At 72.9% G+C, this 197,766-nt stretch carries 173 protein-coding genes, 3 tRNA genes, 1 other RNA gene and 2 pseudogenes (1 of these 179 cut by a window edge); 75 read left to right on the forward strand and 104 right to left on the reverse strand.

Translation table 11 applies throughout. The features are described from left to right. Positions 1-1,326, reverse strand: partial view of a PQQ-binding-like beta-propeller repeat protein gene (locus ACLQ2V_RS03235; RefSeq protein ID WP_425716797.1) — the 5' portion only. 153 nt of this gene lie to the left of the window's left edge; the window shows 1,326 of its 1,479 coding nt (coding positions 1-1,326); its start codon is at positions 1,324-1,326; its stop codon lies off the left edge, out of view. A gap of 115 nt (positions 1,327-1,441) precedes the next feature. Beyond that, positions 1,442-1,930 (reverse strand): Lrp/AsnC family transcriptional regulator, encoded by a 489-nt coding sequence (locus ACLQ2V_RS03240; RefSeq protein ID WP_425716798.1) that lies wholly within the window; start codon positions 1,928-1,930, stop codon positions 1,442-1,444. Positions 1,931-2,071: 141 nt separating this feature from the next. Here ACLQ2V_RS03240 and hppD point away from each other — a divergent pair, with 141 nt between their 5' ends. From hppD to hisC, 4 genes are read left to right on the forward strand one after another with little or no spacing between them, the layout of a single operon-like run. Next, positions 2,072-3,277: a 4-hydroxyphenylpyruvate dioxygenase gene (gene hppD, locus ACLQ2V_RS03245; protein ID WP_425716799.1), complete on the forward strand. Its 1,206-nt coding sequence runs from the start codon at positions 2,072-2,074 to the stop codon at positions 3,275-3,277. 22 nt (positions 3,278-3,299) lie between these two features. Then, positions 3,300-4,127 (forward strand): RDD family protein, encoded by an 828-nt coding sequence (locus ACLQ2V_RS03250; protein ID WP_425716800.1) that lies wholly within the window; start codon positions 3,300-3,302, stop codon positions 4,125-4,127. Continuing rightward, the gene (locus tag ACLQ2V_RS03255; protein ID WP_425716801.1) at positions 4,124-5,215 is read left to right on the forward strand and encodes an RDD family protein; all 1,092 of its coding nucleotides are present in this window, start codon (positions 4,124-4,126) and stop codon (positions 5,213-5,215) included. The genes ACLQ2V_RS03250 and ACLQ2V_RS03255 overlap by 4 nt, the downstream gene beginning before the upstream one ends. Next, positions 5,212-6,315 carry a histidinol-phosphate transaminase gene (gene hisC, locus ACLQ2V_RS03260; protein WP_425716802.1) on the forward strand — a complete coding sequence of 368 codons (1,104 nt, stop codon included), beginning with the start codon at positions 5,212-5,214 and terminating at the stop codon, positions 6,313-6,315. Before ACLQ2V_RS03255 ends, hisC begins: the two co-directional genes overlap by 4 nt. A gap of 46 nt (positions 6,316-6,361) precedes the next feature. Here the strand turns inward: hisC and ACLQ2V_RS03265 are convergent, their stop codons facing one another. The 5 genes from ACLQ2V_RS03265 to ACLQ2V_RS03285 form a co-directional block, all read right to left on the reverse strand. Continuing rightward, positions 6,362-7,615 (reverse strand): PQQ-binding-like beta-propeller repeat protein, encoded by a 1,254-nt coding sequence (locus ACLQ2V_RS03265; protein ID WP_425716803.1) that lies wholly within the window; start codon positions 7,613-7,615, stop codon positions 6,362-6,364. A 49-nt stretch (positions 7,616-7,664) separates the two neighbouring features. After that, a complete protein-coding gene (locus ACLQ2V_RS03270; RefSeq protein WP_425716804.1) occupies positions 7,665-8,150 on the reverse strand; it encodes an SRPBCC family protein in 486 nt (161 codons plus the stop codon). Positions 8,151-8,285: 135 nt separating this feature from the next. Continuing rightward, a complete protein-coding gene (locus ACLQ2V_RS03275) occupies positions 8,286-8,495 on the reverse strand; it encodes a DUF397 domain-containing protein (protein ID WP_425716805.1) in 210 nt (69 codons plus the stop codon). Positions 8,496-8,675: 180 nt separating this feature from the next. Beyond that, positions 8,676-9,875, reverse strand: a complete 1,200-nt coding sequence (fahA, locus tag ACLQ2V_RS03280) for a fumarylacetoacetase (protein WP_425716806.1) — start codon at positions 9,873-9,875, stop codon at positions 8,676-8,678. Beyond that, complete coding sequence (locus tag ACLQ2V_RS03285) at positions 9,872-10,735, reverse strand: hypothetical protein (protein WP_425716807.1); 864 nt, start codon at positions 10,733-10,735, stop codon at positions 9,872-9,874. The genes fahA and ACLQ2V_RS03285 overlap by 4 nt, the downstream gene beginning before the upstream one ends. 94 nt (positions 10,736-10,829) lie before the next feature. Here ACLQ2V_RS03285 and ACLQ2V_RS03290 point away from each other — a divergent pair, with 94 nt between their 5' ends. Continuing rightward, entirely contained in the window at positions 10,830-11,996 is a 1,167-nt protein-coding gene (locus tag ACLQ2V_RS03290; RefSeq protein ID WP_425716808.1) for a homogentisate 1,2-dioxygenase, read from the forward strand. An 82-nt stretch (positions 11,997-12,078) separates the two neighbouring features. Here the strand turns inward: ACLQ2V_RS03290 and ACLQ2V_RS03295 are convergent, their stop codons facing one another. From ACLQ2V_RS03295 to ACLQ2V_RS03310, 4 genes are read right to left on the reverse strand one after another with little or no spacing between them, the layout of a single operon-like run. After that, positions 12,079-13,197: a tetratricopeptide repeat protein gene (locus ACLQ2V_RS03295; protein WP_425716809.1), complete on the reverse strand. Its 1,119-nt coding sequence runs from the start codon at positions 13,195-13,197 to the stop codon at positions 12,079-12,081. A gap of 9 nt (positions 13,198-13,206) precedes the next feature. Beyond that, positions 13,207-13,689: a 2-C-methyl-D-erythritol 2,4-cyclodiphosphate synthase gene (ispF, locus tag ACLQ2V_RS03300; RefSeq protein ID WP_425716810.1), complete on the reverse strand. Its 483-nt coding sequence runs from the start codon at positions 13,687-13,689 to the stop codon at positions 13,207-13,209. Between the two features lie 16 nt (positions 13,690-13,705). Further along, positions 13,706-14,401, reverse strand: coding sequence for a 2-C-methyl-D-erythritol 4-phosphate cytidylyltransferase (gene ispD, locus ACLQ2V_RS03305; protein WP_425716811.1), 696 nt, complete (start codon positions 14,399-14,401; stop codon positions 13,706-13,708). 49 nt (positions 14,402-14,450) lie between these two features. Further along, a complete protein-coding gene (locus ACLQ2V_RS03310) occupies positions 14,451-14,936 on the reverse strand; it encodes a CarD family transcriptional regulator (RefSeq protein ID WP_013288937.1) in 486 nt (161 codons plus the stop codon). Between the two features lie 327 nt (positions 14,937-15,263). On the opposite strand from ACLQ2V_RS03310, the gene ACLQ2V_RS03315 reads away from it, so the two are divergent. Continuing rightward, positions 15,264-15,995, forward strand: a complete 732-nt coding sequence (locus ACLQ2V_RS03315; protein WP_425716812.1) for a hypothetical protein — start codon at positions 15,264-15,266, stop codon at positions 15,993-15,995. Between the two features lie 202 nt (positions 15,996-16,197). Here ACLQ2V_RS03315 and ACLQ2V_RS03320 read toward each other — a convergent pair whose 3' ends face one another. The 3 genes from ACLQ2V_RS03320 to ACLQ2V_RS03330 all read right to left on the reverse strand — a co-directional run bounded on the left by ACLQ2V_RS03320 (position 16,198) and on the right by ACLQ2V_RS03330 (position 18,957). Then, the gene (locus ACLQ2V_RS03320) at positions 16,198-16,887 is read right to left on the reverse strand and encodes a hypothetical protein (RefSeq protein ID WP_425716813.1); all 690 of its coding nucleotides are present in this window, start codon (positions 16,885-16,887) and stop codon (positions 16,198-16,200) included. A 62-nt stretch (positions 16,888-16,949) separates the two neighbouring features. Beyond that, positions 16,950-17,996 (reverse strand): type III polyketide synthase, encoded by a 1,047-nt coding sequence (locus ACLQ2V_RS03325; RefSeq protein WP_425716814.1) that lies wholly within the window; start codon positions 17,994-17,996, stop codon positions 16,950-16,952. 190 nt (positions 17,997-18,186) lie between these two features. After that, positions 18,187-18,957: a methyltransferase domain-containing protein gene (locus ACLQ2V_RS03330; RefSeq protein WP_425716815.1), complete on the reverse strand. Its 771-nt coding sequence runs from the start codon at positions 18,955-18,957 to the stop codon at positions 18,187-18,189. Here ACLQ2V_RS03330 and ACLQ2V_RS03335 point away from each other — a divergent pair. The 4 genes from ACLQ2V_RS03335 (at position 18,956) to disA (ending at position 23,668) form a co-directional block, all read left to right on the forward strand. Further along, positions 18,956-19,834 (forward strand): UbiA family prenyltransferase, encoded by an 879-nt coding sequence (locus tag ACLQ2V_RS03335; protein WP_425716816.1) that lies wholly within the window; start codon positions 18,956-18,958, stop codon positions 19,832-19,834. The two genes, ACLQ2V_RS03330 and ACLQ2V_RS03335, sit on opposite strands and share 2 nt — an antisense overlap. Before the next feature lie 138 nt (positions 19,835-19,972). Next, entirely contained in the window at positions 19,973-20,800 is an 828-nt protein-coding gene (locus ACLQ2V_RS03340) for a hypothetical protein (RefSeq protein ID WP_425716817.1), read from the forward strand. Positions 20,801-20,891: 91 nt separating this feature from the next. Continuing rightward, positions 20,892-22,340 carry a DNA repair protein RadA gene (gene radA / locus ACLQ2V_RS03345; protein WP_425716818.1) on the forward strand — a complete coding sequence of 483 codons (1,449 nt, stop codon included), beginning with the start codon at positions 20,892-20,894 and terminating at the stop codon, positions 22,338-22,340. Positions 22,341-22,483: 143 nt separating this feature from the next. After that, positions 22,484-23,668, forward strand: coding sequence for a DNA integrity scanning diadenylate cyclase DisA (gene disA, locus ACLQ2V_RS03350; protein WP_425716819.1), 1,185 nt, complete (start codon positions 22,484-22,486; stop codon positions 23,666-23,668). A gap of 93 nt (positions 23,669-23,761) precedes the next feature. Here disA and ACLQ2V_RS03355 read toward each other — a convergent pair whose 3' ends face one another. The 3 genes from ACLQ2V_RS03355 to ACLQ2V_RS03365 all read right to left on the reverse strand — a co-directional run bounded on the left by ACLQ2V_RS03355 (position 23,762) and on the right by ACLQ2V_RS03365 (position 25,774). After that, positions 23,762-24,541: a hypothetical protein gene (locus tag ACLQ2V_RS03355; protein ID WP_425716820.1), complete on the reverse strand. Its 780-nt coding sequence runs from the start codon at positions 24,539-24,541 to the stop codon at positions 23,762-23,764. A 160-nt stretch (positions 24,542-24,701) separates the two neighbouring features. After that, the gene (locus tag ACLQ2V_RS03360) at positions 24,702-25,262 is read right to left on the reverse strand and encodes a peptide deformylase (RefSeq protein WP_425716821.1); all 561 of its coding nucleotides are present in this window, start codon (positions 25,260-25,262) and stop codon (positions 24,702-24,704) included. Further along, positions 25,259-25,774, reverse strand: a complete 516-nt coding sequence (locus ACLQ2V_RS03365; protein WP_425716822.1) for a glycine cleavage system protein R — start codon at positions 25,772-25,774, stop codon at positions 25,259-25,261. Before ACLQ2V_RS03365 ends, ACLQ2V_RS03360 begins: the two co-directional genes overlap by 4 nt. A 94-nt stretch (positions 25,775-25,868) precedes the next feature. Here ACLQ2V_RS03365 and ACLQ2V_RS03370 point away from each other — a divergent pair, with 94 nt between their 5' ends. After that, positions 25,869-26,771 carry an A/G-specific adenine glycosylase gene (locus tag ACLQ2V_RS03370; protein WP_425716823.1) on the forward strand — a complete coding sequence of 301 codons (903 nt, stop codon included), beginning with the start codon at positions 25,869-25,871 and terminating at the stop codon, positions 26,769-26,771. 405 nt (positions 26,772-27,176) lie between these two features. Here the strand turns inward: ACLQ2V_RS03370 and ACLQ2V_RS03375 are convergent, their stop codons facing one another. The 3 genes from ACLQ2V_RS03375 to lysS all read right to left on the reverse strand — a co-directional run bounded on the left by ACLQ2V_RS03375 (position 27,177) and on the right by lysS (position 32,334). Next, a complete protein-coding gene (locus ACLQ2V_RS03375) occupies positions 27,177-29,708 on the reverse strand; it encodes an ATP-dependent Clp protease ATP-binding subunit (protein ID WP_425716824.1) in 2,532 nt (843 codons plus the stop codon). A 659-nt stretch (positions 29,709-30,367) separates the two neighbouring features. Next, entirely contained in the window at positions 30,368-30,712 is a 345-nt protein-coding gene (locus ACLQ2V_RS03380) for a histone-like nucleoid-structuring protein Lsr2 (RefSeq protein ID WP_425716825.1), read from the reverse strand. A 113-nt stretch (positions 30,713-30,825) separates the two neighbouring features. Then, positions 30,826-32,334: a lysine--tRNA ligase gene (gene lysS / locus ACLQ2V_RS03385; RefSeq protein WP_425716826.1), complete on the reverse strand. Its 1,509-nt coding sequence runs from the start codon at positions 32,332-32,334 to the stop codon at positions 30,826-30,828. A gap of 90 nt (positions 32,335-32,424) precedes the next feature. On the opposite strand from lysS, the gene ACLQ2V_RS03390 reads away from it, so the two are divergent. Continuing rightward, a complete protein-coding gene (locus tag ACLQ2V_RS03390; protein ID WP_425716827.1) occupies positions 32,425-32,625 on the forward strand; it encodes a hypothetical protein in 201 nt (66 codons plus the stop codon). Here the strand turns inward: ACLQ2V_RS03390 and ACLQ2V_RS03395 are convergent. The 7 genes from ACLQ2V_RS03395 to ACLQ2V_RS03425 all read right to left on the reverse strand — a co-directional run bounded on the left by ACLQ2V_RS03395 (position 32,607) and on the right by ACLQ2V_RS03425 (position 39,536). Further along, positions 32,607-33,365 carry a type III pantothenate kinase gene (locus ACLQ2V_RS03395; RefSeq protein ID WP_425716828.1) on the reverse strand — a complete coding sequence of 253 codons (759 nt, stop codon included), beginning with the start codon at positions 33,363-33,365 and terminating at the stop codon, positions 32,607-32,609. The two genes, ACLQ2V_RS03390 and ACLQ2V_RS03395, sit on opposite strands and share 19 nt — an antisense overlap. Positions 33,366-33,397: 32 nt before the next feature. Further along, entirely contained in the window at positions 33,398-34,402 is a 1,005-nt protein-coding gene (nadC, locus tag ACLQ2V_RS03400) for a carboxylating nicotinate-nucleotide diphosphorylase (protein ID WP_425716829.1), read from the reverse strand. Further along, positions 34,399-36,096 (reverse strand): L-aspartate oxidase, encoded by a 1,698-nt coding sequence (locus ACLQ2V_RS03405; protein WP_425716830.1) that lies wholly within the window; start codon positions 36,094-36,096, stop codon positions 34,399-34,401. The genes nadC and ACLQ2V_RS03405 overlap by 4 nt, the downstream gene beginning before the upstream one ends. A gap of 76 nt (positions 36,097-36,172) precedes the next feature. After that, positions 36,173-37,057, reverse strand: coding sequence for a septum formation family protein (locus tag ACLQ2V_RS03410; RefSeq protein ID WP_425716831.1), 885 nt, complete (start codon positions 37,055-37,057; stop codon positions 36,173-36,175). A gap of 146 nt (positions 37,058-37,203) precedes the next feature. After that, positions 37,204-37,629 (reverse strand): aspartate 1-decarboxylase, encoded by a 426-nt coding sequence (gene panD, locus ACLQ2V_RS03415; protein WP_425716832.1) that lies wholly within the window; start codon positions 37,627-37,629, stop codon positions 37,204-37,206. 31 nt (positions 37,630-37,660) lie between these two features. Next, positions 37,661-38,509 (reverse strand): pantoate--beta-alanine ligase, encoded by an 849-nt coding sequence (panC, locus tag ACLQ2V_RS03420; RefSeq protein WP_425716833.1) that lies wholly within the window; start codon positions 38,507-38,509, stop codon positions 37,661-37,663. Positions 38,510-38,558: 49 nt separating this feature from the next. After that, positions 38,559-39,536, reverse strand: a complete 978-nt coding sequence (locus ACLQ2V_RS03425; protein ID WP_425716834.1) for a Rossmann-like and DUF2520 domain-containing protein — start codon at positions 39,534-39,536, stop codon at positions 38,559-38,561. A gap of 191 nt (positions 39,537-39,727) precedes the next feature. On the opposite strand from ACLQ2V_RS03425, the gene ACLQ2V_RS03430 reads away from it, so the two are divergent. Next, positions 39,728-40,837, forward strand: a complete 1,110-nt coding sequence (locus tag ACLQ2V_RS03430; protein WP_425717001.1) for an SAM-dependent methyltransferase — start codon at positions 39,728-39,730, stop codon at positions 40,835-40,837. Beyond that, positions 40,834-42,003, forward strand: coding sequence for an NADH-quinone oxidoreductase subunit D (locus ACLQ2V_RS03435; RefSeq protein WP_425716835.1), 1,170 nt, complete (start codon positions 40,834-40,836; stop codon positions 42,001-42,003). Before ACLQ2V_RS03430 ends, ACLQ2V_RS03435 begins: the two co-directional genes overlap by 4 nt. 108 nt (positions 42,004-42,111) lie before the next feature. On the opposite strand, the gene ACLQ2V_RS03440 is transcribed toward ACLQ2V_RS03435, so the two are convergent. The 4 genes from ACLQ2V_RS03440 to ACLQ2V_RS03455 all read right to left on the reverse strand — a co-directional run bounded on the left by ACLQ2V_RS03440 (position 42,112) and on the right by ACLQ2V_RS03455 (position 46,778). Continuing rightward, complete coding sequence (locus tag ACLQ2V_RS03440) at positions 42,112-43,998, reverse strand: hypothetical protein (protein ID WP_425716836.1); 1,887 nt, start codon at positions 43,996-43,998, stop codon at positions 42,112-42,114. A gap of 93 nt (positions 43,999-44,091) precedes the next feature. Then, positions 44,092-45,096 (reverse strand): glycine betaine ABC transporter substrate-binding protein, encoded by a 1,005-nt coding sequence (locus tag ACLQ2V_RS03445; RefSeq protein WP_425716837.1) that lies wholly within the window; start codon positions 45,094-45,096, stop codon positions 44,092-44,094. Positions 45,097-45,274: 178 nt separating this feature from the next. Beyond that, a complete protein-coding gene (locus ACLQ2V_RS03450; RefSeq protein ID WP_425716838.1) occupies positions 45,275-46,000 on the reverse strand; it encodes an ABC transporter permease in 726 nt (241 codons plus the stop codon). A gap of 94 nt (positions 46,001-46,094) precedes the next feature. Next, entirely contained in the window at positions 46,095-46,778 is a 684-nt protein-coding gene (locus ACLQ2V_RS03455) for an ABC transporter permease (protein ID WP_425716839.1), read from the reverse strand. Positions 46,779-46,780: 2 nt separating this feature from the next. Here ACLQ2V_RS03455 and ACLQ2V_RS03460 point away from each other — a divergent pair, with 2 nt between their 5' ends. Further along, positions 46,781-47,770 (forward strand): ABC transporter ATP-binding protein, encoded by a 990-nt coding sequence (locus ACLQ2V_RS03460; protein ID WP_425716840.1) that lies wholly within the window; start codon positions 46,781-46,783, stop codon positions 47,768-47,770. A gap of 10 nt (positions 47,771-47,780) precedes the next feature. Here ACLQ2V_RS03460 and ACLQ2V_RS03465 read toward each other — a convergent pair whose 3' ends face one another. The 7 genes from ACLQ2V_RS03465 to folP all read right to left on the reverse strand — a co-directional run bounded on the left by ACLQ2V_RS03465 (position 47,781) and on the right by folP (position 52,528). Next, positions 47,781-48,278, reverse strand: coding sequence for a hypothetical protein (locus tag ACLQ2V_RS03465; protein WP_425716841.1), 498 nt, complete (start codon positions 48,276-48,278; stop codon positions 47,781-47,783). Between the two features lie 64 nt (positions 48,279-48,342). After that, positions 48,343-48,651, reverse strand: coding sequence for a hypothetical protein (locus tag ACLQ2V_RS03470; RefSeq protein WP_425716842.1), 309 nt, complete (start codon positions 48,649-48,651; stop codon positions 48,343-48,345). 145 nt (positions 48,652-48,796) lie between these two features. Continuing rightward, positions 48,797-50,005 (reverse strand): ABC transporter permease, encoded by a 1,209-nt coding sequence (locus tag ACLQ2V_RS03475; RefSeq protein ID WP_425716843.1) that lies wholly within the window; start codon positions 50,003-50,005, stop codon positions 48,797-48,799. A 118-nt stretch (positions 50,006-50,123) separates the two neighbouring features. Beyond that, a complete protein-coding gene (locus ACLQ2V_RS03480) occupies positions 50,124-50,606 on the reverse strand; it encodes a DUF3180 domain-containing protein (protein ID WP_425717002.1) in 483 nt (160 codons plus the stop codon). A 67-nt stretch (positions 50,607-50,673) separates the two neighbouring features. After that, on the reverse strand, positions 50,674-51,201 hold the full coding sequence (folK, locus tag ACLQ2V_RS03485) for a 2-amino-4-hydroxy-6-hydroxymethyldihydropteridine diphosphokinase (protein ID WP_425716844.1): 528 nt from the start codon (positions 51,199-51,201) through the stop codon (positions 50,674-50,676). Then, positions 51,198-51,611, reverse strand: a complete 414-nt coding sequence (folB, locus tag ACLQ2V_RS03490; RefSeq protein WP_425716845.1) for a dihydroneopterin aldolase — start codon at positions 51,609-51,611, stop codon at positions 51,198-51,200. The genes folK and folB overlap by 4 nt, the downstream gene beginning before the upstream one ends. Further along, positions 51,608-52,528: a dihydropteroate synthase gene (gene folP / locus ACLQ2V_RS03495; protein WP_425716846.1), complete on the reverse strand. Its 921-nt coding sequence runs from the start codon at positions 52,526-52,528 to the stop codon at positions 51,608-51,610. Before folP ends, folB begins: the two co-directional genes overlap by 4 nt. Before the next feature lie 356 nt (positions 52,529-52,884). Between folP and ACLQ2V_RS03500 the strand changes: the two genes are divergently transcribed. The 7 genes from ACLQ2V_RS03500 to ACLQ2V_RS03530 are packed head-to-tail and all read left to right on the forward strand — an operon-like array spanning position 52,885 to position 61,518. Then, a complete protein-coding gene (locus tag ACLQ2V_RS03500) occupies positions 52,885-53,199 on the forward strand; it encodes a hypothetical protein (protein WP_425717003.1) in 315 nt (104 codons plus the stop codon). Between the two features lie 11 nt (positions 53,200-53,210). Beyond that, on the forward strand, positions 53,211-53,573 hold the full coding sequence (locus tag ACLQ2V_RS03505; RefSeq protein WP_425716847.1) for a hypothetical protein: 363 nt from the start codon (positions 53,211-53,213) through the stop codon (positions 53,571-53,573). A 49-nt stretch (positions 53,574-53,622) separates the two neighbouring features. Continuing rightward, a complete protein-coding gene (locus ACLQ2V_RS03510) occupies positions 53,623-57,240 on the forward strand; it encodes an ATP-binding protein (RefSeq protein WP_425716848.1) in 3,618 nt (1,205 codons plus the stop codon). Between the two features lies 1 nt (position 57,241). Next, positions 57,242-59,206 carry an MFS transporter gene (locus tag ACLQ2V_RS03515; RefSeq protein WP_425716849.1) on the forward strand — a complete coding sequence of 655 codons (1,965 nt, stop codon included), beginning with the start codon at positions 57,242-57,244 and terminating at the stop codon, positions 59,204-59,206. Beyond that, positions 59,203-59,757 (forward strand): hypothetical protein, encoded by a 555-nt coding sequence (locus ACLQ2V_RS03520; protein WP_425716850.1) that lies wholly within the window; start codon positions 59,203-59,205, stop codon positions 59,755-59,757. The genes ACLQ2V_RS03515 and ACLQ2V_RS03520 overlap by 4 nt, the downstream gene beginning before the upstream one ends. A gap of 8 nt (positions 59,758-59,765) precedes the next feature. After that, positions 59,766-60,905 carry a peptidoglycan DD-metalloendopeptidase family protein gene (locus ACLQ2V_RS03525; protein WP_425717004.1) on the forward strand — a complete coding sequence of 380 codons (1,140 nt, stop codon included), beginning with the start codon at positions 59,766-59,768 and terminating at the stop codon, positions 60,903-60,905. Positions 60,906-60,918: 13 nt separating this feature from the next. Next, positions 60,919-61,518, forward strand: a complete 600-nt coding sequence (locus tag ACLQ2V_RS03530) for a hypothetical protein (RefSeq protein WP_425716851.1) — start codon at positions 60,919-60,921, stop codon at positions 61,516-61,518. A 4-nt stretch (positions 61,519-61,522) separates the two neighbouring features. On the opposite strand, the gene ACLQ2V_RS03535 is transcribed toward ACLQ2V_RS03530, so the two are convergent. Then, positions 61,523-61,963 carry a hypothetical protein gene (locus tag ACLQ2V_RS03535; protein WP_425716852.1) on the reverse strand — a complete coding sequence of 147 codons (441 nt, stop codon included), beginning with the start codon at positions 61,961-61,963 and terminating at the stop codon, positions 61,523-61,525. Between the two features lie 428 nt (positions 61,964-62,391). Here ACLQ2V_RS03535 and ACLQ2V_RS03540 point away from each other — a divergent pair, with 428 nt between their 5' ends. Beyond that, positions 62,392-65,337, forward strand: a complete 2,946-nt coding sequence (locus ACLQ2V_RS03540) for an FtsK/SpoIIIE domain-containing protein (RefSeq protein ID WP_425716853.1) — start codon at positions 62,392-62,394, stop codon at positions 65,335-65,337. Then, a complete protein-coding gene (locus ACLQ2V_RS03545) occupies positions 65,334-66,275 on the forward strand; it encodes a hypothetical protein (RefSeq protein ID WP_425716854.1) in 942 nt (313 codons plus the stop codon). The genes ACLQ2V_RS03540 and ACLQ2V_RS03545 overlap by 4 nt, the downstream gene beginning before the upstream one ends. 100 nt (positions 66,276-66,375) lie before the next feature. Here the strand turns inward: ACLQ2V_RS03545 and folE are convergent, their stop codons facing one another. The 4 genes from folE to ACLQ2V_RS03565 all read right to left on the reverse strand — a co-directional run bounded on the left by folE (position 66,376) and on the right by ACLQ2V_RS03565 (position 70,292). After that, positions 66,376-67,002 (reverse strand): GTP cyclohydrolase I FolE, encoded by a 627-nt coding sequence (folE, locus tag ACLQ2V_RS03550; protein ID WP_425717005.1) that lies wholly within the window; start codon positions 67,000-67,002, stop codon positions 66,376-66,378. A 59-nt stretch (positions 67,003-67,061) separates the two neighbouring features. Then, a complete protein-coding gene (gene ftsH / locus ACLQ2V_RS03555) occupies positions 67,062-69,077 on the reverse strand; it encodes an ATP-dependent zinc metalloprotease FtsH (RefSeq protein WP_425716855.1) in 2,016 nt (671 codons plus the stop codon). 404 nt (positions 69,078-69,481) lie between these two features. Further along, the gene (hpt, locus tag ACLQ2V_RS03560; RefSeq protein ID WP_425716856.1) at positions 69,482-70,054 is read right to left on the reverse strand and encodes a hypoxanthine phosphoribosyltransferase; all 573 of its coding nucleotides are present in this window, start codon (positions 70,052-70,054) and stop codon (positions 69,482-69,484) included. 100 nt (positions 70,055-70,154) lie between these two features. Beyond that, the gene (locus ACLQ2V_RS03565) at positions 70,155-70,292 is read right to left on the reverse strand and encodes a hypothetical protein (RefSeq protein ID WP_425716857.1); all 138 of its coding nucleotides are present in this window, start codon (positions 70,290-70,292) and stop codon (positions 70,155-70,157) included. A gap of 150 nt (positions 70,293-70,442) precedes the next feature. Here ACLQ2V_RS03565 and ACLQ2V_RS03570 point away from each other — a divergent pair, with 150 nt between their 5' ends. After that, positions 70,443-71,408, forward strand: coding sequence for a GlxA family transcriptional regulator (locus ACLQ2V_RS03570; protein ID WP_425716858.1), 966 nt, complete (start codon positions 70,443-70,445; stop codon positions 71,406-71,408). 2 nt (positions 71,409-71,410) lie between these two features. On the opposite strand, the gene ACLQ2V_RS03575 is transcribed toward ACLQ2V_RS03570, so the two are convergent. The 4 genes from ACLQ2V_RS03575 to dacB all read right to left on the reverse strand — a co-directional run bounded on the left by ACLQ2V_RS03575 (position 71,411) and on the right by dacB (position 76,755). Beyond that, positions 71,411-73,045: a gamma-glutamyltransferase family protein gene (locus ACLQ2V_RS03575; protein ID WP_425716859.1), complete on the reverse strand. Its 1,635-nt coding sequence runs from the start codon at positions 73,043-73,045 to the stop codon at positions 71,411-71,413. Positions 73,046-73,180: 135 nt separating this feature from the next. Further along, a complete protein-coding gene (tilS, locus tag ACLQ2V_RS03580; RefSeq protein WP_425716860.1) occupies positions 73,181-74,173 on the reverse strand; it encodes a tRNA lysidine(34) synthetase TilS in 993 nt (330 codons plus the stop codon). Positions 74,174-74,183: 10 nt separating this feature from the next. Beyond that, on the reverse strand, positions 74,184-75,251 hold the full coding sequence (locus ACLQ2V_RS03585; protein WP_425716861.1) for a zinc-dependent metalloprotease: 1,068 nt from the start codon (positions 75,249-75,251) through the stop codon (positions 74,184-74,186). A gap of 76 nt (positions 75,252-75,327) precedes the next feature. Then, on the reverse strand, positions 75,328-76,755 hold the full coding sequence (dacB, locus tag ACLQ2V_RS03590) for a D-alanyl-D-alanine carboxypeptidase/D-alanyl-D-alanine endopeptidase (RefSeq protein ID WP_425717006.1): 1,428 nt from the start codon (positions 76,753-76,755) through the stop codon (positions 75,328-75,330). A gap of 577 nt (positions 76,756-77,332) precedes the next feature. Here dacB and ACLQ2V_RS03595 point away from each other — a divergent pair. Continuing rightward, a complete protein-coding gene (locus ACLQ2V_RS03595) occupies positions 77,333-77,839 on the forward strand; it encodes an inorganic diphosphatase (RefSeq protein WP_425716862.1) in 507 nt (168 codons plus the stop codon). Between the two features lie 34 nt (positions 77,840-77,873). On the opposite strand, the gene eccD is transcribed toward ACLQ2V_RS03595, so the two are convergent. After that, a complete protein-coding gene (gene eccD, locus ACLQ2V_RS03600; RefSeq protein ID WP_425716863.1) occupies positions 77,874-79,274 on the reverse strand; it encodes a type VII secretion integral membrane protein EccD in 1,401 nt (466 codons plus the stop codon). A 101-nt stretch (positions 79,275-79,375) separates the two neighbouring features. Between eccD and eccCa the strand changes: the two genes are divergently transcribed. From eccCa to ACLQ2V_RS03620, 4 genes and pseudogenes are all read left to right on the forward strand, one after another. Continuing rightward, positions 79,376-83,362 carry a type VII secretion protein EccCa gene (eccCa, locus tag ACLQ2V_RS03605; RefSeq protein WP_425716864.1) on the forward strand — a complete coding sequence of 1,329 codons (3,987 nt, stop codon included), beginning with the start codon at positions 79,376-79,378 and terminating at the stop codon, positions 83,360-83,362. 162 nt (positions 83,363-83,524) lie between these two features. Next, positions 83,525-84,868, forward strand: coding sequence for a type VII secretion-associated serine protease mycosin (gene mycP / locus ACLQ2V_RS03610; RefSeq protein ID WP_425716865.1), 1,344 nt, complete (start codon positions 83,525-83,527; stop codon positions 84,866-84,868). 59 nt (positions 84,869-84,927) lie between these two features. Then, positions 84,928-85,662: pseudogene (locus tag ACLQ2V_RS03615) on the forward strand (phosphatase PAP2 family protein); the annotation flags it as partial. A 195-nt stretch (positions 85,663-85,857) separates the two neighbouring features. Beyond that, positions 85,858-86,565, forward strand: a complete 708-nt coding sequence (locus ACLQ2V_RS03620) for a phosphatase PAP2 family protein (RefSeq protein ID WP_425716866.1) — start codon at positions 85,858-85,860, stop codon at positions 86,563-86,565. Positions 86,566-86,583: 18 nt separating this feature from the next. Here the strand turns inward: ACLQ2V_RS03620 and ACLQ2V_RS03625 are convergent, their stop codons facing one another. Genes ACLQ2V_RS03625 through ACLQ2V_RS03650 form a run of 6 tightly spaced genes read right to left on the reverse strand, consistent with a single transcriptional unit; the run spans position 86,584 to position 91,932 of the window. Next, entirely contained in the window at positions 86,584-87,765 is a 1,182-nt protein-coding gene (locus tag ACLQ2V_RS03625; RefSeq protein WP_425716867.1) for a MarP family serine protease, read from the reverse strand. A 58-nt stretch (positions 87,766-87,823) separates the two neighbouring features. Continuing rightward, entirely contained in the window at positions 87,824-88,540 is a 717-nt protein-coding gene (locus ACLQ2V_RS03630) for an NUDIX hydrolase (RefSeq protein WP_425716868.1), read from the reverse strand. Next, a complete protein-coding gene (locus ACLQ2V_RS03635; RefSeq protein ID WP_425717007.1) occupies positions 88,537-89,160 on the reverse strand; it encodes a TlpA family protein disulfide reductase in 624 nt (207 codons plus the stop codon). Before ACLQ2V_RS03635 ends, ACLQ2V_RS03630 begins: the two co-directional genes overlap by 4 nt. Before the next feature lie 41 nt (positions 89,161-89,201). Further along, the gene (gene nth, locus ACLQ2V_RS03640) at positions 89,202-89,990 is read right to left on the reverse strand and encodes an endonuclease III (protein WP_425716869.1); all 789 of its coding nucleotides are present in this window, start codon (positions 89,988-89,990) and stop codon (positions 89,202-89,204) included. A 58-nt stretch (positions 89,991-90,048) separates the two neighbouring features. Beyond that, positions 90,049-91,215 carry a CapA family protein gene (locus tag ACLQ2V_RS03645; RefSeq protein WP_425716870.1) on the reverse strand — a complete coding sequence of 389 codons (1,167 nt, stop codon included), beginning with the start codon at positions 91,213-91,215 and terminating at the stop codon, positions 90,049-90,051. Positions 91,216-91,269: 54 nt separating this feature from the next. Further along, the gene (locus ACLQ2V_RS03650) at positions 91,270-91,932 is read right to left on the reverse strand and encodes an adenosylcobinamide amidohydrolase (protein WP_425716871.1); all 663 of its coding nucleotides are present in this window, start codon (positions 91,930-91,932) and stop codon (positions 91,270-91,272) included. Positions 91,933-92,151: 219 nt separating this feature from the next. Here ACLQ2V_RS03650 and ACLQ2V_RS03655 point away from each other — a divergent pair, with 219 nt between their 5' ends. The 8 genes from ACLQ2V_RS03655 to ACLQ2V_RS03690 all read left to right on the forward strand — a co-directional run bounded on the left by ACLQ2V_RS03655 (position 92,152) and on the right by ACLQ2V_RS03690 (position 100,838). Continuing rightward, positions 92,152-92,829 (forward strand): Crp/Fnr family transcriptional regulator, encoded by a 678-nt coding sequence (locus ACLQ2V_RS03655; protein ID WP_007466162.1) that lies wholly within the window; start codon positions 92,152-92,154, stop codon positions 92,827-92,829. A 221-nt stretch (positions 92,830-93,050) separates the two neighbouring features. Then, positions 93,051-93,656, forward strand: coding sequence for a TetR/AcrR family transcriptional regulator (locus ACLQ2V_RS03660; protein ID WP_425716872.1), 606 nt, complete (start codon positions 93,051-93,053; stop codon positions 93,654-93,656). A 65-nt stretch (positions 93,657-93,721) separates the two neighbouring features. Continuing rightward, positions 93,722-93,880, forward strand: a complete 159-nt coding sequence (locus tag ACLQ2V_RS03665; protein WP_425716873.1) for a hypothetical protein — start codon at positions 93,722-93,724, stop codon at positions 93,878-93,880. Then, positions 93,877-95,592 carry an acyclic terpene utilization AtuA family protein gene (locus tag ACLQ2V_RS03670; protein WP_425716874.1) on the forward strand — a complete coding sequence of 572 codons (1,716 nt, stop codon included), beginning with the start codon at positions 93,877-93,879 and terminating at the stop codon, positions 95,590-95,592. Before ACLQ2V_RS03665 ends, ACLQ2V_RS03670 begins: the two co-directional genes overlap by 4 nt. Before the next feature lie 28 nt (positions 95,593-95,620). After that, on the forward strand, positions 95,621-97,222 hold the full coding sequence (locus ACLQ2V_RS03675) for an acyl-CoA carboxylase subunit beta (protein WP_425716875.1): 1,602 nt from the start codon (positions 95,621-95,623) through the stop codon (positions 97,220-97,222). Between the two features lie 13 nt (positions 97,223-97,235). After that, positions 97,236-99,278: a biotin carboxylase N-terminal domain-containing protein gene (locus ACLQ2V_RS03680; protein ID WP_425716876.1), complete on the forward strand. Its 2,043-nt coding sequence runs from the start codon at positions 97,236-97,238 to the stop codon at positions 99,276-99,278. Beyond that, the gene (locus tag ACLQ2V_RS03685; RefSeq protein WP_425716877.1) at positions 99,275-100,438 is read left to right on the forward strand and encodes an acyl-CoA dehydrogenase family protein; all 1,164 of its coding nucleotides are present in this window, start codon (positions 99,275-99,277) and stop codon (positions 100,436-100,438) included. The genes ACLQ2V_RS03680 and ACLQ2V_RS03685 overlap by 4 nt, the downstream gene beginning before the upstream one ends. Before the next feature lie 118 nt (positions 100,439-100,556). Then, positions 100,557-100,838, forward strand: a complete 282-nt coding sequence (locus ACLQ2V_RS03690) for a PIN-like domain-containing protein (RefSeq protein WP_425716878.1) — start codon at positions 100,557-100,559, stop codon at positions 100,836-100,838. Between the two features lie 38 nt (positions 100,839-100,876). Here the strand turns inward: ACLQ2V_RS03690 and ACLQ2V_RS03695 are convergent, their stop codons facing one another. The 4 genes from ACLQ2V_RS03695 to ACLQ2V_RS03710 are packed head-to-tail and all read right to left on the reverse strand — an operon-like array spanning position 100,877 to position 108,277. Then, positions 100,877-103,768, reverse strand: coding sequence for a Z1 domain-containing protein (locus tag ACLQ2V_RS03695; protein ID WP_425716879.1), 2,892 nt, complete (start codon positions 103,766-103,768; stop codon positions 100,877-100,879). Beyond that, positions 103,765-104,751: a PD-(D/E)XK motif protein gene (locus tag ACLQ2V_RS03700; RefSeq protein WP_425716880.1), complete on the reverse strand. Its 987-nt coding sequence runs from the start codon at positions 104,749-104,751 to the stop codon at positions 103,765-103,767. The genes ACLQ2V_RS03695 and ACLQ2V_RS03700 overlap by 4 nt, the downstream gene beginning before the upstream one ends. Then, entirely contained in the window at positions 104,748-106,262 is a 1,515-nt protein-coding gene (locus ACLQ2V_RS03705; RefSeq protein WP_425716881.1) for an ATP-binding protein, read from the reverse strand. The genes ACLQ2V_RS03700 and ACLQ2V_RS03705 overlap by 4 nt, the downstream gene beginning before the upstream one ends. Before the next feature lie 29 nt (positions 106,263-106,291). Further along, on the reverse strand, positions 106,292-108,277 hold the full coding sequence (locus ACLQ2V_RS03710; RefSeq protein WP_425716882.1) for an AIPR family protein: 1,986 nt from the start codon (positions 108,275-108,277) through the stop codon (positions 106,292-106,294). A 512-nt stretch (positions 108,278-108,789) separates the two neighbouring features. Here ACLQ2V_RS03710 and ACLQ2V_RS03715 point away from each other — a divergent pair. After that, positions 108,790-109,206: a very short patch repair endonuclease gene (locus ACLQ2V_RS03715; RefSeq protein ID WP_425716883.1), complete on the forward strand. Its 417-nt coding sequence runs from the start codon at positions 108,790-108,792 to the stop codon at positions 109,204-109,206. A gap of 44 nt (positions 109,207-109,250) precedes the next feature. Further along, positions 109,251-110,564 carry an ATP-binding protein gene (locus ACLQ2V_RS03720; RefSeq protein WP_425716884.1) on the forward strand — a complete coding sequence of 438 codons (1,314 nt, stop codon included), beginning with the start codon at positions 109,251-109,253 and terminating at the stop codon, positions 110,562-110,564. Between the two features lie 32 nt (positions 110,565-110,596). Here ACLQ2V_RS03720 and dcm read toward each other — a convergent pair whose 3' ends face one another. From dcm to ACLQ2V_RS03735, 3 genes are all read right to left on the reverse strand, one after another. Beyond that, a complete protein-coding gene (gene dcm / locus ACLQ2V_RS03725; RefSeq protein WP_425716885.1) occupies positions 110,597-112,558 on the reverse strand; it encodes a DNA (cytosine-5-)-methyltransferase in 1,962 nt (653 codons plus the stop codon). Positions 112,559-113,026: 468 nt separating this feature from the next. Then, on the reverse strand, positions 113,027-113,215 hold the full coding sequence (locus ACLQ2V_RS03730) for a DUF397 domain-containing protein (RefSeq protein ID WP_425716886.1): 189 nt from the start codon (positions 113,213-113,215) through the stop codon (positions 113,027-113,029). Positions 113,216-113,220: 5 nt separating this feature from the next. Further along, on the reverse strand, positions 113,221-114,069 hold the full coding sequence (locus ACLQ2V_RS03735) for a helix-turn-helix domain-containing protein (protein ID WP_425716887.1): 849 nt from the start codon (positions 114,067-114,069) through the stop codon (positions 113,221-113,223). 231 nt (positions 114,070-114,300) lie between these two features. On the opposite strand from ACLQ2V_RS03735, the gene ACLQ2V_RS03740 reads away from it, so the two are divergent. From ACLQ2V_RS03740 to ACLQ2V_RS03760, 5 genes are all read left to right on the forward strand, one after another. Next, the gene (locus ACLQ2V_RS03740; protein WP_425716888.1) at positions 114,301-114,489 is read left to right on the forward strand and encodes a hypothetical protein; all 189 of its coding nucleotides are present in this window, start codon (positions 114,301-114,303) and stop codon (positions 114,487-114,489) included. Then, entirely contained in the window at positions 114,486-114,704 is a 219-nt protein-coding gene (locus ACLQ2V_RS03745) for a hypothetical protein (RefSeq protein ID WP_425716889.1), read from the forward strand. Before ACLQ2V_RS03740 ends, ACLQ2V_RS03745 begins: the two co-directional genes overlap by 4 nt. Next, positions 114,701-114,970: a hypothetical protein gene (locus ACLQ2V_RS03750; RefSeq protein WP_425716890.1), complete on the forward strand. Its 270-nt coding sequence runs from the start codon at positions 114,701-114,703 to the stop codon at positions 114,968-114,970. The genes ACLQ2V_RS03745 and ACLQ2V_RS03750 overlap by 4 nt, the downstream gene beginning before the upstream one ends. Positions 114,971-115,167: 197 nt before the next feature. Continuing rightward, complete coding sequence (locus ACLQ2V_RS03755; protein WP_425716891.1) at positions 115,168-116,169, forward strand: hypothetical protein; 1,002 nt, start codon at positions 115,168-115,170, stop codon at positions 116,167-116,169. Positions 116,170-116,229: 60 nt separating this feature from the next. Next, entirely contained in the window at positions 116,230-116,583 is a 354-nt protein-coding gene (locus ACLQ2V_RS03760) for a hypothetical protein (RefSeq protein ID WP_425716892.1), read from the forward strand. A 33-nt stretch (positions 116,584-116,616) separates the two neighbouring features. Here the strand turns inward: ACLQ2V_RS03760 and ACLQ2V_RS03765 are convergent, their stop codons facing one another. From ACLQ2V_RS03765 to ACLQ2V_RS03790, 6 genes are all read right to left on the reverse strand, one after another. After that, positions 116,617-118,170: a sigma-70 family RNA polymerase sigma factor gene (locus ACLQ2V_RS03765; RefSeq protein ID WP_425716893.1), complete on the reverse strand. Its 1,554-nt coding sequence runs from the start codon at positions 118,168-118,170 to the stop codon at positions 116,617-116,619. A 138-nt stretch (positions 118,171-118,308) separates the two neighbouring features. Next, positions 118,309-120,036 carry a DUF2207 family protein gene (locus ACLQ2V_RS03770; RefSeq protein ID WP_425716894.1) on the reverse strand — a complete coding sequence of 576 codons (1,728 nt, stop codon included), beginning with the start codon at positions 120,034-120,036 and terminating at the stop codon, positions 118,309-118,311. 3 nt (positions 120,037-120,039) lie between these two features. Beyond that, on the reverse strand, positions 120,040-120,606 hold the full coding sequence (locus ACLQ2V_RS03775; protein WP_425716895.1) for a LemA family protein: 567 nt from the start codon (positions 120,604-120,606) through the stop codon (positions 120,040-120,042). Between the two features lie 70 nt (positions 120,607-120,676). Continuing rightward, entirely contained in the window at positions 120,677-122,041 is a 1,365-nt protein-coding gene (locus ACLQ2V_RS03780) for a metallophosphoesterase (RefSeq protein WP_425716896.1), read from the reverse strand. 152 nt (positions 122,042-122,193) lie between these two features. Further along, positions 122,194-123,378 carry a hypothetical protein gene (locus tag ACLQ2V_RS03785; protein WP_425716897.1) on the reverse strand — a complete coding sequence of 395 codons (1,185 nt, stop codon included), beginning with the start codon at positions 123,376-123,378 and terminating at the stop codon, positions 122,194-122,196. Further along, a complete protein-coding gene (locus ACLQ2V_RS03790; protein ID WP_425716898.1) occupies positions 123,378-124,316 on the reverse strand; it encodes a transporter substrate-binding domain-containing protein in 939 nt (312 codons plus the stop codon). Before ACLQ2V_RS03790 ends, ACLQ2V_RS03785 begins: the two co-directional genes overlap by 1 nt. 205 nt (positions 124,317-124,521) lie before the next feature. On the opposite strand from ACLQ2V_RS03790, the gene ACLQ2V_RS03795 reads away from it, so the two are divergent. Further along, positions 124,522-124,875 (forward strand): hypothetical protein, encoded by a 354-nt coding sequence (locus tag ACLQ2V_RS03795; protein ID WP_425716899.1) that lies wholly within the window; start codon positions 124,522-124,524, stop codon positions 124,873-124,875. Between the two features lie 46 nt (positions 124,876-124,921). On the opposite strand, the gene ACLQ2V_RS03800 is transcribed toward ACLQ2V_RS03795, so the two are convergent. From ACLQ2V_RS03800 to ACLQ2V_RS03830, 7 genes are all read right to left on the reverse strand, one after another. Further along, positions 124,922-126,505, reverse strand: coding sequence for a serine/threonine-protein kinase (locus ACLQ2V_RS03800; RefSeq protein ID WP_425716900.1), 1,584 nt, complete (start codon positions 126,503-126,505; stop codon positions 124,922-124,924). 31 nt (positions 126,506-126,536) lie between these two features. Continuing rightward, a complete protein-coding gene (locus tag ACLQ2V_RS03805; protein WP_425716901.1) occupies positions 126,537-127,016 on the reverse strand; it encodes a hypothetical protein in 480 nt (159 codons plus the stop codon). A 143-nt stretch (positions 127,017-127,159) separates the two neighbouring features. Beyond that, positions 127,160-130,750 carry an adenylate/guanylate cyclase domain-containing protein gene (locus ACLQ2V_RS03810; protein ID WP_425716902.1) on the reverse strand — a complete coding sequence of 1,197 codons (3,591 nt, stop codon included), beginning with the start codon at positions 130,748-130,750 and terminating at the stop codon, positions 127,160-127,162. After that, entirely contained in the window at positions 130,747-131,559 is an 813-nt protein-coding gene (locus ACLQ2V_RS03815) for an MBL fold metallo-hydrolase (RefSeq protein ID WP_425716903.1), read from the reverse strand. Before ACLQ2V_RS03815 ends, ACLQ2V_RS03810 begins: the two co-directional genes overlap by 4 nt. Positions 131,560-131,727: 168 nt before the next feature. Continuing rightward, on the reverse strand, positions 131,728-132,189 hold the full coding sequence (locus tag ACLQ2V_RS03820; protein ID WP_425716904.1) for a RidA family protein: 462 nt from the start codon (positions 132,187-132,189) through the stop codon (positions 131,728-131,730). A 5-nt stretch (positions 132,190-132,194) separates the two neighbouring features. After that, positions 132,195-132,350, reverse strand: coding sequence for a hypothetical protein (locus tag ACLQ2V_RS03825; protein ID WP_377343592.1), 156 nt, complete (start codon positions 132,348-132,350; stop codon positions 132,195-132,197). 46 nt (positions 132,351-132,396) lie between these two features. Beyond that, positions 132,397-132,888: a hypothetical protein gene (locus tag ACLQ2V_RS03830; RefSeq protein WP_425716905.1), complete on the reverse strand. Its 492-nt coding sequence runs from the start codon at positions 132,886-132,888 to the stop codon at positions 132,397-132,399. 352 nt (positions 132,889-133,240) lie between these two features. Here ACLQ2V_RS03830 and ACLQ2V_RS03835 point away from each other — a divergent pair, with 352 nt between their 5' ends. From ACLQ2V_RS03835 to ACLQ2V_RS03845, 3 genes are all read left to right on the forward strand, one after another. After that, the gene (locus ACLQ2V_RS03835) at positions 133,241-134,170 is read left to right on the forward strand and encodes a hypothetical protein (RefSeq protein WP_425716906.1); all 930 of its coding nucleotides are present in this window, start codon (positions 133,241-133,243) and stop codon (positions 134,168-134,170) included. Between the two features lie 72 nt (positions 134,171-134,242). Beyond that, positions 134,243-135,220 (forward strand): ArsA-related P-loop ATPase, encoded by a 978-nt coding sequence (locus ACLQ2V_RS03840; RefSeq protein ID WP_425716907.1) that lies wholly within the window; start codon positions 134,243-134,245, stop codon positions 135,218-135,220. A gap of 53 nt (positions 135,221-135,273) precedes the next feature. After that, on the forward strand, positions 135,274-136,425 hold the full coding sequence (locus tag ACLQ2V_RS03845; protein WP_425716908.1) for an ArsA family ATPase: 1,152 nt from the start codon (positions 135,274-135,276) through the stop codon (positions 136,423-136,425). A 6-nt stretch (positions 136,426-136,431) separates the two neighbouring features. Here ACLQ2V_RS03845 and ACLQ2V_RS03850 read toward each other — a convergent pair whose 3' ends face one another. Next, positions 136,432-136,752 (reverse strand): WhiB family transcriptional regulator, encoded by a 321-nt coding sequence (locus tag ACLQ2V_RS03850; RefSeq protein WP_425716909.1) that lies wholly within the window; start codon positions 136,750-136,752, stop codon positions 136,432-136,434. Positions 136,753-137,153: 401 nt separating this feature from the next. On the opposite strand from ACLQ2V_RS03850, the gene ACLQ2V_RS03855 reads away from it, so the two are divergent. Next, positions 137,154-139,571, forward strand: coding sequence for a penicillin-binding protein (locus ACLQ2V_RS03855; protein WP_425716910.1), 2,418 nt, complete (start codon positions 137,154-137,156; stop codon positions 139,569-139,571). A 177-nt stretch (positions 139,572-139,748) separates the two neighbouring features. Here ACLQ2V_RS03855 and ACLQ2V_RS03860 read toward each other — a convergent pair whose 3' ends face one another. Continuing rightward, positions 139,749-140,204, reverse strand: coding sequence for a GatB/YqeY domain-containing protein (locus ACLQ2V_RS03860; RefSeq protein WP_425716911.1), 456 nt, complete (start codon positions 140,202-140,204; stop codon positions 139,749-139,751). A gap of 25 nt (positions 140,205-140,229) precedes the next feature. On the opposite strand from ACLQ2V_RS03860, the gene ACLQ2V_RS03865 reads away from it, so the two are divergent. Both ACLQ2V_RS03865 and ACLQ2V_RS03870 read left to right on the forward strand, forming a co-directional pair. Continuing rightward, the gene (locus tag ACLQ2V_RS03865) at positions 140,230-141,123 is read left to right on the forward strand and encodes a metallophosphoesterase (RefSeq protein ID WP_425716912.1); all 894 of its coding nucleotides are present in this window, start codon (positions 140,230-140,232) and stop codon (positions 141,121-141,123) included. Between the two features lie 343 nt (positions 141,124-141,466). Next, positions 141,467-141,540 (forward strand) — tRNA-Pro (locus ACLQ2V_RS03870). Between the two features lie 57 nt (positions 141,541-141,597). On the opposite strand, the pseudogene ACLQ2V_RS03875 reads toward ACLQ2V_RS03870, so the two are convergent. Next, a pseudogene (locus ACLQ2V_RS03875) lies at positions 141,598-141,813 on the reverse strand (tyrosine-type recombinase/integrase); the annotation flags it as partial. A gap of 51 nt (positions 141,814-141,864) precedes the next feature. Continuing rightward, positions 141,865-142,212, reverse strand: a complete 348-nt coding sequence (locus tag ACLQ2V_RS03880; protein WP_425716913.1) for a hypothetical protein — start codon at positions 142,210-142,212, stop codon at positions 141,865-141,867. Positions 142,213-142,756: 544 nt separating this feature from the next. Between ACLQ2V_RS03880 and ACLQ2V_RS03885 the strand changes: the two genes are divergently transcribed. From ACLQ2V_RS03885 to ACLQ2V_RS03895, 3 genes are read left to right on the forward strand one after another with little or no spacing between them, the layout of a single operon-like run. Next, positions 142,757-143,809 (forward strand): arabinan endo-1,5-alpha-L-arabinosidase, encoded by a 1,053-nt coding sequence (locus ACLQ2V_RS03885; RefSeq protein ID WP_425716914.1) that lies wholly within the window; start codon positions 142,757-142,759, stop codon positions 143,807-143,809. An 11-nt stretch (positions 143,810-143,820) separates the two neighbouring features. After that, complete coding sequence (locus tag ACLQ2V_RS03890; RefSeq protein ID WP_425716915.1) at positions 143,821-145,341, forward strand: family 43 glycosylhydrolase; 1,521 nt, start codon at positions 143,821-143,823, stop codon at positions 145,339-145,341. 25 nt (positions 145,342-145,366) lie between these two features. After that, complete coding sequence (locus ACLQ2V_RS03895; protein WP_425716916.1) at positions 145,367-146,743, forward strand: glycoside hydrolase family 43 protein; 1,377 nt, start codon at positions 145,367-145,369, stop codon at positions 146,741-146,743. A 20-nt stretch (positions 146,744-146,763) separates the two neighbouring features. Here the strand turns inward: ACLQ2V_RS03895 and ACLQ2V_RS03900 are convergent, their stop codons facing one another. The 3 genes from ACLQ2V_RS03900 to ACLQ2V_RS03910 all read right to left on the reverse strand — a co-directional run bounded on the left by ACLQ2V_RS03900 (position 146,764) and on the right by ACLQ2V_RS03910 (position 148,318). Further along, a complete protein-coding gene (locus ACLQ2V_RS03900) occupies positions 146,764-147,240 on the reverse strand; it encodes a hypothetical protein (protein ID WP_425716917.1) in 477 nt (158 codons plus the stop codon). A gap of 102 nt (positions 147,241-147,342) precedes the next feature. Then, positions 147,343-147,597: a lamin tail domain-containing protein gene (locus ACLQ2V_RS03905; RefSeq protein ID WP_425716918.1), complete on the reverse strand. Its 255-nt coding sequence runs from the start codon at positions 147,595-147,597 to the stop codon at positions 147,343-147,345. Positions 147,598-147,685: 88 nt separating this feature from the next. Continuing rightward, positions 147,686-148,318, reverse strand: a complete 633-nt coding sequence (locus tag ACLQ2V_RS03910) for a histone deacetylase (protein ID WP_425716919.1) — start codon at positions 148,316-148,318, stop codon at positions 147,686-147,688. A 198-nt stretch (positions 148,319-148,516) separates the two neighbouring features. On the opposite strand from ACLQ2V_RS03910, the gene ACLQ2V_RS03915 reads away from it, so the two are divergent. Then, positions 148,517-149,893, forward strand: coding sequence for a diguanylate cyclase (locus ACLQ2V_RS03915; protein ID WP_425717008.1), 1,377 nt, complete (start codon positions 148,517-148,519; stop codon positions 149,891-149,893). A gap of 11 nt (positions 149,894-149,904) precedes the next feature. On the opposite strand, the gene ACLQ2V_RS03920 is transcribed toward ACLQ2V_RS03915, so the two are convergent. Both ACLQ2V_RS03920 and ACLQ2V_RS03925 read right to left on the reverse strand, forming a co-directional pair. Further along, complete coding sequence (locus ACLQ2V_RS03920) at positions 149,905-150,972, reverse strand: aspartate-semialdehyde dehydrogenase (protein WP_425716920.1); 1,068 nt, start codon at positions 150,970-150,972, stop codon at positions 149,905-149,907. 5 nt (positions 150,973-150,977) lie between these two features. Continuing rightward, positions 150,978-152,243, reverse strand: a complete 1,266-nt coding sequence (locus tag ACLQ2V_RS03925; protein WP_425716921.1) for an aspartate kinase — start codon at positions 152,241-152,243, stop codon at positions 150,978-150,980. Positions 152,244-152,534: 291 nt separating this feature from the next. Between ACLQ2V_RS03925 and ACLQ2V_RS03930 the strand changes: the two genes are divergently transcribed. From ACLQ2V_RS03930 to leuA, 3 genes are all read left to right on the forward strand, one after another. Next, the gene (locus ACLQ2V_RS03930) at positions 152,535-153,416 is read left to right on the forward strand and encodes a hypothetical protein (RefSeq protein WP_425716922.1); all 882 of its coding nucleotides are present in this window, start codon (positions 152,535-152,537) and stop codon (positions 153,414-153,416) included. A gap of 83 nt (positions 153,417-153,499) precedes the next feature. Continuing rightward, a complete protein-coding gene (locus ACLQ2V_RS03935) occupies positions 153,500-154,213 on the forward strand; it encodes a nitroreductase family protein (RefSeq protein WP_425716923.1) in 714 nt (237 codons plus the stop codon). Between the two features lie 330 nt (positions 154,214-154,543). Then, positions 154,544-156,292, forward strand: coding sequence for a 2-isopropylmalate synthase (leuA, locus tag ACLQ2V_RS03940; protein WP_425716924.1), 1,749 nt, complete (start codon positions 154,544-154,546; stop codon positions 156,290-156,292). Between the two features lie 51 nt (positions 156,293-156,343). Here leuA and ACLQ2V_RS03945 read toward each other — a convergent pair whose 3' ends face one another. Continuing rightward, positions 156,344-157,792, reverse strand: coding sequence for an MFS transporter (locus ACLQ2V_RS03945; RefSeq protein WP_425716925.1), 1,449 nt, complete (start codon positions 157,790-157,792; stop codon positions 156,344-156,346). Positions 157,793-157,925: 133 nt separating this feature from the next. On the opposite strand from ACLQ2V_RS03945, the gene ACLQ2V_RS03950 reads away from it, so the two are divergent. Both ACLQ2V_RS03950 and ACLQ2V_RS03955 read left to right on the forward strand, forming a co-directional pair. Further along, positions 157,926-158,546 carry an HNH endonuclease family protein gene (locus ACLQ2V_RS03950; RefSeq protein WP_425716926.1) on the forward strand — a complete coding sequence of 207 codons (621 nt, stop codon included), beginning with the start codon at positions 157,926-157,928 and terminating at the stop codon, positions 158,544-158,546. Positions 158,547-158,626: 80 nt separating this feature from the next. Then, the gene (locus ACLQ2V_RS03955; protein WP_425717009.1) at positions 158,627-159,058 is read left to right on the forward strand and encodes a hypothetical protein; all 432 of its coding nucleotides are present in this window, start codon (positions 158,627-158,629) and stop codon (positions 159,056-159,058) included. Positions 159,059-159,144: 86 nt separating this feature from the next. On the opposite strand, the gene ACLQ2V_RS03960 is transcribed toward ACLQ2V_RS03955, so the two are convergent. The 9 genes from ACLQ2V_RS03960 to ffs form a co-directional block, all read right to left on the reverse strand. After that, positions 159,145-160,248 (reverse strand): ABC transporter ATP-binding protein, encoded by a 1,104-nt coding sequence (locus ACLQ2V_RS03960; protein ID WP_425716927.1) that lies wholly within the window; start codon positions 160,246-160,248, stop codon positions 159,145-159,147. Continuing rightward, a complete protein-coding gene (locus ACLQ2V_RS03965; protein WP_425716928.1) occupies positions 160,245-161,303 on the reverse strand; it encodes an ABC transporter ATP-binding protein in 1,059 nt (352 codons plus the stop codon). Before ACLQ2V_RS03965 ends, ACLQ2V_RS03960 begins: the two co-directional genes overlap by 4 nt. Before the next feature lie 54 nt (positions 161,304-161,357). Further along, positions 161,358-162,320, reverse strand: coding sequence for an ABC transporter permease (locus ACLQ2V_RS03970; protein WP_425716929.1), 963 nt, complete (start codon positions 162,318-162,320; stop codon positions 161,358-161,360). Next, positions 162,317-163,321 carry an ABC transporter permease gene (locus ACLQ2V_RS03975; RefSeq protein ID WP_425716930.1) on the reverse strand — a complete coding sequence of 335 codons (1,005 nt, stop codon included), beginning with the start codon at positions 163,319-163,321 and terminating at the stop codon, positions 162,317-162,319. The genes ACLQ2V_RS03970 and ACLQ2V_RS03975 overlap by 4 nt, the downstream gene beginning before the upstream one ends. 77 nt (positions 163,322-163,398) lie before the next feature. Beyond that, positions 163,399-165,063, reverse strand: a complete 1,665-nt coding sequence (locus ACLQ2V_RS03980; protein ID WP_425716931.1) for an ABC transporter substrate-binding protein — start codon at positions 165,061-165,063, stop codon at positions 163,399-163,401. A gap of 442 nt (positions 165,064-165,505) precedes the next feature. Further along, positions 165,506-166,099 (reverse strand): recombination mediator RecR, encoded by a 594-nt coding sequence (gene recR / locus ACLQ2V_RS03985; protein ID WP_425716932.1) that lies wholly within the window; start codon positions 166,097-166,099, stop codon positions 165,506-165,508. A gap of 8 nt (positions 166,100-166,107) precedes the next feature. Next, the gene (locus ACLQ2V_RS03990; RefSeq protein WP_425717010.1) at positions 166,108-166,416 is read right to left on the reverse strand and encodes a YbaB/EbfC family nucleoid-associated protein; all 309 of its coding nucleotides are present in this window, start codon (positions 166,414-166,416) and stop codon (positions 166,108-166,110) included. 205 nt (positions 166,417-166,621) lie between these two features. After that, a complete protein-coding gene (locus ACLQ2V_RS03995; protein WP_425716933.1) occupies positions 166,622-169,384 on the reverse strand; it encodes a DNA polymerase III subunit gamma and tau in 2,763 nt (920 codons plus the stop codon). A gap of 120 nt (positions 169,385-169,504) precedes the next feature. After that, positions 169,505-169,594: signal recognition particle sRNA small type (ffs, locus tag ACLQ2V_RS04000), an RNA gene on the reverse strand. Positions 169,595-169,676: 82 nt separating this feature from the next. Between ffs and ACLQ2V_RS04005 the strand changes: the two genes are divergently transcribed. From ACLQ2V_RS04005 to ACLQ2V_RS04015, 3 genes are all read left to right on the forward strand, one after another. Beyond that, positions 169,677-169,761 (forward strand) — tRNA-Ser (locus ACLQ2V_RS04005). A 502-nt stretch (positions 169,762-170,263) separates the two neighbouring features. Further along, positions 170,264-170,878, forward strand: coding sequence for a hypothetical protein (locus ACLQ2V_RS04010; RefSeq protein ID WP_425716934.1), 615 nt, complete (start codon positions 170,264-170,266; stop codon positions 170,876-170,878). Next, positions 170,875-171,441: a hypothetical protein gene (locus ACLQ2V_RS04015; RefSeq protein WP_425716935.1), complete on the forward strand. Its 567-nt coding sequence runs from the start codon at positions 170,875-170,877 to the stop codon at positions 171,439-171,441. Before ACLQ2V_RS04010 ends, ACLQ2V_RS04015 begins: the two co-directional genes overlap by 4 nt. A gap of 73 nt (positions 171,442-171,514) precedes the next feature. Here ACLQ2V_RS04015 and ACLQ2V_RS04020 read toward each other — a convergent pair whose 3' ends face one another. Next, positions 171,515-173,149 (reverse strand): hypothetical protein, encoded by a 1,635-nt coding sequence (locus ACLQ2V_RS04020; protein ID WP_425716936.1) that lies wholly within the window; start codon positions 173,147-173,149, stop codon positions 171,515-171,517. A 194-nt stretch (positions 173,150-173,343) separates the two neighbouring features. Here ACLQ2V_RS04020 and ACLQ2V_RS04025 point away from each other — a divergent pair, with 194 nt between their 5' ends. Then, complete coding sequence (locus ACLQ2V_RS04025) at positions 173,344-175,437, forward strand: NACHT domain-containing protein (protein WP_425716937.1); 2,094 nt, start codon at positions 173,344-173,346, stop codon at positions 175,435-175,437. A gap of 127 nt (positions 175,438-175,564) precedes the next feature. Here ACLQ2V_RS04025 and katG read toward each other — a convergent pair whose 3' ends face one another. Together katG and ACLQ2V_RS04035 are read right to left on the reverse strand one after the other, a co-directional pair. Further along, positions 175,565-177,841 (reverse strand): catalase/peroxidase HPI, encoded by a 2,277-nt coding sequence (gene katG, locus ACLQ2V_RS04030; RefSeq protein ID WP_425716938.1) that lies wholly within the window; start codon positions 177,839-177,841, stop codon positions 175,565-175,567. Continuing rightward, the gene (locus ACLQ2V_RS04035; RefSeq protein WP_425716939.1) at positions 177,838-178,293 is read right to left on the reverse strand and encodes a Fur family transcriptional regulator; all 456 of its coding nucleotides are present in this window, start codon (positions 178,291-178,293) and stop codon (positions 177,838-177,840) included. The genes katG and ACLQ2V_RS04035 overlap by 4 nt, the downstream gene beginning before the upstream one ends. 166 nt (positions 178,294-178,459) lie before the next feature. On the opposite strand from ACLQ2V_RS04035, the gene ACLQ2V_RS04040 reads away from it, so the two are divergent. From ACLQ2V_RS04040 to ACLQ2V_RS04050, 3 genes are all read left to right on the forward strand, one after another. Continuing rightward, positions 178,460-179,011: a hypothetical protein gene (locus tag ACLQ2V_RS04040; protein ID WP_425716940.1), complete on the forward strand. Its 552-nt coding sequence runs from the start codon at positions 178,460-178,462 to the stop codon at positions 179,009-179,011. A gap of 78 nt (positions 179,012-179,089) precedes the next feature. Then, on the forward strand, positions 179,090-180,187 hold the full coding sequence (locus ACLQ2V_RS04045; RefSeq protein WP_425716941.1) for a hypothetical protein: 1,098 nt from the start codon (positions 179,090-179,092) through the stop codon (positions 180,185-180,187). Positions 180,188-180,200: 13 nt separating this feature from the next. Further along, positions 180,201-181,100, forward strand: coding sequence for a hypothetical protein (locus ACLQ2V_RS04050; protein WP_425716942.1), 900 nt, complete (start codon positions 180,201-180,203; stop codon positions 181,098-181,100). A 110-nt stretch (positions 181,101-181,210) separates the two neighbouring features. Here the strand turns inward: ACLQ2V_RS04050 and ACLQ2V_RS04055 are convergent. Beyond that, positions 181,211-181,297: transfer RNA gene (locus ACLQ2V_RS04055), tRNA-Ser, on the reverse strand. A 75-nt stretch (positions 181,298-181,372) separates the two neighbouring features. Here ACLQ2V_RS04055 and deoD point away from each other — a divergent pair. Beyond that, positions 181,373-182,080, forward strand: coding sequence for a purine-nucleoside phosphorylase (deoD, locus tag ACLQ2V_RS04060; RefSeq protein ID WP_425716943.1), 708 nt, complete (start codon positions 181,373-181,375; stop codon positions 182,078-182,080). Positions 182,081-182,137: 57 nt separating this feature from the next. On the opposite strand, the gene ACLQ2V_RS04065 is transcribed toward deoD, so the two are convergent. The 4 genes from ACLQ2V_RS04065 to ACLQ2V_RS04080 all read right to left on the reverse strand — a co-directional run bounded on the left by ACLQ2V_RS04065 (position 182,138) and on the right by ACLQ2V_RS04080 (position 184,091). Continuing rightward, positions 182,138-182,614, reverse strand: a complete 477-nt coding sequence (locus ACLQ2V_RS04065) for a nucleoside deaminase (RefSeq protein ID WP_425717011.1) — start codon at positions 182,612-182,614, stop codon at positions 182,138-182,140. A 169-nt stretch (positions 182,615-182,783) separates the two neighbouring features. Then, a complete protein-coding gene (locus tag ACLQ2V_RS04070) occupies positions 182,784-183,314 on the reverse strand; it encodes a tRNA adenosine deaminase-associated protein (RefSeq protein WP_425716944.1) in 531 nt (176 codons plus the stop codon). Between the two features lie 137 nt (positions 183,315-183,451). Next, the gene (locus ACLQ2V_RS04075) at positions 183,452-183,619 is read right to left on the reverse strand and encodes a hypothetical protein (protein WP_425716945.1); all 168 of its coding nucleotides are present in this window, start codon (positions 183,617-183,619) and stop codon (positions 183,452-183,454) included. An 85-nt stretch (positions 183,620-183,704) separates the two neighbouring features. Beyond that, entirely contained in the window at positions 183,705-184,091 is a 387-nt protein-coding gene (locus ACLQ2V_RS04080; RefSeq protein ID WP_425716946.1) for a hypothetical protein, read from the reverse strand. 111 nt (positions 184,092-184,202) lie between these two features. On the opposite strand from ACLQ2V_RS04080, the gene ACLQ2V_RS04085 reads away from it, so the two are divergent. The 5 genes from ACLQ2V_RS04085 (at position 184,203) to ACLQ2V_RS04105 (ending at position 191,650) form a co-directional block, all read left to right on the forward strand. Further along, complete coding sequence (locus tag ACLQ2V_RS04085) at positions 184,203-184,964, forward strand: M23 family metallopeptidase (protein WP_425716947.1); 762 nt, start codon at positions 184,203-184,205, stop codon at positions 184,962-184,964. A 224-nt stretch (positions 184,965-185,188) separates the two neighbouring features. Next, entirely contained in the window at positions 185,189-188,125 is a 2,937-nt protein-coding gene (locus tag ACLQ2V_RS04090; protein WP_425716948.1) for a glycosyl hydrolase, read from the forward strand. Between the two features lie 72 nt (positions 188,126-188,197). Continuing rightward, complete coding sequence (locus tag ACLQ2V_RS04095) at positions 188,198-189,268, forward strand: PHP domain-containing protein (protein WP_425716949.1); 1,071 nt, start codon at positions 188,198-188,200, stop codon at positions 189,266-189,268. 59 nt (positions 189,269-189,327) lie between these two features. Further along, entirely contained in the window at positions 189,328-189,927 is a 600-nt protein-coding gene (locus ACLQ2V_RS04100) for a Uma2 family endonuclease (protein WP_425716950.1), read from the forward strand. 52 nt (positions 189,928-189,979) lie between these two features. Next, positions 189,980-191,650, forward strand: a complete 1,671-nt coding sequence (locus ACLQ2V_RS04105) for a DUF885 domain-containing protein (RefSeq protein ID WP_425716951.1) — start codon at positions 189,980-189,982, stop codon at positions 191,648-191,650. A 58-nt stretch (positions 191,651-191,708) separates the two neighbouring features. Here the strand turns inward: ACLQ2V_RS04105 and ACLQ2V_RS04110 are convergent, their stop codons facing one another. Continuing rightward, entirely contained in the window at positions 191,709-193,382 is a 1,674-nt protein-coding gene (locus tag ACLQ2V_RS04110) for a DUF6114 domain-containing protein (RefSeq protein WP_425716952.1), read from the reverse strand. Between the two features lie 84 nt (positions 193,383-193,466). Continuing rightward, positions 193,467-194,069: a DUF6230 family protein gene (locus tag ACLQ2V_RS04115; protein ID WP_425716953.1), complete on the reverse strand. Its 603-nt coding sequence runs from the start codon at positions 194,067-194,069 to the stop codon at positions 193,467-193,469. 580 nt (positions 194,070-194,649) lie between these two features. On the opposite strand from ACLQ2V_RS04115, the gene ACLQ2V_RS04120 reads away from it, so the two are divergent. Continuing rightward, positions 194,650-196,500, forward strand: a complete 1,851-nt coding sequence (locus ACLQ2V_RS04120) for a VanW family protein (protein WP_425716954.1) — start codon at positions 194,650-194,652, stop codon at positions 196,498-196,500. A gap of 174 nt (positions 196,501-196,674) precedes the next feature. Here the strand turns inward: ACLQ2V_RS04120 and ACLQ2V_RS04125 are convergent, their stop codons facing one another. Further along, on the reverse strand, positions 196,675-197,301 hold the full coding sequence (locus tag ACLQ2V_RS04125; protein ID WP_425716955.1) for an NADPH-dependent F420 reductase: 627 nt from the start codon (positions 197,299-197,301) through the stop codon (positions 196,675-196,677). Positions 197,302-197,766 lie beyond the last annotated feature (465 nt).

A 197,766-nucleotide genomic window follows, 5' to 3' on the forward strand; every position in this document is an offset into this window, starting at 1 on the left:
TGCCGGCTGCGCGCCGCCCGCGCCGAAGCGGACGTACCCGATCTCCCGGCCCTCGCCGATGACCATGCCCTCGGGGCCCACCGCCAGCGCGTCGGCCGAACTCCGCAGCACCAACAGCTCCTTGCCGGTACGCGGGTGCAGCGCGATCAGCCGGTTCGGCTTCTCCTCGACCAGCACCGCCGCGTACGGGGTGAGCGCCCCGCCGCCGCCGCGCCCGCCGGAGCGTCGGGTCCAGCGGGTCCGGTCCGCGCCCAGCTCCCGGGCCACGATCGACCGCTTGTCGGCGGTGCGGACCAGCGCGTACCGGTCGTCGACCGCGATCAGCTTCTGCCCCTCGCCGTTGACCTGGAGCAGCCGCCCGTCGTACCCGTCGACGACGGCCTCCCGGCCGTCCGGGGCGACGCCGATCAGCACGTTCCGCGCGCCCTGCGGGTCCTCCCGCTGGGCGCAGCCGGCGCTGTCGGCGGTGCGCAGGTTGAGCCCGGTGCGCCGCCACACCTCCCGACCGTTGGCGGGGTCGTGGGCGGTGAGGGTGAAGGCGCACGCCCCGTCCTGGGCGACGGCCTTGAGCCGCAGCAGCCGGCCGCCGATCACCGCGAGGCGCTCCTCCCGGCCGGCCTCGACGTCCTGCAGCACCCGGCCGGTGGCCGTGTCCACCACGTGCACCCGGCCGTCGACGGGGAAGCCGAGCAGCGGGGGCACCGCCTCCGGCCCGGCCACCTCGTCCTCGATCCGGGGGGTGGTCAACCGGCGGGTGCCGAGCAGGTCGGGGTTGTCGGCGAAGAGGCCCGCGCTGACCCCGGGCAGGAAGGCCGTCCAGAGCGGCCGGGTGCCGCGCGGCTCCCAGGCGCTGAGCGTGCAGTCGGTCGCCTCGACGCAGCGGGCGTCCAGCAGCAGGTTCCGGTACGTCCAGACGGCCACCGCGTCGCCGTCGCGGCGGCGGGTCGCCCCGGTCACCGGGTCGAGCAGCTCGTACCCCTTGACCAGGAGCTTCCCCACGGCGACGACCGGGTCGCGGTCGCCACCGGCCACCGCGGACCAGTCGGCCTTGCGCTCCCAGAGCTGCGCGCCGGTGGCGAGGCTGCGCGCCTCGACCCGGGTGCGCTGCTCCACGACGACGGCGTCGCCGGCGATGGTCACGCTCTTCGGGGTGCCGCCGACGCGCTGCTGCCAGAGCACGTCGGGCTCGGAGATCGGCTCGCTGCGGTCGACCCAGTCCCAGACGGCGGGGAACGGGTTCCACACCCCCGTCGCGGCGAGGGCGACCACCGTGACGAGGCTGAGCAGGAACCAGCCACGCAACCTGAGGCCGCCCACCTTCGCCACACCGGACACCGTAACGACGATCACCGCCGCGCCGAACCCCCGCGCGCCCGTGTCGCGGAGCTTTCTCGCCGGGCGGACGTGTTAAGGGGCCGGGGACACCGCCGGAAAGGGGAGGTCAGCCCCGGGCGGCGGAGCGGACCAGCGGCAGCACCCGGTACGGGATCTGCTCGGCCAGCGCAATGATCGTCGAGGCCCGCCGGATCCCCTCGTACGAGACGATCTGGTCGATCACCCGTTGCAGGTCGGCGTTGGAGCGGGCGACGATGCGGCAGAGCAGGTCGCTGGAGCCGGTGATGGTGTGCGCCTCCAGCACCTCGGGGATCGCCGCGAGGTGCGCGGTGACCGTGTCGTGCCCGAGCCGCTGACTGATCTCCAGGGTCACGAAGCTGGTGACCACGAAGCCGATCGCGGTCGGCGAGAGCTCCGGCCCGAAGCCGCGCACCACACCCCGGTCGAGGAGCTTGTCCAGCCGGGCCTGGACGGTGCCCCGGGCCACGCCGAGTCGCCGGGAGCACTCCAGCACCCCGATCCGGGGTTGCTCGGCGAAGAGCTCGATCAGTCTCGCGTCCAGCTCGTCGAGCTGGACATCCTGCACAGCGTTCATGCCGGACAACCATACCGAATGTGCAACCTGACCAGGGTATTCGGCAACGGTTGCCCAACCGGCCGCGCCCGGCGATTCTCACCTGACAACCCACCGACGGCGGCCCGCGCGGCCGGCCGGTACGCAAAGGAGGTCACCCCCATGACCCAGGCGATCGACCGACCCCAGTCCATCGAGGAGCTCGACGTCGACCGGTTGGTCGGCGCCGTCGACCACGACATCCGGCACGACCCGTTCCCGGTCAAGGGCCTCGACCACGTGCGCTTCCTGGTCGGCAACGCCAAGCAGGCCGCGCACTACTACTCCACCGCGTTCGGCATGACCTGCGTGGCGTACCGGGGGCCGGAGCAGGGCTACCGGGACCACGCCGAGTACGTGCTGACCAGCGGCTCGGCCCGGTTCCTGCTGACCGGCGCGGTGCGCCCGGACGCGGCCGGCGCGGAGCACGTGGCCAAGCACAGCGACGGCGTCTCCGACATCGCGCTGGACGTGCCCGACGTCGACGCCGCGTACGCGCACGCCACCGCGCAGGGCGCGACCGGCCTGATGGAGCCGCACGACGTCTCCGACGCCCACGGCACCGTCCGGATGGCCGCCATCGCCGCCTACGGCGACACCCGGCACACCCTGGTCGACCGGTCCCGCTACACCGGCCCGTTCCTGCCCGGCTTCGTCGCCCGGGGCCCGATCGTGGACCGGCAGCCGATGATCGACGCCGGCCTCCAGCCGAAGCGCTTCTTCCAGGCCGTCGACCACGTGGTCGGCAACGTGGAGCTGGGCCGGATGGACGAGTGGGTCGAGTTCTACAAGCGGGTGATGGGCTTCTCCAACATGGCGGAGTTCATCGGCGACGACATCGCCACCGACTACTCGGCGCTGATGAGCAAGGTCGTGGCCAACGGCACCCGGAAGGTGAAGTTCCCGCTCAACGAGCCGGCCGTGGCCCGCAAGAAGTCGCAGATCGACGAGTACCTGGAGTTCTACCAGGGGCCGGGCGCCCAGCACATCGCCGTGGCCACCAACGACATCCTGGCCAGCGTCGACGCGATGCGGGCGGCCGGCGTGGAGTTCCTGGACACCCCGGACTCGTACTACGAGGACCCGGAGCTGCGGGCCCGGATCGGCAACGTGCGGGCCCCGATCGAGGAGCTGAAGGCCCGCAAGATCCTGGTCGACCGGGACGAGGACGGCTACCTGCTGCAGATCTTCACCAAGCCGGTGCAGGACCGCCCGACGGTCTTCTTCGAGCTGATCGAGCGGCACGGCTCGCTCGGCTTCGGCAAGGGCAACTTCAAGGCCCTCTTCGAGGCCATCGAGCGGGAGCAGGAGAAGCGCGGCAACCTGTAGTTCGTTTGCGACACTGTGCAGCGTGACGCAGCCTCCGACGTACCCGACGTCGCCGGCCGGTGGGCAGTCGCCCGCCGCCGGCGGCGGCATGCCCTCCGCCGGCCCGGCCCCCCAGGGGTACGCCGTCCCGGCCCAACCCGGCCCGGCCGGCTATCACGCCCCGGCCGGCCAGCACGCCCCGGCCGGCCAGCACGCCCCGCCCGGCTACCACGCCCCGCCCGGTGCCCCCGGCGGCCCGCCGCCCGGCTGGGCGGGCCCGCCCGGGTGGGCCCCGCCGCCGGGCTGGGCCGGCGGGCCGCACCCGACGTTCCCGGCGGTGCCGGTCGGCCCCGGCGGGCAGCCGCTGGCCAGCTTCGGCGACCGCCTGCTGGCCTTCCTGATCGACACCGCCGTCGCCAGCGCGGTCGCCATGGTGCTGTTCCTGCCGGTCTTCATCTTCTTCTTCATGAGCATGTTCGACGACCTCACGCAGCTCAACCCGGACGGCACCCTCGCCGAGTCCGACCCGAACGCCTTCCTGACCGACGTCATGGTGCCGCTGCTGCTGCTCGAGGTCGGGCTCTTCGTCGTGATGCTGGGGCTCTACTGGCTCTACTACGTCGAGTACCAGCGCCGCAACGGGCAGACCCTGGGCAAGAAGGTCATGAAGATCAGAGTGGTTCCGCTCGATCCGGCCGGCACGCTGAACCGGGGCATGGCCGGCCGGCGGTACCTCGTGCAGCACATCGGCGGGACGCTCGTGCCCGGCTTCAGCTACCTCGACGGGCTCTGGCAGCTCTGGGACAAGCCCTGGCAGCAGTGCCTACACGACAAGTTCGCCGGGACGATCGTCGTTAAGGTTGCTGCGTGAGTGTGAAACCTGGCTGGTACGTCGACCCCGCCGATCCGGACACCAGGCGGTACTGGGACGGTGAGGGCTGGATCGGCGCACCGATCCCGGTCGACGCCACCCCGCCGGACGGGCCGCCCCCGGCCGAGCCCCCGCCTCCGGTGAGCCCCGCCGCCCCGCAGTCCGCGCCGCCGGCCGCCCCGGTCTCGGCCGGCCCCGGCCCGTTCCCGGGCCTGCCCGGACAGCCCGGCGCGCCCGGACAGCCCGGCCCGCCCGGACAGCCCGGCCCGCACGGGCAGCCCGGCCCGCACGGGCAGCCCGGCCCGCACGGGCAGCCCGGCCCGCACGGCGCGCACGGGCCGCACCCCCACCCCGGCCCGCCGCCCGGCTACGGGCCACCCCCCGGCTACGGGCCACCCCCGGGGTACGGGCCACCGCCCGGCTACGGCCCGCCGCCCGGGTGGCCGGCGCAGGCGGCCTGGCCGGGGCGTCCGCCCGAGCCACGCCCGCACGGGCTGCCGCTGGCGTCCTTCGGCGCCCGACTGCTCGCCCGGCTGATCGACTTCGGCGTGCTCCTGCTGCTCAACGCGGTGGTCAACGGCTGGTTCGTCTGGCGGTACGTCGAGGAGGTCAGCCCGTACTTCCGGGAGGCGTTCCGGCGGGCCTGGGCCGGCGACACCTCCACGGAGGGGCTGCCCCAGATCGGCGAGCAGGCCGGCGGGCTCCAGGTCGCGATCCTGCTGATCGCCACCGGGCTCTGGTTCGCCTACGAGGTGCCGGCGATGGCCGGCAAGGGGCAGACCCTCGGCAAGCGGCTGCTGGGCGTGCGGGCCGTGCCGGTCGAGGCCGACCAGCCGCTCGGCTTCGGGCGGGCGCTGCGGCGGTGGAGCACCCTGGGCCTGCCCACCCTGCTCTGGTACTGCTGCGGCCTCGGCCTGCTGCTGCAACTCGTCGACGCGCTGTCGCCCCTGTTCGACCACCCCCTGCGGCAGGCGCTGCACGACAAGCGCGCCCAGACCGTGGTGGTGCGCTCGCCGTCGGCCCAGGGCGCCGACAGCGGCGGCACCGACCCGCAGAAACCCGCCGACCCCTCGGGAGACACGCCATGACCGACACCGGACGTCACCGCCCACCGCTGCGGCTGACCCGCACGGACCTGGACGCGCTGCCCAACTACGTGCCCGGGCGCAGCCCCGCCGACCTGGCCCGCGAGTTGGGCCTGGCCGAGGCGATCAAGCTGGCCAGCAACGAGGTGCCGTACGGGCCGCTGCCCGGCGTGGTGGAGGCCGTCGCCGAGGCGGTCGCCGGCTCGCACCGGTACCCGGACATGGGCGTGGTGGCGCTGCGCGCGGCCCTCGCCGAGCGGTACGGGGTGGACGCCGACCGGATCGCCACCGGCTGCGGGTCGGTGGCGCTGGCCGAGCACCTGGTCCGGGCCACCTGCCTGCCCGGCGACGAGCTGCTGTACTCGTGGCGCTCCTTCGAGGCGTACCCGATCATCGCGGCGACCAGCGGCGCGACCAGCGTGCGGGTGCCCAACGACGCCGGGCACGGGCACGACCTGGCGGCGATGGCGGCGGCGGTGACCGACCGGACCCGGATGGTGCTGGTCTGCAACCCCAACAACCCGACCGGCACCGCGCTGCGCGGGCCGGAGCTGGAGCGGTTCCTCGACTCCGTCGGCGAGGACGTGCTGGTCGTGATCGACGAGGCGTACCGGGAGTTCGTCACCGACCCCGAGGTGCCGGACGGCCTGACCTACCTGGACCGGCCGAACGTGGTGGTGCTGCGCACCCTCTCCAAGGCGTGGGGGCTGGCCGGCCTGCGGATCGGCTTCCTGGTCGCCTCGCCGGAGGTGGCCGCGGCCGTGCGCAAGGTGATCACGCCCTTCTCCACCAGCATGGCCGCCCAGGCCGGGGCGCTCGCCGCGCTGGCCCAGGCCGACGAGGTGCAGCGCCGGTGCGCGCTGGTGGTGGCCGAGCGGGAGCGGGTCACCGAGGCGCTGCGCAAGGTCGTCGCGGACGTGCCGTCGAGCCACGCCAACTTCGTCTGGCTGCCGCTGGGTCAGCGGGCGATGGAGTTCGCCCGGGGCTGCGAGGCGCGCGGCGTGATCGTCCGGCCCTTCGCCGGCGAGGGCGTGCGGGTCACCATCGGCACCCCGGCCGAGAACGACGCCTTCCTGGCGGCGGCGGAGGCCGCGCTGGCCTGAGCGGGACCGGCCCGGTCACCCGCCATCGGCGGGGACCGGGCCGTCGTCAGGTCGCCGCGAGCACCACCGGCTCGGCGACCAGGAAGTAGCGCTGGTCGTCGGCGTCCGGGGCGACCGGCTCGCGCAGCCGCTCGACCGCCACGTAACCGCCCTGGGCGTACGCCAGGCCGGGCGACCAGCCGAGGCCGTCCCGGCCTGCGGTCATCGGGAAGCGGGAGCGCTGCGCGCCGCTGCTCGGGTCCAGGGTGACCAGGTCGTTGGCCTCGGTGAGCAGGTGCACCCGGCCGGGCTGCACGGCCACGATCCGGGTCGGGCCGAGGTCGGCCCGCCGCCACAGCTCCGCGCCGCTGCGGGCGGAACGACCGGTCACCACCCCGCCGGCGGCCTCGACGGCCCGCTCCCCGTCCAGCTCCACGCCGGCCCGGTCCAGGGCCGGGGCCGCGACCGGGGCCCCGTCGCCGACCAGCCAGCCGCGCCCCGCCCCGCCGGCCGGGCCGGAGGTGCGCAGGCCCCGGCAGCGGGAGCGCGGGGTCACGCAGCCGACCGGCGTGACGGTCAGCCCGGCGGTGGCACCGGGCGGCACCCAGCGGTTGGTCGGCGCGCCGGTGGCCGCGTCGCGGAACTCCACCACGGCCGGCCCGGCGCACCGGTCCACGGCGACGAACTGCCCGGCCGCCGTGGTGCCCACGTCGGTGCGGCAGCCGCCGTCGACGTCGGCCGACCAGAGCCGCCGGCCGTCGGCGAGGGCGAAGCCGCCCATCCCGTCCGGGCCGGAGACCACGAGGCCGGCCCGGCCGTCGGCGGCGCGGGTGAGGAAGAGCCCCGGCGGGTCCCAGACCGCGCCGGCCCCGGTGCGGCGGGCGGTCCAGCCCTCGGCGGGCGCGGGGCCGTCGACCTGCCAGGCCACCCGGCCGGTACGCGCGTCCAGCGCCACCAGCTTCCCGTCCGACCAGCGGCTGACCACCGTGGTCCCGTCCGCCACCACCCCGCTGACCTCCGCCGGCCAGCGCCGGTACGACCAGTACGGGGTGACCCGGTAACGGGCGTCGACGGGCTGGTCTGCGTACACCTGGCGGGTGGCGGCGTAGACGCGGAGCCGGCCGTCCACGATCAGCGGGGCCACCGGCAGCCGCCCCACCACCCCGATCGCCGGGGTGACCACCGCCGGGTAGGCGGCGCGGGCGGGCGTGTCGACCTCGGCCGGGGCGAGCACCCGGTGCACGACGACCCCGACCGCGCCGACGCCGACCAGTGCCGCGACCGCCGCGGCGATGCGTCGCCGCCCCCTCGCCAACCCCATGCCGCACCTCCGACCGGCACCCTACCCAGCAGGGTCGCCGCCGGCCCGGTCAGGCCGCCTGGGCGGTCGCCGGCGGGTGGGCGACGGCGCGGGCCAGGTCGGCGAGGTCGCGGCGGAAGGCGAACTCGACCGCGCGGGCGGCCAGGCCGCCGAAGAGCAGCGCGAGCATCCGACCGTACGGGGCGGTGGGGATCGCCTCCTGCCGCACGGTGACGGCGGTGCAGGAGCGGCGGCGGCGCTCGGCGGTGTGCAGGGTCCAGGTGGTCCGGTAGGTCACGCCGACACCGGGCGAGGTGAGCACCAGCCGACGGCAGGGCACCACCTCCAGCGCCACGAACTCCTCCGCCTGCGCGCCGCCGTCCGGGCGGGTGCGGACCTCCCGCCAGGCGGTGCCCAGGGCGAGCGGGCCCGCCGTGAGCAGCTCCACCCCGCCGACCGTGGTGAGCCAGTCTGCCCGGACCGGCAGGTCGGCCAGGAGCCGCCAGATGTCGACGGCGGGCGCCTCGATGAACTGGGTGACCGTGATCGTCGACATGACACCTCCCGTGTCCCTCACGGTACGGGGGGTGAGCGTCCGGCGGGGACCCCCACGACGGGAAATCCGCCGTTGGTGGCCGGGGTGGGCGCCGGCGGCGGGATGACCGCCGTCAGCGCCGCACCGGGCGGGCGGTCAGACCCGGAACCGCCCCACCCTGATCGCGCCGACGAACGCGGCCCAGCCCGGCGGGCTCACGGCCAGCGTGGGCCCCTGCGGGTCCTTCGAGTCGCGTACCGCCACCAGGCCGACGGTGCGTGCCAGGTTGTCCGCCACCTCGACGCACAACCCCTGGTCGTTCGAGCGGCTGCTGGTGCGCCAGACGGCGCCCGCGAGATCGGTCATGCTCGTGCCTCCTGTCCTTCGGGACGTCCCAAGACGACCGGGGGCACCGCGATGTGCCGCACCGGCCGGGCCCGCCGGGACGGACGGAACCCGGCCGGATCAACGGAGATCCACCGAGTCCCGGTCGCACACGCGGTGCGACCAGGCCAGACGGCACGGGACAGGTAGGCGGGCGGGCGGTCAGGGGCGGGCCGGGCGGACGGTGCCGCTCACCTCGCCGAGGGCGATGGTGGTGCCGTCGGGGCCCGGTGCGGTGGCGGTGAGCGTGACCGTGTCGCCGTCGACCAGGAAGGTGCGGGTCTCGCCGCCGACCTTCACCGGCTCCGCGCCGCCCCAGGTCAGCTCCAGGAACGAGCCGACCTGGTCGCGCTGCGGGCCGGAGACGGTGCCGGAGGCGTAGAGGTCGCCGGTGCGCAGGGACGCCCCGTTGACCGTGAGGTGGGCGAGTTGCTGGGCGGGGGTCCAGTACAGGGCCGCGAAGGGCGGCTCGCTGACCGTCTCGCCGTTCCACTCGACGGCCAGCCGCAGGTCCAGCCCGACGTGCGGCGCGTCGCGCAGATAATCCGCCACCGCCGGGTCCTGCTCCGGCGCGGCCACGAAGGCGTCGGCGAGGGCGTCCAGCGGGGTCACCCAGGCCGACACGGAGGTGGCGAACGACTTGCCGAGGAAGGGGCCGAGCGGCTGGTACTCCCAGGCCTGGATGTCCCGGGCCGACCAGTCGTTGACCAGCACCACCCCGAAGACGTGGTCGGCGAAGTCGGCCACGTCGACCCGGTCGCCGAGCGCGGTCGGCACGCCCACGACGAAGCCGACCTCGGCCTCGATGTCGAGGCGTACGGACGGGCCGACCACCGGGCCCTGCGGGGTGGCCCGCTGCCCGACCGGCCGGACGACCGGCGTGCCGGAGACGACCACCGTGCCGGCCCGGCCGTGGTACCCGACCGGCAGGTGCTTCCAGTTCGGCAGCAGCGGCGGCTGGCCGGGCCGGAAGATCTGCCCGACGTTCGACGCATGGTGCTCGGAGGAGTAGAAGTCGACGTAGTCGGCCACCTCGAACGGCAGCAGCAGCTCGACCTCGGCCAGCGGAACGAGCAGCGGCTGCACCGCCGCCCGGTGGGCGGGGTCGGTGAGCAGCTCGGTGAGCCGCTGCCGCACGGCCGTCCACTGCGGCCGGCCCAGCGCCATGAAGGCGTTCAGGGTGGGTCGGCCCAGCGCGCCGGCGGCCAGCACCAGCCCGGCCGCCTCGGCGCCGGCCAGGTCCAGCACGAACTCCCCGATGCGTACGCCGATGCGCGGCGCGCCCCCGCCGGTCCGGAACACCCCGTACGGCAGGTTGCGCACCCCGTACGCCGAGCCTTCGGCACCCGTCACCCAGGTCATGACTCTCCCCCGTTCACCAGCCCAAGCCGGATCAGATCGGTCAGTGGTTCGTCGACGCTGCACGAGCCGAAGCCCACCCAGAGCGGCCGGTCGGCGTCGCGCGCGGCCCGGACCCGCTCGACCAGCGGCAGCGGGTCGGTGGCGGCGAGCACGGCGGCCACCTCGTCCACCTCGGCGCCCTCGACGGCGGCGAGCGTCGCGGCGAGCACGTTGCCGAAGCCGTGGTGGGTGAAGCCGGTCTCCGGGTCGCGGTGGCGCACCGCGTGGTGCAGCCCGGCGGTGAGCTTGAACGGCAGCCCCCGGTCCCGGCAGGCGCAGAGCACGGCGGCCAGCTCGATCGGGGTCGGGAAGAGCTCGGCGGCCAGCCCGCCGGTGCGGAACTTCGCCGCGACGCGGGCCCCGCCGGCGCGGGCGGCGGTCAGCGTGTCCAGCGCCGCCGTCAGGCCGAAGGTCAACGGGATCTCGGCGTAGACGTCGACGCCGGCCCAGCCCCGCGCCAGCCGCAGCAGCTCGGCCAGGCCGGGTGCCGGGTCCTCGCCGCGCCGGGCGACCGCCACCTCGACCTGGCGGGCGGTGACGCCGGCCGGGCCCAGGGCCGCCAGCGCGGCGGGTAGCCGCTCGACGCCGGTGTCGCCGATCAGCCCGACCACGAAGCCTTCGGCCGGGTCGACCAGCGGGTCCAGCGCAGCGGCGACGACCACCGAGGCGGGCACCAGCAGCGGGCCGACCAGGCCGGCGTACCAGGAGTCACGGTGCCGGCGGTGCGCGGCGACCGCCTCGGGCAGCGAGGCGTTGCCGGGCGGGAAGTATGCGGCGTCGTCGACCAGACCGGCGAGGAGACGGGGCACCTGCGTTGACACGAGACAAGAACTTACGGGACGCTACGAGGAACGGACAACAGCGTCCGATTATCGGACGGAGACGGCCGGTCAACGGGACGAATCGGGAGGCGAGATGCCGTACTACCGCAGCGTCGGCGAGGTGCCCCGCAAGCGCCACACCCAGTTCCGCCAGCCCGACGGCACCCTCTACGCCGAGGAGCTGATGGGCCAGGAGGGCTTCTCCTCCGACTCGTCCCTGCTCTACCACCGGCACGCCCCGACCGCGATCGTCGCCGCCGAGCAGTTCACCCCGCCGACGCTGACCCGGACGCCGAACCTGCCGCTCAAGCCCCGCCATCTGCGTACCCACAAGCTCGACGGCACCGGGGCCGACCCGGTCTTCGGCCGGCGCTACCTGCTGGCCAACGACGACGTCCGGATCGCGTACGTCGTGGCCGACCGCCCCTCCCCGCTGTTCCGCGACGCCACCGGCGACCACTGCCTCTACCTGGAGTCGGGCACCCTGCGGGTGGAGTCACCGTTCGGCGTGCTGGACGCGGCGGCCGGGGACTACGTGATCATCCCGACCTCCACCATCCACCGCCTCGTCCCCACCGGCGACGAACCCGTGCGGCTGCTGGCCGTGGAGGCCGCCGGGCACGTCGGCCCACCCAAGCGGTACCTGTCGACGCGCGGGCAGTTCCTGGAGCACTCGCCGTACTGCGAGCGCGACGTCCGGGGGCCGGACGCGCCGCTGCTGGTCGACGGCGAGGACGTCGAGGTCCTGGTCCGGCACCGTCGCGGCTGGACGCGGTACGTCTACGCCGACCACCCGTTCGACGTGGTCGGCTGGGACGGGCACCTCTACCCGTGGGCGTTCTCCATCCACGACTTCGAGCCCATCACCGGGCGCATCCACCAGCCGCCGCCCGTGCACCAGACGTTCCAGGGCCCGAACTTCGTGATCTGCTCCTTCGTGCCACGCAAGGTGGACTACCACCCCGACGCCATCCCGGTGCCGTACAACCACCACAACGTCGACTCCGACGAGATGCTCTTCTACACCGGCGGCAACTACGAGGCCCGGCGCGGCTCCGGCATCGAGCAGGGCTCGATCTCGCTGCACCCGTCCGGCTTCACCCACGGCCCCCAGCCGGGCGCGGCCGAGCGCTCGATCGGCGCGGACTTCTTCGACGAGCTGGCCGTCATGGTCGACACGTTCCACCCCCTGGACCTCTGCGACGCGACGGCGGAGTGCGAGGACGACGGCTACGCCTGGACCTGGGCCCGCCGCCCCTGAGCCGCCGACCACGACGGCGGCGGGCCGGCGCAACGTTTCGTGCGACGCGCGCCCAGCGCACCGTGCGGCGGCGGGCCGTTGCTCAGCGCACCGTGCGGGTGAAGACCGCCAGCTCCGCCACCGCCGCCACCACGATCGCCAGGACCAGCGGCCACGGCGTCCCCACCACGGCATAGAGCAGCAACAGCGCCGGCGCGGCGGCCACCGCGTACACCGCCAGGGCCAGCGTCCGGTCCGAGCGCAGCAGCTCCGGCAGGACGGTCCGGGTGAGCCCCGGCACCCGCGCCGCCAACAGCCAGCCCACCAGCGCCCCGCTCACCGCCACCAGCACCGCCAGGAACCGGGACGGGCCGGGCCCGCCGGACGCCGCCCCGACCGCCACCAGCACGGTGCCCGCGAGCGACCAGCCCGCCCCGTACAGCACCAGGCGGCGCAGCTCGTCGGTGACGCTGCGGCGCGGGTCGCCCTCGCCCCGACCGGGGTCGACGTCGTTCCCGCGCGGGTCGCCGTCGCCCCGGCCCAGGCCGCCGCCGAGCCCGCGCGGATCGGTGCCGCCCCGGCCCTCGTCGGCCGGCGTGGGGGCGAGCGGGACGTCCTCGGCCAGCTCCGCCAGCGCCTCGGCGTAGCGCCGCCGCTCCAGCCGGACGATCCCCGGCTCGTCGCCGGCCCGCTCCAGCTCCGGGTCGAGCCGCAGCGCCTCCCGGTACGCCCGCTCGGCCAGGTCGTACAGGCGCAGGCGGGCGGCGACCAGGGCGAGGACGAGGTGCCCCTGGGCCTCCTCCGGGGCCAGCTCCACGCCCCGCCAGGCCGCGTTCAGCGCCGGCTGCCCGCCCCGGGAGCCGGAGAGGATCGCGGCGGCGCTGCGCTGTGCGTACGCGTCGGCGGGGCCGACCGCGAGCAGTCGGTCGGCGACGCGGGCCGCGTCGGCGTACTCCCGCAGGTCGGTCAGCGCCAGCCCGCGTACCACCAGCGGGCCGACGGCGTCCGGGGCGACGGCCAGGGCCGCGTCGGCGGCGGCGCGGGCCTCGGCGGGCCGCCCGGCGGCGAGGTGCACCCGGCCCAACGTGGTCAGCGCGGCGGCGTTCGCCGATTCCAGGGCGAGCGCGAAGCCGACCTCGCCCGCGGCCTCGTCGTACCGGCCGAGGTCGGCCAGCAGGTGCGCGCGTTGCAGGTAGCCCTCGGCGGTGGCGTCGTCGGACATCGGCGGGGCCTAGGCGGCGTCGGCCGGGTAAACCAGGGCGACCGCGATGCCGGTGAGCCCCTCGCCGCGCCCGGTGAAGCCCAGGCCGTCGGTGGTGGCGGCGGAGACGGTCACGGGGGCGTCGATCGCCGCGGAGAGGACCGCCTCGGCCTCGGCCCGGCGCGGCCCGATCTTCGGCCGGTTGCCGACGACCTGCACCGACACGTTGCCGATCTGGAAGCCGGCGGCCCGGACCCGGCGGGCGGTCTCGGTGAGCAGCGTCACCCCCGACGCGCCCGACCACTGCGGCTCGGCCACCCCGAAGTTGGACCCGAGGTCACCCAGGCCGGCGGCGGAGAGCAGCGCGTTGCAGGCGGCGTGCGCGGCCACGTCGGCGTCGGAGTGCCCGGCCAGGCCGTCCTGGTCGGGCCAGAGCAGGCCGGCCACCCAGCACGGCCGCCCGGCCGCGAAGGCGTGCACGTCGGTGCCGATGGCCACCCGAGGAACGATCATGCGCCGAGGGTACGCGTCACGCGCCGCCGGCCAGCAGATGCTCGGCCAGCGCCAGGTCGAACGGGCGGGTCACCTTCAGGGCGTACTCGGAGCCGGGGACGCAGACCACCGGCACGCCCTGCTTCTCGACCAGGCCGGCGTCGTCGGTGAGCGGGTCACCGGCCGCCGCGTGGGCGGCGGTCAAAACCGACCGGCGGAAGCCCTGCGGGGTCTGCACGGCGCGCAGCGCGGAGCGGTCGACCGTGCCGAGCACCACCTCGCCGGGCCCGACCTCCTTGATCGTGTCGACCAGCGGCAGGACGGGGATCACCGCGTCGTGCCCGGAGCGCACCGCGTCGGCCACCGACTCGACCAGCTCCGGCGGGGTCAACGCGCGGGCCGCGTCGTGCACCAGGACGATCTCCGGGCCGGGCGGGACGGCGGCGAGCGCGGCGGCCACCGACGCCTGGCGTTCCGCCCCGCCGGGGACGACCAGCACCGTGGCGACCGGGGCGAGGAGTTGGCGGACCGCCGCGACCTCGCCGGGCGGGGCCGCCACCACGATGGTGTGCACGGAGCCGGCGGCGGCGATCCGGCGCACCGCGTGCACGAGCAGCGGCTCGCCGGCCAGCAGGCGCAGGGCCTTGGGGGCGCCCGGACCGAGGCGGACCCCGGCACCGGCCGCAGGCACGAGGACCGCGACGTCACCGCGCGGATTGAGCTGCGCGGTCATGTCGCGGTCCTCGGGTTTCTTCGCTACGGAGTGAGGAGTGCCGTGCCGACTATGCCTCGGTCAGCACCTTGTCGAGCAGCGTCTCCGCCTCGTCCTTGGTGCTCTTCTCGGCCAGCGCGACCTCGCCGACGAGAATGTCACGGGCCTTGGCGAGCATGCGCTTCTCGCCCGCCGACAGGCCCCGCTCCCGCTCCCGACGCCACAGGTCGCGGACGACCTCGGCCACCTTCAGCGGGTTGCCGGAGGCCAGCTTCTCCAGATTCGCCTTGTAACGCCGCGACCAGTTGGTCGGCTCCTCGGTGTGCGGAGCCCGGAGGACGTCGAAGACCTTGCCGAGGCCCTCTTCGCCGACCACCTCGCGCACGCCCACGATCTCGGCGTTCTCGGCGGGCACCCGGACCGTCAGGTCACCCTGCGCGACCCGCAGGACGAGGTATTCCCTGGGCTCGCCCTTGATGACCCGAGTCTCGATTGCCTCGATGAGTGCGGCCCCGTGGTGGGGGTAAACAACGGTCTCGCCGACACTGAAAACCATAGGTTCGAAACCCCTTTCGCTGTGTCTAGGGTAACACGCTCAGGCACCGATGTCTCACCGCTGTCCTGACCGTTGGCGCAGCTCAGGGGCCCTGTGAGAGGCATTTCTTCAGCTTGACAGGCGGCCAAACCGATGGTCCGAACACGCTCCGTGATGGTTGTATGACAGCCCGGGACGGGCGGTAGGAGCGTGGATTTCTCGGGCGATGCGCTCCTCCCATGGTAGCCCGAGCGCGCCATCCGCGCCGGGGTGTAGCGGTACGGGGGGCCGGCGGGGGACGCTGGGACGAGCGGCTGTCCACGCGCCGAGACGGTTCGAGGGGGTCCGATGTCCATGTCCGACGCCGACGGTCCCGGCCCCACCGAGGGGCTCTCCGGCCTACCCCCCGAGTGGGGCCGGGTGGTGGTGCCCGACGACGCGTCCGCGCTGGCCGAGGAGGCCGCGCGGGTTCGCCGGGAGCTCCGCCGGAGGGCCGGCCCTGGCGGCCGGTGGCGACGCCTCGCCGAGGCCCGTCGGCCGGACGGCCGCCCGTCGCTGCGCCTGCCCCTGCTGGTGCTGCTGGTGGCGTTGCTCACCACCCTCGCCGGCCTCTTCGCCGTCACCTGGCCCCGCTCCCCCCGCCCCGGCGACCAGTCCACCGTCCTGCCCCGCTCCACGCCGACCGACCTGACCGGCCGGCCGCTGCCGGCCCTGGAGCTGGTCGACGCCGGGAACGCGACCGTGTCGCTGCGCGGGCTGCTCCCCGCGATGATCGTCCTGGTGGACGCCTGCCCCTGCGCCGATCACGTGACCGAGGCCGCCGCGCTCGCGCCCCCCGGCGTCACCGTGGTCACCGTCGCCGACACCCGCGCCCCGCGCGCCACCCCGGGGCCCTCCGGCGCGGTCGTACGACCGCTCGCCGACCCGGGCGGCGGCCTGCGCGCCTTCCTGCGATTGCTGCCCCACCCCGGCACGGCGACCGCGCTCCTGGTCGACCGCACCGGCGTGCTGCTGCGGGTGGTGCCCGAGCTGCGCTCCGCCGAGGACTACCGCACCGACCTGGCCCGCCTCGGCTCCTGACCCCACCCGCCCCTCCCCGGTCACGGTGATCAACCCGGTCACGGTGATCAAGAGGTTTACGTCAGCTGAGACACCGAATTTGACGCAAACCTCTTGATCAACCCGAGCCGGTCGCGGGCCGCGCCGCGCAGCGGCGAGTGGGGGGTGGGGGGTGGGGGGTGGGGGGGTGGGGGCGCGGGGGGGGGTGGGGGTGGGGGTGGGGTTAGAACGGCACGGTCGTCAGGTGGGTGGCGACGATCGCCGGGCCGCCTCCGGGGGCGGAGAACTCGATCCGGATGGGACCGTCCCTGCCGGACAGGAACAGCACCGCCGCCGTGCCGTCGCAGGGCGCGCGGCGGCTCTCGGTGCGGCCCCAGTGGACGGAGACGAGCAGCACTTGCCCCCGGCCGGCGCACCGGTATTCGAGCAGGTGCGGCCGGGCCCCGGCGGGCGTCACCACGCGGCGCTGCGGCGGCAGACCGGGGCGCAGCGTCAATCGGTCGTCTCGCCAGAGCGTGCGGCTCGGCTCCACCGGCCGGCCGCTGGGGATCCCGACGCGGGGGGCACGCGCGCCCACCCCGGGCCTGGCGATCACCCTGCCGGTGCGGGGGTCGACCTCGGCCACCATCCAGGCGACCGGGCCGGGCGATGCCCGCAGCCGCCGGCCGGCCCACGGTGACCCGGCGGTGGGGCCGCCGGAGGCCACCCCGGGCCCGCCCGAGCGCCCCGGCGACGTCGTCGTGGAGCCATCGGAGGGGACCCGGGAGAGCACGGCGGACGCGCCGGAGGGGCCGCCCGGCGGGCTGGTCGTCGGGGCCTCGGCCCGCCACCACGCGACGCCTGCGGCCACCACGAGCACGGTCAGCGTGGCGAGCGCTCCGCCCCGGAGCCGGTCGGTCAGGTCACCGCCCATGCGATGAGGGTAGCCAGCGGGACCGGATCAGGCGACCCGGTCCAGCAGCGCGGCAGGGCGGATCAGACCCGCTCGAGCAGCGCCGCGTAGAGGGTCAGGCCCGGTCCGAACGCGAGCATCACCACCCGATCGGGTGGCCGCTCCGCCCGCCGCAGTCGGTCCAGGATCAGCAGCACCGTCGCCGAGGAGCAGTTGCCCTGCTCACCGAGGGTGGCGCGGGACGCGTCCAGCGCCTGCGGCGGCAGGGCCAACTCGCGCTCCACCACGTCGAGGATGCGCGGGCCGCCCGGGTGCACCGCCCAGCCGTCCAGCTCGGAGAGCCGGCCGCCGTGCCGGGCCAGCAGCTCCTCGACCAGCCTCCGCACGTGCACGGAGAGCACCTGCGGCACCTTCGGCGACAGCCCCATCCGGAAGCCGGTGTCGGTGACGTCCCAGGTCATGTGGTCTGCCGTGGAGGAATCCGTCACCGAGGTGACCTCGCGCAGCGCGTACCCCCGGCCGTCGGGGACGACCACGGCGGCGACGGCGGCGTCCGAGAAGAGCGCGTGGGAGACGATCTGCTGGGCGTCCAGTCGGGCCGTGGCCGGCTGGATGTGCAGGCTGGTCAGCTCGGCGCAGAGCAGCAGCGCGGGACGCTGCCGGGCGGTGACGAAGTCGCCGGCCGCGCCGAGGCCCGGCAGTGCGGCGTAGCAGCCCATGTGGCCGACGAACATCCGCTGTGTGTCGGGGGCCATGCCCAGGTCCCGGGCGAGCAGGATGTCCAGCCCGGGGGTGGCGTACCCGGTGCACGAGCAGACGACGAAGAGGCCGACGTCGCGGGCGTCCAGCCCGGCGGCGGTGAGCGCCCGCTCGATCGCCTCCTTGCCCAGCGGCAGCGCCTCGACCTGGTAGCGGCGCAGCCGGCGCTCGGTCGACCACTCCGAGACGTCCTCCAGCAGCGGGTTGACCGCCGCCTGCCGCCGGACGACCCCCGAGTTGGCGAAGATCCGCTCCGCCAGCGCCCGGCTCCGGCCGGTGTAGTGGCGAGCGAAGAAATTCTGCCAGAGCTCGTCCTGCGCGGCATCGGGCGGCTGCGCCGTCCCCATGCCCGCGATCACCGGTACGGCCACGTTCCCACCTCTCGTCCGCGAACCATCACGTCGTCACCGGGTCGCCACCGTCGCGACCACCCCGATCGTCTTCCTCACGCTCACCAACGAGAAGCCGCGCCATCGCGGTCCGGGGGGCCGCCCCACGGTCGGACGGAGCTGCCCGCCCGCCGACCCCTCCGGCATCCCCTTTACCCCCACCCTGGGCCGGCTACCCCCGGCGGACCCCACGCCCCTGGTACAGCACCGCCGTCGACCAGGTCGGCCTGATCCGCGGCGGCGGCCCGCCCGTCGTCGGCTGTGGACCGCGCCGCGCCCGGATCCGGCGCAGCAGCCAGCCCAGCGTGCCCCGCAGCTCCGGCCGGACGCCCCGGACCCGCAGGTCCACGCCGTGCCGGGCGCACTCGGCGACCAGCTCGCGGTGGTCGACGAAGAGCCGGGGATCGTGGATGCCCCGGGGCACCGTCGGCAGCCGTTCGCCGATCTCGACCGCGACCAGCCGGCTCAGCGCGGTGTCGTTGAGCGTGTCCAGGACCAGCAGCCCGCCCGGGCGGAGCAGCCGGCACGCCTCGGCCACGGTGTGCCGCCAGTCGGGCACGTGCTCCAACACCTCGCCGGCGGCCACCACGTCGGCGCAGCCGTCGGCCAGCGGCACGGCGGTGGCGTCGGCGTGGACCGGCCGTACCCCGTGCGCGGCGGCCTGGGCCAGGGCCGAGCGGGTGAGGTCCACGCCGACGTGCCGGTAGCCCTTGCCGGCCAGGTGCGGGGCGAGCAGCCCGGCGCCGCAGCCCAGGTCGACCAGGACGGCGTCGGGCCGGGCCGCCGGGGGCACCAGGGCGCCCCGGGCCCGGGCCAGCCAGTGCAGCATGGCGAACGCCCCGTCGGGGTCCCACCACTCGTCGACCAGGTCGTCGTACTGACGGGGATCGTTGGGGGGCAGCAGGCGGGGCCGGTCGGACACCGGAGACGAACCGTCACGCATGGCACCGAGCGTGGCACGACCGGGCGGTAACGGCCAGACTTCACCCATGTCGACGAGCGTGTCTGGGCTGGTCAGGGCGAGTCATCCGGAGCCGGCGGCGGCGGTGACCGTGGTCGCCGGGCTGCTCGCCTGGGGCGTGGGGCACCGCTCGGCCGGCATCGCCGTGGTGGCGGGGACGGTGCTCGCCAGCCAACTCGCGGTCGGCTGGTCCAACGACCACCGCGACGCCGAGCGGGACGCCCTGGTGGGGCGTGCCGACAAGCCGGTCGCCGCCGGCGCGGTGAGCGCGCGGGCGGTGGGCCTGGCGGCGTGGGGGGCGGCCCTGGCCACGGTCGGGCTCGCGGCGGCGGCGACCAACCGGGCGGCGGCGTTCTGGGCGATCGTCGCCCTGGTCTCCGCGCTGCTCTACAACTGGCCGCTGAAGTCGACGCCGGTCTCGGTGCTGCCGTACGCGGTCTCCTTCGGCGCGCTGCCCGCCTTCGTGGTGCTGGCGCTGCCCGGCGCGCCCGCCCCGCCGGTCTGGCTGGTGGCCGCCGCCGCCCTGCTCGGGGCCGGGGCGCACTTCGCCAACGTGCTGCCCGACCTGGCCGACGACGCCCGGACGGGGGTCCACGGGCTGCCGCACCGGCTCGGCGCGGCCGGCAGCCGGGTGGCCGCCGCCGCGCTGCTGCTCGCGGCGACGATCACCCTGGTCGTCGGCCCGCCCGGCCCGCCGTCGTGGGCCGGGTTGTCGGCCGTCGCGACCGCCGCCGTGGTGCCACCGGTGACCTGGTACGCCGGCCGGGGTGCCCGCCGGGGCACGGCCGCGTTCCGGGCGGTGCTGCTGGTGGCGCTGATCGACGTGGTGCTGCTGGTGGCGAACGGCCGGGTCGGCTGAACCCTTCCCCTGGAAGGTGGTGCTACCGGGTCGGCGTGCGGGTCCCGATCACCCCCAACTACCCTGAAGCCGGTCTGCGCGGGTATGGCCACCGTGCCCGGCGACGACCGGGTGGGGATCGTGACGAGGAGGACCGACGTGACGCGCTCGATCAGGGGTTCCCGGCGGGCGGCCCTGCTGCTGTCCGGCGTGGCGGCGACGACCGGTCTGCTGGTGACCGGCTGCGGCGCCGGCCAGGTGGCCGAGACCGCCAACAAGGAGCCGTCGATCCTGGGCGTCAACAGCCAGACCCCGGACAACGCCTACAAGGTGCGCGGCCTCTACGTCGAGCACCCGGGTGTCGAGGGCTACCAGGCCGGCGCGAACGCCACCGTCAACACCGTGGTCTACAACGACACGCGCAGCCCGGTGACGCTGACCGTCACCACCACCGGCGCGCGGAATATCGTGATCACCGGCGCCGGCGGGTCGACCGCCTCGCCGTCGGGCAGCGCCTCCCCGTCGACCAGCGAGTCTCCGTCCGAGAGCGCGTCGCCCTCCGGCAGCGCGTCGCCCTCCGGCAGCGCGTCGCCGTCCGGCAGCGCGTCGCCCTCCGGCAGCCCCAGCCCGGGTGCGAGTGGCTCGATGCCGCCCTCCGAGGGCGCGCCGGGCAGCCCGTCCGCCTCGGCGACCCCGCCGGGCCCGGCCGGAGAGCCGGCCCGAATCGAGATCCCGGCCCTGAGCTACGTGCAGCTCAACGTCTCCGGCGAGCGCGCCCTCCAGCTCGTCGGCCTCAACGCGGCGCTGCGCGTCGGCGAGCAGGTCAACCTGGTCTTCGACTTCGGCAACGGCAAGGTCATCGAGACCGCGGCTCCGATCGGCGTCCCGCTGACCCCGCTGCCGCAGCCCTCCCCGATCATCGAGCGCGAGGGCGGGCACGGCGACGAAGAGGGTGGCACCGCCGCCGACGAGGGTCACGGCGACTGACCCTCCGCACCACCGACCGTCGACGACACCGCCGGCGTGGCACCCGCCACGCCGGCGGTGTCTCGTCGTACGGGGGGACTAACGTTCCCGTGTGACGACCCCCCGATCGACGCCCTCCCGAGCGACCTCGCGCGGCACCGGCCGGGCCACCCGCGAGCCCCGTCCGGCCTACCAGTGCGACGCCTGCGGCCACCAGCCTCCGAAGTGGGTGGGGCGCTGCCCGGAGTGCGGCGAGTGGGGCTCGGTCGTCGAGTCCACGGTGACCGGCCCGATCGTCTCCGGCCGGGTCGTCAGCTCCCGGATGCCCGCCGAGCCGGCCCGCCCGATCGCCACCATCAGCGCCGCTCCGGCGCGGGCCCGCCCCACCGGCGTGAGCGAGCTGGACCGGGTGCTCGGCGGCGGCCTGGTGCCCGGCGCGGTGGTGCTGCTGGCCGGCGAGCCGGGCGTCGGCAAGTCCACCCTGCTGCTCGACGTCGCCCAGCAGTGGGCGGCCACCGCCGGCAGCCCGTCCCTGGTGGTCAGCGGGGAGGAGTCGGTCAGCCAGGTGCGGCTGCGCGCCGAGCGGATGGGTGCCCTGCACGACCAGCTCTGGCTGGCCGCCGAGAGCGACCTGGGCGCGGTCCTCGGCCACCTCGACGCGGTCAAGCCGGGGCTGCTGGTGCTCGACTCGGTGCAGACCATCTCCACCCCCGGCACCGAGGGGGTGCCCGGCGGGGTGACCCAGGTCCGGGCGGTGACCGCCGCGCTGGTCACCATCGCCAAGGAGCGCGGCGTGGCCACCGTCCTGGTCGGCCACGTCACGAAGGACGGCCAGGTGGCCGGCCCCCGGGTGCTGGAGCACCTGGTCGACGTGGTGCTCTACTTCGAGGGCGACAAGCACTCCTCGCTGCGGATGGTGCGCGGCGTGAAGAACCGCTTCGGCGCCGCCGACGAGGTCGGCTGCTTCGAGATGCACGAGGGCGGGATCAGCAGCCTCGCCGACCCGTCCGGGCTCTTCCTCACCCGATACTCGGAGCCCGTGCCGGGCACCTGCGTCACGGTCGCGATGGAGGGGCGGCGGGCCCTGGTCACCGAGGTCCAGGCGCTGATCGGCGCGACGGTCGCGGGTTCCCCCCGGCGGACGGTGTCGGGGCTCGACGGGGCCCGGTTGGCGATGGTGCTGGCGGTGCTGCAACGCCGCGCCGAGCGGCTGACCCTGCACGACAAGGAGGTCTTCGCCGCCACGGTCGGCGGCATCCGGGTGGTGGAGCCGGCGGCCGACCTCGCGGTCGCCCTCGCGGTGGCCTCCGGCGGGCTCAACCTCGCCATCAACCCGCACCTGGTGGCGATCGGCGAGGTGGGGCTGACCGGCGAGGTGCGCCGGGTCGGCGCGGTGCCGCGCCGGCTGGCCGAGGCGGCCCGGCTCGGGTTCCGGGTGGCGCTCGTGCCGTCCGGCTGCGGGCCGGAGAGCGCCGGTGCCGGCCCGGAGAACATGCGGGTGATCGAGGTCACCGACGTCCGTTCGGCCCTCCAGGCCGTCGCCCGCGCATCCGCGGAGTGACCGGCGGTGGCCACGCGGGCGGCGCCGACCGCGCGTTTCAGGACAAGCGCGGCAGGTGGGATGAGAGGGCGGCCGACGGGCATGGCGACACATCACAGTAACCACGACAGCACCCACCGCACGTCAGTCCGTAGACTGTGCGGGTGCCGAACGATCGCGACGCCAGCAGGACAGCCGGCGCCACACCCCACGTCCGCACCGGCCCCGTGGGCTCGCCCGCCCGCCCGATCAGCGTCACCGTGACCGGGAGTGTCAGCGGCGCGAGCGGCGACCCGCTACGGGCCAACCTCGCCCTCATGGCGCCGGGCACCGCGCTCCGCGACGGTCTGGAACGGATCCTGCGCGGCCGCACGGGCGCGCTCATCGTCCTCGGCTACGACAAGGTGGTCGAGGGGCTCTGCACCGGCGGTTTCCCGCTGGACGTGGAGTTCTCCGCGACCCGGGTCCGCGAGCTGTGCAAGATGGACGGGGCGGTCGTCCTCTCCAGCGACGGCACCCGGATCGTCCGGGCGGCCGTGCACCTGATGCCGGACCCGTCGATTCCCACCGAGGAGTCCGGCACCCGGCACCGCACCGCCGAGCGGGTGGGCCGGCAGACGGGCTACCCGGTCATCTCGGTCAGCCAGTCGATGCGGATCATCAGCCTCTACGTCAACGGCCAGCGGCACGTGCTGGACGACTCGGCGGCCATCCTGTCCCGCGCCAACCAGGCCCTGGCCACGTTGGAGCGCTACAAGCTGCGCCTCGACGAGGTCTCCGGCACCCTCTCCGCCCTGGAGATCGAGGACCTGGTCACGGTCCGGGACGCCGTGGCGGTGGTGCAGCGGCTGGAGATGGTCCGTCGGATCGCCGACGAGATCGCCGGATACGTGGTGGAGTTGGGCACCGACGGCCGGCTGCTCGCCCTGCAACTCGACGAGCTGATGGCCGGTGTGGACGCCGACCGCACCCTGGTCATCCGGGACTACCTCCCCGCCGGGCGCAAGCCCCGCACCCTGGACGAGGCCCTGGTCGAGCTGGACCTGCTCGGCGCCACCGAGCTGATCGACCTGGTCGCGGTGGCCAAGGCGATCGGCTACCCGGCCGCCACCGACGCGCTGGACGCCGCGGTCAGCCCTCGGGGCTTCCGGTTGCTGGCTAAGGTCCCCCGGCTGCCGGTGGCGATCGTCGACCGGCTGGTGCTGCACTTCGGCAGCCTCCAGCGGCTGCTCGGGGCCACCGTGGAGGACCTGCAGGCCGTGGAGGGCGTCGGCGACGCCCGGGCCCGGGGTGTGCGGGAGGGGCTGTCCCGGCTCGCCGAGGCTTCCATCCTGGAACGCTACGTCTGATCCGTTGGATGCTCCGTTTACGGCCGGTGCGGGGCGCCACGGCCGATCCCCGGCCGGGCGTCGGCCGGGGATCTTCCGGGTGGGTCGGCCGGCTCAGCCGGTGATGGTGAGCTTCGCCGGCGCGCTGAGCTTGGTGTCGAGCCGCCCGAACACCTGGTACGTCCCGGAGCGGGGGAACGGGCCGGCGGCGGCCCCGTCCTTGCACTGGCTGCTGTCGCGGCCGTTCCAGTCCACCTGGTACGACCGCTCGAAGCCCGGGGTGAACGACTGCACGTCGGAGCCCTTGACGTTGCCGCAGGTGTCGGAGGACCAGATCTTCTCCGCGCCCGACTTCACGAACAGCTCTTGGACGTCCGCGCCGACGTCCCGGCTGCAGGTGCGGTTCGACCTGTTCTTGATCTTCAACTGGAGACTGACCCCGGTCTCCGGGGAGACCGACGTCGGCGAGACCACCGGCGTCACCGAGATCTCCGCGTTGGTGCACGTCCCGTCGTCGACGCCGGGGCCGGCCGGGGCGACGGGGCCGTCGTTGCCGGCCGGATTGACCGGGCCGTCCGGAGCGGCCGGCGAGCCGGACGCGCCCGAATCGCCACCGGAGCCCTCCGCGCCGCCACCCGGCGGGGTGCCGGTCTGCGGGCTCGCCGTCTGCGGGGAGAAGACCGAGCCGCTCGGGGCCGGTGCCCCGGGTGAGCCGCCGACGCCCGGTCCCGCCGTCGCGGTCGGGGTCGCCCCCGACTGCGGCGTCGAGCCGTTGTCGTTCGCACCATTGCAGGAATAGAGCAGGACAATCAGGAAGAGAAGCCCCGCTCCCAGCACGGCGACGCGACGCCGCCAGTACACGGCGGGTGGCAGGGGGCCGACCGTCAGACGCATGATGCTCCCACCGTAACGGCGCGACGCGCCCTCGTCCGGCGCGACGCGCCGGGCCGCCCTGGGCTCACCGCCACCACCCTCCACTCACGACAGCCATCGGCCCGGCCCGCTCACGGCCCCGGACGAAGGCTGTTACGGCCGCGACGATGCCCCGCCCGGCTCACAGGTACACCTTGCGCTGGTAGATCGCGTGCGCGCCGGCCACCCGGTCCAGGAAGATCAGCCCGGCGCAGTGGTCGATCTCGTGTTGCAACGCCCGCGCCTCGAACCCGTCGGTGACCAGCCGCACCGGCGCGCCGGTCCCCGGCAGTACCCCCTCGACGACCAACCGGCTGGCCCGCTTGACGTCGCCGGTCAGGTCGGGCACCGACATGCAGCCCTCCCGGCCGGCCTTCCACCGGGTCGCCTCCACCACCTGGGCGTTGCAGAGCACGAAGACCCCGTGCACGGTGATCGCCTTCGGGTGCCCGGTGACGTCCACCGCGAAGACCTGGGCACTCACCCCGACCTGCGGCGCGGCGAGCCCCACGCAGCCCGGCGAGACCCGCATGGTGGCCACCAGGTCGGCGGCGAGCCGGACCACCTCCTCGGCGGTCGGATCCACCGCCGCTCCCGGCCGGCTGAGCACCGGATCCGGGGCGCAGACCACCGGGCGCACCCGGCCGGGCACCGCCAGCGCCTCAGGGGTCCAGCCGGCCAGATCGGCGTGGCCGGCCGTCACAGCAGGTCCGGGTCCGCCGGGCGGAGGCTGACCCCGACACCCAGCTCCGCAGCGGTACGCATCAACCGGCCGGCCACCTCGTCGGAGCGCCCCGCCGGCAGCTCCACCTCGGCCACCACCACGTAGAAGTCGCCGGTCAGCCGGGTACTCAGGTCGGTGAGGTTGCCGCCCGCGTCGATGAGCACCCGGGTCATCGCCGCGACGATGCCCATCCGGTCCGCGCCGTGCACCGCCAGCACGTACGGCTCCCCGGCCGGCACGGTCGCCCCGTCCTCGGGGGTGACCGCGCGTACGGTGGCCAGGAGCTGGCCGTCGGCGGCGAGCGGGGCCAACGCGGCCTCGACCTCGGCGGCGGCCGGGCCGACGCAGATCAGGGTCATCGCGAAGTGCCCCCGCAGCCGGGTCATGGTGGAGTCGGTCAGGTTCGCGCCGAGCCCGTTGAGCACCTCGGCGACGTCTGCCACGATGCCGGGCCGGTCCGGGCCGATGACGGTGATCGCTAGCTCGTTCATCCGGGCATTCTGCCCCGTCGGGTCCCGCCCCGCGCCGGCAGCCCCGGCCCGCCCACCCAGCGGGAAGGCGGCCCGTGACATGATCGGCGACGCGATGTCTGAGCCCACTTTCGCCACCCTGGTCAGCCGGTGGTACGAGGAGAACGCCCGAGAGCTGCCCTGGCGCGTACCCGGCGTGGGCGCGTGGGCGATCCTGGTCAGCGAGGTCATGCTCCAGCAGACGCCCGTGGTGCGGGTGCTGCCCGCCTGGCAGGCGTGGCTGACCCGGTGGCCGACGCCCGCCGCGCTGGCCGACGACTCGCCCGCCGAGGCGATCCGGATGTGGGGGCGGCTCGGCTACCCCCGCCGGGCGGTACGGCTGCGCGACTGCGCGGTGGCGATCGTCGAACGACACGGCGGCGCGGTGCCGGACAAGCTGGAGCAGTTGCTGGCGCTGCCCGGGGTGGGCACGTACACGGCCCGAGCGGTGGCCGCGTTCGCCTACGGGCAGCGGCACCCGGTGGTGGACACCAACGTGCGCCGGGTGGTCTGCCGGGCGATCGCCGGAGAACCCGATGCCGGGCCGGCCACCCGCCCCGCCGACCTGGTGGCCACCGAGGAACTACTGCCGGCGGAGCCGGCCGCCGCCGCGCTGGCCAGCGCCGCCTTCATGGAGCTGGGCGCGATGGTCTGCACCGCCCGCTCGCCGCGCTGCCCGGCGTGCCCGGTCGAGTCCGTGTGCGCCTGGCGGGCGTCCGGGCGGACCGCGCCGGCCGGGCCGACCCGCCGACCCCAGCGGTACGCCGGCACCGACCGTCAGGTCCGAGGGCTGTTGCTGGCGGTGCTGCGGGAGAGCACGGGGCCGGTGCCGCACCAGCGGCTGGACCAGGTCTGGACCGACGACGTGCAGCGCTCCCGCGCCCTGGCCGGGCTGGTCACCGACGGGCTGGTGGAGCCGGTGGGCGAGGCGTCGTTCCGCCTGGCCGGGGACGGCCCCACCGCCCCGGCACTGGCCTGATCAACCCCGCCGCGCTACTCGGCCCCACACTGCCCCCACGGCCTGCTCGGCCCCGCACGGCCTACTCGCCCCCGCACGGCCCTCGCCGGGCGCTGATCAACTCGATGTGCGGCACATCGCGGCATCCCGGACACGGGAATGCACAACGTGCCGCACATCGTGTTGATCTTAAAGATCGACGTTCGGCTAGGTCTTGGAAGATTTCCGGCCCCTGGAGGGGCCATTTGCCCAAGATCTAGCCGATCCTCTCCGGGTGAGGCGGGCGGGGGGCGTCATGGGGCCGGTCGGGTGGGTGGGTAAGGGCGGCCCTCGCCCGGCGGGCGCAGGAAAGGCGACGGCCCCGGTGGCTTTCGCCGACCGGGGCCGTCGCCCGTTACTGCTGTCGTCGCCCGTTACCGCTTCGTCCTACTCGTCGGCGCCGGCTGCGGCGGTGCCGCCCAGGTCGGCGGGGACGGCGTCCGGCACGGCCTCCGGCCGGTCGGCGCCCCGGAAGACGAGCTTGGACTTGTCGATGTCGTCCGGGTTGCCCTCGCAGTCCACCACGACGATCTGACCCGCGGTCAGCTCGTTGAAGAGGATCCGCTCGGAGAGGTTGTCCTCGATGTCGCGCTGGATCGTGCGACGCAGCGGACGCGCCCCGAGGACCGGGTCGAAGCCCTTGGCCGCCAGGTACTTCTTGGCGTTGTCGGTCAGCTCCAGCCCCATGTCCCGGTTGCGCAGCTGACCCTCGATCCGGGCGATCATGATGTCCACGATCGACAGGATCTCGGTCTGACGCAGCTGGTGGAAGACGATCGTGTCGTCGATCCGGTTGAGGAACTCGGGCCGGAAGTGCTGCTTCAGCTCGTCGTTGACCTTCTGCTTCATCCGGTCGTAGTTGGACTCGGAGTCCTCCGACGCCTGGAAGCCCATCGACACCGCCTTGGCGACGTCCCGGGTGCCCAGGTTGGTGGTCAGGATGATCACCGTGTTCTTGAAGTCCACGATCCGGCCCTGGCCGTCGGTCAGCCGCCCGTCCTCCAGGATCTGGAGCAGGGTGTTGAAGACGTCCGGGTGGGCCTTCTCGATCTCGTCGAAGAGCACCACCGAGAACGGCCGACGCCGCACCTTCTCGGTCAGCTGCCCGCCCTCGTCGTAGCCGACGTAACCGGGAGGGGCACCGACCAGGCGGGACACCGTGTACCGGTCGTGGAACTCCGACATGTCGAGCTGGATCAGGGCGTCCTCGGAGCCGAACAGGAACTCGGCGAGGGCCTTGGAGAGCTCGGTCTTACCCACGCCGGACGGGCCGGCGAAGATGAACGAGCCCGACGGGCGCTTCGGGTCCTTCAGGCCGGCCCGGGTGCGCCGGATGGCCTTCGACACGGCCTTGACCGCGTCCTCCTGGCCGATGACGCGCTTGTGCAGCTCGTCTTCCATGCGCAGCAGCCGGGAGGTCTCCTCCTCGGTCAGCTTGTAGACCGGGATGCCGGTCCAGTTGCCGAGGACCTCGGCGATCTGCTCGTCGTCGACCTCGGACACGACGTCCAGGTCGCCGGCCTTCCACTCCTTCTCCCGCTGCGCCTTCTGGCCCAGCAGCTGCTTCTCCTTGTCGCGCAGCTGCGCGGCCCGCTCGAAGTCCTGCGCGTCGATCGCGGACTCCTTGTCGCGGCGGACCTGGGCGATCCGCTCGTCGAAGTCACGCAGGTCTGGCGGCGCGGTCATCCGGCGGATTCGCATCCGCGCGCCGGCCTCGTCGATCAGGTCGATCGCCTTGTCCGGCAGGAAGCGGTCGGAGATGTACCGGTCGGCCAGGGTCGCGGCGGCCACCAGCGCGGCGTCGGTGATGCTCACCCGGTGGTGCGCCTCGTACCGGTCGCGCAGGCCCTTGAGGATCTCGATGGTGTGGGCCAGCGACGGCTCACCCACCTGGATCGGCTGGAACCGGCGCTCCAGGGCGGCGTCCTTCTCCAGGTGCTTGCGGTACTCGTCGAGCGTGGTGGCACCGATGGTCTGCAGCTCGCCACGGGCCAGCATCGGCTTGAGGATGCTCGCCGCGTCGATCGCGCCCTCGGCCGCGCCCGCACCCACCAGGGTGTGGATCTCGTCGATGAACAGGATGATGTCGCCGCGGGTGCGGATCTCCTTGAGGACCTTCTTCAGGCGCTCCTCGAAGTCACCGCGGTAACGGGAGCCGGCGACCAGCGCGCCCAGGTCGAGGGTGTAGAGCTGCTTGTCCTTCAGCGTCTCGGGCACCTCGCCCTTGATGATCTTCTGGGAGAGGCCCTCCACCACGGCGGTCTTGCCGACGCCGGGCTCACCGATCAGGACCGGGTTGTTCTTGGTGCGGCGGGACAGCACCTGCATGACCCGCTCGATCTCCTTCTCGCGCCCGATGACCGGGTCGAGCTTGCCCTCGCGGGCGGCCTGGGTCAGGTTCCGGCCGAACTGGTCCAGCACCAGGCTGGTCGACGGCGCGGCCTCACCCGGGGTGGCTCCGGCGGCGGCCGGCTCCTTGCCCTGGTAGCCGGAGAGGAGCTGGATGACCTGCTGGCGGACCCGGTTCAGGTCCGCGCCGAGCTTCACCAGGACCTGGGCGGCGACGCCCTCGCCCTCGCGGATCAGGCCCAGCAGGATGTGCTCGGTGCCGATGTAGTTGTGGCCGAGCTGCAGCGCCTCGCGCAGCGACAGCTCCAGGACCTTCTTGGCCCGCGGCGTGAACGGGATGTGCCCGCTCGGCGCCTGCTGGCCCTGGCCGATGATCTCCTCGACCTGCTGACGCACACCCTCCAGCGAGATGCCCAGACTCTCCAGGGCCTTCGCCGCGACGCCCTCGCCCTCGTGGATCAGGCCCAGCAGGATGTGCTCCGTACCGATGTAGTTGTGGTTGAGCATCCGGGCCTCTTCTTGGGCCAGGACGACAACCCGTCGCGCTCGGTCGGTGAACCGCTCGAACATGCCCTCGTGCTCCTCACGTGCCGTGCGCCTTGATGGTCAGATCGCGGCGGGGCCGGTGCGCGGACGTCCGGGATGGGCGTCCGTGCCTCCTTACTCTATCGTCGCCGACCGACTCCGCTGAGGTCGTGTGTCCTCGACGGGAGCCCGGTACGCGTCGTTTTTGCCAACCATCCGCGCTCAGGGGGTGTTCCGGCACCCGCGCGTGTACGCGCAGAGCGAAATTCGGGCACCCGCAAAAGCCTGCTCCGCAGGCCCCTGAGGCCCTGCGCCGGGGCTTGCCGGGCCCTCCCCGCCGGGCGATCGGACGGTTGTCCACAGGTTGTGGACAAGTTCTCCACCGGTTGTGGACAACGCCCCCGGCTGTCCGGTTCTTCCCGGGCACCCGAGAATTCACCGCTGACCGCCGGGCCGGGCCGCACCGCCGGGCCGAGCCGCACCGCCGAGCCGAGCCGGGCCGCACCGCCGAGCCGAGCCGGGCCGAGCCGCCGGGCCGCACCGCCGAGCCGAGCCGCACCGGGGGCACGAGACGCGGCGACGCCGGGCCGGAGAGATCCTCCGGCCCGGCGTCGATGTCGCCCGGCTCCCCCGTGTCCGGTCCGTCCCACGGCCCCTTCCGCGCCCGCCGACAGTCGGCGGGTCAGCGTCGGAGCGCGGGGCGGTCAGCGCGTGGCGTGGAACTCGTCGACGATCTCCTGCGGGATACGCCCCCGGTCGGAGATGTCCTTGCCCGCGTTCTTGGCCCACCGCCGGATCGCCTTGTTCTGCTCCCGGTCGGCGGTGGCGCCGCCGCGACCGCGCGCGGCCCGACCGCCGACCACGACGCCGCCCCGGCCCACCTTCGTGCCCGCATCGACGTACCGCGCGAAAGCCTGACGCAATTTCTCGGCGTTCGCCTTCGAGAGGTCGATCTCGTACTGAACACCGTCGAGCGCGAACTTGACGGTCTCGTCAGCGTCCCCGCCGTCCAGGTCATCGACCAGCTTGTGAATGATCTGCTTGGCCACGTCCCACATTCCTTTCGAGCAGGGTGTTCCTGCAAACTGACAGCACAATAACCCGCCCGACGCTTGTCACGTCAATAGGACGAGGTATCCGGGTCCCGTAGGGTGGGGGGCGGCTACTCGGGTCGGACCAACGGGAAGAGGATGGTTTCCCGAATTCCCAGCCCCGTGAGCGCCATCAGGAGGCGGTCGATTCCCATTCCCATGCCTCCGGCGGGCGGCATTCCGTACTCCATCGCCCGGAGGAAGTCCTCGTCCAGCCGCATCGCCTCGTCGTCGCCCCGCGCGCCGAGCTGCGCCTGGGCCACCAGGCGTTCCCGCTGCACCACCGGGTCCACCAGCTCCGAGTACGCGGTGGCCAGCTCGAAGCCGAGGACATAGAGGTCCCACTTCTCGGCCAGACCCGGCTCGCTGCGATGCGCCCGGGTCAGCGGGCTGGTCTCCTCCGGGTAGTCCCGGACGAAGGTCGGCGCGTCCAGCCCCGGCACCACGAGCTCCTCGAACAGCTCCTCGGCCAACTTACCCGGACCCCACTTCGGGTCCACGGCCAGGCCGACCTTGTCGGCGTACTCGACCAGGCGGGCCCGGCCGGTGCGGACCGTGACCTCCTCGCCGAGCGCCTCGGAAAGCACCCCGAAGAGCGTGACGGAGCGCCACTCGCCGCCCAGATCGAACTCCCGGCCATCCGCGTGCGTCACCACGGTCGACCCACCGACCGCGATCGCCGCCCGCTGCACCAGATTCCGGGTGAGCGCGGCCATGGTGTCGTAGTCCCCGTACGCCTGGTACGCCTCCAGCATCGCGAACTCCGGCGAGTGCGAAGAGTCGACACCTTCATTACGGAAGTTGCGGTTGATCTCGAAGACCCGCTCGACGCCGCCGACCACGGCCCGCTTCAGAAACAGTTCCGGCGCGATTCGCAGATACAGATCGGTGCTCAACGCATTGCTGTGGGTCACGAATGGCCGGGCCGCCGCGCCGCCGTGCAGCAACTGGAGCATCGGGGTCTCCACCTCGATGTAGTCCTGCTGGTGCAGTGCGTCACGGAGGCTGCGCACGGCCGCAGCCCGGGTGCGTACCATCTGGCGGGCCTGCGGGCGGACGATCAGGTCGACGTACCGCTGGCGGACCCGCGCCTCCTCGCTGAGCGGCTTGTGCGCCACCGGCAGCGGGCGCAACGCCTTGGCGGTGACCGCCCACTGCTCGGCCAGCACCGACAGCTCGCCGCGCCGGCTGGTGATCACCTCGCCGGTGACCCCGACGAGGTCGCCCAGGTCGACCAGGCGCTTCCAGTCCTCCAGCCGCTGCGCGCCCACCCGGTCCAGGGAGAGCATGGCCTGCAACTCGGTGCCGTCGCCGTCGCGCAGGGTGGCGAAGCAGAGCTTCCCGGTGTTCCGTACGAAGATCACCCGGCCGGTGACCGAGACCCGGTCGCCGGTGGCGGTGTCGGTGGGCAGCTCGGCGTACTTCTCGCGCAGCTCCGCCAGGGCGGCGGTGCGGGGGAAGCCCACCGGGTAGGGCTCGACGCCCTCGGCGAGCATCCGGTCCCGCTTCTCCCGGCGGACCTTCATCTGCTCGGGAAGGTCGTCGGCGGGGTCGACTGGCACGGTGTTCTGCTCGGTCACGGCACGCTTCCTCAGGAGGGGGACTACGGCGGGGTCAGGCCCGAGCGTACTCAGCCGCCCGGCGGCCCGTTGCGGGATAACCTGCCCGGCATGACCGAAGCCACGCACGCCCTCCTCTTCGGCGTGGCGGCAGCCGCGTACGACCGGTTTCGTCCCCGCTGTCCGCAGGAGGCGGTGCGCTGGGCGCTCGACGGCCTGGACGCCCCCGCGCGGGTCGTCGAGCTCGGGCTCGACGCTCGTGCTGCGCGCCCGCCGCCGCTGACCGGCAGCCGTCAGACGTTGCGCTCGTAGACCATCCGCAGGCCGATCAGGGTGATCATCGGCTCGTGGTGGGTGATGGTGCGGCACTCGCCGATCACCACCGACGCCAGGCCGCCGGTGGCGATCACCGCCCGCACCTCGCCCAGCTCCTCGACCATCCGCTCGACGATCCGGTCGACCTGGCCGGCGAAGCCGAAGTACAGGCCGGACTGCAGGCACTCGACGGTGTTCTTGCCGATCACCGAGCGGGGCCTGGTCGCCTCCACCTTGCGCAGCTGGGCCGCGCGGGCGGCCAGGGCGTCGAAGGAGATCTCGATGCCCGGCGCGAACGCCCCACCGAGGAACTCCCCCCGGCCGCTGATCACGTCGAAGTTGGTGGTGGTGCCGAAGTCCACCACGATCGACGGCCCGCCGAAGAGGGTGTACGCGGCGAGGGTGTTGACCACCCGGTCGGAGCCGACCTCCTTCGGGTTGTCGATCGCGAGCTGCACCCCGGTGCGCACCCCCGGCTCGACGATGACGCTGGGCAGGTCGGCGTAGTACCGGGCCAGCATCGACCGCAGCGAGCGCAGCGCCGCCGGCACCGTCGAGCAGGCGGCCACCCCGGTGATCTCCACCGCGTCGGCGGCCAGCAGCCCGCGGAACATCAGCCCCAGCTCGTCGGCCGTGCTGAGGGCGTCGGTCTTGATCCGCCAGGAGTGCACCAGCTTGTCGCCGTCGAAGGTCGCCAGCACGGTGTTGGTGTTTCCGATGTCGATGCAGAGCAGCACGCACGCAGCCTAGACGCCGGGCGGCGGGCCGCTCACCCCGTGGCGGAGGTCGGCCCCGTCCGGAGGTCGAGCGCCACGTCGAGGATCGGCGAGGAGTGGGTCAGCGCGCCCACCGACAGGTAGTCCACCCCGGTCGCCGCGTACCGGGCCGCCACGTCGAGGGTCAACCCGCCGGTCGCCTCCAGCTCCGCCCGGTCCCCCACCGCCGCCACCACCTCGGCCAGCGTCTCCGGGGTCATGTTGTCCAGCAGCAGGAAGTCCGCGCCGGCCTCGACCGCCTCCAGCGCCTCGGCGAGGGTGTCCACCTCCACCTGCACCGGCACGTCCGGGAAGACCTGGCGGACCCGGCGGTAGGCCGCCGCGACGCCGCCGGCCGCGAACTTGTGGTTGTCCTTGATCATGGCCACGTCGTGCAGGCCCATCCGCTTGTTCGTGCCGCCGCCGACGCGCACCGCGTACTTCTCCAGCGCCCGCAGCCTCGGCGTCGTCTTGCGGGTGTCCAGCACCGTCGCCTTGGTGCCGGCCAGCGCGTCCGCCCAGGCCCGGGTGTGGGTGGCCACCCCGCTGAGCCGGCAGAGCAGGTTCAGCGCCGTCCGCTCGGCCGTGAGCAGCAGGCGGGTGGGCCCGGCCACCGTGGCCAGCACGTCGCCGCGGGCCACCCGCTGCCCGTCGCGGGCCACCAGCGACACCTCGACGGTACGACCACCGCCGGCCGCGCCCCCACCGTCGCCCGTACCGAAACCGGTCACCTCGCCGGAGTCGCCCGCGCCGAAGCCGGTCGAGCCGTCCGTGCCGAAGCCGGTCACCTCGCCGACCAGCTCGAAGACGGCCGCCGCGACGGCCAGCCCGGCCACCACCCCGTCGGCGCGGGCGACCAGGTCGGCGGTGTCGGTCTGGCTGGCCGGGATGGTGGCGACGCTGGTGACGTCCAGGAAGTCCGGCCCGAGGTCCTCGGCGAACGCGCTGACGATCACCCGCCGCACCTCGGCCGGGTCGAGCCCGCCGTCCCGCAACGCCCGCTGCGTCGTCTCCCTCATCGTGGCCCCTCCCACTCAGAAATCAACCGGCCCTGCGCCCCGATCGCGCCGACGAGGTGGCCCCGCCACCGCTCGTCGGTCGTCGGGAAGTCCTCCCGCCAGTGGCAACCCCGGGTCTCCCGGCGGGCCTGCGCGGCGGCGACCAGGGTCGACGCCACGGTGATCAGATTCGTCGCCTCCCAGTCGGCGGTGCGCGGCACGCCCCGGGCCGCGCCCAGCTCGCCGAGGGTCGCCACCGTGCCGGCGAGCGTCCGCGCCGAGCGGAGCACCCCCGCCCCCCGGGTCATCGCCCGCTGCAGGGCGGGCGTGGAGCCGGCGGGCACCACCCAGCCGCCCCCGCCGACCCAGGCCCCCGTCGCCGCCGGCTGCGCCTGCTCCGGCAGGCCGGCGGCGATGTCCTCGGCGATCCGACGGGAGAAGACCAGCCCCTCCAGCAGCGAGTTGCTGGCCAGCCGGTTCGCGCCGTGCACGCCGGTGCAGGCCACCTCGCCGCAGGCGTACAGGCCGGGGATGGAGGTGCGGCCGCGCAGGTCGGTGCGGACGCCGCCGGAGGCGTAGTGGGCGGCCGGGGCGACCGGGATCAGGTCGACCGCCGGGTCCACCCCGATGGCCCGGCAGGACGCCACGATGGTGGGGAAACGCCCGGCGAGGAAGTCCCCGCCGAGGTGCCGGGCGTCGAGGTGCACGTGGTCGGCCCCGGTGGCCAGCAGCACCCGGTGGATGCCCTTGGCCACCACGTCGCGGGGGGCCAGCTCGGCCAGCTCGTGCTGGCCGAGCATGAACCGCTTGCCGTCGCCGTCGACCAGGTGCGCGCCCTCGCCGCGCAGCGCCTCCGAGACCAGCGGCTGCTGGGCGCGGCCGGCGTCGGGCACCCCGGTCCCGGCCGGGACGATCAGGGCGGTCGGGTGGAACTGGACGAACTCCACGTCGGTGACCGCCGCGCCGGCCCGCAGGGCCAGCGCCACCCCGTCGCCGGTGGAGACCGCCGGGTTGGTGGTGGCCGAGAAGATCTGCCCCAGCCCGCCGGTGGCCAGCACCACCGCGCGGGCCAGCAGCGCGCCCACGCCGTCCTCGCTGCCCTCGCCGAGCACGTGCAGGGTGATCCCGCAGGCCGGGCCCAGCCCGCCCGGCCCGTCGCCGGGGGCGCGCAGCAGGTCCAGCACCAGGGCGTGCTCGACCAGCCGGATCCACGGGTCGCGGCGGACCGCCGCGTGCAGCGCCCGCTGCACCTCCGCGCCGGTGGCGTCGCCGCCGGCGTGCACGATCCGGTCCGCCCGGTGGCCGCCCTCGCGGGTGAGCATCAGCGAGCCGTCCGGGTTGCGGTCGAACTCCGCGCCGATGCGCATCAGCTCCCGCAGCCGGGGCGGCCCTTCCCGCACCAGCACCCGCACGGCCGCCGGGTCGCAGAGCCCGACGCCGGCGACCTCGGTGTCCGTGGCGTGCGCGTCCGGGGTGTCCGTCGGGTCGAGCACGGCGGCGATGCCGCCCTGCGCCCACCGGGTCGAGCCGTCATCGATGTTGACCTTGGTAACCACGGTGACGTGCAGGCCCGCCTCGCGCAGGTGCAGGGCGGCGGTCAGCCCGGCCACCCCGGAGCCGACCACGATCACGTCGGTCGTCTCCACCCAGCCGGGTGCGGGCGCGGCCAGCAGCGACGGCAGGGCGGGCAGGGCGGCTGTCGGTGCGTCGTCCATGGGCACAGTCAACCCGAACGTCGCTCATCCCGGGCGCCGGGGGCACGACGAGAGCATCCGGCCGCCTCCGACGCCGCTACTTGCTGCGGATCGGCAGCTTGGCCGGGCCGGCGCCCTTCAGCGAGGCGGTCACCGAGCGGTGGCTGAGCCACAGGTAGCAGCGCACCCCCCGGTCGCCGACCCGCCAGCGCCCCGCGCCGGGCGGGCGGATCACCACGCCGGTGCGGTAGCGCAGGTCGGCGTCGTTCGGCACCCCGGCGTAGCGGGCGATCACCGAACGGCAGCCGGCGAAGACGGGGGCCCAGTCGGCGTCCCGGGTCGGAAACGGCCGGTCCGGGGCCTTCCACACCCCGACGAACTCGGCGTCGTGGCGGACGGTGCACGCCACCGGCGTCAGCACCTGCGCGCCGCGCGTCGCGGCCCCCCGGCTGCGCTGGCAGCCCAGCCGCAGCGGCGACGCCCCCTGCAAGGCGCCCCGGAGGCTGCCCGTGCGGACGACCGGCACCGCCCCCGCCTCGGCGGTGCTCACCTCGGCCAGGTCGCAGCGGTACCAGCGGGCGCCCGACGCCCAGCCGGTCGTCGACGGCACCGCCACGGCCAGCCGGAGCCGCCCGGCCCGCCAGTCGTCCCCCACGTACCCGCTGGCCTTGGCGTCGCAGTCGGCGAACGCGCCGCGCAGCTCCGCCGATCCGCCGGCCGGCGCGGTGGCCCGCGCGGCCGGGAAGACGCCGACGTGCGTGGTCTCCACCCGGTGCGGGGTCGCGCACTCCACCGGCGCGTACGCCGCCAGGGTCACCACCTCGGTGAAGTCGGCGACCTGGCACACCCCGGCGGCCGGGGTGAACGGGCCGGCGGGCGCGAACGCCGCCCAGTCGTCGGTGAGGTCGCCGTCGAGCCCCGTGGAGCTCCCACAGCCGACCAGCACGACCGCCGCGACCAGGGCGGCGCACACGGTCGTCATCGCACGGCGCATCGGGCCTCCCCAGCGACCAGCTCACGACGGCGACCCCAGACTATCCACAGACGACCGTCGGTGACAGGGCACGGACCACCCGATCTTCCGGCCCCCTCCCGCCGGGCGTCGGCCGCCGACGGCGGCGGGCCGGGTCAGCCGACGACGGCCAGCGGGCTGGGGACCGGGTCACCGGCCGTGCCCGGGGCCACCGCCGCCGGGTCGCCGCCGAGCTCGATCACCCGGTTGCGGGCGTCGACGTGCACCACCCGGGGCCGGTACGCCCGCGCCTCGGCGTCGGCGAACTGCCCGTACGAGATCAGGATGACCAGGTCGCCGGGGTGCACCAGGTGGGCGGCGGCGCCGTTGATGCCGATCACGCCGCTGCCCCGCTCGCCGGGGATCACGTACGTCTCCAGCCGGGCACCGTTGGTCACGTCCACGATCGCCACCTGCTCGCCCGGGAGCAGGTCGGCCGCGTCGAGGAGGTCCTGGTCCACCGTCACCGAGCCCACGTAGTGCAGGTCGGCCTGGGTCACCGTGGCCCGGTGGATCTTCGACTTGAGCATGGTGCGGAACATCGGGGTGCCTTTCGCGGGGCGGAAGAACCGGTCAGGAACGCGGGGCGAGACGGATCGCCGTGTTGTCGATGAGTCGGGTGCCGCCGACCCAGGCCGCCACCAACAGCCGGGCGGGCCCGGCGACCGGGCCGGGCTCCAGGTCCGGGTCGGTCAGTGCCAGGTAGTCGAGCCGGACGCCCGACGCGGCGGCACCGAAGACGCGGTGGGCCTGCGCCAGCACCGCCCCGGCGTCGAGCCCCCCGTCGGCGGCCTCCGCGCCGGCCCGCAGCGCGGCGGAGAGGCTCAGCGCCGCCACGCGCTCCTCGGCGGAGAGGTAGCGGTTGCGGGAAGAGAGCGCCAGCCCGTCCGGCTCCCGGACGGTCGGCACGCCGACCACCTCCACGGGCACGTCGAAGTCCCGGGCCATCCGCCGGACCAGGGTGAGCTGCTGGTAGTCCTTCTCGCCGAAGAACGCCAGGTCGGGGCGGGTGAGCTGGAACAGCTTGAGTACGACGGTGAGCACCCCGTCGAAGAAGCCCGGCCGGCTCAGCCCCTCCAGGTCCTCGCCACCCTGCCCCGGGGACACCCGGACCCGGGGCTCGCCGTCCGGGTACATCTCGGCCCGGTCCGGCGCGAACACCACGTCCGCCCCGGCCCGCCGGCAGATCTCCAGGTCCGCCTCCAGCGTGCGCGGGTACCGGTCGAAGTCCTCGTTCGGGCCGAACTGGAGCGGATTGACGAAGATCGTGACCAGCAGGTGCTCGGACCGTTCCCGGGCGGCCCGCAGCAGCGTCTCGTGCCCGGCGTGCAGCGCCCCCATGGTCATCACCACCCCGACCGTGCCGGTCAGGGCGGCGCGCGCCTTGCCCAGCTCCTCCCGGGTCCGCACCAGCGCCGTCACCGCGCCACCCCGGTTCGCGACCGCGCGGCCCCCCGGATCTGCCCACTTCTCACGCTGCCACCTCCCGATAGGTCCCACTGAGCACGTCGAGCAGCGGCTCGGCGTCCGCCGGTCGCAGCCGGCCCGCCGCGACGGCCCGGTCCGCCGTCCGGCGGGCCAACGCCAGGTACGGGGCCACCGACTCGGGCGCGGTCGCGGCCAACCGTTCCAGGTGCCGGCGTACGGTCCCGGCGTCGCCCCGCGACACCGGCCCGGTCAACGCGTCGTCGCCCAGGCACAGGGCGTTCTCCAACGCCGCCCGCAGCAGCGGGGCGAGCACCTTCCCCGGGTCGGCCACCCCGGTGTCGCGCAGCCGGTCGGCCGCCTCGTTGACGAGGGTGACCAGGTGGTTCGCGCCGTGTGCCAGCGCCGCGTGGTACAGCACGCGGTCGGCCTCGCCGACCCACTCGGGCACCCCGCCGAGGTCGGCGACCAGCCGGGCGGCGACCGGGCGCAGCGGCGCGGGCGCGGTCACCCCGTACGAGATGCCGGCGAGCCGGGCCAGGTCGTCCGGGGTGCCGGTGAAGGTCATCGCCGGGTGCAGGGCCAGCGGGTGGGCCCCGACGGCGGCGGCCGGGGCGAGCACGCCCAGCCCGTGCGCGCCGGAGGTGTGCGCGACCAGCTGGCCGGGGCGCAGCGCACCCGTCTCGGCCAGGCCCGCCACCACCCCGGCGAGCGCGTCGTCGGGCACGGCGATCAGCAGCAGGTCGGTGCCGGCCCGGGCCACGTCGGCGGCGGAGCCGGTGCGAGCGTCGGGAAGCAGCAGCGCGATCCGGGCGGCGCTGGCCCCGGAGGTGCCGCTGACGGCGACCACCCGGTGCCCGGCCGCGGCGAACGCGGCCCCCAGCACGGCGCCGACCCGACCGGCGCCGACGACGCCGACGGCAAGCGCGCGGGGCAGAGTCGGCGGGGTGGCGGCGGGGGCGTCGCCCGACGGCGCGGCGGGCCCGCGAGGGGCGGCCGAACGCGGGCGCGGCGGAGCGCTCATGGCAATGATCCAGTCCTCGTCAACGGGGGTACCGGTCGAGGGCAAGTATGCGCCGTGTTCACGCAGCCGCAACAAGAAGGTGTGAAAACCTTCACCACCGGTCGACCGGCGACGCGACGCGCCGGAGCAGGGCGGCGGGGACCCCGGTTCGCCCCGGCCGCGCCCACCGTAGGGTCGGCACGGTGACTGACGTGCCGGTGCGGTGGCGGGAGGCGATGCAACGGGCGCTGTACGGGCCCGAGGGCTTCTTCGTGTCCGGGTCGGGACCGGCCGACCACTTCCGGACCAGCGTGCACGCCGCCCCCGCGTTCGCCTCGGCGCTGTATCGGCTGGTCTGCCGACTCAACCGCGCCCTCGGCTTCCCCGCCCGCTTCGACGTGGTCGACGTCGGGGCCGGGCGCGGGGAGCTGCTGCGCGCCCTCGCGGCGCTCGCCGGGCCCGAGGGTGATCACGAGGGCTCCCCGCGTCACGGGGGCTCCCCGCAGGCCCCGCCGCTCGCCCGCCGGCTGCGGCTCACCGCCGTGGAACTCGCCCCCCGCCCCGTCGACCTGCCGGCGGAGATCGCCTGGGTGGACGCGGTGCCGCCGGGGGTGACCGGGCTGCTGCTGGGCACCGAGTGGCTGGACAACGTGCCCCTCGACGTGGCCGTGCCCGACCGGGACGGGTGGCGGTACCTGCTGGTCGATCCGGCGACCGGGGCGGAGACCGTCGGCGACCCGGTGACCGGGGCGGACGCCGACTGGCTCGCCACCTGGTGGCCGACGCCCGACGGGCCCGACGCCGGCCTGGGCACCCCTGCCGCCCCGACCGACTCTCTCGGCCCGGTCGCGCCGGGCGCGCTGCGGGCGGAGATCGGCCGGAGCAGGGACGGGGCCTGGGCCGACGCGGTGCGCCGGATCGACCGGGGGCTGGCGCTGGCCGTCGACTACGGACACCTCGCCGACGACCGGCCCGTCGGCGGGACGCTGACCGGGTACCGGCGCGGACGGCAGGTGCCACCCGTACCCGACGGGTCCTGCGACGTGACCGCGCACCTCGCCGTCGACTCGGCCGGCGCGGCCGGTGCGGCGGTGGCCGGGACGGCGTACACGTCGCTGGGTCAGCGGGAGGCGCTGCGGGCGCTCGGGGCCGACGGCGGGCGCCCCCCGCTGAGCCTGGCCGCCACCGACCCGGCCGGCTACCTGCGGGCGCTCGCCGCCGCGTCGGCGGTGGCCGAGCTGACCGACCCGGCCGGGCTCGGCGGACACCGGTGGCTGCTCCAGCCGGTCGGCGTCGACCTCGATCCGCTCATGGCACGATGACGGGCATGACCAACCCGACCGGTGATCTGCGCGCGCTGACCGTCGGCACCGGGGCCGGCGGGGAACAGCTCGGCACCGACATGGTGCTCAACATCGGCCCGCAGCACCCCTCCACGCACGGCGTGCTGCGGCTGAAGCTGATCCTCGACGGCGAACGGGTGATCGCCGCCGAACCGATCGTCGGCTACATGCACCGGGGCGCGGAGAAGCTCTTCGAGGTACGCGACTACCGGCAGATCATCGTGCTGGCCAACCGGCACGACTGGCTGTCGGCGTTCTCCAACGAGCTGGGCGTGGTGCTCGCCGTCGAGCGGCTGATGGGCCTCGAGGTGCCCGAGCGGGCCACCTGGCTGCGGATGGCCCTGGCCGAGCTGAACCGGGTGCTCAACCACCTGATGTTCCTCGGCTCGTACCCGTTGGAGATCGGCGCGATCACCCCGATGTTCTACGCGTTCCGGGAGCGGGAGACCATCCAGGCGGTGATGGAGGAGGTCTCCGGCGGCCGGATCCACTACATGTTCAACCGGGTCGGCGGGCTGAAGGAGGAGGTCCCGGCGGGCTGGACCGGTCGGGCCCGCGCCGCGATCGGCGAGGTGCGCCGCCGGATGCCGGACCTGGACCGCCTGATCCGACGCAACGACATCTTCCTGGCCCGCACGGTGGGCGTCGGGGTGCTGAGCGCCGCCGACGCCGCCGCGTTCGGGGCGTCCGGGCCGGTCGCCCGCGCCTCCGGGCTCGACCTGGACCTGCGCCGCGACGAGCCGTACCTCGCCTACGACCAGCTCGACGTGCCGGTGGTGACCAAGACCGCCGGGGACTGCCACGCCCGGTTCGAGGTGCTGCTCGACCAGGTGTACGCCTCGCTCGACCTCGCCGAGCAGTGCCTGGACCGGGTGGACCGGCTCACCGGGCCGGTGAACACCCGGCTGCCGAAGGTGGTGAAGGCCCCCGAGGGGCACACCTACGCGTGGACCGAGAACCCGCTCGGCATCAACGGCTACTACCTGGTGTCGAAGGGCGAGAAGACCCCGTGGCGGCTCAAGCTGCGCACCGCGTCGTACGCGAACGTGCAGGCGCTGGCCACGCTGCTGCCCGGCTGTCTGGTCCCGGACCTGATCGCCATTCTCGGCTCGATGTTCTTCGTCGTGGGCGACATCGACAAGTAACCGCCGCCGCTGGCCGCCACCTCGGCGCTCGGCGGTGCTGCGGCACCCGGCGCTGCTGCGGCGGCGGTGCGGCGGCTGCGGCGGCGCAGTGCGGCGAAGCTTCCGGGCTCAGCGCCAGCGGTCCCACGTGCCGCCGGAGCTGGGCGCGTCGTCGTGGACGTGCCGGTCCTCGTCGGGGCGCTGGTGCCGGCTGGGCCGCTCCGGCTCGGGCACCGACGCCTGCCACGACCCGGCAGGCCGGGCGTCGCGGCGGGCCTGCGGTCGCCACTGGGACGGGACCGCCGCCTCGCCCGGCGGCGGGCCCGGCTCCGTCCAGGCACCACCCGCCGGGGCGTCCCGCAGCGCCGCCCAGCGCCCCTCGACGCGGTACCCGCCGCCGGCGTCGTCGGCATGCGCCGCCGCCCGACGCTCGCCGATGCGGACCTCCCGCCCCCGTTCGTCGTCGTGCACCTCCGCCCAGCGGTCGCAGGCCCGCAGCTCCGACCACTGGCCGGTCCCGGCCGGCGGCGGCTCTGGCGGGTACGCCCGGACCGGTCCGGCCCCGGCCGGCCAGCCCGCCTCGGCGGGCGCGTACCACGAACGCGGGTCGACCGGCCGTGGCTCGTCGTCGCCTGCGGGACCGGCACCGGGACCGCCCTCCCGCCGCATTCGGCGACCCGCGTCGGCCCGGTCAGCCGGGCCGCGATCGTCGGCAACCCGGCGGGGATCCTCGGCAGGGCCTCCCCAGCGGGGGTCGTCGGCCGGCTCGCCCCAGCGGGAGTCGCCGGGTTCGCCCCGGCGGGAGTCGCCGGCCGGGTCGGCCCGCCGGGGGTCGTCGGTCCAGGAGTGCCCGTCGCGCCGGCCCGGCCGAATCGGGTCGTAGCCCCGGCCCGGCCGCTCGGCGGCGTCGGGTGGCTCGGGCCACCGGGCGTCGTCGTGCTGCCCGGCCCGACCGGCGTGCCGGCCGGTCCACGGGGCCTCGGCACGCGGAGCGGGCCACGGGGCCTCGGCGGGCGGAGCCTCGGCGCGCGGGGTGGCCCACGGTGGTGCCTCCGGGGCGGCCGACCAGCGGCCGGCGGGCCCCCCGTACGGGTCCGCCACCGGATCGGGCCCGTCGACGACGGTGTGCCGGGTGGTGACGTGCACGGTCTCGGTGTGCCGGACCGTGCCGACCGGGCGCGCGAGAGGATCGGGCGGGAACGGCCGGGACGACCGGCTCCCCGACTCGGCCGGCGCGAGGGTCGCCGGATAGCCGTCGACCGGATAGCCGTCGACCGGATAGCCGTCGACCGGATAAGCGTCGACCGGATAAGCGTCGACCGAGGCGTCGGCGCCTGCGCGGGCGGCCGCCCGGGAACGGCGGGCGGGCTGCTCTTCGTCCTCGGGGACCACCGCCCGCACCCGCGCCCGGCCGGGCGACACGTCGTCGACGGTGTCCCGGGGCAGGCCGGCCTCGTCGGTGTCCCAACGGTGGCCGGCGTCGTCGTACGCCTCGGTGACCGGGACCTGGGCCCGCCCCGCGCCGACCCGCTGCGCGGCGGGCGGCTGCACAGCGGCCCGCGCCGTGGCCGCCGGCTCCACGGCGGGCGGCTCGGGGTCGGCGGCGATGCCGGCCGCGGCGGCGTCGAGCCGGCGGCGCAGCGCCGAGACCTGGTCCTGGATCCGCTGCGACTGGTCCTGGATGCGCTGCGACGCGTCGAGCGCCTGGTTGCCGCGGCGCGCGGCGGCGACGATCTCGTCGCGCAGGTCCCGGCGCAGCTCCTCGATCTCGTCGCGCAGCCGCTCGGTCTCGGCCGGGTCGGCACCGCCGCCGTCGGCACCGGCGCGCAGCGCGATGGAGAGACCGATCAGCACCACCGCCACGATGGCCAGCACGGCGGCGACGCGCAGCGGCCCGTTACCGTCGGCAACGAGCAGGATCAGCGCCGCGACCGGGGCAAACGCCACGCCGGTCCAGAAGAGAACGGACAGTAGGCGCGGGCCACGCCTGTCGGTGACGACAACCGGAACGGGCATGGGTGTGCAGCCTACCGAGAGTTCCAGCCCCTGGAAACGGGACGCGCTCCCGGGCCGCCGGTGGCGCAGTGGCCGCCGGCGACCCGGTGGCGGTCAACTGGCGGCCAGCGCCCCGTCGGAGGAGAGGACCAGACCGACGCTGGCGCTCCCCGTCTTCAGCGCGTTCTTGGTCTGCGGGCCGGCCGCGTCCAGCGAGCTGAAGGACCCGGCCTTGAAGTCGTAGACCTTGACCAGGCCCGCCTGGCAGAGCGGACGCTGCGGGCACTCCGGCGGGCCGGCCAGCACGGTCGCGCTGCCCGAGCACTTGGCGGCCAGGTCGGAGAGGGTGGTGACCCCGTACTTGTCGGCGAAGGCCTTGGTGACGGCGAACGCGTTCTGGTCCTGGGCGGCGGACGCGGCGCCGAAGGCGAGGCCGGCCTTCTCACCGCTGGTCTTCAGGGCCGCCACGGTCTTGTCCAGGTCGGGCGAGGAGACGGGTGCCGCGTCCTTGCCGTTGGCCTTGGTGTTGAGGAACTCGGCCAGCGTCGCCGCGTACTCCGGGACGACCTGGATCTCGCCCTTCTCCAGGGCCGGCTCGTAGAGCTCCCGGTTGCCGATCTGCTGCACCTTGACCTGGTAACCGGCGGCGGTGAGCGTGATCCGGTACAGCTCGGCGAGGGTCTGACTCTCGCTGAAGTTGCCGGCGCCGACCACGATCGGGCCGCCCGGCCCCTTCGCCAGGCCCTGGGTGAGGTTGTTCGCCGCGGCGAACTCCTCGGCGGCGACCTTCGAGGTCTTGCGGTCGACGTCGACCGCCTTGTTCAGGCCGATCAGCTTCGGGGTGTCCAACGCCGTGGAGACCTTGTCCAGCGCCGCGATCAGCTCCGGCTTGGCCACCTTGGCGTTGATCGCCGGGAGGATGTTGTCGCTGTTCTGCAGCTTCTTGTCGTCGGTCAGGACGACCAGCTGCTCACCGGCGACCGGGGCGCAGCCGGCCCCCGACGCGCCCTGCTCGGGCGCCTCGGTCCCCGAGGACCCGGCGTCGCCGCAGCCGGTGAGGAACCCGGCCGCGGTGAGGACGCCGATCGCGCCGATCGCCAGGCGTGTACGTGCGCGCATCAAGCCCGCCTTCCGTGTCCCGGCGCGACCCGTCCGGGCCGGCCGCGTCTCCGACGGACGAACCCGGTTGTCGCCGTCCGCGACTCCCCACCCAACATCCTGCCGTCCGACGCCGCCAACCCGGGAACCAATTCGTCACCGGATCGTCACACAGGCGTACGACGGGTGTGGTGAGCGGTCAGCCGCCGGCGACGGCGGCTGCGGCCCGGCGGTCGGCCCGCCGCCGCCCCGGACGCAGCGCGCGCGGGGTGGCCACCCGTTCGACCAGCGCCAACACCAGCTCGACCAGCATCGCCAGGCCGGCCACCAGCAGCCCGCCGGCGATGATCTGCCCGCCCCCGGCGGCGATGTCCAGGCCGAATCCCGCCCGGATGATCTGCCCGAGGCCGCCGCCGTTGACGAACGACGCCAGCGCGGCCGTCGCCACCACCTGCACCGCTGCGGTCCGGAAGCCGGCCGCCAGGTACGGCACCGCCAGCGGCAACTCCACCCGGCGCAGCACCTGCCCGCCGGAGAGCCCCATGCCGCGCGCCGCGTCCCGGGCCTCCGCGTCCACCTGCCGCACCCCGGTGTACGCGTTCGCCAGCAGCGGCGGCACCGCGAAGACGGCCAGCGCGACCACCACCGACGGTCGGCCGAAGCCCAGGAAGGTCAGCGGCAGGATGGTCAGCAGGGCCAGCGTCGGCACGGCGAGGGTGACGTTGGAGACGAGCACGACCAGCCCGCCACCCCGGCCGGTGTGCCCGAGCCAGAGCCCGACCGGCCAGGCCACCAGGCAGCCCAGCAGCACGGCCGCCGCCGAGATGCTCAGATGCTCGCCGAGCCGGTCCAGGACCCCGCCGGGGTTGGTCCAGTTCAGCGGGTCGTTGAGCCAGAGCACCGCCTGACCGACCGGATTGCTCACCGCGCTCCCCTCCCCTGGTCGTCCGCCGGCCCCGCCGCGCGGGCGCCTGCCCGGCCCGGCCCGTCGTCGCGCGCCGGGCGGGCGCGGCGGCCGCTCATCGGGCCCCGCGCAGCCACGGGGTGACCGCCCGGCCGATCCCGGCGAGGACCAGGTCCAGCACCAGGGCCAGCAGGACGCAGAGCAGCGTGCCGGTCATGATCTCGGCCTTGTAGAAGTTGTTCTGGAAGCCGGCGAAGATGAGCTGCCCCAGGCCGCCCCGCCCGACCACCACCCCCACGGTGACCAGCGCCACCGTGGAGACGGTGGCCAGCCGCAGGCCGGTGAGGATGCCGGGCAGGGCCAGCGGCAGCTCGATGCGCAGCAGTCGACCCCACCGGCCGTACCCCATGCCCTCGGCGGCCTCGCGGACCTCGGGCGGCACCTGGCTGAGCCCGGCGACGGCGTTGCGGACGATGACCAGCAGCGCGTACAGCACCACCACGCTGAGCACGGTCACCGCCCCGATCCCCAGGTACGGCGCGAGGAAGGCGAACAGCGCCAGGGACGGGACCGTGTAGAGCACACCGGTGAATGCGAGAATCGGCCCGGCGAGCGGGCGGAACCGGTGGGCCAGCAACGCCAGCGGCAGGGCCACCAGCGCCGCGATCAGCACCGCCCGCGCGGTCAGCGAGACGTGGTCCCCCAGCGCGGTGAGGATCGTGTCAGAGTTGTCCCGCACGTACTGCCAGGAGAACCACGGGTTACCCGGCTCGGCCCGGTGACTCAGGCGGAAGGACATGCGTGGACGTTACCCCGGCACCCACCGGCGACGCCGGCCCCAGCGCCGCGTCGATCACCCTCGACGGCATCCGCAAGCGTTACCCGGACGGCACCGAGGCGGTCCGCGAGCTGAGCCTCGAGGTGCGCGCCGGCGAGCTGGTGGTGCTGATCGGCCCCTCCGGCTGCGGCAAGTCGACGGTGCTGCGGATGGTCAACCGGCTGATCGAGCCGACCGGCGGCCGGATCCTGCTCGGCGACGAGGACGTCACCCGGGTCGACCCGGTGCAGCTGCGCCGCCGCATCGGGTACGTGATCCAGAACGTCGGCCTCTTCCCGCACCAGAGCGTCCTCGCCAACGTCGGCACCGTCCCCCGGTTGCTCGGCTGGGCCCGTGGCCGCGTCCGCCGCCGCAGCGAGGAGCTGCTGGAACTGGTCGGGCTGGACCCGGCGCAGTTCGGCCGCCGCTACCCGCACGAGCTCTCCGGCGGCCAGCGGCAGCGGGTCGGGGTGGCGCGGGCGCTGGCCGCCGACCCGGTGGTGCTGCTGATGGACGAGCCGTTCTCGGCCGTCGACCCGATCGTGCGGGCCCGGTTGCAGGAGGAGTTCCTCCGCCTCCAGGCCGAGGTGCGCAAGACCATCGTGCTGGTCACCCACGACCTGGACGAGGCGGTCCGGCTCGGCGACCGGATCGCGGTGCTCTCCGAGGGCGGCCGGCTGGAGCAGTACGACCCCCCGGCGACCCTGCTCGGCACGCCCGTCTCCCCCTTCGTCCGGGAGTTCGTCGGCGCGGACCGGGGCATCCGGGCGCTCGCGGTCACCCCGGTCACCCGGGAGTCGCTGGACCCGGCCCCGACCGACGCCGCCGGGCTGCCCGAGGTGGCGCTCGGCTCCTCGGCGTACGACGCGCTGGCCGTGATGCTCACCGCCGGGGCGGACCGGGCGCTGGTCACCGCCGACGGGCGACCGGCCGGGGTGCTCACCCGGGAACGCGCGCTGGGCGCGGCGCGCTGACCGCGCCGGGTCAGGCCCGGCCGCCGAGGCTGGCGGTGCCGATGATCCAGCCGGAGAGGAAGCCGTAACTGGCGCCGGTGCCGGCGGACTGGAACACCGCCAGCAGCGACGGGTCCGGCCCCAGCAGCGTGCCGACGATGGCGGCCAGGCCGGCGGCCAGCACGTACGCCCCCCAGCCGGAGAAGAACTGGCTGACCGAGCCCTGCACCCGGGCCACCTGGGCGGCGGGGAGCACGTAGAGCAGGGCCGCCGCGAAGATCACCAGCAGGATGGCCCGCACGTCGGTGGCCAGCACCCCCTCGGAATTGCCGGAACCGAACCGCCAGGCCGGCCAGGCCAGCAGCCGCAGGAACCAGCCGCCGGCCCCGTTCGGGTCGGTGCTCCGCTCCGCCCACTCGACGTAGAGCGGGCTGCCGCAGACCCCCACGAGCACCAGCACCGCGAGGGTGCCGGTGCCGGCGGCGGTGCTGTACCCGCTGACCGTGCCGGAGCGGTTGGTGAGAGCCATGCCACGACCAGTTCCCGGCGTGCCCCGGCCGGCAAACCTGCGGGTCACCACGGCGGGGCCCCGGTCAGTGCTTGGTCAGGTAGTCGATGAACTTGGCGCGCAGCAGCGGCGCCGACTCCTCGTAGCCGTGCCCAGTGAGCTCCCGCCAGAGCGCGGACGCCTCGTCGATGGTCGGGCCCACCGAGTTCGGCGCGCCGTCGAGCACGGCGGCCTCGTCGGCGTTGGGCAGGTGGCGCAGCACCGACCAGTAGAAACCGACGTCGCGGCGCTCCCGGGCCAGCGCGAACGCCCGCTCCCGCAACTCCTCCGTGGAGAGCGCGTCCAACTGCTCGAACGTGAGTCCGCCGGTACCGGTGGAAGGTGTCTCGGTCATGCCGCCGAGCCTAACCGGCGCGATCACCGGCGGCCCGGCGGACGCCGGCCCGCCCGGCGCGCCGCCCGGCGGGCCGGGCCGTGGCCGGTTCTTGCCCGGCGGGCCGGTCCGTGGCCGGTTCTTGCCCGGCGGGCCGGTCCGGCGGTCAGCGCTCGCCGCCGTCCCAGCGTTGGGGTCGGGGCCGGGCCTCCCAGCGGGACGCGTCCCAGGGGTCGGTGGGGAGGTCCTCGGAACGGGTCGGCATGGCGGGCGGCCAGTTCTCGACCGGCGCCGGCCGGGGCACCGACCAGCCGGTGCTGATCGTGCCGTCGCCGCTCGGAAGCCGCTCCGGCTCCGGGCCCGCCGACCGGGGTCCGCCGTACGCCTCGACGAGCCGGGTGACCAGCAGGCCGACGCCGAGCGCGGCGCCGCCCACCGCCCACCGGCTGATCCGCCAGCCCCGCGCCTCCGACCAGGCGAACAGGACCGCGACCAGGCTCGCCGCGAAGAGGGTCCCGAAGATCCCACCCCGCCGGCCGTACGCGCTGGTGCCGGCGAGCAGCGCGGCGCCGACGGCGAGCACCGTCCAGCCCAGCCCCTGGGTCGGCACGACCGTCCCCGCGCCGTTGCTGGCGATCAGGACGCCGGCCAGCATGGCGCAGACGGTGGAGAGGACGAACGAGGCCACGACGACCACGCCGGCCACCCCGCCCCGGCGGCGGGCCGGGTCGGCCACCGGCCGGAACCGGCCGGCCAACCGGCGGATCGGCCGGGTCACCCCGAACAGCCCGCCGAGCACCGCGACGGCGGCGAAGCCGGCGAAGAGCTGGATCGCGTTGTTGCGGGGGTCGTACCCGCCCTGGACGAGGACCGGTCCTGCCCGCCGTTCGATGTAGACCACCACGGCGGCCGCGCCGGCCAGGCTAGCCGCCCAGCCCGGCACGTGCAGCACGGCGACCACCAGCCCCACGACCAGCCCGCCGATCGCGGCGACCGCCGCCGCGTGGCTCACCGCGAACTGGATCCCCCGGTCGCCCTGCTCGGCGACGTGCAGCGCGCTGGCGACCGCGACCGGCCCGACCGCCAGGTTCACCGCCGCCGTACGCAGGCTCAGACCGGCGGCGAGGACGAGCAGCCCCACCGTCACCACGTCGACCAGCAGGGCCTGCAACCCGTCGTCGCGCAGCGCGGCCGGGGCGTCCCGCCACAGCAGCACGGTCAGCACGGCCAGACCGGCGGCGAGCACCAACTCCCAGGCGACGTGGACGGCGAGGCGGTCCCGCCCCGGCTCGCCGTGCGCCGGATCGTCGAAGGCGTGCTCCAGCCCAGGTGAGGGTTCCACCGCTGCGCCACGGCCCGGATCGTCGTACCCCATGACGAGTGCCCTCCCCAGGTCACGGCCGCAGGGTCCGACCCGGGCGGACCGGGGCGGCCGTTGCTCTCCGGTCGCCAGGCACGGTACCCGCGCGTGGGGCCGGGCGTAACCCCCGCGCTCAGCGCCGGCCCGGGTGGCCTTCCCACTCGTCGGTGTCCCGGTCGTCCTCGGGTTGCTCCGGCACCCGGCAGGACCGCTCCAGCCAGAGCGCCGCCCCCACCAGGGCCAGCGAGGCGAGCAGGCCGGCGACGGCCGCCGGCCGGTCCTCGTTGGCGGCCCGGGTGGGCTCGACGAGCAGCCAGGCGGTCAGCCCGGCGCACCAGCCCGCGAAGATCGCGCCGGCCAGCGCGGAGGCCTTGGCCAGCACCACGAACCGGGCCACCATCAGCGGGTCGACCGGTTCCCGGCCCGGCTTGCGCGCGATCCGGTTGCGGGTGTCGACCGCCGCGTACGACTCCAGCAGCGCCAGCGCGGCCAGCGTCGCCACCGGCAGCCAGGGCAGTTGGGGGAAGCCGCCATAGAGGCTGCTGATCAGCAGCCAGGCCACGGCGGCGGCGGCCAGGCCGGCGACGATCAGGGTCGAGATCCGGGTTGGGCCCATCCTGGACCGGTCGGGGTCCGTCCCGGGTGGTGGCGGGGACTGGGTCATGCCGGCCGGCTCCACTGGCTCATGCCGACGACTCTAACGCCAGATCCGGTCGGGGACGCAGTTCCAGGGCGTCGCCGGCGACCGGTTCGGCGTTGAGCAGGTCGGTCAGCCAGCCGTGGCCGGGCAGCCGTCCGTACGGCGCGATGTCGATCCACGGGCGCAGCACGAACGCCCGCAGGTGGGCCCGGGGGTGCGGCAGGGTCAGCTCGGGGTCGTCGCGCAGCACCGGCTCGCCGGCGTCGTCCCAGACCGCGATCACGTCGACGTCGAGGGTGCGCGGGCCGAAGCGGCGCTGCGGGTCGCGCTCCCGGCCGGCCCGGCGCTCGGCGACCCGGGCCCGCTCCAGCCAGTCGCGCGGGCCCGCCGCCGGGTCCTCGGCCAGCAGCACCGCGTTGAGGTACGCCGGCTGCTCCGCGTCGCCCCAGGGCGGGGTCTCGTAGACGCCGGAGACGAGCAGCACCGCCTCGCCGAGACAGTCCACTGCCGAACGCAGGTGGGCCAGCCGGTCGCCGAGGTTGCTGCCCAGGGAGAGCAGGGCGCGCGTCACGCCGCGTCCTCGGTGGTGGCCGGCCTCGGCCCGACGTCGGTCGGCGGGGCGGTCCGGGGCCGGCTCATCGTCACCGCGACGTCGGTGAAGGCGTGCGGGACGGGGGCCTCGGGCTTGTGCACCGTCACCGTCGCCCGCAGCACCCGGGGGTCGGCCAGGCAGATCGCGAGGAGCCGGTCGGCGAGCGTCTCGATCAGGTTGACCGGCTCCCCGGTGAGCACCGCCACCAGCCGGTCGGCCAGCTCCCCGTAGTGCACCGTGTCGGTCACCTCGTCGGAGCGGGCGGCCGGCGCGAGGTCGAGCTCCAGCACGGCGTCGACGACGAACTCCTGCCCCCGCTCGCGCTCGAAGTCGTAGACGCCGTGCCGGCCGTGCGCCCGCAGGCCGGTCAGCGTGATCCGGTCCGTCACCGCTCCCCCTTCGACTGGTTCGGCTCCGTCGACGGGTTCGGCTCCCTCGACGGGGCCCGGTGCGCCCGCGTCGCGTCGGTGACCAGGCGGGGACGGCCGCTGGCCCGCCAGACGGCCAACGCGTCGGTGGTGCCGAGCACGTCGTGCACGCGTACCCCCCAGGCGCCCGCCGCCACCGCCAGCAGGCTGGTGGCGGCGGTGGCCGCCTCCCGGTCGGCGGTCGGCCGGGGCACGCCGTCTGGATCGGCCAGCAGCTGCCCCAGGTACGACTTGCGGCTGGCCCCGAAGAGCAGCGGGAGGCCGAGCGCCAGCAACTCGGGCAGCCGGGCGGTGAGCTGCCAGTTGTGCTCGGCGGTCTTGGCGAAGCCGAGGCCCGGGTCGACGACGATCCGGTCGGCGGCCACCCCGGCGGCCAGGGCGGCGTCGACCCGCTGGGCCAGCTCGGCGCGGACGTCGGCCACCACGTCGGTGTAGCGGGCCAGCTCGCGCATCCCCCGGGAGTGCCCCCGCCAGTGCATCAGCACCCAGGGGCAGCCGGCGTCGCGGACCACGCGGGCCATGTCCGGGTCGGCCAGGCCGCCGGAGACGTCGTTGACCACGGCGGCCCCCGCCGCGAGGGCGGCCTCCGCGACCCGCGCGCGGCTGGTGTCGATGCTGACCGCGACGCCGCCGGCGGCGAGGGCGCGGATCACCGGCAGCACCCGGGCCGCCTCCGTGTCCGGGTCCACCCGGTCGGCACCGGGTCGGGTCGACTCGCCCCCGACGTCGATCAGGTGCGCGCCGTCCGAGACCAGTCGCACCCCGTGTGCGACGGCGGCGTCGAGATCGGCGTATCGGCCGCCGTCGGAGAAGGAGTCGGGCGTGACGTTGAGGACGCCCATCACCACCGGGGCCTGCGCCCGCACCAGATCGGTCACGACTGCACGGTACCGGTCGTCCCGGGCCACCCCGGAGTCCCGGCCCACCGCGCCCGGAAACGGCCCTGACAAGGCAATTGGAACAGGTGTACGATCGGTCGTTCGGGCCGTTCCGGGTCGACTCTTCGCGGCTTGTCGCAAAGGGGGGCGGCCCGTACCCTTTGGAATTGCCCAGCAGCGAGACGGCGAAGCCTGGAGGGAGGGCCGAAGCGGGAAATATCCCCCAAAGCTCACCACTTTCCGTGGTGGGCAACGGACGCAGGGTCATTGCCGACACCGCGCCCGACACGCACCACCCCGCCAGGCTTGCCTACTGCACCACCGCGGCTTCGCCGGCCGCGTCATGGGAGGTTCCAGTGATCGCCATCGAGCTCATGGAGACGGCGACGTCCGCCGTCGCTCACGCGCTCCACACCCTGGCGTCGACTCCACTCGCCGAGCCGGCGCCCAAGGGCATCGACACCAACAACATCGTCACCTTCTTCGCCAGCAAGATCGCACCGATCCTGTTGGCCGTGCTCGGCGTCATCTTCATCGGCCGAGCCAGCCGCGGCGAGATCTCGAAGGTCCTCACCAGCTCGGCCATCGCCATCGTCGGGCTGGCCTTCATCGCCGGAGCAGCCACACTCTTCTTCGTCGGTGACTACCTGATCGACCTGATCTTCGAATAGGCCCAGGGCAGATGAGGCTGCGCACCGACGACGACATCTACCGGGCCCGCCTGGTCTACCTCGGGCCGCCCGGCTACACCCTGCCCGTCCACCTGCCATACGCGCAGTACGGCCTGTTCATCCTGCTCGTGCCCCTCTACATGTTCATCCACTGGTTGTTCACGCTGACCGTCGACCTCTTCCCGGCCTGGGAGATCGCCCTCGCCATCGTGAGCACCTCGTTCATCTTCCGGTACGTCGACCCGGACCGGCCCGCGCGCACGGTGATCCGTACCGCGCTGACCGACTGGCGACGCACCCGGGAGTCGGCCGTCGAGCAGCGCGACCCACGCATCGTGGCGAGGCGGATCAGGATCCGGGAGGAACTGGCATGACCGGGCGTACGCCGATCGGGCGGTCACACCACGCGGGCGAGGCAATGGCATGAGCCGCTCTTCCACGCCGGGTTCCCCGGCAGGACAGCACGCCGCCCCGCACGGTAACCGTGCGCGCTCATTCGACTACCCGGCCGGGGAGGAGCCGGAAGAGACCACCGTCGACCCGGCGCTCGCCACCACCTCCGGATACGGGCGGATCGGGGTCTTCCAGGGGCCGCGCCCCGCCCCCGGCCACCCGGCCGCCGCGGAGCCGACCGTCGCCGAGAACCCCGACATCGACTCCCCCTTCCTCGACCTCTTCGGCGGCGCGCACCCGAGCCGACCCGCGCTGCCCGCCGCACCCCGGCCGGCCAGCCGGGGCCTCCCCGCGATCCCCCACCAGCAGCCGCCCGCCGCGCCGCCGGCCGCCGTGGAGGCCTCCCAGGCCCGGATCGAGGTCCCGCTGACGCGCACCGAGATCCCGCCGGCCCGCACCGAACGCGCCCCCTCACCCGTCGAGCGCGCGGCGGCCCGCGTCGACCGGACGCCCTCGCCCACCGGGCGACCGCCGGCCCGGATCGAGCGGGGACCCGCCCCCACCGAGCGCGCCCCGGCCCGCAGCGAGCGCACGCCCTCGCCCACCGGGCGACCGCCGGCCCGCACCGAGCGGGCACCGTCCCCCGTCGAGCGGGCACCGTCCCCCGTCGAGCGGGCACCCGCACCCCAGAGCCGGGCCCGGGTCCCCCAGCAGCCGGTGGAGCGGCTCCCCGCCCTCCCCGCCGCCACGGAGCCCTCGCCGGCACCCCTGCCCCCGATCGCCCCGGCCCCCGACCCCGACGACGAGACGTACGGCTGGCGCGACTTCGCCCCGCCCGCACCCCGGGAACCCGAACGCTCCCCGCACCCGCTCCCCGAGCCGCACCAGGCCGGGCCGTACCCGCAGCGGGAACTGGAGCGGCTGCCCCACCGTGAGCCCGAGCCGGAACCGGCCGGCCAGGAGGCCACGCCGCCCCGCCAGCGCGGAGTCGACCGCCGGCAGCGGTCCGAGCGGCCGGCCAAGGCCCCGAAACGCGGGAAGCCCGCGAAACCGGCCAAGCCCGCGAAGCCGGTCCGCGCGCCCAAGTTCAAGTTCGGTGACCGGGACCCGTCGGTCGAGCTGGCCATCACCGAGATCGCCGGCCACCTCACGTTCACCCCGAACACCGTCACCGCCTGGTACTGGCTGCCCGAGGTGCGCTGGGCGTTCCGGCCCGACGCCGAGCGGGAGGCGCTGCTCGCCGCCATCTCCGAGCAGTACGCCGGCCTCGCCGGCTTCCGGCTGCACCTGCGCCGCACCACCCGCCCCTTCCCCGCCGACGAGTGGGCCCGCACCATCGACGCCCACACCGCCTCGCCACTACCGGACGTGCCGGGCACCGCGGGCTGGGGAGACCACCTGGTGGCCGCCCAGCGGCACCTGCTCTCGGTGAACCACGCCGAGGGGCAGACGTACCTCGGGGTGACCTTCGCCCGGCGCTCGCTCGGCGACTCCCTCACCGAGCGGGTGCTGCGCACCTTCGGCAAGGGTGTCGCCGATGGCGAACGCCGCAAGCTCGGCCGCACCGTCGAACAGTTCGACGAGGTGCTGGGCGCGTTCGGCATGCGCGGACGACGGGTCACCGCGCAGGAGCTGGAATGGCTGCTCTACCGCTCGGTGGCGCTCTGCATGGCGCCTCCGGGCACCCTCTCCCCGATCACCAACGGCCGCTGGGAGCGGGGCGACCTGCTCGCCCTCACCGAGCAGGTGGAGCGGTACCGCACCCCGTACGGGTCGACCGTCAAGCTGGTCAACCGGATGACCGGCGAGGAACGGCACGTGACCGTGCTCGCGGTCGGCCGGATGGAGCCGCTGGAGATCCCCGAACGGCACGAGCCCTGGCTGCACTTCCACGAGCGGCTGCCCTGGCCGATGGAGATCTCCACCCGGGTCGACATCCTCGGTTCCGGCGACTCCTTCCGTAACCTGGAGCACCGGCTGCGGATGATTCGCTCCCAACAGCTCGACTACGCCGAGCACGGCATCGACGCCCCACCCGAGCTGGAACGGCTGGCCAAGCGGGCGCTGGTAATCGGCGACGAGATGACCACCGGCCTGCCGGTCGACTCCGCCCGGGCGCACGGCTGGCACCGGATCGCCGTCGGCGGGCGGACCCGGGAGGAGTGCCTGGAGCGGGCCCGCCGGCTCATCCAGCTCTACGCCCGCGAGCTGCGCGTCTCGCTGCAACACCCGAAGAACCAGGACTGGCTGGCCCGGGAGTTCATTCCGGGCGAGCCCATCGCCAACACCGGGTACGTCCGCCGGATGCCGGTCAACCTGCTCGCCGCCGCCCTGCCCCAGGCCGCCTCCAACGTCGGCGACCGGCGCGGCGACCTCATCGGGCGGACGGCCGGCACCTGCCGCCGCCCCGTCTTCCTCGACCTGCACTTCCCGATGGAGGTCCGGGAGCGCTCCGGGCTCGCGGTCTTCGTCGCCGAGCCGGGCGGTGGCAAGTCGACCCTGCTCGGTGCCCTGGGCTACCTGGCCGCTCGACGCGGGGTGCAGGTGACCCTGCTCGACCCCTCGGGCCCGCTGGCCCGACTGTGCAACATGCCGGAGCTGCGCCCGTACTCACGGGTGCTCAACCTCACCGGCTCCGAGCAGGGGACGCTGGCGCCGTACGCGCTCATCCCCACCCCGCTGCGCAGCGAGTTCACCGCTGGCGCGACCGGGGACCGGGAGTTCGAGATCGCGGTGTCCAACGCTCGGGCCGAGCGCCGCATGCTCGTGCAGGACATCTGCATGATGCTGGTGCCGCCGCAGGTCGCCCGGGAGGCCTCCACCGCCACCCTGTTCCGGCACGCGGTCCGGCAGGTGCCCGCCGAGGAGACGTCCACCCTCGACGACGTGGTCGCCTGCCTCGGGCAACTCGACAGCGATGCGGGCAAGGAACTGGCCAACCTGCTGCTCGACACGGCCGAGATGCCGCTGGCCATGCTCTTCTTCGGCCGCCCGCCGGAAGGGCTGCTCGGCGCCGACGCGGCGCTGACCGTGATCACCATGGCCGGGCTACGGCTGCCCGACCTCAAGATCGAGCGGGAGTACTGGTCGGCAGAGGAGTCCCTCGCGCTGCCCATGCTGCACACCGCCCACCGGCTGGCGGTCCGGCGCTGCTACGGCGGCTCCATGTCCTCACGAAAGCTGGTAGGCCTCGACGAGGCGCACTTCATGGAGGGCTGGCGCTCCGGCCGGTCCTTCCTGGTCCGGCTCGCCCGCGACTCCCGAAAATGGAACCTCGCCGCCCTCGTCGCCTCCCAGAACCCACGGGACATCCTCGGCCTCGACGTGCAGAACCTGGTCTCCACCGTCTTCGTCGGCCGGATCGCCGAGGACACCGAGATCGCCACCGAGGCGCTACGGCTGCTCCGCGTGCCGGTCAACGACGGCTACGAGGCCACCCTGGCCTCGCTGTCGACCGCGGAAGCCACCTCGGCCGCCCGGCTCGGCTTCCGCGAATTCGTCATGCGTGACGTCGACGGGCGGGTGCAGAAGGTGCGGGTCGACGTGTCGTACGTCGACGGGCTGCTGGACCACCTGGACACCACCCCCGCCGCAGCCGCGGCGGCGACCGACCTGCTGCCGACCAACATTCCGGACCTGGAGGCGTGACATGGCGAGGGTGCGGGCTCGAATAGCGGCGTTCCTGCTCGCGCTCGGCGTACTCGCCGGGGCCACCATCACCTGGCCGGTGCTGGGCGGGGCACCAGCGCAGGCCGCCACACCGCTCGCAGCCCAGGCGCGCGCCGACCTCTGCACCACCCCGGAATGGCAGGCCGACTTCCGCGCCTGCGTCAAGAAACTGAGCGATGTTACATCGGATCGCGCGCAATGCTTGGAAGCTCCGACGCCAAGTGCTCCCGATTCCGGCCTGGCGGGCTGGTTCGCCAGTGCTCCCTCCAAGGAATCGTCGAACGGCGTTACCGGCCAGTACAGCCTCTATGGATACGGCGGCTACAACTACACTACTTACGATGTCCCGGGCGGGTGCGTTTCTACCGTTCTTCACCCAGATTATAAGTTCACCACTACGGTCGCCAATGGCGAGCTAATGATAGCTACTGCAATTCTGGGCGCATCGAACGCCCTTCGAGAGAGGGCGTGGGATCCTCGTTCCATGTGGGGATGGGCAGACCCACTGGTGGAAAAGGCCACCAAGGCTGTCTACCAAAAAGTGTTCAGCGTATTTGGAATTATCACGCTTTGTGTAGTCGGAATGTATTTGCTCTGGAGATCGCGTCAGTCGGATATGAGCAACGCGATGACGACAGCCGGCTGGGCCCTCTTGGTAATGGTTACGATTACCGCATTGGCGGCCTGGCCAGTAAAGTCGGCCAACCTTGCGGACGGCACACTGATCACCACTCTCGGTGTCGTACATGATGCTGTTGGCCCTCAAGTTAGGGATACTGCACCGGGGCGTTGCATCGGTGCACCTGAACGATGCAAGGACCTTAGATCGCCGGCCATGCGCGCTAGCGATACCGCCACTGAGAGCATGCTGTATCGCAACTGGCTTCGCGGCGTACTCGGATCTGCCGACAGCGAGACAGCCAAGAGATACGGGCCGGCACTCTACGACGCACGATCACTTACCTGGGGGGAGACTCAGTCCGTCCGCGCCAATCCCGCCACCAGAAACGCCGCAATTGAGGCCAAAAAGCAACAGTGGATGAAGGTTGCCGAACAGATCAAAAAAGAGGACCCGGAGGCGTACGAGTACCTCCAGGGCATTCGCGACATGGATCGGATCGGTTCCGGGTTCATCGCGGTCCTCGCCGCACTACTTTTCGCCATGTTCGACCTCACCGCCTCGTTGTTGGTCCTGCTGGGCTTCCTCATCTTCCGGTGGGCGGTCATCGCGGCTCCCATCCTCGGCACGGTGGGCCTGATGCGGCCGGCGAGCGCCGGCCTGCGCCGGTTGGCAAACGCCGTCGTCGCTGCCGTGTTCAACATCGCCATCTTCGGCACCGGGGCCGCCATCTACCTCTTCGCCGTAGACATGATCATGAGCACGGCCACCCTGCCCGGGTGGCTCCAAGTGGTGCTGGTCTGGCTCTGCGGCGTGGTCGGATGGCTGCTGCTGCGCCCGTACCGGCGGATCACGCAACTTGGCGGCAAGGACAGCAGCGAGGCGGTCAGCTCGGCCGGCTCGTGGCATCGTCGGTTTTTCCGTGACATGCGTACCGCCGCACGGCTGGACGTGGCCGAGCCGGGCGGCACCGCCGAGCCGGCCCTGGGCCGGCGGCGCGGCGCAGGGTCCGAGCAGCGCAACGTCCGGCCGGAGGCCCGACACGAGGATCCGAGTCACTCGAAGGTTGCCACCGTCAGCACCACCGCGAATGAGCGGCGGCGGCCAGACGGGCAAGAGCGTCCGGACGAGGTCCCCGCGCCGGAGCAGGGCGGAGCCACGCGTCCCGCCGAGGCCCGCCCGACGCGACGTCAGCCGTCGACCTGGACCGAGCCGGACGTGCCCGAGGAAAATCCGTCCTTCGTCATCTACCGCCCCGGTTCGGCCAAGCCGGCCGCCACGCCGTCTCGGCCCGCCGCACCGCGAATCCGCACCGAGGCGCGGTGACGGTGATGCGACGGGCGCTCGAGTTCCTGTTCACCCGGGCCCTACGGTCCCGGCTGGGCATCGCGTTGGGCATCTGCGTCGTCGTGGCCGGCGTACTCGGAACGGCCAGTCTCATCTCCGGGCAGGGCTCGGACATCGGCCTGAGCAAACGACCGAGTGAGCCGATCACCACGGTCGACCCGACCGCCGGTGACGACGGCGTGCTCGGAAGCACCACACCCCCCTCCCCGGTGCTCCGGCCTGGCGCGCCGGCCCCGGAACAGATCGCGGATCGGTTCACTGCGGCCTGGCTCGGCGGCCGCGAGGGAAGCCCGGAGGAGTGGCATGCCAGCCTGCGCCCTCTCTCCACCGCGGAACTGACGGAAAAGCTCTCCGGAGCTGATCCGACGGGAGTCCCAGCGCGGCGGAAGACCGGAGAACCGAGTATCCGGCCGAGGACGGAGCGCTTCGTGGAGGTGCTGGTGCCGCTGGACTCGGGGCGGCTGCGGCTCGAACTCGTGGCCCCCGACGGGGCGTGGTTGGTCGACGCAGTGGACTGGGAGCCCGCATGAGCGATCACATGGACGGCAGTGCCCCTCGTCGCCGCCAACTGCGCCTCGGTGCCCTGGCCGCCGCATTGACCGCGATCCTCGCCCTGCTTTGTTGCACGGGCGGGACGGCGGCGTTCTTCCTCACCGAATTGAGCGGCGGTGGGAGCGAGGTTCGGCCCGAGACCCAGTCTGGTTGCGGGCAGAAGAAGCAGGTCAACATCTCAGGAAAGATGCCGCGCTTCGCCCAGTACGGCGACACCCAGATCCGCAACGCCGCCGTGATCATCAAGGTCGGCTCCGACATGAAGGTCCCGCCCCGCGGTTGGGTCGTCGCGGTCGCCACCGCGATGCAGGAGTCCGGCCTGCGCAACCTTTCCCACCTCGGCAGCCGCAACGACCACGACTCGGTAGGTCTCTTCCAGCAGCGCCCTAGCCAGGGCTGGGGCACTCCGGCACAGTTGCAGGATCCCTCCTACACGTCTCGCAAGTTCTACGAGAAGCTCGTGAAGGTTCCCGGCTGGGAGCGCATGTCGCTGACCCGGGCCGCTCAGCGGGTGCAGATCAGTGCCTTCCCGGACGCTTATGCCAAGCACGAGGAACTGGCCAGTAAGATCGTGGATGCGCTCGCCGGGGGAGCGGCCCGCACGGTGCAGGTGGCCAAGAAGAGCATCTGCAACGCGGCCACGCGCGGCCAGATCGCCGCCTCCGGATGGACCGCCCCGATCCCCGGTGGCGTCGGATCGGGCTTTCGTACGACGAGTCGCCCCAGTCACAACGGCGTGGACATCGGGGCGCGAAAGCACACCCTGATCCGCGTCGCCGCCACCGGTCGAGTCCTGGTCGCCCGGTGCGACCCCGACAACAGCGGGCGACGTAGTTGTGACGTGGACGGCTGGCCGGGCAAGGGCGGCTGCGGCTGGTTCGTCGACGTGCTGCATGCTGGCGGATACATCACCCGTTACTGCCACATGATCGTCAAGCCCCGGGTGGTTCCCGGCCAATCAGTGAAGGCCGGCGACGTCATCGGAGAGGTCGGTAGCAGCGGAAACTCCTCCGGACCGCACCTGCATTTTGAGGTGCACCTCGACGGAGACCGCTCCAGCCGCGGCGCCGTCAACCCGGCGTCGTTCATGCGGGACCGGGGTGCGGCGCTGAACGGCAAGGCGTGAGGCCGCACAACACATGACCGGGCCACTCCCCGACCCCTTCGCCGATCACCCCGACTGGGCGCCGCTGCCGCCCCGTCCGATCGAGATCGTGCCCGCGACCGGGCGGGTGGACTTGCGCGGCCGACGGGTCCTGATCGGACTACCCGGTCTCGGCTGGCGCGGTGATCTACGGGCTGACGAGCGGGTGGTGCAGAACAGCCGTACCTACGTGCCGATCATCCCGGAACAGGAGTGGTATCGCGCCGAATCCGAGCAGGTCGAGGTGTTCGCACCGCTCGTGCCGATCGAGCGTGTCTGGGTGGAGACGGTCGGGGATCGGCCGAGCGTGACAACGGTGCAGGAGCCCGGCGTCCATCTGGTTTCCCTGGACGCCCCCACCCATCGGAGGCCAACTCCGGTGTTCGAGGTCGATGCCGTCACCGGCCGTCGGGTCGTGCACGTCGCCGACCACGGAGAACTGCGGGATCTACGCGCCGTGACCGAGACCTACTCGGGCACCGACGGGGACATCTGCGTCCGGGTCACCCCGGAGTTGGAGTGGTACCGCTGGGCCTTGCGGGGCCAGCCCCCCACCACCCTGGAGGTCCCAGTCCACCTGCTTTGGGTTGAATAGCAAGCTAGTATGGCTGTGCGGTACAGACGCGCCATCCATCTTGGTCCGACAGCTTGAAACGCCAGCCGTCAGTGAGGCTCTGCTGTGTTCCATCCACTTGCGCCGTTCGCCTAATTACCGCTTCCACAGTCGCACTAGATGAATTGGCCTCCACAACCACAATATTCTCAATATTTATCGATATAGATACATCAAGCTCGTCTTCCTTTGCGCTTATCTGGTCCCGGAACGACTCGATCTCAACAACTCGACCACCGCAAGTAAAGAGATTTGCCCTGTTTTGATCACGCGCAACCAGCAGCGACTGAAGGTAGTTGACAACCACCACGTCAGGTGCGCTGCGATCCGGGGCTGCGGCGCGTTGATACATGACGACCGCCGTGATACCGCCACCGACCATGAGCAATCCGAGCACCCCGGCGACGACGACGAGGACGGTCCGCATCCGACTCGGCGGCCGGGCCGGTGCCGGCGGCCCGGCCGGGGGGGCCGGTTGCTCCGGCGGGGTCCGCTGCGCCGGTACGCGGGAGACCTGGGAACCGGCGGAGGGCTGCACTGATTCCACCCCTTGAGGCTAGCGGCTGGACGCCTCGTACCCAATGCCCCGGATGCCACCGATCGCGTCCGTACGCCGGCCGCATCGGGCCGCAGTCCACCCGGAAAACCGCGGTCCACCCGGACGCCGGAGCGCGAACGGTCGAGGCTCTCGCCCTCGTCGCAGAGGCCGTGACGAGCGGGTGCCGGTAATCACCCGGCGCGCGGGCGCACCGCCGGGGCGCATCCCGGAGGACGACGCGGACCTGGGATACGGTCACTGCTCGGGGAGGGGTCGCCAGCCTCAGGAAGAGGGGTAGAGCGGTGGTCGGTCCGAGGATGCGTACCAATCGCGCCGCTGCCCTGCACCGGCGGGCCGAAGCGACGGTGGCCGCAGCGGCCGGCATCCTGGACGGGACCCGGCCCACGCCGGCCGACCAGCGTCGGCAGTACGACATCGCGGATCGGCTCCGGGGTGCGGCTGCCCGGTTGGCACCGGGCTGGGCTGGTGAGCCCCTGGAGACCATCGCAGTGGGGACGCCCTCGGGCGAGGGGCCCCCGCCGTTCGTTCGGGTCGGGACGGCCGCGCCCCTGGAGGACGCGCGTTTTCCCGCGCTGGTGCCCCTGCTCGGCACCGGGCATCTGGCGATCGACACCGATGCCCGCGATCCACGGGTGGCGGGGCTGCTCCGGGCGGTCCTGCTCCGGCTGCTGGCCGCGACGCCGGCCGGCTGCCTGCTGATCCGTGTCGTCGACGCCGCCCACGCCGGGACCACGCACCCGCTCACCGTCGCACCGCCTGCGCCCCCAGCCGGACCCGCGCAACCCGCCACCGCCCGTCCCGCCATGGCCCGGCCCGACGCGAGCGACCCCGACCCGAACCACCCCGACCCGAACCACCCCGACGCAAGCCACCCCGACGCAGACCCTTCCGCGACCGGTCCAGCCGACACCGCGCGCCCCGCCTCGAGTACGGCACGGGCCACGTCCGGCACGTTCGCGTCGTTCGCCGTGCTCGCGGACGCCGGACTGCTGCCCCCGCCGGCGGCGGATGTCGCCGGGCTGCGGGCGGTGCTCACCGAGGCGGAACAGTGGGTGGCGCTGGGCACCGGACGGCCACGCCGCCACGATCGCACGTTGCTGCTGGTCATCGCCGCGCTCCCCGAGCTGACGGGGCCGACCGACCTGGGTCGTATCGAGGCGCTGGCCGAGCAGGGCCCTGCGTCGGGGCTCCATCTCGTCGTCGCGGGCTGGCCCCCGGCCGGCCCGTACGCCAGCCGCGCGCCGCTCTCGCAGGCCACTCCGCTGGCGATGCGCAACGCCTACGCGTTGCTCGGCGATCCGCCCGGCACCTCGTTCGCGGGCCCGGGAGCGGAGCCGCCCGGCGGGCTCAACTCGCCCGTCTTCGTCGACGACGATCCACCCCCGGAGCTGGTCGACGTCGTCTGCCGGCGACTCGCCGAGGAGGTGGAGGCCGGGTCCCGGCTCAGCCTGGCCGATCTGCTGCCCGGCCCGGACGAGCCGTTCTGGGCGGCCAGTTCGGCGGAGGGCGTCGCCACCACGGTCGGGGATGCCAGCGGCCGACCGGTGACCGTGGGCCTCACCGAGTTGACCCCGCACTGGCTGGTCAGTGGCCGGTCCAGCGCGGGGCGGGCCGCCTTCCTGACCAACGTGCTGCTCGGCCTCTCCGCCCGGTACGGCCCCCAGGAGCTGGCCCTGCACCTGGCCGATCTCGGCGACGGCGAGTCGTTCGCGGAGTTCCTCCAGACCGAGCGGGACCGATCCTGGATTCCCCAGGTCCGTTCGGCGGGGATGGCCGCCGACCGGGAGTACGTGATGGCGCTCCTCGACGAGTTGGCCGGGGAGTCGCGACGTCGGGAGGAGGCCGGTCAGCGCGCCGGCGGGCAGCGGTTCACCGCCCTGCGGGAGCACCAGGCCCTGCCCCGGGTGGTCTGCGTGATCGACAATCTTCAGCTGCTCTTCGCCGACCGGGACCCGCTGGCCACCGAGGCGGCGGCCCGGTTGGATGCCCTGGCCCGCGCCGGGCGGGCGTACGGCGTACACCTGGTTCTTGCCGGGGAGGGTGACCTGGGGATCACCGGTGGGCCGACGACCCGGGACTCGATGCTCGGGCAGTTCCCGGTGCGGGTGGCGCTGGCCGGCGGCGGCCCGGTGCTGGAACCGAGTAACGACGCCGCGGCGGGCCTGCCGGTGGGCAGCGCGGTGGTCAACACCGCGGGCGGGCTCGGCGGCCCCCGGGGTGCCACCCGGGGTCACGAGCGGATGGTGCGGTTCCCGGACCCGCACGAGGTCCCCGAGGCAATCGCCGAGCTGCGGCACCGGCTCTGGGCGGGCCGGGCGGAGCGGGCCGCGCCCCCGGTCGTCTTCGCGGGCTGGGCCCGTCCGCTGCTGCGTAACGATCCCCGCTACCGGGCCGCATTCGCCGGGCGGGGCGGTGGGCCGGCGGCCCTGCTCGGTCGGGCGGTGGACGTTTCCCGGTCGACGGTGGCCGTGCCGCTCGGGCCGGTGGCGGGCCGTAGCCTCGCCGTACTCGGACCGACCCCGGCGGCCGCCTCGCTGCTGGCGACCGCTGCCCGCAGCGTCGCCGCGCACCACCGGCCCGGTACGGCTCGGTTCGTCGTTGCCGCGCTCTGCCCCGACGCGGCAACGGTGGCGGACGCTCTCGCCGCCGGTCTCGCCGGGCAGCACCGGGCGGTACGGGTCGACCTGTCGGGTCTGCTCGCCGCACTCGACGCGGACGAACCGGGTTATCTGGTGGTGTTCGGCCTGGACGCCGTCGCCCCGCAGGCGTTGCCGCCGGAACGGTTGCGGGCCCTGCTACGGGAGGGGCCGCCGGCTGGGCGGCACCTGCTCGGTTCGTGGCGCACTGTGCCGTCCTTCACGGCGGTCGTCCAGGCCGACGACGAGGTCGACAAGCTCGCGGCGGTCGTCGCGGTGGACGTGCCGGGGGCGCAGCTCGCGGCGCTCTTCGGGCACCCGGTGCCGTGGCGTCCCCGCCCGGGTCGGGCGCTGCTCTGGGACGGCCCGGACGACCGGGGCACCCTCCTGGTCCCGTTCGCCGAGACCCCGTCCGACGCCCAGCCCGGCCCCGGGAACCAGCCCGACCCCGGGAACCAGCCCGACCCCGGGAACCGGGCCGACGCCGGGAGCCAGGCCGACACCGGGAACCAGGCCGGCACCGGGAACCGGGCCGCCGACACCGGAGGCCCGGGCGAGGCCGGCGGCGGGGCGGACCTGCCATCGGGGACGGGGGAGCAAGCGTGAGCGGGAAGCCGACCGGTGCCGCCGACGCGGCGGCGCCTGCCGCGCCGGTGCGGCAGCGACCCGCGGGCGATCTCGCACCGCCGCGCCCCGCCGACGACGCGACGGCCTGGACGGAGTACGTCGCCGCAGCCCGACAGCTCGACGGAGTACGCCGGGGCGCGGCGACGGCCGCCACGGAGCAGGCCCGCGCGGTGCGGGCCGCCCGGGAGGAGCTGACGACAGTACGCGAGCGGCTGGCGCCGCAGCGGTTCCGGCTGCGGGAGCTAGGCGTGTCCCCGATGGCGCTGGTGCCGTCACCGCCGGAGCTGACGGAGGCGGCACGGAGCATGGTGGGCGGGCCGACGGCGGTGTTGACCGCGTTGCGGGCTGCCCGGGCCTGGGTGGACGGGGCTGACGGTGTGCTGACCGCGCGGGGCCCGTTCCGCCCGGCGGCTTGGCCGCCGCGACTGCGCAACCTGCTGGTGTACGGGCCGTTGGCGCTGGTCTTCCCGCTGTTGCAGGTGGTGCTCTACCTGGCGGTGGGCACGGGGCCGGCGGGCGTGGTCTCGTTGCTCCTCGGGGTGCCGATGCCGGTGGTCGCCTTCGTCGCCGGTTGGCTCCTCGTCGGCCGGCTCTTCGGTGGGGTTGACGACCCGGTCGTGGCGGGTCCGGGCCACCGCAGAGCTGACCCACCGACGCCCGAGCCCCGCGCACCCCTTCCCCGGTCGTCCGGCCCGGCCCCGACCGACGGCTTGCCGCAAGGCGCAACCGCGGATGGCGGCACGGCAGACGGCGGCACGGCAGACGGCGGTGCTCCGGCGGCCACGAGCGCCTGTCTGCTGCCGGGCTCGGCGGCCGGCCGACCGGTCGATCGGACCCCGCGTTGGGGTGCCCTGGTCTGTATCGTCCCGGCGGTGTCGACGACGGCCGGGCTCCTCCTGGCGATGCTGGCCGGCTGACCGCCCGCGAGGTTGACCGGCTCGGCCAGCGGAGACGACGACGCCGGGTCGGGCCCACGTGCCCCGACCCGGCGTCACCCGCTGGGTAGCTACCCGCCCGTCAGCGGGGGATGATCAGTGACATCGCCTCGGCCCGAGACTTCGCGTCGCGCTGCAGCGTGCCGCGCACCGCCGACGTGATCGTCTTCGCCCCGGACTTCTGGATGCCGCGCATCGCCATGCACATGTGCTCGCAGTCGAGCACCACCACGACGCCGCGCGGGGCCAGCTTCTCCATCAGCAGGTCGGCGATCTGCGAGGTGAGTCGCTCCTGGACCTGGGGCCGACGGGCGTAGACCTCCACGAGCCGGGCCAGTTTGGACAGCCCGGTGATCCGGCCGTCCGGCCCGGGGATGTAGCCGACGTGCGCGCTGCCCCGGAACGGAAGCAGGTGGTGCTCGCAGAGGCTCATCACGTCGATGTCCCGGACCAGCACCAACTCTTCGTGGTTGGCCTCGAAGGTGGTGGTGAGCACCTGTGCCGGGTCGACTCGCAGCCCGGCGAAGAGCTCGGCGTACGCCCGGGCGACCCGGGCGGGGGTCTGGACGAGCCCGTCGCGGTCGGGGTCCTCCCCGACCGCGATCAGGATCTCGCGGACCGCCTTCTGGATGCGGCCCAGGTCGACGGAGTCCTCGACCGGGCGCCCGGTCAACTTGCCGTTGACCAGGCGCGCGGCGAGATAGTCCAGTTCGTCGGTGTCGGGCTCGGTCGCCGAGGCGTCCCGAGGGCCGACGTCCGGTCCGGTGCTCAGTGCGTACCGTCCGAGTTGTTCGCGCCCGGGATGCTGCCGGCGACGGACACGCCGTCCGCCTGGGCCTGCACCTTGAGCTTGTCCTTCTCGGCCGGGGTGAGCACCGGGGGCTCGGTGGAGGGCTGACGCTTGCCGAAGCCGTGGTACGGGGCCATCGGCGGGCGCTTGACCACCCGGGAGCAGATGCGGGCCATGTCGGCCGTGGAGAGGGTCTCCTTCTCCATCAGCTCCAGGACGATGTTGTCCAGGACGTCCCGGTATTCCACCAGGATCTCCCAGGCCTCGTCGTGGGCCAGCTCGATCAGCGCCCGCATCTCGCCGTCGATCTCGGCGGCGACGGAGTCGGAGTAGTCCCGCTCGTGGCCCATGTTGCGGCCGAGGAACGGCTCGTCGCCGCTGGTGCCGTACTTGATCGCACCGAGCTTGGAGCTCATGCCGTACTGGGTGATCATCGCGCGGGCCAGTCCGGTGGCCTTCTCGATGTCGTTGCCGGCACCGGTGGTCGGCTCGTGGAAGACCAGCTCCTCGGCGGCCCGACCGCCCAGCGCGTACGCCAGGGTGTCGACCATCTCGGCGCGGGTCTGGGTGTACTTGTCCTCGGTCGGCAGGACCAGGGTGTGGCCCAGCGAGCGGCCGCGGGACAGGATCGTCACCTTGTGCACCGGCGCGGCGTGCGGCAGCGCCCAGGCGACCAGGGCGTGCCCACCCTCGTGGTACGCGGTGATCTTCTTTTCCTGGTCGCTCATCACCCGGGTACGCCGCTGCGGGCCGGCGATCACCCGGTCGATCGACTCCTCCAGGGAGTCGTTGCTGATCGCCCGCTGGTCCTTGCGTGCGGTGAGCAGCGCGGACTCGTTGATCACGTTGGCCAGGTCGGCGCCGCTGAAGCCGGGGGTGCGCCGGGCCACGGCGTCGAGGTCGACGTCGGGGGCGAACGGCTTGCCCTTGGCGTGCACCCGCAGGATGGCCTTGCGGCCCTCCATGTCGGGGGCGTCCACCGGGATCTGCCGGTCGAAGCGGCCCGGACGCAGCAGCGCCGGGTCGAGGATGTCCGGCCGGTTGGTGGCGGCGATCAGGATGACGCCGCCCTTGGTGTCGAAGCCGTCCATCTCGACGAGGAGCTGGTTGAGGGTCTGCTCCCGCTCGTCGTGACCGCCGCCCATGCCGGCGCCGCGGTGGCGACCGACGGCGTCGATCTCGTCGACGAAGACGATCGCCGGGGCGTTCGACTTGGCCTGCTCGAAGAGGTCCCGGACCCGGCTGGCGCCGACGCCGACGAACATCTCGACGAAGTCGGAGCCGGAGATCGAGTAGAACGGCACCCCGGCCTCACCGGCGACGGCGCGGGCCAGCAGCGTCTTACCGGTTCCGGGCGGGCCGAAGAGCAGGACGCCCTTCGGGATCTTGGCGCCCAGGGCCTGGTACTTCGCCGGGTTCTGCAGGAAGTCCTTGATCTCGTGCAGTTCCTCGACGGCCTCCTCGGCGCCCGCGACGTCCGCGAAGGTCGTCTTCGGGGTGTCCTTGGTGATCATCTTCGCCTTGGACTTGCCGAAGTTGAGCACCCGGGAGCCGCCGCCCTGCATCTGCGACATGAAGAACAGCAGCAGGAGCACGAGTAGTGCGATGGGGAGCAGGTTGACCAGCAGGCTCACCCAGACGCTGTCCGACGACACCTTGGTGTCGGCCGGGCCGGTGACCCGGTTCGCCGCCTTGGCGTCGAGGACCTCGTTCCAAATCTGGTCGCCGGCCTCGTACGGGAACTGGGCCTCGATCCGGTCGGTGCTGGTGTCACCGAACTTGGTCTTGCTCTCCAGGTCGAGTTGGAGCGTCTGCTCCTTGTCCTGGAAGACCGCCTTCTTGATCTTGGCGGTATGCAGCTGATCGAGCGCAACGGAAGTGTCCACGCGGTGGTAGCTGGGACCAGCGGTGAACAGCTGACTGAGCACAACGGCGCCGAGGATGACCAGGATGATCCAGACCACCGGTCGGCGGAAGAAACGCGTACGTTCCATGCTGTAATCGAGCGCCGAGGGCGCCCGCATCCTCCTGATCGACGTCCTGACCGTCTGATTGGCTGTCGCCGCCGAGGCGGCGGCCGGGGCCGCCGTGCGGGCCGGCCTCGACCCCGGGGCGCGCAACTGCCGCACCCACGGTCACTCGACGGTACACCGTGCGAGCGACATGCGAGCCTGCGAGCCCAGCAGTTACGCGCAAGGCGAACCGGGTGTGTGCCGGCGTGGCGGGGAGTTTCCCGCCCGGCCCCCGACCGCCCGGTCACGCGGGTCGGGGGAACGGGCGCGAAGGGTACGTCTCCACGCCACCGACCCCTACCGTAGTCCGATCAGCTGAGAACGCGCTGAACGTCCGCTCGATGCGGGCCGAGATGGGCGAAGCCGGCACCCCCGGCTGCCCGGCCTCAGGCGCGGGCGTAGACCTCGGGCTTGAGCACGCCGACGTAGGGCAGCTCGCGGTAGCGCTCGCCGAAGTCGAGGCCGTAGCCGACGACGAACTCGGTCGGGATGTCGAAGCCGACGTACTTCACCGGCACCGGGACCTTGACCGCGTCCGGCTTGCGGAACAGGGCGACGACCTCGACGCTGGCCGCCGAGCGCGACTCCAGGTAGCGCAGCAGCCAGGACAGGGTCAGCCCGGAGTCGACGATGTCCTCGACGACGACCACGTGCCGGCCGGCGATGTCCCGGTCCAGGTCCTTGAGGATGCGTACCACCCCGGAGGAGGTGGTGCCCTGCCCGTACGAGGAGATGGCCATGAAGTCGAGCTCGACGGGGGGGCCCTGCCGGCCGAGCGCCCGGGCGAAGTCGGCCATGAACATGACCGCGCCCTTGAGCACGCAGACGAGCAGCAGCCCGTCGACGTTGGCGTAGTCCGCCGATATCTGTTTGGCCAGTTCCGCCGTCTTCTCGCGGATCTGCGCCTCGGAAATGATCACGTGGTCGATGTCGGCGTCGTACCAGGAGCCGTCAGCCATGGCTCCTAGCCTGCCGTACGCCGGATGCCTCCCGTCGGCGGGGCCGCCTCTTTCGGCAACCCCGCCACCGGAATTTTCTCCGCAAAGGACGCAATTCGGATCAGCAGGCGCAGGACCGCCACCGGCGGCCGTCGTCGGAGGGCTTCCAGTCCGCCGAGTCCCGGCTGTCGGCCACCCGGCCGGACGCCGAGGCGGCGGCGAGGAGGAGCACGAGAAGCAGAAAGAGCAGGAATCCCATGGCGGCGCTCGCTTTCGTGTGGTTTAGGGGGTTGTCACCGCCGATGCGCATCGGACTGACACCAGCCTGCGCGCCGATCCGCCCGTCCGACAGTGGCAGCAATGCCGCCGGCCCTCGATTTTCTGCCACCCCTGCCGTTACCCTCGTCACATGCTGCGTTCCGTCGCCGTCGTCGCGCTCGACCAGGTGGCCCCCTTCGACCTCGGGGTGCTCGCCGAGGTCTTCGGCACCGACCGGGCCGACGACGACTTCCCCACCTACCGGTTCAGCATCTGCACCGTCGACGGCGTGCCGGTGCGTACCGCCGCCGGGTTCCACCTCACGCCGCACGCCGGCCTCGCTCCGATCGAGGACGCCGACCTGGTCGCCGTGCCCGCGCACCCCAGCGGCACGGGCGTCCCACCGGCGGTGCTGGCCGCGCTGCGCCGGGCGCAGGCCCGCGGCGCGTACGTGCTGAGCGTCTGCACCGGGGCGTTCATGCTCGGCGAGGCCGGGCTGCTCGACGGCCGGGAGTGCACCACCCACTGGCGGCACGTCGACGAGTTGCAGCGCCGCAACCCCCTGGCCCGGGTCCGCTGCAACTCGCTCTACGTGGCCGACGGCCGCCTGCTCACCAGCGCCGGCACGGCCGCCGGCATCGACGCCTGCCTGCATCTCGTACGCCAGGAGCACGGCTCGGCCACCGCGACCCGGCTGGCCCGCCGGATGGTCGTGCCGCCGCACCGCGACGGCGGCCAGTCCCAGTACGTGGAGGCCCCGATCGCGAAGGCGCCCGAGGCGCCCACCCTGGAGCCCGTCCTCGAATGGCTGATCGGGCACCTGGACCGGCCGGTGACCGTCGACGAGCTGGCCGCCCGAGCGGGCATGGCCCCGCGTACCTTCGCCCGGCGGTTCCGCGCCGAGACCGGCACCACCCCGCACGACTGGCTGACCAACCAGCGGGTGCTGCTGGCCCGGCGACTGCTGGAGGAGACCGGGCTGAGCGTGGAGAGCGTCGCCGACCGGGCCGGCTTCGGCGACGCGGCGGCCCTGCGGCACCACTTCGGGCGGCGGGTCGGCACCACCCCGCACACCTACCGGAGGACCTTCCGCGACCGGGTGGCGGCGACCGGCTGACCTCAGTAGCCGACCGCCGTGCCGTCCACCCGCGACTCCGTGCCGGCCACCCACCCGCCCTCGGGGTGCCGCCAGATCGCCTGCCCGTACCCGAAGACCGAGGGCTCGTCGGCGACGGTGATCTCGTGACCCCGGGCGCGCAGCCCCGCGACCACCCCGGGCCGGGCCGCCAGCTCCGGCTCGACGAGCAGTGACCGGCCGGCGTGCCAGTACCAGCGCGGCGCGTCCAGGGCGGCCTGTGGGTCGAGGCCGGCGTCCAGGGTGGCCGACAGCAGCTGCACGTGCCCCTGTGGCTGCATGTGCCCGCCCATCACCCCGAACGGGCCGACCGGCTCGCCGTCGCGGGTCAGGAATCCCGGGATGATCGTGTGGAACGGCCGCCGGGCGGGACCGACGACGTTCGGGTGCGCCGGGTCGAGCCGGAAGCCCAGGCCCCGGTTCTGCAACGCGAAGCCGTGACCGGGCAGCACCACGTGCGAGCCGAAGGCCAGGTAGCCGGACTGGATCAGGCTGACCATCATCCCGCCGGCGTCGGCGGCGCAGAGGTAGACGGTCCCGCCGCGCTCCGGGTCGCCGGCCGTCGGGGTGCCCGCCCGGTCACCGACCGCCGCCCGGCGGGCCGCCGCGTACCGGGGGTCGAGCAGTGCCTCGGTCGGCACCCGCGCCCGCTCCGGGTCGGCGACGTGGGCGTGCGCGTCGGCGAAACCGAGCTTCATCGCCTCGACCTGCCAGTGCAGCCCCTCCTCGGCCGGCAGCGCGGCGAGGTCGACCCCGTCGAGGACGCCCAGCGCCAGCAGCGCGGCGACGCCCTGCCCGTTCGGCGGCAGCTCCCACACGTCGTGGCCCCGGTACCGGACGCCGATCGGCTGCACCCAGGTCGACCGGTGTCGGGCCAGGTCGTCGCCCGTGAGCAGCCCGCCCGTGCGGGCGGCGTGCGCGTCCAGCGCCGCGGCGATCCGCCCCCGGTAGAAGTCCTCGGCTCCGGTGGCGGCGATCCGGCGCAGGGTGGCGGCGGCGTCGGGGTTGCGCCACCGCTGCCCCGGTCGGGGCGCCCGGCCGCCGATGGTGAAGACCCGGTCGAACTCGGCGTACTCCGCGCCGGTCAGGCCGGCGTGCCCGGCCACCCCCCGGGCCCAGGTCGCCGCCGCGCCGGGGCTGACGGGGTGGCCGTGCTCGGCGTACCCGATGGCGTCGGCGAAGAGCTCGGCGAAGGGCAGCGAGCCGAACCTGTCGTGCAGGTCCCGCCAGCCGGCCGGGGCGCCGGGGACGGTGACGGGGAGCCAGCCATGGGCCGGCATCGCCGGCCCCCGGCCCTGGTCACCGCCGAGCGCGTCCACCGGCTCGCCGGCCCGCCCGCCGGTCGCGGCCAGCACCGTTTCGCGGGTGAGTGTGGCCGGGGACCGGCCGGAGGCGTTCAGCCCGTGCAGCCGTGCGCCGTCCCAGACGATCGCGAAGAGGTCGCCGCCGATGTCGTTCGAGGCCGGCTGCACCACGGTCAGGGTGATCGCGGTGGCCAGCGCGGCGTCCACCGCGTTGCCGCCGCGCCGCAGCACGGCCAGGCCGGCCGCCGCGGCCAGCGGGTGGCTGGTGGCCACCGCGCCGTTCGGGGCGAAGAGCGGCTCTCGGGGGTACGCCATCCGCCATGTCTACCGCTCGGCTGCCGGGCGTGGGAACCCCCGCCGCCGCCCCGCACGGAGCCGGCCGCCGAGCCCGGCGGACCGCGACGGAGGGACCCGCCGGTGGCGAGCCGTTCCACCCGCCCCGCAGCCCGGTCAGTCGGCGGCGGTGAGCCGGCCGGCGTGGCGGGCCACCCGGATCCCGCCCGGCAGGTACGCCGGCCCCTGCCCGCGCCAGCCGGTGACCAGGGCGTCCAGCGCGGCGACGTGCCGGTGGGAGAGCGCGGCGGGCGGTGCGCCCAGCTCCCGGGCCCAGGCGTGCAGCACCCGGGTCCGGATCGCCGGGGCGAGCCCGGCCAGCGCCGCCACGGCCAGCCCTCCACCGGCCGCGCGCACCCCGCCCGCGGCCAGGGCGGCGGCGGCCAGCTCGTCGAGGGCCGCCGTGTCGGCCGCCACCAGCCGGGCGGTCCGCGCCAGGTTCTCCAGCACGCCCGCGCCGAGCGCCCGGACCAGCGCCGGAAGCACGTCGGCGCGGACCCGGGCCCGCGCGTACGAGGGGTCGGTGTTGTGCGGGTCCGCCCAGGGGGACAGCCCCAGCGCGGCGCACGCCTTGCGGGTCTCCTCCCGGCCCACCCCCAGCAGGGGGCGCAGCAGCGGCACCCCGGCGAGGTCCCGCTCGGGCGGCATCCCGGCCAGCCCGCGCGGGCCGGCGCCCCGGGCCAGCGCGAGCAGCACCGTCTCCGCCTGGTCGTCGCGGGTGTGCCCGGTGAGCAGCGCCGAAGCGCCGTGGCGGCGGGCCGCCTCGGTCAGCGCCTCGTAGCGGGCGGCCCGGGCGGCGGCCTCCGGGCCGCCGGGGCGGCCGGCGACCTCGACGCGTACCGCCTCGGCGGGGGCGAACCCGACGGCGGCGGCCCAGGCCGCGACGTCGGCGGCCCGCCGGTCGGAGCCGGCCTGCAGGGCGTGGTCGACGGTGACGAGCCCCGCCCGGCGGCCGAGCCGGGGCGCGACGAACGCCGTGGCGGCGGCGAGGGCGAGCGAGTCCGCCCCGCCGGAGCAGGCCACCAGCACCGGCCCGTCGCCGGGCAGCCCGGTCAGCGCGCGGCGGACCGCGAGCCGCAGCGCGGCGACCGGCGGGGCGAGCGCGGCCATCGGCGCCTGGTCAGCCGGCGGTCGGCGCGGCGGCGGCCGGCCCGTGCACCCGGGCCACCCAGGCGGCCGGGTCGCCCAGCTCGTCGAGCCGGGGCAGGGTCAGCGGGGACCCGAAGATCTTGTTGAAGCCTGCCATGCCGACCCGGTCGACGACGCCGTGGACGAACCTGCGCCCCTCGGCGTACTGGCGCATCTTGACGTCGACGCCGAGCAGCCGGCGGATCGCCTTCTCCACCGGGCTGCCCGCCTCGCGGCGGCGGTTGAACCCGGCCCGGATCCGCTCGACGCTGGGGATGACCTGCGGGCCGACGCCGTCCATCACGAACTCGGCGTGCCCCTCCAGCAGGGTCATCAACGCGGTGAGCCGGTCCAGCACCGCCCGCTGGGCGGGGGTCTGCACGATGTCCAGCATGCTGGCGCGGCTCTCCGGGTCCTTCACCGCGTCGGAGAGGGTGGCCACGCCCCGGCGCAGCCGATCCAGCAGGTGCTCGCCGCCCTGCGAGGCGTCCACGAACGCCTGCACCTCACCGAGGAAGTACGCCCGCATCCAGGGCACGGCGGTGAACTGCGTGCGGTGGGTGACCTCGTGCAGGCACACCCAGAGCCGGAAGTCGCGCGGGTCGGCCCCCAGCTTCCGCTCCACCTCGACGATGTTGGGCGCGACCAGCACCAGCTGGCCGGGGTCGGCGGAGAAGACCTCGTACTGGCCGAGGACCCGGCCGGAGAGGTACGCCAGCACGGTGCCGGCCTGGACCCCGGTGACCCGGGAGCCGATCGCCTCGGTGAGCGGGCCCGGCCGCTTGTCGGCGGAGAGCCGGTCGACCAGGGGGGTGATCACCTCACGCAGGCCGGCGATGTTGGTCGCCGCCCAGTCCCGCCGGTCCACCACCCGCACCGGCGGGTGGGCCACCTGCGCGCGCAGCCCGCTGTAGTCGGCCACGTGCCCGGCCGCCTCGTCGGTCAGTTGCCGCAGGTCGGAGACCACCTCGGTGGCCTCGGCGTACGACACCCGAGGCCCCGACCTGCCCAGTGCCCCCGCGGTCGCGGCGGCCAGATCCCAGTCCACGAACTGCGCCATCTCCCCACCGTACCCGCGCCGGACACCCCCACCTTCCGGTGCTGGCAGGACGGAACGCCACGAAGGCCCCGACCGGTCAGCCGCAGCCGCACCCGGCCAACGCCGAGGTGATCCGGTCGAGGGCGCGACGGGTGTCGTCGAGGGAGCCGGCCGGGGCCCGGTCGGTGAGCACGGCGAAGGTGAGCAGCCGACCGTCGGCGGTGGTGACCAGTCCGGCGATGGCATGCACCCCGGTCAGGGTGCCGGTCTTGGCGCGGACCCGGCCGGCCCCGGCCGCCGTGGCCGGCACCTGGTACCGCCCGCCGAGGGTGCCCGACCAGGCGGCGACCGGCAGGCCGCCGAAGATGGCGGCCAGTTCCGGGTGCGTGCCGTTGCCGGCGAGCGCGATGAGGTCGGTCAGCAGGGAGGGGCTGATCCGGTTGCTCCGGGACAGCCCGCTGCCGTCGGCCAGGGTGAGCTCGTCGGCGGCCAGGCCCAGCTCGCCGATGACGATGTCCATCGCGGCCGCCCCGCCGACGAAGGACGCCGGCTTCTCGCGGGCCAGCGCCACCTGCCGGGCCAGCGCCTCGGCGATCACGTTGTCACTGTCGGTGATCATGATGTTGACGAGCCGGATCAGCGGCAGCGACTCGACCTGCCCCAGCTCGGTGCCGGGGGTGCCGACCGCGCCCGTCACGCCCGCCTCGGCCGACGGCGCGTTGCCCCGGGCCACCTCGGCGGCGCTGCCGGAGAGGCCGAGCAGCCCGGCGAAGGCGCGACCGGCCGCGAGGTCCGGTTGGGGGTGGCGCTCCGCCCAGCCGTGGGCGGACTCGAAGTTCTTCCGCGCGTCGCGCGGGTCCCGGCGGGCGCCGTCGGTCATCAGGGCGCTGATCGCCGCGCCGAAGCCGCCGGTGGGGATGTCGGAGTCCCAGCCCGGCTCGTACACCGGGCCGGGGAAGAGCGAGGAGTCGACGATGACCTTGGTCGGCGCGGTGCCGCCGAGCGCCTGGCGCACCTGCTTGGCGAGGTCGTCGAGGCGGGCCGCGCCGGGATAGAAGCCGTTCGCGCCGACGGCGAGGGTGGGGTCGCCGCCGCCGACGAGGACCACCTCGCCGGGGGTCGCGCCGGCCACCGCCCGGGTCGGGATGCGGTGGTCGGGCCCCCGGGCCGCCAGCACGGTGACGGCGGTCGCCAGCTTGGTCACCGAGGCGGGCACGGTGGCGTCGTCGCCGCCCCGGGCGTACAGCGACCGGCCGGTCGTCACGTCGGCCACCGACACGTTGACCCGGCTGCCCAGCTCGGGGGCCCGCAGCAGCGGATCGAGCGCGGCGCGCACCCCGTCGGGGGTGGGCTCCGGCGCGTTGGCGTCCGGGCCGGCCAGCACCGGGGCCGGGTCCGGCTCGGCGGCCTCGGTGGTCGGCCGGGCGGTGGGCCCGTCCGCGCCGAACCAGCCGGCGACCGGCCCGGGTCGGACCACGGCCACCCCGGCGCCCACGACGAGCAGCAGCAGCACCACCGCCAGCACGGCCAGCCGGCGACCTCGCCTGCGGGCCGGCGGGGGCCCGCCGACCGGCGACCCGGCCGCACCGGCGGGGCCACCCGGCGCGGTGGGGCCAGCCGGGGGCCCAGGCGACCCGGCCGCACCGGCGGGGCCGCCCGGCCCGGCGGGGGACGCCGGGTGTGCCGCGGTGGCGAATTCGGGGTTGCCGGCGGCGGGGGCGACCGGCGGGCGGTCCGGGGGCCGCCACGCCGGTGGCGGCGGCCGTTCGCCCGCCGTGGAGAGCACGGCGGTGGCCTCCGGGTCCACGTCGGCGGCGGGCGGTTCGGGGGCACGGGGGACGTTCGCCCCGGGCACCGACACCCGCCCGGTCACCGACCCGGAGTCCGCAGTTCCACCCTTCCCACCCGCAGGCTCCTCCGGGCGGTATTGTGAATCTTCCCTCCCCACGACCCCCTCCTCCCCGCGTGGAAAACAGCTTGGGTGACACTACTTCGGTCCGAAGACTAGGCGGCGGCCGGAGCGGCAGGTGGGGATTTCACCTGCCCGCAAGCGGTGCCGCAGTTTCCGTTAGCCAGCGTGGGCAGACGAGGGAGCGTGGGAAATGGATTTCGACGTCACGGTTGAGATCCCCAAGGGTCACCGCAACAAGTACGAGGTGGACCACGCGACCGGCCGGATCCGGCTGGACCGCACCCTCTTCACCTCCACCCAGTACCCGGCCGACTACGGGTTCATCGAGGGCACCCTGGGCGCGGACGGCGACCCGCTCGACGCCCTCGTGCTGGTCCCCGAGCCGACCTTCCCGGGCTGTCTGATCCGCTGCCGCACCATCGGCATGTTCCGGATGACCGACGAGAAGGGCGGGGACGACAAGGTCCTCTGCGTGCCCTACGAGGACCCGCGCCAGGAGCACCTGCGCGACATCCACCACCTGGGCGAGTTCGACCGCCTGGAGATCCAGCACTTCTTCGAGGTCTACAAGGACCTGGAGCCGGGCAAGTCGGTCGAGGGCGCGACCTGGGTCGGCCGGGTCGAGGCCGAGGCCGAGGTCCACAAGTCGTACCGGCGGGCCAAGGACGCCGAGGAGCACGGCGAGTCGACGCACTGATCGACGGCAGCCCTCGACGGGCCCGCCGGGTCGCTCAACCGAGCAGCCCGCGGGCCCGTTCGTACAGGTCGAGCACCGCGCAGGCCACCGGCACCACGGCGACCACCAGCGCGGTGTCGGTCAGGTCGGCGGCCCGACCCAGGTACGGGGAGACTGGCCGGCGGGCGTACGTGGTGCCGGCGGCGACCGCGACCAGGGCCACCGCCAGCCCGGCGACGGCCAGCGGCCACCGCCCGGCCGCCCCCGGCCCGGTGGCGAGCACCCCGCCGAGCAGGGCGAACCCGGTCAGCCCGGCGACCACCGGCGGCACCCGGTGGCGCAGCGCCACGAAGAGCCGGGACCGCAGCAGCAGCACGGCGGAGACGACCGCCACCAGCACCCGCCCCGCCACCCCGCCCGTCGCGGCGAGCACCGCCGCCGCCCCGGCGGCCAGCGCGGCGTGCCCGAGCAGCAGCCCGGTGAGCATCTCCTCGGTGCGGGCCACGGCGGCGTGCACCCGGGCCCGGTCCGGCAGGTCCCGGGCGGCCTCGCCGTCGCCCGGCCCGTCGCCCGGCAGGGTGATCGGCGGCAGCGGCAGCCGGCCCAGCCGGATGGCCAGCAGCGGCAGCGCCCCCAGCGCGAAGACCAGCACGCAGACCAGCACCGCCGCCGCGCCCCGCGCCGACAGCGCCAGGGCACCCAGGGCGGCGAGCGCGCCGACCCCGCCGAGGGTCGCGCCGGCCACGAAGACCCGCCCCCGGGCGGCCACCCCGAGCAGCCCCAGCACCGCCACCAGCAGCAGCGCCACCGCGCCGGCCAGCGCCTCGGGGGCGCCGAGCCAGCGCAGCGCCGGCAACGGGCCGACCGGGTCGCCGGAGCTGACCGCGAGGGCGCCTGCGGTGGCGGCGTACGGCAGGGCGTAGCCGCCCAGCGTCGCGCCGGTCGCGGCGTCGCCGTACGCGCGGGAGGCGACCGTGCCCGCGACGGTGAGCAGCAGCGCCACCGCGGCGGAGACCGGCCAGCCGGCGCGGTCGGCCGGCCCGGCGGCGAGCACGGCCAGCAGCCCCACCCCGAGCGGGACGGCCGCCCCGGCCAGGGCGGCGGCCCGGGTGGCGGCCGGCGACCAGGCGGCACCCCGGCGGCGGGCACCGTCGGCGATCACCTCGACCACGTCGTCGTACTCCAGCTCGGGCCAGTGCGCGCGGGCGGGCACCAGGTGCAGCACCTCGCCGTCGCGGACGCCCTGGGCCAGCAGCGCCTGGGCGGTGACCAGCGGCGCACCGTCGGTGCGGCGCAGCACCCAGCCGCCGTGTCGCTCCCCGTCGTCGGCCAGCCCCTCGCCGGCGTGCCGCAGCACCTCGGGCAGCAGCTCGGCCAGCGGGACCTGCTCGGGCAGGGCGACGTCGAGCCGGCGCCGGGGGGCGTTGATCGTGACACGGGCCAGCCCGGTGGTCATCGACGCGTCTCCATTACAGGGGCGGGTGGCGGCTGCGCGGACGGAAGGACCTTACCTACCATGAGCCAGGCTCGGGTCACCGAGCGCTGTGGGGAGGTCGAGTGTCCACCGTCGTCATCAAGCGACCGCCCCGGCGACCCGCGCCGGAGATCCCGGTCGGCGAGCTGCCCGTGGAGCCGCCGCCGGAGATCCCCGAGGCCACCGGGGGCCGCTGGCAGCAGGCGCTGATGGTGCTGCCGATGCTCGGCGGGACGATCGCCATGGCGATGATGTTCGGCCGGGGCGGCGGAGCGTACTCGTACGTCGTCGGGGCGCTCTTCGGGCTCTCCTCGCTGGCGATGCTGGTGACCTCGTGGGGCAGCGCCTCCGGCACCCCGCGCAAGTCGGAGATGATGGCGGCCCGGCGGGAGTACCTGCGGCACCTGGGCGGGCTGCGCCGCCGGGTCCGGCAGACCGCCGGGCAGCAGCGGGCCGGCCTGCACTACCGCCACCCCGACCCGGGCCGGCTCTGGTCGACCGTCGACAGCCACCGGGTCTGGGAACGCCGCCCCGCCGACCCGGACTTCGCCGTGGTCCGGGTCGGCGTCGGCCCGCAGACCCTGGCCACCCCGCTGGTCGGCCCGGTCACCCGGCCGCTGGAGGAGCTGGAGCCGCTGACCGCCGGCGCGCTGCGCCGCTTCCTCGACGCGTACTCGGTGGTGCCGGAGCTGCCGGTGGCGCTCTCGCTGCGCAGCTTCGCCCGGGTCTTCGTCCGGGGTGAGCCGGCGGGCCGCGACGCCGACGGGCCGCCCCGGCCCGGCACCGGCTCGCCCGCCGCCCAGGCCCTGACCCGGGCGGTGCTCGCCCAGCTCGCGGTCTTCCACGCCCCCGACGAGCTGCTGATCGCCGTCTGCGCCGGCCCGGAGCGGCGGGCGCGCTGGGAGTGGGTGAAGTGGCTGCCGCACGCCCACCACCCGACCCGCGTCGACGCCCTCGGCCCGCTGCGCCTGGTCACCAGCTCCGCCGCCGAGCTGGAGCGGCTCCTCGACGAGCTGCTGGCCAGCCGGCCCCGGTTCAGCCCGGCCGGGCCGGCCACCGACGGGCCGCACGTGGTGGTGGTGCTCGACGGCGGCGACCTCACCGAGGCCGCCGACCTGGCCGGCGACGGCGGCATCGACGCGGTCACCGTCGTCGACCTGGACACCCCGCCGCCGCGCCTGCTCGACCGGCACGCCCTCGTGCTCGAGGTGCGCGGCGGCCGGCTGCACTCGCACTCCACCGACGGGCCCGCCGAGGTGGGCGTGGCCGACGCGCTGGCGCTCGCCGACGCGGAGGCGATCGCCCGCCGGCTCGCCCCGCTGCGGCTCGCCACCGGCGTACGCGGGCCCGACGCCCCGGTCAACGCCGAGCTGGGCCTGCCGGAGCTGCTCGGCATCGGCGACCCGGAGAGCTTCACCACCGAGCAGGGCTGGGCCCCCCGCTCGGCCCGGGACCGGCTGCGCGTGCCGATCGGGGTGGGGCCCGACGGCGGGGCGATCGAGCTGGACCTCAAGGAGTCCGCCCAGGACGGGATGGGCCCGCACGGGCTGCTGATCGGGGCGACCGGCTCCGGCAAGTCGGAGCTGCTGCGCACCCTGGTCCTCGGGTTGGCCGCCACGCACAGCTCCGAGCAGCTCAACGTGGTGCTGGTCGACTTCAAGGGCGGGGCCACCTTCGCCTCGTTCGACCGGCTGCCGCACACCGCCGCGGTGATCACCAACCTGGCCGACGCGTTGCCGCTGGTCGACCGGATGGTCGACGCCATCAACGGGGAGCTGGTCCGCCGCCAGGAGTTGCTGCGCCGGGCCGGCAACTTCGCCAGCCTGCGCGAGTACGAACGGGCGCGCGCCGCCGGCAGCCCGCTGGCCCCGCTGCCGTCACTGCTGCTGGTCTGCGACGAGTTCTCCGAGCTGCTCTCGGCCAAGCCGGACTTCATCGACCTGTTCGTGCAGATCGGCCGGCTGGGCCGGTCGTTGGGGGTGCACCTGCTGCTGGCCAGCCAGCGGTTGGAGGAGGGGCGGCTGCGCGGCCTGGACACCCACCTGTCGTACCGGATCGGGTTGCGGACCTTCTCGGCGTTGGAGTCCCGCACGGTGCTCGGGGTGCCCGACGCCCACGAGCTGCCCCGCTCGCCGGGGCACGGCTACCTGCGCTTCGGCACCGAGCCGCTGATGCGTTTCAAGGCCGCGTACGTCTCCGGCCCGGCCCGCCGCCGGGGCGGCCCGGCGGGGTCGGACGGGGCCGACGCGCCCCGCCTGCTCCCCTTCGCCACCCACCCGGTGCCGCTGCCGCAGCCCGCCGTCCCGGCGCTGACGGCCGCCCCGGAGGAGACGCCGGCCGCGCAGAGCCTGCTCGACGTGCTGGTGGGGCGGCTGGCCGGGCAGGGGCCCCCGGCGCACCAGGTGTGGCTGCCGCCGCTGGACGCCTCCCCCACCCTCGACGAGTTGCTCGGCGGCGTCGACACCGACCCGACGCGCGGGCTGACCTGCGCGAACCCCGAGCTGCACGGCGCGCTGCAGGTGCCGGTGGCGGTGGTCGACAAGCCGTTCGAGCAGCGCCGGGACCTGCTCTGGCTCGCCCTCGGCGGGTCGGCCGGGCACGTCGCCGTGGTGGGTTCCCCACGCAGCGGCCGGTCCGGGCTGCTGCGCACCCTGATCTGCGCGCTGGCGCTGACCCACACCCCGGTCGAGGCGCAGGTGTACTGCCTGGACTTCGGCGGCGGGGGGCTGGCCGCGCTGCGCGACCTGCCGCACGTCGGCGGCGTCTGCGGCCGGACCGACCCGACGACCGTGCGGCGCACCGTCGGGGAACTGGTCACCCTGCTGGTCGACCGGGAGCGCCGCTTCGCGGAGCTGGGGGTCGAGTCCATGGCGGCGTACCGAAAGCGGCGGGCCGCCTCCGCCGCCGCCGGGCAGCCGACCGCCGAGCCGTACGGCGACGTGTTCCTGGTGGTGGACGGCTGGGGCACCCTGCGCAGCGAGTACGAGGACCTGGAACCCCTGGTCACCGAGCTGGCCGCACGCGGGCTGTCGTACGGGGTGCACGTGGTGGCCAGCACGATCCGCTGGACGGACTTCCGCCCGGCCGTGCGGGACCTCTTCGGTTCCCGCCTGGAGTTGCGCCTCGGCGACCCGGCGGACTCGCTGCTGCTGCGCCGGGCGCAGGCGGCGGCCGTGCCGAAGGACGCGCCCGGCCGGGGCATGACCGGCGACGGCCTGCACTTCCTCACCGCGCTGCCCCGGCTGGCCGGGGCGGGGCAGGAGACCGCCGACCTGGTGCGGGCGATCGCCGGGACGTGGTCGGGCCCGGCCGCGCCTCCGGTCCGGCTGCTGCCCCCGGTGCTGCCGTACGCGGAGCTGGACCTGGCCGCCACGACGGGGCTGGCACTGCCGGTCGGGATCGCCGAGGCGGACCTGCGCCCGGTGGTGCTCGACTTCGCCACCGAGCCGCACCTGCTGGTCTTCGGCGACGCCGAGTGCGGCAAGTCGTCGTTCCTGCGGGCATTGGCGGCCACCATCGTCGGCCGGTTCGCCCCGGAGCAGGCCCGGGTGATCCTGGTGGACTACCGGCGCAGCCTGCTCGGCGCGATCGAGACGGAGCACGAGATCGGCTGCGGCACCTCCGCCGCCAGCACCGAGCCCCTGATCGAGTCGGCCGCCGGGTACCTGAAGCTGCGCCTGCCCGGCGCGGACATCACCTCGGCGCAGCTGCGGCAGCGGTCGTGGTGGTCGGGGCCGGAGCTGTTCGTGCTGGTGGACGACTACGACCTGGTGGCCGGCGGGCCGGTCAACCCGCTGCGGGCGTTGGAGGAGTACCTCCCCCAGGCCCGCGACGTCGGCCTGCACCTGGTGCTGGCCCGCCGCGCCGGGGGCCTGAGCCGGGCGTACGACCAGCTCCTACAGCGGTTGAAGGAGCTCTCCACGCCGGGGTTGGTGATGGCCGGCGACCCGGACGAGGGGCCGCTGGTCGGCCAGGTCCGGCCCGGTCCGCTGCCGGCGGGGCGGGCCCGGCTGGTGACCCGGCGCGAGGGCGTCCGGCTGGTCCAGTTGGCCCATCTCCCGCCGCCGTGACCGGCCCGCTGCGGCCGCGTCGCCCCGGCCCGCTGCGGCCCGTCGCGGCCGCGCGCCGTGCCGCCACGGGTTGATCCTTCGTTCTATACCCGGATTCCGGTGTGACGGAGGGGAAAAACGGTAATCTCCGAGCAGGATGTGTCCGCGACGAAGGCTGGGAATGTGACTGGGGTTCGGCAGGCCCGTCCGACGACGGCGCGGCGGTGCGCCGGTCGCGCGCTGCTCGGCGTGGCGACGCTCGCGGTGTCGCTCGTCGGTCCGGTCGCGCCGTCGGCCGTCGCGGCCGCGCCGGCGCGCCCCACCGGTGCGGTCCCGCTCGCCGCGCCGGCGGTCGGCGGCCTGCCGTGGCGGGTGACGCCGGCGCGGGCCGACCAGATCCGCGGCCAGCAGTGGCAGCTCGACGAGTTGCGGGCGGAGGCCGTCTGGCGCACGTCGACCGGGCGCGGGGTCACCGTCGCGGTGATCGATTCCGGGGTCGACGCCGCGCACCCCGACTTGGCCGGTCAGGTGCTCGACGGCATCGACATGGTCGCCGACGACGGCACCGACGACGGTCCGGACCCGGTCGGCCACGGCACCACGGTCGCCGCCCTGATCGCGGGGCGCAACGACGACCGGCGGGGGGCGGTGGGGCTCGCCCCGGACGCGAAGATCCTCCCGGTGCGGGTCCTCGACGACGAGAACCGCTACGACGACGCGCTGGTCGTCGCGCGGGCGGTCCGTTGGGCGGTGGACAAGGGCGCCCGGGTGATCAACCTGTCCCTCGGCAGCGGCGGCGACAGCCCCGCCCTGGCTGCGGCGCTGGACTACGCCTTCGCCCGGGACGTGGTGGTGGTCGCCTGCACCGGCAACGTGGCCACCTCCACCGACACCAGGGTCTGGTATCCGGCCCGGGAGCCGGGCGTGATCGCCGTCGCGGGGCTGGAGCGCTCCGGCGACGCCCTCTGGTCCGGTTCGATCACCGGCCCCGCCACCGTCCTCACCGCGCCGGCCACCGGCCTGGTCGGGGCCCGGCCGGGCGGGTACTGGCGGGTGCAGGGCACCAGCTTCGCGTCCCCGCTGGTCGCCGCGACCGCCGCCCTGGTCCGCTCGCACTGGCCGCAGCTGTCCGCCGGCGAGGTGGTGAACCGCCTGATCAGCACCGCCCGGGACGTGGGGCCCGCCGGCCGCGACGACCGCTTCGGGTACGGGGTGGTGGACCCGCTCGCCGCGCTCACCGCCGACGTGCCGCCGGTGGGGCGCAACCCGCTCGACGACCACACCTCCCCCGGCGTGGTCGGCTTCGGCCCGGCGCCCGGCTCCGGGCAGGACGACCCGGTCGCGGGGGCCGGCGCGGACCCGCTCGGCTTCACCACCCGTCAGCAGGCCCGCTGGGCGGCCCGCCCGGCCGGCGGCGGGGTCGACTCCGTCGCGGGGCGGCTCTGGGCGGGCGGCGGCGTCCTCGCCGTCGGGGCCGTCGGGGTGGCGCTGACGCTCCGGCGCCGGCACCGCCGCTCGACTCGCTGAACGCCCGCCGCCGCGTTCGGCCGGCCTGATCCGGGCCCCGGCTGGGTAGGGATGCTCCCATGAGTACGTCCGGTCAGCGCCCGCCCCTGCCGAACGCCGCCCCGTGGCGGTCGCGCCGCCGCGACCAGGACCGGTCGCTGCGGCTGCGGCTCGCCCTCGCCGCCGCAGCCGCCCTGGCGCTCCTGGTGCCCTTCGCCCTGCTCGCCCTGCTGGTGCTGGGGGCCTGGGAGCCGCTGCACCGGCTGGACGCCACAGTCACCGACGCCCTGCACGACCACGCCCTCGACCACCCCGGCCTGGTGACGTCGATGACCGTCTGGACGCACGTCTTCGCCCCGTGGCCGCTGCGTGTCGCCGTGCTCGCCGTGGTGGTCTGGCTGTACCGCCGGCGGGCGGCCCGACGGCTGGCCTGGTGGGCGGCGACCACGATGGTCGTGGGCGGGCTGCTGGGCCCGCTGATCAAGCTGCTGGTCGGTCGGGACCGGCCGGCGCTGCTCGACCCGGTGGCGCGGGCCGCCGGCTACTCGTTCCCCTCCGGGCACGCGCTGAACGCCGCCCTGGCCGCCGGGGTGCTGCTACTGATCTTCCTCCCGTACGCCCGGGAGCGTCCCGCCGCGCGCGGGGCGCTCTGGGCCGCCGCCGTCGTGGTCGGCGCCCTGACCGGGGTGAGCCGGGTGCTGCTGGGGGTGCACTGGACCAGCGACGTGATCGGCGGCTGGCTGCTGGGCGTGGCGGTGGTGGCGGCCACCACGACCGCCTTCGGCAGCTGGCGGGCGGAGACCGGCCGCCGACGGTCGGCCCCGGCGACGGAGGGCGTCGAGCCCGAACTGGCCGACGACGAGGGCGTGGAGCCCGCGTCGGTCGAGCGCGGGAACCGGCCGGTGGCGGGCGGCGGGCCGGCTCGGCCGCGACCGGTCGACGACGAGGCTCGATCGGGGCCGGGCAGCGGGCAGGCTTAGCGGCGGACCCCGTCGGGTACTGGCCGGGCCATGTCCGATGTGCTGGTTCAAGGCTGCAAGCGGGTGCTGCTCCCCGTGAGCCTGCTGCTCTCCGTCATGGTGCTGCTCGGGGTGCTCGTCACCCGGGTGTTCGAGCACGCCTGGCCGTTCACCGCCGAGGACGCGGTCAACCGCGAACTGGCCGCCGACCGCACCGAGGGCTGGAACAACGTCTCGCTGGTGTTCAGCACCCTGGCCAGCACCCAGGTCGTCGTGCTGGTGACCGCGATCGTGGCGGTGGTCCTGCGGCTGGTGCTGCACCGCTGGCGCGAATCGATCTTCCTCTGCGCGGCGGTCAGCGCGCAGGCCCTGGTCTTCCTGCTGACCACGATGGCCATCGACCGGCGGCGTCCGGAGGTCGTGCACATGGACGACTCGCCGCCGACCTCCAGCTTCCCGTCCGGGCACACCTCGGCGGCGGTGGCGCTCTACGTCGGCATCGCGCTGCTGCTGGCGCTGCGCGCGCGCAGCACCCCGGCGAAGGCCGCCTGGTGGACCCTGCTGCTGGTGGTGCCCGTCGGCGTCGCGCTGACCCGGATGTACCGGGGCATGCACCACCCGAGCGACGTGGTGGCGTCCTTCCTCAACGGCGGCACCTGCGTGCTGATCATGGCGCGGGCGGTGCTGGACCGGGGGGTGCGGTGGGGCCGGGAGAAGCTGCCGGGCGTCGCCCGGGTGGCCCGGGTTCCCGCCGCCTGAGCGGGATCGGGCGGCGGGTCAGGTGCACTCGCCGGTGCCGACCGGGCGGGTGCGCTCGGCGCCGGCCAGGGCCACCGGGCGGGCCTCGGCGGCCGTGAGGGCGAAGCCGGTGTTCGGGTCGTCCGCCGCCGCCGCGAAGATCACCCCGAGGACGAGGCCGTTGGCGGAGAGCAGCGGACCGCCGGAGTTTCCGCTGCGCACCAACGCCCGGATCGTGTAGATCTCCCGGGTGACCTTGTCGGCCGAGGAGTAGATGTCCGGCCCCTTGATCCGGTCGACGTCGCGGATCCGGGCCGACTGGGCGTTGTACGGCCCGTCGAGCGGGAAGCCCAGCACGATCGCGTCCGTCCCGCTGCCCGCGTTGCTGGCGGCGAAGCGCAGCGACGGGCCGGGCATCCCGGGCACCCGCAGCACGGCCAGGTCCCGGTCGGGGTCGTAGACGACCACCTCGCCGTCGTACCGGTTGCCGTTGAGCTCGACGGCAACCGAGCGGGTGCCCGCCACGACGTGCGCGTTGGTCATCACCCGGTCGTCGGCGTACACGAAGCCGGTGCCCTCGATGCGGCGGGCGCAGCTCGGCGCGGAGCCCAGCACCTTGACCACCGAGCGCCGGCCGTCGGCGACCACCGGGGAGCCGGCGAGCGCCGGGTCGGGCGGCTCGACCTGCCGGGCCCGGGTGGGCGCGAGGCCGCTGAAGACGTCGGGGAAGCCGTTGGTGTCGACGGTGTCCCGCAGCGCGGTGGAGAGCTCCTGCGCCTTGTCCGGCAGCACCTGGTCGACCACGGTGAGCAGCGCGCTGTTGCGCACCGAGGAGGCCAGCCAGGGCAGCGACGACGAGCCCAGCGGCACCGCCACCAGCCAGGCCACCAGCATGACGGCGACCAGGGAGACGAACGCCCCGCCCACGTCGTCGGCCCGCCTGCCCACGTCGCTGGTGATGGTCCGGCGCAGGTGGGAGCCGATCCAGCCGGCCAACGCCTGACCCACCACCGCCAGCCCGAAGACCGCGACCAGGGAGATCAGGATGCGGGTGCCGCTGTCGGCGAACTGGCGGGCCAGCAGCGGGCCGAGTTGCAGGCCGAGGAGCGCGCCCAGGAAGAACCCGGAGAACGACAGCACCCCGGTGACGAAGCCCTGCCGGTATCCGCTGATCGCGAAGAGCAGCATGAGGACGAGCAGGACGAGATCCACGGCCGACACCCCTAAAGGGTACGGGCACCCGGCGCGGGGGCGGACCGGCGCTCGCGGAAGGCGCCGGTCAGGTCGGCGGCCCGGCCGCCTCGTCGATGGAGGTCGCCTCGTCGACGGCGTCGGTGCCGGCCGACGGCGCGGGGTCGGCCCCGGCGGGCGGCAGGTCGATCACCCGGTCGCGGGGCCAGGGGCGGGCCCAGCCGCCCATCTCCAGCAGCGTGGCCAGCACCCCGGCGGTGAAGCCCCAGACCAGCATGCCGCGCACCGAGAAGGCCGGGCCGATCCAGCCGCTGGGGTGTCGTACCCGCATCCGGTTGGCCGGGTCGACCAGCTCGGCGACGGGGAGCCGGGCGACGTGCGCGACCTCGGCGGGCTCCCGGGGGTGCACCGGGTGCGGCCGGTGCCACCAGCCGAGCACGGGGGTCACCACGAAGTCGCTGACCGGGATCCAGAGCTTCGGCAGCTCGGTCAGCACGGTGACGCTGGCCGGGTCGAGGTCGACCTCCTCGTTGGCCTCGCGCAGCGCGGTGGCGGTGACGTCGGCGTCGGTCGGGTCGGCCGCCCCGCCGGGGAAGGCTGGCTGCCCGGCGTGGTTGCGCAGGGTGGCGGCGCGCTGGAGGACCAGCACGTCCGGGCCGGCCCCGGGCTCCTCGGCCAGCAGCACCAGCACGGCGCTCTCCCGCCCGCCGCTTTCCGGGGTGGCGATGCGGGTGAAGTCCTCGGCCCGCGCGGTGCCGAGCCGGGCCAGCAGCGGGTCCAGCCAGGCGGGGGGTTGGCGGGTCATTCGGGCACCGCCAGCCCCAGGTGCTCGCGGACCAGCGCGGCGAGGCGGGCGTCGTCCAGCGCGCCGGAGGTGTCGACGTGCCGGACCCGGCTGTCGGCGTCGACGAAGACGGTCAGCGGGATGCCGTTGCGGCCCAGCTCCCGGCGCAGGCTCTCCCCCTGGTCGAACAGGACGGGGAAGCGGATGCCGAAGTCCTCGCCGAGCGCCTGGGCGGCGTCGCGGCTGTCGCGGGTGTTGACCCCGAGCACCTGGAGCCGGCCGGCCGCGCGCTCGCTGAGCCGCTGGAAGGCGGGCAGCTCCTTGCGGCAGGGCGGGCACCAGGACGCCCAGAGGTTGACCACGGCGGGCCCCCGCACGGCCCGCAGGTCGACCGGGTCGCCCCCGGTGAAGCAGGGCAGGGTCAGCGCGGGCAGCAGCGCCGGGCGCGCCCCGCCGGGCGTCGGGGCATCCGACACCGGCGGGCTGGCGGACGCCGGCGGCACGGTCAGGGGCGCGCAGGCGGCGAACGGCGACGGACGGGTGTTCTTCCGGTCCTCCGACGGCGTCGGCTCCTCGGCCGGTGCGGTGCAGCCGGCGGCCAGCAGCGCCAGCGGCAGCAGCAGCGCCGGCAGCCGGCGCAGGAGCAGCCTCCGTGACCCGCGCAGGGCGGGGCGGCGGGGCTTCACGGTGCCTCCGCGACGACCGCCTGCTGCGGCACCAGCTCGGGGTCGACGCCCGCGGCGACGGCCAGGTCCCGGGCCCGGGGGCCCTTGAGCAGCTTCGCGGCGGCGGCCGGATCGGTCGGCCCGGTCCCGTACGCGGGGCAGAGCTTCGCCAGCGTGCACGCCCCGCAGGCCGGCTTGCGGGCGTGACAGACCCGCCGGCCGTGGAAGATGATCCGGTGCGACAGCATCGTCCAGTCGCGCTTCGGGTACATCGCGCCGATCGCGTGCTCGATCTTCACCGGGTCGGTCTCGGCGGTGAGCCCCCAGCGCTGCGTCAACCGCTGGAAGTGGGTGTCGACGGTGATGCCGGGGACGCCGAAGGCGTTGCCGAGGATGACGTTGGCGGTCTTGCGGCCGATCCCCGGCAGCGTCACCAGGTCGGCCAGCTTCCCCGGGACCTGCCCGTCGTACCGCTCGACGAGGGCCTGGCCCAGTTTGATCAGCGAGTCGGTCTTGTTGCGGTAGAAGCCGGTGGGTCGGATCAGCTCCTCCAGCTCGGCCCGGTCCGCCCCGGCGTAGTCGGCGGCGGTCAGATACCGGGCGAAGAGCTTCGGGGTGACCTCGTTGACCTTCTTGTCCGTGCACTGCGCCGACAGGATCGTCGCCACGGCCAGCTCCAACGGGCCGCGGTGGTCCAGCTCGCAGTGCGCGTCGGGATGTGTCTCGGTCAGCGCCCGGCCGATCTTGCGGGCGCGGCGGGTGCGCCCGAGGTCGGTCTCGGCGGTCGCGGGGGAGCTGCTCGTCACGACGGAAAGCCTACGTCGCCCCGGTCGCGGCCCGGTGGGTCCACCCGGGCCTCGCGCGTCACCCCTGCGTGATCCGGCCGGCGTCGTCGAACTTCGCCCCGGTGTCCGGAAAGTCCGACCGGGTGAGCTGTGCGACCAGGCCCAACCCCCGGTCGTCCGGGTCCATCGTCGGCTTGCCGAGCGAGTTCATGTACGTCGAGGTGAACGTCCCGCCGGCGAAGCTGCCGTCCGGCTTCAGCGACACCTTCAGCACCCCGCCCCAGCCGAGCCGGCCGCTGTTGCTCAGCGAGTTGCCGCCGCCGGCGAAGTTGCCCAGGCTGTACGCGATCAGCCGGCCCCGGTAGAACTCCATGCCGCGCAGCACGTGCGGGCCGTGGCCGACGATCAGGTCGGCCCCGGCGTCGATCATGGCGCGGGAGAACTTCACCGGGTCGCCCCGGTTCTCGCCGAGGAACATCTCGGTGCCGGGCCGGACCCGGGTCTTGTCGGCGCCCTCGCCGCCCATGTGCACCTGCACGACGACCAGGTCCGCCATGGTGGCGGCCTTCTTCACCACCGCGCGGGCGGCGGCGACGTCGACCAGGCTGTTGGACCAGACGTACGACGAGAAGCCCGCGACGGCGATCTTCACGCCCTCGGCCTCGACCACCGTGATCTGGTCGGGCGCGCCGGTGTGCGCCAGGTCGTGTTCTTCCAGCGCCCGCTGGGTGTTCCGGTAGCCCTTCGGCCCGAAGTCGTAGCCGTGGTTGTTGGCCTGGTTGAGCAGCTCGAAGCCGGCGTCGCGCAGGTGGGCGGCGTACTCCGGCGGGGCGCGGAACTGGAAGCACCGGGTGGAGTCGGCCCCGCACTTGCCGGTGCCGGTGTCCACGGTCAGCGGCTCCTCCAGGTTGCCCATCACCAGGTCGGCGGCGAGCGCCTTCTTGACGGAGTCGAAGAAGCCCTTGCCGCCGCCGGGCGGGAGCCGGTTCGGCGCGTTGCCCATGATGATGTCGCCGGTGGCCGAGAGCGACACGCTCTTCGCCGCGCCGTCGCCGGTGGCGGCCGGGGTGGCGGTGCGGGCCGCGCCGCCGGAGCCGGTCGCCGCCGCGCCCGAGCCGCCCGACTGCCAGGCCGGCGCCTCGCCGGAGTCGGCGCAGCCGGCGGCCAGCAGCGCGCTGAGCAGCACGCCGAGGCCGAGCGCGAGGCGGCGCGGCCGACGGGTTCCGGGGCAGGTGGCGGCGTACATCGTCGGGACGCTACCGGGGCGTGGCGGCCCCGACGACGGCCGATCGGTCGGACTTCAGGCCCCGCACCGGTCGGACCAGGGGATTACCGTGCCGACCCCGCCGGCCAGCACGGCGCGGTGTACGGCCCGCGCCAGCGGGCCGCCCCAGGCGGAGCGGGGCCCCCCGTACGCGGCCGGCGGCCCGTCGGCCGGGCAGAGCACGGTGACCGCGTCGGTGGGGGTGCCGGTGGCGGCCAGCCCCAGCTCCCGGATCGCCTGCGCCTTCGCCTCGGTCGCGGTGGCGACCGCGTTGACCAGCGCCGCGTCGCCGAGCCGGGCGGGCACCTGGACCACGATGTTGACCGTACCGACCCGTACCGGCGCGGCGGCGGGGTCGGGGGCGGCGGCCTGGACCGGGGTGCCCAGCCCGACGGTGGCCCAGACCCGCACCCCCGCGTCGGCCCGGGTGATCACCTCGGCGACGTCGACCCCGGTCAGCAGCCCGACGCCGGGCCCGACCAGGCCGAGCGAGTCGGCCAGCTCGGCCAGGTGCCCGGCCGGGTCGTCCCGGTGGTACGACATCGGCACGGTCGCGTTGACCACCCAGTGCCGTACGCCGATCCCGCCGCCGAGCGGCGCGGAGCTGATCGCCAGCAGCGGCCGGGCGGCCCGCCAGACGAGTAGCGGGACGTCCCACCCGTCCTCGCGGCGGCTGGTGAGGGTCGGCTCGGTCAGCACGCCGCCGACCCTACGTTCCGGGCGGCTGCGGGGGTTGTCGGGGCCCCGCGCGACGGGCGATCATAGTGGTTGATCAGGGCGGGCAGGTTACATCCAACGATCAAGATTCCCGGGGTGCACCGCTGATTACGGCTCACGTGCGCCTAGACTGGCCACGCGCGAGGGATCAGCGGACGGCGGACCCGGCCGACGGACGGCACGTGCAGGCGGAGGTGCGCGATGGACGAGGTACTTGCCCGCAGCGGGATCTTTCAGGGAGTCGACCCGGAGGCTGCTGAGGCGCTGGCCAAGGAGATGGAGACGATCGAGGTCCGCAAGGGCGAGATCGTCTTCAACGAGGGCGAGCCCGGTGACAGTCTCTACATCCTCTTGTCCGGCAAGATCAAGGTTGGTCGCCGGGCGGCGGATGGCCGGCAGAACCTGATCGCCGTGATGGGCCCGTCGGACATGGTCGGTGAGCTGTCGCTCTTCGACCCGGGGCCCCGGACGGCCACGGCGACCGCCGTGACCGACACCCGGCTGGTGCGCCTGCGCAAGCAGGCCCTGCGGCCGTGGCTGAACAACCGGCCCGAGATCGCCGAGCAACTGCTGCGGGTGCTGGCCCGCAGGCTGCGCCGGACGAACGACTCGCTGGCCGACCTGATCTTCACCGACGTGCCGGGCCGGGTCGCGAAGAACCTGCTCCAGATGGCCGGCCGGTTCGGCACCCGCGACGGCGGCGTGCTGCGGGTGACCCACGACCTCACCCAGGAGGAGATCGCCCAGCTCGTCGGCGCCTCCCGGGAGACCGTCAACAAGGCGCTCGCCGACTTCGCCTCGCGGGGCTGGCTGCGCCTGGACGGCAAGAGCATCATCATCCTGGACCCCGAGCGCCTGGCCCGTCGCGCCCGCGTCTGACCCCGCGTCGTACCGGCTCCGTCCGGCCACCCACGCCCGACTGCCCGCACCGGCCCTGCCCGGCCGGCCCGCTTCGCCCGCTCCACCGGACATCCCGGCCCGGACCGCCAACGGTCCGGGCCGGTGCCGTTGCGCCCCCGCACCCTGAACCCGCCGCCCGCTCCGCCACCCCATAAAAAGTCAGTCTTGACTGTTTGTTTCTTCGCCGGCAGGCTGTTCCCGTGCCCAACGTATCGACGCGCGTCCCTCAGCAGGAGCGCAGCCGCGCCACCCGCGCCCGGCTGCTGGAGGCGACCGTCGACTGCCTGGTCGAGCACGGCTGGTCCGGTACCACCACGACGGTGGTGGCGAGCCGGGCGGGGGTCTCGCGGGGCGCGCAGTTGCACCACTACCCCACCCGGGCCGCCCTGGTCACCGCCGCCGTGACGCACCTGGCGGAGCGCCGGGCGGCGGAGCTGCGCACCGAGGCCGAGGCGCTGCCGGCCGGGCCGCAGCGGCTCGACCGGGTGATCGACCTGCTCGGTGCGGCGTTCACCGGGCCGCTCTTCGTCGCCGCGCTCGAGCTCTGGGTCGCCGCCCGCACCGACGCCGAGCTACGCGACGCCCTCGTGCCGCTGGAGACGCAGGTGGGCCGGGAGATGCACCGCCTGACCGTCGCGCTGCTCGGGGTCGACGAGCGACGACCCGGCGTACGGGAGGCCGTGCAGGCCACCCTCGACCTGCTGCGCGGGCTCGGGGTGGCCAACCTGCTCAACGACGACTCGGCGCGCCGCGCCGCCCTGCTCGCCACCTGGAAACGCCAGCTCGCCACCCTGCTCACCCCCTGATCCGCAGCACCGGCAGCAGCACCCGCCACCCCGTCCGTCCCCCGAGCGGCAGCACTGGAGGTGTCATGGTCGACCTCGCCGACCTCCGCACGGAGCTGACCGAGGAGTCCGCGCAGTCGGACGCCCCGCTGGCCCCGGTCGACTGGGCGCGGCCCACCCCGCCGACCGGCCGGGCGGTCGGTTACCAGATCGCGCCGACGCCCGGGGCGGGGGTGGGGGCGTGAGCGGGGTGCTGCGGGTGGGGAACGCGTCCGGCTTCTACGGTGACCGGTTCACCGCCTGGCGGGAGATGCTCGACGGCGGCGAGCTGGACGTGCTGACCGGCGACTACCTGGCCGAGCTGACCATGCTGATCCTGGGCCGGGACCGGCTGCGCGACCCCGACCTGGGGTACGCGCGGACGTTTCTGCGTCAACTGGAGGGGTGCCTCGGCACGGCGCTGGAGCGCGGGGTGCGGATCGTGACCAACGCCGGCGGGCTGAACCCGGCCGGGCTGGCCGCCGCGATCGGGTCGCTGGCCGACCGGCTCGGCCTCACCGCCCGAATCGGGTACGTCGAGGGCGACGCGCTGCCCCGGCCCGACGCGCTGACGGCGAACGCGTACCTGGGGGCGTTCGGGATCGCCGCCTGCCTCGACGCCGGGGCGGACGTGGTGGTCACCGGCCGGGTCACCGACGCGTCCCTGGTGGTGGGGCCGGCGATCGCCCGGTTCGGCTGGGGTCGCGGCGACCTCGACGCGCTGGCCGGGGCGACCGTGGCCGGGCACCTGCTCGAGTGCGGGGCGCAGGTCACCGGCGGCAACTTCAGCTTCTTCACGGAGCTGCCCGACGGGGGTCACCGGCCGGGCTTCCCCATCGCGGAGCTCCACCCGGACGGCTCGGCGGTGCTCACCAAGCACCCCGGCACGGGCGGCGCGGTCACCGTGGAGACGGTCACCGCCCAGCTGTTGTACGAGGTGGGCGGCCCCGACTACCTGGGCCCGGACGTGGTGACCCGGCTGGACACGGTGACGCTGGGCGCGGCCGGGCCGGACCGGGTGCGGGTGGGCGGGGTCCGGGGCACGCCCCCGCCGGGCACGCTGAAGGTCGGGGTGAACAACCTGGGCGGGTTCCGCAACTCGATGACGTTCGTCCTCTGCGGGCTGGACATCCCCGCCAAGGCGGCCCTGGTCCGGGGTCAGCTCGAGGCCGCCGTCGGCGCGGAGGGGCTGGAGTTCGTGCTGGCCCGCACCGACCACCCGGACAGCGGTGACACGGAGACGGCGAGCGCGCTGCTGCACGTACACCTGCGGGACGGTGACAAGGCGCGGGCCGGGCGGGCGTTCTCGGCCGCTGCGGTGGAGTTGGCGTTGGCCTCGTATCCGGGCTGCACGCTGACCACGCTGCCGGGCGACGCCACCCCGTTCGGGGTCTTCACCGTCGACGCGGTGCCGCAGGGCACGGTGGCGCACGTGGCCGTGCTCCCCTCGGGCGAACGGGTCCCGATCGCGCCGCCGCCGGTGACGGCTCGGCGGCCGGAGGCGGTGCCGGTCGAGCGTGGGGCCGTGGCGCGGCCGGCGGCGGGGGCCGGGGTTGTGGCGGCGCGGTCGACGCGGCGGGGGGTGCTCGGGGAGGTGGTGGGGGCGCGCTCGGGTGACAAGGGCGGCGACGCCAACCTGGGCGTCTGGGCCCGCAGCGACGCGACCTGGGCGTGGCTGCGCGAGTGGCTGACCGTGGGGCGGCTGGCCGAGCTGCTGCCGGAGACGGCGTCGTTGACCGTGGAGCGGTACGAGCTGGCGAACCTGCGGGCGGTCAACTTCGTGATCCGGGGGCTGCTCGGGCCGGGGGTGGCCGGGTCCACCCGGTTCGACCCGCAGGCCAAGGCGCTGGGCGAGCTGCTGCGCTCCCGCGTCGTCGACCTGCCCGCCGAGCACGTCGCCGACCGGCCCGCCGAATGAGTCAGATCAACGCGAAGGGCAGGGGCCGATGACCACGTTGCGCAGCTCGCTCGACCCGTCCGCGCCGGCCAGCCGGGACAACCGGGAGGCGCTGCTGGAACGCCTCGCCGAGCTGGACGCGGCCCTGGACTCGGCCCGCGCGGGCGGCGGCGAGAAGTACGTGACCCGGCACCACCGGCGGGGCAAGCTGCTGCCCCGGGAGCGCATCGAGCTGCTGCTCGACCCCGACGCGCCGTTCCTGGAGCTGTCGTCGGTCGCCGCGTACGGGACGGACTTCCCGGTCGGGGCCAGCGTGGTGACGGGGATCGGGGTGGTCGAGGGGGTGGAGTGCCTGATCGTCGCCAACGACCCGACGGTACGCGGCGGCGCGGTGAACCCGTGGTCGCTGGCGAAGACCCGGCGGGCCGGGGAGATCGCCCTCGCCAACCGGCTGCCGATGATCAACCTCGTGGAGAGCGCCGGGGCGGACCTGCCCACCCAGGCGGAGATCTTCATTCCGGGCGGCCGGGTGTTCCGCGACCTGACCCGGCTCTCGGCCGAGCGCATCCCCACGGTCAGCGTGGTCTTCGGCAACGCCACGGCCGGCGGCGCGTACGTGCCGGGGATGTCCGACCACGTGATCATGATCCGGGACCGGTCGCAGGTGTACCTGGCCGGGCCGCCGCTGGTGAAGATGGCCACCGGCGAGGTCACCGACGACGAGTCCCTCGGCGGCGCGACCATGCACGCCACCACGTCAGGGCTGGCGGACCATCTCGCCGAGGACGAGCGGGACGGCATCCGGCTGGCCCGGCAGTGCGTGCGCCGGCTCAACTGGCGCAAGCACGGCCCGCCGCCGCGCACCGGGGTTCCCCAACCGCCGAGGTACGACCCGGAGGAGCTGCTCGGCGTGGTCAGCGCCGACCTGAAGGTGCCCTTCGACCCGCGCGAGGTGCTGGCCCGGGTGCTCGACGGCAGCGAGTTCGACGAGTTCAAGCCGGCGTACGGCTCGGCGCTGGTCACCGGGTGGGGCGAGCTGCACGGGTACCCGGTCGGGGTGCTGGCCAACGCCCGGGGCGTGCTGTTCAGCGCGGAGGCGCAGAAGGCGGCCCAGTTCATCCAGCTCGCCAACGCCGCCGACACCCCGCTGATCTTCCTGCAGAACACCACCGGCTACATGGTCGGCACCGCCTACGAGCAGGGCGGCATCATCAAGCACGGCGCTTTGATGATCAACGCGGTTTCGAACTCGCGGGTGCCGCACCTGACGGTGAACCTGGGGGCGTCGTACGGGGCGGGGAACTACGGCATGTGCGGGCGGGCGTACGAGCCGAGGTTCCTCTTCACCTGGCCGAACGCCAAGTCGGCGGTGATGGGGCCGGCGCAGTTGGCCGGGGTGCTGTCGATCGTGGCCCGGCAGGGCGCCGCCGCCCGTGGGCAGTCCTACGACGAGGACTCCGACGCCGCCATGCGGATGATGGTCGAGCAGCAGATCGAGTCGCAGTCCGGGGCGCTGTTCCTGTCGGGCCGGCTCTACGACGACGGGGTGATCGACCCCCGCGACACCCGTACCGTCCTCGGGCTCTGCCTGTCGGCGATCCACAACGGACCGGTCAGGGGCGCCGAAAACTTCGGCGTCTTCCGGATGTAGGGGGCTCCCACTCGTGATCACCCGACTGCTCGTGGCCAACCGGGGCGAGATCGCCCGGCGGGTCCTCGCCACCTGCCGGGCGCTGGGCGTCGAGACCGTCGCCGTGCACTCCGACGCCGACGCCGACGCGCCGTTCGTCGCCGAGGCCGACCGGGCCGTACGCCTGCCGGGGAACGCGCCCGGCGAGACGTACCTGCGGGTCGGGGCGATCCTGGACGCGGCGCGCAGGGCGGGCGCGGACGCCGTGCACCCGGGGTACGGCTTTCTTGCGGAGAACGCCGAGTTCGCGGCGGCGGTGACCGACGCGGGCCTGACCTGGGTGGGCCCGCCCGCGAAGGCGATCGCCGCGATGGGCGACAAGGTGGCGGCGAAGGCGCTGCTGGCCGACGCGGGCGTGCCGATGCTGCCCACCTGGACCGACGCCGACGAGATCACCGACTTTCCGGTGCTGGTGAAGGCGTCCGCCGGGGGCGGCGGCCGGGGCATGCGGATCGTGCGGGACGCCGCCGACCTGGCCGAGGCGGTGGCGAGCGCCGGGCGGGAGGCGGCCGGGGCGTTCGGCGACGGCACGGTCTTCGTGGAGCGGTACGTCGAGCGGGGCCGCCACGTCGAGGTGCAGGTCTTCGGCGACGCGCACGGGACGATCGTGGCGCTCGGCGACCGGGACTGCTCGATCCAGCGCCGACACCAGAAACTGGTCGAGGAGGCCCCCGCGCCCCTTCCCGACGGGGTGCGCGAGCGGCTGCACGAAGCGGCGGTCGCCGCCGCCCGCGCGGTCGGGTACGTCGGCGCGGGCACGGTCGAGTTCCTGCTGGCGCCCGACGGGGCGTTCTTCTTCCTGGAGATGAACACCCGCCTCCAGGTGGAGCACCCGGTCACCGAGGCGGTCACGGGGCTGGACCTGGTCCGCCTGCAACTGCTCGTCGCCGAGGGCCACCCGCTGCCGCTGACGGCCACCCCGCCGGTCACCGGCCACGCCATCGAGGTGCGGCTCTGCGCCGAGGACCCGGCGCAGGGCCACCGCCCGGCAACGGGCACCCTGCACCGCTTCGCGATCCCCGGGGTGGCCGGCGAGTTCGCGCCGACGCGGGGGCTGCGCCTCGACTCGGGGGTGGTAGACGGTTCGGTGGTCGGCGTGCACTACGACTCGATGCTGGCGAAGCTGGTGGCCTGGGGCGAGACCCGCGCGGAGGCGGCCCGGCTGCTGGCCGGCGCGCTGGCCCGCGCCGAGCTGCACGGGGTGACCACGAACCGGGACCTGCTGGTCCGGGTGCTGCGCAGCCCCGCCTTCGCCGCCGCCGACGTGGACACGGGCTTCCTCGACCGGCACCACGAGGTCCTGGCTCCGCTGTTACCGCCCGACGGGGTGCCGCTGGCCGCCCTCGCCGCCGCGCTCGCCCAGGCGGCGGCCCGCCGCGCGTCGGCCCCGGTGCTCGCCGGCCTCCCCTCGGGTTGGCGCAACGTGCCATCGTCGCCGCAGCTCACCCGGTACGCCGGCCCGCACGGTGAGATCGAGGTCCGGTACCGGCTGGACCGGTCCGGCGCGCTCGCCGAATCCTCGGTGAGCGCTCAGGTGGCGGTGGACGGCGCGCCAGCCGAGTCCTCGCTCCCGCCCGACGTGACCCTGGTCGCCGCGGCGCCGGACGCGGTGACGCTGGACGTGGCGGGGGTGCGGCACGCGTACCGCGTACACCGGGTGGGATCTTCGGTCTTCGTGGACGGCCCGGACGGGGCGGCGAGCCTGGCGGAGCTGCCGCGCTTCCCCCTGCCCGGCGCGGAGCCGGCCGCCGGGTCGCTGCTCGCGCCGCTGCCCGGCACGGTTGCCCGGGTGCACGTGGCGGTCGGTCAGCGGGTCGCCGCCGGTGACCTGCTGCTGACCCTGGAGGCGATGAAGCTGGAACATCCCGTGCTCGCCCCGGCCGACGGGGTGGTGGCGGAGCTGCCGGTCCCGGCCGGCGGCCAGGTCGACACGGGCGCCGTGCTGGCCGTGGTCGACGCCGGCACCGACACCGGGGCCGCGCCGGCCGTGGTCAACACCGAGGAGGACCCCCGATGAACTTCGACCTGACCGACGAGCAGGACCAGCTCCGCGACGCCGTCCGCGCGTTGGGCCGCCGGTACGGGCACGGCTACTTCGTGGCCAAGGCCAAGGCCGGCGAGCACACCACCGAGCTGTGGGGCGAGGCCGGCCGGCTCGGCTACCTGGGGGTCAACATCCCCACCGAGTACGGCGGCGGGGGCGGCGGCATCACCGAGCTGGCCATCGTCTGCGAGGAGCTGGCCGCCGCCGGCTGCCCGCTGCTGCTGCTCGTGGTCTCCCCCGCCATCGTCGCCACCGTCATCGCCAAGCACGGCACGATCGAGCAGCGGGAACGCTTCCTGCCCGGGATGGCCGACGGCACGCTGAAGGTGGTCTTCGCGATCACCGAGCCGGAGGCCGGCTCCAACTTCCACCGCCTCGGCACGGTGGCCCGCCGCGACGGCGACGACTGGCTGCTGACGGGCCGCAAGTGCTACATCTCGGGCGTCGACGAGGCAGATTATGTGCTGGTGGTGGCCCGCACGGAGGACGCCGCCACCGGCAAGCTCAAGCCCGCGCTCTTCGTGGTCCCGACCGACGCGGCCGGGCTGACCGCCTCCAAGCTGGACATGGAGATCGTCTCCCCGGAGAACCAGTTCCTGCTCTACCTCGACGACGTGCGGCTGCCCGCAGACGCCCTGGTCGGCGAGTCGCTGGACGCCGGCCTGCCCGCGCTCTTCGCCGGGCTCAACCCCGAGCGGATCACCGTGGCCGCGATGGGCGCCGGCACCGGCCGGTACGCCATCGAGAAGGCCAGCGACTACACCGCCAGCCGGAAGGTGTGGGGCGGCCGGAGCATCGGCACGCACCAGGGGGTGTCGCATCCGCTTGCGCACGCGGCGGTGCAGGTGGAGCTGGCCCGACTGATGATCCACAAGGCGGCGGCGTTGTACGACGCGGGGCGGGATTTGGAGGCGGGGGTCGCCGGGAACATGGCGAAGTACGCGTCCGGGGAGGCGGCCGCCCTTGCTGTCGATACCGCCGTGCAGGCGTTGGGTGGGGCGGGGATGACCACGGAGTACGGGGTGGCGACGTTGCTGGGGGCGGCCAGGGCGGGGCGGATCGCGCCGGTGAGTCGGGAGATGATCCTGAATTTTGTGGCGCAGCATGTGCTGGGGCAGGACAAGTCGTACTGAATCGCACTTCAGCTTGCTTGAGACTGCGGCGCACGCGGGCGGCCGTAATCAGGGCGAACCGTTCTGGCCTACGTTGCCGGCCGATCAGGTGGTTAGGCGGATCTGCCGTGGAGGTTCCGTGACCGGCTTGTTTGATGGGTTCGAGGGCTACCAAGTCCTAGCGGGCGCTGACGTTGATCGCGCTCTTACCTCAGCGCTGGTCGCGGTCGATGCCAATGTGCTGCTCAACCTCTACCGGTACAACTTGCAGACCACCAACGATCTCCTCGCGGTCTTCGAACGGCTGGGCGACCAGCCGCGTCAACCTGACCGCGGAGACGCGACACTCATCCGCCGGCAACCCTTTCCATCCCGAGGATTGCCGGCCGCGCTGAAAAGCATGCAAAGGACTACGTGGTGAGGGTCGCGTACAGATTGCGGCAGATCCGCATACGGACGTCATGCCGACGGCGCATCGATAACGATGTCGTTCGGTCTACCGCTGTCCATAGTCGTCCAGATCAACCGCTTACTTCCTCCACCAGTGCTCAGCGGAGTGACGGCACGGAACCCGATCGTGACCTGCTCCGGATCGACCCGATCTCCGCGCGTTCCCGTCAGCGTGTTCGGCCTGACAGAGGGATAAAGGGTCAGCACCGCCGTGCAAGGTGCCGCCAGCGCGTCGGCGGCCGGATCGGGGTCCGCGTCTAGGCCCGCAATGCGTGCTGCCGCGTTACGGTGGCGGCTTTCACTGATGGCGCTGAGAGCTCCCGTAGCGCTCCGCTTCCTGTCGAAGATGCTGAACGGCCCATGTTCAAGGATCATGCGACCGGCGGCGGGATCCACCTGTTGGGGAAGCAGCACAATCCACTGCCTAAGCTGATTCGGGGCAAGCGAGTTCAGCCAGGCACGTTCCGGGACCAATATGTCATCACGGAGCCACCGAAGGTGATTCAGTACCGCCATTATCTCGCTATGCAGCAGCACCGCATGATACGCCGAAAAAATTGCCTTCGATCTGGTTGCCCTCAATTCGACCGTGCCGGTCGCCGCAGCAGCGGCTAAGACCGGCTCCCAGAGCCTGAGGTTCTGCAGGGCTCGCCTACCTTTATCCGGGTGCGCGACAGGCTCCATGGGTTCGCCGGGCGCGCTGCGTGAGATCAGTCGGGCGTTCCACATCTTGTTCCGGCCGGTCGGTCGCAGGTCAGGACGGTGCTGTTCGACCAGCGGAGGAACACGGCTCGGCGTCAGCCGCGATTCCGGAGCAACCTCGGTTGAGTACTTACGGAGGTCATCACGCAGAGACTGTTCGTCCTGACAGGCCGCACCGAACATCGCGTGCAGGTCCTGGGTCGTATATAGGCGAACCAGATCGCGGTAGCCGGACCGGAAACCGAACCACCGGCCCATCTGCATCAGGGTGTCGACCTGTCGTGCTGCGCGGCGATAGTAGGTCACAGTGAGCCCTTCCACGGTGAAACCACGCGCGAGCTTGTTGCCACCGACAAGAATCCGCCACACGCGACGTTTGTCGAAGTCAAGATCCTCCTGATGCTTTTCAAGGTCAGGGTCACTGTTGACAATAATGACCGGGCTACCCTGACGGTCGGCCGGCTGAATTAGCCCGATCGCTCCGGCGATGTCCTCGTGCAGCTCTTCGAAGTTGCCCGGCATAACTGCCTCGGGTGATTGCGCGGTGGTGACGGGAAGGATGTCGGTCTCATACAGCTTCCTGAGCCGCAGAAGACCTGCAGAGCTGTGGTAGCCGGCGGTTACCCAGAGCTTCTCGATGTCCCGCGCGGTCTCGCGGTGGGACTCACGGTCCATTGCTTCGTGCACGAGCATGGTGTGGTGCCGGTAGCTCCCGGCACCGGTCCGCTGGCGGTAGAACTTAAGCGCGCCGGTCAGTACGTACATGTCCAAGGCATCTCGTAGCTCGTGATGCGTGGGCTCGTCGCTGAGGTAGCGCACGTGGGCGCGTTCCTTTGATGTCTTCAACGGTCGCTGCGCGACTGGACTGTCGTCGTCGAAGTCGTGAAAATCGTCGGCGCCCATATAGCCGAGCGGCCGGGGCAACGAGACGATGAAGTCCTTCGGAAAAATGTCCTCGACATCGGACGGGTCGATAAATACGTTGGCGTACGGGGTCGCGGTGTAACCAACGTACTGAGCGCGGGGTAGCATCGTCAGGAGCTGGGCGATGAGCCGGTTGATCGCGGTGCGTTTCTTGCTATCCTCCTTCCACTTGGCAGGGCTGGTGGTGTTGATGGATGCCTGGTCGGACTCGTCGTCGATGATGAGCACGGGAATCTCGCCAAGCCGTGCACTTACCTTTTTCAGGTCAGTAACGAGGTTGGTGAGGACGGAGGCATTCTTCTTTGCCACGACTAGGCGGGCATCGCTGGTGTAGAGGTTAGCGGGATGGAAGAACTCCTTGGTGGCATCATGCCGTTTAAAACGAAGCGCTGAGATGCCCTGCTTTAGGCGCTGATAGTCGCCAGCGTAGTTACTGAGCCGTTCGATGTCGGGATGGCCGGACTCGGACGGCCTGCCACCGTGATTGATAAACTTGTGGCGTTTCCAGTCCTCGTCGGATCGGTACTCGTGTGCGGTGGGATCGTGATCCGGCTCGATGTTCTCGCGCCCGCACAGTTCCATGTCAAGTCGCCGCTGGGTCTGCGCCCTAAGCATGTTGGTAGTGCCGGTCAGAACGATGACCATCCGGTAACCCGCGTCGATGGCCTTAGCGATCACACCAGTGAAGTTGGCGGTCTTTCCGCTCTGAACGTATCCAACAACGAGGCCCTTCGCCTGATAAGCGACTTTGCGAGTGGGGTCGGATATACGCCGAACGACCTCCTCCGTGGCCTCGCCGATACCGGCGACGGCGACTGGGTCCCAGCCGTTCGTTAGCAGGTTGGCGCTGTAGTGAGCCCAGTAAAAGTCACGTTCGCTTCGCCGCTGCAGGGTGCGCCATTCCTCGAAGTGGTCGGCGATGACGATGGGCGCATCGATTGCGGCCCAGGGGATAATCTCGAAGAGCAGATTCTCGGTAGCCCTGTCGAGGCCGAGCGCGTGGCAGACTACCGCCCGCCGTTCAGCGGTGTGAGGCGCGGTGTTGGCGGCCCAGGGTACATCGGTAGTGTGGTCCCAAGATGACAACTGGTAGGCGAGGCGTTGCCGCAATGCATCGTCTGGACCAGCGCTCTGCAGATGTGCGAGAAGTGCGCTTCCGTCGACCAGTGAGGTGTCCCTGGCGAAGAGCGCCGCGAACTGGTGCAACGGTCCGGGTCCGGCGGTCTTCATGCCATCAAGGGCGGAGCTATAGCCGGTGGTGACAGTGTCGCTCATCGCAGCTCCTGTTTTCCAGCACCGAGGGCGGCTCGCAGCAGGTCCGGCGGGTTGTTCTCGGGCCAGCCGGTGAGGTCGATGCGGTAGCGGACGTCGGTGACCCGGGCGAGGTCAGTCTGCGGTTGCAGCAGGGCGGGGGTGATGCGGGGGAAATCGGCATCGACGATGAAGGCCGCCGGTGGTGTCCTGAGCCGCCAGCGAGTGCTGCAGGAGGTGGTGTGGCGGTCAGCCCAACCTGCGGCGTGAAGCAGGTCGTCGAACCGGATCTGATCGGCCCCGGCACTCAGCAGGGCCCGGCTCCGACCGATCAGTTCTGGCAGGGTGGCACCATCATGACCCGCGACGGTGATCTGAAAAGAGACCAACCATAATGGCCGCTTTCCGGTCGGCACAAGTTGGGTTAGTGAGTCGATGGTATGCCGGCGGTGTTCGTAGGTAGTGGCCTTGACCTCTACGTCGAATCCGGGAAAGCCAAAGTCATGTTCCTCAGACAGAGCCCCACGCCACGCCTGGAGTGCCACTGCTGGTCCTGCAGTTAAGACCACGCCGGTGAACAGGCACAGCTCGCCGAGCATGCCGGTCTCGGCGGAACGCCGCAGAGTGGCTTCGGGCTGCAAGAGATGGCCCAGTTGGCGAAGGGTGTCGCGGACCGCCGACGTCATCGGCTGATGACCCAGTTGAACCCGGTCCGCGACGGCCCGCAGCAGGGGGTAGGCGTCGAGGAAAACACGAGGATCCGTGATGATCAACTCGATCATCCGTCGCCCACCGTGGTGGATGGTACGGACATTGACGTGTTCCAGGCCAGTGGGTGCCGGCTGTTCCCCCGAGCGGGCCGGACCGCGCAGCCCGACCCGGTGACCCGGAACGGTGAACAGCACCAGCCGAGGCTCACCGGGCACCGGGTGGTCCATCGGTGCCGTATGACTCAGATGCCCAGCGAAGGTCTCGCTACTGAGATGGCGCAGGTTCGACGTGCTCACCGGCGCTCCTCGTGGGCGGCACGTTCGGCGCGGGCGGCGGCAGTCAGCAGGCTCTGCCACAGCTCGATGTTGTCCTTGTCCCTAGGGCCAAGGTGAGCCCCCTGGAACGTGTTCTCGGCGAGCAGGTAGAGCAATGTTTTGAGCACCGGCAGGTCGTTAAGTCCTCCACGTCGGCCGTTAAGCAGCGCGGGGCGGTAGTTCCTGTTCAGCCAGAGAGTGTTCGATTCCCGGTCGACTTCGATGAACTGGGTTTCCGGGAGGGCCTTCCAAAGGAGGTTGACGGGCTCATCGTTAAGTTGTGGCAGCTCGTCGCGAATTTCTCGAGTGACCTTCGGGTGAAGGCCACGTCCTGGTGGGACGACCGGCCGCCGTCGGGCAGTGGTGCGCTGGTTCGTGGTCGTCCAAATTGCCTCGGCGGCCTGCAGGTAAGCGGTGATGTCGGTGCCATCGTCGGCGCGGGCACGGGCAACGGTTCGGGCGAACAGCGGCCCGGCTGCCACCCGGGTCTTCTCCGGGTTCATGGTGAACAGGCCGGGAGCGTCCCCGTCGATATTAATTTCGACGCGGGCGAGCTGGAGCCTGCGGTCCGCAGCATGGACGCCTTCCCATCCGCCAGCGTGCAGGAGCCGGTCGTGGCGGTAGACGTAGAGACCTTGGCGCTGCTCCGCACCGCCGGGGAGCCGGTACTCCGGCAGGCTCGAACGGCCGGGCCAAATGTGACAGCGCAGAACGACAGGGCTGCCGTCAACGTCTGCCCGTAGGTCCTTAGGCCAGCCGGGTGGACTCCCCGGGTAGGCGAAGGGATCGAGCGCGCTCACGGTGCTGGCAATGCCGACACCGGATTCGGTGTCCTCAACATCAATGCTGATGCGGATTTTCCTGCGGGTGATAATGCGGTGAAAAGTGAGGCCGAGGTGTCCCTGCAGGTGGGAGATGGTTCGGGTGAGGAACTCTTCGACCTGGGCTGAGTCATCGGTCGAAGGGAATCCGACCACTTCGTCCCAGCGCACGACGGTACCGCTGGGGGTGGTGGGCACCGGCCAGTTGCGGTTGAGTTCCACGTCGACGAAGTTGCTGGTGACGATGTCGCACCGGTAGTCGCGGCGGTTACTTTTCAGTAACCACCGGCGGCCAACGGGCGGATATCCCGCGGCGCGTGACATGACGGTGAGGCTGGCGGCCTGGCTGAAGGACGCGGCCTTGAGGCCGACACCGAATCGACCGAGGTCGGTGCCGGAGTAGTCTCGGCGCCCACCAACGGTCATCGCCGCGTCGATAGTGTCAGGCCTGATACCCGTGCCATTATCGACCACATAGAGGCCGACGAGTCTGGTGCGGTGCCGGATAAAACGAATCCGAATGCGATCGGCGTCGGCGTCGATCGAGTTGTCGACGAGATCGGCCAGAGCGGTCTCGAGGGAGTGGTTGCGGCCGAGGGCGTCGAGCGCACGCGGGTCCGGTGGAAGCTCGGTCGATCCCTCGACGGGTACATCCCGGGTCCATACAGACATGGCACGCCACCTCTCGGTTGATCCGTGAGTCAAAAACCGGCGATGGGCCGGAATCCCCGCCGACGCGCTCGGCGCATGAGCGGTACCGCAGCGAGAACGTCCCTGCCTGCGGGTGTCCACCGCTCGCGGAGCGCCTCGGCAATATTGGCGGCGGTGCGTTGATCAGCGCCGTCCAAACTTCCGGTTGAACGCCCCCATTCGACGAGGTCAAACCAATCCTGAGCGACAGTTCCCTGAATGAGCTGCAGGTCATCGGTATAGGTGTCGACGTCAACCAACTCCGCCTCAAGCGTCGTGGAGGGCTGCCAGTCCAGGTCGCGGACCGCGTTCCAGCACTCCTGCCGCTTCGTCCACTCTCCGACATGGACGCGCCCGTCTGGTGGGGATGTGATCACCTTCTGGACGAGCACTGCGACCTCGATAATCGCACCCCTCAGTGCCGACGAAAGGTCTTGGTCACGCCAAATTCTGTCGAGGTCTATGCGGCCACGGGTGGCATGAACAAGGAACGCGATCGTGTAGGCCACGATATTTATCTTATATCCACCGAAATTCTGATCGCGGACGATCCGGTCGGTGCGGCGAAACAGGATCGCTTTCGCCACGAGCCTGCGACAGTAAACTTTGTCCACCGTGGCCGGCTCGTCCTTGAGGCGCCCCTGAAAGAGAACGAAGTTTTTTTCACCCCCACGGCTGACCAGATGGGGTAGACGCTCCCACGCCTGCTCAAACCTCGCCAGATCGGCCTTGTCGAACTTCTGGTCGGGCGGGTTCAACGCGCGGAAGGCTGCCCGCCGTGCCGGCGTCGGCTCCCTGGCGATGGCGTCGGCGTACTGGCCCCGCGCCCGCTCGTAGTACCAGTGGGTGTCGGAGCGGTGTACCGGACCGGGCGGAGCGAGGAGCGTTCGCATGATCCGCTCCACTTCGATGTGGAAGCCGTTGTTGGCGCGCAGATCGGATGCAGTGACCTTGTTCTGAGTGTTCGAGTACTGGGAGATGCGGGGAACAATTTCGTCCAGCCGGTCTGGGGATACAACGGTTAATTTCATCTGCACATGCACATTGTCCACCGCGATACCGGTGCGGCGCGCGTAATGGATCGACGCGGTTGTCTGGCCGCCGTTGACAATCTGTAGGCCATAAATCCGCCGGATGACGGTCTGTCCGCTGGAACTTCGTTCTAGATCCACCTCAGCCGCTGTGGCCGCAATGCCGTTGTTGTAGGCGAGAAAGCGGCCGGGTGTGGTCCGCAGCGTATCCTGTATGCCCTTGTTAACCGCGCCTTTCGTCTGCAGGAAGGACCGCACGTTGAGCTCGAGCAGTCGACCGCCATGCTCGGCGTACAACGCGGCCAGATCTGCACCGGGCACGATGGACAGAAAGACCGAGTAGTCCCCGTCCGTCAACGGTGCAGTCAGACACGGCAAACCGTCAGGAAACTCGGCGATGATGGGTTCCGCCTGGGTCCCGGACGCCGCCCACGCGGCCAGGCGGCGCAGGTCCCACAGCTCCCGGACGACCTGGCGGCCTTCGATCTCCTTTGTCATGGCGGGTTCGCGCACGACACTGCGGGCGTTGGTGACGATGATGAAGCGGATCCGGTCGACCTGGTGGAACTTCTCCGCGACGGCCCGTTCCATACCGAGCACCTCAGATGAGGGATTCCTGCGACGTGGCGTGCCAGGCACCGCCCTCAGCAGGAAGTTCTGCAGCCGCCGGGTCACCGCGTCCAACTCGGGACGGTTGATTTTGTGTGCTTCGTCCGCCCGCGGACTGTATGCCGTCGCGAACAGATCCAGGCACCGGTCATCGGAGGAGAGCCCATAGCCGCTGATCTCCACTCCGTGGTCGCGGTGCATGACGACAGTTGCATCCTCGGTGTAGCCGTCCAGGCTGAACTGGTCCAGCATCATCCGTGCGAACGCCTCGGCCAGGTCGCAACCGTCGGCATCCGCCTGTGCCCGGACGTCCTCGATGAGGGTGTGCGCGAATGCGCTCACGTCCACGTCAGGCATGATTCGACTCGAGTAGGGCGCACACGACCGTCACTATGGATAGGACCGCCAGGGGTGAAAATTCAGACATCGTGCAGTCTTCCGAGACGAGGGGCGGTTGCCGGGCGGGGCATGGGGGTAGTCGGCAGGGGTGACAGGGCTCTCCAGCCTATTCGTCCGACGGCTGAATCCGGGAGGCTCCGTGTCCCGGTGTCACGACGACCTTCAACGTACCGGATCGCCCCTTACTACATAGGCTGGTGGTCGCCGCACCGCAACCGGCACCTGTCCGGGTCGGGCCTGGGCCGGGCCGCCGGGCAACCCGCCGGTTGCGCTGCCGCACGCCGACCCGAGCCTTTGATCCGTTCGGCTGACTTCGATGTAGACATGAATCGGAGTCCACGCCGGACGATTGGAGCATCATGGCTGGCACGGGGCCACCAATTTCATCCGGACGGCCGGAAGGCGCGTCACCCGCGACGGAGGGCGCTTTGACCTCCACCGGTCGCCGACCGCCACCTCTAAACGCACTGGTGTCAGCGCAGATGAGCCGGATGCCACGCACCTCCACGCGCCCAGAACTCCTCGTTCGCCGCGAACTGCACCGTCGGGGGATGCGGTACCGGGTCAACCACAGGCTGCTACCCGGACGGCCCGACATCGCCTTCACCAGAGCAAAGCTCGCCGTATTCATCGATGGATGCTTTTGGCACGCGTGCCCGTTGCACGGGACCGCACCCAAGAACAACTCCGCGTGGTGGGCCGCGAAACTGCAGCGCAACGTGCAGCGTGACCGCGAGAAGGACGAACAGCTCTCCGCACTCGGCTGGACGGTCGCGCACTTCTGGGAACACGAGGACCCCGTGGATGTCGCGGACCACGTCGAGGCACTCTGGCAGCGGAGACGGCAGGCACCGGAACTCGGTACAAGATCACCACGTCATGTGTGACATCCTGGTCCTGAAGCTGTCGCCGTGAACCAGGGAGGAACCCGATGCCGGCCGGATCATGGTTTCAGGTGCCGCCCTCGGCCGCGAGACTGACCGGTTCCCTGCGCGACATCGGCTACGAGTTCCCCACCGCTGTGGCCGACATCATTGACAACAGCATCGCCGCAGGAGCGACCCGAGTCGACATCAGCATCGAGTTCGACGGTGCCGACTCACGGGTCTTCATCACCGACGACGGCTCAGGCATGACACCCAGCGCGCTCATCGAGGCCCTCCGCCTCGGATCACGACGGGGCTACACCGATGGAGACCTCGGTCGGTACGGGCTCGGGCTCAAGACCGCGTCACTGTCGCAGTGCCGGTCGGTAACCGTGATCACGCGAAGCACACCGAGGGTCTTCCGTACCTCTGCCCGTAGCCTCGACCTCGACATCGTCGAGGAATGGGACGAGTGGGTCATCGTCGACCCCGGGGCCGATCCCGACGTCATCCGTGCCCGGAAGTGGCTCGCCGAGGGCACCGGCACGGTGGTGCTCTGGCGGAGCCTCGACCGGGTTCTCCCGGAGCGCCGGCCCGAAGGCGGCTGGGCGAAACGGCGTATCGAGACGCTTGCCACCCGCACTGCCGAGCACCTCGGGATGGTGTTCCACCGCTTCATCGAAGGCACAGCCGCCGGCAGACAGGTAATAATTTCCGTCAACGGGCAGAAGGTCCGTGCCTGGAACCCGTTTGCGCTGGGCGAATCGGCCCGACAGGAACTGCCGCGCCAACGCTTTGAGGTATCCCTCGGTAACGCCAGCGGCCACGTGACCCTAAACCGCTACATCCTGCCCTCACGTGACGGCTTCAGCTCCCCGGGCGAGTTCGAACGACACTCCGGGCCGCTCAACTGGAACCGCCAGCAGGGCCTCTATATCTACCGGGCCGACCGCCTCGTCCAGTGGGGCGGTTGGGGCGGCATCCGCGGCATTGATGAACATACGAAGCTCGCACGGGCCTCCGTGGACTTCGGCACCGGCCTCGATTCAGCGTTTAACATTAACGTTGCAAAGATGCGGGTTGCGATCCCCGCCCAGCTCCGCCAGATGCTCGAAGCGCCGATCAATGAGCTGTGCATATATGCCAACGACGCCTACCGCAAAACCGCCCGCACCCCGACAGCAACGCGGCGGCCGATGCCCGCTGGTCTTGGTACCCCGCCTGAGATCCGCGCCGCCACGCATACCGCCGCCATCGCCGGACTCGCTCTACGAGCCGCAGCGATGCAGGCCGGGGAATGGGCCGCCTGGCAGCGCATCGCCGCCGTACTAAGAGAACAGTCGCCCGACGTGCTGAAAACTCTCGGCCTGGAGGCCTGAGGCCGCCCGCAGGATGACCGGGCATCTGCCGGTCAGAAGAGCCGGAGGCTTCCGGCCTGACTGCTGCGGCACACCTTCTGCAGCGGGCAAGCATCACACATTGGCTCGACCGGCCGACACAGTGTGTTGGCCAGCTCGATGAGACCCAGATGCGCCTTCCGGGCGTCGCTGTCGTCACCAATCATGCGAGCTACGGCCAGCCGACCGTCGGTGAGCCGATTTCTCCGATCGACCGGCTCACCGAGGTAACGGGCAGCTACCCGCAACACGCCCTTCGTGGACAGGACCGGCTCCTCCGATTCGTCCTCACCCGCACGGGGCACGACGAGGATCGCCAGATCCGCCAACGCCTCATGTACTCCAGGAGTACTGCGAAGCCCGGCGTCGTCGTCGAGGACCATCGGGTTGTCGGCCAGCCGTCCTGCCAACTCAATAATCCGTCCCGCACGGACCTCCTTGCCTGTCCACCGCCCGATCTCGCCCAGCTCCGCCTCTGAGAGCACCGTGGCCTGCGGGGATGTCCACCTCGCGAGCAGCGGCCAGAGCGGACGTACGACGTCCACGGAGGCGCGGTCCAGCAGCATCTCCGCCTGGATCACCTGCCATCTCGTGGTCGCCCGCAACCAGGGGAGGCCACGGACCTCAGCGTTGTCGAACCATCCGGCGAGCGATGCCGCAACCTCCCGTGTCGAGGTCTCCGCTGGCCGCGCGGCGGAGATGCTCCGGCGAACAGCGCCAGCCAGGTGCTCGGCGAACAGCGGTGGCACCGCGTTGCCGATCTGACGGAACGCCGCCGACGGTGGTCCGGCGAACCTGAACCAGTCGGGGAAGGTCTGTAACCGGGCTGCCTCCCGCACGGTCAGCGTCCGGCCCTGCCGAGGATGGATGTACCAATAGCCGTCCTTCGCGATGTGAGCTGTGATCGTCCGGGAGAGGCCGTCCTCGTCGAGGCGCTTGTACTTGTCATCGAAGATGTCGTCGCGGTACCGCCTCATCTCCTCAGGGAGGTCGGAGTAGCGGGTAGTGGCGTCCATAAGCTCGAACGCGCGGGCGTCATCCTCACGAACAGGCCGAGTGATGTGGTCGAATACCTTGCGCTTGTCAGCGTCCGTCACATCAGCCCGCATACTGCGCTGATACTCCGTCGTCGGCTCCGCGTAATCGGTCCACCCCTCGGCACCGCCCTCAGGACGCCAACCACCCTCCACCGGCGGAAGATCGCTAATCGCGTTCCATACCGTCACCCGCTCGATCGCATGCGGCGGCCAGTCGAACCGTGCGCCGTCGGCTAGGGCGACCACGATCAAGCGCTGCCGGAACTGTGGGACCCCGTACCGCCACGTGTCGACCACTTGGGCCTGAACGGCGTAGCCCATCGACTCCAGCTCATGGACCATCGTCCGGAAAATAAACATTTCCTTATCCAGCGCCATGTCTGGAACGTTTTCCATCAGCACCGCCGGCGGCCTGGCGAGCCGGATAACCTCGATGAACGACCGCCACAGGTCCCGACGCTCGTCGTACGGGTCGCGCTCCGCATAGCGGACCCGATGACGAATCATCGACCGGCCTGCCTTTGAAAACGGCTGGCATGGAGGACCACCGGCGAGCAGTTCGATCTGGCAGTCTCGCACGAGATCAGCAACCGTGCGGATCACCGCAGGATCGCCCAAGTCCCAGTTGACGCTGAGACCTCCATGGTGATGCCGGTGCGTCTCAACCGCCTCCACATCGTGATCAACGCTGAGCACGACCTCGTAGCCGGCCTTCTGCAGACCGAGGCTCAAGCCACCCGCGCCACTGAAGAGGTCTGCGGCTAAAGGTCTCCCTGCACCTCGGACAGCAGCCGCGTGGGCGAGTAGATCGGCAGCGTCCTCGCAGCTTCCCGGATGGGGGGCCAGCCGCACGAATGGGCCTCTGACCAGCTTCACGCCGTACCCTTCGCGCTTCCTGGGTTTACGGGTAGGGGCAGGGTCAGCGGCGGTCACGGTCATGCACGCTACCGTCGTCGGGGCACGCAAGGCCAGCGACGACCCGGAGCCTGTGGATGGTAACGATTACCCTCACTGCAGCCCCGCCGGCATGTACTGCCCGGAGCAACAGCTCTGGTGGGTCCCGCAACTACCCGCCGCCCACAGCCAGACCTCGAGCTGAGTACGGGCTCGATGCAGTTCGCCGCCCTCCTAGCCTAGGTGACACGGCTGGCTCCTGCCGCCGGCATAGTGCAGTTTCCTTACCGTCGGCGATTCGATGAAACGTCCGGCCCTGCGGCCTGCGTCATACCTACGTCCCGCAGACTGCTTGGCGGCCGCGCCGGCTGCCCACTCACCTCCCCAGTCAGGGCTCCTGTCGTTCCGCGGCGGCCTTCCAAGTTCCTACTTTCAGCGCCGCCGTAAGGACAGGAGCGACGGTAACGCCCAGCGCATGCCCAGCAGCAGCGACCCAACTCGGCTGGTTCAGCACTACAAGCTGAACCTCCCGGCCTTAACGCCTCGCACAAAGCCAACCCATCCGCCGGGGGTGAAGGACAGCGTTGGCCCATCGGAATCCTTACTGTCGCGCACCAAAATGCTTTGGTGTGGCCTCGCAACCTCAACGCAGTCTCCGCCCGCGTTGCTGCGGCTGGACTTCTTCCACTGAAACGTGGTCATGACTGCTACTCCCCTGCGACTGATGCGATGAGCTTGCGCGACTGCGCCTCGCTCAGAGCCTTCTTCTCGATGGCCGACCAGACCGCCTCGTAGGCCGCGACCTCGGCGGGCTTGTCGAGGTAGAGAGCGCCGGTCAAACCATCGGAGTAGATGACTGACGGCTCGTTACCTCGATCGAAGTCGAGGATCGTGAACGCGCCGTTCGCCATGCCGGCACGGTGCAGGCCCACGCCGAACGGGATCACCCGCACGGACACGTTCGGCTGCCGGCTGACGGTGACCACGTGTTCAAGCTGCTCGGCGTCCACACCCCGCCGCAGCACCGCTTCGTCGAGCATGACGTCGACCTGCGGGGCGCGCGGCATGGTGCGCGTCAGCAGGGCTTGGCGGCCGAGCCGGACCGCCACGCCTCGATCAACTTCGTCGGCCGTCATGTCCGGGCGTCCGACCTCGTAGACCTGAGTGGCGTACGCCTTGGTCTGCAACAGACCGGGGATAAGCAGCGGCTCGTACTTCCGAAGACGGGACGCGCCGGCTTCCAGGCCCACGTACAGCTCGAACCACTCCGGGATGGCGTCGCCGTAGGAGTGCCACCAGCCGCGCGCCTTCGTCTCCTTCGCCAGGCCCATCAGCGCCTCGGTAATTTCCGGTGACGCTCCGTAGAGCCTGCACATGGCTTCCACGTCCAGCGACCGCATGGACGTCGCGCCGGTCTCGATCCGCCACATCTTCGGCGTGGACCACTCCAACGCGTCGGCCGCCGCCTTGACCGTCATGCGCGCTTCCTCGCGAAGCTGCCGCAGGTAACGCCCGAGCTGCCGCCTTGGGACTGTCGAGCCGGTATCCGTCGTCACTTGACCCCTGCCTTCCTGTGACTACATACCGGGCGACACCTGCGCTCGGTATGTAACCACCTCTCGACCACCGTGAGCAATGGAGCCTTTCAGGATGAAAGGCTAGCGACCTTTCACCCCGAATGAAACATTGCAATACGGAGTTTCACCGTGTTTTCTGGCCACTGGGTGTGGTGGTCGGATGACCGTGAGTGGCACGGCTGCCACGCCCCCTCACCCGAGGAGGCATGGATGCCCCGGCACGTCACCTACATCGAGTACCTGGTCGCCGTCGCGATGACCCTCGCCCGCCGACACCGGCCGGCCTGGTCGTGGACCCGCTGGCGGTACGTCTGCAGGTGCGGCAACGAGCTGCCCTGCCGACACAGACACAAGATCCCGATACGCCGTGGCCACTGGCCGGGCGAGGAGGACCAGTGACCCGACACGGCCCCGTCCCACCCGTCTGGCTCTGCGCCACCTGCTCCGCCCCCTGGCCCTGCGCCACCGGCCGCGACGAACTGCTCCAGGAGTTCGCGGCCTCCCCGGTCGCCCTGGCCCTCTACATGAACGCCTACTACGTCGCCGCCAGCCAGGACATCAGCTGGGCCCCCGCCGGCACCCTCCACCGCCGCTTCCTCGGCTGGCTCCCATGATCGACCTCCGCGCCGGCACGGTCCTCCACGTCACCAGCGCGGCAAGCGTCCAATTCGTCAAACCGATCTTTTTCCGCCTCATCCGCGTCCGCAAAGACTGGATCACCTACGACCGCTGGATCTGGCTCGACGGCTACCAACTCGACGACAACGGCGAAGCCGTCGCCCAACGCACCATCTACGTACAACCAGCGGGCCTGACCGTCCGGACGAAGCCCTTCCCGGCACCCCACCCACGACCGCGCAGATCCCGGTCGCGCGCCTAGGATCGGCGGCTGGGGCACCGAGCGAGGCGCATTTGTGGCAGTCAGCCGGCCCGCCCGGTGCACAGAACAGCCGTATCGGGCAACTAACCCAGCGCTATCGCAGGTGTGAACGCTTTGTGTACCCTCCGCATTCGGGACCCAATAGGCAGACGAGATTTCGTCGGTGTTGGGCGCAGGTGCGGGCGCGGGAGGGCCGGATGTCGCGGAAGAAGTCCAGGGCAGGGGCACGCAAAGGCAGGCCGCAGCGGCCGGCTGAACCGGGCGAGCAGGGCGCTGCCGATCCTCGATGGCAGCGCCTGAGCAAGCCCACCCTGATCTGGATCGCCGGCGTGATGGCAACTGTGGTCGCTGCTGTCGTGGCGGGATTGGTGACGTGGGTCGGGCCGGAGGCTGTCGACAGCCGCGCAGCCAAAGACGTGGTTCGGGAAGCCGCAGGGTTCAAGGACGACTTTCGCCACACCGTCACCCACGAGAACGGGGGTTGGGTCATCGCGCTTCCAGCCGGCGCCGGTCTGACACCTCAGCAGCGGAGTTTCCTGGAGAAATGGTCGCTCGAGAACTCCGCTGCCGATGGCTACACCCTGGACCGGCTGGCGGAAGAACTACGGGCTGCCGGCGGTGCCGACGTCCCCGAGCAGACCTTACGGTTGGCGCTCGAGGGTCGCCGCAACCAGCCCATCCGAGTCAGCAGCGTTAAGCCCGTCAACATCCGCCGCACCAAGCCGCACGCGGGCACGCTTCTCATTGTCCCGCCTCAGGACTCGGGAAACACGTTGGAGATGATGTTCAACTTCGACGAGGTCGAGCCGCAGGCCCGAATCGCTGAGAGCAGGGACGGCGGCTTCGAATTTCGGCCTGGCGGGCCATTTTTCCAGAAGAAGACCATCACGATCAAGGATGCCGTCGAGGACGTCCTGGTAATCCGTTCAGTGGTCACGCGATGGGCGGTGTCCTTCGACATCCGCATCGACTATTACCTTGGCGACCAGGCAAAGTTCGCCATCATCGACAATGATGGTCACCCTTTTTCCTTCAGCCCGACGAATTGCGTCGAACGCAGTCGAAACGCTGCCGACGGCACCTCACTCGGTGGAGGCTACGCCGGCTACGAGCATGTCTGGGCGCTACGGGACGACTTCCAGGGCATCGAGGAAGCGGCCACACCGAACCGTTATCCGCTCGGCAGCCCTTACTGCTGAGGTCATACCGGCGATCGGCCGCCCGCCGGACGGTCCGCGGGCCCGCACTACCCTGGGCCGGTGATCAAGGACCGTCGGCGGCCCTCCCGCCTCAGCGGTTTCCGGGCCTGTCTCCTCGGCGGGGCCGTCCTCCTCGCGTTGCTGGCGCTCCTCCGGCCGATCACCCGCTTCGAGGACTGCCCCAACTACGGCGGCAACGGCAACGCGAGCGCCTTCGAAAACCCCGCCTGGGACCTCTACCTGACCGCCCTGCTCTTCGGCTGGGCGCTCCTGGTCGTCGTGGAACAAGCGTTGCCGGTCACCCGACGCGGGCGTGGCTCCGTCGACGTCGCGCTGCGGGCTGCCGGCGCGATCACGCTGACGACGATCGCCTCGTGCAGCCTCTTCGTCAACGTGACGCTGCTCTGCCACTGACCGGCGGCGTCGCGCCACCCCGGCGTGCGGCCCTCAGTAGTCGATGTTGATGGCGGCGATCTGGCGCTTGCCGTTCCAGACGATGGCGGGGCCGGCGAAGCGGGAGCCGGTGTAGGTCAGGGCCGTCCTGTGCCCCGGGCTGTTGAACCAGGCCTCCATCATCTGCTCGGGTGACGAGTTGCCCGAGGAGGCGAAGAGGACCTCGTGCCCGCAGTGCTCGAAGGTGCCCCCGTCCAGGTTCCGCTTCACGCAGGACTCCGCCTCGCGGTGCTGCGCCGCGCCCAGCTTGACCTGTGACAACCCGAGCGCGCGGCGCCGCTCGTTGAGGAGCACCAGCAGACGCGCTTCCGCGGCGGAGACGCCGGTCGACGTACCGGCGGGCTTGGTGGGTGCCTTGGTCGGCCTCGACGACCTGGTGGGCGTCGCCGACCTGGTGGGGGTGGGGCGCGCCCGCGAGGGGGTCGGGGATGCCTTGGACGCCTTCGGGGACGGCGACGGGAGCGCTGACTCGGCGGCCTCGGAGGGGGATGCGGTGATCGGGGTCGAGGGCTGGGCCAGGGGAACCTGAGCGTCCGTGACGCTCGCCGGGTGCCGCCCCGGCCCGTCGCCGTACCCGGCTAGGAAGAGCCCTCCCCCGGCGACCAGGGCGACGGCCGCGACGGCACCGAGCAGGCTCTTGGGCAGGGACAGGGCCGCGACGCGGGCCTTCTGCCGCACCCCGGAGGTCATCGCCCGCGCGCCCGCCGGGGCAGCGCCGCGCGACAGGCCGGCAGCGGTGTACGCCCGGTGGGCGACGTCCGAGGCGAGGCCGGGCGGGAGGGGGGTGAGCGCCAGGCCGGCCAGCAGCCGCTCGGCGGGGACCAGGTCGGCCGTGGCCTCCGGGCAGTACGGGCAGGCCCGGATGTGCCGCGCCAACCGCTTGCGCCACAGCGGGGCCGGTCGGCCGTCCCAGTCGGCGGCCGTGTCGAGCAGGAGTGCGCAGCCGGGCCGGGCGGCGAGCGCCCGCACCACCAGTCGGGCGGTGTCCAACTGCGCCTTCATCCGGGCCACCCGGACGGTCACGTGGTGCGCGTCCAGTTGCAGGGCGTCGGCCAGGTCGGCGCGGGAGAGGTGACCGGCCTCGGCCAGCCACCACAGGGACAGCAGGTGGCGGTGGTCGTCGTCCAACCAGCGGGTGGCCAGGGCGACCTCCCGGCGCTGATCGGAGAGGCCGAGCCGGGTCAGGGTCAGGTCCTCGAAGTCGGAGCCCGGGGCTGCCAGGGTGTCGATGTCCTCCGGCGGCGCCGGGGTGCTGCGCCGGTGCTGTTGGTGGGCGCGGACCTCGTTCATCGTGACGGCCACCAGCCAGGACCGGAAGAGCCGAGGATCGCGGACGCCCGCCAGCCCCCGCACGACGCTCAGCATCGTGTTCTGCACCACGTCGTCGACATCCGTCGACCGGTTCAGTGCCCGGCCCACGATGTTGTACACCAGGGGTAGGTAGTGCGCGACCAGCTCGTCCACCGCCGCCTGGTCGCCGTGGCGTGCCGCGTCCACCACCGCCGACAGGTCGGTCCTGTTCGGGTCCGCGTGATAGGTCACGCTCACCACCTCACCTTCACGAGACATCCCGTACGTCAAGGAGATGGGCGCGCGCCCGTCCAGGTCACACAAACTGGCGTGGGTGTCGTCGTACGGGCCGCACGTCACGCAGTCCTGCACCTCCCGCCACGCAGGTCACGCACGTCAGACGCAAGCGGCGCGGTCGCATCGACTGAGCAGCCACGGCAAGTGCGAAGTCCCCACCCGTCCGCTGCCGAGCGCGGTGACCACCAGCGTGCTGTCGCCGACCCGCAGCACCACCCGGTTGCCGCTGGCGTACGCCCCGTCGCCCAGTCCCGGTAGCGCGGTCGTGGTGCCGCGCGCGTTGGCGCTCCACGCGATGCGTCCGGCCGTGCCGCCGGCCCAGGCGGCGCTCAGCACGATGGTGTTGTCGACGTCGGAGCGGAAGTCGACGCGCCGTGGCTGCCGTTCGGCGCGTACGGGTTGGCCGACGAGCCGGGCGACGTCCTCGACGGAGACCGGAAGCGGGCCGGCGGTCTGCGGTTCGCGGACCTCGCCGAAGACGTCCGTGACCGGCGGGTTGGTCCACTCGCCGCCGGGTGCGTCCGCCGGACGCGAGTGTCGGGTCACGGCGACGATCCGCCGGCTCCACCGGCGGGCGGTGATCGTCACCACGTCGCGGTCGCGGCAGCGGTCGCCCCATGCGCTGGGCAGGCCCCAGGCCGTGGTCCGGTCGGTGGTGCCGTCGTCGACGACCAGGTAGTCCAGGTGCGGGTGGTTGTCGTTCGCCCGCCAGGTGCGGCGGGCGAGCACCTGGCCGGTGACGGTCACGGAACGGGTCAGGTCTGCCACGGTGCGGATCAGCATGCAGACGCCGGCGACGATCAGCAGGTGCCCCGGCAGCGAGGACCAGCCGGTGCGGCCGGTGGCAACCAGGGCGAGGGCGCCCGCCGCCAGGATCAGCGCCGCCACGACGACCTGGGCGGCCGTGGTGTTGCCGTACCAGGGCCCGCGCGGGTAGCGCACCCGGATCCGGCGCCAGCCGCCACGGTAGGACGACCAGAGGTCGCGCCGGTTGCCGATGTCGAGGTCGATCACGTCGCTGGCGCGGCGGGTCACGCCCAGCGCGGCACCGTACGCGAGGTAGCGGTCCCACATCGCCACGGCCGACGGCGGCAGCTCGGCGAACTGCTCGTGGCTTCGCAGCCAGCTCCGCACCCCGAGCCAGCGGGAGGCGGCGGCCAGCCCGGCGGGGGTGCCGCGTTCGCCGATGCGCTGCACCAGGCCCGCGAGCACCGCGCTCACCGGGAGGACGGTGAGGAACGTCCAGGTGAGGTGGGAGCGGTACACGGCGACGAGGCCGCACACCACACCGACCGCGACCGCGCCGACGTAGAGCGCCGTCATCATCGTCCGGCCGAACCGGCGCTCCGACAGCCCCGCCGCGCGGGCGTCGGCGACCACGGCGGCGCGCAGCGCCCTGTGCCAGGTCTTGGCCTCCTTCTCGTCGCGGAAGGCCAGCGCCGTCAGCGGCACCACCCCGTCGACGGCGAGGCCGCGGACCCGGTCGAGGACCTGCCGCTCGTACGGCCGCAGCCCCTCCTCGCCCGGACGGTCCGGACGGTCCGGGCGGCCCGCAGCGAGGTGGATGGTGGTCCGGTAGGGGTCGGCGTCCGGCTGGCGCAGCTCGAAGCGGTGTGCGGCGGCCAGGTCGAGCAGCGTCGACTCGGCCGTGGCCGCGCTCGTCGACCAGTCGTCGACGAGCATGCTGACCACGGCGGGGGGCTCCGGGCCCAGGTCCATGGTGGCCGGCCCGGTGACCGGCCGCGCCGGGCGGGTGGCCACCCGACATGCCGCGTACGCGATGAGCCAGAGCCCCACGCAGGCCCCGGCGAGGATGAGGTCGGGCATGGCCTAGAAGCTCACCGCGACGGTGGCGCGGTCGGTGCCGGCGGCCTCGAACAACTCCCGCCGCCGGAAGCCGAGCGGGCCGGCGACCAGGTTCGTGGGGAAGCTCTCGATGGCCGTGTGGTACTGCTGCACGGCGTACGTCAGGAACTGCCGGGCGTAGGCGATCTTGTCCTCGGTGGCGGCGAGCGCGGCCTGCAGCGCCGCGAAGTTCTCGTTCGCCCGCAACTGCGGGTACGCCTCCCCGAGCGCGATGAGGCGACCCAGCGCCTGACTCAGCGCGTCCTCGGCGTCGGCCCGGCCGGCGTCGGCGCCGGGGTGCGCCATGGCCGCGCCGCGCGCGGCCACCACGGCTTCGAGGGTGCCGCGCTCGTGCGACGCGTATCCCTTGACGCTCTCGACCAGGTTCGGGATCAGGTCGTGCCGCCGCGTGAGCTGCACGTCGATCTGCGACCAGGACGCGTCGATCTGGTTACGCATGCGTACCAGCTTGTTGTAGACGCTGATCAACCAAGCCGCGAGCAGCACGACGACCGCCACCACGACGAGCCCGACGACATGAATCGATCTCATGGCGGGCAAGATAGCGCAGCTACCCGGTCAGCTCACCGGCACGGCGGCGACGCGCAGCGGCCCAGACTCGTCACTGGGTGTCCAGGATGTACGCCGCCCCCAGCCCGATGGCACCGACCATGTACGGGTAGGCGGGCCACGTCGGGCCGGTGGGGATCGCGTCCGCCTGGGCCTGGGTGATCTCCCGGACGGCCGCCTCCGAGAGCCGCCAGGCGGCCGACGATCGCGGGTTGACCACGCGCCGCTTCTGCGCGCCGTCCCGAACGAAGACCGGCGACGTGCCGGCGACCCGGATCAGCCGGGGCGTGGCGGGCAGGTCGGCGGCCTGCGGGTACTTGTCGCACTCGGCCACCGGGAGGTCCCAGCGGTCGGCCGGGGTGAGCCCCCACGCGTCCCGCACGGTCGGGTCGGGAATCCAGCGGCGCACGCGCGGGACGCCGGGCTTGAAGGGGAAGCCGGAGATGGTGAACTGGTTGAACTTGTCCGTCAGCCAGCGCTCGTATCGCGGCGAGTAGGTGCGCATCTCCACCTTGCCGGTGGCCGGCCGGAACGTCATGATCCGCAGGTAGCTGTTGGCCACCGGGTCTTCCGGGTCCTGGAAGTCGGTGAGCAGGCCGTGGACGGTGTTTCCGTTGACGCCGGTCTGCGGCAGGTGCCGGGAGTGCCCGCCGGTGTGGCCGCAGGTCACCATCACGATGTTGGGATGCAGTTTGGCCAGGCCGTTCCACAGTTTCACGCCGATGGGGGACATGTCGCCGGTCGATGCCCGCAGGTACGAGTGGACGTTGATGATGAACTGGACGTTCGGGTTCGCCTCGATGATGCCGCCGGCCCAGTTCATCTCCGCGGCGCTGGGGTCCCAGGCCAGCGAGATGATGCCCCAGTCGGTGCCGCCCGCGCTGAATCGGTGCCAGTTGGTGGTGTAGGTGTTGGCCGGGAAGCTGCCGCCCGCCGTTTGCAGGGTGGCGAACCTGCTGTACGGGAAGTGGGTGTTGAACTGGCTGAAGTTGCGACTGTCCTCGGCGCCGGTCACGTCGTGGTTGCCCACCGCGATCGTGTACGGCACGCCGCCGGCCAGCAGCGAGTTCATGCCGGTGCGGCCGAACTCCCACTGCCCCGCGTCGTCGGAGTTGTTGACGACGTCGCCGACGTGGATGACGTACCGGATGTTGTAGCTGCTGTCGCGGTTGGCGTTGATCCATTCGATTTGCTTCGTGAAGGACGCCGGGAAGCCCCGCACCGCGTACTGCGTGTCGGGCAGCACGACGATGCTGAAGCTCTCCTTCGACAGCCCTCCCGCGACGGACGGGGAGCCGGCGGCACGAGCCGGATCGGCGAGCAGGGACGACCCCAGCAGCGGGGTCGTCAACGCTCCGGCGGTGCCGAGAAGAAGTGCACGGCGCGGCACCCGCCGCCCCTCGTTCGCGATTGGCATGCGACACACGCTAGCTTCGCTTCATCGAAATAAATAGATCAGCAATAGGGGTAGACGGCCCGACTCCACAAGGGAGATCTTGGTGAATTCCGGCCCCTGGAGGGGCCGTTCCGTACCATGATTCACGTTGGCCTCGACCGCTGAAAGTAAGCTCAGCCCTTCGGCAGGCAGGCGGCGGGGCTTTCCGGCTTATCGCGGAGCCGCCGTCCCCGCCCCTCCAAGAGCGAGTCCTCAACGTTGAAGTGGCGCACCCACAGCTGGCGCCGGGGAAACTTTGTCTCGCTCGGACAGAGCACCTGCGCCTTCACCTGGCCGATCGGCACGAACCGCACGCCGCCCTGTTCCAGGAGCAGCACCATGCTCACGTCGTCGACGGTGACGACGTAGCCGCGCACGTCCTCGGTCGTGGTGGGCCCGGTCTCCACGGTGATGGCGGTCAGCGGCAGCACCGGCGTGCTGATCACCGGAAGCGCCGCCCAGACCAGCATGAGCAACACGGCAGCCTCGGTGATCGAGGCCAGCGGCCGGATCACCGCGCCGGGCAGCGGCCCGGCGATGCCGAGCGCGAGCAGCGGCGGCACCACGAACAGGACAATGACCAGCAGCTCACCCTGCTTGGCGGCGTCGAGCAGGGTCGGGGCGAGGAAGTAGAGGTATCCGCCGAAGATGGCGGCAACGATCAGGGCCCGGACCACCGGCAGGTCGTGCAGCCGCCGCACGTGGAGCTGGAACGCGGCGACCAACGCCGGCAACAGCAGCGGCAGGTAGAGCAGCGGCCAGGTGATCAGGGCGAGCAGGAAGCTGGCCACCACGAACCAGGCCGGGGTGATGTCCGCCCAGCGGACGAAGAGCGGCCTACGGTGGCCGGGGAGATGGTCGACGCTGGTTCCGAGAACCGCGCCGAGGGCGAAGACCGCGACCAGGCCGGTGGCGAGCAGCCCGGCGGCCGTGGTGAGGAAGCCGGCAAGCAGGTTGGTCGGCCCGACGTTGGAGACCAACAGCAGGGTGGTCTGGAGCTCCCCGCCGGCCTCCACGCCGAGCCGGAGCACCAAGAAGACCGCAGGCACGGCCACCACCGCAGCCCAGAAGGACTGGCTGGCGCGGGCCCGGCGCTCGTCCAGGTGCCGAGTATCGACGGGCTGGGGCGTCGGCGGCCCGTCGTCCACGGTGCCCTGCCGGGGCCTCGGCGGCGGGCCGCCGGCCGCCTCCGCGTCGTCGACGGTGCCCTGCCGGGGCCTCGGCGGCGGGCCGCCGGCCGCTTCCGCGTCATCGACGGTGCCCTGCCGGGGCCTCGGCGGCCCGGCGTCGACGTCGTCGGGAACGGGCGGGACGGTCATCACCGGGGTGCCTCTTCGTCGACGTCCACCAGCTTCGGTGGGTTCATCGGCGGCGGCTGGCGCTTCGGCACCCGCAGCCACGGCCCGAGCGTCTGGTTGTAGGCGATGGTCCAGGGACTGGTTCGCTGCTCCCCCCGCCCCTGCTGGTAGCTCTTGTAGAGAAAGAACGCGACGAGGTCACGCAGCACCGGATCATTCATCGGCACCCCGACGCCGATCTGCTCGCTGGCCCCGAAGGGCATGTCGATGATCGTAAATTTTTTCGGGTGCTCGGAGAGGAAGCCGGCGAGGATGGTCTCGTCCGAGCTGACCGCGTCGAAGCGTCCATCGAGGATGCCCCTGACACAATCGCCGACCGTCTTCTCCGGGTGGACCTTGATCTGGTGATTCCTTAGCTCGACCTCGGTGGTCGAGCCGCCGCTGCTGCAGACCTTGTACTTGGGATCGCGCAGGTCCTCGATGGTGCGAATCTTGTCCCTGAGCCGGTTCGGGACCATCGTCTCCGGCGTGGTCACCAGGTACGGCCCGGCGAAGCTCACCTGCTTCTCGCGCTCCTCGGTCATCGAGAAGCTGGAGACCACCAGGTCGACATTCCCGTCCTGCAGGTAGCGAATGCGGTCTGCGGTCGCCACCGGAACCCATTCGATTCTCTCGGCGCCGTAGCCGAGCTCGTCGGCGATGTAGCGGGCGATCTCGATATCAAACCCGCTGTAGTTGCCGTCCCGCAGCTCCCCCAGCAGAGGGCTGTCGGTGTAGACGCCGATCTTCAACTTCGGCTGGTCGTGGATGTGCGTGTTTCTCAGCATCTCCTTCACGGAGGGGAACGGCGGCTCCTGCTGGCTGTCGTAGCCGGCGGCGGCGGCAAAGGTCAGGGTCAACGCGACCGCCAGGGTGGTGGCGACCGAGCGGACCCGGGACCGGGTGAGGAACTGATTCATCGGCGACCTCGCTGACCGGTGCATCTGCTGCATCTGCGGGCCACCGACAGTAGCGGTCCGCCACCACCAGCGTGGTCACCCCTTCAGCCGGCTCCGGCGGGACGACGGACGCCCGAGCGCCGTCGTACCCCGGCTGTCGTGGGCGGACGGCCGAGCGGGTCGGTGGGGCGGTTGACAGGCGCGGCGGCTTCGACATCCTTGACGGGTGACCCGAACCCTCCGCCCCGATGCCCGCGCCGTGGCGGTAGCCGCGTCGTCGGCGGCGCTCGCGCTGCTCGTGGCGCTGATCTGGTGGCGTCCGCGCAGCTTCCTGGCGGTGGTGCTCGCCCTGCTCTGCGTCCTGCTGGTGATGGTCGCCGGGGTGTCGGTGGCCGAGGCGCGGCAGCGCCGCGCGGAGGCCCGCGAGCGCGCGGCGAACGGGCCGGCGGAGGTGCCGGCCCAGCGGACCGGCGGGCTGAGCGACGTCGACGCCGACACGCTGGAGGCGCTGGACAGCCGGGACGCGCTGCGGGCGGTCCGGGAACGCCGCCAGGGCGCGGGCGGCGTCGGCGGCCGGTGAGGGGCGGCCCGGGGAACCGGTCGGCGGCGAGCGGTGAACGGGCGGGTCAGCGGCCGGTGAGGGTCGGCTCGTAGAGCCGGTCGACGCCGCGCCCGGCCAGGCAGCGGTACCTGTGGTCGACGGTGGACCCGTCCGGCGGCAGCACCTCGAGGTGCCAGCCGGCGGTGTACGCGATGCCGCTGGTCAGCCGGAACGTGGCCGGGTTGCAGACCCCGAGCACGGCCGGGTCGGCCTTGACCCGGTCGTAGCCGGCACCGGCCAGGGCGGCGGGCAGTTCACCCTCCGCGTACGTCTCCCAGGTGTGCCGGCCGTCGCAGGGCAGCCGCTGGGCCTCCGCCCGTGCGCCGCGCACCCGCACCGGCCCGAAGCATTCCAGCTCGGCGACGCAGCGCGCGCCCGCCGGCAGTTTGGTGACGCCGGGCGAGCCGGTCACGCATCCCGGCAGCGCGCCCCAGCGCTGCGCGGCGGCCGAGGCGACGGCCCCGCTGGGTGTCGGCGTGGGCGTCGGCCCGGTCGGCGCGCCACCCGCCATCCAGGCGCCGGCGCTGGCGGAGGCGGCCAACGCCAGCACCCCGGCGCCGCCGAGCAACCAGCGTCGCCGCCGAGGCTGGCCGGAGGTCGTCGGCTGGGTCGGGTGCTGGTCCTCGACGGGGGGACGCGGGGCGGGGCGGGCCGGCTGGGCGGTGCCGTACAGCCCGCCGGTGCCGTAGAGGCTGCCGGAGGCGGCGGGCTTGCGGGTGCCGCCGCCCGCCGGCCCGGACTGGCCGCCGGAGACGGGCGCGCCGCTGACCGGCGCGCCGGGCGGGTCCAGGGGCAGGGCGGCGAGCATGCCGCCCAGCTCCACGGCGGACGGCCGGGCCTGCGGGTCGTTCGCCATGCCCGCCCGGAGCACGTCGATCAGCTCCTCCGGCACGCCGGGCAGCCCGGGCAGCGGCCGGTGGAACATCTCCAGCACGGTGACCAGGCTGGGGCTGCGCTCCGACTGCCAACGCGGCGGCCGGCCGTGCATCACGGCGTAGAGGGTGGCGCAGAGCGAGTAGACGTCCACCGCCGGCGTCGGCGGGCTGTGGTTGAACACCTCCGGCGGCGCGTACGCGGGGGTGAGCACCTCCAGGGTGACCGACGCGTCGCGCACCTCGGCCAGCACGGCGAGCCCGAAGTCGGCCAGCACCGCCGAGTTGAAGTGCGAGTACAGGATGTTCGCCGGCTTGACGTCGCGGTGCAGCACCCCGTTGGCGTGCGAGTGGGCCAGCGCGTCGGCGATCTTCACCCCGAGGTCACGGGTCTCCGCCGGGTCCAGGGGCGAGGTGCGCATCCGCTCGGCGTACGACCCGTCGCAGAGCTCCATGATCAGGTACGGGTGCTGGTCGACGGTCACCCCGACGTCGAAGAGGTCCACCACGTGCGGGTGCGACGACATCTTCGCCGCCGCCCGCGCCTCCCGCAGGAAGCGGGCCTGGTCCCGGTCGTTGTCCAGGGTGCGGTTCTCCACCTTGACGGCGACCTCACGGCCGACCGAGATCTGGGTGGCCCGGTAGACGGTGGCGTACCCACCCCGGGCGAAGACCTCCAAATCGGTCAGGCCAGGCACGAGGGGTGGCCGCCGGGCGCCGGGCGAGGTGTCGGTCACGGGTTCGAAAATACCCAATCGGCCCGGCGGCTCAGCGGTCCGCGTCGGCGGCCGGGCCGACGCCGGCCGTCGCTGCCGCGCCGTCGGGCTGCGCGTCGGACGGGGCCGCTGCCGCCCGGCGGGCGTCCCACCACAGGCCTAGCCCGGTGGCGACCGCGCCCAGGCCCTCCCAGAGGGCCACCGCGAAGAACCGGCCGGGCGCGATGTCCGCCACCACGACGATGGTGAAAACGGTGAAGGTGACCAACCGGAAGAAGACCGTGAACCGGTAGAAGGACCGCCACTCGGTGGCGGTGGCCAGCAGGTAGTAGACGCCCATGTTGAACGACGCCATCGACGAGGCCGTCATGAAGGTGCCCGTGTAGTCGCCCGCGGCCCGGCTCTGCGGCACCTCGAAGCCCAGCGACCGCAGTTGCGCCTCCGGCCAGAGCAGCCCGAACGCCCCCATCAGCAGCGCCAGGACGCCGAAGACCCCGATCGTCCAGCCGGCGGTGGAGCGCGGCAACCTCATCAGTCCTCCCCAGGACCCGACGCGGCCGCCCAGGGGGGCCGTCGTGCAGGAAAGCACACCGTAGCCGGTGCCGCCCGCGACCGCATCGGCGGAACCGGCAGACCGACCCATGTCGCGTCGTCCACCGTGGCCGGCGGCCTGGCCTAGCCCCGCAGGCGCAGCCGCAGGGCGGTCGCCGCCCGTCGTTCGCTGCGCTGCTCCGTCGCGTACGCCAACCGGACCGCCTCCTCGGCGCTGGCCAGCGCCTCGACGGGCCGGCCGCAGGCGGCCAGCGTCTCGGCCAGCACGCTCGCCGCGATCACCTGGCTGCGCACGTCCTCCGCCGGCACGGCCACCGACCGGCGGGCCCAGTCCAGCGCCTGCTCGGGCTGGCCGTGGGCGAGCAGCGCGGCAGCGTACCGGGCCATGGTCTGGCGGCGGGAGAAGAGCAGCGACGGCGCGTTCGCGGCGGCGGTGGCGACCGGGGCCAGCAGCCCGACGGCGGTGGCCGGGTCGCCGGCGGCCAGTCGGGCGGTGGCCAGCAGCACCCGGGGGCCCACCTGGGCGGGGGCCTGCGGGTTGTGCGGCTCGACGGCCGTGAGCACCGCCCGCGCCACCCGCTCGGCGGTCTCGCAGTCCTCCAGGTCCAGCGCCACGAAGCCGCGCAGGGTGCCGGCCATCCCGGTGAGCAGCGGGTGCGAGGTCTGCTCGGCGTACGCCATCGCGTCGGCCAGCAGGTCGGCGGCGTGCTCCGGCTCGCCCAGCCCTCGGGCGACCACCGCCCGCCCCACCAGGGCGAAGCCCCGCCCCCAGTCGTCGGAGATCGCGGCGAAGTCCCGGTACGCCCGGCGGGCCGCCCGGTCGGCCTCGGCGATCTCACCCAGCTCCGCGCCCGCGAACGCCTCCACCGCGCGCAGCGTCCCCACGGCCCACGCCTCGCCGACCCGCTCGCCGAAGGGCAGGAAGACCCGGGCGAGCCGGCGGGCCTCCGTCAGCCGGCCGGCCAGCAGCCGGGCGAACGCGGTGGTGCCGCGCAGCCAGGCCCGCCCGTACGGGTCCTTCAGCTCGGCGAAGAGCCGGGCGGCCCGGCCGAGCACCGCGTCGGTGCCGGCGAAGTCGCCCCGGGTGGTGGTCACCCAGGCGAGGTTCTGCAACGACCACGCCTGTCCGGGCCGGTCCTTGGCGGTCAGGCTGACCTGGTACGCCGCCGCGAGCCGGCTGCTGGCCTGCCCCAGCCGCCCGGCCACGAAGTCGGCCATGCCCAGCCGGCGCATCGCCGAGGCGCGCAGCGTCGGCAGCTCCCCGTCGGTGGCCACCTGCAACGCCTCCCGCCAGCACGCCACCGCCCGGTCGGCGTCGCCGAGGGTCTGGTGGGCCTGCCCGGCCAGCAGCAGCGCGCTGGTGCGGGTGCCCGCGTCGTCCCCGGCGTTCGCGCCGATCTTCTCCGCGTAGGCGAGCGCGTCGGCGGGCCGGCCGATCTGCAGCAGCGCGCGGGCGTGCACCACCCGGTCGGCCGCCGGCAGCCCGCCCCGGGCCAGCTCGGCGGCGCGTTCGGCGTACTCGATGGCGGCGGCCGGCTCCCCCACCTGCAACGAGCGGCGGGCGGCCCGGCCCAGCGCGGCCACCCCCAGCCCGACGACGGTGCGGGCCGGCGCGTCCGGGCGCAGCTTGACCGCGTCGGCCAGCGCGGCGGCCCGCTCCACGTGCTCGGCGACGAACGCGTCCCGGGCGGCGTCGGTGAACCCGCCCGGCGCGGCCGGCGCGCCGGGCCCGCGGGGGGCGGCCCACCGGGCCAGCGCCGCGTGCCGCTCGGCCAGCTCGGCCTTGCTCACCCCCGAGTACGCGGCCTCGCGCATCAGCGGGGTGGCGAAGGCGTAGCCGTGGCGGACCCGGTGCAGCATCCGGCGTTGCAGCAGCTCCTCCACGGCCCGGTCCAGCTCCACGGCGACCACGGCGGCCGGCCGGCCGTCGCCCCGCCCGGCGCGCTGCTCACGCAGCGCCGTCAGGGTCTCCTCCGGCACGGTGTCGCCGACCACGGCGGCGTCCCGCAGCACGGAGCGGGCGTCCGGCGGCAGCGCGTCGATGCGGGCGGCGAGCACGGCGGCGAGGTCCCGGGAGAGCAGCCGGCTGCCCAGCGAGCCGGGGGCCAGCCGCCAGCCGGCGTTGGCCGGGGCGGAACGGTCGGCCACGGCGGTCAGCGCGCCCCGCTCCATCAGCAGGGTGACCAGCTCGGCGAGGTAGAACGGGTTGCCCTGGGCGGTGGCCAGCAGCCGGTCGGCGTCGGGTTGCGGCAGCTTCCCGCCGCCGAGGTAGCTGGTGAGCAGCCGGGCGGCGTCGGCGCCGCGCAGCGGGGGCAGCGCGTGCACCTCGGCGTCGGCCACCCGGGTCAGCGTCCCGGCGGTGCGGACCAGCTCGGGGCGGCCGAGCAGCAGCACCAGCACCGGCCCGGTGATCCGGGACAGGGCGACGCCGAGCGCGCGGATCGTCTCGGGGGTGGCGTCGTGCAGGTCGTCGACGATGATCACCAGCGGTGTCTCGGCGGCCAGGGCGCTGAGCAGGTCGGCCACCGCGTTCGGCACGGCGTCGGCGTCGGCGGCCGGCGGGGTGGTGCCCCACTCGCCCTGGTCGGTGGGGCTCCCGCCGGGCAGGTCGGCGTGGCCGAGCAGGGCCAGCAGCTGCTCGGTGGCGATCGGTGGGGGGTCGTCGCGGAGCCGGCCGAGACGCTGGCCGAGCCGGCGCAGCCGCTCCTCCACCGCCGGCCGGGGCAGCGCCGTGGCCGGGTCGTCGGGCAGGCCGACGGCGGCCCGGACCAGGTCGGCCAGGGGTGCCAGCCGGCGGCGCTCGCCGAACGCCGCGCAGCGCACCGAGAGCACCCGGGCGCCGGTGTGCGCGGCGTACCGGCCGGCGCCGACGTCGTAGCCGGCGGCGAGGCGTTCCACCTCGGCGGAGAACCGGGACTTGCCGATCCCCGCCTCGGCGGTCATCAGCAGCACCCGGGGCTCACCCCGGTCGATGACCTCGGCGAGCCGGCCGGCGACCCGGCCGATCTCGGTCTCCCGGCCGACGAAGGGCGCCTCGTCGCCGAGGCCCGAGCGGGTGCCCGGGGCGTCGAGCAGGCCGAGCAGCTCGTACGCCTCGACCGGCTCGCGCTTGCCCTTGAGCCGCAGCGGGCGCAGCGCCCGCCAGGACGCCACGTGCCGGGTGGCCGCGCTGGTGCGCCCCCCGGCGTAGACGGCCCCGACGGCGGCGGCGTCGGCCAGCCGCGCGGCGGTGTTCACCGTGTCGCCGATGACCGTGTACTCGATCGCCGCCTGGATGCCGGCGATCACGTCGCCGGTGTTCAGCCCGACCCGCAGGCCCAGCGGCGCGCCGCCGCCGCGCTCGTCGTCGAGCACCCGACGCACCGCCCGCTGCATGGAGAGCGCGGCGCGCACGGCCCGCTCGGCGTCGTCCTCGTGGGCGACGGGGGCGCCGAAGACCGCCATGATCCCGTCGCCGGTGAGCTTGTCGACGTGCCCGCCGAACGTCTTCACCGCGCCGGCCAGGGCGGCGAGCACCCGGTCGGTGACCGCGCCGACCCGCTCCGGGTCGAGATCCTCCGACCAGGAGGTGAAGTCGGAGAGGTCGCCGAAGAGCACGGTGACCACCCGCCGCTCGGCGCTGGGCAGGCCGGCGGCGGCCGGCAGGGCGACGCCGCAGTTGTGGCAGAACCGGGCCCCCGGTACCGCCAGCGTGCCGCAGACCGGGCAGGTCACGGGCGTTCCGCCCCCTCCGGGGTGACCCCCAGGTGCTCCAGTTGCGCGCGTACCGACCACTCGGCCGCCCACCACAGGGAGCGGTCGACGTCGGCGTAGACCCGCGCCACCACCTCGGGTGCGGTCCGCGCGCCCTCGGCGACCGCCTGCCGGACCTGCTCGAGCCGGGCCCGGCGGTGGGCCAGGTAGAAGGTCGCGGCGGCACCGCAGTCGGCCAGCGCCGGGCCGTGCCCCGGCAGCGCCGGCACCCCCCGGTACGCCGAGAGCAGCCCCAGGCTGGTCAGGTAGTCCCCCAGGTGGCCGTCGGGGTGGGCGACGACGGTGGTGCCCCGGCCCAGGATGGTGTCGCCGGTGAGCAGCACCCGTTCGCCGTCGCGCTCGACGAGGAAGCAGACCGAGTCGGCGGTGTGCCCCGGGGCGGGCAGCGGCCGGACGGTGAGGCCGTCGAGGCGCAGGTCGGCGGCGGCGTCCAGCGGCGGGCCGCCGTGGCTGTGCGCGGGGTCGACGGCCCGCACGGGCGCGCCGCCGAGCAGCTCGCGCAGCCGGGGCGAGCCCTCGGTGTGGTCCGGGTGCCCGTGGGTGATCAGCACCGTGGCGACCGGCCCGTGGGCCGCGACGGCGGCCAGGTGCCCCTCGTCGGCCGGGCCGGGGTCGATCACGACGGCCGGCTCGCCGGGCCCGGCCCGCAGCACCCAGGTGTTGGTGCCGTCGAGCGTCATCGGGCCGGGGTTCGGTGCCCGCAGCAGCGTCACCCACCCCGGCAACTCGTCGGCGACGGCCGCCACGGCCCCCGTGATGTGCCCGGTCATGCCAGCGATCGTACGACCCCGCCGACCGGTCCCGGCGATCTTGCACTCGGGGCCCCTCGTATGTGCCCGTTCACGGCTTTCGTGGGGGCACGGATCTCGGCGGAAGGCCGAGGTCGTCGGGGGCACCGGGCGCAAGATCGCCGGTGGGGTCCGGGTGGGCGGGGACGGTCAGGCGACCTCGACGATCAGCTCGACCTCGACCGGGGCGTCCAGGGGCAGCTCAGCCACCCCCACCGCCGAGCGGGCGTGCCGGCCGGCCTCGCCGAAGACCGCGCCCAGCAGGTCGGACGCGCCGTTGATCACGCCCGGCTGGCCGGTGAAGCCGGCGGCGCTGGCGACGAAGCCGGTCACCTTGACGATCTTGACGACGTTCTCCAGGCCGACCAGGGCGTCCACCGCCGCGAGGGCGTTCAGGGCGCACCGCTCGGCCAGGTCCTTCGCCTGCTCGGCGGAGACCCCGGCACCGACCTTCCCGGTGGCCAGCAGCTTGCCCTGCGCCACCGGAAGCTGCCCGGAGACGAAGACGTGCTGCCCGGACTGGACGGCCGGCACGTAGCTGGCCACCGGCGGCACCACCTCGGGCAGCTCCAGCCCGAGCTCGGCGAGCTTGGCGTGCGGTCCGTTGCTCACCGCGCTCAGGCCTTCGGGCGCTTGAGGTACGCCACGAGCTGGTCCGGGTTGGGGCCGGGGACCACGGAGACGAGTTCCCAACCGTCCTCGCCCCAGTTGTCGAGGATCTGCTTGGTCGCGTGGACCAGCAACGGGACGGTCGAGTATTCCCACTTCTGCATCGGTGCGGGGCTCCCTTGATGGCGACGACGGATGTCCGCACACAGCCTACGATCCGAGGCCGCCACCCGGCGCGGGACGCTGCTCCGGGGCGGCCGGCGGCTCGCCGCAGGGCCCCTCGTGCTCGTAGCGCTGCGGGCAGCGGGACCGGTCCGGCAGCAGCAGGTCGCAGAAGACCCGGTGCCGGTTGTTCTGGTCGTCGGCGGTGGAGACGGTCGTCTCCCCGGCGTCCAGCTCCGGCAGGAAGCCCAGCGAGATCGCCACCGTCCCGGCCAACGCGGTCGCCGCCGCCAGGTCCGACACCCGGATCGGCAGGTGGATGACGTACCCGGTCTCGTCCTCGTCGCGGGGGTGCCCGAGCGGCCGGCTCAGGGTGCGCAGCATCTCCCCCGGGTCGGTGAGCCGCCGGTAGGACCGCTCGTTGAACGGCAGGCCGGTGACCGGCCCCTCCTCACCGCCGGCCGGGGCGGACCCGAGCCGCCGGACCCCCCCGGTGGGAGGCGGGAACTGGGCTCGGGAGATCTTGTCGGTATCGCGCATGCACTGCCTCCGGGCCTCGCGCCTGATCTAGTCGTCACCGACCGGCTCACACCTTCCGCCGATCCGGCCCCCCGTGCCGGGACGAAGGTAGGACCGATGTCCTACCGGGACAACGGGACGCGCGCGCCCGACCAACAAAAGTCGCATATGCGACAGATGGCCGTCCGTTTTCGGATGGCGTTCATCGGCGTTTGATGATGCGCGTTCGCGTCCCGCGCCCCGGGAGGCCCCCGGCGGGGCGGTTCACCGCTACCCTTCCCGTCGGACGACACGCACGCCCCGTCCGCCTTCGCTCGACGACCAGCCCCTCGCGTCCGCCCGGACGACGGGGCCGCACCCCCGGGGGATCGACATGACCCAACCGCCCGACGGTGGCCCCACCGGATCGCCCAGCGATCCGACCTCCGGCGGCCCCGCCCCGAGTTCGCCCGCCGGCCCGCCCCCGGCCCCGCCGAGCGGCCCCACCTCGCCCGGCGGCCCGTCGTGGGCACCCCCCGGTGCGCCCGCCTCGGGCCCGCCCGGTGCGCCCGCCTCGGGCCCGCCCGGTGCGCCCGCCTCGGGCCCGGCCGGTGGCCCGTCGTGGGCACCGCCCGGAACGCCCGCCTCCGGCCCGCCCGGAGCGTCCCCCTCGGGCCCCGGCGGTCCGGCCTGGGCACCTCCCGGTGCGCCCGCCTCCGGTCCGCCCGGTGTCGCCGCCGGTCCGTACGGCGGCGCGGCGGGCGCCGGCCCCGGCCAGCCCTATCCGGCCCCGCCCGGCCAGCCGCCGTACGGCACGCCCGGCCAGCCGCCGTACGGCACGCCGGGCTACCCGCCGCACCCCGGCCCGGTCGCGCCGAAGAAGAAGCGGCGCTGGGTGCTGATCGTCTCGATCGTGGCCGTCCTGGCGCTGCTGCTCTGCGGCGGCGGTGCCACCGCCGCGTTCTTCGCCCTGCGCAACGTCGAGAGCGGCGAGGGCACCAAGCAGCCCGCCGAGGCCGTCGACGGCTTCCTCACCGCCGTCTACCGGGAGCAGGACGCCAAGAAGGCGGCCAGCTACGTCTGCTCCGCCTCCCGCGACGACAAGAAGATCGCCGCGCGGGTCGAAGAGGTGCGGCAGTACGCGAAACAGCACGGCAACCCCCGGTTCTCCTGGTCCGCCCCGAAGGTGGGCGAGCAGACCGAGGACCGGGCCGACGTCACCGCCAAGGTGACCATGACCACCTCCGACGAGAAGGTCGCCGAGCAGGAACTGCGCTTCACCGTGGTGAAGAAGACCGGTTGGTGGGTCTGCGAGATCGGTTGACGCCGACGGCGGCCGGCGGGAGGTCACCGCCGGCCGCCGTCGTCACCTCCGCCGGGTGGATAGGCTCGACGGGTGCGAGCAGCTGAGCGACCGGCGGGCCCGGCCGGCACCGAGTGGCCGGCCCGCCTCCACGTGGTGACCGGCAAGGGTGGCACCGGCAAGACCAGCGTGGCGGCGGCGCTGGCGCTGGGGCTGGCCGCCGGGGGCCGGCGCACCCTGCTGGTCGAGGTCGAGGGGCGGCAGGGCATCGCCCAGCTCTTCGGCACCGACCCGCTGCCCTACGCCGAACGGCACCTGGCCGACGCACCGGGCGGCGGGGAGGTGCGGGCCCTGGCGGTCGACGCCGAGGAGGCCCTGCTGGAGTACCTCGACATGTTCTACAAGCTCGGCGCGGCCGGCCGGGCGCTGCGCAAGCTCGGCGCGATCGACTTCGCCACCACCATCGCCCCCGGCCTGCGAGACGTGCTGCTCACCGGCAAGGTCAAGGAGGCCACCACCCGCACCTCCGGCCAGCGCCGGGCGTACGACGCGGTGGTGCTGGACGCGCCGCCGACCGGGCGGATCGGCCGGTTCCTCAACGTGACGGCGGAGACGGCCCGGCTGGCCAAGGTCGGCCCGATCAAGACCCAGAGCGACGGGGTGGCGGCGCTGCTGCGCTCCCCGATCACCGCGGTGCACGTGGTCACGCTGCTGGAGGAGATGCCGGTCCAGGAGACCGTGGACGCGATCGACGAGCTGACCCGGCTGGGCTTCCCGGTGGGTCGGGTGATCGTCAACTCGGCCCGGCCGCCGCTGCCCACCGGTGCACCGGTGAGCGCCGCGGAGTTGCGGCGCGGGCTGGCCGCCGCCGGGTTGCCGGCCGACCGGGAGACCGTCGCCGGGCTCGCCGGTGAGGCGCGCGACCAGCGCATCCGCCGCGAGTTGGAGGACACGCTGCGGGCCGAGCTGGTCGAGTTGGGGCTGCCGATGACGGAGTTGCCGCTGCTGCCCGGCGGGGTGGACCGGGCGGGTCTGGAGACGCTGACCCGGGCGCTCGTGCGGGCCGATTGACTCACACTCCGGCCGGCACGGCGCGGACACTCCCGGAAGCCCGATACGCTCGATTGGTGCCTTCCGACGACCCGGCGCCGCAGCTGGACCTCGACCAGATCCTCGCCGACCCCGGCGTACGGATCGTGGTGTGCTGCGGGGCTGGCGGGGTGGGCAAGACGACCACCGCCGCCGCGCTCGCGCTGCGGGCCGCCGAGCGGCACGGCCGGCGTACGGTGGTGCTCACCATCGACCCGGCCCGCCGGCTGGCCCAGTCGCTCGGCCTGACCGAGCTGGACAACACCCCCCGCCAGGTCAAGGGGATCGACGTCGAGGCCGGCGGCGGCGAGCTGCACGCCATGATGCTGGACATGAAGCGGACCTTCGACGACGTGGTCCTGCAGCACACCGACCCCGCCAAGGCCGCGGAGATCTTCGCCAACCCGTTCTACCAGGCCATGAGCTCCACCTTCGCCGGCACGCAGGAATACATGGCGATGGAGAAGCTCGGCCAGCTGCACGCCCGGGGCGAGTGGGACCTGATCGTGGTCGACACCCCGCCGTCGCGGTCGGCGCTGGACTTCCTCGACGCCCCCGCCCGGCTGTCCCGCTTCCTCGACGGGCGGATGCTGCGGCTGCTGCTGGCGCCGGCGCGCACCGGGGGGCGGAGCATGTTCAGCTTCGTCACCGCGAGCTTCGGCATGTTCTCCAAGGTGGTGCAGAAGGTGCTCGGCGCCCAACTGCTCACCGACCTCTCCGGCTTCGTGGCGGCGCTGGACTCGATGTTCGGCGGCTTCCGGCAGCGGGCCGAGCAGACGTACCGGATCTTGCAGGCCCGGGAGACGGCGTTCCTGCTGGTCGCGGTCCCCGAGCCGGACGCGGTCCGGGAGGCGGCGTACTTCGCCGGGCGGCTGCGCGACGAGCGGATGCCGCTGGCCGGGCTGGTGCTCAACCGGGTGCACCGGCCGGCGGTCGACTCGCTGGACCCGGCGACCGCCCTGGCCGCCGCCGAGCGGCTGGCCGCCGTCGGCGGGCACTCCGGCACGGAGGACGTGCTGCGGGCGCATGCCGCACTGGCCCAGCAGGCGCTGCGCGAGCAGCAGGTGGCGGCCCGGTTCACCGAGGCGTTCCCGCAGGTGCCGGCGGTGTCGGTCGCGGCGCAGCCCGCCGACGTGCACGACGTCGACGGGCTGCGGACGATCGGCGCGGCGATCAGCCGGTCGTGACCGGCGTCAGCCGGAGGTCGTGACGAGGATCTTGTCCTTGCCGGACTTGTCCTTCGCGTTCTTCCTCATGGCCGCCTCGAACATCTTCCGCCAGCTCGCCACCTGGGGGTGCCGGCGCAGCAGTGCCCGGCGTTCCCGCTCGGTCATGCCGCCCCACACCCCGAACTCAATCCGGTTGTCGAGCGCATCGGCCAGGCACTCGTACCGAACTGGGCAGCTCCGGCAGATCCGCTTCGCCACGTTCTGTTCAGCGCCCTGTACGAACAAAGCGTCCGGGTCCCCGTTCTGACACGCCGCCAGCGACGGCCAGTCAGTGATCATGCCCATGTGTACTCGTCCCCCCTTGCAGTGCCTACCGACGTCGCGCGACCAGCCGTGGAATCCCCCCCGGTCGTCCGCCCGCCCTCCCCAGGGCGGCACGAACGACGTGTGGCTCTGTCGCCGCCACCATCATGCTGTGTAGTCACCCGATTACGCAACGTTGTCGGCTAAATCCATCATTACGGACACTCCCGGCTTACCGGGCCTTCGGCCCCCGTCTACCCGGCCGGAGTACGTGAAAACGCCGCGCCGCTCGTCCGATCGGTGGAGACTCGTCGGCGGATCCACGCAACCTCCCACCAGGGTTCGTGCGTTTAGCACAACGAGGTCGGCGCACGCAGGAAATGGGAGAAAGACGCCCCAGCGCCCCTCGTTCCCTACTCGCGTACCCTGTCGAGGTGAACTGGATGCGGAAACGTGACCACAACGTGCTGACCAACGCCGCATCGCTAACCATCTGTGGCCTGTTGGCCGGCGTGGTGGTCGCGGCGGCGGCCTTCCCCGCGGTGGCGATGTCCGGGCTGGCCGTGAAGGCGGGCGCGGAGACCTTCGGAGCCCTGCCCAAGGAGCTGACGATGGCCCGCGCGCCGCAGATCAGCTACCTGCTGGCGTCCGACGGCAAGACCCCCCTGGCGACCATGTACGACGAGAACCGGCGCGACGTGAAGTTCGACGACATCTCGCCGCACATGCGCAAGGCGATCATCGCCGCCGAGGACCACGACTTCTACAAGCACAACGGCGTCGACATCAACGGCGTCGCCCGCGCGTTCGTCAACAACCAGTCGAACGCCAGCTCCCAGCAGGGCGCGTCGACCCTGACCATGCAGTACGTCCGGCTGGCCATCGCCTACTCGGCGGACCACCCGGCCGACGTGGTCGCCGCCACGGAGGACACCAGCGCCCGCAAGCTGCGCGAGATGCGCTACGCGCTCCAGGTCGACAAGGACTTCTCCAAGGACGAGATCCTGACGCGCTACCTGAACATCGCCTCCTTCGGCAACGGCGCGTACGGCATCTACGCCGCCAGCCAGGTCTACTTCGGCAAGCCGCCGAGCAAGCTCAAGATCGAGGAAGCGGCCATGCTCGCCGGCATGGTGAAGGCCCCCACCACCAACGACCCGACCACCAAGGCCGGCTACCCGCTGGCCCTGGGCCGGCGCGACTACGTCATCGGCAACATGGTCGACATCGGCGCCATCACCAAGGCGGAGGGCGAGGCGGCCAAGGCCACCAAGATGGTGGTCAAGGACAAGAAGACCCCCAACGGCTGCGTGGCCACCAACAAGAAGGAGTGGGGCTTCTTCTGCGACTACTTCTACCGCTGGTGGATGCAGCAGGAGGCCTTCGGCTCGACCTCGTACGACCGGGAGCGGCGGCTCAAGAGCGGCGGCTACACCGTGACCACCACCCTCGACGCGCAGGCGCAGGCCGCCGGCGACAAGGCGGTGCGCAAGGGTCTCGGGGTCAACAGCAAGGCGGCCCGGATGGTCGCGGTGATCGAGCCGGGCACCGGCCGGGTACGGGCGCTGTCGGTGAACCGGAACTTCAAGATCGACGACCCGAAGAAGCCGCAGAACAAGATCAGCAGCGACCCGAAGAAGGCCAAGAAGGGCATCCGGGGCAACTACCCCAACACGGTGATCCCGCTGCTCACCGGCGGTGGTGACATCAAGGGGTACCAGGCCGGCTCGACGTTCAAGATCTTCACGATCGTCGCCGCTCTGGAGAGCGGGCTGTCGCTCAGGCACTCGATCAACTCGCCGAAGCAGTTCAAGTCGGAATACATCATCGACAGCAGCAGCCCCGCGGCCTGCAAGGGGACGCACTTCTACTGCCCGACCAACTCGACCGAGTCGATGGCCGGCAATCACAACATGTGGAGCGCCTTCGGCAGCTCGGTCAACACCTACTTCGTCCCGCTCCAGCAGCGGGTCGGGTCCGAGAACGTGGTCAAGGCCGCGCAGAAGCTGGGCATCCAGTTCCGCTCGGACGAGGACGCGAAGTTCGCCAACAACAAGGAGGCCGCGCACCAGTGGGGCGCGTTCACCCTGGGCGTCTCGGCCACCACGCCGCTGGACCTGGCCAACTCGTACGCGACCCTCGCGGCCGACGGCAAGTACTGCGACCCGACCCCGGTGCAGAAGATCGTCGGCCCGGACGGCAAGAGCCTCGACATCGCCAAGCCCCGCTGTGAGCAGCGGATCAGCACCGAGGTGGCCCGCGCGGCCGTGGACGCGGCCCGCTGCCCGGTCGGCGACCGCTCGGCGACCTCCAAGTGCGCCGGCGCGACCGCCCGCAACGTGCGCGGCGTCGTCGGCAAGCCGGTCGCCGGCAAGTCCGGCACCACCGACTCGGAGAAGACCTCCTCCCTGGTGGTGATGACCAAGCAGTACGCGGTCGCCGGCATCCAGGCCGACCCGGACTGGCCGCAGACCAACCAGAAGATGGGCCACAACGTCCCCACGGGCATCAACCCGCCGGTGTACGAGACGCTGCGCGACGCCATGAAGGGCAAGAAGGGCATCGAGTTCACCCCGCCCAGCGGCAAGATCCTCGAAGGTGAGCAGCGCTCCATCCCCGACGTGAAGTGTCAGGACCTGGAGACGGCGAAGAAGCGGCTCAAGGACGCCGGCTTCGAGCCGGTGGTCTCCATCACGAAGGTGCCGTCGACCTGCCCCGCCGGTAGGGCCGCCGGGACCAGCCCGACCGGCCGCACCATCAAGGAGGGCGTGGTGACGATCGAGGTGAGCAGCGGAAGCAGCAAGCCGGTCGCCCCGCCCGTCGACGACGGCACCGGCGGCGGGCCGGGCCGCCCCGGCTGACCGGCCGTACGCGGCTCGGCGTGACGACGCGACGGGCGGGCACCCCCGACAAGGGGTGCCCGCCCGTTTCGCATCTGCGGGGCGCTCAGGCCGTGTGCCGTGCGCCCCGGTGTGTGCCGCCGGCCCGTGGGGGCGCTCAGGCCGCGCCGCGTACCCCCGGGGTTTGTCCCTGGGCGCTCAGAGGCCGAGCTGCCGGCGCACCTCGGCGGCCACCCGGCCGCCCTCGGCCCGGCCGGCCACCGCGGCCTGGGCCGCCTTCATGGCCTGGCCCATCTGGGCCTTGCCGCTGAACCCACCGGCGGCCAGTGCCCCCGCGACCTGCTCGGCCAGCTCCTCGTCGGTGAGCTGCTTGGGCAGGTAGCGCTCCAGCACCTCGCCCTCGGCGGTCTCCTTCGCGGCCTGCTCGGCGCGGCCCGCGTCACCGAAGGCGGTGGCGGCCTCGCGCCGCTTCTTCGCCTCCTTGGTCAGCACCCCGAGCACCTCGTCGTCGGTGAGCTCGCGCTTGGCCTTGCCGGCGACCTCCGCCGTGCCGACGGCGGCCAGCGCCATGCGCAGGGTGGAGGTGGTCAGCTCGTCGCGGGCCTTGAGGGCGGCGCGCATGTCGGCAGTGAGGCGGTCCTTCAGCGTGCTCATGAACGGTGAAACTACCCTGATCGGCATGGGAAAGCGCACACTATTCCGACTCGCCCTGGGCACCGTCGCCGCCGGAGCGGCCACCCTGGCGTACGCGTCGCTCATCGAGCGCAACATGTTCACCCTGCGCCGGTTCGACGTGCCGGTGCTCCCCGCCGACACCGAGCCGCTGCGCGTGCTGCACCTGTCGGACCTGCACATGATGCCCGACCAGCGGCGCAAGCAGGAGTGGGTGGCGTCGCTCGCGGCGCTCGACCCGGACCTGGTCGTGGTCACCGGGGACAACATGGCCGACCCGGGCGCGGTGCCCGGCGTGCTGCGCGCCCTCCAGCCGCTGCTGGACCTCCCCGGCGCCTTCGTCTTCGGCTCGAACGACTACACCGGCCCGGTGCTGAAGAACCCGCTCGGCTACCTCCTGCCCGACCGGGAGTACACCGAGGGCGTCGAGCTGCCGTACGAGGAGCTGCGCGGCATCCTCACCGGCGCCGGCTGGGCGGACCTCAACAACGCCCGGACGACGCTCAAGGCCGGCGGGCGGCTGATCGAGCTGGTCGGGGTCGACGACCCGCACATCGAACGGGACGACTACCCCGCCGTCGCCGGCCCGGTCTCCCCCTCGGCCGACCTGTCGATCGCCGTGACCCACTCCCCCGAGCCGGCCGTGCTCGACGCGATGGCCGCTGACGGCTTCGGCCTGCTGCTGGCCGGCCACACCCACGGCGGCCAGGTCTGCGTGCCCGGCGTCGGGGCGCTGGTGACCAACTGCGGGCTGCCCCGGTCGATGGCGAAGGGCCTGCACCGCTGGCCCGGCTCCGACTCGTGGCTGCACGTCTCCGCCGGCCTGGGCACCCACCCGACCGCGCCGATCCGCTTCGCCTGCCGCCCGGAGGCAAGCGTCCTCACCCTGATCCCCCGCTGACGGACTGCGCCCCCGCCCCCTGGTGATCATGAAGTTATCGCCATCCGCTTCGGCGTTTCCTGCCGCTAACTTGATGATCACCGGCGGGGCGGCTCGGGGCGGGGCGGCTCGGGGCTGCCTCAGGTGGCGTGAGGCTGGACGGTCGGGTGAGGTGTGCGCCCGGCGTGGAGAGGTTGCCGGCGCGGCCTGCGGCGGGTGTGGTGGTGCCGGTCCGCGTCCTTTGGAGCTGAGTCGTTCACGTCATCGGCCCGAGGTCGGCCGAGGCCCGGCGGGGTGGCGGCCGGCGGAGGGGGTACCGAGTTTGACCACCGGGCGGGGTGGGCTAGTATTTGTCCGCACGCCTCGGGGTGTGGCGCAGCTTGGTAGCGCGCTTCGTTCGGGACGAAGAGGTCGTCGGTTCGAATCCGGCCACCCCGACAGAGGTCTGAGGGCACATCCGATCAGCGGATGTGCCCTCAAGTGCTTCCTGGGTGATTAACTGGTCGACTGCCCTTCCGGGGGCAGCGCGAAGATGCGATCCATGGCGACCGCGCCGCCGAGTAGCACGGGCCGCAGTTGGTGCCGGTAGACCTTCTCCGTGACGGTGGTGCCGCAGTGCCCGCACAGGTCGGCGATGTCCTCCGGACTCACGCCGCTGCTGGACAGCACCGAGGCGAAGCCGTGCCGTAGCTCTCGGGGCGTCCAGTGAGCTCTTTGGGCGTCCAGTGGGCGGCGGTCAGCCCTGCTGTGGCGGCAACCTCCTTAGTCTCGACCAGGACCAAACTCTCTAACAAGTTCGGGCGAATTCCTGACGTGTAGCTCGAAATTCAGATCCTGCACGGTTTTCGCTAGCTTGTTACGCGTTCGCGCAAGTTCAAGTTGCTTACCCAGGTTCGCGATTTCCTTGGCCTTTTCGTGCGCCGTCTTCTCGCGTTTGACGGTCTTGCTTCCTCCCCAGAAATTCTTCTCCACGGTCACGAGGCTCTGCTCGTCTTCTTTCATCTCCGCTTCGAGCTTGCCACTTGCCGAGATAATAAATTCTCGCTCTCTTCTGATCTTTTCCAGCTCTCTGGCGATCTCTGCACGGGTGTAGTTTTGGTAGGGTCTCATCGATTCAACCTCCCAATACTATCGATACGCTCTTTCAGCCGATCAACTTCTCGCTCAGCCTGGCGAGCTTGCCCTTCAGTCGGCAGGCATCCCGAAAATGCTCTTCGCTCCGGACGTCCGCCGAGTCGATCATTGGTCATGATTCGCCTCAACTCGTCCTTAATGCGACTAATGCTGCACCTGCCGACATCGACGACCCCGGGCAGCTGCCGCGAATCGAGTGCCATGCGGCTTCTTACGCCCGCGAATTGTCTCGCAAAACCTCAGAGGCATCAAGAGTCCCCGTGCCGACTCATTGATCGACTGCGGTTTCTCAGTGCCGCCGAAGGGAGCCGCGGATGGGACCCTGAACCTGTGCCGCGGCGGCCGGCTCCACCCCTGCCACGAACACCGCCACTGGCTGGGGATGCGTGGCTCTGGCAACCCTCTTGATGCTCCGTTAGTGCGAGCGAACACATCGATATATATCGACACGCTGCTCCTTCGTCCGTCGCGGTGCCCCACCACCACCGAGCCGCTCCGCGCAGAGCCCCAAAGGACTGCCATGATCCCGTCCCCGCCACCCGTACGCAGCTCCGTCGCCCGCCGAGCCGTCCTGCTCGGCCTCTGCGCCGTCGTCGCGGCCGCCGGGGCGGCCGTGGCCGTCCAGCCCTCCTCCGCGTCCAGCACGCCCGCCGCGCCGCACACCGCCGCGACCCCCACCGTCCCGCCCGCCGCGTACCCAAACCCCGGCCGCGTCACCGGGGACACCCAGACGCACGACCCGACCGTCGTACGGCGGCCGGGCGGCGGTTACCTGGTCGCCCACACCGGCGACAACATCGCGCTGAAGACCTCCCCGGACCGGACCGCGTTCCGCTCCGCCGGTGCGGCGTTTCCCGGCGGCGCGCCCTGGACGACCACCTACACCGCCGGCAGCCACAACCTGTGGGCACCCGACCTGAGCTACCACAACGGCCGCTACTGGATGTACTACTCGGCGTCCAGCTTCGGCTCGAACCGGTCGGCGATCTTCCTGGCCACCAGTACCACCGGCGAGGCCGGCACCTGGACCAACCAGGGCCTGGTCATCGAGTCCCGCAGCGCCGACAACTTCAACGCCATCGACCCGAACCTCTTCGTCGACTCCGACGGCCGGTGGTGGCTGAGCTTCGGCTCGTTCTGGTCCGGCATCAAGCTGATCGCCCTGAACCCGAGCACGGGCAAGCGCGCCGACACCACCCTGCGCGGCATCGCCGGGCGCGGCGGCGGCGCGATCGAGGCGCCGGTCATCGTCAAGCGCGGCAGCCACTACTACCTGTGGGTCTCGTTCGACCGGTGCTGCCAGGGCGCGGCCAGCACCTACCGGGTCATGGTGGGGCGCTCCACCTCGGTCACCGGGCCGTACGTCGACCGCAACGGCACGCCGATGACCTCCGGCGGCGGCACCCAGGTGCTGGCCGGGCACGGCGGCATCCACGGCCCCGGCCACCAGGCCGTGCTGGCCGACACCGACGCCGACGCGCTCTTCTACCACTACTACGCCGACAACGGCACCGCGTTGCTCGGCGTCAACCTGCTCGGATACGACACGGCCGGCTGGCCGTTCGTCTACTGACGGAGCCGACGATGCGTACCAGGACAACGACGATGCGTACCCCGACAGCCCTGCTGGCCGTGCTCGCGCTGGTCGGCACCCTCGGCATCATCGCGGCCCCGGAGGCGTCCGCCGCCACCGTGCGGCCCGACGCCGCCATCGAGCCCGCCGCCACCGTGCAGGCCGGTGCTCCGTACGTCCTGGTCAACCGCAACAGCGGCAAGGCCCTCGACGTCTACGACCTGGCCACCGGCGACGGGGCCGCGATCAACCAGTACACCCGCAACGACGGCACCTGGCAGCAGTGGCGCTTCCTGGACTCCGGCGGCGGTTGGTACCGGTTGCAGTCCCTGCACAGCGGCAAGGTCCTCGACCTGCCCAGCACCGCCGACGGCGTCCAGCTCGTGCAGTACGCCGACCGCAACGACGCCCGCCAGCAGTTCCGCCTCGCCGACTCGGCCGGCGGTCAGGTCCGGCTGATCAACCGCAACAGCGGCAAGGCGCTCGACGTGTGGGAATGGTCCACGGCCGACGGGGCCAAGGTGTCGCAGTACCAGGACCTCGACGGCGCCAACCAGCAGTGGCAGCTCGTCTCGCTCGGCACGGCGCGGACGTTCACCAACCCGGTCAAGCGCAACGGCCCGGACCCGTGGCTGCAGTACCACAACGGGTTCTACCACCTGGCGACGACGACGTGGAACTCCACGATCACCATGCGACGCTCGGTCACCCTGGCCGGGCTGGCGTCCGCCGTCGACCAGATGGTCTTCGACCTGGCCGGGCGGGCAGGCGGCTGCTGCAACATGTGGGCCCCGGAGTTCCACCTGCTCGACGGGCCGAACGGGCGGCGCTGGTACCTGTACTACGTCGCCGGGCGCAACGTCACCGACTACAACCCCACCCAGCGCCTGCACGTGTTGGAGTCCGCCGGGACCGACCCGATGGGCCCGTACACCTTCAAGGCCGACCTGGGCAGCGACTGGCAGCTTGACGCCAGCGTGCTGAAGGTGGGCAGCGCCCTGTACCTGATGGGGACCTACGGCGGCGACGGCGCCGGGCAGAGCAACTTCATCCAACGGCTGACCAACCCGTGGACCCTGTCGGGCTCCCGGGCCCGGCTCAGCTCCCCCACGCTGAGCTGGGAACGGCAGACCGGCGCGGTCAACGAGGGGCCCGAGCCGCTCTACCGCAACGGCCGGGTGATGGTCGTCTACTCGGCCTCCGCCTGCTGGGGGCCGGACTACAAGCTGGGCCTGCTCACCCTCACCGGCAACGACCCGATGAACCCGGCGCACTGGACCAAGAGCCCCAACCCGGTCTTCCAGCGCAGCGACGCCAACGGGGTCTTCGCCCCCGGCCACAACGGCTTCTTCAAGAGCCCGGACGGCACCGAGGACTGGATCGTCTACCACGCCAACGACTCGGCCGGCGGCGGCTGCGACATGGGCCGCTCCACCCGCGCCCAGAAGTTCACCTGGAACGCCGACGGCACCCCGAACTTCGGCACTCCGGCACGCCTCGGCGTCACCCTTACCGCGCCGTCGGGCGAGTGACTGCCCCGTATCCCCTGAGGTGACCATGAAACGTCGTACGTTGCTCTCCGCCGTCGGCGGAGCCGCCCTGCTCGGCCCCGCCGGGGCGCTGCTACGGCCCGGCGCGGCGAGCGCCGCCACCTACTCCGGGTACGCCATGGCGTACTTCACCGAGTCACCGGACATGTCCGCCGCCCGCTACGGCCTGCACCTGGCGGTCAGCACCGACGGGCTGAACTGGACCCCGCTGAACCAGAACAACCCCGTGGCCACGCCGACCGCCGGCAGCAAGGGCCTGCGCGACCCGTTCCTGCTGCGCAAGCAGGACGGCACCTTCGTCGTGCTGGCCACCGACCTGTACGGCACCGACTGGGCGTACCAGAGCCAGTACCTGCACGTCTGGGACTCGGCGAACCTGCGCACGTTCACCAACTACCGGCGGCTCAAGGTGCACTCGCTGGCCACCCACGCCTGGGCGCCCGAGGCGTACTGGGACGCCGCCCGGGGGCAGTACGCCGTCGTGTACTCGGCGGTGCCCGCCAACCGCAACGTGCTGATGGTCAACTACACCAGCGACTTCGTCACCGCCTCCGCGCCGCAGGTCCTCTTCGACCCCGGCTACGACGTCATCGACGGCAGTTTCGCCAGCGTCGGCGGCGTCAACTACATGTACTACAAGCGCGACAGCACGCTGGTGGGCGCGCGGTCGAGCACGCTGAACCCGGGCAGCTTCACCACCTACACCGGGTCGCTGAGCCCCGGCCGGGGCGTCGAGGCCCCGCACCTGGTGAAGTCCAACACCGCGAACGTCTGGCAGATGTGGGGCGACACCTGGAGCCCGAACGGCCGTTTCTTCTGCTGGCAGAGCACCGACCTGGCCAGCGGCTCGTGGACGCTGCTCAACGACCGCGCCTACACCCAGCCACTGAACTCGAAGCACTGCGGCATCACCCCGCTGACCGCCGCCGAGCTCTCCGGGCTGACCAGCACGTGGGGCACCCCGGCCTGGCGGCGGCTCAAGTCCTACAACTTCCCCGGCCGCTACGTGCGCCACGCCGACAACGTCGGACGCATCGACGAGTACCCGTTCGAGCCGTACCAGGACCAGCTCTGGACGCTCGTGCCGGGCCTCGCCGACCCGGCCGGCGTGTCGCTGCGGTCGGTGAACTACCCCGACCGCTACCTGCGGCACTTCGCCTACGAAATGGTCCTCGCCGCCAATGACGGCAGCGCCACGTTCGCCGCCGACGCCACCTTCTACCAGCAGGCCGGCCTCGCCGACTCGGCCTGGACGTCGTTGCGCTCCTACAACTACCCGACCCGGTTCCTGCGGCATGCCAACAACGTGCTGCGCATCGACGTGATCGGCAGCGGCTCGCCGACCACCGACCGGCAGGACGCGACCTTCCGGATCGGCTACTGACCGCCCACCGAAGACGCGGCTCAGTCGTTCAGCTCGGTACGCCGGATCTCGGCGAACGCGGCGGTCAGCCAGTCGGCGAGCGGCCGGTCGGTGGCGGCCAGCAGGTCGGCCAGGAGCAGCGGCGCGTGCCGGGCCAGCGCGGCCGGGTCGGGCGGGGTGGGGTCGTCGTCCGGGTCGTAGACGCCGAGCGCGCCGGCCAGCAGCACCAGCACCACGTGCGGGTCGACGTCGGTGCGCCAGCCCGCCGCGCCCCGGACGCAGTTCTCCAGCACCTGCCGGACGTCGTCGCCGTCCAGCCCGTCCGGGTGGGTCTGCTCCAGCAGCAGCCGGACCACGGTGCCGAGCACCAGGCCGGAGCGGTCCGCGCCGGTGAGCCGGTCGGCCGCGTCGTCGTACGCCTGCGGGTCGCGGGCCTGGGCTGCGGCGACGGCGTCGGTGGCCGCCACGGCGATCTCCCGGGCCGGTGCGGGCAGGTGTCGCCAGCTCGTCGTGGTCATCCTGACCAGGATGGCAGACCCGTCTCCGGCGGCGGACGAGGGACGGCTCCCCCCTCATGAGAGCCGCCCGTCGCCCGACCGGGATGGGTACGTCTTCCGTGCTCAGCAGGAGGTGTAGCTGCCGCTGCTCTTCCAGGAGCAGGTGTCGATCTGCGTGCCGGCGGAGTTGCGCAGATACGCGGTGTCACCGTCGTTGTTCCAGATGTACGCCCCGGACCCCCAGTAGCGGTCGGTCGAGGTGTTGGTCCCCTTGCCGGTGTGCAGGTAGACGCTCTTGCCGGCGGCGAGCCGGAAGTCGCCGAAGGTGTAGACGTGGCGCGCCTTGTCCCGCACCGTCCACGACTTCAGGTTAGCCATCCGCCCGACCGTTCTTGACCATGAAACGCCCCCGCCGGCAACTACCGACCGTGAGGATGACCGATCACGACCGAACGGCGCGGGACCGTCAACTGTCGAGCGCCTCGGCGACCAACGACTCGACGGCGGCGGGGGTCCACCGGTCGGCGACCCCGGGCCGGCCCGCCAGGTAGCCGGCGATCCGGGGCGCATCCCAGCCGTGCGCCTCGCGCAGGCCACCGGCGAGCATCGCGAGGTAGACCGGCGCGGGCGCGGCCCACTCGACGTCCGCCGCCCGCCAGGGCGCGGTGAAGGTCAGCATCGGCACGCCGTCGCGGACGCCGGTGCGCACCAGCGTCTCGTACCGGCCCGGCCCGAGGGTGGCCCGCCCCTCGGCGGCGGCGACCCGGATCAGGTCGAGGCCGCTGCCGGGCTCGCGGTACATCTCCTGCGCGGCGAGGTCGGCGAACTGCTCGACGGTGAGCAGCCAGGCTCGGGCCGCCGCCCGGCCGGGCAGCTCGGGGTCGTAGAAGGCCATCCCGCCGGTCCAGGCGCGGGACTCGCCGGCGAAGTAGATGCCGCCGGGCACCAGCACCGCCGCCGAGCGGCGCGGGGGCCGGCAGTCCCGGCAGCCGGGGTACGTCCGCAGCCCGCCCGGCGGCCGGCCCCCGCCCAGGTACCAGGCCAGCCGGGCGGCGAACATGTTGGAGCCGTACGCGACGTACCAGAGCAGGTCGGCCACGCCGGTCAGGTCCCACCGTCATCCACAGGCTGCGTCCACACCCTGTGGATAGCACATGTGTACGACGAACTTGATCTTGCCAAGACGCTCCTGACCTGGGTGAGTACGCTTGATCCGACGGATCCCCCTCCCTCAGTCTGGAACGACGTGCGCCTAGATCACCACCGGGTCCTCCGGGACGTCACGGCCCGCCTGGCCATGGCGTCGACCGTCGACGAGGCGTGCCAGTGGACCGTCAGCACGCTGGCCCGCTACGCGCCGGCCACCATCGCCGTCCTGCTCCCCGTGCAGGACCGGCTCCGCTGCGTCGCGGCCACCGGCGCCTGGCAGGTCTTCTCGGCGGTCCCGCCGAAGGCCGGCGTCGTCGGCCGGGTGTACGCCTCCGGCGAGTCCGCGACCGTCCCCGACGTCGCCGCCGACCCCGACTACCTCCCGGTCCGCCCCGACGTGGTCGCCGAGATCAGCGTGCCGGTGCTCGATCCCGCCCACCGGCCGATCGGGGTCCTCGATTTGCAGTGGAGCGGCCCGGTCGAGCTGGGGCCGTGGCGGGAGACCGCCGAGCGGGTCGCCGGCCGGCTCGGCGCCCGGATCACCGCCCTCGGCGGCCCGCCGGCCGAGAGCCGCAGCGAGACGCTGCTGCGCCACGCCGCCGCGCTGACCGCCGCCGCGACCGAGGGGGACCTGACGACCGCGGCGATCTGCGCCGCCCGGGAGGTCTCCACCCTCAGCGCCGCCGTGCTGGTGCTGGCCGACGGGTCGGGGCCCCGGCCGCACGTCCCGGCCGACACCCCCGGCGAGCTGGAGTCCCGCCTCCTGGCGGAGCTGACCGAGGCCGGCGCTCCGGCGCTGCACCGCATGATCACCCGAGCCCACCGGTACGGCGCCGGCTACACCCTGGGCGAGCCGGGACACCCGCCCACCGAGGAGTACGGCCCGCTCGTCGACGCCGGGGTACGCACCCTGGTGGCGGTGCCGGTCGGCCCGCCCGACGGCGGCGGGGTGCTGCTGGTCGCCGACGAGCGGCTGCTGCGCCCCGACCCGACCACGGTCAACCTGATGGAGCTGCTCGGCGGGCAGCTCTGGACCTGCCTGGACCGGCTGCGCACCCTGGAGCGGCTGCGCGAGCAGGCCAGCTCCGACCCGCTGACCGGGCTGCGGCACACGGGGCCGTTCGGGCAGCGGATCGCCCGCGCCACGCCGGGGCGCACCGCCCTGCTGGCGATCGACGTGGACGGCTTCAAGATCGTCAACGACACGTACGGCCACCAGGCCGGCGACCTGCTGCTGATCAAGCTGGCCCGCGCGTTGGAGGGGGCGCTGCGCCAGGGCGACGAGCTGTACCGGGTCGGCGGGGACGAGTTCGTGGCGGTGATCGAGGTGCACCGCCCCGAGGAGGCGGTCCGGATCGCCGAACGGCTGACCGAGGCGGCCCGGGAGACCGGCCGCACCATCAGCGTCGGCGTCGCCCTGCCCCGCACCGGCGAGTCGCCCGAGCAGACGCTGCGCCGCGCCGACCAGGCCCTCTACGTGTCGAAGAGCCAGGGCCGCGACACGGTCCGCCTGGCCCCCGCCTGACCCACCCCGCCTCAGGAGCGCCGGGTCAGCTCCTTGGCCACCAGCTCGGCGATCTGGGCGGTGTTCAGGGCGGCACCCTTGCGCAGGTTGTCGCCGGTGACGAAGAGGTCCAGGGCGCGCGGGTCGTCGACGGCGCGGCGGATCCGGCCGACCCAGGCGGGGTCGGTGCCGACGGCGTCGATCGGCATCGGGAACTCCCCGGTGGCCGGGTCGTCGACCAGGATCACGCCCGGGGCGTTGCGCAGCACCTCGCGGGCGCCCTCGGCGTCCACCTCGGTGGCGAAGACGGCGTGCACGGCGACCGAGTGGCCGGTCACCACCGGCACCCGTACGCAGGTCGCGGAGACCTTCAGGTCGGGCAGCCCGAGGATCTTGCGCGACTCGTTGCGCAGCTTCATCTCCTCCGACGACCACCCGTCGTCGGCCAGCGAGCCGGCCCACGGCACCACGTTGAGCGCCAGCGGGGCGGGGAACGGCCCCAGCTCGTCGCCGACGGCCTGCCGCACGTCGCCCGGTCGGGAGCCGAGCGCCCGGTCCCCGGCGACCTTGCCGAGTTGCAGGTGCAGCGCGTCCACGCCGGCCCGGCCCGCCCCGGAGGCCGCCTGGTACGAGGCGAGCACCAGCTCGCGCAGGCCGTACTCGCGGTGCAGCGGGGCGACGGCCACGATCATGGCGAGGGTGGTGCAGTTGGCGTTGGCGACGATCCCCCGGGGCCGGTGGCGCGTCTGCTCCGGGTTGATCTCGGGGACGACCAGCGGGACGTCCCGCTCCATCCGGAACGCCGCGGAGTTGTCCACCACCACCGCGCCCCGGTCGACGGCGATCGGCGCCCACTGCGCGGATACCTCGTCCGGCACGTCGAACATCGCCACGTCGACGCCGTCGAAGGCCTCGGGCGTGAGCTCGCCGACGGTCACCTCCTCGCCCCGGCAGCGCACCCGCCGCCCCGCCGACCGGGCGGAGGCCAGCAGCCGGATCTCGCCCCAGACGTTGCGCCGGGACGAGAGCAGTTCGCACATCACGGTGCCGACGGCACCGGTCGCCCCGACCACGGCCAGGGTGGGCAGCGCCGCCGGCACGGCCGCTACCGCCCGGTGCCCGCGTACACGACGGCTTCGGAGTCGCCGCCCAGCTCGAAGGCGTCGTGGATGGCCCGGACCGCCTTGTCGAGGTCGGTGTCCCGGCAGACCACGGAGACCCGGATCTCCGAGGTGGAGATCATTTCGATGTTGACGCCGGCGGCGCCGAGGGCGGCGAAGAAGCCGGCCGCCACGCCCGGGTGCGAGCGCATGCCCGCGCCGATCAGCGAGACCTTGCCGACGTGGTCGTCGTAGAGCAGGCCCTTGAACTTGACCGGCTCCTGGATCTTGTTGAGCGCGGCCATCGCCGTCGGGCCGTCGGCCTTCGGCAGGGTGAACGAGATGTCCGTGCGGCCGGTGCCCTCGGTGGAGACGTTCTGCACGATCATGTCGATGTTGATCTCGGCGCCGGCGACGGTGTCGAAGATCCGCGCCGCGGCGCCCGGCTCGTCGGGCACCCCGACGATGGTGATCTTCGCCTCGCTGCGGTCGTGGGCGACCCCGGTGATCAATGCCTGTTCCACAGCAAGGTCCTCCATCGATCCGGTGACCATCGTGCCGGTGTTGGTCGAGTATGACGAACGGACGTGGATCGGCAACCCCGCCCGCCGGGCGTACTCCACGCTGCGCAGGTGCAGCACCTTGGCGCCGCAGGCGGCCAGCTCCAGCATCTCCTCGTACGTGATGTCGCGGATGTGCCGGGCGTTGGGCACGATCCGCGGGTCGGCGGTGAAGACGCCGTCGACGTCGGTGTAGATCTCGCAGACGTCGGCGTGCAGCGCGGCGGCGAGCGCCACGGCGGTGGTGTCCGAGCCGCCCCGGCCCAGCGTGGTGACGTCCTTGGTGTCCTGCGAGACGCCCTGGAAGCCGGCCACGATGACCACCGAACCCTCGTCGAGCGCGCCCTTGAGCCGCCCCGGGGTGACGTCGGTGATCCGCGCCCGGCCGTGCACCGACGTGGTGATCACGCCGGCCTGCGAACCGGTGAACGAACGGGCCTCGTACCCCAGGTTGTGGATGGCCATGGCCAGCAGCGCCATGGAGATCCGCTCACCGGCGGTGAGCAGCATGTCCAGCTCCCGGCCCGGCGGCAGCGGGCTGACCTGGTTGGCCAGGTCGAGCAGCTCGTCGGTGGTGTCACCCATCGCGGAGACCACCACGACCACGTCGTCGCCGGCCTTGCGGGTGGCGACGATCCGCTCGGCCACCCGCTTGATCCGCTCGGCGTTGGCGACGGAGGACCCGCCGTACTTCTGCACCACGAGTGCCACGACGGCGCACTCCCTCCCGGCATCACTGAGCGTGTCGACGCCGCCGAGTAGCCGGCCGGCGGCGCGTTGTCAGACCACATCAGGGTATCCGGCGGCACCCGCGCCCGGATCAGGTGATCCCACCATCCGGCGCGCCCGGCCCGCTCCGGCCGCCGTCCCGCCTGCCCCGCAGCGGGTACGCGACACCCCGGCCGAGCCCGCTGCGCCGGCCCTCCACCGGGTACGCGACACGCCGGCCGAGCCCGCTGTCGCGGGCCCCCGGCGGGGGGCGGCGCACCGCAGAATGATCCGGTGCATGCCCACCTCCACGTGGCCCGGCGCCTGACCGGCGTCCTCACGCTCGCCCTGCCGGTCCTCCTCGCCGGCTGCGCCGACGACCCGCCCGCCGCGACGATCTCACCGACGCCGGCCGACCCCGCCCCCGCCGTCCTCGACGGCACCCGCGCCGAGTTGGCGGCCCTGGCGGCGGCGGCCCAGGACCGGCACTTCACCGCCCGGTACACCCTCACCGACGGCGACGCTGCGCGCACCATCGTGGTGACCAGCGCGGACGACGACACCTGGCGGGTCGACATCCCGGGCGGGGCGCTGGGCGGTACCGCCGACGTGTCCTTCGCCACCACCGCCGACGGGCTCTTCCAGTGCGCCCTGCCGTCGGCCGGCCGCCCCGAGCCGGCGAGCTGCGTCCGCCTCGGCGAACCCGGCGACGTCGTGCCGCGCCGGCTGGATCCCCGGGTGCAGCACCCGTTCACCGACTGGCTGGAGGTCCTCACCGACCGGCAGGCCCCGCTCGCGGTCTCCCCGGCCCGGCCGCCCGCCGGGGCCACCGGCGCCTGCTACTCGGTCGACTCGACCTCGGCCTCGCTCAACGCCCCGCTGGACGTGGGGATCTACTGCTACGCCCCGGACGGCACCCCGACCGCCGTGCGGACGGCGACCGGCACCCTCGTCCTGGCCGGGGCGGCCGGGCCGGCACCGGCGACCGTCACGCTCGCGGGGCCGGTGACCGAGGGCGAGCCGCTCGAGGTGGCCGCGCCGGCCGCGGACGAGCCGAGCGCCTCCGCCCGCCCGGGCGGGAACGAGCAGGGCGGAAACGAGCAGGGCGGGAACGAGCAGGGCGGGAACGAGCAGGGCGGAGGCCAGCCTTCGCCTGCGGGCCCGGAAACGCCCTGACACCTAGTCCGTTACGGGTGCTTTGCGCCACATTCCACCGCCCTCGGTTTGGCGCAAAATGTCCCATACGGGAGGCTTGCCCCATGGCCGACCTGACCCCACTACTCGCGTTCCGCTGGAGCCCTCGGGCCTTCGACCCGGCCGCCGAACTGGCCCCCGCCGAGGCTGCCTCGCTGCTGGAGGCGGCCCGTTGGGCCCCTTCCGTCGGCAACGGCCAGCCCTGGCGGTTCGCCCTCGGGCACCGGGACGACGAGACGCAGAAGCGGATCCTGGCCAACCTGCCGGCGACCGAGCAGCGCTGGGCCCGGCACGCCGCCGCCCTGCTGCTCGGCGCCCACGTGCGCCCCGACCCGACCGGGACCGCCGCCTCGCCCACCGGCACCGCCTCGCCCACGGGGCACGCCTCGCCCGCCGGGTTGGCGGGACGCACGCCGTGCGCCGGGGACGCCTCGCCCGCCGGGTTGGCGGGACGCACGCCGTGCGCCGGGGACGCTTCGCCCGCCGGGTCGGCCGGGGCCGCCTCCTCCCTTCTGGGCGGGCGGGAGGCGTACGACCTGGGGCAGGCGGTGGCCCACCTCACCGTGCAGGCGACCGCGCTCGGCCTCTACGTGCGCCAGATCCTCGGCTTCGACCACGCCGGGCTCGCCGACGACCTGGAACTGCCCGCCGGGGTGCACCCGCTCGTGGTGGTGGCGGTGGGCCGGCTCGGCGACCCGTTCAGCCTGCCGGAGGAACTGCGCCACCACGAGACCGGCCTCCGTCGACGTCGCCCCCTGGCGGACCTGCTCCTGCGTTAGGCCTGTCGCGCGGATCACGAGGCTCTACCAAAAGCGGGGCAGGCGGGGTGGGCGTCCGGCGGGTGAGGGCGATCCCATACTCCGGACCCGTCTTCCGCCTCCCCACCTCATCACGTAGGGTCACTCTGTCATGTGGCGGGCGCACCTTCTCCTTGGTCGCCGCGACGGGGCCTGACCAGGCCGGCACCCCGTCGCGGAGTCGAGTCGCGCCGTCCAGCACATCCGAGTCCTTCTCGGCCTTCGCGCCGAACCGGCACCGTCGCCGATAGCACCGGCAGCGTCGCCGACCTTCCGATTGCTGACGCCACATGTTCAGGGGAGCACTCCGCCATGGCTCGACCCACCGACGCTGAGACCGATCCGATCGCCCGGCAGCAGCCCAGCCGGATGCCGTACCAGCGCTATCAGCCGTACCAGCAGCAGTTCCGGATCGACCTGCCGGAGCGGGCCTGGCCGTCCCGCCACGTCGGGACCGCCCCCCGCTGGTGCGCGGTCGACCTGCGCGACGGCAACCAGGCCCTGATCGACCCGATGTCGCCGGAGCGCAAGCGCCGGATGTTCCTGCTGCTGGTGCAGATGGGCTACAAGGAGATCGAGGTCGGCTTCCCGTCGGCCAGCCAGACCGACTTCGACTTCGTCCGGCAGCTCATCGAGCAGGACCTGATCCCCGACGACGTGACCATCCAGGTGCTCACCCAGTGCCGGGAGCACCTCATCGAGCGGACCTTCGAGTCGCTGCGCGGCGCGAAGCAGGCCATCGTGCACTTCTACAACTCGACCTCCACCCTGCAACGCCGGGTGGTCTTCGGGCTGGACCGCGACGGCATCACCGACATCGCCACCACCGGCGCGCGGCTCTGCCAGAAGTACGCGGAGATCCACACCCCGGACACCGAGATCTACTACGAATACTCTCCGGAGTCGTACACGGGGACCGAGCTGGAGTACGCGCTCGAGGTCTGCACCGCGATCATCGACGTGATCCAGCCGACGCCGGACCGGAAGCTGATCATCAACCTGCCGGCCACCGTCGAGATGGCCACCCCGAACGTGTACGCCGACTCGATCGAGTGGATGGACCGGCGGCTGCCCCGGCGGGACAGCCTGGTGCTGAGCCTGCACCCGCACAACGACCGGGGCACCGGCGTGGCCGCCGCCGAGCTGGGCCTGCTGGCCGGCGCCGACCGGATCGAGGGTTGCCTCTTCGGCAACGGCGAGCGCACCGGCAACGTCGACCTGGTGACGCTGGGGCTCAACCTCTTCTCCCAGGGCATCGACCCGATGATCGACTTCTCGAACATCGACGAGGTCAAGCGGGCCGTCGAGTACTGCAACCAGCTCCCGGTGCACGAGCGCCACCCGTACGCGGGCGACCTGGTCTTCACGGCCTTCTCCGGCTCCCACCAGGACGCGATCAAGAAGGGCTTCGACGCCCTGCACGCCGACGCCGCGGCGGCCGGGGTGCCGGTCGACCAGCACACCTGGGCGGTGCCATACCTCCCCATCGACCCCAAGGACCTGGGCCGCACCTACGAGGCCGTGATCCGGGTCAACTCGCAGTCCGGCAAGGGCGGCGTGGCGTACATCATGAAGAGCGAGCACCAGCTCGACCTGCCGCGCCGGCTGCAGATCGAGTTCTCCGGCGTGGTCCAGCAGGTCACCGACCACGACGGCGGCGAGGTCGACCCGCGCACCATGTGGGAGATCTTCGCGGGCCACTACCTGCTCGACCACCAGTCCGACCCGACGGTCACCCTGGTCGAGTACGCCATCGGCACCACCGACGGCAAGGTCGACATCGAGGCCCGGGTGGGCGTCGGCGGCGAGGTCCGGGAACTGGCCGCCGTCGGCAACGGCCCGATCGACGCGTACGCCACGGCGCTCGGCTCGGTGGGCGTGCCGGTGCGGGTGCTCGACTACCACGAGCACGCGCTCTCCTCCGGCGGCGACGCGCAGGCCGCCGCGTACGTCGAGTGCGAGGTCGACGGTCGCACCGTGTGGGGCGTCGGGGTGGACGCGAACATCGTCACCGCCTCGGTGAAGGCGGTCACCAGCGCCGTCAACCGCGCCCGCGCCTGAGCCCGCCCGGCGGGGCCCCTGTCGGCGCAGTGCGCCCGGCCGGGGCCCCGCTTACTTCTTCGCGGCCGGCGCGGCGCGGGGCGGGCGGTGGATCAGCAGCCCGGCCAGCACCGCGCCGGCCAGCAGCAGCCCCGCGCACCAGGCCAGCGCACCCCGGAACGCCTCGGTCAGGGCGGCCTGCTGCTCGTACCCGGTGCCGCTGAGCCCGACCAGCAGGGGCAGCGCGGCGACCGCCAGCAGCCCGCCCACCCGCGACGCCGCGTTGTTGAACCCGCTGGCCACCCCCGCGAACCGGTCCGCCACGGCGGCCAGCACCGACGCCGTCAGCGGGGCCACCACCAGGGTCAGGCCGAGGCCGAAGAGGGTCACCCCGGGCAGCACGTCGGTCCAGTACGACGCGCCCGGCCGCACCCCGCGCAGCAGCAGCAGGCCGAGCGCGGCCAGCGCCGGGCCGACGGTCAGCGGCAGCCGGGGGCCGATCTTCGCCGACAGCGCACCGGCCCGCGACGAGCCGACCAGCAGCAGCACCGTCATCGGGACGGTGGCCAGGCCGGTGAGCAGCGCCGACCAGCCGATCACGTTCTGCAGGTAGACGGCGAGGAAGAAGGTGAACCCGCCGAGCGCCGCGTAGACCAGCACGGTGAAGACGTTCAGCACCGAGAAGAGCCGGCTGCCGAAGAGCCCGGTGGGGAGCATGGCGGTCTCGCCCCGGCGGCGCTCCAGCAGCACGAACGCGACGACGGCGAGCGCCCCGACCAGCGCGGCGGCCAGCACCGGCGGGGAGCCGCCCTGCGCCGGGGCGTCGATCAGGGCGTACGTGACGCCGCCCAGGCCGAGCGCGCCGAGCAGCGCGCCGGCCACGTCGAAGCGCCGCCGCCCCGACCCGGTACGCGAGGCGTCGGTGTCGTGGCTCTCCGGCACCCAGCGCAGCGCGGCCAGCACCACCGGCACGGCCAGCGGCAGGTTGATGAAGAAGATCCACCGCCAGGAGAGGGCGTCGATCAGCCAGCCCCCGACGAAGGGGCCGAGCGCGGTGGAGACCCCGGCCAGCCCGGACCAGGTGCCGATGGCCTTCCCCCGGTCGTCGGGGTGGAAGCTGGCCTGGATCACCGAGAGCGAGCCGGGGGTGAGCAGCGCGCCCCCCGCCCCCTGGAGGAACCGGGCCGCGACCAGCCAGCCGGTGCCCTGGGCCAGCCCGCAGAGCGCCGAGGCGAGCGCGAACCACACCACCCCGAGCAGGAACACCCGCCGCCGGCCGAACCGGTCGCCGAGCGCCCCGCCGAGCAGCACGAACGCGGCCAGCATCAGCAGGTAACCGTTGACGGTCCATTGCAGACCGGCCACCGTCGCACCGAGGTCCGCGCCGAGGCGGGGCAGGGCCACGTTGACCACGGTGCTGTCCAGGAACACCATGCCGGAGGCGAGGATCGCGGCGAGCAGCGTCCCCCGGGCGGCCGGGGTGCCGAGTCGGAGCGCGGGCGGGGAGGCGGGTTGGCTCACGGAAACTCATCTTCCTCCGGTCGAATTGCCGGACGCCACGAATCAGGGAAACCGCGCCGGGGTACTGTCCCCAATCGCCGTAAGCCCGCAAGCTGGAGAGGTGCCGTCTGTGCGTACCAGATCAGGACATCGCGTGGCCCTGGCGGCCGCGCTCGCCGCGGCGCTCGCCGTCGTCTCCGCCGGGTGCGGCGCGGTCGAGGAGCCCGAGGCGCCGGCCGGCGGTGGCGGCGGCAACGCCGGCGACAAGCTCGGCCAGCTGACCGTCGCGAGCGCCGGCTCGATGCGGGGCTACAGCCGGGAGCACTTCCCGCACTGGCGCAGCACCGGGAAGAACTGCGACGTGCGCGACACGATCCTCAAGCGCGACGGCAAGGACGTGCAGCTCTCCGGGTGCAACGTGGTCTCCGGCCGCTGGGAGAGCGTGTACGACAACCGGTCCTTCACCGACCCGTCGGGCGTGGACATCGACCACACCGTCCCGCTGGCCAACGCGTGGCGTTCGGGGGCCGACGAGTGGGACGACGCCAAGCGGGGCGACTTCGCCAACGACCTGACCAGGCCGCAGCTGCTGGCGGTTTCCGCCTCCAGCAACCGGGCAAAGGGTGACCAGGACCCGTCCCAGTGGAAGCCGGCAAACAAGTCGTACTGGTGCGAATACGCCGACAACTGGGTCACGGTCAAGCACCACTGGCGGCTGACGGTGACCAGCGCCGAGAAGTCCGCCCTGACCGAGATGCTGGAGGGCTGCTCATGAGCGACCAGGCGGCGACCACCGCCGGCGGCGGCGCGGGGGCGAAGGGCGCGGGCGCGGCGAACGGGGGCGCACCGGCCGGCATGAGCGCGGCGAACGGGGGCGCACCGGCCGGCATGAGCGCGGCGAACGGGGCCACCTCGGCCGGCATGAGCGCGGACGGCGCGCCGGCGGGCCCGGCCGACGTCTCGGGCGCCGGCATGTCCGCCGACGCGGGGACCGCCGGCGCGCAGCCGGCCCCCACGGGGGCGCCGGCCGGCGGCGGGGCGCAGAGCCGGACCGCCGACATCGTGCCCGGTCCGGGCGGGGTGATGACCGACGAGGTCGGCGTGGTGACCGGCGAGCTGACCCTGCGCACCGAGTACGCCGACGGCCGGGTCGCCCTGCGGGTGCAGTACCGCGAGGCCGACGAGTGGTACGCCGTCACCGGCGCGGCGGCCCCGCTGGCCGACCCGGCCGGGCTGGACGCCGTGCACGCCGTCGCGGTCGGCCTGCTGCACCGCCCGGAGGGCTGACCGCCGCCGCACCCCCGGGCCCGACCCGCCACCGGGCTGCGGCGGGCCGGCCCCACCTGTCGGGGCCGGTCCGCCGCAGCTCGGCGTCAGACGTAGGAGCCGGGCTCGGTGGGGACGGAGACGACGCCCGGGGCCTCGCCCTCACCCTGGGGCCGGGTGAGCTGGACGCTCACCTTGTGCGGGCGCAGCTCACCGCTGGCGATGGGCTCCGCCCAGTGGCAGGCGACCCGGCTTCCGCCGATGTCGCGCAGCGTCGGCCGCTCGTCGGCGCACCGGGTCGGCTGGGCCCACGGGCACCGGGTGTGGAACCGGCAGCCCGAAGGCGGGTTGGCCGGCGACGGCAGGTCCCCGGCCAGCAGGATGCGCTCCCGCCGGTCCTCCACGTCCGGGTCCGGCACGGGCACGGCCGACATCAGCGCCCGGGTGTACGGGTGCAGCGGCTCGCTGTAGAGCCGGTCGCTCGACGCCTCCTCGACCAGCGCGCCCAGGTACATCACGCCGACGACGTCGGAGATGTGCTTGACCACGGCGAGGTCGTGCGCGATCACCAGGTAGGTCAGGCCGAGGCTGTCCTGCAGCTCGTCGAGCAGGTTCACCACCTGGGCCTGGATGGAGACGTCCAGGGCGGAGACCGGCTCGTCGGCGACGATCAGCTCGGGGCCGAGCACCAGGGCGCGGGCGATGCCGATGCGCTGGCGCTGGCCGCCGGAGAACTCGTGCGGGTAGCGCGACAGCGCCCACCGGGGCAGCCCCACCGCGTCGAGGGTCTCGCCGATGATCCGCCGCCGCTCGTCGCGGTCGGCGCCGATGCCGTGGGTCTGCAACCCCTCGGTCAGGATCGACTCGACGTTCTGCCGGGGGTCCAGGCTCGACATCGGATCCTGGAAGATCATCTGCATCCGGCGGCGCATGGTGCGCAGCTTCCCGGCCGGCAGGGTGGTCAGCTCCACCCCGTCGAAGCGGACCTCGCCGCCGGTCGGCGGGGTGAGCTGGAGCAGCGCCCGGCCGAGCGTGGACTTGCCGCAGCCGGACTCGCCGACCAGCCCGTACGTCTTCCCGCGCGGGATGCTCAGGTCGACGCCGTCGACGGCCTTGACGTGCCCGACCACCCGGTCGAGGATGAGCCCTCGCCGGATCGGGAAGTGCACCTTCAGGTCGCGGACCTCGACGAGCGTGTCGCTGCCGGTCACGGCTTCTCCTCCTCGCGCGCGGCGGGCACCGGGGTGGCGGTGGCGGCCGGGCCCTCGGTGGCGGCCGGCGGTGCCATGCCGGGGACCGGGGCCGGGTTGACGCACCGGTAGCCCCGGCCGTCGTGGGTGATCACCAGCTCCGGGGGCTCGCCCACGCACTCGTCGATCCGGCGGGGGCAGCGCGGGGCGAAGGCGCAGCCGTCCGGCCAGGCCAGCAGGTCACGGACCGAGCCGGGGATCGGGTTGAGCCGCTCGCCGCGGCCCGCGTCCAGGCGCGGCACCGAATTGAGCAGACCCACGGTGTACGGGTGGCGCGGCTGGCGGAACAGCGGCCGGCGGCGGGCCGTCTCCACCACCCGACCGGCGTAGAGGACGTTGACCGTGTCGCAGAGGCCGGCGACCACGCCGAGATCGTGGGTGATCATCACGAGGGCGGTGTTCGACTCGTGGACCAGCTCCTTGAGCAGCTCCAGGATCTGCGCCTGGATGGTCACGTCCAGCGCGGTGGTCGGCTCGTCGGCGATCAGCAGCCGGGGCTGGCAGGCGACCGCCATGGCGATCAGGGCGCGTTGGCGCATGCCGCCGGAGAGCTGGTGCGGGTACTCCTTGAGCCGCCGGCGCGGGTCGGGGATGCCGACCCGGTCGAGCAGCTCGGCGGCCTCCTTCTTGGCCGTCTCCCCCCGCATCCCCCGGTGCCGGGTCAGCACCTCGGTCACCTGCAACCCGATCGGGATGACCGGGTTCAGCGAGGAGAGCGGATCCTGGAAGATCATCGCCACGTCGCGGCCCCGGATGTCCCGACGGGAGCGGTCGTCGAGCTGGAGCAGGTCCGTGCCGTCGAAGATCGCCCTACCGCCGACCTTCAGGCCGGGCTGCTTGGGCAGCAGCCCCATGATGGCCAGCGAGGTGACGCTCTTGCCGCAGCCGGACTCGCCGACCAGGCCGACCACCTCGCCCGCGTCGACCGAGAAGGAGACCCCGTCGACGGCGTGCACGGTGCGCTGGCCGCGCCGGGAGAACGTGACGGAGAGGTCGTCCACTTCGAGCAGTGCCATTACCGGCCTTCCGTTCGCGACTGCGGGGCTCGCACGCTTGCACACACGGCCGGCCTACTTCCGCAGCTTCGGGTCGAGGGCCTCGCGCATCGCCTCGCCGAGCAGGGTGAAGCCGAGCGCGGTGACGATGATGGCGAGGGCGGGCAGGATCGCCAGCCGGGGTGCGGCGTCGAGGTAACGCTGCGCCTCGGCGAGCATCACGCCCCACTCGGGGATCGAGGCGTCGTTGTTGCCCAGGCCGAGGAAGGAGAGCGCGGCGGCCTCGATGATCGCGGTGGCCAGCGTCAGCGTGGCCTGGACGATCACCGGGGCGAGCGAGTTCGGCACCACGTGGGTCAGCGCGATCTTTGGCTTCTTCACGCCCAGCGACGTCGCGGCGAGCACGTAGTCGCTGTTGGCCTGGGAGATCATCGAGCCGCGCAGCAGCCGGGCGAAGACCGGCACGGAGACCACACCGACCGCGATCATCACCGTGGTCAGGCTGGAGCCGAGCAGCGCGGCGATGCTGATGGCGAGCAGCAGGCTCGGCATGGCCAGCAGCATGTCGACGATGCGCATGAGGACGTTGTCGAGCGCCTGGCCCCACCGGCCGCCGAGGCCGGCGGCCGCGCCGGCGATGCCGCCGATCAGCGACCCGACGGCCAGACCGATCAGCGTGGAGACCACGCCGACCAGCAGGGTCTGCCGGGCGCCCACGATCATCCGGCTGAACTCGTCGCGCCCGATGTGGTCGACGCCGAACCAGTTCTCCGCCCGGGGGCCCGGGAAGTAGCCGATGTTGTCCCGGATCTCGCCCTTCCAGAGCTGGGCGTCCGCCGGGTGCGGCACCAGGAACGGGCCGACGACCGCGACGAGCACGAAGAGCGCCAGGATCACCGTGCCGATGATGGCGGCGGGATTGCGGCGCAGCCGGCGGAACGCCTCCTGCCAGATGCTGACGCCGCGCTCGTCGTCGCGGGCGGCCAGTTCGGCGAGCCGGTCGATCTTCTCGCGCTTCTTGCCGGTGATGGTGGTCACCGCACCCTCACCCTCGGGTCGATCACGCTGTAGGAGAGGTCCACCAGCAGATTCACCAGCACATACACCACCGCGATGATCAGGATGAAGCCCATCAGGACCGGGTAGTCGCGCTGGCTGATCGCCTCGGCGACGAAGGCCCCGATGCCGCCGAAGGCGAAGACGGTCTCGGTCAGCACCGCGCCGGAGAGCAGGCCGCCGGTGAGCAGGCCGATCGAGGTGACCACGGGAAGCATCGCGTTGCGCAGCACGTGCCGGCCGCGGACCGTGTTCTGGGTCAGGCCCTTGGCCTCGGCGGTGCGGACGAAGTCCTCATTGAGCACCTCCAGCACGCTGGCCCGGGTGATCCGGACGATGATCGCCAGGGGGATGCTGGCCAGCGCGATGCCCGGCAGCACCAGGTGCCAGAGCGCGTCGGCGGCGGCGTCCCACTCCCGGGTCAGCAGACCGTCGAGGACGAAGAAGTTGGTGACCCGGGTCGCCCCGAGGGTCGGATCCTGCCGGCCGCTGGACGGGAACCAGCCCAGGGTCTCCGAGAAGAGCGCCTTGAGCACGTACGCCAGGAAGAAGACCGGGATGCAGATGCCGATCAGCGACCCGCCGACCGAGAGGTGGTCGAAGAGCCGGCCGCGACGGCGGGCGGCGAGGTAGCCCAGCGGGATGCCGATGCCGATGGCGATCAGCATGCCCATCACGGTCAGCTCGACCGTGCCGGGGAACCGCTCGACGAACTCGGTGACGACCGTCCGCTTGGTGGAGGTCGAGGTGCCCAGGTCCAGCTTGATCAGCCGCCGCACGAAGCGGCCGTACTGCACCAGGATCGGCTCGTCGAGGCCGAAGTTGCGGCGGATGGCGGCGCGCATCTCCGGCGTGCCGCGCTCGCCGAGGATGGCGGTCTCGGGACCGCCGGGCAGCCGGCGCAGCCAGATGAACAGCAGAAGGGAGAGCCCGATCAGCGTTGGTATCAGCTGGAGCAGGCGTCTGACGATGAACCGGAACACGGCGGCCTCGAAAGGGGGTACGGAGGGCGCGGGCGGGCGCCGTGGTCACGGCACCCGCCCGCGTTCCTTGCGTCAGATCAGGACTTGAACTCGCCGGTCGAGAACCGCTCGTCGGTGAGCGGGCTGGCCTTGATCCCGGTCACGTCCTTGCCGAACACGATCGCCGGGGGCGAGTGCGAGATCGGCACACCGGGCAGGTAGTCCATGATCGCCTTGTTGAGGGCCTTGTACTTCTCGTTCCGCGCCGTCACGTCGGCGGTGGTGTCCGCGTCGGCGAACTGGTCGAACAGGGCCTTGTTGTTGAAGCCCCACTCGTCCTTCGGCCGGTCGAACATGGTGCCGATGAAGTTGTAGGCGTCGCCGTAGTCACCGGTCCAGCCGAGGAAGTGCAGGTCGTGCTTGGTGCCGGAGGTGGTGGCGTTGAGGTAGTCCGGGCTCCACTTCAGCGGGATGCCCTCGACCTTGATGCCGACCGCCTTGAGGTCCGCCGAGAGCAACTCGAAGATGTCCTTCGGGTTCGGCATGTACGGCCGGGTGACCTCGGTCGGGTAGTGGAACCGCAGGCTCAGGTTCGACGCGCCGGCCTCGGCCAGCAACTGCTTGGCCTTCTCCTGGTTGTAGTCGTACTTGGCCACGTCGCCGTTGAAGCCCTCGACGGTGTCCGGCATGAAGTTCACGCCGACCTTGGCGCCCGGGGGCAGCTTCGAGTCGACCAGCGCCTGACGGTTGAGCGCGTACGCGATGGCCTGGCGGACCTTGACGTCGGCCAGCTTCGGGTTCCCCTTCTGGTTGATCGCCAGGTAGAGGATGTTGAACGCCGGGCGGACGAGCATGTTGAAGCCCTCGGACTTCAGCGGCTCGACGTCGGCCGGGCCGACCAGGTCGTACCCCTGGATGTCGCCGGAGCGCAGCGCCTGCTTGCGCGCGTTCTCGTCGGAGATGGTCTTGAAGATGATGGTCTTCAGCTTGGCCTTGGGGCCGGTGTAGTCGTCGTTTCGCTCGATGGTGAGCGTCTTGTTCGCGACGTCCCAGGCCTTGAACTTGAACGGGCCGGTGCCGGTCGGGTGCTCCGTCGCGTACGACGGGTACTTGATGTCGGCGGCGGTGCCACCGACGTTGCTGGCGTCGTACTGCTCCATGGCCTTGGGGCTCTGCATGGAGAACGACGGCAGCATCAGCGCGGCCGGGATCTTGCTGGAGACCCGGGTGAACGCCAGGTCGACCGTGGTGGCGTCCTTGGCGGTGCAGGCCTTGAAGAGGCTCGGCGGCAGGTCGTCGCGCTCGTTCTTGGCGAAGCCGCCCATCACGTCCTGCCAGTACGGCGTCACGTCCGGGCTCTGCATGAGGCCCTTGGCGTTGTACCAGCGGTCGAAGTTGGCGCAGACGGCCTCGGCGTTGAACTCGGTGCCGTCGTGGAACTTCACCCCGGAGCGGAGCTTGAACGTCCACGTCGTGCCGGCGGCGTCGGGGGTCCAGGACTCGGCCAGCCCCGGGGTGACCTTGGTGCCACCCTCCTCCGGCCGGACCAGGGTCTCGAAGACCTGGCGGGCGAACCGCAGCGACTCACCGTCGCTGGCGAAGCTGGGGTCGAGGACCTTCGGGTCGCCGGCCACGCCGAAGACCAGCGTGTCCTTCTTGCTGCCACCGGAAGTGTCGTCGCGGTTACTCTCGGCGCAGCCTGCTACCGCGAGGGCCGCGACCGCGACGGCCGCGATTGCGGCCTTCGGCCTGGGTGCACGCATGGGTGCTTCACCTCGTCCTTGGGGGTACGGACATCGTGGTGACAGGGGTCACCGATCGCCGTGACCTTAGCGTTCGTTCGGACCGCCGGGAAACTGCCGGAAGAGCTGTTGGTATCGGATCGTGTCTTAACTCCTGCGCGTTGTTCGCGGCAGCGCTGCGGAGTGCCAGTAAAGGGGCGATTTGCGCCGCTATACAGATGCAAACTTGTTACATGGCCTGTCGGCCTGGCGTTCCACATGTCAGAACGCGCAACGGCTCCGGGCGCGTAGCGCGGAAGGCCGCCGGGGGACTACGGAAGGCCGCCGGGGGACTACGGAAGGCCGCCGGGGGACTACGGAAGGCCGCCGGGGGACTACGGGAGGCCGCCGGGGGACGGCCGGAACGGCAACGGCCGGCGCCGGGTGAACCGGTGCCGGCCGTGCGGCCGCTCGCGGCGGTGGCTCAGACGGCCCGACGCCCCTCGAAGGCGCGGCCGAGGGTGATCTCGTCGGCGTACTCCAGGTCGCCGCCGACCGGCAGGCCGCTGGCGAGCCGGGTCACCGCGATGCCCATCGGCTTGACCATCAGCGCCAGGTACGTCGCCGTCGCCTCGCCCTCGGTGTTCGGGTCGGTGGCGAGAATCAACTCGCGCACCGCGCCACCGCTGAGCCGGGTCATCAGCTCCCGGATGCGCAGGTTGTCCGGGCCGATGCCCTCCAGCGGATTGATCGCCCCGCCGAGCACGTGGTACCGGCCCCGGAACTCGCCGGTCCGCTCGACCGCCACCACGTCCTTCGGCTCCTCGACCACGCAGAGCACCTCGTCGGTGCGGCGCGGGTCGCGGCAGATCCGGCACTGCTCGGACTCGGCGACGTTGTAGCAGGTGGTGCAGAACCGCACCAGATCCTTGACCTTGCGCAGCGCGCCGGCCAACCGGTTGACGTCGGCCGGGTCCGCCGACAGGACGTGGAAGGCGATGCGCTGGGCGCTCTTCGGGCCGACGCCCGGCAGCCGCCCCAACTCGTCGATCAGATCCTGGATGGCACCTTCGTACATCGGACGGCTCAGAAACCGGGCAGGCCGAGGCCGCCCATGCCGCCCGAGACCGGGCCCATCTTCTGCTCGGTCAGCACCCGGGACGCCTCGGCGGCGTTGTGCAGCGCGGCGAGCACCAGGTCCTCCAGCGTCTCCACGTCCTCCGGGTCGACGGCCTTCGGGTCGATCTTGATGCCCTTGATCGCGCCGGTGCCGGAGACGGTCGCGGTGACCAGGCCGCCGCCGGCGGTGCCGGTCAGCTCGGCCTCGGCCAGCTCCGCCTGGGCCTGGGCGATCTGCTGCTGCATCTTCTGCGCCTGCTTCAGCATCTGCTGCATGTTCGGCTGTCCACCTGGGCGCACGGATGGCTCCTTCTCGCACTCGTCTGCTCGACCGCGCCCAGCCTAGCCGCCCCCCACCCCCTCCCCCCGCCCTGTCAGGGTGATCAAGAGGTTTACGTCACCTAGAAGATCAAGATTGACACAAACCTCTTGATCAACGCGGCCTCGGCCGGGGCGGGGTGGGGTGGGGTGGGGTGGGGTGTCAGCGGGCGTCTACCTCGTCGATCTTTTCGGCGCCGAATGCCTCCCGCAGCAGTTGCACCGCTTGCTCCTCGCTGGACTGCCGGGCGGTCCGCTCGTCGATCACCTCGTCCAGCGGCTCGTCGCCCGGGTCGAAGCCCTCGTAGGCCGGGGTGGCCGCCGCCGCGCCCGACCGTCCGCCGCCGCCGCCGCGCACCGGCCCGTCGTAGTCGGGGTCGTAGGGCGGCTCACCGGCCCAGTCGGCGTCCGCCGTGCGCCGCGCCCCGTTCTGGGTACGCGGACCACCCCGGCCGGCCGCCGCCGCCCGCGCGGCGGCCAGGGCGCTGCTGACCTGCGCGCTACCGCCAGCGCCACCGTTGCCGGGAGCACCATGCGCGCCGTGCGGGGCACCGCCGCCCGCACCGTTGCCGGTGGCACCGCGAACAGCACCGTTGCCGGTGGCAGCGCCGTGGGTGGCAGCGCCGTGGGTGCCGTTCCTGGCGGCACCGTTGGCCGTGCCGCCGGTTCCGTACCCGGTGGTGCCGTTGGCCGGACCGGGGCTCTGCGCCGGGGCGTCGTCCCAGGGCGGGCCGGGGTCACCGGTCGGGGGGGACGCCGCGCCGGACGCGGGGTGCCGGGGCGGGGTGGTCGGAGGATGCGTCGTGTCCGGGGCGGACGGCCCGCCGGGGCGGGCCGCCTCCGGCCAGTCGTCGTCCCGCGCCGTGACTCCGGCCGGCGCGGCCCCACCGGGGCGGGCCGGCTCGGGCCACTCCTCCGCCCCGCCGGCCGGCGCGGACGCCCCGGCCGGGGTCGCGGAGCCGGTGCCGGGGCCCCGGTCGTTCGGCGCGCCGGACGACGGCCGGGCTGGACCGGGCGGGACCGCGGCGGGCGGGTTCGGACGGGCGGGGGCAGGCGGACCCGCGGCCGGCGGGGCCGGACGGGCGGGGGCGGGCGGACCCGCGGCCGGCGGGGCCGGACGGGCGGGCGGTGCCGGGCTCCCGGCGGGCGGGGCCGGGGCGGCGGGGCCGGCGGCCGGCGGGGCCGGGCGGGCCGGCGCGGGAGCCGCCGCCCGGGAGCCGCCGCCCAGCGACGTCCCGCCACGCTCGCCGGCGACGTCGCAACGGATCTGCCAGCGCCCGCCGAACTCCTCGTAGAGCGCGTCGGTGAGCACCTGGGCATGGTCGGCCATCATCTTGGCCAGCACCGTCGACTTCACGGTCACCACCAGCGTGTCGCCGTCCAGGTCCCGGACGACCGCGTCCCGCATCAGCGCGGCGATCCGCTTGTTGGTCCGGTTGACCTTGCCGACCACGTCCGGCCACGCGCGGCGCACCGCCACCGCGTCCAGCGCCCCCGGGGCCGCCGCGCCGGGGCGGGGCGGGGCGGGGGTGCCCGGGTCGGGCATGATCGCCTCCGGCGGGACCTCCCGCCGAGGCGTGGACGGGGCGACCGGAGCCGCCGAGACGGGGGCAGCGGACGCGACCGGGGTGCTCGCCGGGGCGGCGGACGCCGCCGCCGGCGCGGGGGGCGCGGCAGCCGCCGCAGGCGGGGGGGCCGGCTGGGGGCGTACCGCCGGGGGTGCGGTGACCGGCGCGGGGCCGGCGGCCGGCGGCGGCTCGGTGCCGCCGAGGGCGATCCGGCGTTCCATCCGCTCCAGGCGTTGCAGCAGCCCGCCGGCCGAGTCGTCGACGCCGGGCAGCAGCATCCGGGCGCAGATCAGCTCCAGCAGCAGCCGGGGCGCGGTCGCGCCGCGCATCTCCACCAGGCCGTTGTGCACGATGTCGGCGCACCGGGACAGGGTGGCCGGGCCGAGCCGCTGGGCCTGGGCGGTCATCCGCTCGATCTGGTCGGCCGGCCCGTCGATCAGGCCCTTGGTGGCGGCGTCGGGCACCTGCTGCAGGACGATCAGGTCACGCAGCCGCTCCAGCAGGTCGGAGGCGAAGCGGCGCGGGTCGTGCCCGGCCTCGGCGACCCGCTCCACGGTCGCGTACGCGGCCGCGCCGTCCCCGGCGGCCAACGCGTCGCACATCTCGTCGATCAGCGCCGAGTCGGTGACGCCGAGCAGCGCGGCGGCCCGGGCGTAGCCGACCCCCTCCGGGCCCGCGCCCGCGATCAGCTGGTCGAGCACGGAGAGGCTGTCCCGGGCGCTGCCGCCACCGGCGCGCACCACCAGGGGGAAGACCGCCGGGTCGACGGTGACGCCCTCGGCCTCGCAGAGCTGCTCGAGATAGGGCCGGAGCGTCTTCGGCGGGATCAGCCGGAACGGGTAGTGGTGGGTCCGCGACTTGATCGTGCCGAGGACCTTCTCCGGCTCGGTGGTGGCGAAGATGAACTTGACGTACTCCGGGGGCTCCTCGACCAGCTTGAGCAGGGCGTTGAAGCCGGCCGACGAGACCATGTGCGCCTCGTCGATGACATAGATCTTGAAGCGGCTGTGGGCCGGCGCGAAGAGCGCCTTCTCCCGCAGCTCGCGGGCGTCGTCGACGCCGCCGTGGCTGGCCGCGTCGATCTCCAGCACGTCGATCGAGCCGCCGTCGGTGGCCAGCGAGCGGCAGGACTCGCACTGCCCGCACGGCTCCGGGGTGGGGCCCTGCTCACAGTTGAGCGAGCGGGCCAGGATCCGGGCGCTGGAGGTCTTGCCGCAGCCCCGCGGGCCGGAGAAGAGGTACGCGTGGTTGAGCCGACCGCTGCGCAGCGCCTGCGACAGCGGCTCGGTGACGTGCTCCTGGCCGATGATCTCGGCGAAGGTGCGCGGCCGGTACTTGCGGTAGAGCGCCAGTGCCACTCGTCCCGCCTCCTCTCGACCGAGCCATTCTGCGCCGGTCGGGCGCGGGTGACCACCCACCACCCCGTGCCGACACCGACCGTGGTCTGCCGGTGCACCGTAGCGACACCCGGAGACAAAAAAGGCCTCCCGTGCACCCGGCAGAGCTCGCTTATCCTTGCTGCCTTCCGGCCCTGGGGAGGTTCACGAGATACCGCCGCACGGGAGGTGCCACCCACCCTACCCGACCGCCGGTCGATCTTCAGGGGGTGGTGGGGTGTCCGCGCCGTGACGAACCTGTACGCTGTCCCACGGAGGATTCGCCTAGAGGCCTAGGGCGCACGCTTGGAAAGCGTGTTGGGTTTACACCCTCACGAGTTCGAATCTCGTATCCTCCGCTCGCTTGAGCAGGGAAAAACGACAGGGCCGGCCCTCACAGGGACCGGCCCTGAATCGTCTCTGCGATCGTCCCAGTTGCCCTGTTCCGGCCGGTCCGGCGGCGGCCCGTCGCCTGCCTTCCGGGCTGGCGTCTTGCAGGGCAGGGCGATGATAGGTGCCGTGAGTCCTGGTGCCCGCCGTTCGCTCTCTCACTGGCGTAGCAGGGGCCCGACCAGGTCCGCGCGCGTGTGCTGGTCCGTGATTTTCTGGACCGGCTACGCCGTCTGGACGTGGATGGTCTACTACTGGGCCGCAGGGCACGGCCACCAACTCCTGTCGAGCGGTTATCGTCCGTGGTATTTCGCGGTGGCGGCGGTGACGTACTGGCCAGCGGCCTGTCTGCTTTGGTGGTCCATGTTCTCCAGGGCTGGCGGTCCCGTGCCGTGGACGCCCCGGTGAGGGCGGCGTGCGCAAGGCGCCCCAGCCGAGGTCGATGCGGGCGGGAGACCACGACGGAGGATCATGAGTTACCGGCTCAGTGCGGTGGTCGCCGATGTCGAGCTGCTCCGCGAGCAGACCGCCGGTCTGGACCACGCGGTGCTCGCCGCGCTGCGGCAGGACTTCGCGCTGCTGCCGGTCACCCCGCAACTGGTCGAGGAGCTGACCGGGGCGCTGCCGGACTTCGCCGTGGAGCGGCCGGGCCCGGAGCGGCCGTTCGAGCTGGTGCTCTCGCCGGCGCTGACCGGGCTGCTGGCCGGGTGGTCACGGCACGGGCCGGTGGCGTACCTGGAGGCGGAGTTCTCCGGCGGCCTCGGGCGGCAGGCGTCGGTGGTCTGGCTCGGCGGCGCGGTCGCCTGGGGGCCCCACTTCGACGACGTGCTGGACGCCCCGCGCGAGCGGTGGCCGTTGAACGCGGCGCTGACCCGCATCGGCGCGGAGCCCGGACGGTGGCTCGACCCGTTCGCCGAGCTGGGCCTGCACCTGGAGCGCAACACCGACGGCTGGCTGGCGCACGGCCGGCGCGGGCTGAGCGCCGACTACTGGGACGAGCTGGCCGAGGAGTGGGAATTCCAGGAATCCGCCGGCCGGCAGCAACCTGAGCGCCCCGGTCCCGTTGGGGACTGGGGGATACCATGAAATTGCGACAATTCGTATTTATTACCGTGCTGCTGACGGCCGCCTCGATCGCGGGCAGCGGCGTACGTCCACAGGGGCCGGTCGACGCCGGCGGCGGTTCGCGCCCGCCCGATCGGCCCGGGACCGGCCGGCCGGCGGGCACCGGCGAGGTGATCGACCTGCGCGGCCTGCGCAACGTCGAGTTCGGCGACACCGAGGCGGAGCTGACCCGGCGCGGCATCCTCCGCTCCGAGGTCAACGCGTGCGGGCCGACGCTCACCGGCCACGAGACGGCCAGCCCGGTCTTCGTCGACGACCGGCTGGTGCTGCTCTGGCTCGACGACCCGGCCCGCACCCCGGAGGGGGTCACCGTCGGCACCCCCGTCGAGCAGGTGCGTTCCCGCTACCGGCAGGTCAGCCCGCTGCACGCGCCACGGGGGACGTACCGGCTCGACGGGCTGCTGGCCCGCCGCGGCGACCGCGCGTACCTCTTCCTGCACGACGGCCGCACGGTCCGCAGAATCATCGCCGGGTACGCCGACTGGGCCCGCCGCCTCTTCGCCACCGGCCACGGCCCCTGCTGACCCGCCTGTCACGCGGAAGGGCCGGCGACGCGGGCGCACGCCCGGTCACCGGCCCTCTCGCCGGCCACGCCGCTCAGTACCCGGTGTACCCGCCCTGCCGGGCGGCGATGCGCAGGCCGTACTGCTGGGGCAGGAAATGGTCGGTGCGCAGGGACGCGCCGCTCCACGAGGTGGCCTGCGGCACCAGCCCGCCCGACGAGCCGTGGAACGCGGCGATCGACCCGGACGGGTAGCCGGCGGTGTCGCCGGCCACCTCCTCCCCGATCGACGCCACCACGGCGTCCAGCCCGCCGGCGCCGTCGAGGTTGAGCAGCGCGACGGAGGCGCCGAACTTGTCACCGCGCTCGCACGAGCCCGGGATCACCTCGTCGTTCTGGTCGAACCCCTGCGCACCGGTGCCGGTCAGCCCGGAGGCCGAGCCCTTCAGCAGGCTGATCGTCCCGGCGTCGACCGTCGAGCCGATGTCCTCCCCGGCGGCGCCGACGAGCACGTCCGCCTTGCCGTCGCCGGTCACGTCGCCGACCGCGAGCGTCGCGCCGAAGCGGTCGTCACCCTCGACGTCTCCCGGTACGCCCGGAGTGCCCTGCGTGACGATCCGTACGGCGCTGCCCGACAGGCCGGCGGAACGGCCGGTGAAGGCCGCGACGAGCCCACCGGTGACGTTGGGGGTCTGGGCGCTGGGCGCACCGGCGACCACCTCGCCCAGCCCGTCGCCGTTGACGTCGCCGATCGCGAGGGACTCGCCCAGGTACCACGCGATGACCTCGGGCTGGCCCGTCGCCCCCTGCACCGACGCGCCGGTGGCCGACGTCGCGCCGGTGTCGGAGACGCCGCCGGCCGAACCCCACATCAGGGTGACCATGCCGCTGCCCTCGAAGGAGGTGCCGTCGTTCTCCTGCGGCGCGCCGATGGCCAGGTCGGCGTACTTGTCGCCGTTGACCTTGCCGATCGCGAGCGTCATGCCGAAGTGGTCGTTGCCCTCGGCCGCGCCGGGCACCCCGGCCTGGTCCTGCTGGAGGTACTCGGACCCGGTGGCCGTCAGGCCGGCCAACCCGCCGAAGAGGACGGTGACCGCCCCGGCCTCCTGCTTGGCCTCGATCGCCTCTCGGTACGCCCCGACCGCGAGGTCGTCGCGGCCGTCGCCGTTGATGTCACCGGCCGCGAGCGCCGCCCCGAACGAGTCGTAGTTCTCCGGGTCGCCGGGCACGTCGGTCGAGCTCTGGTTGAAGTGGCTGGCCGAGTCGACCACCAGCCCCGTGCCGCTGCCCGGAATGATCCAGATCCCGCCGGCGTGGGTCTGGTTGCCGGGGTCCACCTCGCCCGGGTCGCCGATCGCCAGGTCGTCGTACCCGTCGTTGTTGAAGTCCCCCGCCACGAGGGCGGTGCCGAAGCAGGCGCAGCCGCCCTCCGGCGACAGGGCGCCCAGGAAGTAGTCGACGTGCGGGGCGGAGGAGTACCGCACCACGACCACCCCGGACGGGTAGTGCGGCAGGTTGGGATTGAGGAAGTCGCTGCTGGCCGCGACGTCGTCGACGCCGTCGCCGTCGAAGTCGGAACGGGTCGCCCCCGCGCCCTGCACCGGGGTGACCGCCTTCGGCACCCGGTGGTGCTGCAGGACGACCCCCTCCCGGGTGATGGTCCCGACGCCGTCCGCCGCCTGGGCGGGGGCACTCATCGACAGTCCGGCCAGCACGGCCAGGACCGACACACCTGCGGTTCTACGACGCAACAGAACTCCCCCGTTCGACATGGACGCGCCGCCACCATAGGGGAGAAGATCATCGATGGTAAACCGGTCGACCGGGCGGATCTGTCAGGTCGGCTCCCGTTCGAGGTGCTGGCCGCGGCACGCGTACCCGATCGCGGGTTGTGCCGGCGCGCGGCGGACGGTAGAGACGACGCATGCGTCGGGTGAGCACGGTGGTCCTCTCGGTGGTCGGCGTGGCCCTGCTGGGCGTCGTCACCAACGTCGCCACGGGGGTCCTGCCCGCCCGGCTGTCGCCGTACCTCTGGTTGGCCTGGCCGTTGCTGCCCGTCGTGGTGGTGGCGCTGACGGTGGTCGAGACCCGGCGGGCCCGCGCGCCCGCACCGGCCGGCGTCCCCGCCGCGCGGGCCCGCCGGGTGCTGCTCGACCGGGTACGCCGCTACTGGATCACCAGCGTGCTGGACCGCTCGCTGCACCGGGAGGCGCGGCTGCAGCTCGGTTTCAGCGCGGCGACCGACGACCGGCGGTACCCGTGGATGCTGCGGGCCAGCCACCGCGACGGCTTCACCGACGTCCTCGACGACGGGGCGTCGGTCGCGGCGCTCTTCGCGCGGCTCGACCGCGCCATGGTGATCCTCGGGGCGCCGGGTGCCGGCAAGACGACGACGCTGCTCGAACTCGCGCGGGAACTGCTCGACGACGCCGAGGCCGACCGGGACGCGCCCATCCCGGTGGTGCTCAACCTCTCCTCCTGGGCGACGCGCCGCCAGCCGCTGGCCCAGTGGCTCGTCGAGCAGCTCGCCGAACGGTACGGGATCCCCGCCGGGCAGGCGACCGGCTGGGTCGAGGCCGGGGAGATCCTGCCCCTGCTCGACGGGCTCGACGAGGTGGGCGAGACCCACCGCGACGAGTGCGTGACGGCGATCGCCACGTTCCACGCCCGAGCGCCGCTCACCCCGATCGCCGTGTGCTGCCGGGAGTCGGAGTACCAGCGCCTGCGCGCGATCCTGCCCGTCTACGGCACCGTCACGATCCAGCCGCTGACCCGGGCGCAGATCGAGCGGCACCTGGACCGGGCCGGGCCCGCGCTCGCCGGCCTGCGCGCCGCCCTGGCGGCGGACGAGGAGCTGTGGGAGTTCACCGGGTCCCCGCTGCTGCTCAGCATCATGGCGCTGGCCTACGCCGACGGTCCCGGCCCGACCGCCGGCACCGGCAGCCGTCGGGACCGGCTCTTCGCCCGGTACGTCGAGACCATGCTGCGGCACCGGCCGCACCGCGCCTACCGGCCCGAGCAGGTCACGCGGCACCTCGCCATGCTCGGCGCGCAGCTGCGGGCGCGGCAGCAGTCCATCTTCGTGCTGGACCTGGTCGCGCCCGACTGGGCGGCGCACTGGCCCTTGAACACCGACGAAACGCGCGGCCGGCTCGCTGCCGGCGCCGCCGTCGGCCTGCTGACCGGTCTCTGCGGGGTGGCCCTGATCGGCTGGCCGGGCGCAGCCGCCGGCCTGCTGGCCGCCGTCATGACGATGCTGGGCCTCGTCTACGGCGAGTACGACACCCTCGGCCTGATCGCCCGCCGGGACCGGCAACCGGACGACCGAACCTTCCGGATCGACTGGCTCAGTGACATGGCGGAAGGAACCAGCGAGCTGCTCGACCGATTGGTCGTCAGGTGGGCGCTGACGGCCGGCACGCTCGTGGCGGGCGCGGGCGGTGGCCTCGTCGACGGCTGGTCGGGCCTCTTCACCGGCCTGGCGTGCTGGCTCGGTCTCGTCCTGGCGGTGCTGCTCGCCCTCAGCGCCGTGAGCAACCTGTCGCTGCACCTCTACTTCGCCGGTTCGCCCGGTGGTGCCGCGCGCCGGGAGATCCCGAGCCCCGCGCTACGCGGACGGCTCCGGCTCGTCCGGCGCGTGGCACCGGCCCTCGGCGCGGTCGCCGGCACGGCCGCCGGGCTGCTGATGAGCTGGCCCCGCAGCGCAGCGGAGGGCCTCCGATTCGGCCTGTTCGTCTGGGTGGCCGTGACGTCGTACGTGCTGGCAGCCATCGCGCTCGGGCCGATCGTGGAGCAGTGGCTGCTGCGTCGGCGGCTCGCCCGCGAAGGGGCCCTGCCCTACCCGCTACGGCCGTTCCTCGACTACGCCGTGCAGTGCCTCTTCCTGCGCGACGTCGGCGACGGCTACATCTTCGTCCACCGGGAACTGCTGGACTTCTTCGCCGACCTGCCGGCGGCGAAGCGGCCGAGGCAGACCCGGCCGCCGTACGTCGACCGCAGCGCCCTGAAGGACGGTTGACCGCCTTCGCCGGGTCGCCGGGCGGACGCCGGATCGACGGGCGACGGGCGACGGGCGACGGGCGACGGGCCCCGGTCGATCGCGGTTGGCGATCGGCCGGGGCCCGTCGGTTGATGCTGTTGTCGGATCAGGCGAGGTCGAAGCGGTCCAGCTCCATGACCTTGGTCCAGGCCGCGACGAAGTCCGTCACGAACTTGGCGCCCGCGTCCTGGCTGGCGTACACCTCGGAGAGGGCCCGCAGCTGGGAGTTGGAGCCGAAGATGAGGTCGACCGCCGTGGCGGTCCACTTCACCTCGTCGGTGGCCAGGTCCCGGATCTCGTACACGTGCTCGTCGGACTGCGACGCCTTCCACCGGGTGCCCGGGGAGAGCAGGTTGGCGAAGAAGTCGTTGGTGAGCACGCCGGGCCGGTCGGTGAGCACGCCGTGCGACGAGCCGCCGAAGTTGGCCCCGAGGGAACGCAGGCCGCCGATGAGGACGGTCATCTCGGGCGCGGTCAGGTCCAGCATGTAGGCGCGGTCGATGAGCAGCACCTCCGGCTGGGTCTTCTCGCCGGGGCGCAGGTAGTTGCGGAACCCGTCGGCGCGCGGCTCCAGCACCCGGAACGACTCGACGTCGGTCTGCTCCTGGCTGGCGTCGGTGCGACCCGGGTGGAACGGCACCGTCACCTCGACGCCGGCGTCGCGCGCCGCCTTCTCGACGGCGGCCGAGCCGGCCAGCACGATCAGGTCGGCCAGGGAGATCTGCGCGCCCCCGGCGGCGTTGAACTCCCGCTGGATGCCCTCCAGCGCGGTCAGCACCGTGGCGAGCTGCTCCGGCTGGTTGACCTCCCAGTTGCGCTGCGGCTCCAGCCGGATCCGCGCGCCGTTGGCGCCACCGCGCTTGTCGGTGGAGCGGAAGCTGGCGGCCGACGCCCAGGCGGTGGAGACCAGCTGGGCGGTGGTGAGGCCGGACTCCAGCACCTTCGCCTTGAGTGCGGCGACGTCGGCGTCACCCACGAGCTCGTGGTCGACGGCCGGCACCGGGTCCTGCCAGAGCTGGGGCTGCGGCACCCACGGCCCGAGGAAGCGGCTGACCGGGCCCATGTCGCGGTGCAGCAGCTTGTACCAGGCCTTGGCGAAGGCCAGCGCGAACTCGTCGGGGTTCTCCAGGAAACGACGCGAGATCCGCTCGTACGCCGGGTCGACCCGCAGCGACAGGTCGGTGGTGAGCATCGTCGGCTTGTACTTCTTCGACGGGTCGTGGGCGTCGGGGATGATCGCCTCGGCGTCCTTGGCGACCCACTGCTTCGCCCCGCCGGGGCTCGTGGTGAGCTCCCACTCGTAGCCGAAGAGGATCTCGAAGAAGCGGTTGCTCCACTGCGTCGGCTTGTCGGTCCAGGTCACCTCGAGGCCGCTGGTGATCGTGTCCGGGCCCTTGCCGCTGTTGTAGGTGCTCAGCCAGCCCAGCCCCTGCGCCTCCAGCGGCGCGGCCTCCGGCTCGGGGCCCACGTGGTCGTCGGCGATGCCGGCGCCGTGGGTCTTGCCGAAGGTGTGGCCGCCGGCGATGAGGGCGACGGTCTCCTCGTCGTTCATCGCCATCCGGGCGAAGGTCTCGCGGATGAAGTGCGCCGCCGCCAGCGGGTCGGCGTTGCCGCGCGGGCCCTCCGGGTTGACGTAGATCAGACCCATCTCGGTCGCGCCGACGCCTTCGGACATCTCCTTCTCGGAGACGTAGCGCTCGTCGCCCAGCCAGGCGTCCTCCGGGCCCCAGAAGATCTCCTCGGGCTCCCAGACGTCCTCGCGGCCGAAGCCGAAGCCGAAGGTCTTGAAGCCCATCGACTCCAAGGCCACGTTGCCGGCGAGCACGAGCAGGTCGGCCCAGGAGACCTGCTGGCCGTACTTCTGCTTGACCGGCCAGAGCAGCCGGCGGGCCTTGTCGAGGTTGGCGTTGTCCGGCCAGCTGTTCAGCGGGGCGAACCGCTGACCGCCGTCGCCGGCGCCGCCGCGCCCGTCCTGGATGCGGTACGTGCCGGCGGCGTGCCAGCTCATCCGGATCATCAGGCCGCCGTAGTGGCCGAAGTCGGCCGGCCACCAGTCCTGCGAGGTGGTGAGGACCTCGGTGATGTCACGCTTGAGGGCCTCGACGTCGAGCTTGGCGAACTCCTTGGCGTAGCTGAAGTCCTCCCCCAGCGGGTTGCCCTTGGACGAGTGGGCGTGCAACACCGACAGGTCGATCTGGTTGGGCCACCAGTCCCGGACCGTACGCGGGCGACCGCCGGTCTTCGGGGTCGGCGAGTCGATCGCCGGGTTCTCGCTCTCGCTGCCGTGCGCGGTCACGGAGTCGTGCGCGACCGGGCAACCGGCCGCCTCCTTGGCGTCCACGCCCTGGGCGCTGGACGGACCGTTGGCCTGGGTTTCGCTCATTTGTTTCCTTCCGAACTGGCGGACCACTGAGGGCTGCGTTCGGTCGCGCAGTCGGGGCAGGTGCCCCAGTAGACGACCTCCGCCTCGTCGACCACGAAACCGTGGTCGTTGGAGGCGGTGAGACAGGGGGAATGGCCGACGGCGCAGTCGACGTCGGCGATCGCGCCGCAGGAGCGGCAGACGACATGGTGGTGGTTGTCCGCGACGCGGGACTCGTAGCGGGCGGTCGCGCCGGCGGGCTGGATGCGCCGGATCAGACCGGCGTCGGTCAGCGCCCGCAGCACGTCGTAGACCGCCTGGTGGGAGACGGTGGGAAGGTCCGCCCGGACGAGCGCGATCATGGTGTCGGTGTCGACGTGCGGGTGGTCACGCAGCGCCGCGAGGACCGCCAACCGGGGCCGGGTCACGCGCAGGGAGACCGCCCGCAACTGAGCCTCGAAGTCGGACGTCACGCGGTGACCATAGCCCAGTATTCTGGAGCAGATCAAGTTTTCTTCCCGGGCCACCCGTACACGTCGGCAACGCTACCCCCGCCGGGCCCCGCGCCGTGGGCACGAAACACGCCCTGCCGCCCCGACCCCACGCATGAGCTGTGTGGCCCCCGGGTAACCGCCGGCCATGGCGCGATACACGAAGCCCGAGCTCAGGGAGCAGGTCAAGGAAGAGATCAAGGCCGGCGACAAGGGCGGCCGGCCGGGACAGTGGTCGGCGCGCAAGTCGCAACTACTCACCAAGGAGTACGAGAAGCGCGGCGGCGGCTTCGAGGGCCCGAAGGACGAACGCCAGAAGTCCCTGCAACGCTGGGGCGGCGAGAAGTGGCAGACCAAGGAGGGCGACACCCGCGCCCGCCGGGGCGGCGAAACCGGCCGTTACCTGCCCAAGAAGGCCTGGGAGCAGCTCTCCGAGGAGGAACGCCGCGCCACCGACGCCAAGAAGCGCAAGGCGTCGAAGTCCGGCAAGCAGTACGTCGCCAACACCGGGCCGGCCAAGAGCGCCCGCCGCAATGCCACGGCCGCCGAACGGCTGTCGGAGCTGCCCGTCGCCGAGGCGACCAAGCTCGCCAGCGGCCTGGACACCGGCCAGCTCAAGACCGCGCTGCGCAACGAGCGCGGCGGCAAGGCCCGCAAGACGCTCATCCAGCGCCTGGAGTCGACCCTGGCCCGCCGCTGACCCGATCGGCAAAGTTTTACAAAGAACCGCCGTTTGCCCGTCACAGCTAAACCCGCCTCTTGTGGCAAAGTTTCACTCATGGCTACCGACTTCGAGCAGAACTTGCTAGAACGGGCGTTCGAAGCGCTCCGCGTGCTGCTCGTCGAGGGAGACAGCGGCTTGGAACTCAAGCCCTACCCCGCCCTGCTGCCTGACGGCGGCCGTGATGCTGCGTGGGAGATCACTGCTCCCAACTACTCGGCCCAACTACTGGTGGAGGCGTTTCGACGCTTCACTCCGCGCGACGTCAACCGAGTCCTAGGCGGGATCTCACCGCTCGTCCGCAAGATCCTGCATGATCCACCCATTCTGGTCGTAGCCCCATGGCTGAGTTCACGCTCACGTGAGCTGCTCGCCGAGCGCGGCCTCAACTACCTCGACCTGACAGGCAATGTTCGGCTGAAAGTGGCCAGGCCATCGATCCTCCTTCGCCTCGAGGGAGCTCAGCAGGACCCGAACCCGCCTGCAAAACCCCCCGTACGGCTGCAAGGCGCGGGCATCAACGCTCTGATCCGAGTGTTGGTGGACTACGAGCCGCCCTACCGGCTGGTGGAGTTGGCTCGAGCAGCTCGACTGAGCAACGCCTACGTGTCGCGGGCGTTGGAGACCCTGGACGAGGAGCGGCTCATCGAGCGGCCGGCGGGGAGCAAGGTTGTGACGTCCGTCGACTGGCCGAACCTCCTCCGGGCTCGCGCCGCCCAGTACGACATGTTCAAGGCAAACCGAGCGCGTGGCTACCTCGCACGGAGCGGCCCGAGGCAGCTCTACCGCCAGCTTGCCGAGCTCCAAGACGAGCAGGCCGTGGTCACCGGTTCTTTTGCCGCGAGCGAGTTCGTTCACCTCGCCGCACCCGCGCAACTGGCCCTCTACGTGCCCAACGCACAGGACTTCGCGCAACGGCATGAACTAATGCCTGCCCGGCAAAGCGCCAACATTATTCTTCTAGATGCAGCTGACCAGTCTCAGCTCGAACGGGCGCGCCAGGCCGACCACGGCGCTTTCCACGTAGGAGTGTCACAGGTCGCCTTGGATTGCCTGGCCGGCAACGGGCGCATGCCCGAGGAGGGCGAGGCGCTCGTGGAATGGATGACGAGCAACGAAACGGCATGGCGCACACCAGAACTTCCCAAAACGTGAGTAACCTCTTGGCGTGACCGCTAGTGAATCGCTCTACATCGATTCCGCAGACCCGCTCTACGTCGCAGCACGCCGTGTCCTACTCGATGCGCTGAAAGCACTGGACGAGCATCTCGGCGCTGTCATCCTCGTTGGAGCACAGGCGATTTACCTGCAGGCGGGTGAAGCTGATCTCGAGATGACAGTCGCACCCTTCACCACCGATGCCGACCTGAGCATCGATCCCGGCCGGCTAGGCGCCGATCCGCGCATCGCCGAAGCAATGGTGGAAGCAGGCTTCAACCTCAAGGAGAAGAGCAGCGGGGGGATCGAGCCAGGAACATGGATCGCGACGACCCAGGTAGACGATCTACAGGTCCCCGTCCCTGTTGACCTGCTCGTGCCCGAGGCGTTCGCCCCGCAGCGGGGCAAGCGAGACGCCCGCTTGCCGAACCACGGGAAAAACGCGGCTCGGTGGACGCCCGGTATCGAGGCATGCCTGCTTGACAACACAGAGAGAACGATCACAAGCCTGGAGCCAGAGCAGGATACGAGAACTGCGACCATCCGCGTCGCAGGCCCCGGCGCCCTTCTCGTGGCAAAGGCCCACAAGCTTGCTGAACGTGTGGTCGACGAGCAACGGGGCAAGTCCCACCGGGTGAAGGCGAAGGACGCCGGCGACGTCATTCGCCTGATGCGGAGTCCGACGCCCCCGGCTGCGGTTGGTGCTCGGCTGGCGAGCATCGCTCAGGACGAACTGTGTGGGCCCAGCGTCGTCCGAGGCGTTCAGCGATTGGAGCAACTGTTCGGGGCTGAGCGGAGCCGTGGCGTCGAATTAGCCGTCACCTCGCTCGTCGGCGCCCTTGAGGAGAACTTCATTCGAGAATTGGCTCCTGGTTACATTACCGACCTCATGGGTGCCTACCGAGGCTAGACATGCCAGCCTCGGGGCAGTTGGGCGTGGGCCGGACCGCAGCCGAGACCAGAAGCGAGAACGCCCGGTGCGATCCTCGCGGATCGACCGGGCGTTCTCGCTGTTGCGAGCGGTGGCGGCGGGATTTGAACCCGCGGAGGGCGTAAACCCTCACACGCTTTCGAGGCGTGCTCCTTAGGCCACTCGGACACGCCACCGCCGACGAGGCTACAGCACGCCGGGTCCGGACGCCGAACCGGTATCGCCCCGCCCGGCCTGGCAGGATCGTTGCCATGAGTACGCACATCGGCGCGAAGCCGGGAGACATCGCCGAACGGGTCCTGATGCCGGGTGACCCGCTGCGGGCCAAGTGGATCGCGGAGACCTACCTCGAGGGCGCCACCTGCTACTCGACGGTGCGGGGGATGCTGGGCTTCACCGGCCGCTGGAACGGCGTGGAGGTCTCCGTCCAGGGCTCCGGCATGGGCATGCCGTCGGCCTCCATCTACGCCCACGAGCTGGTCAACGAGTACGGCGTGAAGAGCCTGATCCGGGTGGGCTCCTGCGGGGCGCTGAGCGAGGATCTGCGCCTGCGGGACGTGGTGGCGGCCATCGGCTCGTCCACCGACTCGAACATGAACCGCGTGCGCTTCGACGGGCTGATCGACTACGCCCCCGTCGCCGACTTCGGGCTGCTGCGTACCTCGGTCGAGGTGGCCGAGCGGCGCGGCGTCAGCATGCGGGTGGGGCCGATCCTGGCGGCGGACGCCTTCTACACCGACCGGCCGGACCTCTACGACCGGCTGGCCGACTACGGGGTGCTGGCCGTGGAGATGGAGTCGGCGGCGCTCTACACGATCGCCGCCCGGTTCAAGGCGCGGGCGCTGACCATCCTGACGGTCAGCGACCACATCAAGACCGGCGAGAAGACCACCTCGGAGGAGCGCGAGCAGACCTTCTCCCAGATGGTCGAGATCGGCCTCGACACGATCGTGGCCTGACCCGTCCCGCCGGGAGGGCGAAGCCACAAAGAGGGGGCGGCGGGAGACGGGCGACGCTCAGCGGAAGAAGGCACGCAGGACGGCGGCGTTCTCCGTCTCCAGCACTCCCCCGTACACCTCGGGGCGGTGGTTGAGCCGGCGGTCGCGCAGCACGTCCCAGAGCGAGCCGGCGGCCCCGGTCTTGGGCTCCCAGGCCCCGAAGACCACCGTCGAGATGCGGGCGAGCACCAGGGCGCCCGCGCACATCGTGCACGGTTCGAGGGTTACCACGAGGGTGCAGTCGTCGAGTCGCCAGCGGCCCAGCCGCTCGGCGGCCCGGCGCAGCGCCAGCACCTCCGCGTGGGCGGTCGGGTCCCCGGTCAGCTCCCGCTCGTTGCGCCCGGTGGCCAGCTCGGCCCCGTCGGGCCCGTAGACCACCGCGCCCACCGGCACGTCGTCGTTTGCCGGCGCGAGGTCGCCCAAGGCGTCGACGGGACCCGCCGGCTCGAGGTCGTTCGGAGGGCCCGTGACGGCGACCTGGAGGGCGCGGCGCATCCAGAGCTCGTGCCGCTGCCGGCGGCCGGCGGGACCCGGCGTGGCCAGCCCCTCGTCGGGGCCGGGGCCGACGCGCCCCACCGAGCCGGGAGTCGGCTGCCCGGCCCGGACGGTCTCCAGCGCCGGGTCGGTGGCGTCGAGCGGGGCACCGCCGTCGGACGGCCACGCCTCAGACGCCACGCAGCTCCTCGACGTCGTCGGCGCAGCCGAGGATCTGGCACACCTCGGCGGTGACGTCGGCCGGCAGCATCCCCTCGTGCGCGCAGAGGGCGAGCAGCCGCTGCGCGGAGACGCCCAGGTCGGCCAGGAGGTCGGCGTCGCCGACCGGGTCGGCCTCCGGATCGACGGCCGGCTGCTCGTTGTCGTCGTCGCCGGTGCTGGTGCCGGCGCGCGCTTCCTCGATGTCGTCGAAGCCGGTGACCGGCCCCTTGAGGTCGCCGACGAGCAGGGCCCCGAGCCGGGACTCCTCGGCGTACGCGGAGTCGGAGCCGAAGATCCGCAGGTCGCCGTCCTCGTCCAGGCGCAGGACGACCAGGTAGGCGTCCTCGGCCTCGACGAAGAGCAGCGACAGGTCGGCGTCCGGCTCGACGTCGCGCAGCCGGTCGGCGATCTCGTCGATGTCGCCTGCTCCGCGCAGGTTCACCTCGGCGGCCGTCCAGCCGCCCTCGTCGCGCACCACTGCGGCAGCGAAGTACGACACGGTCCCCCCAAGATGCCCCGGCACAGCCTGCCGATTCGTTACGCGTGCACGTTAGCCGGTCGAGTCGGCAGCCGGCCGGTCAACGCCCCGAAGCACGGCCAAACCTGTCGAAAGTGTGACGGACCCGGCGACGCCGGTCAGCTGGCGACGCGTCGCCGGGTGGCGATGAGCTGGCGCAACTCCTCGCTGCGGGCACGCCGCGGCCGCTCCCGCCGGTGCACCGCGCGGGCCCCCGCCAACTCGGCGAGGATCTGTAGGCGGCGGCGACTCCGCTCGGGGTCGAGCCGGGGAGGTGTCCAGGCCATACGCCGAGGGTGCGCCGTCGAAGGACGGTACGTCAAGACGGGATTCGCTGCGCAGCCGGGCCGCGACGGACCGTGCTGGCGGACGTCACCACAGCGGCCAGTCGGCGACGGTCGCCCACCGGACGGCCACGACCGCGGCGGCGACGCTCCAGCCGCCGGCGGTGACGATGGCCACCCCGGTGGCGACCCCCCGGTCGCCGAACCGGGCCAGCGCCAGGGCCGCCAGCCAGGCCAGGCCGCCGGCGAGGACGGTCCACCACGCGTACGAGCGCAGGTCGTGGCCGAGCAGGCCGAAGAGCACCAGCCAGGCGGCGGCGAGCGCCCCGCCGGAGGCGATCCCCGCCCCGGTGACGGGGTGCGGCTCACGCCAGGTGGGCCGGGACGGCGGCCCGGAGGGGAAGAGCCCCGAGGGGCTGCGCGGGCCGGGCTGCCCCGGCTGCGGGTGGCCGGGGAGGGCGGGCCGCCAGGTCATCGCCGTCACTCCTTCGCCGTGCCGTGCTGCGGATACGGGCTGCGCGGGGCACGAAGACGCATCCCCGGGACGTACCGCCCCCCACCGTAACCGTTCTGTCAGGATGGCCGAATGGTCTCGCCCCTGCCGCGTCGACGCCGCACCCGTGCGGCGTACCCGCTTCTGCTGCTGTTGGCGCCGGTGCTGGCGGCCGGCTGCGCGGGCGGGCCGCCGCCGACCGCGACGCCCAGCGCCGCGTGGTCGCAGCCGGGCGGCCCGGTCACGGCGGAGCAGCCGGCCCCGCCGACGCCCGCGCCGGGGCCGACCTCGGCGGGGGCGTCGGCGTCGCCCGCGCCGACCCGGACCGGCCTGCGGCACGTCTTCCCGGTGCGCGCCGACAACGTCGACTACCACCGGACCCACTCGGGGTATCCGGGGACGGACATCTTCGCCGACTGCGGTGAGCCGGTGGTGGCGGTGACCGACGGGACGGTCCTGGAGGTCAGCCGGGTGGACCGGTTCGACCGGCGGGGGCCGCAGGGGCCGCACAACGGCGGCCTGTCGGTGTCGCTGCTGGGCGACGACGGGGTGCGCTACTACGGCTCGCACCTGAGCCGGATCGCCCCGGGCGTCGCGGCCGGCATCCGGGTGCGGGCCGGGCAGCGGCTCGGCGACGTGGGCCGCACGGGCAACGCCAACAACGTCTGCCACCTGCACTTCGGCATCTCGCCGGCCTGCACCGGCCAGGGCGACTGGTGGATCCGGCGCGGGGTGGTCTGGCCGGCCCGCTACCTCGACTCGTGGCGGCGCGACGGCGAGCGGGAGCCGGCCGCCGAGGTGGCCGCGTGGCGGCGCGGGCACGGCTGCCCGAAGGCCCCGAAGAGCGGCCGCTGACGGCTCGGCAGGCGCGCTCCGGGCCACCCCGGGGCCACTGCGGGCGGTGTCGGCGCCGTTCGGCCAATCACGACATCCCGGCTTAACCGGTGGGACACATTGACGCACGTCTCAGGGAACGGTTAACGTCCCCTCGTGAGAGAGCGCTCTCACACAGAACTAATGCCCGCAAACCACATCAGGCTCACCGCCGGCTCTCCGGCGTACCCGCGATGGAGGCACCCGTGACACCTCCCGCACCACCACCCCGCCGCCGCCTCTGGGCCCTCGCCTCGACCACCGCCCTGGCCCTCGTCGCCGGCGGCCTCGCCGTCGCCGTCAACACCGCGCCCGCCGAGGCCGCCGTCGTCGGCGCCGGCAGCTACACCACCACCCCCGTCGGCCCACTCCCCTCCGGCTGCGGGCAGCTCTCCACCAACCCCCGGCAGTTCGTCACCTCCGACGCCCCCGCCGGCGCCGTCCCCACCAACGACTGGTGGTCGTCGCTGCTGTTCAAGCGCACCGATTGCGCCTACAGCGAGCCGCTGCACGCCCACCCGATCTCCTACGACACCTACACCGACGGGCTCGGCTTCTCGGCCAACTCCACCGCCGCGATCAGCGGCACCGCCACCGGGGTCGGCGAGTTCCACTACCCGTACGTGCAGGACATCCGGGTCGGCGTCGCCGGGCTGGCCGCGCCGAACGTCAAGGTCGCCGGCTGGACCGACTGGACCGTCACCCCGTACTGGAGCGACGGCACCCGCAGCCTGCGCGCCACCATCGGCCACGGCCTGCCGTTCGCGTACTTCCAGGCCACCGGCGGCAACGCGGTGATCAGCACCAACAGCACCCCGACCGTCTGGTCCAACAACGGCGCGACCGTCGGCTTCACCGTCGCCGGCCACGACTACGTCGCGTACGCCCCGAGCGGCGCGAGCTGGTCGGTCAGCGGCGGCCAGCTCACCTCCACCCTGGCCGGCAAGGGCTACCTCTCCGTCGCCCTGCTGCCGACCACGGCCAGCAGCAGTGCCCAGGAGCGCGCCGACCTCGCCGCCGCCTACGGCCGCTACGCCCACGCCCACGTCACCGGCACCCGCGTGTCGTACGCCTACGACCAGGCCAGCAGCCGGGTCACCACCACGTACGCCTTCACCACCACCGCCCGGGAGGGCAGCGCCACGGCTACCGTGGTGAGCCTCTACCCGCACCACTGGAAGGCGCTGACCGGCTCCACCCCGATCAGCCAGACCTACCCCTCGGCGCGCGGCCGGATGAAGGTGCTCACCGGCGTCAGCCAGTTCCGCACCTCGATGGCGTACCACGGGGTGCTGCCCGAACTGCCGGCCGTCGGCGACGGCGCCGGCACCGACCTGACCACCCTGAAGAGCCAGCTCGCCGCCGTCCGCAGCAACCCGATGGACCAGCGCGGCAACGACACGTACTGGACCGGCAAGGCCCTCGGCCGCGCCGCCCGGATCGCCGAGATCGCCGACCAGGTCGACGACACCGCCACCCGCGACAGCGCGCTCAACGCCATCCGGTCCACCCTGACCGACTGGTTCACCGCCTCGGCCGGCAAGACCGAGAAGCTCTTCTACTACGACCAGAACTGGGGCACCCTGATCGGCTACCCGGCCTCGTACGGGTCCGACCAGGAGCTCAACGACCACCACTTCCACTACGGCTACTTCATCGCCGGGGCGGCCACCCTGGCGAAGTTCGACCCGCAGTGGGCCTCCGCCGGGCGCTACGGCGGCATGGTGGACCTGCTCATCCGCGACGCCGACAACTACGACCGCAACGACACCCGCTTCCCGTACCTGCGGGACTTCGACATCTACGCCGGCCACGACTGGGCCTCCGGGCACGGCTCGTTCGGCGCGGGCAACAACCAGGAGTCCTCGTCGGAGGGGATGAACTTCGCCAACGCCCTGATCCAGTGGGGCCAGGCCACCGGCAACGCCACCGTCCGTGACGCCGGCATCTTCCTCTACACCACCCAGGCGGCGGCGATCCAGGAGTACTGGTTCGACCACTCCGACCAGAACTTCCCGGCCGCCTTCGGGCACTCCACGGTCGGCATGGTCTGGGGCGACGGCGGGTCGTACTCGACCTGGTTCAGCCCCGACCCGGAGATGATCCAGGGCATCAACCTGCTCCCCGTCACCGGCGGGCACCTCTACCTCGGCTACGACCCGGCCTACGTGCGGACCAACTGGGCGGAGCTGGTACGCAACAACGGCGGGCAGCCGAATGTCTGGCAGGACATCCTCTGGCAGTTCCAGGCGCTCGGCGACCCCGCCACGGCGCTGGCCAACCTGCGGGCCAACCCCGGCTACACCCCGGAGGAGGGGGAGAGCCGCGCACATACCTTCCACTGGATCCGCAACCTCGCCGCGCTCGGCGCGGTGGACACCACGGTCGACGGGAACCACCCGCTGAGCGCGGTCTTCACCCGCAACGGGGCCCGGACGTACGTGGCGTCGAACCCGAGCGCCACCGCGATCACCGTCCGGTTCTCCGACGGCACCACCCTCGCGGTGGGGGCGGGCAAGACGGCCACCACCGGGGCGTACACCTGGAGCGGCGGCAACGCGGGCGGCGGAGTCACCCCGACGCCGACCACCCCCGGCCCGACGACCCCGCCGCCGACCACCACGCCGCCCCCGCCGCCGCCGACGACGACTCCGCCGCCCACCACCCCGCCGCCGAGCGGCTCACCCACCCGGTACCTGCTGGCCGGTGGCGGCCTCGGCGCGGCCGGCGGCGCGAGCACCACCACGGTCGCCGCGGCGAACGGCAACCACGACGGCACCCCCACCAACGCCCGGGTCTTCACCGCCACGGGCCTCAACCTGCGGTACGCCGGCGGCCAGAGCGCCTTCGACCTCTTCCTCGACGCCGGCAGCGCGGTCGGCAACGGGGTGCAGGTGCGGGTCTCCTACGACCTGACCGGCAACGGAAGCTGGGAACGGGTGGAGACGTACCGCTACTTCGCCACCGACCCGGTCCCCGGGTACGAGCGCTACACCCAGGCCGCCGGGCTGGCCGCCAGCAGCGGGACGCTGGGGAACCTGGCCGGCGGCACGGTACGCGTCGAGGTCTGGTCGGCGATCGGCAACAGCCCCACCACCCTCGGCCTGGGCGACCAGTCGGTGCTCCGGCTGCCGTACTCCTGATCCGCACCAGCGCACCACCCGCGCCGCCGGTCGTCCCCCGACCGGCGGCGCGGGCGCGTAGGTTGGGAGACCATGAGCGCCCGGGACCCCGTCGCCGACCTCCGCCGGATCGCGTTCCTGCTGGAACGGGCCAACGAGGCGACGTACCGGGTCCGGGCCTTCCGGTCGGCCGCGCAGACCCTGGGCGCGCTGGGCGCGGCGGAGGTCGCCGAGCGGGCCCGCGCCGGCACCCTCACCGACCTGGCCGGCGTCGGCGACGTCACCGCCCGCTGCGTCGCCGAGTCGGTGGCCGGCGAGGAGCCGGTCTACCTGCGCCGGCTCCTCGCCACCGAGGGCACCGACCTCGACGCCGCGGCCGCCGCGCTGCGCGCCGCGCTGCGCGGCGACTGCCACACCCACTCCGACTGGTCCGACGGCGGCTCGCCGATCGAGGAGATGGCGCTCGCGGCGGTCGAGCTGGGCCACGAGTACGTGGTGCTGACCGACCACTCGCCCCGGCTGACCGTGGCCCGGGGCCTGACCGCGCAGCGGCTGCGCCGCCAGCTCGACCACGTGGCGGCGGTGAACGCGGCGCTGCCCGAGGGGTTCCGCATCCTCACCGGCATCGAGGTGGACATCCTCGCCGACGGCTCGCTGGACCAGGACGACGAGCTGCTGGCCCGCCTCGACGTGGTGGTCGGCTCGGTGCACAGCGGGCTGCGCGACGAGCGGGGCCGGATGACCCGGCGGATGCTGGCCGCGATCGCCAACCCGCACCTGGACATCCTCGGCCACTGCACCGGCCGGATGGTCTCCGCCCGCCCGGCCGGGGTGACCGGGCCCGGCGACCGGGGGCACCGGGCCCGCACCCGGCCGGAGAGCGACTTCGACGCCGACGCCGTCTTCGCCGCCTGCGCCGAGCACGACGTCGCCGTGGAGATCAACTCCCGCCCCGAGCGGCAGGACCCGCCGAAGCGGCTCATCCGACGCGCCCTGGAGGCCGGCTGCCGCTTCGCCATCGACACCGACGCGCACGCCCCCGGGCAGCTCGACTGGCAGCGCTTCGGCTGCGAGCGGGCGGCGCTCTGCGGGGTGCCCGCCGACCGGGTGGTCAACACCTGGCCGGCCGACCGGCTGCTGGAGTGGGCCGGGCGTTCGAGGTGACCACGGCCACAGCACCGACCTAGAGTGATGGTGCGTTGACCAACCGAGGAGGTGCCGCGATGGCCATGCCGATGCGTTACGACCCACTCGTCGACCTCTACGGGATCTGGACGACCCAGCTCGCGGAGCGCTTCCTTCCGCTGCCGGAGCTGCCCGATGCGCGCTACCAGTGCATCGACGGAAGGTTGGTCATGACGCCCGCCGAGGTCGGTACGAACAGTTACGGCGAGGGAAAGCTGATCCGGATCCTCGGGCCCACCGCCGAGGCCGCCGGCTTCTACGTGTACGGCCAGGTGAACCTGACCTTCTCGCCGCAGCGCTGGATCCAGCCCGACGTGACCGTGCTGCACGACCTGCCGAAGACCGACGAGGAGGACCGCTGGGTCCCGGCCCACCTCTGCACCATGGCCGTCGAGTTCGTCTCCCCGGGCAGCCGCCGACAGGACTTCGTCGACAAGCCGCGCCGGTGCGCGGAGGCCGGGGTGCCGTACTTCATGCGGGTGCAGATCTCCCGCCGGCTGCGGCACGTGGCCGTGGAGCTGTCTGCCCTCGGCGAGTTCGGCGGCTACGACACGGTCGCGAAGGCGGTCAGCGGCCAGCGGCTGCGGGCCGACGCGCCGTTCCCCATCGACTTCGACCCGGCCGACCTGCTGCCCTGAACACGGCAAACACGGCCCACGGTCGGGCCGGGCGGTCGCGTAGGGTCTCAGCGTGGGACGAATCGATGAGATCGCCGAGCGGTACGTCGCCGACTGGGCACCGCTGAGCCCGACCGGCGCCACCTACGTCGGCATCGCCGGACACGACGACCAGCTGGACGACCTGTCGCCCGAGGGCTACGCGGCCCGCGCCGAGCTGGCCCGACGCACCCTGACCGACCTCGACGTCACCGAGCCCGCCTCGGAGTCGGAGCGGACCGCCAAGGAGGCCATGCAGGAACGCCTCGGGCTGGACGTTGCCCGCTACGAGGCGGGCGAGACGGCCAGCGAGGTCAACGTCATCGTCAGCGGCCTGCACGACATCCGGATGGTCTTCGACCTGATGCCGACCGACGGCGTCGACTCCCAGGCCGACATCGCCGCCCGGCTCAACAAGTTCGCCGGCGCGCTGGAGGGTTACAAGACGACGCTGCGCGAGGCCGCCGCCGCCGGCCGGGTCAGCTCGAAGACCCAGCTCGTCGAGGTCGCCAAGCAGTGCGACGCCTGGACGGACCCGGACGGCGACAACTTCTTCCACGGCCTGGTCGCCCGGCTCGACGCGGACGGCACCCTCGGCGCGGAGCTGCGCCGGGGCGCGGCGGCGGCCACCGCGGCCACCGCCGGGTTCGGCCAGTTCCTGCGCGACGAGTTGGCCCCCCTCGGGCGGGAGAAGCAGGCCGCCGGCCGGGAGCGGTACGAGCTGGCCTCGCAGTACTTCCTCGGCGCGCGGGTCGACCTCGACGAGACGTACGCGTGGGGGTTCGCGGAGCTGGCCCGGCTGGAGGCCGAGATGCGGGCGGTCTCCGCGCGGATCGCCGGGCCGGGTGCAGGCGTCGACGAGGCGGTCGCCGCGCTGGACGCCGACCCGGCCCGCACCATCCGGGGCAAGGAGGCGTTCCGGGACTGGATGCAGGCCCTGGCCGACCGGGCGATCAGCGAGCTGCACGGCACCCACTTCGACATCCCGGAGCAGGTCCGCCGGATCGAGTGCTGCCTCGCCCCGACCAGCGACGGGGCGATCTACTACACCGGCCCGAGCGAGGACTTCTCCCGCCCCGGGCGGATGTGGTGGGCGGTGCCGCAGGGCATCACGGACTTCTCCACCTGGCGTGAGGTGACCACGGTCTTCCACGAGGGCGTCCCCGGCCACCACCTCCAGATCGGCCAGACCGCCGTCCGGGCCGACCTGCTCAACCGCTGGCAGCGGCTGCTCTGCTTCGTCTCCGGGCACGGCGAGGGGTGGGCGCTCTACTCGGAGCGGCTGATGGACGAGCTGGGCTACCTGGACGACCCGGGCGACAAGCTCGGCATGCTCGACGGGCAGGCGATGCGGGCGGCCCGGGTGATCGTCGACATCGGCATGCACCTGGAGCTGGAGATCCCGAAGGACAACCCGTTCGGCTTCCACCCGGGCGAGCGGTGGACCCCGGAGCTGGGCTGGGAGTTCATGCGGGCGCACTGCCGGGTCCCCGACGAGAACCTGCGCTTCGAGTTGAACCGCTACCTGGGCTGGCCGGGGCAGGCCCCCGCGTACAAGGTCGGCGAGCGGATCTGGCTCCAGGCCCGGGAGGACGCGAAGGCCCGCAAGGGCGCCGACTTCGACCTGCGGGAGTTCCACCGCCAGGCGCTCGACCTCGGCGCGCTGGGGCTGGAGCCGCTGCGCCGGGCACTGGCCCGGCTCTGAGCCGGCCCGGCCTGACTCTGAGCCGGCCTGACTCTGAGCCGGCCCGGCCGGCTCAGAGTCAGGCCAGGTCCAGCTTGAGTGCCGGCCGCGCGGTGAGGACGTTGCTGTCGACGTACGCCAGGTCGATCTCCGGGTCGGTGAAGGTGACCGAGAACGGCAGGGTGACCGGGAGGCCGTCCGGCAGGGGCAGGTTCGGCTTGAGGACGATCTCGATGCCGAGGAGCTTCCCGACGAACCGGGTGGCGTAGAAGGCCACGTCGCCCTGGACGGTCAGCTCGTCGGTGGCGTACCGGCTGGTCTTTCCGCCCGGCCCACCGGCCTGGAGCAGGAAGTCGTCGGTGACCGCCTTGTTCATGCTGAACTTCAGCACCTTGAGCGTGCCGCCGTCGGTCGGCAGGTCGAGGATCCCTTCGAAGCGCAGGGCGGTCATGGTGACCTTGGAGCCGGTGAGCTTCGACGGCTCCGCCGCGACCCGGGGCTGATCGGGCTCGGGGGAGATCTTCGGTAGCAGCTTGCCCGGCTCCGGCTCAGCCGGCTTCGTGGGCTTCGGGGTGGCGCACCCGGGTTTTCCCGGGCGAGGCCCGCCGGGGGTGGCCGACGCGCTGGGCCGCGCCGACCCGGACGGCCGCCCGCTCGCCGTGGGGGTGGCCCCCTCCTTCGGCCCGGGCTCCGTCGTCGGTTCGACGGGCTGCGCCGCACCGGACGCCGAGCGATCGCCGCCGGTCAGGAGGTCGCCGATGCCGTCGATGATGTCGGTGATGACGTTCCCGCCCGACGTCTGCTCCGGGCTGGCGCTCGGGGTGGGGGCGGGGCTCGTGCCGGCCGGGCGGGACGCCGACGGCGTCGGCGCGGGCGTGGCCGGCTTGGTGCCCGGCCTCGACGGGGTGGGGCAGAGGATGACGGGTGCCGCCTGTGCCGGGCTGTGGTCGCGCAGCGCGAGCGCCCCGGCGGCCGAGACGCTGAGCAGCACCAGCGTGATGGCGAGCAGCTTCGCGTCCCGGTGGGCGTCGTCGCGGGGCCGGCCGTCCGCACCCACCAGGGGCAGCACCTGGGTGCTGTCGGCGTCCTCGGCGGCCGCCTGGTCGGCCGGGGACGGCTCGCGCAGCGGGTTGCGGGGCCGGGGCAGGGTGTCGGTGAGCGGGCCGCTGACCTCGTCGTACGGGTCTCGGCGGGGCATCAGCTCGTCGATCAGCGCCGGCTCCCCGCGCCCGGGGAGCGACGCTCCTGCGCCGTGCTGCTCCGCGCCGTCGGGCGCCGGCCCGTCGGCGTCGATGTCGGCGTCCGAGCCGGTGGCTGCCGGGGCGGCGACGTCCGCCGGCTCGGCCGGCACCGGGGCGGGTCGGCGGTTCGGCACCCAGGCGAAGCCGAGGGCGCTGCCGATCACACCGAGCAGCAGGCCGATGAAGAACCCGCCGAGGTTGACCCCGATGAGGGAGAAGACGGCGGTCACCGCGCCGACGATCGCGTAGAACATCCGCTGCTGCGGGCTGAACCACAGCAGCATCCCGCAGGCCACCAGGATCGTCGGGATGAGCCAGGACAGGAATCCGGTGGGCCCCATCTGGAAGGTCAGCCCGCTGAGGCTCATCTGGGTGGTGAAGAAGATCTCCAGGCCGGCCAGCGCGGTGAACAGCCCACCCCAGAAGGGTCGACTCCGCCGCCAGCGGCGGAAACCGCGCCACGCCTGGCGAAGCCTGCCCGATGGGGCCGACTGCGGGTTGGCGGTCGTCACGTGCGCCTCCTGCCGGTGCTCCACTGTTCACGAGACGGGGCCCGGAGCCCGGGGCGGTCGCCCGCCACGGGCCCCGGGGTCAGCTCAGAAGCACTCCTTGGCCGCCTCGCCGACCTTGAGCTGCAACTTCAGCCCCTTGAGGTTGAAGATCGCCGCGCTGGTGGAGCGGGACACCTGCTGGAGGCCGTCGATGGTGACCGAGTCGGCGCTCTGCCCGAAGGACTTCGGGGCGGCCTCGGCGTTGAGGTCCGTGGCGTCCCGGCCGATCTTGATGTTCTTGAACTCCGCGTCGCCGGCCAGCGAGTCCATGTCGATCAGCAGGCCCTTGGCGGTGGCCGGCTCGCCCCCGCCACCGGCGTTGATGGTGAGCACGATCGGCATGTCGGGGACCCGCACCGACTGGCAGAGGTCGTGGAGCTTCGCGTCGGCGATCTCGGCGACGGCCACCGGGTGCTGCTTGCCGTCCTTCTCCTGCACCACGCCGCCGTACTGCTTGAAGCCGTTGCCCTCCAGCTTCGACGCGCCGACCTTGAAGGTCTGCCCGGAGACGGCGAACGACGCCGCGATCGCGCCGTTGGCCATGCCGAAGACGATGGCTGCGGCGACGGCGGTGGCGGGCACCATCATCGCGGCGAAGCGCCGCCACTGGGTGCCGCCCTGCGACGGACGGTCTTCCGAATCCTGCACTGGTCCTCCTAGGACGGGAGTCGTCGAACGCCAGCCGGCACGGCACGGTGGGGCTGCGGTGGTGGTGCCACGGGCCGCCGCGCTCGACGGACGACGGGCCGCGAATGTGGATGCTCCCCCGAAGCAACGAAGCTCACAAGACCCTTGCTACCGGCGGGTAACCCGGTCCCGCGAGCGCGGGCGCGGGCCATTACCATCGGTCAGCATCGATCATCCTGGAAACACCGACAAACCGATTGGAAAGCGGCCAGCCGAGCGGGGAAATTTCACTCGGGGTAGAGCCGACACCTGATCGTAACTTTTTGGTAACGGGGTCCTGGCGGTTCGTTGAGAACGTGCCCCTCATGGTGCGCCGGAGTCCTCGGCGTCCCGATCACCCGAATTCGCCCGCCGAGGTGGCGGCGGCAGTACGACGCCCGGCTCGTCGCCGACCTCGGGGTAGGCCATCGCGCTCTGCCCCGCACCGACACGCTGTGCGACTCCCGCCCGGGCGCAAGCTGCCGCTTCGTCCGGCCGTTAGTTACGGTGGTCTCCTCCGGGTGGGGGCATCCCCACGTGGTACGTACCGAACGAGGTTGCTGTGACCCTGTACGGCGAGACACGGCCGCCCGCCGACGACCGGCCGACCATCAAGGTGACCGCGGTGACCTGGCCGGACGACGAGCCGGGCCCGGCCGCGACGACCGACCCCGAGGCGTCGGACCGGCTCGAGGCGAACGACCCCGGCGCCCCTGGGGACCCCGTGCGCCCCTCCCGGCGGCTGCGGATCCTGCTGGCCGCCGGCGTCGCCACGGTCGTCCTGGGCACCGCCGCCGGCGTCGGCGCGTACGCCTACGCCGGCGACGTGCCGCGCGGGACACGCGTCCTCGGCACCGAGGTCGGCGGGCGCAGCCACGCCGACGCCGTCCGGGAGCTGCGCGCCGAGCTGGACCGGGCCGGCACCTCGGCCACCCCCCTGCGGATGGTCGTCGGGAAGAAGACCGTCACGCTCGCCCCCGCCGACGTGGGGCTCGCGGTGGACGTCGAGGCCACCGTCGCCGCCGCCGCCAACGCGCGGGCCCACCCCGTGAGCCGCCTCGTGGGCTCCCGCGAGGTCTCGCCGGTGGTGACCGTCGACGCCGCCCGGCTCGACGCGGCCCTGCGCAAGGCCGCCGGCGACCAGACCCGCGAGTGGACCGTCGCCGCGATCATCTTCACCGGCACCACCCCGAAGGCGGTCTGCCCCAAGCCCGGCCTCTCCCTCGACCGGCAGAAATCGGCCGAGGCGGTCCGCGCCGGCTGGCTCTCCGGCCAGCCGGTCACCGTGCCCCTCGTCGAGGCCAGGCCGGCGACGAGCAGCGAGCAGGTCGACCAGCTCCTCGCCGAGCTGGCCCGCCCCGCCGTCGCCGCCCCCGTGACCCTCCGCACGGCGAAGGGCACGGTCACCATTCCACCGGCCGCCATCGCCCGGAGCCTGCGCTTCACCGCCGACGACACCGGCAAGCTCACCCCCCGCATCGACGTCAAGCGGCTGCGCACCGCCCTCGGCGGCAAGCTCGACGCCCTTGAGGTCAAGCCGCGCGACGCCCGGATGGTCGTCAAGGGGGGCAAGCCCAAGCCGGTCGACGGCCGGCCCGGCCAGCAGCTGGACCCGGCGGCGCTCAGCCGTGACCTGCTCGCCGTGTTGCCCCGAAGCGGGGAGCGCACGGTCACCGGTCAGGTCAAGGAGATCAAGCCTGAGCTGACCGCCGAGAAGCTGGCGGGGCTCGGCATCAAGGAACGGGTCTCCCGCTTCACCACCCGGTTCACCGGCGGTCTCTCCTCCCCCCGCAGCCAGAACATCGTGCAGGTGGCCAAGGAGGTCGACGGCGCGGTGGTGCTGCCCGGCGAGACGTTCTCGCTCAACGGCCACACCGGCGAGCGCGGCTACGACCAGGGCTACCAGGACGCGCCGGTGATCCTCGACGGCAAGCTCGTCCCGGGCGTCGGTGGTGGGGTCTCCCAGTTCACCACCACCCTGTTCAACGCCACGTACTACGCGGGGCTGCAGGACGTCGAGCACAAGCCGCACTCGTACTGGTTCAGCCGGTACCCGGCGGTCATCGAGTCGACGATCTTCTGGCCGAACCTGGACTTCAAGTTCCGCAACAACACCCCGTACGGCGTCCTGCTCGACACCTCCTACACCGCCGGTTCGGTGACCGTGTCGGTGTGGAGCACGAAGATCTACGACAGCGTCCGGACGGAGTACGGCCCCCGCCGCGACATCACCACCCCGAAGACCATCCACCTCGAACCCGGCCCGTCCTGCATCCCCAGCAACGGCATCAACGGTTTCACCCAGGACGCCTTCCGGGTGATCCGCAAGGACGGCAAGGTGGTCAAGCGGGAGAAGTTCACCTGGCGGTACCTTGCCGAGCCCCGCTACGTCTGCGGTCCCGCTCCCGACTGACCGGTCCGCCGGCCCCCAGGCACGCGAATGCCCCGCCGGCACCGCCGGCGGGGCATCTTCGTCGGGTACGCCGCGAGGCGCGTCGCGTAGAGCTCACTCAGGGGGTACGCCGTGGGCGCGTCGCCCTCGGGCAGCTCGGCGGCACCCCGTGGGCGGCACGTGCTCCTCGACCGCTCAGGGCCGCGCCTCGGCCAGCCCCTGGCGTACGCCGGCCGCGTCACGGTCCGTGCCGTAGACGGGGGTGTCGGGCTGCTGCCGCCAGCTCTCGTCGAGGGTCCCGGCGTCGACCGGGTCGAACCCGAGGGCATCGACCAGCTCCATCACGACCCGCTTGGCGTCGGCGTCGTCGGCCGCCACCGGCAGGGCGATCCGGTCACCGGCACCGGCCGGGCGGCCGCTCTCCATCAGGTGCAGGGCCTGGATGTTGTTGAACGCCTTCACCACCCGGGCGCCCTTGAGGCGCTCCGCGGTCCAGCGGCTCGAGCTGAGGCTGCGGTCCAGCAGCTCGGGGATCTCCCCGTCCCGCTGCGGGTAGTAGTTGTTCGCGTCGACGACGATCTTGCCCTCGAACAGCTCCGCCGGCAGTCCCGGCACCGCCAGCAGAGGCACGGCGATCACCACCAGGTCGGCCTGGTCGGCGGCCTGCTCGACGGTGCCTGCGGTCGCTCCGGTCTCCTGCGCAAGGTCGGCGAGGGACTGCGGCCCTCGTGAGTTCGCCACCGTCACGTCGTGCCCCAGAGCGCGCAGCCGCCGGGTGAGGGTGCCCCCGATGTGCCCCGATCCGATAATTCCGATCTTCATGACCTCTCCTGCCTCCGCCTTCCGGCGGTCAGATCCGGCCGAACTGTGGGCAGGTACCCCGACCCGGGCATTTCAACACTGCTGGAGGCGTACGCCACGTGCGGTTTCCGGCCGCGACCACGGGGAAGGGCCGCCGGGTTGCCGGTCCTCGGCCGACGCTACCGAGCCCGGCCGTGCCGATGTCCCGGTTCGGGGAAACTGGACCCCTGGGATAACTGGTGCGCTGGGAAAACTGGAGCGCTGGAAAAATTGGAGCGCTGTCGGGAAGGCCGGGTCGTAGTCGGCCGGGAAGGCCGGCCAGAGGGCTGGGGCCAGCGGCATTCCGGCGGGACCTCCGAACGGGTCCGGAAACGCGTCAGGGCCACCCCCTGAAGGGGTGGCCCTGACCGAAAGAATGTCCGGCGGTGTCCTACTCTCCCACACCCTCACGAGTGCAGTACCATCGGCGCTGGAGGGCTTAGCTTC

The organism is Micromonospora sp. DT233 (assembly GCF_049841815.1).
In the GTDB taxonomy this organism is placed as follows: domain Bacteria; phylum Actinomycetota; class Actinomycetes; order Mycobacteriales; family Micromonosporaceae; genus Micromonospora.

What these genes read in the sequence shown, in the direction of transcription:
- ACLQ2V_RS04100 (WP_425716950.1), top strand. Translation starts at nt 189,328, where the DNA reads ATGGCCATGCCGATGCGTTACGACCCACTCGTCGACCTCTACGGGATC.
- ACLQ2V_RS03655 (WP_007466162.1), top strand. Translation starts at nt 92,152, where the DNA reads ATGGACGAGGTACTTGCCCGCAGCGGGATCTTTCAGGGAGTCGACCCG.
- hppD (WP_425716799.1), top strand. Translation starts at nt 2,072, where the DNA reads ATGACCCAGGCGATCGACCGACCCCAGTCCATCGAGGAGCTCGACGTC.
- ACLQ2V_RS03805 (WP_425716901.1), bottom strand. Translation starts at nt 127,016, where the DNA reads ATGAGGTTGCCGCGCTCCACCGCCGGCTGGACGATCGGGGTCTTCGGC.
- ACLQ2V_RS03750 (WP_425716890.1), top strand. Translation starts at nt 114,701, where the DNA reads ATGATCGACCTCCGCGCCGGCACGGTCCTCCACGTCACCAGCGCGGCA.
- ACLQ2V_RS03880 (WP_425716913.1), bottom strand. Translation starts at nt 142,212, where the DNA reads ATGAGACCCTACCAAAACTACACCCGTGCAGAGATCGCCAGAGAGCTG.
- ACLQ2V_RS03510 (WP_425716848.1), top strand. Translation starts at nt 53,623, where the DNA reads ATGAGCCGCTCTTCCACGCCGGGTTCCCCGGCAGGACAGCACGCCGCC.
- ACLQ2V_RS04075 (WP_425716945.1), bottom strand. Translation starts at nt 183,619, where the DNA reads ATGGCCTGGACACCTCCCCGGCTCGACCCCGAGCGGAGTCGCCGCCGC.
- ACLQ2V_RS03790 (WP_425716898.1), bottom strand. Translation starts at nt 124,316, where the DNA reads ATGAATCAGTTCCTCACCCGGTCCCGGGTCCGCTCGGTCGCCACCACC.
- ACLQ2V_RS03540 (WP_425716853.1), top strand. Translation starts at nt 62,392, where the DNA reads ATGCGTACCAATCGCGCCGCTGCCCTGCACCGGCGGGCCGAAGCGACG.
- ACLQ2V_RS03475 (WP_425716843.1), bottom strand. Translation starts at nt 50,005, where the DNA reads ATGGGGTACGACGATCCGGGCCGTGGCGCAGCGGTGGAACCCTCACCT.
- katG (WP_425716938.1), bottom strand. Translation starts at nt 177,841, where the DNA reads ATGAGCGAAACCCAGGCCAACGGTCCGTCCAGCGCCCAGGGCGTGGAC.
- ACLQ2V_RS04085 (WP_425716947.1), top strand. Translation starts at nt 184,203, where the DNA reads ATGGTCTCGCCCCTGCCGCGTCGACGCCGCACCCGTGCGGCGTACCCG.
- ACLQ2V_RS03390 (WP_425716827.1), top strand. Translation starts at nt 32,425, where the DNA reads ATGACCGAAGCCACGCACGCCCTCCTCTTCGGCGTGGCGGCAGCCGCG.
- ACLQ2V_RS03620 (WP_425716866.1), top strand. Translation starts at nt 85,858, where the DNA reads ATGTCCGATGTGCTGGTTCAAGGCTGCAAGCGGGTGCTGCTCCCCGTG.
- hisC (WP_425716802.1), top strand. Translation starts at nt 5,212, where the DNA reads ATGACCGACACCGGACGTCACCGCCCACCGCTGCGGCTGACCCGCACG.
- ACLQ2V_RS03980 (WP_425716931.1), bottom strand. Translation starts at nt 165,063, where the DNA reads ATGCGTGCACCCAGGCCGAAGGCCGCAATCGCGGCCGTCGCGGTCGCG.
- ACLQ2V_RS03825 (WP_377343592.1), bottom strand. Translation starts at nt 132,350, where the DNA reads ATGCAGAAGTGGGAATACTCGACCGTCCCGTTGCTGGTCCACGCGACC.
- ACLQ2V_RS04125 (WP_425716955.1), bottom strand. Translation starts at nt 197,301, where the DNA reads ATGAAGATCGGAATTATCGGATCGGGGCACATCGGGGGCACCCTCACC.
- ACLQ2V_RS03440 (WP_425716836.1), bottom strand. Translation starts at nt 43,998, where the DNA reads ATGCCCGTTCCGGTTGTCGTCACCGACAGGCGTGGCCCGCGCCTACTG.
- ispD (WP_425716811.1), bottom strand. Translation starts at nt 14,401, where the DNA reads ATGACCGCGCAGCTCAATCCGCGCGGTGACGTCGCGGTCCTCGTGCCT.
- ACLQ2V_RS03775 (WP_425716895.1), bottom strand. Translation starts at nt 120,606, where the DNA reads ATGAGATCGATTCATGTCGTCGGGCTCGTCGTGGTGGCGGTCGTCGTG.
- ACLQ2V_RS03565 (WP_425716857.1), bottom strand. Translation starts at nt 70,292, where the DNA reads ATGGGATTCCTGCTCTTTCTGCTTCTCGTGCTCCTCCTCGCCGCCGCC.
- ACLQ2V_RS03515 (WP_425716849.1), top strand. Translation starts at nt 57,242, where the DNA reads ATGGCGAGGGTGCGGGCTCGAATAGCGGCGTTCCTGCTCGCGCTCGGC.
- ACLQ2V_RS03275 (WP_425716805.1), bottom strand. Translation starts at nt 8,495, where the DNA reads ATGACCGATCTCGCGGGCGCCGTCTGGCGCACCAGCAGCCGCTCGAAC.
- ACLQ2V_RS03585 (WP_425716861.1), bottom strand. Translation starts at nt 75,251, where the DNA reads ATGGCGCAGTTCGTGGACTGGGATCTGGCCGCCGCGACCGCGGGGGCA.
- ACLQ2V_RS03290 (WP_425716808.1), top strand. Translation starts at nt 10,830, where the DNA reads ATGCCGTACTACCGCAGCGTCGGCGAGGTGCCCCGCAAGCGCCACACC.
- ACLQ2V_RS03240 (WP_425716798.1), bottom strand. Translation starts at nt 1,930, where the DNA reads ATGAACGCTGTGCAGGATGTCCAGCTCGACGAGCTGGACGCGAGACTG.
- ACLQ2V_RS03855 (WP_425716910.1), top strand. Translation starts at nt 137,154, where the DNA reads ATGCGGAAACGTGACCACAACGTGCTGACCAACGCCGCATCGCTAACC.
- ACLQ2V_RS04010 (WP_425716934.1), top strand. Translation starts at nt 170,264, where the DNA reads ATGAGTTACCGGCTCAGTGCGGTGGTCGCCGATGTCGAGCTGCTCCGC.
- hpt (WP_425716856.1), bottom strand. Translation starts at nt 70,054, where the DNA reads ATGGCTGACGGCTCCTGGTACGACGCCGACATCGACCACGTGATCATT.
- ACLQ2V_RS03270 (WP_425716804.1), bottom strand. Translation starts at nt 8,150, where the DNA reads ATGTCGACGATCACGGTCACCCAGTTCATCGAGGCGCCCGCCGTCGAC.
- ACLQ2V_RS03915 (WP_425717008.1), top strand. Translation starts at nt 148,517, where the DNA reads ATGGCGTCGACCGTCGACGAGGCGTGCCAGTGGACCGTCAGCACGCTG.
- dcm (WP_425716885.1), bottom strand. Translation starts at nt 112,558, where the DNA reads ATGACCGTGACCGCCGCTGACCCTGCCCCTACCCGTAAACCCAGGAAG.
- ACLQ2V_RS03435 (WP_425716835.1), top strand. Translation starts at nt 40,834, where the DNA reads ATGACGGGCATGACCAACCCGACCGGTGATCTGCGCGCGCTGACCGTC.
- ACLQ2V_RS03785 (WP_425716897.1), bottom strand. Translation starts at nt 123,378, where the DNA reads ATGACCGTCCCGCCCGTTCCCGACGACGTCGACGCCGGGCCGCCGAGG.
- panD (WP_425716832.1), bottom strand. Translation starts at nt 37,629, where the DNA reads ATGTTCCGCACCATGCTCAAGTCGAAGATCCACCGGGCCACGGTGACC.
- ACLQ2V_RS03535 (WP_425716852.1), bottom strand. Translation starts at nt 61,963, where the DNA reads ATGCGGACCGTCCTCGTCGTCGTCGCCGGGGTGCTCGGATTGCTCATG.
- ACLQ2V_RS03990 (WP_425717010.1), bottom strand. Translation starts at nt 166,416, where the DNA reads ATGCAGCAGATGCTGAAGCAGGCGCAGAAGATGCAGCAGCAGATCGCC.
- deoD (WP_425716943.1), top strand. Translation starts at nt 181,373, where the DNA reads ATGAGTACGCACATCGGCGCGAAGCCGGGAGACATCGCCGAACGGGTC.
- ACLQ2V_RS03410 (WP_425716831.1), bottom strand. Translation starts at nt 37,057, where the DNA reads ATGACGACCGTGTGCGCCGCCCTGGTCGCGGCGGTCGTGCTGGTCGGC.
- ACLQ2V_RS03330 (WP_425716815.1), bottom strand. Translation starts at nt 18,957, where the DNA reads ATGCGTGACGGTTCGTCTCCGGTGTCCGACCGGCCCCGCCTGCTGCCC.
- ACLQ2V_RS03780 (WP_425716896.1), bottom strand. Translation starts at nt 122,041, where the DNA reads ATGCCAATCGCGAACGAGGGGCGGCGGGTGCCGCGCCGTGCACTTCTT.
- ACLQ2V_RS03465 (WP_425716841.1), bottom strand. Translation starts at nt 48,278, where the DNA reads ATGGCTCTCACCAACCGCTCCGGCACGGTCAGCGGGTACAGCACCGCC.
- ACLQ2V_RS03830 (WP_425716905.1), bottom strand. Translation starts at nt 132,888, where the DNA reads ATGCGCGATACCGACAAGATCTCCCGAGCCCAGTTCCCGCCTCCCACC.
- ACLQ2V_RS03695 (WP_425716879.1), bottom strand. Translation starts at nt 103,768, where the DNA reads ATGAGCGACACTGTCACCACCGGCTATAGCTCCGCCCTTGATGGCATG.
- ACLQ2V_RS03425 (WP_425716834.1), bottom strand. Translation starts at nt 39,536, where the DNA reads ATGAGCGCTCCGCCGCGCCCGCGTTCGGCCGCCCCTCGCGGGCCCGCC.
- ACLQ2V_RS03850 (WP_425716909.1), bottom strand. Translation starts at nt 136,752, where the DNA reads ATGGGCATGATCACTGACTGGCCGTCGCTGGCGGCGTGTCAGAACGGG.
- ACLQ2V_RS03935 (WP_425716923.1), top strand. Translation starts at nt 153,500, where the DNA reads ATGGCCGACCTGACCCCACTACTCGCGTTCCGCTGGAGCCCTCGGGCC.
- ACLQ2V_RS04015 (WP_425716935.1), top strand. Translation starts at nt 170,875, where the DNA reads ATGAAATTGCGACAATTCGTATTTATTACCGTGCTGCTGACGGCCGCC.
- ACLQ2V_RS03835 (WP_425716906.1), top strand. Translation starts at nt 133,241, where the DNA reads ATGACCCAACCGCCCGACGGTGGCCCCACCGGATCGCCCAGCGATCCG.
- ACLQ2V_RS03335 (WP_425716816.1), top strand. Translation starts at nt 18,956, where the DNA reads ATGGCACCGAGCGTGGCACGACCGGGCGGTAACGGCCAGACTTCACCC.
- ACLQ2V_RS04095 (WP_425716949.1), top strand. Translation starts at nt 188,198, where the DNA reads ATGAGCGCCCGGGACCCCGTCGCCGACCTCCGCCGGATCGCGTTCCTG.
- ACLQ2V_RS03295 (WP_425716809.1), bottom strand. Translation starts at nt 13,197, where the DNA reads ATGTCCGACGACGCCACCGCCGAGGGCTACCTGCAACGCGCGCACCTG.
- ACLQ2V_RS04045 (WP_425716941.1), top strand. Translation starts at nt 179,090, where the DNA reads ATGGCTACCGACTTCGAGCAGAACTTGCTAGAACGGGCGTTCGAAGCG.
- ACLQ2V_RS03370 (WP_425716823.1), top strand. Translation starts at nt 25,869, where the DNA reads ATGTCTGAGCCCACTTTCGCCACCCTGGTCAGCCGGTGGTACGAGGAG.
- ACLQ2V_RS03455 (WP_425716839.1), bottom strand. Translation starts at nt 46,778, where the DNA reads ATGTCCTTCCGCCTGAGTCACCGGGCCGAGCCGGGTAACCCGTGGTTC.
- ACLQ2V_RS03595 (WP_425716862.1), top strand. Translation starts at nt 77,333, where the DNA reads ATGGATTTCGACGTCACGGTTGAGATCCCCAAGGGTCACCGCAACAAG.
- ACLQ2V_RS03570 (WP_425716858.1), top strand. Translation starts at nt 70,443, where the DNA reads ATGCTGCGTTCCGTCGCCGTCGTCGCGCTCGACCAGGTGGCCCCCTTC.
- ACLQ2V_RS03905 (WP_425716918.1), bottom strand. Translation starts at nt 147,597, where the DNA reads ATGGCTAACCTGAAGTCGTGGACGGTGCGGGACAAGGCGCGCCACGTC.
- ACLQ2V_RS03675 (WP_425716875.1), top strand. Translation starts at nt 95,621, where the DNA reads ATGACCACGTTGCGCAGCTCGCTCGACCCGTCCGCGCCGGCCAGCCGG.
- ACLQ2V_RS03470 (WP_425716842.1), bottom strand. Translation starts at nt 48,651, where the DNA reads ATGACCGAGACACCTTCCACCGGTACCGGCGGACTCACGTTCGAGCAG.
- ACLQ2V_RS03685 (WP_425716877.1), top strand. Translation starts at nt 99,275, where the DNA reads ATGAACTTCGACCTGACCGACGAGCAGGACCAGCTCCGCGACGCCGTC.
- fahA (WP_425716806.1), bottom strand. Translation starts at nt 9,875, where the DNA reads ATGACCTGGGTGACGGGTGCCGAAGGCTCGGCGTACGGGGTGCGCAAC.
- ACLQ2V_RS03405 (WP_425716830.1), bottom strand. Translation starts at nt 36,096, where the DNA reads ATGGACGACGCACCGACAGCCGCCCTGCCCGCCCTGCCGTCGCTGCTG.
- ACLQ2V_RS03815 (WP_425716903.1), bottom strand. Translation starts at nt 131,559, where the DNA reads ATGACCGGGCACATCACGGGGGCCGTGGCGGCCGTCGCCGACGAGTTG.
- ACLQ2V_RS03740 (WP_425716888.1), top strand. Translation starts at nt 114,301, where the DNA reads ATGCCCCGGCACGTCACCTACATCGAGTACCTGGTCGCCGTCGCGATG.
- ACLQ2V_RS03645 (WP_425716870.1), bottom strand. Translation starts at nt 91,215, where the DNA reads ATGTACGCCGCCACCTGCCCCGGAACCCGTCGGCCGCGCCGCCTCGCG.
- ACLQ2V_RS04040 (WP_425716940.1), top strand. Translation starts at nt 178,460, where the DNA reads ATGGCGCGATACACGAAGCCCGAGCTCAGGGAGCAGGTCAAGGAAGAG.
- leuA (WP_425716924.1), top strand. Translation starts at nt 154,544, where the DNA reads ATGGCTCGACCCACCGACGCTGAGACCGATCCGATCGCCCGGCAGCAG.
- ACLQ2V_RS03355 (WP_425716820.1), bottom strand. Translation starts at nt 24,541, where the DNA reads ATGCGTCTGACGGTCGGCCCCCTGCCACCCGCCGTGTACTGGCGGCGT.
- ispF (WP_425716810.1), bottom strand. Translation starts at nt 13,689, where the DNA reads ATGATCGTTCCTCGGGTGGCCATCGGCACCGACGTGCACGCCTTCGCG.
- ACLQ2V_RS04080 (WP_425716946.1), bottom strand. Translation starts at nt 184,091, where the DNA reads ATGACCTGGCGGCCCGCCCTCCCCGGCCACCCGCAGCCGGGGCAGCCC.
- ACLQ2V_RS03720 (WP_425716884.1), top strand. Translation starts at nt 109,251, where the DNA reads ATGCCGGCCGGATCATGGTTTCAGGTGCCGCCCTCGGCCGCGAGACTG.
- ACLQ2V_RS03375 (WP_425716824.1), bottom strand. Translation starts at nt 29,708, where the DNA reads ATGTTCGAGCGGTTCACCGACCGAGCGCGACGGGTTGTCGTCCTGGCC.
- ACLQ2V_RS03480 (WP_425717002.1), bottom strand. Translation starts at nt 50,606, where the DNA reads ATGGGCCCAACCCGGATCTCGACCCTGATCGTCGCCGGCCTGGCCGCC.
- ACLQ2V_RS03885 (WP_425716914.1), top strand. Translation starts at nt 142,757, where the DNA reads ATGATCCCGTCCCCGCCACCCGTACGCAGCTCCGTCGCCCGCCGAGCC.
- ACLQ2V_RS03860 (WP_425716911.1), bottom strand. Translation starts at nt 140,204, where the DNA reads ATGAGCACGCTGAAGGACCGCCTCACTGCCGACATGCGCGCCGCCCTC.
- recR (WP_425716932.1), bottom strand. Translation starts at nt 166,099, where the DNA reads ATGTACGAAGGTGCCATCCAGGATCTGATCGACGAGTTGGGGCGGCTG.
- ACLQ2V_RS03320 (WP_425716813.1), bottom strand. Translation starts at nt 16,887, where the DNA reads ATGGGCGGTGACCTGACCGACCGGCTCCGGGGCGGAGCGCTCGCCACG.
- ACLQ2V_RS03900 (WP_425716917.1), bottom strand. Translation starts at nt 147,240, where the DNA reads ATGACCACGACGAGCTGGCGACACCTGCCCGCACCGGCCCGGGAGATC.
- ACLQ2V_RS03575 (WP_425716859.1), bottom strand. Translation starts at nt 73,045, where the DNA reads ATGGCGTACCCCCGAGAGCCGCTCTTCGCCCCGAACGGCGCGGTGGCC.
- ACLQ2V_RS04025 (WP_425716937.1), top strand. Translation starts at nt 173,344, where the DNA reads ATGCGTCGGGTGAGCACGGTGGTCCTCTCGGTGGTCGGCGTGGCCCTG.
- ACLQ2V_RS03365 (WP_425716822.1), bottom strand. Translation starts at nt 25,774, where the DNA reads ATGAACGAGCTAGCGATCACCGTCATCGGCCCGGACCGGCCCGGCATC.
- ACLQ2V_RS03965 (WP_425716928.1), bottom strand. Translation starts at nt 161,303, where the DNA reads ATGGCACTGCTCGAAGTGGACGACCTCTCCGTCACGTTCTCCCGGCGC.
- ACLQ2V_RS03505 (WP_425716847.1), top strand. Translation starts at nt 53,211, where the DNA reads ATGAGGCTGCGCACCGACGACGACATCTACCGGGCCCGCCTGGTCTAC.
- ACLQ2V_RS03530 (WP_425716851.1), top strand. Translation starts at nt 60,919, where the DNA reads ATGACCGGGCCACTCCCCGACCCCTTCGCCGATCACCCCGACTGGGCG.
- ACLQ2V_RS03955 (WP_425717009.1), top strand. Translation starts at nt 158,627, where the DNA reads ATGAGCGCGGCGAACGGGGGCGCACCGGCCGGCATGAGCGCGGCGAAC.
- ACLQ2V_RS03445 (WP_425716837.1), bottom strand. Translation starts at nt 45,096, where the DNA reads ATGCGCGCACGTACACGCCTGGCGATCGGCGCGATCGGCGTCCTCACC.
- ACLQ2V_RS03755 (WP_425716891.1), top strand. Translation starts at nt 115,168, where the DNA reads ATGTCGCGGAAGAAGTCCAGGGCAGGGGCACGCAAAGGCAGGCCGCAG.
- nadC (WP_425716829.1), bottom strand. Translation starts at nt 34,402, where the DNA reads ATGAGGGAGACGACGCAGCGGGCGTTGCGGGACGGCGGGCTCGACCCG.
- eccD (WP_425716863.1), bottom strand. Translation starts at nt 79,274, where the DNA reads ATGACCACCGGGCTGGCCCGTGTCACGATCAACGCCCCCCGGCGCCGG.
- ACLQ2V_RS03525 (WP_425717004.1), top strand. Translation starts at nt 59,766, where the DNA reads ATGGACGGCAGTGCCCCTCGTCGCCGCCAACTGCGCCTCGGTGCCCTG.
- ACLQ2V_RS03770 (WP_425716894.1), bottom strand. Translation starts at nt 120,036, where the DNA reads ATGCCCGACCTCATCCTCGCCGGGGCCTGCGTGGGGCTCTGGCTCATC.
- ftsH (WP_425716855.1), bottom strand. Translation starts at nt 69,077, where the DNA reads ATGGAACGTACGCGTTTCTTCCGCCGACCGGTGGTCTGGATCATCCTG.
- ACLQ2V_RS03665 (WP_425716873.1), top strand. Translation starts at nt 93,722, where the DNA reads ATGGTCGACCTCGCCGACCTCCGCACGGAGCTGACCGAGGAGTCCGCG.
- ACLQ2V_RS03265 (WP_425716803.1), bottom strand. Translation starts at nt 7,615, where the DNA reads ATGGGGTTGGCGAGGGGGCGGCGACGCATCGCCGCGGCGGTCGCGGCA.
- ACLQ2V_RS03895 (WP_425716916.1), top strand. Translation starts at nt 145,367, where the DNA reads ATGAAACGTCGTACGTTGCTCTCCGCCGTCGGCGGAGCCGCCCTGCTC.
- ACLQ2V_RS04065 (WP_425717011.1), bottom strand. Translation starts at nt 182,614, where the DNA reads ATGCGCCGCGCCCTCCAGGTCGCCGTCACGGGCCCTCCGAACGACCTC.
- ACLQ2V_RS03730 (WP_425716886.1), bottom strand. Translation starts at nt 113,215, where the DNA reads ATGACCACGTTTCAGTGGAAGAAGTCCAGCCGCAGCAACGCGGGCGGA.
- ACLQ2V_RS03315 (WP_425716812.1), top strand. Translation starts at nt 15,264, where the DNA reads ATGTCCATGTCCGACGCCGACGGTCCCGGCCCCACCGAGGGGCTCTCC.
- ACLQ2V_RS03865 (WP_425716912.1), top strand. Translation starts at nt 140,230, where the DNA reads ATGGGAAAGCGCACACTATTCCGACTCGCCCTGGGCACCGTCGCCGCC.
- ACLQ2V_RS03705 (WP_425716881.1), bottom strand. Translation starts at nt 106,262, where the DNA reads ATGTCTGTATGGACCCGGGATGTACCCGTCGAGGGATCGACCGAGCTT.
- ACLQ2V_RS03710 (WP_425716882.1), bottom strand. Translation starts at nt 108,277, where the DNA reads ATGCCTGACGTGGACGTGAGCGCATTCGCGCACACCCTCATCGAGGAC.
- ACLQ2V_RS03310 (WP_013288937.1), bottom strand. Translation starts at nt 14,936, where the DNA reads ATGGTTTTCAGTGTCGGCGAGACCGTTGTTTACCCCCACCACGGGGCC.
- ACLQ2V_RS03630 (WP_425716868.1), bottom strand. Translation starts at nt 88,540, where the DNA reads ATGACCCGCCAACCCCCCGCCTGGCTGGACCCGCTGCTGGCCCGGCTC.
- tilS (WP_425716860.1), bottom strand. Translation starts at nt 74,173, where the DNA reads ATGGCCGCGCTCGCCCCGCCGGTCGCCGCGCTGCGGCTCGCGGTCCGC.
- ACLQ2V_RS03890 (WP_425716915.1), top strand. Translation starts at nt 143,821, where the DNA reads ATGCGTACCAGGACAACGACGATGCGTACCCCGACAGCCCTGCTGGCC.